The organism is Mycolicibacterium komossense (assembly GCF_025822605.1).
GTDB lineage: Bacteria > Actinomycetota > Actinomycetes > Mycobacteriales > Mycobacteriaceae > Mycobacterium > Mycobacterium komossense.
The window spans coordinates 338,220-506,734 of sequence record NZ_JACKTY010000012.1 but is presented as its reverse complement, the minus strand read 5'-3'; the positions used below and the strand labels follow the sequence as shown (position 1 = coordinate 506,734).

The window sequence follows — 168,515 nt, the reverse complement described above, 5'->3', positions numbered from 1 at the left end:
CTGGGTCGGCCTTTGACACAGGGCGACTCGTCGTCCGGGTTGCACATGCCCGGTGCGGCCCATTTCGAGGACACCGCCTCCACCGTGGCCCGCAACTCCGGGGTGATCTGCCCAGAGATGGTGGACATCGCATCCGGGCCCTGCCGGCCGATGGTGACCCCGCGTTTACGGGCCCGATCCGCATCGGAGAACTCCCCATCCGGATTGACCAGCGAGATGGTGGACATCGCATCCGGGCCCTGCCGGCCGATGGTGACCCCGCGTTTACGGGCCCGATCCGCATCGGAGAACTCCCCATCCGGATTGACCAGCGCAGCAATCAACGCTGCTGCTTTGCGCAACTCCTCGGGCCCGAACTCGGCGGCCACCCCAGCCAACTCGGCGTCGGCTTTCTCCCGGATCGGCGCATCCACCCACACCGGCAGATCCGTGAAGAATCCCCGAATGATCGCACTATGCTCGCCACCGCCACCCCAGCCAACTCGGCGTCGGCTTTCTCCCGGATCGGCGCATCCACCCACACCGGCAGATCCGTGAAGAATCCCCGAATGATCGCACTATGCTCGCCACCGATAACACCGGCAGCTTGCCCGGCCGCGACGTGCGGCATCCGCGGCGCCAACAGCTCACCAGTCAACGACCTACGCTCACCCAACTCCTCGGCATCCCTGAGCCGCCGCTTAGCGTCTCTGGGGCTGATGCGTAGTGCGGTGGTCAACACATCGCTGAAATTCTTCGCACCCAGCACTTTCGCCGACCCGTCCCGCATCAACGTCCCGATCAAGCGGTGCACGACCACCGGCTGACGCCGCGACAGCGTCTCCAACCGGGCCAACACCCGCACCACCTCAGGACCGGCCAACCCGTCCCACGACACCCCAGCCAACACCTCCACCGCACCCTCCAGCCCCGCCAGCGCATCAAGTACAGCGGCGCGATCGGAACTCATAGACCGAACACTAATGGGAACTACCGACAGAAATTCTTCATCTGAAACTGAAGTGACAGAAGAGAATTCGAGGTTACGCGGCGAGGACACCCTTGCTACGCAGGATCGGCATGACACCCTCGGCGAACCAGTAAGCCTCTTCCAGGTGCGGGTAGCCCGACAGGATGAAGTCGTCGAACCCCAGCGAGTGGTACTCCCAGATGAGGTTCGCCACCTCCTGGTGACTACCCACCAGCGCGGTCCCGGCCCCGCCGCGGACCAGCCCGACACCCGCCCACAGATTCGGGTAGATCTCCAAGCGGTCGATATTACCGCCGTGCAGGGCGGTCATCCGACGTTGCCCTTCGGACTCCGAACCACTGTGTAGCGCAGTAGCTTTGGTGATCTGCTCCGGCGACAGCTCACGCACCAACTCATCGGCCACCGCCCAGGCCGCCTCGGAGGTCTCCCGACTGATGGTGTGCAACCGGATCCCGAACCGGATGTTGCGGCCGCGCGCCGCCGCCAGCTCACGGACCTTCGCGATCTTGGCCGCGGCCGCCTGCGGTGGCTCGCCCCAGGTCAGATACACGTCGACATACTCGGCGGCGATCGGCAGCGCGGCCGGGGACGAGCCGCCGAAATAGATCTTCGGCAGCGGGTTCGGCGGCTCGGAGACCCTGGCATCCTTGACCGTGTAGTGCTCGCCGGTGAAATCGACCGAGTCCTGACGCCAGATCGAGTTGACGATGTTCAGGAACTCGCCGGTGCGGCTATAGCGTTCGTCGTGACTGAGCCAGTCGCCGAACCGACGCTGCTCAATATCGTCACCGCCGGTGACGATATTGAGTAGTACCCGGCCTTCGGAGAACCGCTGCAGAGTCGCGGTCTGCTGGGCGGCCAGCGTGGGCGGCACCAAACCCGGCCGGAACGCGACCAGGAATTTGAGACGCTCCGTTTCGGCCAGCAGCGCCGACGTGGTCAGCCAGGCGTCCTCACACCAGGTCCCCGTCGGGGTGAGCACCCCTTCAAAGCCCAGTCGATCTGCGGCGCGGGCGATCTCGGCCAGGTAGCGCCGGGTCGGCGGCCGGAATCCTGCCGGCACGACGTGCTGCGACGACGCGTGCGAACTAGCGACGATCGAGCGGCTGTCTCCGCTGGTGGGCAGAAACCAATGGACTTTCGCCCGCGGAGCGGGCAATCCGACCTCGGCACTCATCCGACCTCCCTAGTTGGTACTGAGAAGCAACGGCGCGAGAACATCGTTGTAGCGGCGATCCACCCAGTCGGCGAACTTTGGCAACGAGCTGATCTGGCCGGACTCGGCGAACAGATCGGTCAGCTTCTGCTCTGACGCGACCACGTCGTCGTCGAGCGCGGTGGGCAACCTCAGGCTGCGCGCTTGCGACACCTCGGCCACCTTCGGGTCGAGACCGACTGCGGCAGCATAACTCTGGGCCCACTGCTCCGGGTTATCCCTGGCCCAGCGCGCTGCCTTTTCGAACCGGATCAGCAGATCGGCCAGCGCCGAATTGCGCTTCGCGTCGGCCAGCGCCGCATCGGAGGCGATCCCGAACCAGTAGCCGTTGGTGACGCCCTTGGCTTGCCCGACGCTGCGCACGTCTATCTGCTGCTCGGCTTGGGCGGTATAGGGATCCCAGATCGCCCACGCGTCGGCTTGCCGCTGGCTGAACGCCGACAGGGCGTCAGCGGGTTGCAGGAACACCAGATTCACGTCGGACGGCTTCAGGCCGGCCTTGTCGAGCTGACCGAGGAGGTGGCCGTGCGCAGAACTGCCCTTGCCGACGGCGATCGACCTGCCCCGCAGGTCGGCGATCGTCTTGATAGGCGAATCGGCGTGCACCAGGATCTGGTCGCCGACCCCGCCGCCGTCGTAGGCCGAGACCACCTTGACCTTGGCGCCGGACGCCGCGCCGAAGATCGGCGGCGTGTTACCCGTGATCGCGAAGTCGATCTTGCCCGCCGTCGCCGCCTCGATCTGCGGCGGACCGGACGTGAACGTCGAGAACTGCACTGTGTACGGCAGGTTGTCGAGCTGCCTGGCCGCGCGCAACAGCGACTCTGTGCCACCCTTCTGGTCACCGACCTGCAGCGTCACCCCGCCCAGCTCGGACAGCGGAACCGTCTCGGGGATTTTCGCCGCCGTCGTGCCACTCTCCCGTGAGACACACGACGCCAGCACCAGCGGCAGTATCAGCAGAAGCAGCAGAGCGGCCTTGTGCGCCGGATTCGATCGCCGGTTCTGAGGCATGAAAGTTCCCTTCTCAGTGCGGAATTGCGATATCAGAACCGGACTCCGAGCCGGTCGAGAAGCTCAACGCGGCAATGGTCGGTCTCGGCGGACGATTCACCATGCGGGCGGCGGGGATCCTCGATGTCCAGCGTGTGCGCCACCGCGCCGTCGTCGAGAACGAGCACGCGGTCGGCGAGAGCAACCGCTTCGTCGACGTCGTGGGTGACCAGCAGGACACCGAATTCGCGGGTGCGCCACAGGTCGAGTAGCAGCGCCCGCATCGACAGCCTGGTCAACGCGTCCAACGCTCCGAAGGGCTCGTCGAGCAGCAACAGGTCGGGTTCGGCGACCAGCGCGCGGGCCAACGACACCCGTTGGGCCTGACCACCGGACAGCGTCGACGGCCATACCCCGGCGCGGTCGGCGAGGCCGACATCGGTCAGTGCGCGGGCGACCCTGGCCGACACCTCCGAGCGCGGCAGCCGGATCCGAGTCAGCCCGTAGCCGACGTTGGTGGCGACATCTCGCCATGGGAATAGCCGCGGCTCCTGGAAAGCGATCGCCGGGGCACCGGAGACGTACCGCTCGCCGGTGTGGTCATCCGATAGGCCGGCCAGCACCCGCAACACCGTCGACTTGCCGGAACCGCTGCGACCGATCAGGGCGACGATCTAGCCGGCGCCCACCCGCACCGAGACGTCGCGCAGCACGTGATGGCTGCCGTACCACTTGTCGACATGGCTCAGTTCGCCTGCCGCGGCGGTTCTGCGTTCCGAGGTGATCGTCACGACCGGTACCTCAGCGCCCGTCGTTCGAACGCCCGCACGATCGCATCGGTGGTGATCCCCAGCAGCGCGTAGACCACCAGCCCGAAGATGATGATGTCGATGCGCAGGAAGTCACGGGCGTTGTTGATCAAAAAACCGATCCCGCTACTCGCGTTGATCTGTTCGGCGACGATCAGCGTCAGCCAGGCGATGGCCAACGACTGGCGCAGCCCGACGAGCACCTGCGGCGCCGCGCTGGGGATGATGATGGTTCGCAGTCGCTGCCAGAACGAAAACCCAAGGACCTGAGCGGTTTCGAAAAGCTTCGGATCGACCTGGCGGATAGCCGAGAAGGTGTTCAGGTACAGCGGGAAGCTCACGCCGAGCGCCACCAGCAGCACCTTCGGCAGTTCGCCGATCCCGAACCAGATGATGAAGAGCGGGATCAGGCCCAGATGCGGCAGTGCCCGCAGCATCTGCATGGGTGGGTCGACCGTCGCCTCGAACCAATGCGACAGACCGACGGCGATGCCAAGGCCGATGCCGATCGAACCGCCCAGCGCCAGCCCCTGGATCACTCGCCAGCCGGAGACCCCGAGCGCGTCGACGAGCTGACCGTTGCGAATGAGTTCCACACCGGCATCGGCGATCAGCGACGGGGCGGGCAGAACATCCTGCGGGATGACGCCCAGTGCGCTTCCGAACTGCCAGAGCAACAGCAGCACGACCGGGGACGCGATCCGGATGATGGTCCACCGCCGCTGCCGCAGCCAGCCGACACCAGAAGTGGACGCGACCGCGGCAGCGGCCAACGCATTTGGGCTGGACACGGGGCGACGCTACGGATCAGCTGTCCACCTGCCCAGGGTTTGACTCGACGTGAAAGAAATCCGTCCCGCCCTGGGCGCCGCAGCGAGCGCACGTCGTTCGTGAAACCTGGGCGGTTTGGGGCCTATTTTCCGCCGACGATTCACAAACGACGCTGAGTCAGCGCCAGCCGTCCGCGGCCTTCGCCGCCTGCATCAGCGCCTCACACAACTGCCGCAGCTCGGACGCTGCGGCCCCCTCGTTGACGGCGGTCGCAACATCCTCGGCGGCGCATCGGACCTGGTACACACGGTCGGAGAGCTCAGCCGCCTCGTCGGCGGACAGCACCACCGCGTCTTCGGGTACCGAGGTGCCCTTGACCATCGATCGCTGCTCATAGGCGCGCTGGCGGCAGGACTGCCGGCAGTATTGCCGGCGGCGTCCCAGGCCGGCGTCCGCCACGTCCCGGCCGCACCAGCGACAGGGCACAGGACGGGTTCGGCGGCTCACGGTGGACGACTCTAAACCGGCTCCCGCCGCATTGCGGGTATCCTGGACAATCGCGCCGCGTTGAGTCGGGAACTCAGCCGAGTACCGCCGCGTTGTACACCCGGTAGAACTGCGTTTAAGGAGTGATGACGATGGCTGATCGTGTTTTGAGAGGCAGTCGCCTCGGAGCCGTGAGCTACGAGACCGACCGCAACCACGACCTGGCACCGCGTCAGGTCGCCCGCTACCGGACGGAAAACGGCGAGGAATTCGACGTCCCGTTCGCCGACGACGCCGAGATTCCCGGTAACTGGCTGTGCCGCAACGGCCTCGAGGGCACCCTGATCGAAGGTGACCTGCCCGAGCCGAAGAAGGTCAAGCCACCGCGTACCCACTGGGACATGCTGTTGGAGCGCCGGTCCGTCGATGAACTCGAGGAGTTGCTCAAGGAGCGCCTCGACATCATCAAGACCAAGCGCCGCGGCTGATCCCGACCACGCGACAACAACGCGAGTGTGCACATGCACACTCGCGTTTTTGCTGTCTGACGAGTCTTAGCGGACGATGCCGCGGGCGCGGTCCAGCCGCCCACCGATACCCCAGCGCGCGACCTTGACCAGCGCTTCGCGGATGTTCGAGCCACTCATCTTGGAGACTCCCAACTCACGCTCGGTAAACGTGATGGGTACTTCGACCACCGTGAAGCCGTTGTTGATGGCACGCCAGGTCAGGTCGATCTGGAAGCAGTAGCCCTTGGAGTCCACGGCGTCGAGATCGATCTTCTCCAGGACCTCGCGCCGGTACGCGCGATAGCCCGCGGTGATGTCGTGGATGTCGACGCCGAGCAGGACCCGCGAATAGGTGTTGGCGGTCTTGGACAGCACCAGCCGCCGCCACGGCCAGTTACGCACCGTGCCGCCACTGACATAGCGGGAGCCGATCGCCAGGTCGGCGCCCGCGTCGACGGCGTCGAGCAAGCGGTTCAGCTGTTCGGGCGCATGACTTCCGTCGGCGTCCATCTCCACCAGAACCGCGTACTGACGGTTCAGCCCCCATGCGAACCCAGCCAGATACGCGGCGCCGAGACCGTCTTTGACACTGCGGTGCATGACGTGGATGCGGTCCGGATCGGCCAACGACAGCTCATCGGCCAGCTTCCCGGTGCCGTCGGGACTGCCGTCGTCGACGATTAGCACGTGCACATCTGGCAAAGCCGCGTGAACGCGCCCGACGATGATCGGCAGGTTTTCCAGCTCGTTGTAGGTCGGGATGATCACCAGGGTGCGCCTGCTGGGGCGCTCGCCTTCACCGGTGGTCATGGTGCTCCTCTTTATCGTTACTGCCATCATCGGAGCCGCTTACGGGCGGATTCGAATCAGTCGTCGGCTCGCTGCGGTCGTTTTCCGGCCGGGGCCGAAGGCGACGAGTCACACGCGTGAACCCACCATTGTGCATTATGGCGGCCAAAACAGCGGCAATCCCCAGCGCGACCAGCACAGATTGAGTGATCGGCCCCCATTTGGACGCTGGAGTCAGCGATGTCTTCAATCGCACCTGCATATCCAGAAAAGCCGGCTCGAAGAAATTGGTCCGCGCCAGCTCACGTCCGTCGGGTGCGATCACCGCACTGATCCCCACGGTTCCGGCGACGATCACATACCGGTCGTGCTCGACGGCGCGGGCCTTCGCGAACGCCAGCTGTTGTTCACTCATCGCCTGGTTAAAGGTGGCGTTGTTTGCGGGAACAGCAATCAGCTGCGCACCGTTGAGGACCGACTCCCGTGCCGCGCGGTCGAAGATGACCTCCCAGCAGGTGGTCACTCCGATCGGCACCCCGGCGGCGTGTACGACGCCGTTGCCGCCGCCCGGCACGAAATACCCGGCGCGCTCGGCGTAGGACGACAGATGCGTGAAGAAGCTCCGCCAAGGCAGATATTCGCCGAAAGGCTGAATGATCTGCTTGTCGTGCCGCTCCCCCGGCCCACTGACCGGATCCCAGACGATGACGGTGTTGGAAGCGGCCGGATTCTCGCGCGTCCATTCTGGCCGGGCCACCACGCCGCCGACCAGGATCGGCGCGCCGATCGCCTGCGCCGCCTCGGTGATCCGCGCACGCGCGTCCGGGTTGGCCAGGGGATCGATGTCCGAGGAATTCTCCGGCCAGATGACGAACTGCGGTTGGGGTGCCCGCCCCGCCCGCACCTCGTCGGCCAGTCGAAGGGTCTCGTCGACATGGTTGTCCAGCACGGCGCGGCGCTGGGCGTTGAACTCAAGGCCAAGGCGCGGCACGTTGCCCTGGATCGCTGCGACGGTGACAGTGGGATCGTCGCTGGAACCCGCGCCGGATTTGCGGACGTGCGGAAACGCCAGCGCCGTTGATAGCAGCACCACCGCGATACAGACTCCGGGCACCACCACCGACGGCGGTCGTCCGGTGCTGTTCTCATGGTGATCGCGCTGCCACCACGCCACGACTTCCAGACCGATCGCCGCGACACTGCATCCGACGAGCACCACGGCAAACGACACCGCCGGCGCACCGCCGAGCGCCATCAGGGGCAGGAAGGGGCCGCCAGTCTGGCCGAAAGCGACTACCCCCCAAGGGAATCCGCCGAATGGGATAGTCGATTTGAGCCATTCCTCCACCACCCACACCAGCGCGAACCACAACGGCCAACCGGGCAGAGTGCGCACGACGACAGCCAGCAGACCAAAGATGGCCGGGAAGCAGGCGCACATCGCCGCCAGACCGATCCAGGGCACGGCGCCAACGAGGCCGCTCACCCACGGCAGCAGCGGCAGGTAGAACGCCATACCGAACAAGAAGCCATAACCGAATCCGCCGGCCCGGGTGGTAGACGGCCGGGTCAGGACGACGGCGAACACGATGAGCGCGAGGACCGCCGACCACCACCAGCCGATCGGCGGGAAACTGGCGCACATCAACAGCCCGGCACCGACGGTCGCGCACAGCCTGGGCAGTCGCGGCACCAACCAGTTCACGATCCGTTCGCCGTACCTGCGCCACCGGCCGGGACCGGGCGGGGTGTCGGATTCCTCGCTCTCCTCGGCCTCGGGCGCGGACTCGGCCCGCGCCTCGTCGAGGTCGGTGTGGGCCTCGTGTTCGCTATCCATGGGCGCGGCTGAAGAGAACGGCACCCCGATGCACGGTCTGGCGACACACCGGCAGGGGGTCGCCGGGATCGAGTCGCGGTAGGGCGGGCACCCGGGACCGCGGATCGGTCGACCAGCGCGCCACGGAAACCCCGTCCCGTTGTGAAGGCGCGCTGACTTCGAGGTCACCGGGTTCCCAGACGGCGTAGGACGCCATCGCGCCAGGAACGAGTGTGCCGGTGACACCGTCGCGGATCCCGCCGGCCCGCCAGGCCCCTCTGGTGGCCGCCGAGAAGGCCGCCCTGGCCGATACCGCGCTGCCCACGGTTTGATGCCGTATGGCTGCGCGCACCGTCTCCCAGGGATTGATGCTGGTCACCGGGGTGTCCGAACCGAAAGCGAGAGGCACGCCTTGCGATGCTAACAGCGCCAGCGGATTGAGCCGCTGAGCTCGATCCGGCCCGAGACGCTGCGCATACATCCCGGCGGCGCCACCCCACAGTGCGTCGAAGTTAGGTTGCATGCTGGCGTTGACGCCCCAGGCGCCCAGCTTCGCCGCCTGGTCGGCGTCGACCATCTCGAGGTGTTCGAGGCGGTGCCCGCAGGCCGCCACGGCGGGCACCCCGACGCGCTCGACCACATGCTCCAACGCATCGACGACGGTGCTGACTGCGGCGTCGCCGATCACGTGAAAACCCGCCGTCACCCCAGCCTCGGTGCAGGCCAGCAGATGTGCGGTGATGGCGTCGGCATCGAGGTAGCAGTTACCGCAGCGATCGGACGCATCCGAGTAGGGGGCCGAGAGCCACGCTGTGCGCGAACCCAGCGCGCCGTCGACGAAGAGGTCACCTGCCAGGCCGCTCGCGCCGGTGGCCTCGAGCAACTCACGGGCCCGCGCGACGCTACGCACCGCCTCACCCCAGTAACCGGTGACGTCGACGCCGTGTCGGGTCGACCGCAGTTCCTGCCAGTCATCGAGCCCACCGATATCGGGGCCCGCGCATTCGTGCACCGCGACAATTCCGGCGGCGGCAGCGGCATCGAGAGCTGCGGTCCTGGCCCCGGCACGCTGCTCGGCCGTCAGGAGACCGCGGGCCTGCGCTCGCACCAGATGATGCGCGTCGGCGCTGAGCGGACGCTGCTCGTCGAAACCCGAGGCCGCGGCGCACTGCGGGACCTGATGCCGCAGCGCCGAGGACGCCAGCGCCGAGTGCACGTCAATACGCGCCAGGTAGGCGGGGCGGCCACCGACGACGGCATCGAGTTCGGCCGTGCTGAGGGCTCGGCGCTCCGGCCACGCCGACTCGTCCCAGCCGTGGCCCCAGATGATCGGAACGTCGTGGGCGCCGGCATAGTCGGCCACCAACCGCAGGCAGTGCCCGAGCGAGGTTGCGCTGCGCAGATCGAGCCCGGTGATGCACAATCCGGTAGCGGTGACGTGCACGTGGCTGTCGACGAACGCCGGGGCGACGAACCCGCCCCCGAGCTGCACCGTCTCGGCGTCGGGGAACTGCGCGCGGGCGACGTCGTCGCTGCCCAGCCAGGCGACCGTGCCATCGCGGACCGCCATGGCGGTCGCGTCGGGGTGGGTCGGGCTGTGGATCCGTCCACCCAACAACAGCGTCGTGGTCACGGACGAAAAACTACGCTGCAGCGCGCTCCGCGAAGCTACTCGGGCTTGCGTTGGATGACGACGGGCAGCACGGGATCCGGCCGGGCAGCGCCGCCACGGGTGTCAGCGCTGTCGCTGTCCTGCACGTCGAGCACCTCACCGTCGATGTATGCGCCGCGGGCGGGCCCGGTCAGATTGACGCCGTCGGGATTCACGCCGCCGAGATTCACGAAGGACATCTGCTTGGCGAAGGTGCGGGCGGCCAGCGCGGTCGCCAACGGACGAACCGCGGCCCGGGTGGGCGGCAACAGCATCAGCGATCCCACGACGGTGCTGACCAAACCGGGGACGAAAACCAGCAGTGTGCCGATCGCCACGAGCGCACTGTCGGTGACAGCGCCCTGTGGGTTACCGACGCCGCGCCTCAGTTTCGCAAGCTGTCGTCGCAGCTGGGAGCTGGCCAGCACCATCCCGAGTACGGAGACACCGAGCACCGCCAGCAGGGTCCAGCCGATACCGATCGTCGAGGCGAGCGCGATGACCACCGCCAGTTCGACCAGCACGTACACCAAGAACAGCCGCATGACCATGCCGATTCAACGGTTCGGCCCTGAGCTGGGTTCCACCCGGCGGCTAAGAACCTACTTAAGAGGGACCACCCGCTGGGTCTATCTCTACGGCCACCACCTCTATGGCGGCGTGCACCTTGTCGACGCCGCCGCGCACGATGGCCTGCGGGATCCACCACCACGCATGCCACCAGTACCGCCTGGTCACCATGTCGAACACCCGCCGGGTCTCGGACTTCGGCAGATTCCGGGCCACCGCCTCGACGGGGTCACCCTTGGGTTTGCCCAGAACGCCGCACTTCTGGATGGTGACCCGCGGGGTGTTGTTGATCCGCTTGGTCTTCCAGGAGCCGTCGTCGGTGCTGATCAACAACTTGCCCTCGTGGGGCACGCCCCACACCGGGGTGGGCTTCGGCCGACCGTCCTTGGTGAACGTGGTCAGCAACAGGTACTTGGCCTCGTACACCTCGGCGAAGGTCGGCGCCATCAGAGAGCCGCTTGGAGTTCGATCCCGACGTTGTTGTTCATCCCGCCGCGCAGCTTGCTGAAAAAGTTGAACGCCTTGCCGAGCAGGCCGTAGCGCTTGGCGATGGCGTCATAGACAGCGCCGGTCTGCGACTTGTCGAGGATCGCCGCGGACGCCTCGATGGCCTCGCTTTTCGGCTTACCGGCCCGGTCGCAGACCGCGAGCGTGACGCGCGGCGTGTTGCGAATCCGCTTGACCTTCCAGGACTTCTCCTGCGTGATCACGACGAGTCGGCCGTGGTCGTCAGGTGCGGCCCAGACCGCCGTCGGTTTGGGCCTGCCGTCCTTGGTGAACGTCGTCAGCAGGATGTATTCGGCCGCGGAGATGTCAGCAAATGTGGGCGCCACAGGGCTCAATCTACTTGCCCACAGCGCTCTGCCTACCTTTCCAGGTTGCTGCTTACCTCTCCAGGTCGCCCTCGGTTTCGAGCAGCACCTGCCGCAACGCATCGAGGGTCTCCGGATCGGGTTCGGCCCACATCCCACGGCCCACCGCTTCCAGCAGTCGCTCGGCCATCCCGTGCAATGCCCAGGGATTCGATTCGTCCATGAACTTGCGGTTTTCCGGGTCGAGGACGTACTGCGCGGTCAGCTGCTCGTACATCCAGTCGGCCATCACGTGCGCGGTGGCGTCGTAGCCGAACAGATAGTCGACCGTGGCGGCCATTTCGAAGGCGCCCTTGTAGCCGTGCCTGCGCATCGCCGACATCCACCGCGGGTTGACCACCCGGGCGCGGAAGACGCGGGTGGTCTCCTCGCTCAGGGTGCGGGTGCGCACCGAGTCGGGGCTGGTGTTGTCCCCGATATATGCGGCCGGGTCCTTGCCGGTCAACGCCCGCACGGTGGCGACCATTCCGCCGTGATACTGGAAATAGTCGTCGGAGTCGGCGATGTCGTGCTCGCGGGTGTCGGTGTTCTTCGCCGCGACCGCGATCCGCCGGTAGGCCCGGTTCATCTCGTCGGTGGCCGGCGCACCGTCGAGCTCGCGGCCGTAGGCGAAACCGCCCCACGCGGTGTAGACGGCCGCCAGGTCGGCGTCGTCGCGCCAGTTGCGGCTGTCGATCAGCTGGAGCAGACCGGCACCGTAGGTTCCCGGCTTGGATCCGAAAATTCTTGTCGTCGAACGCCGTTGGTCACCGTGCTCGGCCAGATCGGCTTGAGCGTGGGCCCGGACGAAGTTGTCTTCGGCGGACTCGTCGAGACCCGCGACCAGTTGCACGGCATCGTCGAGCATGGTCACCACGTGCGGGAACGCGTCGCGGAAGAAACCGGAGATGCGCACCGTGACGTCGATACGCGGACGCCCGAGTTCGGCGAGCGAGATCGCCTCCAGGTCGACGACTCGCCGCGACGCCTCATCCCACACCGGCCGAACCCCCAGCAGCGCAAGCACTTCGGCGATGTCGTCACCCGAGGTACGCATCGCCGAGGTACCCCACACCGACAGCCCGACCGACTGCGGCCACTGGCCGTTGTCACCGCGGTAGCGCTCCAGCAGTGAATCGGCCAGGGCCACTCCGGTTTCCCAGGCCAGCCGCGACGGCACGGCCTTGGGGTCGACGGAGTAGAAGTTGCGCCCGGTGGGCAGCACGTTGACCAGCCCGCGCAGCGGCGAACCGGAGGGGCCGGCGGCGATGAAGCGGCCGTCGAGCGCGCGCAGCACCTGGTCGATCTCGCTGGCGGTGCCGGCCAGCCGGGGCACCATTTCCGTGGCCGCGAACCGCAAGACGCTCGCCACCTCGGCGTTATCGGTGATGCGAGAGACCGCATCGGGATCCCAGCCGCTGTCCTGCAGTGCCGAAACCAGTGCTCGCGCAGTACTTTCGGCTTCGTCGACGGAGACCCGGCTGTCGCTGCCGTCCTCGGTCAGGCCGAGTGCCTCGCGCAGGCCGGGCACCGAACGCTCGCCGCCGAAGAGCTGCCGCGCTCGCAGCATGGCCAGGACCAGATCGAGTTCGACACTGTCCGTTGGCCGTTGGCCGAGGATGTGGAGACCGTCGCGAATCTGGACGTCTTTGATCTCGCAGAGCCAGCCGTCGACGTGCAGCAACATCTCATCGAAAGAGTCTTCTTCCGGCCGCTCGGCCAGGCCCAGGTCGTGGTCCATCTTGGCTGCGCGCATCAACGTCCAGATCTGCTGGCGGATGGCGGGCAGCTTGCCCGGGTCCAGGGTGGCGATGTTGGCGTGCTCATCGAGCAGCTGCTCGAGTCTGGCGATGTCGCCGTAACTTTCAGCCCTGGCCATCGGCGGGATCAGGTGATCGACCAGCACTGCGTGGGCGCGACGCTTGGCCTGCGTGCCCTCGCCGGGATCGTTGACCAGGAAGGGGTACACCAGCGGCAGATTGCCCAGGGCCGCGTCGGAGCCACAGGACGCGGACATGCCCAACGTCTTGCCCGGCAACCACTCCAGGTTGCCGTGCTTGCCGAGGTGCACCACCGCATCAGCCTTGAAGCCGTCGGCGAAGCTGTCGTCGAGCCAGCGGTAGGCGGCCAGGTAGTGGTGGCTCGGTGGCAGGTCCGGGTCGTGGTAGATCGCGACGGGGTTGGCGCCGAACCCGCGGGGCGGCTGGACCACGATCACGATGTTCTCGGATCGCATGGCCGCGATGACGATCTCACCGTCGGGGTCCTGGCTGCGGTCGACGAACAGCTCGCCCGGCGGCGGCCCCCAATGCTCGACGACAGCGTCGGCCAACTCGGTGGGCAGGGTGGCAAACCATGCGCGGTAATCCCTGGCGGACACCCGAATCGGGTTGCCGGCCAGTTGCGTCTCGGTCAACCAGTCCGGGTCCTGTCCCCCACGTTCGATCAACGCGTGGATCAGGGCGTCACCGTCGGAGGCATCCACCCCTGGCACGTCACCGATCCGGTATCCGGCCGTGCGCATCGCCTGCAACAGGGCCACCGCGCTGGCCGGGGTGTCCAGCCCGACGGCGTTGCCGATACGCGCGTGCTTGGTCGGATACGCCGAGAAGACCAGCGCCACTTTCTTGTCCGCCGGGGCGATGTGCCGCAGCCGAGCCTGTCGTACCGCCAAACCGGCCACGCGGGCACAGCGCTCCGGGTCGGCGACATACGCGATCAGCCCCTCGTCGTCGATCTCCTTGAACGAGAACGGAACCGTCACGACGCGGCCGTCGAATTCCGGCACCGCGACCTGAGTTGCGACATCCAGCGGTGAGAGGCCGTCGTCATTGAGGCTCCAGTCCGCCCGCGATGACGTCAGACACAGGCCCTGCAGGATCGGAACATCGAGCGCGGCGAGGTGTTCGACGTTCCAGCCGTCGTCGTCACCGCCGGCTCCGACGGTGGCCGGGACTGCCGACCCGGCGGCAAGCACCGTCACCACCATCGCATCAGCGGTGGCCAACAGCTCCATCAACTCCTTCGCCGGCGTGCGCAGCGACGTGCAGTAGACGGCCAGCGGGCGGCCACCAGCGGCCGTGATGGCGTGACACAGGGCTCCGATGTATTCCGTATTGCCGGCCAGCTGCTGAGCCCGGTAGAAAAGCACCGCGATCGTCGGGCCGTCGCCGGTGACAGTGCCGCCTGCCGGACACTCCAGCACGCCCCAGTTCGGGGTGACCGCAGGCGGGGCGAACCCGTAGCCGGTCATCAGCACGGTGTCGGTCAGGAACGAGTGCAAGTTCGCGAAGTTGTCCACCCCGCCCTGGGCCAGATAGATGTGGGTCTGCACGGCGATACCGGCGGGCACCGTCGAACGTTCCATCAGGTCGGCGTCCGGGGCCTGCTCACCACTGACCACGACCGTCGGTACGCCGCTAGCGGTGATGATGTCGATACCGTCCTGCCACGCCCGGTAGCCCCCGAGAATCCGGATGACGACAATGTCTACCCCGTCGAGCAGGCCGGCCAGTTCACTCTCGAGATCGCTCTGCAACAGCCGGGACGGGTTGGCCCACCGGTAGGGGGCCGCACTGGCACGCGCGGTGATCAGGTCGGTGTCGGACGTGGACAGCAGCAGGACGCTCGGATCAGGCACCCGCTCTTTCTACCCCACAGGAGTTGCAGCACAGTTGCGTCGCACCCGGCCAGGGTCTCCGGCACCACGTTTAGATCGGCGTCAGTCAAAACCTGTTCCGCGGCTTCTCGACCGGCCACGATTGTGCGTATGACTCTGCAGATCAAGAAGCTCGGCGCCAATATCGGCGCTCAGCTAGATGGCATCACTCTCAGCGGCGATCTGGACCAGGCGACCGTCGCCGCCATCAACGATGCGCTCCTGGCACACAAGGTGATCTTCTTCCGCGAACAGCACCACCTCGACGACGACGGTCAACTCGCGTTCGCCCGTCGCCTGGGCACCCCGACCATCGCCCACCCGACGGTCACCTCGCGCGGACATCAGATCCTGCCGATCGACTCCAACTACGACAAGGCCAACAGCTGGCACACCGATGTCACCTTCGTCGACCGCATCCCGAAGGCGTCGCTGCTGCGCGCGGTGACACTGCCCGAATACGGCGGCACCACGACGTGGGCCTCCACCGAGGCCGCGTACGACCAACTACCGGAGCCGCTGCGGGTGCTCGCCGAGAATCTGTGGGGTGTCCACACCAACGTCTACGACTACGTCTCCGCTTACGGACCCGCCTCCGGGACTGCGGAGGATGCGGTGCCTGACACGGTGAGCGAATACCGCAAGGAATTCGAGTCCGCCTACTACGAGACCGAGCATCCGGTGGTCCGGGTTCATCCCGAGACCGGCAGGCGGGCGCTGCTGCTGGGACATTTCGTCAAGCGGTTCGCCGGTCTGAGTGCCGGCGAGTCGGCGGCACTGTTCGCGCTGTTGCAGGCGCGAGTCACCAAGCTGGAGAACACGGTGCGCTGGAGTTGGCAGGCCGGCGACCTGGCGATCTGGGACAACCGCGCCACCCAGCACTACGCCGTCGCCGATTACGACGACCAGTACCGGCGGCTGAGTCGCGTCACCCTGGCCGGCGACATCCCGGTCGGGGTCGACGGCAGCCACAGCCGTGTCGTCGCCGGGGACGCCTCGCACTACTCGGAGGTGGTCGCCGCGGGAATCCCGACGCTGTCCGTCGTACCGTAGGTAGGTGGCCCGAACTCGCGACCAGGACGCCTGCCCCGGCGCATTGACGCTGCATCAGGCCGCCGACGGCGCATTGCTCAGGGTGCGGCTGCCCGGCGGCGTACTCAGTTCCACCCAGCTGGCAGTACTGGCGCAGGCCGCTGCGGAGTTCGGTTCCGGCTCCCTCGAGCTGACATCGCGGGGCAGCCTGCAGGTGCGCGGGCTCGACGGCGCCCCGGCGACCACTGCGGCGGTCGCCGGGCTGATCGCCGACGCCGGCCTGCTGCCATCGGCCACACACGAACGGGTGCGCAATATCGTGGCGTCACCGTTGTCGGGCCGGGCCGGCGGGCTCGCCGACGTGCGGCCGTGGGTCGCCGAGCTGGATGCGGCCATCCAGGCCGACCCGGCACTGACCGGGCTGACCGGGCGCTTCTGGTTCAGCATCGACGACGGGCGCGGCGATGTGTCCGGGTTGCGCGCCGATGTCGGTGTGCACGTACTCGAATCCGGCGATGACGTCGCGGTGTTGCTCGCCGGCACCGACACCGGCATCCGGGTGTCCGCCACCGAGGCGGTCAGCACGATGATCACTGTTGCGAGCCGGTTCGCCGAGATCCGCGAAAAGCGTTGGCGAGTAGCCGAATTGGATGATCACACCGTCCTGCTGGAAGAGTTTTCCGCCACCGCACCCGCCGGCGCACGGTTCGAGACCACCACCAGAGGGCCGGTCGGCTGGATCCCCCAGAACGATGGTCGGGTGGCGCTCGGGGCGGCCGTGCCGCTGGGCATCCTGCCCGCACGCACCGCCGAATTCCTGGCCGCGATCGAGGCGCCGCTGGTGATCACGCCGTGGCGCACCGTGCTGGTGTGTGACCTCTCCGAAGATATAGCGGATGTCTCCTTGAGGGTGCTGGCCCCGATCGGACTGGTCTTCGACGAGAACTCCCCCTGGCTCGACGTCAGCGCCTGCACGGGAAGCCCGGGCTGTGATCGCTCGGCCACCGACGTCAGGGCCGATGCGGAAGCTTTCGCGCGGGCCGCGGCCACCGAGGGCGGCACCGGAGGCGTACACCACCGGTTCGTCGGCTGCGAACGCGCCTGCGGCAGCCCCCTGCGCGGCGAGGTGCTGATCGCAACCGCGGACGGATATCGCCCGCTGAGTCGTTCTGGGCCTCACCCGTAATGTGATCGGGTGCTCGAATACACCCGCGACGCTGCCGAGATCTACCGGCAGTCCTTCGCGACCATCCGCGCCGAGGCCGATCTGTCGGCATTTCCCGCCGACGTCGCCCGCGTCGTCGTCCGGCTGATCCATACCTGCGGCCAGGTCGACGTCACCGAGCACATCGCGTTCACCGACGACGTGGCGACGCGGGCCCACGCCGCCCTCGCCGACGGCGCACCGATCCTGTGTGATTCCTCGATGGTGGCCGCAGGTATCACCGCGGCACGGCTGCCGGCGGACAACCAGGTGGTGTCGCTGGTCGCCGACCCGCGCGCCCCCGCGGTGGCCGCCGAGCGGGGAACCACCCGGTCGGCAGCCGGCGTGGACCTGTGGGCGGAGCGTCTCGGCGGCGCCGTACTGGCCATCGGCAATGCCCCGACGGCCCTGTTCCGACTACTCGAACTGCTCGATGACGGCGCACCCGTCCCGGCCGCCGTGCTGGGTGGACCGGTGGGTTTCGTCGGCTCGGTCCAGTCCAAGGACGAGCTGATCGCCCGCCCGCGGGGGCTGTCCTATCTGGTGGTGACCGGCCGGCGCGGCGGCAGCGCGATGGCCGCCGCCGCTGTCAATGCCATTGCTACCGAACGGGAATGACCGGCACCCCGGGTATCGCGGTCAGCCAGTCCACCGCCGCGTCGACGGTGCTGACCGTCTGCACGCCGGCGGGAAGTGACGGTCGCTCGATCATCACCACCGCCACTCCCAGCGCCGCTGCCGCATCGAGTTTGGGTTGCGTCATCGCGCCGCCGCTGTTCTTGGTGATCATCGCCTCGACGCGGAACTCGCGCATCAGCGCGTATTCGTCCTCGTAGCGGTAGGGACCGCGGGAGAGCACCAGCCGGTGCCGTCTCGGCAAGGTTTCGGGCTCCGGCGGGGTGACCACCCGGATCACGAACAGCGCGTCGCTGTCGGCGAACGCAGATACCCCGGAACGCCCCGTGGTCAGGAAGATCCGCGAATAGTGGTGCCTGGCGACGATTTTCGCGGCCTCGGCGTTGGAAGCGGCAGTGATGACGTTCTCGGTGGTCCACGCCGGGCGCGACAGCACCACATACGGCATCCCCAGTTCGGCGCACGCTGCCGCCGCATGCGCGGTGATGGTGGCCGCGAACGGGTGGGTGGCGTCGACCACGCAGTCGATGTCGTGCACTGTCAGCCAGTGGCGTAACCCGGCCTCCCCACCGAAACCACCGATCCGGACCGGGCCGGCCGGCAGCGCAGGGTCCGGCACCCGCCCCGCAAGCGAGCTGATCACGTCGACGTCGGGGTAGAGCCTGGCGGCCAGCGCACGTGCCTCGGCGGTACCGCCGAGCAGTAGTACCCGCATCAGTGCCTGGCACCCCTTCGGCGGTCGGCGGAATACAGATAACTGTCGACGAAGCCCTCCGCCGCCAGCACGTCCCCCACCACGATCACCGCGGTACGGGTGACATTCACACTACGCATCTGCCCGGCGATGTCCGAGAGGGTGCCACGCAACACGATCTGCTCCGGCCAGCTCGCGAAAGCCACCACCGCAGTGGGGGTTTCCCCGGAATACCCACCGGCGAGCAGATCGGCCACGACGGTGTCGATCTGGGCCGCGGCCAGGTGGATCACCAGGGTTCCGCCCGAGCGGGCCAAGGTCTGCAGATCCTCGCCAGGGGGCATCGCGCTCGACAGCGTCGCGACCCGGGTCAGGGTGATCGTCTGCGCGACGCCGGGCACGGTCAACTCGCGGCCCAACGCGGCGGCCGCGGCGGCGAACGCCGGTACGCCGGGCACGATCTCGTAGCCGATACCGAGCGCGTCGAGGCGACGACACTGCTCGGCGAGTGCGCTGTAGATCGACGGGTCACCGGAGTGCAGCCGCGCAACATCGAGGCCTGCGGCGTCCGCCTCGGCGAGTTCGGCGATGATCGCGTCCAGCGCCAACGGACCGGTGTCGACCACCCTGGCCTCCGCCGGACACAGCGCCAGCAGATCGGCGGGCATGATCGACCCGGCATAGAGGCAGACCGGGCAACTCCGCAGCAGCCGCTGACCACGCACCGTGATCAGGTCGGCGGCCCCGGGCCCCGCGCCGATGAAATACACCGTCATTTTTTCACCATCATTTCTTCACGACCACCCATTGGGTCACCGGCATGGCGGGCCGCCAGCCGGTGAACGTTCCGACCGGTTCCCCTCGGTAGTGCTGATAGCGGGTCAGCTCGCCGCCCAGCCGCGAATAGTGCTGCACCAGAAAGGCTTCCGATTCAGCAGTGACGGCGTTGGCCACCAGGCGACCACCCACCGGCAAGGCGTCGAGGCAGCCCTGCAGCAGACCGGGCTGGGTGACACCACCGCCCACGAACACCACCGACGGCTGGCGAGCCCCGGCGAAGGCCCCGGGCGCGCCGTCGCGAACGTCGATGTCGACGCCGAAGGCGATGCTGTTGTCGACGATGCGCGCCCGGCGTTGCGGATCGCGTTCGAAGGCGATGGCGCGGCAGCCACGGCCGCGTCGGCACCATTCGATGGCGATGCTGCCCGAGCCGGACCCGACGTCCCACAACAGCTCCCCCGGCCGCGGCGCCAACGCGGTGACGGTGACGGCGCGCATCGCCTGTTTGGTCAGCTGACCGTCGTGCGCAAACGCATCGTCGACGGCCACCGCCAACACCAGGTCGTCGGGCAGATACTGCACGGCAACCACGTTGAGGGCGTCGACGTCGTCGGCCGGGTTGTTCGCCCAGTCGGCGGCCGTGGTGTCGCGGCGACGTTCGGCAGGGCCGCCGAGCTGCTCGAAAATACTCAATCGTGAGTCACCGCGACCGGTTTCGGCCAGTCTCCGGGCCAGCACCGTCGGGCTGCTCGCGTCGCGGGAGAGCACGACGGCCCGGCCACCGTGGCGGACGGCGGTGTGCGGTTCGGCGGTGACCAGGCTGATCACCTCGGTGTCGTTGACCGGCCAGCCCAGCCGGGCGCACGCCAGCGTCACACTGGACACGTGCGGCAGCACGGTGACGCGGTCGCCGCCGAACAACCGGATCAATGTGGTGCCGATGCCATGCAGCATCGGGTCGCCCGAGGCGACGACGTGCACGCCGGTCGCGGTCTGCGCCAGCTCGGTTTCCAACCCGGGCAGCAGCGGCGACGGCCATCGTCTGCGCTGCGCGGTGACCGTGTCGTCGAGGAGGTCGAGTTGCCGCGGTGAGCCGTACACCACGGCGGCGCCGGCCAACTCACGCAGCGCGGTGGCGCCGAGGCCGGACATCCCGTCAGCGCCGATGCCGATGACGGTGATCGGATGCCCGATCATCGGGGCAACCTACGCCAGATGAACTGCGGCGCAAGCCGCATCCCGAAGATCACCGGACGCAGCAGTCCAGGCACCCAGACCCGGTCCCGGCCGGCCGACAGCGCCTTGGCCGTCGCCGCGGCCACCTGTTGCGGAGTGCTGGACAGCGGGGCCGGATCCATCCCCTCGGTCATCCGGCCGATCACGAAACCGGGCCGCACGATCAGCAGATGCACGCCGGTGCCGCGCAACGCGTCGGCCAGGCCGCTGGCGAAACCGTCGAGGCCGGCCTTGGCCGAGCCGTAGACGTAGTTGGCACGTCGCACCCGCGCCCCCGCCACGGAAGAGAACACCACGATTCGGCCGCGACCTGCCGCCCGCATGATGCTCGCCAGCTGCGTGAGCAGGCTGACCTGCGCGACGAAATCGGTGTGCACGATCGCGACCGCATGATCGGCGTCGGTTTCGGCGCGGGCCTGGTCCCCCAGGATGCCGAACGCCAGCACCGCGGTGCCGATGGGACCGTGCTCGGTGGTCAGCTCGGCCAGCACCGAGGCGTGCGAGGCGAGATCGTCGGCGTCGAACGCCTTGACGTGTACCGCGGTCGCTCCCGCCGCACGGATCGCGGAAACCTGCTGGTCCAGGCCATCGCCTCCGCGCATGGTGAGCACCACCGGCCGGCCGGGGGCAAGGTGTGTGGCAAGTTCGACGCCGATCTCACTGCGGCCGCCGAAAATCACGACCACTTCCTCGTCGCTTGCACCCGTGTCTTTCATGGCTGCGATTATGTCCTGCGCTAGCGTGAACCCTGATGGCGATCTCAACAACCCGGCTCACCAACGATGCGCTGGCGTTCCTGACCGAACGCCATCTGGCGATGCTGACGACACTGCGCGCAGACAACTCGCCGCACGTGGTGGCGGTCGGCTTCACGTTCGACCCGAAGACCCATATCGCCCGCGTCATCACGACGGGTGGTTCACAGAAGGCGGTGAACGCCGAACGTGGCGGGATCGCGGTGCTCAGCCAGGTCGACGGCGCCCGATGGCTCTCCCTGGAGGGCCGATCCAGTGTCAGTACCGACCCCGACGCCGTGCGTGATGCCGAACTGCGGTATGCGCAGCGGTACCGGACGCCCCGGGTGAACCCGCGCCGCGTGGTCATCGAGGTCCACATCGAGCGGGTGCTGGGTTCGTCGGGTCTGCTGGACCGCGGCCAGAGCGCCTAGTCCGGGAGCGACACCACGGTCAGATCGTGTGGGCGCTGGTTCACCGACTCGGCACCGTCCTCGGTGACGATGACGATGTCCTCGATTCGCGCACCCCACTGGCCGGGGAAGTAGATTCCCGGCTCCACGCTGAAAGCCATTCCTGCGGTGAGCGGAAGGTCGTTACCGGCGACGATGTAGGGCTCCTCGTGAACCGAGAGGCCGATACCGTGCCCGGTGCGGTGGACGAAGAACTCGGCCAGCCCGGCTTCGGCCAACACATCGCGGGCCGCGGCGTCCACCTGTTGCGCGGTCACGCCGGGGCGAACGGCGTCGACGGCCACTTGCTGCGCCCGCTGCAGAACCGAATACTGGTGCGCCACTTCGGGACTGGGTTCACCGAGGCTGTAGGTCCTGGTCGAATCCGAGTTGTAACCCGGCTCGTAGGGCCCGCCGATGTCGATCACGACGATATCGCCGGCTTGTAGCTCGCGATCGGAGAAGCCGTGATGGGGGTCGGCCCCGTGCGGCCCGGATCCGACGATGATGAACGCCGCCTCGGTGTGCCCTTCGGCGATGATCGCGTCGTTGATATCGGCGGCCACCTCGGCCTCGGTACGCCCGGGAACCAGGAACTCGGGCACCCGCGCGTGCACCCGGTCGATGGCCGAGCCGGCATTGCGCAAGGCGTCAATCTCGGCCGCGTCCTTGATCATTCGCAACGTCCGCAGCACGTCGGTGGCGAGCACCGGCACCGTCCCGAGCGTGGCGGCCAGTGGCAGCAGATGCAGCGCGGGCATCGAATCGGTGACCGCGAATCGGACCGTTGCGGCACCGTCGCCGGCCAGCGCCGAGGCCACCAGCTGATAGGGATCGTCACCGTCGACCCAGTCCAGCACCGGTAGTGCGAGTTCGACGATTGCGGATTCCTTGAGCGACGCCAGTTCCATCCGCGGTACCACGACCGTCGGCTCCCCGACGGCGGGGATGACCAGGGCCGTGAGCCGTTCGAAGGTGTCCGCGCGCGACCCCACCAAGTACCGCAGGTCGTAACCGGGGGTGATGACCAGTCCGCTCAGACCGGCCTCGGCGGCGGCCGCAGCGGCGGCCCGCAACCGGTGGGCGTAGACGCCCGAATCGAATCGACTGCTAGTCATGGGGTTCAGGCTAGTCGAGCGGCGAGAGCGTCATCGAGCGTGCGCAACACCTGCACCGCAGTCTCGAGATCGGCGTCGGACACCGTATCGCCGGCGGCACCGAGCAGGCCGATCCAGGACCGCTGCAGGCGCGCGAGGTTCTCGGCAGCCCGCGGCGTGGGCCGCAGCGCGGCGTGGCGGTTGTCGGTCGCGTCGACCTCGCGCGCCACCATGCCCTTGGCCTCCAGCGCGCGCAACGCCTTACTGAGATTGCTGCGTTGCAGCCCAACGGCGGTGGCGACGGCGCTGGGGCCGCAGCCCGGATGCTGGTCGATAAAGCGCATCACGCTGATTTCGGTCGCGTTGAGCCGCACCACCTGCGGATCGCCGTAGTCGCGTGCCTTGACGGCCCGGGCCACCGCCAGCACTCGATCGGCCAGCTCGACATACCTCTCGGCACGCTCGCGGTCTCTGCCCACGCTGCCACCGTACCGCGATTGCTGTACGATAATAATTATCTTTTGATAACTACCTAGGAGATCGTATGCCGGGCGCTTCGACCGCGCCGACCGAGACGCCGCAGCCCAGCAGGGGCGCCACTATCACCCCTGCATTGTTGGTGACGCTGGCACTGCTGTCGGCCGTCGCGCCGTTCGCGACGGATCTGTACCTACCCGCGTTCCCGATGATGGTGTCCCAGCTGCACACCACCGCGGCGGGCGTGCAGCTGACCCTGACAGCGTTCCTCATCGGACTTGCGTTGGGCCAGTTGCTCTTCGGACCGCTGTCGGATCGCTTCGGGCGGGTCAAGCCGTTAGTCGTCGGCGCGGTGGTGTGTGTAGTGGCCAGCGCCGTGACGGTATTCGCCCCGACGGTGGAAATCCTGGTCGCCGCCCGCTTCGCGCAGGGCTTCGCCGGTGCCGCAGGGATGGTGATCGGGCGGGCCATCATCTCCGATCTGGCCACCGGCAAGGCCGCGGCGCGTGCCTTCAGCCTGATGATGATCGTCGGCGGAATCGCGCCGGTGGTTGCCCCGCTGGCCGGTGGTTTCCTCGTCGGACCGATCGGCTGGCGCGGCGCCCTGGCCGTCATCCTCGGCCTGTCCACCGCAATGCTGCTGGCCGTGCTGGCCGTGGTGCGCGAGACGCACACCGAGCATCGTCGGGCCGCTTTACGTGCGGAGAAAACCACCGCCGGTTCGCCGCTGACCAGCCTCATGAGCCGGGCGTACCTCGGCAATACCGCTGCGTTCGCCTTCGCGTTCGCCGCCATGATGGCCTACATCTCGGCCTCACCGTTCATCTACCAGACGATGATGGGCCTCTCGGCGGGGCAGTACGGCGCCATGTTCGGGATGAACGCGACAGCTCTGCTCGCGATGAGTGCGCTGTCGGCGAAACTGGCGTACCGCTACGAGGTACATCACCTGGCTGCGGTCGGCCTTGGGTTGATCTCGGTGTCGAGCGTCGCGGTGCTGACCGTTGCGCTCACCGGCACTGCAGCCGGCTGGCTGGCGATTCCGCTGCTGACCCTGGTCGGCGGGATGGGCCTGATCTTCGGCAATGTGACGGCCCTGGCTTTGAGCGCCGCGCCGCGGGCGGCAGGTACCGCCTCGGCCGTGCTCGGCGCATCGCAGTTCCTGCTGGCCGCGGTCGTCTCGCCGTTGGTCAGCATCGCCGGAGAGAACACCGCGGTGCCGGTCGGCATCATCCTGGTGAGCACATCGGCAATCGCCTGCCTCGGCCTCTTGGCCGCGGGAAACCGTCGCCCCCAGACAACCTAACCACCCGAGTAACTGGAGATCTCGATCAGATTACCGTCAGGGTCCCGGCAGTAGTACGACGTCATCCCACCCAATGCACCGGTGCGACTGGTCGGCCCCTCGATCACCTCGACACCGACAGCGGCGAGGTGCGCCGCGATCTCCTCAGGCGCCACCTCGGCGATGAAGCACAGGTCCAGCGACCCGGGCGCGTCCACCTCGGCGGTGACCCAGTTCGGCGCGCCGGTGGGACGGACGTTGAACTTCTGGCTGCCGAACACCAGCGCGGTCCGGTCACCGCGATAGGTCTCGCGGTGCATCCCGAGCACCCGGACGTACCAGTCCGCGGTGATGTCGACGTCGGGGGTGTTGATGACGATGTGATCGATGCGATCGACTGCGAAGGCCATACCAAACGCTACTGGCAGGATGACGGGCATGACGTCCACCGGTGGTCCCCTGCTCCTCCTCGACGGCGCCAGCATGTGGTTCCGGTCCTTCTTCGGGGTGCCCTCCTCCATCACCGCCCCGGACGGACGGCCGGTCAACGCGGTCCGCGGTTTCCTCGACGCGGTCGCCACGGTGGTCGACCAGCATCGCCCGTCACGTCTGGTGGTCTGCCTCGACCTGGACTGGCGCCCGCAGTTCCGGGTGGACCTGATCCCGTCGTACAAGGCACATCGCGTCGAGCAGGAGAACGCCGACGGTAATCCCGATATCGAGGAGGTGCCTGACCAACTGACACCGCAGGTCGAGATGATCGCCGACCTGCTGGACGCCTTCGGGATCGCCACCGGTGGCGCACCGGGATTCGAGGCGGACGACGTGCTCGGCACACTGGCCGCCCAAGAGCGGCGCGACCCCGTCGTCGTGGTCAGCGGCGACCGCGATCTCCTACAGGTGGTGACCGACGAACCCGTCGAGGTCAAAGTTCTCTACATCGGCCGCGGCCTGGCCAAGGCGACGCTTTTCGGGCCGGCCGAGGTCGCCGAACGCTACGGCCTACCCCCCGAGCGGGCCGGCGTCGCCTACGCCGAACTGGCACTGCTGCGCGGTGATCCGTCCGACGGGCTGCCCGGCGTGCCGGGCATCGGCGAAAAGACCGCAGCCACCCTGTTGGCCCGGCATCGCTCACTGCAAGGCATCCTCGACGCCGCCGATGACCCGAAATCGTCTGTCCCCAAAGGGGTTCGGGCCAAGCTGAAGGCGGCGTCGGACTACATCGAGGCTGCCGGTCCGGTGGTCCGGGTGGCTACCGACGCACCGGTCACCCTGTCCACCGACAGCGACGTGCTGCCCCTGGTAGCCAGGGACCCGCAGCGGGTGGCCGAGTTGGCCACGACGCTGGGGGTCGGATCATCGATCGGCCGGCTGCAGAAGGCTTTAGATCAATTGGACGAACCGGACTAACCCAACTCGACCGGCTACTTCGGGCGGCCGACCTCATAGGTGCCGCTGTCGTCCTGGAACGTCACCGTCACCTGGCGCTTGGTCCCGTCGATGCTCACCTCGCAGTTGAAGCTGTCACCCTTCTTCACCGTCGGGCTCTCACCGTTGTTGCACTTGACGTCTTTGACGTTCTTGGCGCCGTAGCCGTTGGACTGATCGGAGAGGATCTGCTGCACACCGGTCTGTGCCTTGGTGACGTCGAGTTTGGTGGTGACGAACCATCCCGGCTTCCAGAAACCGAGTACCAGCACCACCGCGACGATGATCACGGCGAGCACACCGACGATGGTGCCGATCGCGGCCATCGAGCGCTTGGAGCCCTCCTCCGGGCCGGGCTGACCATACGGCGGGAACTGCTGGCCGTAGGGCGGCTGACCGGGCTGACCGTATTGCGGCTGACCCGGCTGGCCGTATTGCGGAGGCTGACCCGGCTGGCCGTACTGCGGCTGACCCGGCTGGCCGTACTGGGGGGGCTGACCCGGCTGGCCGTACTGGGGGGGCTGACCCGGCTGGCCATATTGGGGCTGACCGTACTGCGGAGGCTGCTGACCGTACGGCGGCTGACCGTAACCCGGTGCGGACGCCGGCTGCGCGTACTGCGGCGGCGGGGCGTAGCCGGGAGTCGACTCCGGCGCCTGGTAGGGCGAGTACGGCTGCGGGGCCGTATAAGCCGGCGGCTGCCAACCGGACTGGGCCGGGTCGCTGCTGGGCGGCTGCCAGCCGGGAGCCTCGGGGGCGGCCTGCTCGGGCTCGGAGGTACCGCCGGCCGGCTGATCCTGACCCTGCCAGGGCTGCGTCGGATCAGGTCCTTGCGGTCCACTCATCGTCTCTCCTTGCGTTCTCCGGTTGCTGCTCCCGACACCCTACCCGCCATCAACAGCCACGACGCCGCGCCGGACATCATCGATTGCGCGTTTCGCGGCGGCCCGAAGCGGCGGGTGCGGTGCCGCGTTGCGGACCTGATCGAGGAGATCGAGGACCTGCCTGCACCACCGCACGAAATCGCCTGCGGAGAGCTGGGTCCCGGAGCCGGTCGCGTCCGAGGCCTGCAGCGCGGAGGCCAGATCGCCGGTGGTGGCCCAGCGATAGACGGCGGCGACGAAGCCCTCGTCGGGTTCGCGGGTCGGCGTGATCCGGTGGCGAATTTCGTCGGCCCGCAGCTGCCCGGACAGCCGCCGCGTCTGCGCCAGCGCGCGGCGCAAACCGGCGGTCGGCACCTCATGTGCCTGCGACACGGGCCCGTCGCTGCCGCGGGTCTCGAACACCACCGCCGAGAGCACCGCGGCCAGCTCGGCGGGGGCGAGCCCGTTCCACGCCCCGGTCCGCAGGCATTCTGCGACCAACAGATCGCTCTCGCTGTAGATCCGAGCGAGTAGCCGGCCATCGTCGGTGGCATTGAGATCTCGGGACTCGCTGTCGCGGGCGTCGATGAATCCTCGCTCGGTGAGCAGGCCGACGATCCGGTCGAAGGTGCGGGCCAACGAATTGGTCGCCGAGGCGATCTTCTGCCGCAGCGCAGCATTGTCACGTTCGACCCGCAGATACCGTTCGCCGATGCGGGCCTGCGCTTCCCGGTCGGCGACCCGGTGCGCGGGATGGCTCTGCATCGCCGCCCGTAGCGTGATCAGCTCAGGGTCGATATCGAGTTCGTCTGCCGGCGTTGCGCGCTTGCGCTTGGCCGACGGTACCGACAGCCCGGCCGCCGCGGAGCGCAGTGCCGAGGCAAGATCCCGACGCACCCGCGGCTGCCGGTGCTCGACGCGTTTGGGCAGCGCCATCGTTCCGAGTGGCGGCGCCGATCCGGAATAGTCCGCCGACGAGATGCGCCCGGCCCACCGGTCCTCGGTCAGCACCAGCGGCCGCGGATCATCGCTGTCGATGGCCGCTTCGAGCACGACGGCCAACCCGCCGCGGCGGCCCTGGGTGATCGTGATGATGTCGCCGCGGCGCAGGGCGGCCAGCGCATCGGTGGCGGCACCGCGCCGCTGGAGCCGCGACGCCCTGGCCTGGGCCCGCTCGCGTTCGGAGATCTTCGCGCGCAGCCGAACGTAGTCGATCATCGGACTGTCGGGGCCACCGAGCTCCGAGGCGATCTCGTCGAGCATCCGATCGCCACGCTCAGCACCGCGCACCAACCCGACAACCGACCGGTCAGCCTGATACTGCGCGAACGAACGCTCCAGCAGGCGCCGGGCGGCTTCTGGCCCCATCTGCTGGACCAGGTTGATCGTCATGTTGTACGACGGCGCGAACGAGCTCTTCAGCGGGAACGTCCGGGTCGAGGCCAGGCCCGCGACCTCCGCAGGTTCCAGGTCGGGATGCCAGAGCACGACAGCGTGGCCCTCGATGTCGATACCGCGGCGCCCCGCGCGGCCGGTGAGCTGGGTGAACTCCCCCGGCGTCAACGGGGCGTGCTGTTCGCCGTTGAACTTCACCAAGCGCTCCAACACCACGGTGCGGGCGGGCATGTTGATCCCCAGCGCCAGGGTTTCCGTCGCGAAAACCGCTTTGACCAGGCCTGCGGTGAACAGCTCCTCCACGGTGTGCCGGAAGATCGGCAGCATGCCCGCGTGATGGGCGGCCAGACCACGCAGCAGGCCTTCGCGCCACTCGTAGTAGCCGAGCACTTCGAGGTCCGAATCGGGAAGATCGCCGCAGCGGCGGTCGATGACCTCGGCGATGCGGGCGCGATCCTTATCCGTGGTCAACCGCAGCGAGGATCGCAGGCACTGTTTCACCGCGGCGTCGCAGCCCGCCCGGGAAAACACGAAGGTGATGGCCGGCAGCAGACCTTCCTGGTCGAGCGCCGTGATGACATCGGGCCGCGACGGTGGCCGGTACAGGGTGGGCCGGTGGTTCCGGTTGGGGCCGCCGCGGCGGTCCGACTTCGGCGGCCGGAAATCCGTCAGCCGCTCGGCTTCGCGGCGGTGCGCGATGTGACGGACCAGATCGGGGTCGACCAGCAGTTGGCTGTCGGCAGAGCGAGCGTCGTAGTCGAACAGGTCGAACATCCGCTTACCGACCAGGACGTGCTGCCACAGCGGGACGGGACGGTGTTCGTCGACGACGACGGTGGTGTCGCCGCGCACCGTCTGGATCCAGCCACCGAACTCCTCGGCATTGCTCACGGTGGCCGACAGGCTGACCAGCCGCACATCCTCGGGCAGGTGCAGGATCACCTCTTCCCACACCGCTCCGCGCATCCGATCAGCCAGGAAGTGCACCTCGTCCATCACCACATGTGAAAGACCATGCAGCGCAGGAGAATTCGCGTACAACATGTTGCGCAGCACTTCGGTGGTCATGACCACCACCGGTGCGTCGGAGTTGACCGACATGTCACCGGTCAGCAGCCCGATCCGCTCCGGCCCGTACCGACGAACCAGATCAGTGTGTTTCTGGTTGCTCAGCGCCTTGATCGGGGTGGTGTAGAAGCACTTCCGCCCGGCCGCCAGCGCCAGGTGGACGGCGAATTCACCGACCACCGTCTTGCCGGCTCCGGTCGGGGCGCAGACCAGCACGCCGTGCCCACGCTCGAGGGCTTCACAGGACCGCTGCTGGAAACCGTCGAGCGCAAACGGCAGCTCAGCGGCAAACCGCGCCAGCTCAGAAGAGCCGGGCAGCGTGTCAGGTGGATTCGTCATACGTGGCCGCCTCGGGGCGGGCGGCGATGCTGGCAGCCGTGGGTGGCGGCGACGGCGGCTCGATGGGGGCGGCCTCGTCGTCGGACAGGGCGGCCTCGGCCAGCGCCTCGCGCTTCCCCTTGCGCCGGTCGCTGAACCGGGAGATCTGGATCGCGAGCTCGAGCAGCACCGTGAGCGCCGCGCCCAACGCCAGCATCGAGAACGGATCCGATCCCGGCGTGGCGAACGCGGCGAAGACGAAGACACCGAAGATCAGGCCCCGGCGCCATGATTTGAGCTTCTCGTAGGGCAGCACTCCGACGAGGTTGAGCATCACGATCAACAGGGGGAATTCGAACCCGACCCCGAAGACCAGCAGAAGGTTGATCAGGAAGCTGAAGTACTGGTCACCGGACAGTGCGGTGACCTGCACGTCGCTGCCGACCGTCAACAGGAAATGCAGCGCCTTCGACAACACGATGTAGGCCAGTACCGCGCCCGCGAAGAACAGCAACGCCGCCGACGTCACGAAGGCGACCGCGAAGCGGCGCTCCTTCTTGTAGAGCCCAGGGGTGATGAACGCCCAGATTTGGTAAAACCACACCGGACAGGCCAACACGACGCCGGCCAGCAGTCCGACCTTCAGGCGCAGCATGAATTGGTCGAACGGCGCCGTCGCCAGCAGTCGGCAGCCGCCGTCGGAACTGATATCGGCGCGGGCCGAGGCCGGCAGCGAACAGTACGGCGCCCGCAGCCATTCGCCGAGGCTTTCGACACCGAAGAAGCCGTGGCTGTACCAGACGAACCCGAAGATCGTGGTCAGCGCGACGCCCGCGGTGGCAATCAGCAGTCGGGCGCGCAACTCGCGAATATGGTCGACGAGCGACATCGTGCCGTCGGGATTCGTGTGACTGCGACGCCGACGTGGATCAAGCCGCTTCAGAACACCGGGTGTTTTCACGAGCAGAATTCAGTGTCGCTGCACCTCGCGGTGCGCCAGTGATGGTTAACGCTGCTGCGCTCAGGCCGGGCGCGCGTCGGTGGGCTTGGGCTCCGCAGTGTCGACCCGCTCGGACTGCACCTGGGTGACGGCCGGCTGGATCGGTGCAGGCGATGGCGCCGGCGAAGGTTCGGCCTTTCCGTCGTTCTGCATCTCCTTGACCTCGGACTTGAAGATGCGCATCGACTTACCCAGCGAACGCGCTGCGTCAGGCAACCGCTTCGCACCGAAGAGCAGGATGATCACAACGGCAAGAATTGCCCAGTGCCACGGACTGAGACCGCCCATAATTGGTTACCTCCATACCTGTACCACTCGGCCTCGATGGTACCCCAGGGACAGGGCAACTAGCCGGACCGCGGACCGGCGGAATAGGCCCGCAACGCCGCGGTTGCGGCCTCGCGCACCCGGATGGCCAGCGATTCCGGCGCCAACACCGTCACTGCGGAACCGAATCCGAGCACCAGCCGCGTCATCCAATCCTCCGAGGCGTAAGTCATCGCCGCCTCGCAGTAGCCGTCCGGTAATTCCTGCAGCACCCGCATCGGGTAGTACTCGAGCATCCACGACGCCGAGGGCGCCACCCGCAGCGTCGCCGACGGCAGCGCCGGGTCGGCGTCGAACAGCGAGGTGTCCGGTGGACCCTGCAGTGCAGGTTCCGGCGGAGCTGACGGCTCGTCGAGGGCCCGGGCGTCGACAATCCGATCGAACCGGAACAGCCGCACACCCTCGGCCTCGCGCGACCACGCCTCCAGATAGCTGTAATCGCCGACCAGGAGCACCCGGATCGGGTCCACGGTCCGGCTCGACAGGGTGTCCCCCGAGGCCGAGTAGTACTCGATGGTCAAGGCCTTACCCGCGCGTACCGCCTCCCGGACGGCGCCGGCGACCTGGTTCTCGACGGGGGCGGGCTCCGACTCGGCCGATGCCGCGCCCGAACCGTGCGCGACGGTGCCCGCCGCCGACTCGATCTTGGCGATCGCGCTGCGGGCGGCGGCCGGGTCGACCACGCCGGGCACGTCGACCAGCGCGCGCAGCGCCACCAAAAGCCCGGTGGCCTCAGGTGAGGTCAGCCGCAACGGCTGGTCGATACCGGCGGAGAACGTCACCTCGATGGTGTCACCGGAGAACTCGAAATCGATCAGGTCGCCGGGGCCGTAACCGGGCAGGCCGCACATCCACAGCTGGTTGAGGTCCTCGCGCAGCTGTTTGGTGCTGACCCCGAGGTCGGCCGCCGCCTCGGCATAGGTGATCCGTGGGTTGGCCTGGAAGTACGGCACCATGTTGAGCAGCCGGACCAGCCGGGTCGATACGGGACTCATGCGCGATCCACTCCCCCGCTCGTTCCTCGCGCGCTCGCTACTCGCTGGGCCCTCATGCGCGATCCACTCCCCCGCTCGTTCCTCGCGCGCTCGCTACTCGCTGGGCCCTCATGCGCGATCCACTCCCTCGCTCTGTGCCCTCAAGCGCTCGACGACGTCATCCCGAAGTGATTGCGGCTCAAGCACAACGGCGTCGGCGCCGTAACCGGCGATATCGCGGGCCAACCGGTCCCGCGGGCCGATATCGACTTCGACGATCTCCCCAGCGCGCTCGCCGAGCTGGCTGGGCCCCAACGACGTTCCGGCGCGCCGCAGCGCAGTGGCCCGGCCGTCGGCCACCCAGACCCTGGCCAGCACACCGCTGGGGCTTTCCCCGATCACCTGGGCGACGATGCCGCGCAGATCTACCCCGTCGGGGCGAGTCACCGCACCGGTCGGGCCGACCGGGGTGACCTCGGCGCCGATCCGCGACAGCCGGAACGTCCGCGTCGCATCGCGATCACGGTCGTGCCCGACGAGGTACCAGCGCCCCTTCTCGGTGACCACGCCCCACGGCTCGACAGTGCGCACGGTGTAGGGCTCGGTCCGCGACGAGCGATGCGGAAATTGCACAGCCTGACCGGAATTGATCGCCGACAACAGGACACCGAGGACATCCTCGGAGCCGCGCAGTCCCGGCATACCCGACGGGGCCGCGACCTCGACGCCGGTGTCCACCGGGTCGACGTCGACGCCGGCGGCACGCAGTTTGAGTACCGCCCCCTGGGCCGCGGTGACCAGTTCGGGCGATTCCCACAGCTGCGCGGCGACGGCGATCGCGGCGGCCTCGTCGGGGGTCAACGCGATATCAGGCAAGGCGTAGGCGTCGCGGTTGATCCGGTAGCCCTCGGTGGGGTCGAACGCGGATACCCGGCCCGTCTCGAGCGGGATGCCCAGGTCACGCAACTCGTTCTTGTCGCGCTCGAACATCCGCGAGAACGCCTCGTCACTGGGACTGTCGGCGTAGCCGGCCACATTCGTGCGGATCCGCTCGGCGGTGATGTAGCCGTGTGTCGACAGCAGCGCGATGACAAGGTTCATCAACCGCTCGACTTTGGAGGTCCCCACTCATCCAACCTTAGGGGTCCGAAGACTCCCGACGCTTACATGCTGGCGATGAGTCGCTTCACGCGTTCGTCGACGGCACGGAAGGGGTCCTTGCACAGCACTGTGCGCTGAGCCTGGTCGTTGAGCTTGAGGTGCACCCAGTCGACGGTGAAATCCCGACCCGCATCCTGTGCGGCGCTGATGAATTCGCCGCGCAACTTCGCTCTGGTGGTCTGTGGCGGTGTGTCGACGGCCTCGTCGATCTCTTCGTCGGTGGTGATCCTGGCGGCCAGACCCTTGCGCTGCAGCAGATCGAACACGCCGCGGCCGCGCTTGATGTCGTGATAGGCCAGGTCCAACTGAGAGATCTTCGGGTCGGACAGCTCCATGTTGTAGCGGTCCTGGTAACGCTGGAACAGCTTGCGCTTGATCACCCAGTCGATCTCGGTGTCGACTTTGGCGAAATCCTGACTCTCCATCGCGTCAAGTTGCCGACCCCACAGGTCGACGACCTGTTCTACCTGCGGGTTGGGTTCGCGGGTCTGCAGGTGTTCGACTGCGCGGGCGTAGTACTCCCGCTGGATGTCCAGCGCGCTGGCCTGGCGGCCGCCGGCGAGGCGGACCGGGCGGCGGCCGGTGAGGTCGTGACTGACCTCGCGGATGGCCCGGATCGGGTTGTCCAGGGAGAAGTCGCGGAACGGAACGCCGGCTTCGATCATCTCCAGCACCAGCGCGGCGGTGCCCACCTTGAGCATGGTGGTGGACTCGCACATGTTGGAGTCGCCGACGATGACGTGCAGGCGGCGGTACTTCTCGGCGTCGGCATGTGGTTCGTCGCGGGTGTTGATGATGGGCCGTGACCGGGTGGTGGCGCTGGAGACGCCTTCCCAGATGTGTTCGGCGCGCTGGCTCAGGCAGAAGGTGGCGGCTTTAGGTGTCTGCAGTACCTTGCCTGCGCCGCAGATCAACTGGCGGGTGACCAGGAACGGCAGCAGCACATCCGATATCCGGGAGAATTCGCCGGCCCGCACGATCAGATAGTTCTCGTGGCAGCCATACGAGTTGCCTGCCGAGTCGGTGTTGTTCTTGAACAGGTAGATGTCCCCGCCGATGCCCTCGTCGGCCAACCGCTGCTCGGCGTCGATGAGCAGGTCTTCCAGGACCCGCTCACCCGCGCGATCGTGGGTGACGAGCTGGTGCAGGCTGTCGCATTCGGCGGTGGCGTACTCGGGGTGGCTGCCCACATCGAGATAGAGCCGTGCGCCATTGCGGAGGAAAACGTTTGAACTGCGGCCCCACGACACCACTCTGCGAAACAGGTAGCGTGCGACCTCGTCGGGGCTGAGCCGTCGGTGACCGTGGAACGTGCAGGTGACACCGAATTCGGTCTCGATCCCCATGATTCGTCGCTGCACATATTCGAGCGTACTGGTTGGCCCGTCGCCGCGGTGGGCAAGCGCGCCGAACCAGCCTGGCTCCGCTGGCCCGTCATCGCCGTTGCCACCACCTGAACAGCTGGCCAACGCCCCGGCTCGTCCTGCCAAATTACCCGGTTACCAGGATGATTGAGAGGTGGAAAGTACCGCTGAATACGACCTGGCGTGGGACCTCGCGGCCGCTGTCGATGCGGTGCTCACCGCTGCGGACCGGGCAGATATCTACGCCAAGATCGGTGCGGGCGACACCTACGGGGCGATCGAGCACCTGCTGTCGTGCGCCCAGCAGCTGGAATCCGCGCTGATACCCGACCTACTCACCCGCGCCAACGCCTGGCTCAACGCGTATGCCGGCTGCGACGCGGAAGACCGGTTGCGCACGCTCCTCGTCAGGCTCAGGGACACCCCGCCGGCAAGTTAGCCAAGCGGCCTGTGGATGGCTGTCGGCGGGGCCGTCGCGCTCCGGCCACCATGCGTTATGGCCGAAACACCGCTCACCGCTGACCTGCCCCGCCTCCGTGTCGTCGCCAATCGGGTCGACCGTGCCGCCGACGCCATCGACCGATACCGATGCGCAGGATTGCACGCGGAGGACCTCGCCGGCTCCGCGGTAGGCGGTATCGCTGCGCCCGCCGTGGTCGCCGTCCGACTCGAGGACGTGGTGGGGCAGCTGCGGGGCTGGGCGACGGCGGCTCGAATAGCGGCCAGTGCCTTCGCGACTGCCGAGCAGAACAGTATGGCCCGCCTCGACCGGCCATGACCCGACCGACGGTCACCCAGGCACGGCAGTGGCGACCGGAGAGACTCCGCGAGGTCGCCGACGCCTGGGATGACGCGGCCGGACACCTGCAGACCGAGGTCGACGAACTCCGTCGCAGCGCCGATGAGGGCCGCGACGGCTGGGCCGGCACCGCAGCCGCCACCGGATGGGAGCGGCTCGCCTCGGCTCAGATGGCGGCGACGGCGATGACCCGCGGGTTCGTCGCCGCGGCGGTGGCCGCCCGCGACGGCGCCGCCCGGATCGCCGCGGCGCGCGACGAGGTCCTGGCGGTGCTCTCCGACGCCGATGGGTACCGGGTTGCCGACGACGGCACCGTGGCACCGCCCGACGGTGACGCCGCACCCCTATTGCGCCTGACCTCCGGCGGCGACGAGCGGGTGGCCCAGCTCATGATGGCAATGCGCGCAACCGAACTCACCGATCTGCTGCGCACCGCTCTGGATCGGCTCGGGGCGGCGGACACCGAAACCGCCCACGATATCGACCAGGCCTTCGACGTCCGTGCGGCGGCGACAGATCAGGGCCCGGCGCACACGCGACCGGCCGGGGTGGGGCCGGTGGCGGACGCCGCGATCGTCGCGGCCTGGCCGTCGATGAGCCAAGACCGCATCGCCGGCCAGATCGCGGCGATGACCCCAGCACAGCGGCAACACCTGATCGACACGATGCCCGCGCAGGTGGGCAACACCGACGGGGCGCCGTGGGAGATGCGAATCGCCGCCAACCGGATCAATATCGCCGACGCCATCCTCGACCAGCGGCGCACCATCGACCGCCCTGACGACGACAAGCTCCGGCGCGTGCTGGGTCAGGCCATTGCGGCCCAGCACCTCGACCCGGCGAGCGCGGAACGGATGTGGGTGGCGGCGCACGCCGATGCGGGGCTGCGGGCCGCCGCGATCGGCGCACACGACGCCGACGCCCGCCGCCACATCGCCTTCTATCAGGGACTGCTGGCGGAGGTACCGGATCCGGGCCGCCGCGAAGGCCCGGCGTCAGAGTCGATGAGGCCGCGTCAGATCCTGGCGTTCGACCCGGCCCGCGCATCGCTGGTCGAGTTGATCGGAGACCTGCACAGCGCCACGAGTGTCGGCGTGCTCGTACCCGGACTGAACACCACCATCATCGGGTCGGCGGGCACGACGGAAACCGCCCGCAGATTCGTCGCGGCCGGGCGTGGCAGCGTCGCGATGATCACCTATCTGGGCGGCCCGTTCCCCACCGGCGGTCCGGTCACCGGCCTGCTCAACGCCGCCGAACCGCGGTTTGCCCTGGAGATGGCGCCGAGACTGGTGGCGTTCAGCGAGGACGTCGAACGCACGCTCGCCGGCACGGAAACCACCACCGGACAACGGATCCCGGTCACCTTCATCGGGCATTCCTACGGCGGTTCCATTCTCGGCACCGCCGAAAGCCTCGGTCTGACCGCCGACCGCACCCTCTACGTCGAGGCGGCCGGCGCCGGTGTGGGCGTGCACGATCCCGGCGACTGGCACAACCGCAACCCACACGTGCTGCGCTTCTCGATGACCGCGCCGGGTGACCCGATCGAAGCGGTCCAGGGTTTTCCGACCGGACCCCACGGTGCCGACCCCGACGAGATGCCCGGCGTCATCCGCTTGGACACCGGACACCGACTGGACGGCACCGTGATGTCCGGGCTGGCCGCGCACAGCGATGTGCTGAGCGAACCGTCTGACGCCTGGCGCAACATCCTGGGCGTCATCACCGGTGACCGTGGGCTGATACAGGTGCGCTGACGGCAGCTAGTCTGCACCGATGGACAGCGAAGTCGGAGGTGCCCTGCACGGGGGCTCAGAAGTTGTGGTGGGAATCGACGGATCCGAGGCCGCGCTCGGCGCCGCCCGGTGGGCAGCCGACTTCGCCGCGAAAAGCGCGGCCCCGCTGGTGTTGCTGCATGCGGTCCCCCGATTGGACTGGCATTTCACCACCGACAGCCCCTCGATAACGGCCGAAGGCACCGACGCCGTGCTGGCCGTCGCCGAGGAAGCCGTGAAGTCCACCCATCCCCAGCTCGGGGTGCAGACCACGATCGTGAAGAAATCGGTGACCGTGGCCCTGCAGGAAGCGTCCGACGACGCCCGCCTCGTCGTGGTCGGCGCTGGCTCCGACGAGCATCGGGTGTTGGGCCCACACGCCATCCGGATCGCGCACGGCGCGCTGTGCCCGGTGCTGGCCTGGCGTGAGCCGGCGGCCCGCCGGACTGGGAAGCCGCTACCGGTGGTGGTGGGGATCGACGAATCCGACGGTTCCGCCAGGGCACTGGCCGCGGCCTTCGAGGTTGCGCGCACATTGCATGCGCCGCTGACCGTGGTGCACATGTGGGAGATCACCGCGGCGGTGGGGCTGGGCTACAGCCAGGGGCTGATGGACTGGAACTTACTGGACATGCTGCAGACCCAGCAGCGCCAACGGATGGACGAGTTGGTCGCGCCGTTCGCGCGCACGTATCCGAATGCCCATGTGACCGAGGTGTTCCGGGATATCAGCCCGGCCAAGGGGCTGGTCGAACTGTCCGGCGATGCTCAGCTGGTGGTAGTCGGCAGCCACGGCAGCGGTGGGATCACCGGGGCCACGCTCGGCTCGGTCAGCCAGAGCGTCCTGCACCGCGCCGAATGTCCGGTGCTGATCGTCCGATAGTGCGCTGGCCCCCGCCTTCGCGAACGCAATGGGCTCAGCCTCGACCTCCGGGCCTGCCTAGCCGGAGGTCGCTGAATCGCCGGTGCCCTCAGCCTCTGAATCGGCTTGCGGCAGTAAGGGTTCCAGTGCGGCACCGGTGATCCGGCGGAACGCCCGTCGCGGCCGGTTGGCATCGAGGATCGCGACCTCGAGTGTCGAAACATCCAGCGTGCGTGGCTCAGCCGATCCCGAACCGGAGCCCGAACCCGATCCACTCGGTGTACCGCTGCTGGCGATCCCGACCCGTAGCGCGTCGACCGCGATCTTCACGGCGTCCGCAAGATCCGCGTTCTCCGCGTAGGTGTTCTTCAACGCGGTGATGATCGGTTCGGTCGTGCCGCCCATCACCACGAAATGTGGCTCGTCGGCGATGGATCCGTCGTAGGTGATGCGGTAAAGCTCCGGCGCCTTGGTCTCGCCGTAATGAGCGACCTCGGCCACGCACAGCTCGACCTCATACGGCTTGGCCTGCTCGGTGAAGATGGTGCCGAGGGTCTGGGCGTAGACGTTGGCCAACTGCCGCCCCGACACATCGCGCCGGTCGTAGGCATAGCCCTTGGTGTCGGCGTACTGGATACCGCCACGCCGCAGGTTGTCGAACTCGTTAAAGCGACCGACCGCGGCGAAACCGACCCGGTCGTAGAGTTCGCTGACCTTCTGCAGGGACCGCGACGGGTTCTCCGCCACGAACAGCACACCACCGGCGTAGGCCAAGGCGATCACGCTGCGACCGCGGCCGATACCTTTGCGCGCGAGTTCGCTGCGCTCGCGCATCGCCTGTTCGGGCGAGATGAAATAGGGAAAGCTCATGAGTCCGCTCGTGGTGCTTCGTTGATGCCTACGCTGTCGCCTGGACCGAATGTGTCGGCGCGCGAACGGTCGGCGATGACCTCACGGGCCAGTTCGGCGATCCGCTCCTCGGCCACGTCGTCGGCCCCCTCCGCGCCGATGGTGACCGCGGTCGGGTAGATCCCCCGCACCAAATCGGGTCCACCGGTGGCGGAGTCGTCGTCGGCCGCGTCGTAGAGCGCCTCGATGGCCACCCGCAGCGCGGATTCGGCGTCGGTCACACGCGAATACAGTTTCTTGATCGACGATTTCGCGAAGATCGAGCCCGAGCCCACCGACTGGTATCCCTCGACCTCGATATTCCAGCCGCCGGCGGCGTCGAAGGACACGATGCGGCCCGCGTTGCGCGGGTCCGGGTCCGCCAGGTCGTAGCCAACCAGCAACGGCAGGGCAACGAACCCCTGCAAGGCCGCACCGAGGTTGCCGCGCACCATGATCGCCAACCGGTTCACCTTGCCGCGAAACGTCAGCGGCACGCCTTCGACTTTCTCGTAATGCTCCAGCTCGACGGCATACAGCCGGGCGAACTCGACGGCGATCGCCGCCGTACCCGCGATACCAGTGGCGGTGTAGTCGTCGGCGATGGCCACCTTCTGCACATCGCGGCCGGCGATCATGTTGCCTTGGGTCGCTCGCCGATCGCCGGCGATCAACACGCCGCCGGGATATTTCAGTGCCACGATCGTGGTCCCGTGCGGGAGATCAGCACCCGACCCGGCGACATGCCCAGCACCCGTCGGCAACAGATGAGGAGCCTGTCGCCGCAGGAGATCTGAGAACGAAGAGAGATCAGAAAGTGGTGAGCTGGTGGCCGCGCGGTCGCTGAACGGCCAGGTCACTGTCCGCCCTTTTGCACGTATGCGCGCACAAAATCCTCGGCATTCTCTTCAAGGACGTCGTCGATCTCGTCGAGCAGATCGTCGGTCTCCTCGGTCAGCTTCTCGCGACGCTCTTGGCCCGCTGCCGTGGTGCCGGTGACGTCGTCATCATCGCTGCCACCGCCACTCTTCGTCTGCTCCTGAGCCATCGCTGCCTCCTGCGTTGTCATCGGCGGTTACGTGTTGCTCTGAAGATGCTCCGCCGGTTCCCCCACAGTACCGGTCACCGGGCGATTCGCCGGGCGTAGGGCTCGAACCCGAGACCTTTCGGAAATCAGTTCGTGAGCTGCTCCACCAGTTCGGCAGCGCTGTTGACAGAGTCCAGCAAGGCACCGACATGGGCCTTGCTGCCCCGTAACGGCTCCAGCGTCGGGATCCGGACCAGCGAATCACCGCCGAGATCGAAGATGACCGAATCCCAGCTCGCGGCCGCGATATCCGCACCGAAACGGCGCAGACACTCACCGCGGAAGTAGGCCCGGGTGTCGGTCGGCGGGTTGTCGACGGCATCGAGCACCTGCTGTTCGGTGACGAGTCGCTTCATCGAGCCGCGCGCGACCAGGCGGTTGTAGAGCCCCTTGTCGAGGCGGACATCGGAGTACTGCAGATCCACCAGGTGCAGGCGTGGAGCTGACCAGCTCAGGTTCTCCCGGTGCCGGAAGCCGTCGAGCAGGCGCAGTTTGGCCGGCCAATCCAGCAGGTCGGCGCATTCCATCGGATCCCGCTCCAACAGGTCCAGCACGTGCGCCCAGGTCTCGACGACCTTGGACGCGGCCGGATCAGGATCGCGGCTGTCCACCAGCTTGGCCACCCGGTCCAGGTAAATCCGTTGCAGCGCAAGTGCAGTCAGTTCACGGCCGTCCGCCAGCGCGACGGTGGCGCGCAGCGTTGGGTCCCGGCTGACGACGTGCACGGCGTGGACCGGCCGCGCCAGCGCCAGATCGGACAGGTCCAACCCATGTGCTGGACCCTCTTCGATCAGATCGAGCACCAGCGACGCGGTGCCCACCTTCAGATAGGTCGACGTCTCCGCGAGGTTGGCGTCGCCGATGATGACGTGCAGCCGCCGGTACTTGTCGGCGTCGGCGTGCGGTTCGTCGCGGGTATTGATGATGCCGCGCTTGAGGGTCGTCTCCAGACCGACCTCGACCTCGATGTAGTCGGCGCGCTGGGACAGCTGGAAGCCGGGCTCATCACCGGAGGGCCCGATGCCGACGCGGCCGGATCCGGTGACCACCTGCCGGGACACCAGGAACGGCGTGAAGCCCGCGATGATGGACGAGAACGGCGTCTGCCGGCTCATCAGGTAGTTCTCGTGCGTGCCGTACGACGCGCCCTTGCCGTCGACGTTGTTCTTGTACAGCTGCAGCTTGGCCGCTCCCGGCACCGAGGCGACGTGACGCGCGGCGGCTTCCATCACCCGCTCGCCGGCTTTGTCCCAGATCACCGCGTCGATCGGATCAGTGACCTCGGGCGCGGAGTACTCCGGATGGGCGTGGTCGACATACAAGCGGGCGCCGTTGGTCAGGATCATGTTGGCGGCACCGACCTCGTCGGCATCGACCACCGGCGGCGGCCCCGCCGACCGGCTCAAGTCGAACCCACGGGCGTCGCGCAGCGGCGATTCCACCTCGTAATCCCAGCGGGTGCGCTTGGCCCGCTGGATACCGGCCGCCGCGGCATAGGCGAGCACCGCTTGTGTCGAGGTGAGGATGGGATTCGCGGTCGGATCGGACGGCGAGGAAATGCCGTACTCGACCTCGGTCCCGATAATCCTTTGCATGCGCCCCAGCGTAGAGGGACGACGATACGGGCGAGGCGCCCGGGCGACGATGCGCGCGAGGAACGAGCGCGTTGAGGAGCCGGGCTAGAGGCAACGAGGCCGTTGAGGAGCCCGACCATAGATGTAGAGGGACGACGATACGGGCGAGGATGCGGGCTGAGAGCGAGAGTCGCTTTCGTCGCCAGCTGAACGACGCAACTGCCGTTAAAGTGACCGCGGTGATCTCCCCCGATGCTGCCGAACGCGTCGCGGCCGAAAGCTGGTTCCTCAAGCGCGGATTGCCCGTGGTGCTGACCCGTCGAGCGCGCTGGCGCCGACTGTGGTCGCGATCGGCGCCAGCCCTGACCGCCTTCGCCACCTTCATGGCCGTGATGTCGATCATCAACCTGCTTCCGGGCGAAGACGGCGATCCCGACAGCGTGAACATCAACGGCGCGCCGAGCGGCTGGGACATCGTGGTCCTGGCGCTGATCGTGTTGATCGTGCCCGCCACGATCGCGACCGGAGCGCTGACAGCGCGGGTGGCCAGTACCCGGGGCCGTCGACTGGCGGCGCTGATCGCTGTTGCGATTGCCGTCGCCTGCACTTTTCTGCAGGGCGCATTGGCAGACGATCTCACCTTCCTCATGGTGACGGTGCTGACGATCGTCGTGGTCATGCTGTTGGTCGGGCTGGGTATCGGCTCGGTGCTGGGCTGGGCGGTCCGCCTGACCGGATCGCATCTGGCCTCGGCCGGCACGCTGTTCGCCAGGGCGCTGCCGGTGGTCCTGCTGACCGTTTTGGTGTTCTTCAACAGCTACGTGTGGGTGATGGCGACGAAGATCAGCCGGGACCGGATGTGGCTGGTCATCGATTTCATGGTGTTGATCGCCTGCGCGTTCCTCCTGACCGGCATCGTCGATCGGGTGCGGCCGATGCTGGCCAAGAAGACAGTGCGCAACAAGGACATCGCGCGGCTGATCGGGACACCGTTCGAGGAGATGCCGGATCCGGACACGGCCGTCCCCCTGAGCCGTCTCGAACGCTTCAACGTCATCTTCGTGGTGGCGGCGTCACAGATCGCGCAGATCCTCACCGTCGCATTCGTGACCTGCGCAATCTTTTTCACCATGGGCCTGTTGGCACTGTCCCCCGATGTACTGGCGGACTGGACCCACAACGGGCCGACCGAGGGCACCGTGCTCGGCATGCAACTACCGGTGCCGCAGCCGCTGATCCACGTCACAATGTTCCTCGGCGCGCTGACGTTCATGTACATCAGCGCCCGAGCCGTCGGCGACGGCGACTACCGCGAAAGCTTCCTCGACCCCCTCATCGACGACCTGAGATTCACCCTCGTCGCCCGGAACCGATACCGCACCCACATCGGCCGCCAACCCAGCTAGGGTGCCGCCATGACGCCAGTTGACGTACTGCAGCGGCGCGCGGCCGAAACCTGGTTCCTCGGCAACGGTCTGCCCGCTGTGCTCCGCCCCGGCGCACTGGTCCGCCGCCTCTGGCCGCGGTCGGCTCCCGCACTGGCCGGGCTGGCCGTGTTCATGTTGTGGTCGGTGGTCATCGTCTCGATCACGGACAAACACACCATCGATATCAACGGCAAACCGACCAGGACGGAGTGGTTCGTCCTGGCACTACTGGTGCTGGTCGTACCGCTGGCCGCGCTCGCCGGTTGGCTGGTCTCGCGCATCCGGACACTTCGCAGCCGAGAGGTTGCCGCGGGGGTCTCACTGATCGTCGTGGTGATCGGGGTCTTCTTCGGCGGGCCGACGACGCAGGTGCTGCTCAATGCGGTCATCGCGGCCGCAAGTGTCGGCGTCATCCTGGTCGTCACCGCTTCGGGTGTGGGGTCGATCCTGAGCTGGGCCGCTCGGGTCACCCTCGACGACCTGGCGCTGGCCGGCACGTTGTTCGTGCGGTCGTTGCCGGTGGTGCTGCTGACAGTGTTGGTGTTCTTCAACACCTACGTCTGGCTGATGGCCGAATACGTAGGGCGCGGCCGGCTGACTCTGGCGTTGGGGTTCCTTGCGCTGATCGCCGTCGCCTTCGTGACGTCCAGCACGGCGGACGCGGTCCGGCCCATGCTGTCGGCAGCTGGCCAGCACGTCGACTCCGACGATGCGCGGCTGGCCGGCACACCGTTCGCCGATATCGCGGATCCAGTTGGCAGCGAGCCACTTTCGCGCGGCGAACGCTGGAATGTGATCTTCGTGTTGGCCGTATCCCAGGTCGTACAGGTCGCCACCGTCGCCCTGGTTTCGGCGGGGGTGTTCTTCGTGCTCGGCCTGATCCTGCTCAACCCGCGGCTGCTCAGCGAATGGACGCGCGGCGGCTCCAGCGACGGCGAGTTGCTCGGTATGACACTGCCGGTGCCGCAAGCGCTGATCCAGACCACGATGTTTCTCGGTGGACTGACCTTCATGTACGTCAGTGCCAAGGCCGTCGGCGACGGGGAGTACCGGGCCAGGTTTCTCGACCCGCTGATCGACGAACTGCGGCTGACCCTGACCGCTCGCAACCGTTATCGGACCCTGCCAGCGCGGTGAGCGCTCCCGACGTGGCGCGAGCAGACAGAAACTCCCCCTTTTCGTGACGGAAAAGGGGGAGTTTCTGTCTGCTCGCGGTGGGACCTACAGGTACTGGCCCAGGTTCGACTCGGTATCGATAGCCCTGCTGGCCGACGAACTCTTACCGGTGACGAGCGTGCGGATGTAGACGATCCGCTCGCCCTTCTTGCCCGAAATCCGAGCCCAGTCATCGGGATTGGTGGTGTTGGGTAGGTCTTCGTTCTCGGCGAACTCGTCGACGATGGAGTCCAGCAGATGCTGGATACGCAGACCGTGCTGACCGCTTTCGAGCACCGCCTTGATCGCGTTCTTCTTCGCGCGGTCAACGACGTTCTGGATCATCGCACCGGAGTTGAAGTCCTTGAAGTACATGACTTCCTTGTCACCATTGGCATAGGTGACCTCCAGGAACCGGTTGTCGTCGATCTCGGCGTACATCCGGTCGACGACCTTCTCGATCATCGCCTTGATGCAGAGCCCGCGATCACCGCCGAACTCGGCCAGATCGTCCTCGTGAACGGGCAGGCCCTCGGTCAGGTACTTGCTGAAAATGTCCTGTGCCGACTCGGCATCCGGCCGCTCGATCTTGATCTTCACGTCCAGCCGGCCGGGCCGCAGGATCGCCGGATCGATCATGTCCTCGCGGTTGGAGGCGCCGATGACGATGACGTTCTCCAGGCCTTCCACGCCGTCGATCTCGGACAGCAGCTGTGGGACGACGGTGGTTTCGACGTCGGAGCTGACACCGGTTCCACGAGTACGGAAGATCGAGTCCATCTCGTCGAAGAACACGATCACCGGGGTGCCTTCGGAGGCCTTTTCCCTGGCCCGCTGGAAGATCAACCGGATGTGCCGCTCGGTCTCGCCGACGAACTTGTTCAGCAGCTCGGGGCCCTTGATGTTGAGGAAGTAGGACTTCGCTTCCCTGGCATCCTCGCCACGAACCTCGGCCATCTTCTTGGCCAGCGAGTTCGCCACCGCCTTGGCGATCAGGGTCTTACCGCAGCCGGGGGGACCGTAGAGCAGCACCCCCTTGGGCGGCCGCAGCGAGTACTCGCGGTAGAGGTCCTTGTGCAGGAACGGCAATTCCACGGCATCGCGAATCTGCTCGATCTGGCGCGTCAGGCCGCCGATGTCCTCATAGCTGACGTCGGGCACCTCTTCCAGCACCAGGTCTTCGACCTCCGCCTTGGGCACGCGCTCGAAGGCGTAACCGGCCTTGGTGTCGACCAGCAGCGAGTCGCCGGGACGTAACTTGCGCGGCCGCTGGTTCAGCTCGGCTTCGCTCAGGCCGGCGGCGATCTCCGGCGGGAGGTCTTCCTGCTTGATCAGCGGTTCGGCCAGCCAGACGATGCGCTCCTCATCGGCATGCCCGACGACAAGCGCACGATGACCGTCGGCCAGGATCTCACGCAATGTGCTGATCTCGCCCACGGCCTCGAAATTGCCTGCCTCGACGACAGTCAGTGCCTCGTTGAGCCGCACAGTCTGGCCCTGCTTGAGCGCTTTGGTATCGATGTTCGGCGAGCACGTCAGCCGCATCTTGCGGCCGGAGGTGAACACGTCGACCGTGTCGTCCTCGTGCGCGACGAGCAGTACGCCGTAGCCACTGGGCGGTTGCCCGAGCCGATCGACCTCCTCACGGAGTGCCAAAAGTTGCTGGCGGGCCTCTTTGAGGGTGTCCATCAGCTTGGCGTTGCGGGCCGAGAGCGAGTCGATACGCGCCTCGAGCTGGTGCACATCGCGGGCGGTTCGCAACCCACTCTGCGCGCCTACCGCGTCCTCCAACTGCTCCCGCAAAAGCGCCGCCTCACGGCGCAGTTCTTCCAACTCGGCAGCGTCATCGCTGGGCATGGGGGTTCCGAAGACTTCAGAACGCTCTGACTCGCTCATATTGCGCTCCTCTCCAACACTTGGTGTTGGTGCAGTAACAACTTCAAAGCTACCGGCGATTCAGTCTTTGTGTGTGGTGTAGGAATTCGACACACCAGCACCACTGTTAACCTTTGTAATGAGTTGGGCTAATTGAGAGGACAGCCGTGACCCTGAAATCCCTAGCCACAGGTGTGGCCGCCTGCCTGAGTGCAGCAGCGGTCGCTGGAGCAGCGGCCGTGGGTGTGACTTCTGTTGCATCGGGCGCGTCGGTTGCATCACCTGCCGTGCAATCCGTTGTTTTCGGCGTCCCGATGCCGCAGACGCCGGCACCCGAACTTCAGGCTCCGCTTCTGCAGACCCTGAACGTACTGGCCGGAGGCGGTTCGTTCTCCGGTGCCAAGTCGGCCTATGTCGAGGGTGGTGTTGGTCGGATCGAAGGAATCGCCGCCGACCGCGCCTACGCCAACGCAGCCGCCAAGGGCTCGTTCCCACTGACCTTCAATATCGCCAACATCGACCAGAACGGTGGCATCGCCACGGCGGACGTCACCGCGACCGCCGCGACGGGCGGTACTGCTACCCAGAACATCACGTTCATCGCAGGTCCCAGCCCCAGCGGCTGGTTGGTCTCGAAGGCATCGGCGCTGAACCTGCTGGGTTCGGTCAACTAACTGAGGTAGCCAGGCATCAACCGCAGCAGGGCATTAAAAATCATCCTGAGCGCCGCCACAATTGTGGCGGCGCTTGGGCTATCCGGGTGTTCCCCGGACGCACCCGAGTCCACCGCGCCATCGACGACTGCCAGTGCGCCGGTAGCCGCTCCGCAACCCACCGGCCTGCCCGAGGCCTCGGTGCTGATCGACCTGCTGAACCGACTGTCCGATCCGGCGCTGCCCGGCACGGACAAGCTGGCCCTCGTGGAGGGCGCCACCACTACTGACGCGGCAGATCTCGACAGATTCGCCAAGGCTCTGCAAGACAATCGCATGCTGCCCATGGCGTATACCGCCACCGACGTGGCCTGGTCACCCGACACCCCCGGCGACGTCACGGCGAACGTCACCGCGACCCCCGCTGATGCCGGCGCCGGCCCGTTTTCGTTCCCGATGGAGTTCACCGCCAAGGCGGGCGCCTGGCAGTTGTCCCGGAAGACGGCCGACCTTCTCCTGAGTCTCGGCGGCCAGGCGGCGAACAGTACGGCCGTCCCGACGCCGACTTCCACTCGCTGAGCCGCCCATGTGGATCGGCTGGCTGGAATTCGACCTGCTCCTCGGCGACGTCCATTCGCTGAAAGCGAAACGCTCGATAATCCGGCCGATCGTGGCCGAACTGATCCGTCGATTCAGCGTCTCTGCAGCCGAGACCGGAGACCAGGATCTGCACCGCCGCGCCGGAATCGGGCTCGGCGCGGTCGCCGGCGAACGTCAGCACGTGGTGGACATTCTGGATGCCGCCGAACGCCTGGTGGCCGCCCGGCCCGGTATCGAACTGCTCTCGGTGCGCCGCGGACTGGTCCGCAGCGACGACTTCTGAAGCTCGTCCTTACAGCTCGTTGGTGGACGTCAGCCGCTTACGCCGCAACGGCGTCGGCGTGACGGTACCCGGCGCGAGCCGGCGGGCCGAGATCAGGAACGCGGTGTGCCCGCGCATATTGTGCTGCGGGCGCACGGCGAGACCGACGACGTTCCAGCCGCGCATCATCGTTTCCCAGGACCGCGGCTCGGTCCAGCACTGCTGTTCACGCAGGGCCTCCACGGTCTTGGACAGCTGGGTTACGGTCGCGACGTAGATGATCAGCACTCCGCCGGGCACCAGAGCCCCGGCGACCGTCTCCAGCACGTCCCACGGCGACAGCATGTCGAGCACCGCACGGTCTACCTGAGGACCGGCGTAGTCGTTGAGGTCGGCGATGACGAGGTCCCAGTTGGCGGGGTGCCCGCCGAAGAAAGTCGTGACGTTGCGGTCGGCGTGAACGGCGTGGTCGTCGCGCAATTCATAGGAGATCACCTGGCCGTGCTCGCCGACGGCGCGCAGCAATGAGCAGGTCAGGGCGCCCGAGCCGGCACCGGCCTCCAGCACCTTCGCGCCGGGGAAGATATCGCCCTCATGCACGATCTGGGCTGCATCCTTGGGATAGATCACCTGAGCCCCGCGAGGCATCGACATCACGTAGTCGATCAGCAGCGGGCGCAGCACCAGGAACTGATCGCCGTTGGTGGACTTGACCACGCTGCCCTCGGGCACCCCGATGATCGCGTCGTGGGCGATCGCACCGCGATGGGTGTGGAACTCCGCACCGGGGTTGAGCAGCACGGTGTAGTGCCTGCCCTTACCGTCGGTGAGCTGGACGCGGTCTCCCACGTTGAACGGACCGGTTAGCGACACAGCCGTTCAGCCTGCCAGGAGACGCGCTGCCGCCGGGCGCCGGGGTTGCGCGGGTTTGTCAGGGGGTCTGCCTAGAGTCGAGGGCATGCCGGACCAGCAGCATCCCCCCAGGGACCACCCTGCGTCCCGCCCGGTCTCGCGACCGGCGCTGTCGCCGTCGCGGGCAGCGGACTTCAAACAGTGCCCCCTGCTCTACCGGTTTCGGGCCATCGACCGGCTGCCGGAGCCGCCGTCGACCGCGCAGTTGCGCGGCACCGTCGTGCACGCTGCCCTGGAACAGCTCTACGGCTTGCCCGCCGCGCAGCGGGGCCAGGACACCGCGTTGGCGCTCGTCGGACCGGCCTGGGAGCAGGTCGTCACCACCGAGCCGGACCGGGTCGACGGCATCTCGGCGGAAGTGCAGGCGCAGTTGATGGTCGAAGCCCAGACGCTGCTGCTGGGTTACTACCGGCTGGAGGATCCGACCCGGTTCGATCCCCAGAGCTGTGAGCAACGCGTCGAGGTGGAACTCGCCGACGGCACGCTGCTGCGCGGATTCGTCGACCGCATCGACGTCGCGGCCACCGGCGAGATGCGGGTGGTCGATTACAAGACCGGTAAGTCACCCTCGGAAGCGTGGGCACTGGCCGAGTTCAAGGCGATGTTCCAGATGAAATTCTATGCGGTGGCGCTGTTTCGGTCCCGCGGCGTGCTGCCGACCCGCCTGCGGCTCATCTACCTCGCCGACGGGCAACTGCTGGATTACACCCCCGAACTCGATGAACTTCTCCGGTTCGAGAAGACATTGATGGCCATCTGGAGCGCTATCCAATCAGCCGGTGCCACAGGCGATTTCCGACCCAACCCGTCGAAGATGTGTAGTTGGTGTGCCCACCAGGCGCTTTGCCCGGCATTCGGCGGCACCCCTCCCCCCTACCCGGGCTGGCCCCAGCACCCCGACGAGGGCGACGCCATCGGGGATGACGAGACGGTCCCGCAGCAGTCGAAAGCAGCAGCATGACCCAGCCCTACTACCGCCGGTTACCCTCTGTCGATGATGATCAGGTCTTCGACAGTACGAAATACACTGCAAGTAACTGGGATTCGAGCATTCAACACGGCTCGCCGCCGCTGGCCCTGATGACCAAGCTCATTGAGGAGCAGGCTGCCGAATCCGGGCAGCGGGTCGGCCGACTGTTGCTCGATATCCTCGGCGCGATTCCGGTGGCTCCGGTGCGGGTGCGGTCCTGGGTCCAGCGACCGGGTGCGCGCATCTCGTTGCACAACGCCGAGATGTCCGCGCAGCGCCCGAACGGTGAGTGGCGGTCGGTCGCGACGCTGTCGGCCTGGCTGTTGGCGCCCAGCGACACCGCCGCTGTCGCCGCCGACCGGCATCCCCCGATCACCGAGGGGACACCAGAGTCCGACACGCACAGTTGGCAGGGTGCACCGGGTTATCTGGAGTCCATCGAGTGGCGCGGGCAGCGGGGCACCGACAACGGTGCATCGGTGGCCTGGATGAGTCCGCTGCTGCCGCTGGTCGACGCGGAATCCACCACCGAAGTGCAGCGGCTCGCACTCGTGGTCGATTCCGCCAATGGCGTTGGCGCGGCACTGGATCCGAATGAGTACGTGTTCATGAACACCGACACCGCGTTGCACCTGCACCGCTTACCGCGCGGCAACGACTTCGCCGTGCGGGCACGTGGGTCGATTGGACCTGACGGCATCGGGGTGACCACCGCCGAGATCTTCGATCGCGACGGCTTCATCGGCACCACCGCACAGACCTTGCTGGTGCAGCGCCGCTGACGAGCGGTCTGGTCGAGACTGCGCCGTCCCGTACCGAGCAGACTCCCCCGCTGACCCCGCCGCGTTGGCCCTCGAGCCGCGCACAGCCGCCACCGACCACGAAGCTGGGCACGGGCTTCGCCGTAGACGGGTCCCGCTATATGTAATTGCGTCTATATAGATGGCAGTGCATACTGAGGTCATGGATGTTTTCGAAGCCGTCGCCGAGCCGCATCGACGAGCCTTGCTGGATGCGCTGGCCGACGGAGAGTGCACCGCAGGAGATTTGGTCGCGACACTGCCCGGATTGACACAGCCGACGGTGTCTCGGCATCTGCGAGTGCTGCGCGAGGTTGGGCTGGTGGAAGTCAGGGCGGACGCTCAGCGACGCATCTACGCGCTGCGTGCCGACGGCCTCGTCGAGATCGACACCTGGATCGAGCAGTACCGCAAGCACTGGACCGCCCATCTCGATGCGTTGGAGAAACACCTGGCGGCCAAACACGGTGAGAGGAAGCAACCATGACCGGATCTGCGGGACGGCTCACCATCGAAGGCGAGCTCGCGATCCTGACGTTCGAGCGGTGGTTGCCCTATCCCATCGAGTCGGTGTGGGCGGCGATCACCGACCCCGCGGAACGCGCGAGGTGGATGGGTGTGACCACGATCGACGCCCGTGAGGGCGGACAGATCACGATGATCCCCGACGGCCCACCGTTCGCAGCCGACAACAAGCGGATGACGGGCGACATCACCGTGTGGGATCCGCCGCACATCTTCGAACATGTCTGGAAGCAAAGGATTCTCGAGACCCCGAGCGTGGTGCGCTACGAGTTGAACCCGGACGACTCAAATCCCCCGGGCACCCGACTGCGGTTCACCCATCGCGGCCTCGGCGTGCGAAATGCCGGCGGCTTCCGTCCCGGAACGCACGCCTATCTGGACCGGCTGGTGGCATACCTGGCCGGCGAGCCGGTGCCCGACTGGTCGACCCGCTATCAGGAAGTTGCCACCTCGATCTACTCCCAGAAGGAATCTACCCACCGAAGGAATGATGATGCTTGACAACACTTTTGGCGAGCCGACGATCGCCATCGCCTACCACTCCGGTTTCGGCCACACCGCCACCCTGGCCGGCGCCGTCGCCAGCGGCGCCCGGGACGCGGGCACACACGTCGACCTCATCGCCGTGGACACGATCACCGATGCCGACTGGGACATCCTCGACGACGCCGACGGCATCATCTTCGGCAGCGCCACCTATATGGGGAACGTGTCGGCAGGTTTCCAGACGTTTGCTGAGCGGACCGGACGGCGGTGCCTGACCGGCGCCTGGCGCGACAAGGTCGGCGCGGGATTCACCAACTCCGGAGCGAAGGCCGGCGACAAGCTGCAGGCACTGGTGTCGCTGGCGGTTTTCGCTGCGCAGCACCACATGCACTGGGTGAACCTCGGCCTCGGCGCGGGCTGGAACAGCGCGGCGGGCACTGAGCACGACCTCAATCGACTCGGCTTCTGGCTGGGCGCCGGTGCCGCAACGGATGTGGACGTCGACCCTGACGGGGTTCATCCCGCCGACGTCGCTACCTGCCGACATCTCGGCGGGCGGGTCGCCGTCGTGGCTCGCCAGTTCGTCGCCGGTCGGGCTCTGGTCGCCGCCACAGACTGAGAGTCACAGGCTTCCGTTCGACCTGCGTCGTTGAAGTCGTCAGCGAAGAAGAAGTCCTCCGCTACTCCAGCGGTGCGAGCTCCTGCAGCAGCGTCGGGACGAGCTCGCTGACCGTCGGGTGGATGTGCATGGTGCGCGAGATCGCGGTGTAAGGCAGTTTCGCGGTCATCACGTCGATGATGCAGTGGATGACCTCGTCGCCACCGACACCGAGGATCGCCGCGCCGAGGATCTCCTTGGTCTCGGCGTCGACGACGACCTTCATAAAGCCTTGCGTCTCACCTTTTTCCACCGCGCGACCGACCCTGGTCATCGGCCGTTTGGCGACCAGTGCCTTGCGGCCGGACCTGCGGACGTCGTCGACCGTGAGCCCGGCCCGGCCCAGCGGCGGGTCGATATAGAGCGCATAGGCGGGGACGCGATCGGAGACCCGCCGGGGGTCGTCGTCGAGCAGATTGGCCGCCACGATCTCGTAATCGTTCCACGAGGTGTGCGTGAAGGCTCCTTTGCCGTTGCAGTCCCCCATCGCCCAGACGCCCTCAACGTTGGTGCGCAGTTGGTCGTCGGTCTTGACGTAACCGCGGGCGTCGGTCTCGACACCCGCCGCGACCAGGCCGAGATCGTCGGTGTTGGGTTGGCGTCCCGTTGCCACCAATAGGTGCGAGCCGATGATCGGGTCGGCGCCGTCAACCGGGGTGAGGGCGAAACCTCCCGCGTGCTTGGCCACCCGCAGGCCCGTCGCACCGAGGACGACTGTGATGCCCTCGGCCTCGAGAATGTCTTTGATGGCCGCGGAGGTGTCCTCGTCTTCGCGCGACGTCAGCCGCGGCCCCTTCTCGACGACGGTGACCTGGGCACCGAACCGGCGGTACATCTGAGCGAACTCCAGTGCGATATAGCTACCGCCGACGATGACCAGATGTGTTGGCACCACGTCGAGTTCGAGCACACCGACATTCGTCAGATAGTCGATGTCGTCGAGGCCAGGAATGTTGGGCACGACTGCGCGCCCGCCGGTGTTGAGGAAGATCTTGTCGGCGGTGATGGTCTCGTCGTCGTCGATGACGATGGTCTTCGGACCGCTGAACCTGGCGTGTCCGCGGATGAGCGTGGCACCGTCCATGCCCTCGATCCACGATTCAACGCCACTGCGGTCACCGAGGACGATCTTGTCCTTGCGGGCCTTGACAACCGCCATGTCGACGGTGATATCGCCTGTGCCGATGCCGTATTCGGCTCCGCGACGCGCGGTGTGCGCCGTGTGCGCACTGGCCACCAGGGTCTTGGTGGGAATGCAGCCGTAGTTGACGCAGGTGCCGCCGACCAGTTTGCGTTCGATGACGGCGACGGTCTGCCCGGCGCTGGTCAGCCTGCCCGCCAGTGGTGGCCCGGCCTGGCCCGCACCGACGATGATCGCATCGAAATGCCGGGCCACTACAAACTCGCCCCGGCGAGGTACACGATGACGAATCCGCCGATGACCGCGACGGCGTCTTCGATCAAGGCGGCGGGTAGATCCTTACCGAACTTCGCGGCCAGGAAACCGCGGCCGGCCGACCCGCCGAGGGTGCCGAGCACCGCACCGATGATGCCCGCTCCGATGGCGCTGAAGATATGGCCGAAGGGGGTGCCGATCACCGCGCCCGCCAGCGCACCGATGACGATCCGCGCACCGAACTGCGCCGGCACCGTGCGACTCGGCGTCTTGGGCAACTGGTCGGTGACAAGCTCACCGATGGCAAGGATGCTCAGGATGACCACGGCGACGATGCTGCCGAGCCAGGCGGACCACGCTCCGTGCGGGACACCGGCAAGGTTTATCCAACCGAGCATCGCGCCCCACGCCAGAACGGCCAGCGGCGTCATGGCGCGCAGGCCCGCGATGAATCCGATCAGTAATGCGAACAGCAGAGCGAGAAGCACGTAATGCATGACAGCCTTCCGACCGCAGTGGTGTCCTACAGGACGCTAACACCGCGAACTGCCAAGCGCGGGCCTAGTTCAGAAGCGACAGAAGCGGATGTCGGAGGCCAGAATCGCCTTGGCGCCGATCGCGGCGAGCTCGTCCATGATGGAGTTCACGATCTTGCGTGGCACCAGTGCCCGGACGGCCACCCAGTCGGGGTCGGCGAGCGGGGCGATCGTCGGCGACTCCAGCCCCGGGGTGACCTTGGTGGCCGCGTCCAGCACCGACCGGGGGCAGTCATAGTCGAGCATCAGATACTGCTGCCCGAAGACGACGCCCTGCACGCGGCCGGCGAGTTGGTCACGCGCAGCTGCGGTCTGGACATCGGGCTCGGCACGTTCGATCAGCACGGCCTCCGAATCACACAGCGCCTCACCGAAGGCCACCAGTCCGTGCAGGCCGAGGGTGCGGCCGGTTCCGACGATGTCGGCGATGACATCGGCCAGGCCGAGCTGCACCGAGATCTCCACCGCGCCGTCGAGTCGGATGACCGTGGCGTCGATACCTCTGGCCGCCAGATCTTTTCGCACCAGGTTCGGGTAGGCGGTGGCAATCCGCCGCCCGCCGAGGTCGGCGGTGGCCCAGTCCCGACCGGCCGGGGCCGCGTAGCGGAACGTCGACGAGCCGAAGCCCAGCGCGAGGCGCTCCTGGATGGGGGCGTCGGATTCGGCCGCAAGGTCGCGTCCGGTGATCCCGAAGTCCAACTCACCCGACCCGACGTAGATGGCGATGTCCTTGGGCCGCAGGAAGAAGAACTCCACGTTGTTGGCCGGGTCGACGACGGTCAGGTCCTTGGGGTCGCGACGGCGACGGTACCCGGCTTCGGACAGGATCTCGGCGGCCGACTCACTCAATGCCCCCTTGTTGGGGACCGCGACGCGCAACATACTCACAGCTTCCCGTACACGTCGTCGAGGGTCAGGCCGCGCGCGATCATCAGCACCTGCGTCCAGTACAGCAGCTGACTGATCTCCCCGGCCAGCTCGTCGTCGCTCTCGTGTTCGGCGGCGATCCATACTTCGCCGGCCTCTTCGAGGATCTTTTTGCCGAGAGTATGCACCCCGGCGTCCAGAGCGGCGACGGTCCCGCTGCCCGCGGGCCGGGTCCGGGCACGTTCGCCCAGTTCGGCGAACAATTCCTCGAAGGTCTTCACGGCTTGCGATTGTTTCATGCGGCCCGCAGCGCCGTCACTCAGGTTTCCGTTCAGGGCTGCTGTCAGGGGCACTGACCGTTGTTGACGCAGCCCGGCTCCGGCGATGCCTTGAACGTGGGTGACGCCATCGACGTGGCCAGGGATGTAGCCGGCGCCGCCGTCACGGTGGACCCCATGCTCATGTTGGTCGGGTCGATCGACATCACCGGGACGGTCGGCTCGACGAACGATGTACCCGTGGCCGAGTCACCGGACCCGCCGGCGACCGGGTGCACCGGCGGACCGCCGCCTGCGTCGAGACTGATGGCCAACGCCACCGCGACAGCACCGAGACCTACAGCCGCGGCGAGCGGCTTCACACGGTTGGGGCTCACGATCGCCTCCGGCTGCTCGACTGACGCGCCGTCGCTCAGCCCGGCGGCGCCTGGCGGAACTCGCCCTCGAACTCCTCATTCCGTGATACTCCCGGCCGATTCTCCGGTCAATCAAGATCGGGCCGCTTCACCGAACTCGAAGGTGTTCAGCAGGTTGAACTCAGCAACGGGGGCCGACCACAGTGTCGGCGCCATCATCGCCGACCGCCGAACCACCAGGGCAGCAGACGAATTCGTGCTGTCAGAGCTGGCGCTCGGCAGTCAGTCGCACGAGTCAGGCCGTGGCATGCGGTGTCTTCTCCTGGAGTACCTCGGAGTGCATGTCCTCCAGCGACACGCCCTTGGTCTCCATGACCCACTTCCACACGAAGATGCCGGACAGGATGGCGCACAGCCCGTAGAACCCGTAGGCCAGGCCGAGGTGCTCACGCAGGCCGGGGAACGTCACCGTGATCAGCCAGTTGGCTGCCCACTGACCGGCCGCGGCCAACCCCAGCGCGGCCGCCCGGATCCGATTGGGGAACATCTCGCCGAGCAACACCCACACGACCGGTCCCCACGACATACCGAACGCGACGACGAAGAGGTTCGCGGCGATGAGCGCGATGACTCCGGCTGTGCCGGGCAGGCTGGGCTTTCCGTCCGGCCCGAGTGTCGCGTTGGCGAAGATGACGGCCATCGTGATCAGCGTGATCGCCATCCCGGTGGAACCGACGAGCAGGAGCGGCTTGCGGCCGATCTTGTCGATCAATGCAATGGCGATCAACGTGGTCAGAACGTTGATCACCGAGGTGATGACGGTGTAGATGGCGGACTGGTCGGCATCGAAACCGACCGCCTGCCACAGCACGTTCGAGTAGTAGAAGATCACGTTGATGCCGACGAACTGCTGGAAGACCGACAGACCGAGGCCGACCCAGACGATGCCGTAGATGCCGCCGGTCGGCTTCTTGAGATCCTTCCAGGACGGCTTGTCCTCGCGCTCAAGGGTTTCCCTGATCCGCGAGATGGTGATTTCCAGGTTCTTCTGGCCCAGCAGTGTGGAGAGCACCTTGCGGGCCTCCGGAATCTTGTGGCTGGCAACCAGATACCGCGGCGACTCGGGGATGGTGAACGCCAGCGAGCCGTACACCAGGGCCGGGATCGCCATCACCAGGAACATCCACCGCCAGGCTTCCATGCCCAGCCACAGATCTTTGCCGGGCCCGCCGGCGATGCGTTGCAGCACCCAGTTGACCACGAACGACAAGAAAATGCCCAACACGATGGCCAGCTGTTGCAACGACCCGAGGCGCCCCCTGATGCTCGGCGGGGAGGTTTCGGCGATGTAAGCCGGGGCGATCACCGACGCCACCCCCACGCCGATACCGCCGACGATCCGGAACAGGACGATCAACTCGACGTTGGGAGACAACGCCGTACCGATCGCACTGACCAGGAAGAACGCCGCGGCGATCTTCATCACCGCGATGCGGCCGATCTTGTCGGCGATCCGGCCCGCGGACATCGCGCCCACGGCGGCGCCGAGCAGCGCTGAGGCGACGGCAAAACCGAGTTCGGCGTTACCGATGTTGAAGTCCGCCTGGATCGAATCCACCGCCCCATTGATGACCGCGCTGTCGTAACCGAACAGCAGGCCGCCCAGGGCTGCCACGGAAGCGATCCGGATCGCGGTCTTACCGGAGGAGAAATCCTCGTCGGTGATGGCTGACGGACTGTTGTCTACGGGCCCCTGGCCGGCCATGGCGTCCTTCTTTCCGCAACGCTGCGTCTGTGTCTCTCACAACGATTGCACAGTCCAAGCGCCTTACGGGCCGTATCGGGCTCCCGTGTTTGAGTGCTCAGCCGGTGCGTTCGTCGACCAGAGTGCCCAGCTGCGCGAAAATCGTCCGCAGGTCGTCCACATCGAGATCACTCAGCGAGTTCTCGTGCCTACGCCGCGGGCTGCCCGGCACCACGACTTCGTTGGGCACCACCAGCACTGGGCATCCCGCTCCCTCCGCCGCGGCGGCGCCGGTGACCGAATCCTCAACGGCCAGGCACTGCTCCGGTTCGAAGCCCAGCAACTCGGCCGCCCGCCGATAGATATCGGGCGCCGGTTTGGCGTGCTCGACTTCGTCACCGCAGACAGTCACCGAAAAGTAATGCCTGCCAATGGTGTTCAGAGCCCGCTCGGTGAGTTCCCGGCGGGTGTTGGTCACCAGCGCCATCGGCACCCCCGCGGCGGAGAGGGCATCGAGCATCTCGCGGGCGCCCCCGCACCACGGCAACCCCCGTTCGAACAGCTCGCCGGTGTAGTCGTGCAGCCAGTCCGCCGACTCGGCCATCGCCTCCGGATCGAGGTCGAGGCCGAGATCGTCGTAGATCAGCCGGATCACGCTGCCGGCCGATCCACCGACGGACGCTTCCCGCAGCTCGGGCGTCATCACCCCGCCGAGTCGGGCGTACAGGGCGTGCATCGAGATGTCCCAGAGCTTTTCGGAATCGACCAGGGTGCCGTCCATATCCCACAGCACGGCCTTCAGCTGGCTGCCGGAGCGGTCATCAGGCCGAGAATCAAACATGGAAATCTTTCGTCTCTGGGTGGTGCAGCACGGAGGCGTCGATCGACTGCTCGGGATGCAGCTGCACCTCATCGGACAGGTCAACGCCGGTGCGGCCCGGTCCGAGCCGCTCCTTCATCTTCTCATCGTGACCAGCTGGGAGGAAATCGTTAAGCCCCATCGGGTTTCGACTCAGGGCTCAGTCCTCCGGGTTGTAGCCGAGGTTGGGTGCGAGCCAGCGCTCGGCTTCGGTCAGGGTCCAGCCCTTGCGCTTGGCGTAGTCGGCGACCTGGTCCTGGGCCAGCCGGCCGACGACGAAGTACTGCGACTGCGGGTGCGAGAAGTACCAGCCGCTGACGGCAGCACCGGGCCACATGGCCATCGACTCGGTCAACTCGATGCCGGTCCGCTCTGTGACGTCCATCAACTCCCAGAGCGTCGCCTTCTCGGTGTGCTCCGGGCAGGCCGGATAGCCCGGAGCCGGGCGGATGCCTGAGTACTTCTCGCCGATGAGCGCCTCGTTGTCCAATTGCTCATCGGGCTGATATCCCCAGAACTCCTTGCGGACCCGCTGGTGCATCCGTTCGGCGAACGCCTCGGCCAGCCGGTCGGCCAGCGACTCCAGCAGGATCGCGCTGTAGTCGTCGTTGGCTGCCTTGAACTCCGCAGTCTTGTCCCCGCTGCCGAGCCCAGTGGTAACGGCGAAGGAGCCGACGTAATCCGGCAGGCCCGTTTCCTTGGGGGCGATGAAGTCACCGAGTGACCGGTTCGGGATGCCGTCGCGGTGCTCCCCCTGTTGACGCAGGTTGTGCAGCGTGGTCAGCACCTCGGTACGGGTCTCGTCGGTATAGACCTCGACGTCGTCTCCGACCGCGTTCGCCGGGAAGAAGCCGATCACGCCGTTGGCGGTCAGCCACTTCTCCTTGATCAGGGTGTCGAGCATCTCCTGGGCATCGTCGTACAGCTTGCGGGCAGTCTCGCCCGAGACCGGGTTGTTGAGGATGTCGGGAAATCTGCCCTTCATTTCCCAGGCATTGAAGAACGGCTGCCAGTCGATGTATTCGCGCAGCTCGGCGAGGTCGTAGTCAAGAAACTCCCGCACGCCGAGACCCTGGGCGGGTACGGGCGGCGGGTAGCCGTCCCACTCGATCGGGGTCCGGTTCGCGCGGGCCTTCTCCAGCGTCAGCATCGGCCGCTCGTTCTTCTGGGCGTGCCGTTCGCGCAGGGCCGCGTAGTCGGTCGCGGTGGCCTCCAGCAGGGCCGGACGTTGCTTGTCGTCGAGGAGCGCCGCAGCGACCGGCACCGAGCGGGACGCGTCCTTGACCCAGACCACCGGACCACTGCGGCGCGGCGCGACCTTCACGGCCGTGTGTGCGCGCGAGGTCGTCGCACCCCCGATCAGCAGCGGGATCTGCAACCCCTCGCGTTCCATCTCGACGGCGAAGTTGACCATCTCGTCCAGGGACGGGGTGATCAGTCCGGACAGCCCGATGATGTCGGCGTTGTGCTCCCTCGCCGCAGCCAGGATCTTCTGGGCAGGCACCATCACACCGAGGTCGATCACTTCGTAGTTGTTGCACTGCAGAACGACCCCGACGATGTTCTTGCCGATGTCGTGGACGTCACCCTTGACGGTCGCCATGATGATCGTGCCGTTGGTGTCCTTGTCGCCCGCCGCAGCACCCGACTGTTCCTTCTCCGCCTCGATGTAGGGCAGCAGGTACGCCACCGCCTTCTTCATCACTCGGGCCGACTTCACCACCTGGGGCAGGAACATCTTGCCCGCGCCGAAGAGGTCACCGACGACGTTCATGCCGTCCATCAGCGGGCCCTCGATCACCTCGATCGGGCGACCGCCTGCCGCGGCGATCTCGGCCCGCAGTTCCTCGGTGTCGGCATCGACGTCGGCGTCGATGCCCTTGACCAGCGCGTGCGTGATCCGCTCGCGCACCGGGAGGCTGCGCCACTCCGCGGCCTTGGGGTCCTCGGTCTTCTCCGACTTGTTGAACCGTTCGGCGATCTCCAAGAGCCTTTCGGCCGCATCCTCCCGACGGTTCAGGACCACATCCTCGATCCGGTCCCGCAGCTCAGGGTCGATCGAGTCGTAGGGCACCAATGCGCCCGCGTTGACGATGCCCATGTCGAGGCCGGCCTTGATGGCGTGGAACAGGAACACCGCGTGGATCGCCTCGCGGACGGGGTTGTTGCCCCGGAACGAGAACGACACGTTCGAGATACCGCCGGAGATGTGCACCCCGGGCAGGTTCTCCTTGATCCAGGCGCAGGCCTCGATGAAGTCGATGCCGTAGGTCGCGTGCTCCTCGATACCGGTGGCCAGCGCAAAGCAGTTCGGGTCGAAGATGATGTCCTCGGCCGGGAAGCCGACCTCTTCGGTCAGGATCCGGTAGGCGCGCCCGCAGATCTGCTTGCGGCGCTCCAGGTTGTCGGCCTGTCCCTGTTCGTCGAAGGCCATCACGACGACGGCGGCGCCGTACTTGCGGCACAGCCGCGCCTCGCGGATGAACTTCTCCTCGCCCTCCTTCATGGAGATCGAGTTGACGATCGGCTTGCCCTGCACGTTCTTCAGGCCCGCCTCGATGACGTCCCACTTGGAGGAGTCGATCATCACCGGTACGCGGCTGATGTCCGGCTCGGCCGCGATCAGCTTGGTGAACCGGTCCATCGCGGCGACGCCGTCGATCATGCCCTCGTCCATGTTGATGTCGATGACCTGCGCACCGACCTCGACCTGCTGAAGGGCGACCGACAGGGCAGTGTCGTAGTCCTCGGCCTTGATCAGGTTGCGGAAACGAGCCGAGCCGGTGATGTTGGTGCGCTCACCGATGTTCACGAACAGGGAGTCGGCGGTGATGTTGAGTGGTTCCAGGCCCGAGAGCCGGGTGGCCACCGGAATCTCCGGCACCGCGCGAGGCGGTTTACCTTCGACGACCTTGGCGATCTCGGCGATGTGCGGCGGCGCTGTGCCGCAGCAACCACCGACCAGGTTGACCAGCCCGGCCTCGGCGAACTCTTCGATGTAGCCGGCCTGATGTTCCGGAGACTCGTCGTACTCGCCGAAGGCGTTGGGCAGGCCGGCGTTGGGGTAGCAGGAGACGAAGGTGTCCGCGATCCGTGCCATCTCGGCGATGTAGGGCCTCATCTCCGGCGCCCCCAGGGCGCAGTTGAGGCCCACCGCGAGCGGCTTGGCGTGCCTGATCGCGTTCCAGAACGCTTCGGTGACCTGACCGGACAACGTCCGCCCGGACGCATCGGTGATGGTGCCCGAGATGATCACCGGCCAGCGGCGGCCACGCTCCTCGAACAGCGTCTCGACGGCGAACACCGCCGCCTTGGCGTTCAGCGAGTCGAAGATCGTCTCGATGATGATGAGGTCGGCGCCGCCGTCGACCAGGCCGTTGGCGGCCTCGAGGTAGGCGGCGACCAGCTGGTCGTAGGAGACGTTGCGGGCGCCGGGATCGTTGACGTCCGGCGAGATCGACGCGGTGCGCGTCGTCGGCCCGATGGCGCCGGCAACGTAGCGGGGCTTGTCCGGGGTGCTGAACTCGTCGGCGGCTGTGCGGGCAAGCGCAGCGCCGGCGTAGTTCAACTCGTAGCTCAACTCCGCCATGTCGTAGTCCGACAGCGAGACCGCGGTCGCATTGAACGTGTTGGTTTCCAGGATGTCGGCGCCCGCCTCGAGGTACTCGCGGTGGATCGCCTCGATGATCTGCGGCTGCGTCAGGTTGAGCAGGTCGTTGTTGCCCTGAAGGGCGGTCGGCCACTCCGTGAACCGGTCGCCGCGGTAGCCGGCCTCGTCCGGCCGGTCCCGCTGGATCGCCGTGCCCATCGCCCCGTCGATCACCATGATCCGCTGGCCGAGAGTAGCCGTCAGCTCCTCGGTGCAGTCGGGCCGGATGTTCGGCACGAAGGTGCCCGACTCAAGGGTGTCCGGCACAGAGATGTTCGGCTCAGGGCCCGTCACATGCACTCCTTCCGTAGCGGAAGGCGTCCTTAACTCTGCCGAGCGTGGCGGATATCAGGAGAGATCCAGGACCCCAAATAACCGTTGCAACGCCTCTCGACCAGGAAAGTCTACGTCGTCACCCGTTCGACGTCTGGACGCCCAGTTCATCACCGCGATCGACCGCGACAACCCTGGCGCTTGCTGTGTCAGCAACGACAGCACCCGGGCGTTGTCGGCAATCTGGCCGTCCTCAAGGTTAACCCGATTGCCGCCGCACGTATTTCGTCGCGAGCCCCCTCCGCGACCGCCTCGAAACGTCGTCGGACGGAATCTCGTCGTCGCCCTGCCGCCGACCAGGACACGCCGGGGCAACAGGCCAAGCAGGTCGGTGCCGTGGGCCGACACGGTCGGAACAGCCGCAGACACGGGGTAGTCGGTTTCCTCCCGACAAGGCGAATCGGGTCACCTCCGTCTCAGTTGTCTCCCGCCACCACGCAGGCCTTACGCTGATTCGGTGACTCCGTCGGAAGCCAGCAGTGCCGACCTGCCCGAATTGCACAACACCATTGTGGTGGCCGCCTTTGAGGGCTGGAACGACGCTGGTGACGCGGCCAGCGACGCGTTGGAGCACCTGGACGCGATCTGGGAGGCGGAGACCATCGTCGAGATCGACGATGAGTCCTATTACGACTATCAGGTCAACCGTCCGGTGATCCGCCAGATCGACGGCGTCACCCGGGAACTGGTCTGGCCCTCAATGCGGATTTCGCACTGCCGTCCCCCCGGTAGCGACCGGGACATCGTGCTGATGCACGGTGTCGAGCCCAATATGCGCTGGCGGACATTCTGCGCAGAGCTGCTGGCGATCGCCGAGAAACTCGACGTCGATACCGTCGTCATCCTGGGCGCATTGCTGGCCGACACCCCGCACACCCGCCCAGTGCCGGTGTCCGGCGCGGCCTACTCCCCCGAATCGGCCAAGCATTTCGGCCTGGAGGAGACCCGCTACGAGGGACCGACGGGCATTGCCGGGGTATTCCAAGACGCCTGTGTGGCGGCCGGGATCCCCGCCGTGACGTTCTGGGCCGCAGTCCCGCATTACGTCTCCCAGCCGCCGAACCCCAAGGCCACCGTGGCACTGCTGCGCCGGGTCGAAGACGTGCTGGACATCGAGGTGCCGCTGGCAGACTTGCCGACGCAGGCCGAGGAGTGGGAGGAGGCGGTCACCGAGATGACCGCCGAGGACGAGGAGATCGCCGAGTACGTGGCGGCGCTCGAACAGCGCGGGGACGCCGAAGTCGATATGAACGAGGCACTCGGCAAGATCGACGGTGACGCGCTGGCCGCCGAGTTCGAGCGGTATCTGCGCAGGCGCGGCCCCGGTTTCCGCGGCTGATCACGAGGCGCCAACGGAGTCATCACGTCCACAGGCGCCACCGGGACCACGCCATCGGGACCAATGGAACGATCTCAGCGCACAGCGGTCGGCAGGACCGAGCTCAGTTCGGTCCGTTTGGCCACGCCCGCCTTGGCGCATGCCTGGTAGACGTAGCCCTCCACGGTCCGTACCGACAGCGACATGGCCTCGGCGATCTCGCGGTTGGTCAGTCCTTGGACGACCAGCACGGCGATCTCCCGCTCGCGCTGGGTGAAGGGGATCGCCACCTGGGCTCCGACGATCGCCGGACTGGTGGCACCGCCACAACGGGAGGCTAATTTTTCAGCTCGGGTGTACGAGGTCGCCCCGCTCCCCCGCCGGCCCGCGCGTCGATGCGCCGACGACGCGTGCGCCGCACTGTCAGCGGCCGCCAGCAGATCACCCATCGCTTCGAAATCCTTGGAGAGCTCGTCCAATTCGCCGGTATCGTCGGACGCCAGCGCAGCGGCATACCGCCACGCCAGCGCCGCCCGCGGCCCGTCCACCACTGCCGCCAACTCCGCAAGCCGCGGCACGACAGCGGTGTCGCCGAACTGCACCGCTGTCTGTAAGCACCACACCTCGCGGGCGGCCTGGCCGTGGTCTCTGGCGAATTCTGCTGCCTGACAAGCGAACTGGCGAGCCTGGACAAGTCGATGCCGAGCCGCGGCGACCCACGCTTGGGCGAGAATTCCTGTCGTCTCCACGTATTCGTACGCCGCATGCCCGTATTCGCGGGCGGCCTCCAGAGTCGACTCGGCCTCCTCGACCTTGCCCAACCGGGCCAGCACCTGCGCTCGGAGCAGATAGAACCGCTGAAAACTGTTGACCAGCAAGAAATCTGCTTCGGCCATCCCCGGGCCGGGGTGAACCGGCAACAGCCCCGCCGCCGCCCGCAGGTCGCCGGAGAACAGCGCCGCCATCCCGGCGATCGACGAGGCCACCGACTGCGCCGTCGCCGGCTCGGAACTGCTGTCACATCGATGCCGCTCGGCTACGTCAACGGCTTCAGCGGTCCGGCCCGCCACCGCCAGCGCAAAGGCGTGGAACTCGGTCAACGGCTGGGCCAGGAAGCTGCCGTGCGGCGTCTTGCGTACCACCCGATAGCAGGCCGCCGCCTTGACGCAGGCCTCATCCGGGCGTCCGAGCTCACCGTAGGCCAGTGTCTCGGCGCACAATCCGATCGTCGCGCCGAAGTCGTCGAGCAATCCGTAGTGCACGCCGGCCAGCACCTCGATCACCGCCGCCGGTCTACCAGCCAGAGCCAGCTGGTTAGCCCGGAATGCCAGCAGCTGGGCAGCCCGCTCTCCGGTCGCCCCGATCAGCGCAGCGTCGATAACCCGCCACGATTCGGCAGGATCGCGCTTGCTCCACAGCAGATTGGCCGCCCGCAGGATGACGTCGTTGATGAACGCCGACGACGCCACGTCGTGGGCAGGAATGGCGTCGAGGATCTCCTCAGCGTCGTCACCTTTGCGCTGCATCAGCAGGCTGTAGGCCAGTTGCACCTGTGCATCAGAGTCGGTACCGGCGTCGGCGGCGCCGCGGTACAGGCGCTCGGCAAGGCCGAAATCCAGCAGTGAAGCCGCCGCGCCCGCAGCGCACTCCAACACCTCCCGGTTGGGCGGCAGGTCCGATTCCATCCACAACAGACCCCGCCGCGCCAGGTCAGCCGGTCCCCTGCTGTCCTTCATGGCCATGGCGACCTGACCCCGCAGGCGGCGCAATCGCACTGGGCCGCAACGCTTCATCCGCACTTCGGCGTAGAGCGGGTGTCCCATCTGCACCGTATCGGCGGATGTCCTGATCAGGCCACGCTGCTCGGCCTCCTCGATGACGTCGGGGTTCACCAGCAACATCAGGCAGGCCACCTGGATCGGCTCGCCGATCGCCACGAAGTCGACGACATCGAGGACCTTCCGAGGAACCGCGCCAGTCTGGTGCTCCACCAACTCCATCAGCGACGGCGACACCTCGCGACCGCCTGTCCAGACGACTGTTCCGTCTCGACGGAGCAACCGGCCGGCGTCCTGTTCCTGTTCGACCAGCTGCCGCAGGAACAGGGCATTGCCCTGGGTCAGATTCCAGATCCGTTGCGAGCAAGCCTGATCGGCAGAAGCCCCGAGGAGGGACTCGAGCAACTCGCACGTGTGCTGCCGGGTCAGTGGACGCACCTCGAGACGACGTAGGTGCCCGTCCTTCCAGAGTGCCGTCACCGCGTCGGGCGGGCGTTGCCCGGTGCGAACGGTCATCAGTACCGAAGCTGCCCGGTGCAACACCAGTTGGTGGACGACGAGCGCGGACAACTCATCGAGCAGGTGGGCGTCATCCACGAGCACCAACAGGCGGCCCGGACCGGTATCGGCGGTCAGCTTCGTGATCACCAGGTTGGCTAACGCCAGCGATGAACCCTCGAGGCCCTGACTCCAGTGCGCGAACGCGCCAAGAGGCACCGATCGCGCCGTTGCGGTGGCGGCCACTTCATGCACCGTCCACCCGGCGCGCTGCGCGCGGGCGACCGATTCCCGGGCAAGTCGCGACTTTCCCACCCCAGCCTCACCGGCCAGCACAATTCCGCGATAGTCACTACTAGCCAGGATGTCGGCAACAGTGCCGAGTTCGTCGGCCCTGCCAGTCAGCGGCCAGCGATCACGCATGGCGAGATGTTAGCCATAAACCTGCCCGCTGTGATGACACATCCGTCAATTGACTAGCTGTGCAACCGCTGATGGCTAACTGTCAGCCGTATCTCGCCCACTCGATCACTGCGGTTGGGTACCGACACGTCGATCTAGGTAGCAATGGCGTGCGTCGATGGCACGAAGTGTCGGTATCCAGGTGTTGAGCCGGGTCGAACCAGGTAGTTGTCGGCTTGCCGGTGACAGGAACAGGTAGTTCGCTTCGGTGTCCGGGCCCGATCTCTGCGCCCATACTCTCCTCAATCGTCAATACTCGCCGGCATTCGGCTTTGCTGGCGCTCGGGTCAGGGGGCACTGGGATGAGTTCAACCACTACGACAGGACGCTGGGCGACGGCGGTAGTGACGGCCGGTGTCGGCCTCGCGCTCACTACTGGCCACGGAATAGCCGCAGCGGACAGCACAGGCACCAAGTCGACCGGCTCCGCCAGCAGCTCCAGCTCGTCGGGTTCGTCGTCGAAGAAGCCGGCCACCTCGAATGCGGCCGAGGCATCGGCAGCGCAGACGGCAGCGCCGGCGGTCGACACCACCGTGCGCTCCTCCGGCGGCGCACATTCCTCGGCGAGGCCGACGAAGCCCGCCGATGCGGGGGCGGCGAGTACATCCTCCCGGAACGCCGCGGTCGCGAGCACGTCTACCGCCCAAATCGCGGCAGTGCCGACTCCGGGTGACTTTCTGGCGATCTTCATCTCCGACGGCACCGTGACACATCCCGATGCGGGCTTGCTCATCGGCAACGGCTTCAACTACAACGCCAACAGTTGCTCGGCCGCCGCTGCATGCACCGGCGGCAAAGCAGGACTCCTCGTCGGCAACGGCGGGAACGGCTGGAACGGCGGCAACGGCGGAAACGGCGGCCTGCTCGGCAGTGGCGGCAACGGCGGAACCGGATTGGCGGGCGTCAACGGCGGCAACGGCGGAAACGGCGGATCGTCCGGGATGATCGGCAACGGCGGACGCGGCGGTGACGCGGCGCGCGGCGTGGTTGACGCGGCCGGCGGCAACGGCGGATCGGCCGGGTTGTTCATCGGTGATGGCGGCGACGGCGGCGGCGGGGCGATCGGCGCGAACGGCGGACGTGGCGGCAACACCGGTCTGATCGGCAACGGCGGCCACGGCGGGACCGGCGGCCCTGGCGCCATGCAATGCGCGGACACCAGCTGCAATATCACCATCTTCGGCGGCGAAGGCGGGGCCGGCGGCACCGGCGGGCTGATCTTCGGCCAGGGCGGTGCGGTCGGTGCGGCGCCACTGCCCATCGGATCACTGCAATTCGTCGGATACGACCCCACCTACAACAACCAGATCAAGCCGAACGGCGACGGCCTCACCTATCCCGACGACAACAATCCCAGCAAGCCGTACGCGATCCCGGGCACGGTGGTCTCCGGCGTCGTCCTGCCCGCGGGTACCTCGGTGGGTCGCTTCGGCTACCCCGGCGGCTCCTACCTGGCTCCCTCCGGCACGTATTTTGCGCAATTGTCGCTGCCGCCGTCCAGCGCCGTCGCGCCGTACTTCTCATACGTAGTCGCCGATCCCACCAGGCTCCCTGTCGGTTACTCCATCGAGCAGTCGCAGGTGGCGCCCTGGTTCGGCCAGCCTGGCGGCGGGGTCCAGTACCGCATCATCGGTCCCGATGGGAAGGACGCCTCGGTGCAGGCGCTGCTCGACTCCGGTTACCTCGTCGCGACGTGACCGACACACCTGATTTCGATCGCCTGTCCCGGAACTGGACCTACTGGTCGGAACTTGCGCTGCTGGGCGATATCTCGACGTCGACGTCGTGCCCGGACTGTGCTGTCCGGTTCAGCTCGGATCAGTACTCGGTTCACCTTCGGTTCGACGGCAGTTGGTGGATCGTCGACACCGTCGATGACCGAAACCAGCGACACGACGACACCGCGAAGTTCTCCAGCTATGCGCTCGCGGAGAAGTATCTGGTCTGGATCTGGGCTTCTGCAGCCAGAAGCGTTGTCCGCGCACCGAGTTTGGGTCCCGCGCTCTACGGCTTGGGATTCGCTTCCGATGTCAACGCCACGCCGATCAGCGCCGGCATCTACGAACTGCGATCGACTGAGGGGTCCGCGGTTCTGATGGAGCCGTACGCCACGATCATCAGTCATCTCATCCACAAGTCGCAGGACGAGATCGAGCAGATGGTCCGGACCGGGGTGTAGCCGACGCTCCTAGCGGAAGCGGGTCAGGTAGTTCGCGAAGTTCCAGGTCCTGAGGAACTCCCGGCCCGCACGCAGCCCGTCGTCGTAGAGCGCCTCTTTGTCGCGTTCGGACAGATCGAAATCGAGGACACCGACATCGGCGGTATTGACCCGGATGGTTCGGGCCTGCACCCACGGTTGGCTCAGATAGGCCTGGTCGCGCCCGACGAGCATCGTGGTGACCACCTGTTCGAGCAGCGTCGGGCCGCCCAGGAGATGCAGCGGCCGCAGCGCCGGGATCAGCTGGTCGTTGCCTTCGGGCAGGTTGGGCATCAGGGTCACTCCGAAGGTCGGCCACCGTGGCTTTTTACCATCGGTCCGATCCAGGGAGTCGATGGGAAAGTTCGACAGCAGTCCGCCGTCCACAAGCGTCGAGGTCCGGCCGTCCGCACTGGTCAGCTTCGCGGGCTGGTAGAAGAACGGGATCGCCGTCGATGCACGGACCGCGTCGGCCACCGACTGCTCGTCAGGGTCGAGGCCGTAGACCCGCTGGTAATCCCAGGGCAGCCGGACCAGCTGACCCAACGTCACATCGGCGACGGTGACGACCAGCCGGTACCGCTGCTCGACCGGCAGCGCCTTGTCGGAGATCGCCAGATCCGCGAACGTCGAGACACCGAAGCGGGCCAGCGCCGTGTCGATCCACTTGCGCAGCGCATCGCCTCGGTAGACGCCACTGCCGCTGAGCACGCCCCACGCCGGACCGAGTACCGGTACTCGTTCGACCAGGCCCTGGTCGAGGAAAGTGCGGTAATCGATCTCGAAGGTGAGCTCCTTGAGCCTGGCGCCGGTGACCTCGCCGCTCTGCACCGCGCCCGCCAGCACGGCGCCGACCAGAGCTCCCGCCGACGTGCCGGAGATTCGTTGCGGCGCGTATCCGGCGTCCAGCAGCGCGGCGACGGCGCCGACCAGCCCGATCCCCTTGACACCGCCACCGGACAGGACCAGATCGGCGCGTTCGGCAGCGAGTGCCACTTGGCTAGGTCCTGACCGGTATCGGAGGCTTCCACTGCCCGTTGAGCGCGTCGGGCTTGGGCCAGTAGAGCCGCAAGACCACCCGGAATGGCCCCTTCGGCGCGGGCAGCCAGTTGCTCTCCTTATCGGCGCCGGGCGACGCGTTCTGGACATACAGCGTGATGCCGCCGTCGGGGTCCTTGACCAAGCTCGGCAGCATCGGCGAATTGACCAGATAGCGGTCGATCGGGTTGGCCACCAACGCGCTCTGCGGCAGTTCGTACATGGTCAGCGACCAGAACGCGTTGACCGGCGGCAGCTGCCCGGACGGGAAGTGGTAGGTGTACGTGTTGGCGCCGGTCAGCGGCTGGCCGGTGGAGTCGTTGGAGGCACCCGGATACAGCGCTTCGGCGGCGGTGTTGCCGTAGATCCCGTACACCGTGCCTGCCATCCGGTACAGGTAGTTGCCGTTCAGGTCTGCTGCGGTGCCGAACAACTGTGCCGGACCCACCTCGCCGGTGTCCATCTTGCTCTTCTTCAGTGCGTCCAGCTCGGCCCAGGCGTCGGCCATCCCGCCTTCGATGGCGGTACGCATGTCCGGGCTGAGCTTGTCGGCGTCGAAATCGCCGTCGGGCCCGATGCCGATCGTTGCGAACCTCGCGCGCATCTCCTGCTCGGCGGGAACCGTCGGCGCGAACTTCAATGCGAAGTTCAGGATCTCGAAGAACTGGGGTGAAGTCTTCTGCTGGTCGGGCGTCAGCGGTGGGACGAAGTCGATGGCCGGCGCGGGTGCCGGTGACGGCTGGTTGAGGTACACCGACAACGGCGCCACCTGGTAGCCGGCCTGGATCTTCTTGACGTTGTCGAGATCGGACGGCCCGAACAGCTGGGTGCGGTACAGCACCAGCGCCAGGTCGGTATCGGACTGGATCACCTCGTCGATGCCCGCCGGTTTCTCGCCTGTCCACCCAGGCCCGGCCAGCAGATACTTTCCGCCGCCGTTACCGGTGGTCCGACTGCCGACATAGGCGATGTTGTAGGTGTAACCGTCGACGAACTGCAGCGAGTAGTACCGGTCCTGCTCGATTGGCGGCACGGTCAGCACCAGCGGCTCAGCACGCAGATCGGCGCCAACGCTGGAGTACGGCGTATCGGAGTTCGGGGTCTGGATCGCAGTGTCGGCCGGGGTGAAGACGCGGGCGACGTTGTGGATCTCGTTCCAGCCGCCTTTGTATTCGGGGTTCTGCTTGTCGACGAAGTACGCGTAGTTGACGCGGTAATTGTCGACGATCGGGAACCCATAGATGTACGCCTCTTTGGCGACTGCGCGGGCCTGCTCGGGGGTGACCGGGACAGCCGTCGGCGGCGGTGACGCTGCCGTGCTGCCGGGCTCGCTCTTCTTGTCGCCGGTGGCACACCCGGTCAGCACGAGCAGTGCGGCGATGGTGATGACGACGACCGTGCCGCGCAGTGAACTCATAAGCCCGAAACGTACTCCACCGCGCCCACAAAATTGCCCACCGAAGCGCGTGTTCGCGCTTTCACAGTGCGATACCCAGCAACGCGTCCACCGCCGAGGTCACCAAGGTGGGGGCCTGCGCGTCGTGCCCTGCGTACTCCAGCGCATCGGTCACCCAACCATCAACGGCGGCAATCGCTTTGGGGGTATCCAGGTCATCGGCGAGATAGGTGCGCACGCGGGCGATGACATCTCCTGCGTCGGGGCCCTCCGGTAGCGCCGCCGCCTCCCGCCAGCGGGCCAGCCGGGCCGTCGCCGCCGTGAGCACCTCTGCGCTCCAGGACCGGTCGGACCGGTAGTGGCCGGCCAGCAATCCCAGCCTGATGGCGGCCGGGTCGACACCCTCGGCGCGCAACTGTGAGACCAGTACCAGGTTGCCGCGGCTCTTGGACATCTTGTGACCGTCCCACCCGATCATCCCGGCATGGACGTAATGCCGGGCGAAACGCCGCTCTCCCGAAACGGATTCGGCGTGTGCCGCCGAGAATTCGTGGTGCGGGAAGATCAGGTCGCTGCCGCCCCCCTGGATGTCGAGGCCGGTGCCGATCCGGTCGAGCGCGATCGCCGCACACTCGACGTGCCAACCGGGCCGGCCCGCCCCGAACGGCGAGGGCCAGCTGGGTTCCCCGTCGCGGGCAGCCCGCCATAGCAGCGCGTCGAGCTGATTGGCCTTCCCGGCGCGGTCCGGGTCGCCGCCGCGCTCACCGAACAGGGCCAACATGGTGTCGCGGTCGTACCCGGACTCGTAGCCGAACTGCGGGGTCGCGTCGGCCCGGAAGTACACATCGGGATACTCGGCGTCATCGACGACGTAGGCCGCACCGGAAGCCAGCAGCTTCTCGACGACGGCAATCACCTCCTCGATGGCATCGGTGGCGGCGACGTAATCATGCGGCGGCAGCACCCTCAGGGCGGCCATGTCCTCGCGGAACAATTGGATTTCGCGGGCCCCCAGATCACGCCAGTCGATCCCGTCGCGGGCGGCCCGCTCGAACAGCGGGTCATCGACGTCGGTGATGTTCTGCACGTAGTGCACGCGGTGGCCGGAGTCGAGCCAGAGGCGGTACACGAGGTCGAATGTCAGGTACGTCGCTGCGTGTCCGAGGTGGGTGGCGTCATAGGGCGTGATGCCGCACACATACATCGTTGCGGCCTCCCCGGGGGACACCGGACGGACCTGCCGATCGGCACTGTCGTACAGCCGAAGCTGGGGCCCGCGCCCCGGCAGTTCCGGAACGCCTGCGGCCGACCACGATTGCATACGTTGACTCTAAAGCGTGTTGTCAGCTCGCCATGCCGATGGCACCTAGCAGCACCTCGGCCAGATCCTGACGACACATCAGAAGATCGGGCAGATACGGGTCGGGACGGTTGTACAACATCGGCGAACCGTCGAGCCGAGAGGCGTGCATACCGGCGGCCTGCACCACTCCGGCCGGGGCCGCGTTATCCCACTCCCACTGCCCACCGGCATGGATGTAGGCGTCCACGTCGCCGCGCACCACGGCCATGGCTTTGGCACCGGCAGAACCGATCCGCACCATCTCGAAGTCCAGTTGCTCGGCCATCCGGTAGAGCACGGCCGGGGGGCGGTTGCTGCTGGCGGTGATGCGGATCGGGCCGGAATGCGCGGCGCCTCCCCCGATCACGGTGTCGGTCCGGTAGACCTCGCCGCGCGCGGGCAGGGCGACGGCGGCATCGGTGATCTGTCCGTCGGGGCCCCCGACGCGCTGCCACAATGCGACGTGCACCGCCCAGTCGTCGCGGCGCGGCAAGGAGAATTCCCTGGTCCCGTCGACGGGGTCGATGATCCACACCCGGTCGGAGCGCAGCCGGACCAGATCGTCGTGGGCTTCCTCGCTGAGCACGGCATCACCCGGCCGTTCGGCGCGCAGCCGCCGCAGCAGCAGCGTGTTGGCCCTGCTGTCACCGGCGTCGCCGAGTTCCCACGGGTAGTCGAATCCCACCTCTTCGCGCACCGCCAGCAGCAGCCGTCCGGCGTCCTCGGCCAGGTCGGCTGCCAGCTCGGCGTCGGTCTGGGCGAAGGTGGGACTCATCGCCTTAGTATCCGGGCTGGGTGTACACGACGCCGGCTGGCCCCCTACGGTGAGGTCCGTGACCACGTTCGGGACCGCCGGCACGCGTGCCGTGGCCACCGCCTTCGCACTGGTCGCGCTGGCGGGCTGTTCGTCGGCATCCGAACCGCGGTCGCTGGCCGGGACCAGCTGGCAATTGACCGCGATCCAGTCGATGGACGATGCCGAGGGCAGCACCCCCGTCCCCGATCCCGGGGCTTTCACCGTGGCCTTCGGCACAGACGGCCACGCCACCTTCAGGTTCGACTGCAATAGCGGCAGTGGATCATTCGAGTCAACGCCGAGTGCTGACGGGACGTCGGGATCGCTGACCTTCGGCACGGTCGCCGTCACCGAGATGGGCTGCCCGGGGCCGTCGCTGGACCAGAAGGTCGGCGCGGCGCTGCCCCACGTGACGAGCTACCTGATCAGAGACGAGCACCTGAACATGTCACTGATGGCCGATGGCGGCATCTTGACCTGGCGACCAGCCGGCTAGAAAGCCGGCCACGGGATCGGTCGGCGCCGGTCCGGACTTGGCATCACAGGGATGTCCAGCAGGTTCCGGGCGCGGCCACGCAGCGCGGCGATCTCGGCGCGGGTGATGTGTGGGGCGAGCGCATCGGCCAGGGAATCGCCGGGACTCGTAAGACCCTCGACGATCATGCTCACCCTCTCCAATGTGTCGTCGTCGACGGGTTTACCCGCCCACCCCCACAGCACGGTGCGCAGCTTGTCCTCCGTGTGCAGACACAGGCCGTGATCGACGCCGTAGACCCGGTCATCGACGCCGTGCAGAATGTGCCCGCCCTTGCGGTCGGCGTTGTTGACCAGCACGTCGAACACCGCCATCCGGCGCAATCGGGCGTCGTCGGCATGGATCAGGGTGACCTCGTCGCCGGCATAGTCATAGGCCTGCAGGATCGGCAGGTAACCCGGCGGGAGCTTGCCCGTCGGGCACAGATCGACCAGATCGGGCCCGGCCGGGGCCGCCTCGTCCTCCACGGACTCGGCGTCGCCGGGCTGATCGACCCACCGCTGCACCATGCCGCTGCCGGCCGGCCCGTCGCGAATGATGGTCAGCGGCACGATATTCCAGCCAAGAGCGGCCGACACCAGATAGGTGGCCAGCTCGCGGCCGGCCAGGGTGCCGTCGGGGAAATCCCAGAGGGGCTGTTCACCGGCGACAGGCTTGTACACGCAGTGCAGGGTGCCCCCGCCGGGGCCGGCGAGCGAGGCCTCGCACAAAAAGGTGGCGTTACTGGCCGAGCGGATCCGGCCGAGTACTGTCAGCTCACCGCGTTGCAATACTTCTTCGTCTGCTGGGGTCGGGCTGACGCTAGGAGTCATTCGTCGGGGTCGACGTTGTCTGAGCCGTAGTCTGCCCCGAACAGCTCCGCCCGCTTGTACCCGTTGGTGCGCACGCAGATGTGGCCTTCGGAGTCCAGCGGCTCGTCGCACAGCGGGCACGGTGGCCGGCCCGCCGAGATCACTCGGGTGGACCGGTTGGCGAACTGGCGCGCCGATTCCGGGGTGAGGAACACCCGGACCGCGTCGGGGCCGTCCTCGGCGTCATCGAGGACGACGGAGGCGTCGAACTCGGTCTCGGTGACCGCCAGCAGCTCGACGACGACGGTCTCCGCCTCGGAGTCCCAGCCCAAACCCATGGTGCCGACTCGGAACTCGGCGTCGACAGGGGTGACCAACGGGCTCAGGTCGTCGACCTCGACAGCCTCGGGCGGCAACGGTGTGCCGAACCGGCGGTTGACCTCGACCAGGAGCGCGCCGATCCGCTCGGCCAGCACCGCAACCTGCTGCTTCTCCAGAATCACCGAGACCACGCGGGCGTCGTGAACGGCCTGGAGGTAGAAGGTCCGGTTTCCGGGCTGCCCGACGGTCCCGGCGACGAAACGGTCGGGTGTGCGAAAGACGTGAATTGCGCGGGACATGGCCCTTTCAAAATACCGGCAAAACGGCATCAGCTGTAATCGGCGACGCCGACCTTCGGCTACCGGGGGTGAATCTCACGACGCCTGAGCGCGGATTCCGTCGTGACGTTCACGCTCGGACGATCAATCGGTCGACCCGCCGACCACAGCGTCGCCTGACGGCGCGGCATCCTTGTCCCCGTCCTTGGGTGGCGGCGCGGTCAGCGAGGCGGCCAGCGCAGCACCGGTGTGATTGACGTGCACCACGAACGGGCGCACCGGGGTGTAACGAATCACACTGCAGGACGCCGGGTCCGCCGTGATCCGCTGAAAGCTGTCGAGGTGGCTGCCCAGTGCATCGGCGACGACGGACTTGATGACGTCGCCGTGGGTGCAGGCCACCCACAGCACATCGGCCTGGTGCTCTTCGGCCAGTTTGCGGTCGTGGTCACGAATGGCGGCGACGGCCCTGGCCTGGACTGCGGCCAGCCCCTCGCCCTCGGGGAACACCGCAGCACTGGGTTGCTGCTGGACCACCGCCCACAGCGGCTCCTTGACCAGATCGGCGATCTTGCGCCCGGTCCACGAGCCGTAGTCGACCTCGACGAGCCGGTCCTCGATCACCGGTTGCAGCCCCAGCTTCTGCGCGAGTGGTTCCAGGGTGCTGCGGCAGCGCAGCAGTGGCGACCGCACGAGAGCCTTGATCGGCAGCTCACCGAGACGCTCGACCAGGGCGGCGGCCTGCTCGCGGCCCTTGTCGTCGAGATCGACGCCTTCGGAGCGGCCGGCCAGCGTATGCGCGGTGTTGGACGTGGAGCGGCCGTGGCGCAGCAAGATGACGGTCATCGGTTCACAGTCTTGCACCCGCGCCGAGTCGCTAGGTTGCGGCCACGACTCCGGTCCCCAGCAGAGCGAGTACCACGACGCCGAGCACCAAGCGGTAGCCGACGAACCAGTACATGCTGTGGCTGCTGACGAAACGCAGCAACCAGGTGATGGCCGCGAAGCCGACCAGGAACGTGATGACCACCGATACCAACAGTTGCAGGCCGCTCGCGCTCATTCCCTCGGTGACCGGCGCAAAGGCATCCGGCAGCGAGAACAAGCCGGATGCCAGCACGGCAGGGATGCCGAGCAGGAACCCGAACCGGGCCGCCAGTTCACGGTCGAGATTCAAGAAGAGGCCGGCGCTGATGGTGGCTCCGGACCGGGATACGCCGGGGACCAGCGCTAGACATTGCGCAAAGCCGACGATGAGGCCGTCACGCCAGGTCAGTTGTTCGATCTGGCGGGTGCGCTTGCCGGCGTATTCGGCGGCGGCAATGACACCGGAGAAGACGATCATCGCCACGGCCACAATCCACAGGTTGCGCACGCCGGAGCGGATGGCGTCCTTGAACAGCAACCCGAGCACGCAAATGGGAATGCTGCCGATGATGACGTACCAACCCATGCGGTAGTCGATGTTGTCCCGGTGGGCTTTGACCAGCAGACCGTTGAACCAGGCCAGCAATATCCGCCAGATGTCCTTGGCGAAGTACACCAGCACGGCCAGTTCGGTGCCCAGCTGCGACACCGCCGTAAACGAGGCACCGGCGTCGTCAGCGAAGAGCACCCGCGACACGATCGCCAGGTGACCTGAGGAGGACACCGGCAGGAATTCCGTCAGACCCTGGACCACAGAGAGCACGATGACCTGCAGCCACGACATGGCGGGCACGGCGATATCCACGACGATGACCGTACCGGCTGGACGCTGAGGGGGCGCTGAGACGCACCACCGGCGCTGCGCGCAGTGACGTGTTAAGGCTTAGCGGGGTGGGCGCGGCACCGGCTGGGCGCTGGCCGCCGCATCGCGGACCGCTGCGGCCAGGCTGCGCTCGTCGTTCAGGTCGATGTCGATCAGCCTGCGGGTGGCGGCTGCGACCACGTCCTCGGCCTGCGGAACCGGGCCAGCTAACCGCGAGCGATAGATCTCGACCACCAGCTGTTGGCGTTCGATGTGGAAGGAAAAGCTCCTGCCGTCATCGACCTGGCCGAATCCACTGGCGTGGATACCGGTGGAGATGTCTTCGAACATAAGCGCGCGGTGATCGGCTTCCCAGTCCGCAGCGAGAGTCATCGGGCAACCCTAACGCTGTGTCCGTTCTGTGGGCCTATCCAACAGGACAGATTCCGCCCGATAAAGTTCTCGATGATTCCGCTCGTTCGCACCACCGAGAGTTACCCCTTGCCACGGCGCAACAAACACCCAGGTCAAACCCGTTTGGCCGGCTTGCTGGTCGCGATTTTCACTGTCGCAACTCCGCTGGCCGCCTGCTCGTCGAAGACCATCGACGCGCCGCCGCCCACCATCGAACCCGCAGGTCCGGCCGTCGCCCTGCCGGTCTCGGCCGCCCCCGCGGGCGCGGTCCGGCCGCTGAGCGGCAGCCCGGTGGCGGCTTTGGTCGATGCGGGTTCCGCCGCGCTGGTGGTGCTGCGTCCGGGAGTCGACGGTCGCGCCGAATCGTCGCTGACCGTCTTCGGTCCTGGCTCCGCCGCGCCGCGCACCATTCCTCTGCCCGGCCCGGCCACCTCCGTGGCCGGTGACGGCCGTGGTGTCGCCTACCTGTCGACCCTTGGCGGTTACTTCGTCGTCGACCTGGCAGCCGGCACCGCATCTCGGGTCGACATCAACGGCCAGCAGAACACCGATTTCACCGCGATCGCCCGGCGAAACGACGGCAAGCTGGTCCTCGGCAGCGCCGACGGCACTGTGTTCATCCTGGCCTCTGCCGGCGAGAACGCCACCGCCGTCGCTGAGCAGACGAAGATCTTCGCGCGCGTGGATTCCATTGTCACCCAAGGTGATACCGCCGTCGTCCTGGATCGCGGGCAGACCTCGGTGACGGCCGTGGGTCCCGACGGCCGCCCCCAGCAGGCGCTGCGCGCCGGCGACGGCGCTACCACGTTGGCGGCCGATCCGGCGGGGCGCGTGCTGGTCACCGACACCCGCGGCGACGAACTGATGGTGTTCAGCGTGGACCCGCTGATCATGCGGCAGCGCTACCCCGTGGCGCTGGCACCGTACGGCCTGACCGGCTCGTCGACACTGGCCTGGGTGTCACAGACCGCGGCGAACGTCGTCGTTGGTTACGATCTGGCCACTGGAATACCGGTGGAAAAGGTGCGTTATCCGACTGTGCAGCAACCGAACATCCTGGCCTTCGATGACTCCTCGGACACGTTGTACGTGATCTCGGGGTCCGGTGCCGGCGTGCAAGTGATCGATCACGCGACGGCGCCGCGATGACGACGGCCAGCCGCGGCCGGCTGCCACCGGGCTGGGATGTCGACCTGTCCGACGATTACGACTGGGTTCCGCTGCGACTGCCGCCCGACGTCACCAGGATCACCGCGTCGACGCGACTGTCCATCGAGGCCGAATACCGCGGCTGGGAACTGACCAAGGTGCGGCTGTACACCGATGGCAGCCGACGGGTGTTGTTGCGCCGCAAGAAATCTCGTGTCCTCAATCCCTGCGTCGACGACCTCCCGGAGCTCTAGCGTGACTTCTGCGGCCTACGGCGTACTACGCCGCGCGATGTTCCTGGTGCCACCGGAACGCATTCACACGCTGGCTTTCGCCGCGCTGCGGGGCGCGACGGTGTCCGGCGCCGTCCGACGTCGACTTCGGCGTCTCTTGGCCCCGAGCGATCCCGGGTTGGCGAGCACGGTGTTCGGGATCCGCTTTCCCGGACCGATGGGCCTGGCCGCCGGATTCGACAAGGACGGGCTCGGCGTCAACACTTGGGGCGCACTGGGCTGGGGGTACGCCGAGTTGGGCACCGTTACCGCGCAGGCGCAGCCGGGCAATCCCGAGCCGCGCCTGTTCAGGCTGCCCGAGGATCGCGGGCTGCTCAACCGGATGGGGTTCAACAACCACGGCGCAGGGGCGCTGGCTCTGCGCCTGACCCATCACTGTTCCGATGTGCCGATCGGGGTGAACATCGGCAAGACCAAGCTGACAGCGCCTGAGGATGCCGTCGAGGACTACCGCACCAGCGCCAGGCTGCTCGCCCCGCTGGCGGCCTATCTGGTGGTCAATGTCAGCTCCCCCAACACCCCCGGATTGCGTGACCTGCAGTCCGTCGAATCCCTGCGCCCCATCCTGGCGGCGGTGATGGAAGAAACGTCCACACCGGTTCTGGTGAAGATCGCCCCGGACCTCTCCGACGCCGATGTCGACGAAATCGCCGACCTGGCAGTCGAATTGGGACTGGCCGGCATTGTCGCCACCAACACCACCATCTCCCGCGCCGGGCTGCGGACCCCGGGGGTCACCGAGCTGGGTTCGGGCGGCATCTCCGGTCCGCCCGTGGCGCAGCGGTCCCTCGAAGTGCTGCGCAGGTTGTACGACCGGGTGGGCGACCGTCTGGTGCTGATCAGCGTCGGCGGTATCGAGACCGCCGACGATGCATGGGAACGCATCACCGCCGGCGCTTCCCTGCTGCAGGGATACACCGGCTTCATCTACGGAGGCGGCTTGTGGGTCAAGCAGATTCACGAAGGTATCGCCCACCGGCTGCACGCCGGCGGGTTCGCGACGCTGTCTGACGCAGTCGGGTCGGCAACGCGCTAGATCACCGCCGGGCCGCGAGCGCACGTGTGGGTCCACCGGCACCCGGCCTGTCGCGTACGACACGTGCGCTCGCGGGGGGCGTCAGTGCTGTTCGTAGGTCCCGGTGATCGTGGCCCGCGCGATGGCATTCGCGAACAGGTTGAAGCCGAGGTAAGCAGGTGAGGCGTCCTCGCTGAGTTCCAGCTTCTCCACCTTCACGGCGTGTACGACGACGATGTAGCGGTGCGCACCGTGCCCGGGCGGCGGGGCGGCGCCGACGAAGCGTCGCATGCCCGCGTCGTTGACGAGGGTGACGGCATCACCAGGCAGCTCGCTGCCGTCGCCGACGCCGGCGGGCAGCTCTGTCACGGTGGCAGGCAGGTTGGCCACGGCCCAGTGCCAGAACCCCGACCCGGTCGGCGCATCCGGGTCGTAGACCGTCACCGCGAAGCTGCGGGTCTCCTCCGGAAAACCCGACCAGCTCAGCTGCGGCGAGACATCTTCACCACCGGCCCCCATCAGCCCGCTGACGAACGAATTCGGTACCGGGTCGCCGTCGATCAGCGACGTCGATGTCAGCGTGAACGAGGGCAGCTCAGGCAGGAAATCGTAGGGGTTGTACGGAAAAGGCATCGGACGTCCTCTCGGTTCTTCGCGGTTCTGTCGGATCTAGCAGTTCTTCAGGAAGTGTTCCAGCACCTCGACGCCGAACTTCAGCGAGTCCACGGGTACCCGTTCGTCGACGCCGTGGAACAGTGCGGTGAAGTCCAATTCGGGCGGTAACCGCAGCGGGATGAAACCGAAGCACCGAATACCCAGGCGGGCAAAGTGTTTCGCGTCAGTACCGGCCGAAAGCATGTAGGGCACGGTGCGGGCCTCGGGGTCGACGGCCAGCAGGGCCGAATTCATCGCATCGACCAGGTCCCCGTCGAACGTCGTCTCGTACGAAGGCAGTTCGGTCATCCACTCCCGCGTCACGTCGGGGCCGATGATCTCGTCGACCTCACGCTCGAAGGCAGCCTGGCGGCCGGGCAGCACACGGCAGTCCAGCACCGCCTCGGCCGTCGCCGGAATGACATTGGCCTTGTAGCCGGCCTTGAGCATCGTCGGGTTGGCGGTATCGCGCAGCGTCGCATTGATGATCCGCGAGATCGAACCGAGCTTCGCGACGGTGCCCTCGAGATCGGGCGAGTCCGGGTCGAAGGCGTAGCCGGTCTCCTCGGCCACCGCGGTGAGGAATTCCTTGACCGCCGGGCTCAGCACCAACGGGAACTGGTGGTTCCCCAGCTTGGCCACCGCTTCGGCCAGAATCGTCACGGCGTTGTCGCGGTGGATCATCGACCCGTGGCCGGCGCGCGCCCTGGCGGTCAGCTTCATCCACAGCATGCCTTTTTCTGCCGTCTCGATGAGGTACAGCCGTCGCTCGCCGCCGTCTTTGCGCGGCACGGTCAGCGAGTAGCCGCCGACCTCGCCGACGGCCTCGGTGACGCCGTCGAACACATCCGGCCGGTTCTCCACCAGCCACCGGCAGCCGTACTTGCCGCCGGCCTCCTCGTCGGCCACGAACGCCCACACGATGTCGCGGGGCGGCACGATGCCCGTGCGTTTGAAGTGCCGCGCCACCGCGACCATCATGCCGACCATGTTCTTCATGTCGATGGCGCCGCGGCCCCACACGTAGTCGTCGACGACGGCGCCGGAGAACGGATGCACGCTCCAGTCGGCGGCCTCGGCAGGCACCACGTCCAGATGACCATGCACCATCAGCGCACCGCGCGAACGATCCGCACCTTCGAGGCGGGCGAATACATTGGCCCGCCCTGGCGCGCCGGACTCGACATATTCACACTCGTAGCCGACCGCTTCGAGTTGTGCGGCGACCCAGCGCGCGCAGTCCTCCTCACCTTTGGTGGTTTCCAACTCACCGGTGTTGGAGGTGTCGAACCGGATCAGGGAACTGACGAAGTCAACGACCTCATCGGTGGGCTGGATGGAGTGGTCGGGTTGGGCTGTCACAGGGCCATTCCTACCACTACCGACCAGTGCAGAAGCGCCTGGTTTGGGAACGGGCCGGCAGATCCGTTAGCCTAAGCTGCCCATCCCGTAGAGGTGGGCATGTCCGAGTGGCGGAATGGCAGACGCGCTAGCTTGAGGTGCTAGTGCCCTATTAACGGGCGTGGGGGTTCAAGTCCCCCCTCGGACACGTCCGGCGACACGACTTAGGTCGGCCGTCGCCGTGACCTGCCTTAAGTGCGGGTCGTAGTCGAGACGTAAACCTAAGCTGAAGTAAATCTCGGCACGTTCGGCCGGCGTAGCAGCATCCATGATCGCGCGGAGCCCGCCCAATTCCTTGATCACATTCTCGATCTCTGCGGCAGTCATGACGTGCGGTCGCTCAATGAGTTCAAGCTGTGCCTTCAGTTCGTCGCGCTCCGCGCTGCGCTGAACCAATGCACCCCTTAATTCATCGACGGCCACACCAGACTCCACCGCAGTCACCAAAGCCGCAATCTTGCGATTCACCTCGCCGAGTTGGCGTTGCAACACCGCATAGCGAGCAGTCCCAGCCGAGTCCGCATCCTGCCCACGAGCCAAATTCTCCGGGTCAGCCAGACTGGCGATCCATGGGTCGAGTCGCGAAGTCACATCGTCCTCACGCAGGTAGACGGTGCGTGGGTGATCTGTCAGATCAATGGGGACAGAACGCGATTTGCCCAGCTCACAGCGGTACAGAATGCGTGTTGATCGCTTGCCGGAGCGGGCCGCCCCCTGCATACGCCGTCCACACGCGGCGCAGAACAGCAGACCGCGCAGCGCGTACGGCACAGTCGATTCCCTGTCGGATATTCGACTTGGCCCCCTGCGCGCCCGGGTCCGAAGTCTGGCGGCCTCTGCCAGGTCGTCCGATATCAACGGCTCGTGCGTGCGTTGGTTCGGTTCGATCCAGTCCCCGGCGTCACGCCAGCGCATCCGCGTCTCATACCCCGCCGCGACATCATCCGGGTCCAGCAAAACCTCGAACTTCTCCTGCTTACCCCACACCCGAGTGCCGAGATATGTCGGGTTATCGAGCATCGCGCGGATCGCCGAATGGGACCAACCTCGCGGGTCACGATGCCGATTCCGGGCCGGGTCGTACTGACTCGGCGAGGGCACCCCTTCGTCAGTCAGTCGCTGCGCGATGAACCGCAGACCGGCCCCTTCGGCGTACATGCGATAAATCCGCTCGACGATCGGAGCTGTCACCGGGTCAGGATCGAGGCGGTGAATCCGTTGACCGAGATTCGCTTTCGCCGGATTGGGGTGCGGACCGGCATCGACTAGCCGGTAGCCGTACGGTGGCCGACCACCGAGATATCTGGACGAATCCTGCGCCAGCGCCGACATCGCCATGCGGACACGCATCTGGATTCGGGCGCGCTCCCCCTTACTCATCCCGCCGAAGAGAGTCATCACCAGGTCGTGTGCCTCCGAGCCCGGATCGACGGCGCCCCCGACCTCGGGCACCCACAAGCCGACTCCGTAGTGCGTAAGCACTGGGAAGGTGAGCGCGAACTGTGGGCCGTAGAAAGCACGGGCCGGTTCCCCGATCACCACAGCATCGAACGAGCGGTCCCGAGAGGAGACATCCGTAAGCAAGCGTGCAGCCTCTGGCCGGCGCTTCCACGGCAGCGATCGGCTCTGCCCGATATCGAAATAGTCGGCGACGAGAACGCCGCCATGCGGAGCGATCAGGTCCAAAGCACGTCGCTTCTGCCAGCTACGGCTCGCCTGAGGGTCTTGGGCATCCTCGGTGCTTACTCGGCCATAAAAGGCGAACTTAACGCTCACGCGACCCCTCTGCCTCCTCGGAGCTTCCGTCCCCGTACCGCCAGTATTACGCGTATCAGCGCGCGGTCGGCCTCATACGGCAGTACGTAGTCCTCGGGCATCACAACTCCAATAGCCTCTCCATGAGCGTCCGAGTCAGGAAAGGATCCGCGAGCGTTCAAGGCGCACATGCTCCTCTCTCCGGATTGAAGTTCGACCCATCGCGATCTCAAGGAGTCGATCGTGATGCGGTGATACTCCTGATTGTCGGGGCGTGATCGTCGCTGTGCTACGCCCCTGGAAGATCGGATTAGTCGATCGCCACAGCGTGAGCAGTGCAGTCCAAAGCCGGGCGAAGCCGCCGTTCGCCCGGGGTTGTCACGCTCTTTACTAGCGATAAAATGTTGATAGAATCCATTTAATGACATTTAAAGGTAGGTAGCTATGGTGAAGCGAGTGATCGCGCCGACCCGCGCCGCGATGGACGCCCTTGTAGTACTCGGTACACAGATCCGGGCGGCCCGGCACGACAGGAAGTGGACGGCCGCGGACCTTGGCATGCGCATCGGGGCTGACCCGCGCACCATCACCGCCATTGAACGCGGCGCAGCCGGAGTCTCCATCGGAACCGTGTTCAGTGCGGCGTCAGTAGTTGGCGTGCGACTGTTCGGCGCCGACGACGACGAGCTAGCCCGGCTTCGTCGGCGCGGCGAAGAGCGTGTGGCGCTGCTTCCGTCGCGTGAGTATCAGCCACGATCGATGGGATCGGACGCCGATGGCGCTCTCGACTTCTGAGGCGCCACGCGACGCGTTCGTCTGGGTCTGGCTCCCCGGCCACACCAACCCGATCCCAGCCGGACGGTTGCGCTTTCAGAGTCGCGGCCGCCGATACGAGTTCGGCTATGGCCGCAGCTACCTCGAACGCGATGACGCCATCAGCCTCTATGAACCCGAGCTCCCGCTGCGCTCTGACTGGCAGGCTCCACCCCCAAATATGTCGATTGCATCCGCGCTGCGCGACGCCGGCCCTGATTCGTGGGGTCAGCGCGTAATCCTGGAACGACTCCACGGTGTCGCCGGACGCGACGCCGATACGACCGACCTGGACCAGATCACCTACTTCCTGGAGTCGGGATCCAATCGCATTGGCGGGCTGGACTTTCAGACCAGCCCCGAGATCTACGTCCCGCGCGGGGCGTCGGCATCGTTGGACGAACTGCATGCTGCCGCGCACACGCTGGATCAGGGCCGCGAACTGAACGAGGAATTGGGAGCGGCGCTGCTGCGGGGAACCTCGATCGGGGGCGCCCGGCCCAAGGCGCTCATCGATGTCGACGGCAGGAGCCACATCGCCAAGTTCTCTTCGGCATCGGACCCGTATCCGGTCGTCAATGCCGAGGCGCTGGCACTGGAACTGGCTCGACGAGCCGGAATCGACACCACCGCATCGTTTGTCACCACATCGCTGGGCCGTGACGTCCTCGTCATCGAACGGTTCGACCGCCCCGCAGGCGGTGGGCGGCGGATCATCGTCTCGGCGTTGACCATGCTCGGGCTCGACGAGATGGAAGGCCGCTACGCCACCTACCCAGACTTGCTCGACGTGCTGCGCCGCACCAGTACCGACGCCGCCGTCGGCCGACGGCTGTTCGAGCGGATCGTGTTCAACGTAGCCATCGGCAATAACGACGACCACGCGCGCAACCACGCCGCCTTCTGGGACGGCAAGGCCTTAGATCTGACCCCGGCATATGACCTGTGCCCGCAGATCCGCTCTGGTGAGACCTCGTCACAGGCGCTGGCATTCGACCGCGAGGGAAACCGCGACAGCTCGTTCGCCGCGGTTGTTGCCGCTGCGCCGGTGTACGGCCTGACCACCGCAGAGGGACGTGCAGTCGTAGATGCCCAAGTCGCGGCCATCGAACACAACTTCGACGAGGCTGCTGACCTAGCCAAGCTGACCCGAGCGCAGCGCAACTTACTGTGGCGCAGGCAGATCCTGAACCCGTACGCGAGCTACGGATACACCGCGTCGTGATCGGAAGATTCGTGTAGTCGTTTGGCGAGCCACCTCCGCGGCGTGGATGGCGGCGCGGGCCGATCGGTCCAGGCCGCACAGCTCAGAGCACCAGCGGCGCTGCCGGCCAGCTCATGTCGATAGAAACCTGAGCCTCCGAGTTCCCGTCGACAATCCAGTGCAAATACCTCGCCACCGCCACGCTGCCGGTTGCGAGCAGCATGCGCGCCAATTCACGCTCCACCATGCCACCATGCCACCATGCCACGCCGCACAACGCCTCCGACTGCTCGCGGGCATCCTTGGCGCCTCCGACAATCACTCAGCGGGCGCCGAGTGTGCCTACACGCGCCACGCCGACCTGACCGACGTCTTCCCGACGATGGCCAACTTCTACGACATCACCATCACCTTCGCCGCCGGATAGGCATGGCCCATTCCACCCGGGCGGCAGGTACTCACTCAGTACCGGCCGCGGCGGGTCGACGACCACCGCCTGACCACTCTCACATGCAGGCGGTGCCGTGCGCACAACGACGTCGGATAACCCACCGCCAACCCGTACCGATTGGTACGCAGCATGATCCGGCGGCTATCGCGGCGGACGCGGTGTCTGCCGTACTCGTCTCCGACGATCGCCCCGGTGAAAAGCCATCAGTTCGTGGCGGCCGACGGCTTGCTCGAACCGGGCGATCTCGGCGGCATCACGAACCGGGTCGACCACCAGTTGTGGTGGTTGCGAGCTCCGTCGATCTGTCCTCACCGTGCGCTCGCGCTAACCCGACGCCGGCCACGTCTCGTCTGGCACGCCGATTGCTGGACTCACCGGCGGTGACATCACGGAGCACACCGCGGCAACGCCACCGCTCCGTGCGCCAGCGTCATCGGGGTTGCGGCGGGTCTGCGTCGCCTGGTCCGGGCCCAAGTCATTCGGTGCGGTCGATTCTGCGGAGCGGATCAGTTCGCGCAGCACCTTTCCGCTCACTCCGGTCAAGCCGGCGATGTCGCGCAGCGTCTGTCCGCGATTGCGCAGCGCGACGACCGCCTGACCGGCCGTGCGGCGATGCTCGGCGCGCTTGCCCTCGGCCTGCTTTTTGAGGCCGGCGGTCTTGGCTTCCAGCCACTCATCCACCGCGTCGAGCCGTTCCCGACTGGAGAAGAACACCGCCAGGTCCTCGGCATTGCGCGCGGCCCGTTCGAGCACTTCCTTCTGCGAGGCCTTCACCGCTTCGCGGGCGGCCCGCACCGCTGACTTCGATTTCGACACTTTGTTCGCCATGGCGCTCAACCTAAAACCTCCACCACCCCGCCAGCAGTGCCCCAACCACATGTCCTGCATCCGCGCAGCGGCCATTCCTACACTCCCCCAAGTGCATCTGACGCCGCACACCCACCTACCGCCCCCTCGGCCCGTCTTCACCTGCGCCCTTAGGTCGCCTTTCTGTGTCGATCACACCTAGTGCATTGAGGTCACGAAACGATAACGGCACTCGGTGCATCAACTTTGGGCGGTGCTGTAGGGGTGGTTGCGCCCTAGCGTTTTCGGGGTGATCGCGCGGTGATGGGCCTACACAAATTAACCGCCGGAGACGGGTACACCTACCTGCTCCGGCAGGTCGCCGTCGCCGATGGCACCGATCTGGGCCGGGCCAGCCTCACCGACTACTACTCAAGCAAGGGAGAGACCCCCGGACGCTGGGTCGGAAGCGGCCTGGCCGCACTCGGGCGGCCGGTCAGCCGCGACCCCGACAACCCTCTGGTCCAACAGCTTTGGGGGGTGCCCAAGGGCTCCGAAGTCACCGAAGATCAGATGAAGGCACTCTTCGGGGAAGGGCTGCACCCCAACGCCACCAAGATCACCGAACACCTCACCGGCATCGGGGTATGGGTCGACGGCGCACACGCCGCCGCCAAGCTCGGCCGCCCATTCCGGTTGGGCGCCAACGAGAACGACTTCACCCGCCGGCTGCGCGGCGCCTACAGCAGCTACAACCACACCATCGGCCGCGCCACCAACGCCCCGCTCGACCCGGAAGTGCGCGCCGAAATCCGCACCACCGTCGCCGCGGAAATGTTCGTCGAACGCTACGGCCGCACCCACCTCGACGAGCGCGAACTGACCGGGTTCATCGCCCGGCTCTCACGCCTAGACACCACCGCCGTAGCCGGGTACGACCTGACGTTCACCCCCGTCAAATCGGTATCCGCACTGTGGGCACTAGCCCCGCTGAGCATCGCCAAAACCATCGAAGACTGCCACCACAAAGCCGTCGCCGACACCCTGGCGTTCCTCGAATCCCAAGCCTGCTTCTCCCGCATGGGCACCAACGGTGTAGCCCAGGTCGACGCAGGCGGATTCATCGCCGCCGCCTTCGATCACCGCGACTCCCGTGCCGGGGATCCGAACCTGCACACCCACGTCGCGGTGAGCAACAAAGTATGCGCGATCGGCCCCGATGGCATCCCCCGCTGGCTGGCCCTCGATGGCCAACCGCTCTACAAAGCCAAGGTGTCGGCATCGGAGCTGTACAACACGTTGTGCGAGGCCAATCTGATCGCCGAACTCGGCGTCAGCTTCGCCAACGACACCCCCGAACCGGGCAAGCGGCCCGTCCGCGAAATCGTCGGCATGTCAGCCCAACTGATCGACGTGTGGTCGTCGCGCCGGGCGGCCATCGAGCACCGCGTCGGCCAACTCGCCAAAGACTTCCAACAGGTCCACGGGCGTGAGCCCAGCGCGGTGGAGATGCTGGCCCTGTCCCAGCAAGCCACGCTGGAAACCCGAGCCGCCAAGCACGAACCACGGTCGCTGGCAGAGCAGCGCCACCAGTGGCGGACCGAGGCCATCGGCGCCCTGGGAAGCCACCGCGAACTCGACGCGATGGTCGCCGCACTGACCTCCGGGCGGGCCCCACGCGAACGCGTCACCGTCACCGAGCAGTGGGTCGCCGAACAGGCCGCCAAGGTCATCGGCACGGTCTCCGCGTCACGCTCGACATGGCAGATCAACCATGTTCGCGCCGAGGTGTCAAGAGTCCTGCGCTACACCGACTGCCACGACACGCCACAGGTGGCGGAGCGCATCATCGCAGCCGCCTTGGGCACCCACAGCATCGCGTTGACGACCACCGCCGACACCGAGATGAACGAGCCCGACGTGCTGCGCCGCCGCGACGGCGCCAGCGTCTACACCCGCCACGACACCACCGCCTACACCAGCGCCGAGATCCTCGCCGCAGAGCGCCGAATCCTGCACGCCGCAGGGCTTTCCGGCGGCCATGTCGTCGACGACGACAGCATTGGCCTCGCTCTGCTGGAAGCCCACGCCCAGCACGGTGCGGAACTCAACGACGGCCAACAAACCCTGCTGCGCGACATGGCCACCTCCGGGGCCCGCGTGCAACTCGCACTCGCCCCCGCCGGCACCGGCAAGACCACCGCGATGGCCCCCCTTGCGGCCGCGTGGGCCAACAGCGGAGGCAACGTCATCGGCCTCGCACCGACCGCCGCGGCGGCCGAAGTCTTGGCCGCCGACCTCGGCGCAGCGACCGACACCATCGACAAACTGGTCCAACTTTCCGGGCGCGGCGGCGGTCCCCCACCGGCCGCCGATGACCCCGCCCGCACCTGGTTCGACCACATCGGCCCCCAAACCCTGATCGTGGTCGACGAGGCCGGCATGGCGTCCACCACAGGGCTGGATGCGGTGATCTCCCACGCCCTGGCCCACGGTGCCAGCGTGCGCCTCATCGGCGACGACAAGCAGCTCGCCTCAGTCGCCGCGGGCGGGGTGCTGCGCGACATCGTGGCCCAGCACGGGGCCCTCACACTGTCGGATGTCGTGCGGTTCACTGACCCCATCATCGGGGCCGCCGAAGGCGCAGCCAGCCTCGCCCTGCGTGACGGTGACCCCACCGGCATCGCGTTCTACCTCGACCACAGCCGGGTCCACGTCGGGGCCGAACACGTCGCCGCCGACATGGCCTATCAGGCATGGGCAGAAGCCATCGGCGAGGGCCGCGACGCCCTGCTCATCGCCCCCACCAACGAGCTGGTCGCCGAACTCAACGAACGCGCCCGCCTGGACCGGCTGCGCGGCGACCCGCACCCGGACAACACCCGCACCGTCACCCTGTCCGACGGGTTGACCGCCAGCGTCGGGGACTGGATTCTGACACGCAGCAACGCACGCTGGCTGCACATCCCCGGCGGCGGCTGGGTCAAAAACGGGCACCGCTGGGTCATCAAAGACATCAACGACCGCGGCACCGTCACGGTGTCGCGGCTGACCGGATCCGACACCGAATCCATGGCCCGGCTGCCCGCCCGCTACGTCCAGACGAACACCACGCTCGGGTATGCCCGCACCATCAACGGCGCCCAAGGATCGACCGCCCGCCACGAATGCCACGTGGTCGGCTCCGACACCTTGACCCGCGAACAGCTCTACGTCGCCCTTACCCGCGGCAGGCGCGAAAACCACATCTACTTCTCCACCAGCGAGGCCGACCCGCACGCCATCCTCACCCCCAAAGCCACCCACCCCCCGACCGCGGTGGACATCCTGTCAGGCATCCTGCGCCGCGACGGCGCACAGATCTCCGCGCACAGCACGCAACGTGCCGAACGCGATCCGTTCACCCGCCTGGCGCGCGCGGCCGACATGTACACCGACGCCCTCTCCAGCGCCGCCGAGCAGCTCGCCGGCACCGACACCATGGCCCGCATCGACGCCGCCGCCACCGCCCTGCGCCCCGACATCACCAACGCCGAAGCGTGGCCAGTGTTGCGGCGCAACCTGGCCCTGCTGGCCCTCGACGGCCACGACCCGCAGCAGGCGCTGGCGCACGCCGCGCAGCGCCCGCTCGGCAACGCCACCGACCCCGCCGCCGTGCTGGATTGGCGCCTGCCCACCCCCGACAACTCCGCCCTGGACATCGTCGGCCCGCTACGCTGGCTGCCCTCGATTCCCACAGCACTTCAGGACGAATCGGCCTGGGCGCGCTATCTCACTGCCCGTGCCCAACTCGTCGAAGCGATCGCCGAGCAGATCCGCGAACATGCCCGCGCCTGGACCCCGGCAACCGCACCGGTATGGGCGCGCCCGCTGGCCGGTCAACGACCCGGACTGCTCGCCGAAATCGCAGTGTTCCGCGCCGCCCACGACGTCGACCCCGCCGACACCCGCATCACCGGACCCACCCAGCACGCCAACCGCTCCGCGTCCTTCCAGGCCCTGCTCCATCAGCGCCTGGACGCCGCACTCATCAGCGGCGGACACGGCGCTACCCGGTGGCGCACCCTGGCCGAGGGCATCGACCCGAACATCACCGCCGACCCGTTCTGGCCACGGCTGGCCACCCACCTCGACCAAGCCGCGCGCGCCGGCGCGGACGTCGCCGCGCTCGTCAACGAGGCGATGGCCCGTCACGGCGCACTGCCCGACGAACTGCCCGCCGCCGCCTTGTGGTGGCGGCTGGCCGGCACCCTGGCCCCGGCCACCCTCGACGCCTCCAACGAACGGCTCCGCCCACCGTGGACGGCCGAGCTGCACTGCATCCTGGGCAGCGCGGCTGCCGAAACCATTACCGGTGACCCGGCCTGGCCCGCGCTGGTCGCCGCGGTCAACGCCTCGGACTGGCCATCAGCGGACCTGCTGGCCGCGGCGGCTGAGTACCTGCTCGACGCGCTCGACGACGACGCGATCCGCCCCGACGAATACGCCCGCGTTCTGACCTACCGCGTCGAGCTGCTCACCCACTACGCCGCCGACATCGACACCGACATCCCGCACCCCGCCGACAGCGTCGGACAATCATTGAACGAGCCGCCGCTGCACCCAATCGGCACCGATCACCTTGCTGATCCCGGCCAGGACGAGTACCTGAGCTACGACTCCGAATTCGAGGACAGTCTCGGCGATCTGGACTTCTACTCCCTGCTCACCGAGCGCCCAGCGGCCACCCCGAATCTCGACATCGACATCACCGAACTGCGGGCCCGCTGCGCTGAGGCCAAGGCGCGCGCTCGGGCGCTGGCCGAGGCGGTGCTCTCCGCGCGCGGGGGCCCGGCCGAGCAGGCCGCAGCAGGCGAACTGATCGCGCTGCACCGCCGCCACGTCGAGCAGCGGCCCTACCAACACGACGTGGCGCACGCACACGCCGGCTGGGTCGCCGCCGAAGCCGCCTACGAGGCCTTGGGGTTCCCGCTGAGTCTGCATTTCGAAGCGCCCTATGGTGTCTCGAAGCCGGCCTTCGACACCTTCGCCGAGATGCTGGCCTACTGGGCACCAAAACCGTGACCGGCACCCGGCTCCGCGCCACTCCGATGCGCGTCATGGGAATCGTCAACGCCACTCCCGATTCCTTCTGGGCGAAAAGCAGATTCGAGACGCTGGAGCGAGCAGTAAGCGCGGGGCGGCAGATGTTCGACTCCGGTGCATGGGCGGTCGACGTCGGCGGTGAATCGACCAGGCCCGACGCCGACCCTGTCTCGGTGGCCGAAGAGCTCGCCCGGGTCATACCTGTTGTCGCGGAATTGGTTCGGTTCGGCGTCGCCTCGGTCGATACTCGGCATGCCGAGGTCGCCGAAGCCGCGGTCGACGCCGGCGCCCGGATCGTCAACGATGTGTCGGGCAAGCTCTATGAAGTGGCCGGCCGCCTCGGCGTCGGCTACGTCAGCATGCATTCCCACACCGTGCCGGTGGTCGCCGGGGTCTATCCCAGCTACGGCGACGTCTGCACCGACATCACGGCCTTCGTCACGGACACCGCCCACGCCGCCGTCGATAGTGGCGCCTCCCGCGTGTGGGTTGATCCGGGGATCGGATTCGGGAAATCTCCCGCCGACAACGTGCGGCTTCTGCGCCACCTCCCTCAACTATGCGGCGGACCCTTCCCCGTGCTGCTGGGCGCCAGCCGGAAGTCGTTCTTGGGAGCCGTGACTGGGCGCGATGTAGACAATCGTCTCGCGGCCTCTCTGGCGGTCATCGGGCCGGCGTGGTCTGCTGGCGTGGACGTCATTCGAGTCCACGACGTGCCGGAGACGATCGACACCATCGCGATGCTGAATACGATCTGGGGCTGATGCCGGTGGACCAGTCCAGACCTACCGTCACCATGTGCCGTGGTTGCTGCTGCGGTACGACGAGAAAGCACCCCGGGTTCGATCACGACGCCCAGCTGGTACTCCTACGCGACCTGTTGCGGGGGGTAGCCAATTTTCGGATCACGGACTGCCTAGGACCCTGCGAGCGATCAAACGTCCTCGTGGTGTCCCCATCCAGAACAGGACATCAAAGCGGAGGACGACCGACATGGCTCGGGTTCGTCCTCGACGAAGACGCGGCGGCCGCCATCACCAACTGGCTGGGTGAGGGCGGCCCTGGCCTTACTCTACCCCCGGACAATCTGATGCGGTACCGGTTTGAGAGACCGAAAAGGCAGCGTCGACAGTCTGATTGACGGTCAGTTGACGACCACGAGCAGATCGCCACCTTCGACCTGGGCGGTGGCGGCGACCGCGACGCGCTTGACCGTGCCGGCCTTGGTGGCGGTAATCGCAGCCTCCATCTTCATCGCCTCGATGGTCGCCACGGTCTGGCCCGCCTCGACGGTGTCGCCCTCGACCACGGTCACGGTAACCACCCCGGCGAACGGTGCGGCCACGTGGTCGGGGTTGGTCCTGTCGGCCTTCTCCGATACCGGGACATCAGAGGCGATCGAGCGGTCTCGGACCACGACCGGCCGCAGTTGTCCGTTGATAATGCACATGACGGTCCGCATGCCGCGCTCGTCGGCGTCGCTGATCGCTTCCAACCCGATCAGTAATTCCACTCCGGGTTCCAGTTTCACCCGATGTTCTTCGCCGTGCCTCAGGCCGTAGAAGAACTGGTTCGCCGACAGCCGGCTGGTGTCGCCGAATTCCTCACGGTGCGCTTCGAACTCGGCGGTTGGCCCTGCGAACAGCAGATGATTGAGCATCGCCTGGCGCTTCGGTCCCGGCGCCGCCAGTACTGCTTCCTGCTCGGCGGTCAACTCCTGCTCCGGTTCCGCCAGGGAACGACCGTCGAGAGCCTTGGTGCGCAACGGTTCTGGCCACCCACCGGGTGGATCGCCCAGCTCTCCACGTAGGAACCCGATGACGCTGCCGGGGATGTCGTAGCGCGCCGGGTCTTGCGCGAACTCGTCCGCGCTGGCTCCTGCACCGACCAGCGACAGCGCGAGGTCCCCCACCACCTTGCTCGACGGGGTGACTTTGATCAACCGGCCCAGTACGCGATCGGCGCCGGCGTAGGCATTCTCGATGTCCTCGAACCGGTCCCCCAGTCCCAACGCGATGGCCTGCTGGCGCAGGTTGCTCAATTGGCCGCCCGGGATCTCGTGGGTATACACCCGCCCGGTCGGAAAAGCCGGTCCGGACGCCGCAACATCAAATGGCGCGTAGACCTTTCGCAGCGCCTCCCAGTACGGCTCCAGATCACATACCGCCGCCAACGACAGCCCGGTATCGAATTCGGTATGCGCCGCCGCAGCCACAATCGACGACAGCGACGGCTGGCTGGTGGTGCCGGCCAGCGGCGCTGCCGCCCCATCGACAGTATCGGCGCCCGCCGTCCAGGCGGCCACATAGGTCGCCAACTGCCCACCCGGGGTGTCGTGCGTGTGCACATGTACCGGCAGGTCGAAGCGTGACTTCAGGGCGGCAACAAGGGTTGCCGCCGCCGGCGCACGCAACAATCCGGCCATGTCCTTGATGGCAAGGACGTGGGCTCCGGCGTGGACGATCGATTCCGCCAGCCGCAGGTAATAGTCCAGCGTGTAGAGCTCCTCGTGCGGACTGCACAAGTCGCCGGTGTACGACATGGCCACCTCGGCGACGGTCGTGCCCGTATTCAGCACCGCGTCGATCGCGGGACGCATCGCATCAATGTTGTTGAGCGAATCGAAGATCCGGAAGATGTCCACACCGGTCTGCGCCGCTTCGTCAACGAACGCGTGGGTGACCCGCTCGGGGTACGGCGTGTAACCGACTGTGTTGCGACCACGGAGCAGCATCTGCAGGCAGATGTTCGGTAGTCCCTCGCGCAACGCCGCTAACCGATCCCAGGGGTCCTGCTTCAGAAATCGCAACGCCACGTCATAGGTAGCTCCGCCCCAGCATTCGACCGAGAGCAGCTCCGGCGTCATGCGGGCGATGTACGGTGCAACCCGCAGAAGTCCGCTGGTGCGCACCCGCGTAGCCAACAACGACTGGTGCGCGTCCCGAAATGTCGTGTCGGTGACGCCGACCTTCTTGGACTCCCTCATCCACCGCGCGAACCCGTCCGGGCCAAGAGCGGTCAGCCGCTGTTTGGAGCCTGGCGGTGCAGCCGCCGTCAGGTCGATATCGGGCAGCTTGTCGCGGGGGTAGACCGCCGAGGGCCGCGGTCCATGCGGCTGGTTGACGGTGACATCTGCCAGGTAGTTCAGGATCTTGGTGCCGCGGTCGGCGCTGGAGCGCGAGGTCAACAATTGCGGTCGCTCGTCGATGAATGACGTTGTGACGTGGCCGGACTGGAAGGCGGGATCGTCCAGAATAGCCTGCAGAAACGGGATATTCGTGGACACGCCTCGGATGCGGAATTCCGCTACTCCGCGTCGGGCCCGTCGGACCGCCGTGGCGAAATCACTTCCACGACAGCTGAGCTTGACCAGCATCGAGTCAAAATGGGCGGTGATGTCAGCGCCGACGTTCGTGCCACCGTCGAGACGGATACCTGCGCCACCCGGAGAGCGGTATCCGGTGATCCGTCCGGTATCCGGCCGAAACCCGTTCGCGGGGTCCTCCGTGGTGATCCTGCATTGGATGGCTGCACCGTGCATCCGGACTGTGTCCTGTGTAAGTCCGAGGTCCGCCAACGTCTCTCCGGCGGCGATGCGCAGTTGGGCGGACACGAGATCCACGTCGGTGATCTCCTCGGTCACCGTATGTTCCACTTGGATTCGCGGGTTCATCTCGATGAAGACATGGCGCCCTCGCTCGTCGAGCAGGAACTCCACCGTGCCCGCGCACGAGTATCCGATCTGGCGGGCGAACGCCACCGCGTCGTCACAGATCCGCGTACGAATACCCCGATCCAGATTCGGCGCCGGCGCCAGCTCGATGACTTTCTGGTGGCGGCGCTGCACACTGCAGTCCCGCTCGAACAGGTGAATGACCTCACCGGAACCGTCGGCCAGGATCTGCACCTCGATGTGACGGGGGTTGATCACCGCTTGCTCCAGGAACACCGTCGCGTCACCGAACGCCGATTCCGCTTCGCGCGAGGCGGCCTCGATGGCCTCGCGGAGATCGGCTGCGTCAGCGACGCGACGCATCCCGCGCCCGCCGCCGCCGGCGACGGCCTTGACGAACAGCGGGAATTCCATCGACGATGCAGCGGCCACCAGCTCGTCGACGTCAGCCGACGGTTCCGATGACGCCAGGACCGGCAGCCCGGCAGCCCGGGCCGCGGCGATCGCCCGGGCCTTGTTACCAGTGAGCTGCAGCACGTCGGCAGACGGGCCGACGAACGTGATACCGGCCGCAGCACACGCCGCGGCCAGTTCGGGGTTCTCCGACAAAAACCCGTAGCCGGGGTAGATCGCATCGGCGCCGCAGGCCAGCGCTGTCGACACGATCTGGTCGACGCTCAGGTACGCGCGAACCGGATGACCCTCTACGCCAATCTGATACGACTCGTCAGCCTTGAGCCTATGCAACGAGTTGCGATCTTCGTAGGGGTAGACCGCAACCGTGTCCACGCCCAGCTCGTAGGCGGCACGAAACGCGCGGATCGCGATCTCACCGCGGTTGGCAACCAGAACCTTGGAAAACACACGTCCCCTTCGAGCTGCGCTAGATGAGCGCGCGTTGAGGCTGGCCGGAGTATTCGGACAGCGGCCGGATCAACGCGTTTGACGCCGCCTGCTCCATGATGTGCGCGGTCCACCCGGTGATCCGACTCATCACGAACAGCGGTGTGAAGCTCGAGATGTCGAAGCCCATCAGGTAGTAAGCAGGACCGGTCGGGAAGTCGAGGTTGGGTTTGATCTTGGTGGCGGCGAACATGGAACTTTCCAGCGCGTTGTAGATGTCCATCCAGCGCTGGCCGTTGCGGGCCTCGACTACGCGGGTCAGTGCCGCCTTCATCGTCGGCACTCGGGAGTCGCCGTTCTTGTACACCCGGTGGCCGAAGCCCATCACCTTGTCCTTGCGGGATAGCTTGCCGTGCAACCATTCCGCAGCCCGGTCAGCCGACCCGATCTCGATCATGTCGTGCATGACGACCTCGTTCGCTCCCCCATGCAGCGATCCCTTCAAGGCTCCGATGGCAGCGGTCACCGCGCTGTAGATATCCGACTGGGTCGAAGTGACGACGCGCGCGGCGAACGTCGACGCGTTGAAGCTGTGCTCCGCGTAGAGGATCATCGACTGCTCGAATGCCTTGACGATCACCGGATCGGGCACCACGCCGAGACTCATCTGCAAAAAGTTCTCCGCATAGCTCAGATGGCTATGCGGTGCAATCGGTTCCAGCCCACGCCGGCGCCGGATATCCGCGGCGACGATCGTCGGGAGAACCGCGAACATCCGCAACGACTTGGCGTAGTTGGCGGCATGTGTGCTGTCGTCCTCGTCGGGGTCCTCGGCACCGAGATAGCTGATGGCGGTCCGCACCACATCCATCGGATGGCAGTTGTCGGGCAGCTTGGCCAGCAGGCCGAGCATGGAACGGTCGATACGCCGGGATGCACGTTCCCGTTGGGCGAAGAGCGCCAACTCCTGGTCGGTCGGCAGTTCGCCGTGCCACAGGAGATAGGCGACCTGCTCAAAGCTGCAGTGTGCGGCCAAATCTTGCACCGGGTAGCCGCGATACGTCAGCGAGTTGGTCTCGGGAACCACCTTGGAGATCGCGGTCGTGTCAACGACCACACCGGCCAACCCCTTGTGGATGGTGGGAGCACTCATGGTGTTACTCCTTGCAGCGCGAAGTTGTAGATATCGGAGTCGAACTGGTTGTAATCGGCGTAGCGCAGCAGTTCGTACAGCCTGCTGCGGTGTTGCATCTGGTCGAGCAGTCCTGCTTGCGTCCCGGCAGAATCGATCTCGCGCAATCCGACCTCGACGGCATGCATCGCCAGCCGAAGCGTGGTCACCGGGTAGATGACGACGTTGTAGCCGATGTCGGATAACTGGGCAGCGGTGAGCAGTTCCGACTTGCCGAACTCCGTCATATTCGCGAGCAACGGCGTGTCGACGGCTGCGCGGAACTGTTCGAAATCCAAAGGGGTGTAGAGCGCTTCGGTGAAGATCAGATCAGCGCCCGCTTCGGCGTAGGCCTTGGCCCTGTCGATCGCGGCGGGTACGCCTTCGATCCCGGCGGCATCGGTCCTGGCGCAGATGATGAAATTCGGATCGCGCCGCGCCGCAACTGCCGCCCGGATCCGCTTGACCATCTCGGAGGTCGGGACCACGGCCTTGCCGTCCAGGTGGCCGCACCGCTTCGGATTCACCTGGTCTTCCAGGTGGCAGCCGGCCAGGCCGGCATCTTCCAAGACCGTGACGGTGCGCGCCGCGCTCATCGGCTCACCGAATCCGGTGTCCGCATCGATCAACGTCGGTAGATCGGTGACACCGGCGATCTGGCCCCCGCGGGTGGTGACCTCGGTGAGGGTTGTCAGGCCGATATCGGGCAGTCCGAGGTCATTGGACAACACCGCACCGGACACGTACACCCCATCGAAGCCGATCTCGGCAACGAGCTTGGCGACCAGCGGGGAGAACGCTCCTGGAAAGCGAAGCAGCCGACCGGATTCCAGGCCACGACGAAACCGGGCGCGTTTGTCGGCGGGTGATGCCACCGCGCCGATGAGGCCGCCGGTCACGAGAAGATTCCCGCCGGTATGGTCGGTGCCTTGTCGAGCACCCGCGGATCGACCAACACATTGAGCCGGTCGACCTCGCCGGGCTTGAGGCCGGCCAACTCGCCGACCGTCAACAGGAAACGCTCCTGCTCGGCTTCTTCGACGACCCCCTCGGCCAATTCACTGAACTTGGCGACGTACTGGTCGCGTTCGAAGGGCCGCGCACCCAGCGGATGGGCGTCAGCGACGGCCAGCTCGTCGGAGATGACGTCACCGTTCTTGAGTGTCACTACCGCCTTGGCGCCGAACGCCTTCTCCGCGGGATCAGCGGAGTGATACCGGCGGGTCCACTCGGGATCCTCGACCGTGGAGATCTTGCGCCACAACTCGATCGTGTCGGGACGGTGCGCACGCTCAGGTGCGTAGGACCGTTCGTGATGCCAAGAGCCGTCCTGCAACGCCACCGCGAAGATGTACATCACGGAGTGGTCGAGGGTTTCGCGCGATGCGTCGGGATCGAATTTCTGCGGGTCATTGGAGCCGGTGCCGATCACGACATGGGTGTGATGGCTGGTGTGCAACACGATCGTGGCGATCTGATCGAGATCACCGATGCGATCCCGAAGTCGGCGGGCCAAGTCGATCGGCGCCTGGCTCTGGTATTCGGCGGAGTGTTCCTTGGTGTAGCTGTCCAGGATGGCGCGCTTGGGTTCGCCCGGTTTCGGCAGCGGCACCTGATAGGTGTGCTCGGGGCCCGACAACAGCCAGGCAATGACGCCGTCCTCGCCTTCCCAGATGGGGGCGGGCGAGCCCTCGCCGCGCATCGCACGGTCGACCGCTTCGATCGCGATCTTGCCGGCCAGGGCCGGGGCGTAGGCCTTCCAGCTCGAGATCAGTCCCTTGCGTGATTGGCGGGTGGCCGTGGTTAGGTGTAGTGCCTGCCCGAGGGCGTTGTAGATGGTTTGTGGGTCCAGACGCAACATGGTTCCCAGGCCGGCGGCCACCGCGGGTCCGAGGTGAGCGACATGGTCGATCTTGTGCTCGTGCAGGCAGATTCCCTTGACGAGATCGATTTGGACCTCGTATGCGGTGGCAATACCACGGATCAGGTCGGCGCCGCGGACGTCGAGATGCTGGGCGACGGCGACCAAAGCCGGGATGTTGTCACCGGGGTGCGAGTACTCGGCGGCCAGGAACGTGTCGTGGAAGTCCAGCTCGCGGACGGCGACTCCGTTCGCCCAGGCGGCCCATTCCGGTGAGACGCTCCCGGGGACACCGAAGACCTTGGCGCCGCTGCGCGCAGTGCGATGCGCGAGGGCCTGAGTGCGGGCCACGGTGACCGGCCGCCGGATGACCGAAGCCGCCGACACTGCGGCGTTGTCGATGATGCGGTTGATGACCATCGCTTCGGTTTCCGCCGGAACGGCCACCGGGTCGGCCGCCATTTCGGCGATCTTCCACGCGAGGTGTTCGGAGCGCGGGAACTCCTCGGCGCTGCGCCGGGTCCGGACGTCATGAAACTGCAAGCTCGACATGATTCGCACAGTACGCAGGCAGTCACAGACACAAAACCCACTGTAAATGCGTAATTTTGCGTCCTTTGTAGGGCCATGTTGCGGATCTTGCGAATTCAGCTCGCGGTAGGCTGGCCCGGTGGCTGGCTCGCCGTCTAAGACTTTCGCCGGGGCGCGACTACGCCGCCTGCGGGAAGAACACGGCCTGACTCAGGTCGCACTGGCCAGGGCACTGGATCTGTCGACGAGCTACGTCAATCAGCTGGAGAACGATCAACGACCCATCACGGTGCCGGTGCTGTTGGCGCTGACCGAACGCTTCAATCTGCCCGCGCATTTCTTCGCCGCCGACTCCGATGCCCGGTTGGTCGCCGACCTGCGGGAAAGCCTCGCCGAGAGCCAGGCCACCACGGCGCAGATCGAGGAACTGGCCGCGCGCATGCCCGATGTCGGGCAGGCCATCGTCAGCCTGCACCGCCGCATGGTCAACGCCACCGCCGAAGTCGAGGCGCTACGCAGCCGCGCCAGCGTCGACATCCCCGACGATCCAGCCCGACCGATGCCGTTCGAAGAAGTACGCGACTTCTTCTACGACCGCAAGAACTATGTCGACCAACTCGACCGGGCCGCAGAGGAACTGTTCGAGTCCCATCGGTTACGCGTCGGTGAGCTCGATGTCCAGCTGATCGGGGTATTGGCCGACGAACTCGGCATCACCGCCATCCTCGACGATGGAAAAACGCTGGGCCCCAATGTCAAACGCCGCTACCGCCCGGACACCGCGACGCTGCACATCGCCCGGTGGCTGCATCCCGGTCAACGCGCCTTCCAGATGGCCACCCAGCTGGCACTGTTGACCCAGGCCGAAACATTCGACGACATCCTGGCCACCGACGATCAACTCACCGCGGAAGCACGAGAAGTCGCCCGGATCGGGCTGGCGAACTACTTCGCCGGCGCCCTGCTACTGCCCTATCGCCGGTTCCTCCAGTCCGCCAACGAACTCCGCTACGACATCGACCAGCTATCCCGCCGCTTCGAGGTCGGGTTCGAGACCGTCTGCCATCGGTTGTCGACACTGCAGCGCCCGGACGCCCGCGGCGTACCGTTCATCTTCGTCCGCGCCGACGCCGCCGGAAACATCTCGAAACGACAGTCCGCCACAGCCTTCCACTTCTCCCGGGTCGGCGGTAGCTGCCCACTGTGGGTGGTCCACCACGCGTTCAACCGACCCGGCGAATTCATCACCCAGGTGGCACAGATGCCCGACGGTCGGTCCTACTTCTGGATCGCCCGCACCACCGCGTCACCGCCGAGTCGCTATCTGGGACAGCACAAGACGTTTGCCGTCGGTCTCGGGTGCGAACTCAACCACGCCGACAAGCTCGTCTACTCCGCCGGTGTCGATCTGACCGACGCCGAGACCAGTGTCGCGATCGGAGCGGGCTGCAAGGTGTGCGACCGGCCGGCCTGCGCGCAACGGGCGTTCCCCTATATCGGCAGACCCGTGCACGTCGATCCGCACGCCAGCACTGACCTGCCCTACCCGTCGGCCGCCACCAGCTGAGCCTCGCCATCGATCAGCGCAGCCCGCGCGAGCACCTCCTGGGCCTTCTTCACGTGAGCGGCGTCAACGAGGACACCGTCAACGCCGACGGCGCCGCGCCCCTTGGCCTCTGCCTCCCGGTAGGCCGCCATATTCCGTTGTGCCAGAGCGATTTCCTCGGAAGTCGGCGCGAACACCGCGTTGGCGATCGGCACCTGCGCAGGGTGGATCGCCCACTTACCGGTGTAGCCATACAGCGACGACCGGCGAGCCTCGGCCTCGTAACCTGCGGTGTCGCCATAATCCGGATAGGGCGAGTCGATGGCATCGATGCCGGCGATGCGTGCAGCGACCATGATCTTGTTGCGTGCGTACGCCCAGAAGTCACCGGGGTACTCGCCCAGTGGAACGAAGTTGGTATCCACCCGCGCACCCTGCGATAGCGAGAAGTCACCGACGCCGAAGATTATCGCGTCCATCCGCCTGCTGGACCGTGCGATTTCCTCGGCGTTAGCCAGCCCCTCGACTTCCTCGATGAGAACCTCCAACCGAATCTTCTTGTCCAGTCGGAGTTTTTCCTCAAGCTGGTCAAGCAGCACCTCTACCCACCAGACGTCCTTGGCCGTCTTGGCCTTTGGGACGACGATGGTGTCCAATTCGGCGCCGGCGCGTGTGACGACCTCGATAATGTCGTCATGACACCACGGCGTGTCCAGCCCGTTGATACGGATTGCGCGGGCGGTGCGGCCCCAGTCGAGCTGGGTCAGCGCCTGGACAGCCTTGCCGCGGGATTCCACCTTCAGGCTCACCGGGGTCGCGTCCTCAAGGTCGAGGAACACGAGGTCGGCCCCGCACGTCACACCCTTGACGAACATGTGGTCGTTGCAGGCAGGTAGGGCAAGTTCGGAGCGGCGCAACAGGTCGGTCATCAGTTCCTCAGTTTCAGAGCACGCCGGCGGCGTGCAGATTGTCGATATCGGATTCGGACAGGCCGAGCAGTTCACCAAGGACCTCGGCGGTGTGCTCACCCAACTTCGGTCCGAGATGGTCAATTCGGCAGGGTGTTTCGGAGAACTTCGGTACCGCCGATTGGACGGTCATCGATCCGAGTTCCTCGTCGTCGACCGTGGTGAACACGCCCCGGTGCCGCAACTGTTCGTCGGCCACAAGCTGGGTGATGTCATACACGGGTGCTGCGGCCACGTCGGCGTCGTCGAACACCGTCATGGCCTCATCAAGGGTCTTGGTGGACACCCACTCCGCCACCACCTCGTCGACCTCGGCGGCCCGAGCCAACCGGCGCTGAGGGTCGGAAAAGTCGGCGTCGGTGACCAGGTCGTCCCGCCCGATGGCTTTGAACACTCGCAACGCCAGCGCCGGCGAACTCCCCGACATTGCAAGCCATTTACCGTCGGAAGTCTGATACGTGTTGCGCGGGGCCGAGATATCCCAGCGATTGCCCGTGCGACCGGGCACCAGCCCCAGTTGGTCATAGCCGAGCAGGGTCTGCTCGAGCAGCCGGGCCAGCGGGTCGATCAGGTTGATATCGATCAACTGGCCTGGACCGCCGTGCACGTCGCGGTGATAGAGCGCCATCATCACGGCGTACGCGGCGTTCAGTGAGGCGACCCCGTCGGCCAACATGAACGGTGGGAGGGTGGGTGGCCCATCGGCCTGGCCGGTAATGTTCGCGAATCCGCTCATCGCTTCGCCCAAAGTGCCGAAGCCGGGGCGCTCAGATTTCGGTCCAGATAGCCCGAAACCTGTGATGTGCAACATGATCAGGCGTTGGTTGATCGCCCGCAGGCTCTGGTAGTCCAGACCCCACTTCCGCAATGTCTGAGGGCGGGTGTTCACGATCACCACATCGGCTTGGGCGACAAGCTTGCGGGCCAACTCCTGGCCCTTGGCTACCCTGAGGTTCAGCGTGACCGATCGCTTGTTGCGCGACACCGACTTCCACATCAATCCGATGCCGTTGCGTTGGTTGCCCCAGCTGCGGATCGGGTCGCCCCCGACCGGATCCTCCACCTTGATGACGTCGGCACCGAACTCGCCGAGGTACGTCGCAGCCAGCGGGGCCGCGGCCAGGCTGGCGAAGTCGAGCACACGGACGCCGTCGAGCAGCGCACGGTTCGTGGTGGGTGCCGCCATCTATGACGCCGACCCAACGGCCTGTGACACCGGGCGGGCGAGACCGAGATTGTCGCGCAGCGTTTTGCCCTCGTATTCAGTGCGCGCCAGTCCGCGGCGCTGCAGCTCCGGTACAACCATGCGCACGATATCCTCAAAGGCACCGGGGAAATGTGTTGCCGCAAGGACGAATCCGTCGCAAGCTCCGGCTTCGAACCATTCGGCCATCTGGTCGGCAACCTGCGGTCCGGTTCCGACGAACCGTGGACCCTGCAGCAGGGTCGCGCGATGCTCGGCAAGATCGCGAACGGTGACGGTGTCCCCGCCGATATGAGTGCGCAGGTTCTGCACGAGCCCCCGGATACCGGACACCGAGGCGATCAGCTCATCGGTGACAGGATCGTCGAGATCATGTTGGGCGAAGTCGTAATTCATCAATTCCGACAGCAGCGTCAGCGAGGCCATCGGGTGCACGAGGTCGTTGAGGAGCATCGCCTCGCGCTCCTTGGCGTGGGCCTCGGACTCGCCGACCACCGCATACGCCATCGGGCAGATGCGCACCGATGCCGGGTCTCGCCCTCCGTCGGCGATGCGTTGTTTCTGGTCGCGATAGTGGTCGAGCGCGACCTGCAAGCCAGGATCGCCCGTGAAGATCAGATCGGCCCAGCGAGAGGCGAATTCGCGGCCACGACCCGACGAGCCGGCCTGAATGATGACCGGCCGGCCCTGAGGGGTGCGCGGTACGGTCAGTGGACCGCGGGCCGAGAAGTATTGGCCCACATGCCCGAGTTCGTGGATCTTGTCCGGGTCGGCGAAGATGCCGGAGGTACGGTCGTGAAGGATCGCGTCGTCGTCCCAGGTGTCCCACAGACCGGCGACAACGTCGAGGAATTCGTCGGCGCGGTCGTACCGCTCGTCGTGGCCCAGGTGGGACTCCAGTCCGAAATTCTGAGCCTCGCTGTCGTTGACCGAGGTGACGACGTTCCACGCGGCCCGACCGCCGGACAGGTGATCCAGGGTGGCGAAGGTCCGCGCCACATGGAACGGCGCGTAGTAGGTCGTCGAATAGGTCGCACCTAAACCGATGTGCGAGGTGGTCTGGGCCAGCACACCCAGAATCACGCTGAGGTCGAGTTTCACCGGACGTGCTCCGTAGCGGGCAGCCTCGGCGACCGAGCCTCCGTAGATGCCGGGCATCGCGAGTCGGTCGTCGAAAAAGACCAGATCGAAACAGCCCTCTTCAAGCTGCCGGCCGATCTTCGCGTAATAGCTCGCGTCGAGGTACCGGTGCTCCGTGGCGGGGTGCCGCCACGAGCCCGCATACACAGAAGTGCTTCCGGCCTGCATGAATGCGACCAGCGACATCTTGTCGCGTCGCCCTGACGTCGTCATGTCCGGAAATCTAACATCTGATATTTCAGATATCAACGGTGAGGTGAAGCACACGCTAGAGTGCCGCTATGACGGTTGATATCGCCGGTACGGTGCGGGAACGCGCCGCGCGCGAGCTGCGGGACCGCATTCTGACCGGCGCATTGCCGGCTGGGTCGCGCATCGACCTCGACGCCATCACCGCCGAATTCGCGACCAGCCGCACACCTGTGCGTGAGGCACTGTTGGAGTTGTCCTACGAGGGATTGGTCCGGGTGGCTCCCCGCAGCGGCATCACAGTAATCGGCATCCAGCCCGAGGACGTGATGGACAGCTTCACGATCCTGGGTGTGCTGACCGGGCAGGCTGCAGCGTGGGCGGCGCAGCGGATCACCGCCGCCGAACTCGATCACTTACGCGAACTGGCAACCGATGTGGCGTCACGTTCCGGGAATGACAGCATCGGTGAGGCCAATTGGCGGTTCCACCAAGAGATCCACCGCGCCGCGCACTCCCCCAGGCTCATGACACAGATTCGTCAGGCAGCCCGCGTGGTGCCGTCGAACTTTCTGACGGTCTTTCCCGACCACGAACGGCATTCACTGAGCGAGCACGAAGAACTGTTGGACGCCTTCGCCTACAAGGATCCGGTGCATGCCCGCACGATCGCCGAGCACCACGTGTTGGAAGCCGGCCGTTCACTCGCCGCGTGGCTGGATCAACGTACGCCCGCGACACACCCTGGCGGTTAGGTGAACGGCTGGGAATCGGTCAGCGACGATCGGCCACGCAGAGCACTACGCACCTCCGGGAGCATTGGTCCGTATTTCGTGACGCGTCTGGACCCGGCCTCCCCCGGAATGAGTGCTGCGGAGTTCTTTGCACCGGACCAATTGCGTCGATTCGTCGACGCCGTCGCGCGGCGCTTGAACGCCGCTGAACCACGCGTGGCGGTTTCCTCGTTGCAATACGAACTCGCGGAACGCTTTTGGGCCGTTGCCTTAGGGGCCTGGGTGACGGATAGTCTGATACCCGAGTTGGATGCGGTGCGCTACGGACGGTCACCGGCGGGGCGGGTCAGACTTCACCTTCCAAATCCGGCAGCCCTCGAAAACCCGGGGGCCACGCCGGCCGAGACTGCGGCTCTTGCCTCCGCTCTCGTCATCGACCAGTTGACCTCGGTGCACACCGCGCTGAATGCAATCACCGAGGTTGCCGAAGGTCTGCTCTGGGGTAACGCCGCGGCGGCACTGGTCCTGGTTGCGAATACGCTCTTGAGCCGAGGCGAACGCCACCATCACGGCGTGGACGCGATATCGCGGGAGATCTTGGCCATGCCGCCCCTAACTGGGCGTCTAGACGGCGACATCATCGGCGCGATCAAGCGCCGTAGCTGCTGCCTCTACTACCGCACGGCAGCCCGACGCACCTGCGGCGACTGTCCCCTGACCGACACAGCGGTCGTCACGGCTCGAGCCTGACAATGACCGGCGTGTCGACGTGCCGGGGCTTGCGAGGGCAAGTGGGCCAGCACATCTCGAGGCGACGATCACACGGGCGCGTGGACCTGCGTTGGGCCAAAGGCCGAGGAGATCCGACCCAAGGCCATTCTGTCAGTTTCCTGGGAAATGGCTGTAGCGATTGTCCCTGCGTTGACACACATTTCACGCCCGTGTTTCGCTGTGCGGATCTACGTCGGTGCATGGAATTCGGTGAGACTCCGGAACGGTTGCGCCACTGTGAACCCGCCGAGCTTGATGGGTGAGTCAGACACTTCGCCGTCGTAGTCCATCCGAACACGGGGCGCATCACCCCTCCAGGAGGTACCTATGACAAGCATTCCAGCCTCACGGCCCGACTCCGGCATCTCCTCGGAGGCGCTGTCGGCCGGCCGCGTCATCCTCGTGCTGAGCGTGACCATTTTTCTGGCGCTGCTGGCCTACTACTTCGTCGGCGTCGACGAGGGCATGACCTCGGTCTTCGGTAAGACGATGGTGGTCCACGAGTGGGTGCATGATTCGCGCCACTTCCTCGGCTTCCCCTGCCACTGAGAGCGGCCACCCATGGAAATCCGTGTCATCGGGCGCGGAGCCCTCGCCGGGCTGATCGCCGGCATTCTGGGGTTCGTCTTCGCCCGCATATTCGCCGAACCCGTCATCAATAAAGCCATCGACTACGAGTCCGGCCGCGATGACGTTCTCAACGCACTCAACACCGCCGCAGGCCGGCCCACCGCGCCGGACGGGCCGGAGATCTTCAGCCGGACCATCCAGTCCGGCGTCGGAATCGCCACTGGCATCCTCGCCTTCTCGATCGGAATGGGCGCCTTGGTCGCCGTCGCCTACGTGGTCCTGCACGGGCGCTTTACGATTCGTCCGCGGGTATTAGCATGGGCGGCAGCTGGTTTCGGATTTCTGGGCGTGTACCTGCTGCCATTCGTGAAATATCCCGCCAATCCGCCAGCCATCGGGCACGATTTCACGATCGAGACCCGTGGAGCGCTTTACCTGACCATGGTTGCGACCTCCCTGATTCTGCTGGGTCTCGCCGTGTTGGTCGCGCGTCGGCTGTCGACACGGCTGGGCTGGGGACGCAGCCTCACCATCACCACGGCAGGCTTCTTAGTGCTGTACGGCATTGCGCTGTCGGCACTTCCGTCACTGGGCGACCTGTCGGCCAACGCGGTCCAGGCCGATCAATTCGGCTTCGCCCAGGCGTCAACCGAGACTCCCCAACCGATCACGAATATTCTGTCCACACCACTCAACGTGGACGGCAAGACGATCGAACCCGGCCAGATCGTCTACCCCGGTTTCGACGCCGACGTGCTGTGGAAGTTCCGGTGGTACTCGCTGATCAACCAGCTGCTGGTCTGGGGCATGATCGCGGTGGTATTCGGTGAGCTGATGGAGCGATTGGTCAACCCGGTGAAACGCGAGCCGACGACACGCAGTGGTGAGCCGGCACGGTCGGCGTGAGCTAATTCTGTCCGTTCCTCGACACTGTCGACGCAATCGCTTGCAGGATCTCAGGCGTGCTCTTCCCCGTGGTCGCTTCCATGCCCATTAGCAGCAGCCCTGACAAGTTGATGAGGCCGGTGATCAGTCCGGGGCCACCGTCCGCCTCGCCCAGGTAGGAATCGACGCGATCATGGACGAAGCCGGTGTCACCGCCTTGCGCCCACGCGGTCATCACGTCGATTGCCCACCGCGTCTTGTCATCGTCGGCCATCACGAAACCCTGGATCGGATTAGAAGATCAGGCCCGCGGTCTTCGTTGTCGCCGCGGCGTAGCGATCTTGCACGTCGGCCCAATTGACCACATTCCAAAAGGCTTTCACATAGTCGGCTTTGACATTCTTGTACTGCAAATAGTAGGCGTGCTCCCACATGTCGACCTGCAGCAGCGGAATGATGCCGAGCGGCACATTGGCCTGCTGGTCGTACAGCTGGAATGTCAGCAATCGGTTTCCGAGGGTGTCGTAGCCCAGCACTGCCCACCCAGAGCCCTGCAAGCCGTTGGCCGCCGCGGTGAACTGGGCGCGGAACTTGTCGAACGAGCCGAACTGGTCGTCGATGGCCGCGGCGAGATCCCCCTCTGGCTTGTCGCCACCGTTTGGGGAGAGGTTCTTCCACCAGATCGAATGATTCACGTGCCCGCCGAGGTGGAAGGCGAGGTTCTTCTCGTTGAGGAAGATCGCGGCGTGATCGTCGTTGGCGCGCGCTTCCTCAAGTTTGGCGATCGTGTCGTTGAGACCTTTGACGTACGTCGCGTGGTGCTTGCTGTGGTGAATCTCGTTGATCTGCCCAGAGATATGGGGCTCCAACGCGCCGTAATCGTAATCCAGCTCGGGCAAGGAGTACTCAGCCATGAATTCCTTCCTGCGTCCTCATGGACGTCACCGATGGGCTGCCGGCCCCGGTGGTCGACCAGATAAGCAGACCACCACTGGCCAACATCAGTCTAGCTGTTCAGATGTTCATCTGTTAGGTTGGACTGGTGAGCGGCCGCGGGCGCCGAAGTCGATGCAGCACATCACTCACACCCCCCAACGGGATGGCAGTGCGCCACGGCCGCTCACACGAAATTCTCTGTGGTTCAGAGTGATTCGCGATAGCTACCGACATGCTCGACAGGCCCACGCGGGTGGCGTCAACATTCGATAGATTGCAAAGCATGCAACGATCGGGCGCGAGTCGGCCGTGACCGAGGTAGATACCGCCACATGGGCGGCGCGCTTCGACATGCTGTCCGACCCCAACCGGTTAGAGATCCTGCTGGCAATGCACCGCACACCAGACATCTGTGTCAGCGATCTGGCGGAAGCGGTCGGCCGTACGGAGAACGCGGTGTCGCAGGCTCTCCGGGTTTTACGCCGCCAGGGGTGGGTTAGGTCGGTCCGAGTCGGACGCACAGTGAATTACCAGCTAGACGAGGGCACGGTGCATGACCTGCCGCATTGGATCGGCGCCCGCCGAAGCTAAGGTTCTTCCGTCGCTTCCGCCCATCTTTTCACATAGACAGACGATCAGGTGGGGCATACGCTCGCCATCCATGGCCACATCGGAGACCACAGATTCGCCTGCCGGCGGTTTTGCTCAGTTTCGGCGCTCCTTGTCCCATGCAGACAAGCGGTCACTTTTTGGCATGTACGGCTTCATCATCGCGCTTCACCTGATCGGCTTCGGGGTGCTGTTCGCCTTCGTCGTTCCCGAGCACTACAGACTCGGCGGCGACCATCCCGTCTTCACCGTCGGCGTCGGAATCCTGGCCTACACCTTCGGATTACGGCACGCATTCGATGCCGACCACATCGCGGCCGTGGACAACACCACTCGTAAACTCATCGCCGACAACCTCCAGAACCGCGTCGACCGCAAACCCCTATCGGTCGGGTTCTGGTTCTCCCTCGGCCACTCCACCATCGTGTTCACTCTGGCATTCCTACTGTCCGTCGGAGTGCGGGCCCTCGTAGGCCCGGTCGAGGACGAGAACTCCCCGCTGCACACCATCACCGGCATGATCGGCCCGTCAGTGTCCGGGGTGTTTCTCTGGATCATCGGCATCCTCAACCTCATCGCCCTGCTGGGCATCATCAAGGTGTTCCGGGAATTGCGGCAAGGCCGCTACGACGAGGCCGAACTCGAGAAGCAGCTCGACTCGCGCGGATTCATGAATCGGTTCCTTGGCGGGCTGACCAAGTCAGTGACCAAGCCGTGGCACATCTACCCCATCGGCGTTCTGTTCGGGCTGGGCTTCGACACCGCGACCGAAGTCGGTCTGTTGGTCTTGGCCGGTGGCGCCGCAGCGTTCAATCTGCCCTTCTACGCCATCCTGGTGCTGCCGATCCTGTTCGCGGCGGGCATGTGTCTGATGGACACCACCGACGGTGTCTTCATGAACTACGCCTACGGCTGGGCCTTCGCCAAACCGGTCCGCAAGATCTTCTACAACATGACCATCACCAGCCTGTCGGTTGCCGTCGCCCTGATCATCGGCACCATCGAACTCGTCGGGGTGATCGCCGACCGGCTGCACATCGAATCCGGCCCGCTGGCGGCGATCGCCAACATCGACCTCGACTACGTCGGCTACATCATCGTCGCCCTGTTCGTCATCTCCTGGCTCCTCGCCATCTCGATCTGGCGATTCGGCCGCATCGAAGAACGCTGGACCACCAATCTCAGCGGGTAACCCTCGGACGCGCAGCTCTACGGTGTCACCGTCCAGATCGCGTCACTGGCCGACGTCATCAGATCCAAGCAAGCCGCTAATCGGCCAAAGGATCAGCGCGTGCTCCCCACGCTGCGCGAGATCCTGGCGCAACCAGACTCGAACTGAACTCGACGCTCCGGCGTGACGTCCCGGCGAGCCATCTGCAGCGGTGCCGACGATGACCTACTTTTCGGCGGATCGACCCACCAATGTCACAGACAACAAGTTTGATCTTTCGGCGTTCGAAGTAGGTACGATTTCCGACGCCAGTGTGACATTCGCCTTTAGGTCCGGACTCCCACACCGACCCGCGCCTCAAGCTGTTCCCGAATCTCCTGGTAGACATCGACTTCCAGTTCGGGGGCAACCCAGAGGGAGATCGCGACCGCGAAGTCGACCGGTGCGCCATTTAACCCGCCGGCCTGTTCGCGGCACTGCACGGTCAGCTCGAACTCGTCGCCTCGACCGTAAGGCACGGCTCGGTTCACCTCCCACACCGCGTGCTGGACGGTGCCCCGCTTGCTGGCGTCCGCCTGAACGTCCAGCGCCGTACCGAGTTCCGTGAGTCCCGTCGGCTTCGCGAATGACAGAGCCGCCCTTCGGTATTGGCGGTGTCGCCAGTTCACGGGCGACAGCCACGCCAGCGTGGCCGTCAACCGTTTGATACCGGTCTGCTGAAGACCGGACGGCAATGGCACCGCCACCACTCGCTGCTCGTTGGCTCCGATTGTGCCGGCGCAGATGATCGTCGCCTCATTGGCCGCACACCCCCTTGACAGGATGCGAGAAAGTTCGCCGTAGCCGTGGGCGTGCGCTCCGATGCGATCATCGACCAGCAGATCCTCGGGTACGCGCGCACCGTGCGTCAGTAGGGCCTTGGTCGCTGCAGCGATCGCGGCACGGGAAAGCGGTTCGTCCGCGATCTGCCACAGTACGTCCACCAGTTCGGCGGCTTCCCTGGCGACCATCGCTGCCGCTGGACTGGTGCCGGAGGTGAAGACGAGCGAATGTCCATCCGCAGCAGCGACTTTGATGCCGGGTCCGAGCCCAGCGGACGTCGCTGGGACGAGGGCGTCGTCCCCTTCGAGTGGTGTCCTGTAGTAGGTGCGGCCGCCTGGGGCCACCAGATCGGGTTTGATCGATCTGCGATGCCCGGAACCTAGCGCGCTCACGGGGTTGACGATTTGTGAGTCGGCCCCGGGGTCGAACCGATATGGACCTGGCGGGACGTCGCCTGCGGCGTCCTGGCTGAGCGCCCCCACTGTAACGGCGTTGATCGCGTCCGCGGGTGCCAGCAGGCTCCGGCGCGGGAACGCCTCGGCCACCGCCCGGTTCACGGCTCCTGCGCGTTCAGGGCCCGTCAGGTCGGCGACCGACGTGGCCCCGCCTGCCACCGGCAGGCGGACGTGATTGCCGGCCGAGACCACCACGACGACTCCGTACAACGAGCTCAGCCAGTCGAGGGTCCGCGCCCACGCCGACATCACGCCGTCGAACGGCGCGCCGGGATCCCCTACTGAGAGGCTGACCACGACGATCGACTCCCCAACGGGGCCTCCGGTGCCGTCGCCGTCGAATAGCTCCCTGAATACGCGGCGCATGAGGTCGGGTGCGAGTTCGTCGCGGCGAAGCTCCTCGGTGCCGTCGCGCGTGGCTGGGTTCGGCGCGAGGATGGGGCGAACGAGCACCGGCCTGCTGGCTGGCGCTGTCGGCGTCGACAGGTCTCCCCACACCGCGACCGACGCCATAGCCGTGCCGTGCTTGCGCTGGCCTGTGCTCGACGCACCGGCCAGATCGTCTGGATCGTGCACGACGAGACGGTCGGCCAGCAGCGGGTGATTGGTCACGGGGACGCCGTCGAGGACGCATAACACCGGAGGGCCGGCGGACAGCGAGGGGTCTGGTTCGCCGGCGTCTGAGGCGGACTCGGAGATCAGGAACGACTGCGACGACGCACGGACGTACATCACGTGGGTGGATTTGACGACGTCCACCGCGTCGTGGTCGCCGCGGGCCAGGGCGCTCAACGTTTCGGTGGGTACCAGTGCCTTCATGCCGTGGAACCCGACCTCATCGACGCGCACGGCTGACAGCACCGAGCCCCCGTCCGCGGCGATCACAGTGGCGATGTCGCGCTCAGCCCGGTCGCGCAGCGCCGGCGAGAACCGGTACCAGAGTTCAATCTCGATCTCATGCTGTGTGTCGGGCAATAGTCCCGCCAGATACTCCGACCAGTCTGTGGCCCGCATCCGGTCCAGCGGGCCCCATGGTCGGACGTCCTTCAGGTGCGCGAACAGTTCTCGCAGCGGTGTGTAGCCGTGGGGCAGGCGTTCGCTACGCTTCCACTCCGCCCAGTAGCGCAACAGTTCGTCCATGGCGGACCGGTTGAGACACACAGCGTGTATGCATCCGGGCACGGGCAGGGACTGGTCCTTCGACCTGCGCGGGAAGTCGGGATCCGGTTCGGATTCGGTCTCGACCTCACTGAGGATCTCGAACCCGAGATTCTCGGCGACATTGGTCAGATCGACCCGCTCATCCAACCCCTCGAACACGACCACAAGTTCGGGGTCGCTCGCGCTCAGGGAGGCGACAAAGTTGATCTGATCGCCGAAGGCGCGCTCGAGCGCCTCGAACCTGGAGTCCAGCCGCTCCCCCTGTCGCCCACCCCCGGGAACATCGACCTTGGGGCTGTTGCGGGCGGTGGAGATGACGGGTGTCGGAGGCCGCACCCGACCCCACAGGACCGGGCGGCCGGGACCGACCGCCTCAGTCAACGGAGTCTGGCTTCGCGCGTTGCGCCCAACTCCTCAGGAGCCGGCTCGTGACGTCGGAGGGGCTCGCGTCGAACCCGTCAAGGATCTGGCGCCTCTGCACGTCCAGCGCAAAATCTTCAAGCTCGGCGTAACTCGCGTCACGCAGGCGGTCGGCGACTGTTCGCTCGGAGAGCCCGAAGGAGACGCCGGTCCTACTCGACCACGCCTTAAGCCACTCCACCTTCCCCTCCCGCGACGCACGTGGCAGCGAAAGGCGAAGCTGCATCCGCCGCCATACAGCTCTGTCTAGCAGCTCCGCGTGATTGGTCGCCGCGACTACGACCACGTGCGTGGGAAGCCTGTCGATCTGTAGCAGAAGGGAACTCACCACTCGCTTGATCTCACCGGTCTCGTGTGTGTCACCGCGTTCCTTGGCTACCGCGTCGAACTCGTCGAAGAAGAGCACGCACGGCTGCATGCGCACCGCGGCGAACAAGGCTTCGAGCCTGCCCGCGGTTTCGCCGAGGAAGGATCCGATCAGCGCCTCGTATCGCACCGACATCAAGGGCACCGCGATCTCCGTCGCTAACGCCTCGGCGAACGATGTCTTGCCGCTGCCGGGTGGGCCGGCCAGCAGTACGCGGTGCCTCGGCTCGACGCCGTGGCTCCGGAGCAGATCCCGCCGGTGATGCTCCTCGATCAGTTCGGTCGCCTGCTGTCGCACGGCGACCGGCAGGACGAGGTCGGCAATCCGTCTCAACGGCTCGATCTCGTGGAAGAGGCCCGCCGACTCACGCTGACGCGACAGCGGCGAGACGGTCGACGCAGTGCTACGGCGACGGGTCAGAGCTTCGGTGAGCTGCGAGGCGAGCACGTTGTGTTTCTTGGCGTTCTCTTCCGCTATCAGGGCTTCGGCCGCACGCCGAAACGCGAGATCATCACCTCCGGCCCCGGATTGAACCAGCGCAAGCAGCAAGTCTGACCTCGCCATGCCGCTCTCCCTCCGCTGCCCTACTTGCTTCCAGATACTTCCAGACACCTACGACTCGGCGGCGACACTCCGCGAGAGTGTCGCCGAAGCAACGCTGAAAGTGCCAACTCCCGATCCCCACCCCCGGCCGCCATCGCCCGGCTCACTAGTGACCCACGGAATGCGATGCGCAACCCTCCATGGATAACCGCATTGTCCATCAACTTCAGTTACCGGTGACAACACTCCACCGCCACGCCGAGCCAGCCGAGACAAACTACAACGGATTTCCCCATCGCTCGCCGGCCAGCCCGATTGCTTCACAATCGCCCACTCCGTAAACTCGCTGGTCAACGACTCAAATCAAAGACCTCGACTCGTGTCGTAAGTGGCGAAGTCCCCCCTCGGACACTCCGGCGACACGACTCAGGTCGACCGTCGCCTTCTGGCCGCAGGTACGGGTCGTGGTCAAGGCGCAGGCCCTTCGCCACAGCCGAGTCGGATGACCAGGCGTGTAAGACCTTTCCTTACTGGTATCAAGTCCTTACCGGAATCAGATCGCGTTGCCCACGAAGCGCTAGATGCCGGCGAGGGGTTGTCCGCACCACTGGTGGAGTGCTTCCGGGAGGCCGGCGCTGTTCGCGTCTGAGCCTATCCACGCCACATATCCGTCCGGCCGAACCAAAAGGGCGGTGACTTCCGATTCCGGCCTGTCCTGATGCACGACTCGCACTCTGTCGTTGCCGGCCACCATGTCACTGAGGCGTTCACCACCGACCGAGTCGATCAGTAGAAAACGGCCGTCGGTCATGTGCTCCGCTGCCATGTTCAACAGTTCGCTGGGCACGAAGCGACCGACCAAGGGGTGCGCCGAGTCTGGCGCATAGTCGAGGTCCGCTCCGCTGACCAGGCCGCCGAAGTATTCATGGGCATCGGGGATCGCCAAGACCTCAGCCAGGATCTCCCGGAGCGCGTCAACTTGTGGTCCTGGGCGCATCAACGCAATCTGCCCACGCGTGCTGCGCAAGACGCGTGCGGCGGCGGGATGCCGCTCGGCGGTGTAGGTGTCCAGCAGCGATTCTGGGCCGCGACCGGTGACGACCGACGCCAGCTTCCAACCGAGGTTCGCCGCATCTTGCAGACCGAGGTTGAGTCCCTGTCCGCCGATCGGGGAGTGCACGTGCGCGGCATCGCCGGCCAGCAGCACTCGTCCGCGACGATAGGTGTCAGCTTGTCTGGTGTTGTCACTGAACCGGGTGCCGGCGTGCAGCTTGTTGACGGTCACCGAGAGCCCGCCCGCCCGCAGCATGCTGTCTTGTAACTCGGCCGCGCTCATGGGTGCGTCGCGATCAACCGGTCCCGTGCCGTCGAACTCCACTGTCGTGACCTCACCGGGCACCATCAAGCTGTTGACGAGACCGTTGGGGCCGCGAAGTACCGCGGTAGGCCTGTCGTCGTCTGATAGATCGGCCATCGCGACCCGTCCAGTCATGGTGGGCGGCGTACCGGGAAACGAGAACCCGGCACTTTTTCGGACGACGCTTCGGCCGCCGTCGCAACCAACGATGTAGCTGGCGCGCATCGATCGGCCGTCGGCCAATTCCGCGACCGCCGAGATCTCCTCATTTCGCACCGCGGTCACCCGGGCATTGGCCACAACACGAACTCCGAGCCCCGCGGCCCATTCGGCGAGTACGTTCTCCAACATGTGTTGCTTCATCAGATAACAGCGGCCATCGGCGCTGTTGGCTGCCAAGGGCAGACCACCGAAGTGGCCGCCAGCGCGACCGTCACGCATCAGTTGCAGCACCTTGGAGATCTGGTCGCCCTCGCTCGTCCGCTGCCCGGCCTTCTCCAGGTGATCAATCCACGCTGACTGCGTGGCCTCCAGCGCAGGAATGAGCCCGCGTAGTGAAAGCGTCTGGGCGCTGCGTCCGTTGACGGAACGCTGACCGAAACTCCGTGTCCGACGCTCGGCCCCCTCAGTCCCTTCCAACACCAATGGCTTTGCGCCGCCGAGGCATAACTCGCCGGCGAGAAGCAGTCCAACCGGCCCGCCCCCTACCACCAGAACATCTTCCATGATTCCTCCTACCTGCAAATTAAGAAGCTGCTGCCAGCACAGCTGACATCTTCAACGGGGTCGGCCACCAATTGCTTTGTCAAAGTGGGCAACTGGAGGTCCGGGACGTCTCGAGGTAAATACTGCACAGCGAACGGGTTGAGAGCTTCCACGTTCCGCCTTTCTCGATCCAGTCCATCTCCCGGCGCTGCGCGCCGATCCCCATCACCGACATGACCAGTTGGGTATCCAGCTGATCACCATTGAGCGTCGGGTTTTCGATGCGCATGGACACCATCGATCGGTGCTGCGCCATCGGTCCCCCGACCGCATCGGCAACGGGGAGTGCGGCATCGCCAGCCTCGAGAAACGACGCTCGGTACGCCTTGTCGGCGTTGATGTCGAAGATCACCGATATCTGGTCGGTCAACTGGTCGGGCGACGGCACCGTGGTAGATGGCTCGGCGCGGGCGGGAGTCCCTGCGAGAAGTACCGCGACGGTGAGCGCACCGGTCACTGTTGCCAGGACTGCGCGCTGCAGCGGAATCCCAGAGGTGGCAGACATCATTTCTTCCATCCATTTCATTGATTTTCATTACCTACGCGGTCTGGTCGGGACATGATGGGTCAGGGAATCCACCGACAATGCCGGCCAATCATGTTGTTAATATTGATAACTCGCGGTCCATTCGACCGCCCGCACCATCGACGAACCGACCCCACCAGTCGATTCCGGTCTACGTGTCGTCGGAGGTTTCGTTAGCTCAGCCCGGCGCGTCCGTGCGCCCAGTAGGCGCGGGCCTTCATCCGGTGGGTCAGATCTGGTCGGCGGCGTAGGGCGCGGCGCACGGCGTTGACGGTGGCAGCATCGCCGGTCACGACGAGGTCAAAGGATGGGCCGGTGCAGTTTTCGGCGACTCGGAGGATGGATTGCAGTAGTTCACTGCGGTCGTCGGACTTGACGATGATGTCAGCGTTGTCGGTGATCTCGAGTGCGGTGAGAGCGCCGGATAAGATCGCGGGATCACTTGTCTCATAAACGTATCGAACGGACGGGTTGAGATGGCTGAGCGCATAGGCCAATCCGACGCTGGTCTCGTCCCCAACGAAGATCGTGTCCGCGACCGTATCGGAGAGATCCAGCGAGCGGCTTGGCCCATAGATCTCGGCATCAGCGCCGACCGCTGCATTGTCGAACCAGCGTACGGCCGGCCCGTCACCATGGCGGTAGGCGATCACCTCAGCTGTGCCCTCGTCGAGATTCCAGCTGATCGGTGTGTAGGTCCGCATCGCCAGCGACCCTCGACGAGGACGCAGTTGCAGCTTGTCTCCCGGGGTCCACTTGGCGCGGGTGAAGGCCTCGCAGCTCAGGCCGGCCTTGAGGAATCGTGGGGCCAGTTCGGTCACGCCGTTGACGCACACAGTGGTGAAGAGCACGTCTGCGGCCAGATCGGATAGACGCGCCGTGATCGGTGCCATGGCATTCCTTTCGTATCGCCGAGACCTGTTGGGTACCGGCATCTTCGGGTTTAGTCCTCGCACCGGGTGCGAGGTCTCGGGCCGGTCAGGGAGAGTCATCCACCGGCGGCCAGGCGCCGGGGATCAACGGCCGGGACGGGGGGTTGCCCTCGCCGCCGATGGGTGAATCGACGCGCACGAATCCGCGGGCGGGCACTGCCCGGTGACCGACGACTTTGCTGCGACCCGCGATGTCGGCACCGCGCCCGGTATCCGACGACGCGATGGCACCCGCTGAGCCGTCGGTCATCGCTGCGAGGGCACCGCCTGCTGGTGCCGGGTCATCGAGATACTCGTAGACGTGCATTGGTTTGTCACCGGCGAGGCCCCGCCTTTGACGTCGCCGCTTCCTGGGTCGCGACTCGTCGGCCCGGGCAGTTCCCGCCGCGGCTAGAGCACTGTCCACAACGTGCCGGGTGTGCGTGCCTTCCCCCGCACCGAGGGTGGGGGGATCGGGTGGCTCGGGATCCGCTGCCGCCACTGCATAGAACATCGGTCCGGCTACGCCCGTGGTGGGGGTTGGTGGTGCGGTGACGCCACTGGCCGGCGTGGCTGTCGTCGCGCTTGATGTCACCGCGCTGCCGGGTGCCGAGGTGAGCGACACCGAGATCGCTGTCATCCGCGGGCGGGCGATCGTGGAGCCGTCCGTATCGGCACCTGCAGGTGCCGGCACAGGATCAGTGGGCGGCAACAATCGGCTGGGGTCGGACAAGGCGATGGTGAGCGGCAGGGCGATGGCCGGACCGAGGAGCAGGAGCGCCGACCCGATCTGTAATGCGAACAGTGTCACGCTGATGCTGAGGTAGCCGACCAGTCCCGCCAGCGCTGTGAACAGCGGAGTGAGGATGCTGAATGCCGCGGCAGGATTGGTGGTCAACAGTGTCAGAATCTCGCCGAGGCTGAGGTTCTGCAGCGCCTCGATCACGTCGAAGACCGGCGCCGGTATCAAGATCTTCACGATGCCCTCGATGAGGTCCCACAACGTGGAAGCGCTGTTGTTCAACCCGGTTTCCGCCTCGAAGGCCTGCACCTGGGCAGCATTCGCAAGTGGGTGGCCGTCGAGCGATCGGGGAGCCAGGATGGGCGACACAGGCGGCAGCTGCGGTGTCGCGGCAGCTGCCGAGGTGGCGACACCGTCGTAGACGGTCATTGCGGTTGCGGCCTGAATCCACATTCTCAGGTAGTCGGATTCGTTGACGGCGATGGGGATGGTGTTGATCCCGAAGAAGTTGGTACCCAACAGCACTGCGTGTGTGGTGTGGTTGAGCGCAAGCTCTGCCAGAGTGGGCATTTCGGCGACTGCTGTGAGGTAGGCAGCGACTACTTGTTCCGACTGGGTGGCCGTACTCGCACTGACCGTTGCGGCGTCCTGCAGCCAACCGAGGAAGGGCTGATGTGCGGCGACATACTGTTCGGCACTTGCCCCTTCCCAAGCGCCGGCTTGCACCGTCGCGAGCATGTGATGAAGTTCGATCGCCGCTTCGCTGTACCCGGCACTCAGGGCGTTCCAGGCAGCCGCGGCAGTGAGCAGCGGGCCCGGTCCCGGTCCGGCGGAGAGCAGCGCCGAATGTACTTCGGGCGCAGAGGCAAACCACAACTCGCCCGTCATCGCCGACCGGTTCTGGCAGATGGCAGGGCTCGGACACGCTTCATGGTCATCGATCGATTCCTAGGTTGGGTTGAGCGCGCAGCCCACGTTGGGTGACATGGCTCAGATCAGCGGTCCGGTACCGGACACGGCGTCAATAGCGCTGGGGCACAAGCTCTCAGCCGCCGCCCACCCCGTGTCGGCAGCCGACACCCATCGGGCCCAATGTTGACCTGCAGCCGTTGTCGCAACGACGTGCAATCTGGGTCACGAGAACCTCCTTCCGGTACGCCTACCTCACCCACGGGCATAAATGTGAACTCTTGTGTCGTCCGGTCGATGCCGCATTTTGGACTATCTGTGCAGGTAGTACCGCTATTATGGGCAAGCGGCGGGCGGCCGTGCTAGTCGCTTTTTGTGGATGCGCGTCCTCTGCGTTCGCGACTCTCGGCCACGCCCCCGTCCTGCGGAAACAGAAAGCGCAAACCCACATCGCAGCGCATGCCCACCCGGCATTGTTCACATTTCTCGTTGCTCATCGCATTCCAGCTGCGCCAAGACCAACCACGCGGTCGGTGCTCTACAGCCCCCACACGCAAGGCGTGGTCGGGTTTAGGCTGTGAGCGGCTCTAGTTGGGCGAGGAGGTGCGGTGACGGCAGGCCAGCGGCGGCTTCAGCCACGTAAACGGCCGCGGCAGCAGCGATCCGCACGTACCCGCGACCGCATCCTCGAGGCAGCGGTCCACGTGTTCACCAAGTACGGCTACGCCCGCGGCACAACCAAGCGCATCGCCGAGTGGGCCGACATCTCCATCGGATCGCTGTATCAGTACTACCCCAACAAAGATGCGATCGTGGTGGAGTTAGCGGTACGACATCTCGATACCGGCGTCGCCCTAGCTAACCAACACCGACAGGCCGGATCACTTCGCCTCATCGAAGACGTATTGCGCGATATCGTCGCCACCGCCATCGATAACCATCGCCAAGACCCGGAATTTCTGCGAGTACTCATCGATCAAGCGCCCCGTTCTCGCGAACTGATGGCCAAAGCCTCCGAGCTGCAAGATATTTCGATCGATGCCATGCGACAGCTCCTTTCCGCTCAGCCGGAGGTAATCGTCGAGGACAAGGACTCCGCAGCCCGGCTGGTCGTCCTCACCATCGAGTTGGTGGTCCACCAGGCGCTGGCCGCCCCCAGAACCCTCGACACGGATGTCCTGAGCAGAGAATTAGTTGCGATGCTGACGCGCTACCTCACCGCCGATACTGCGAATTCAGCAACCGATCGGTCGGACACCACCGGCAGCGACCTCGCCCACTGACGATCGCCCCTTCTCGCGCCTCTGGGTGTACGACCATCCCCAGACGTATGCGCGTCCCTACGGAGCAGCGAGGCCGTGACCCCGCCGTCTGGGCCGGATTCGGCCGGCCGCCGTTCCTCGTTTCGAGCAATTCCCTGTAAACACTTGATTGCCAATGCTCGCAAAAGCACCCTTTCGAGCATGATCTTGCATTACATTGCGATCAGAACCAACGAAGGAGCGCCGTGACCAAGGGTGAAATGCAGGCCGTAGTCGTCTACGGCCCTGGTGACTACCGCCTCGAGTCCAAACCGATTCCCGTACCCGGCACCAACGAGCTCGTGATGCGGGTCGAGTCGGTGGGGATCTGCGCCAGCGACTACAAATGCTTCACCGGGGCACCCAAATACTGGGGCGACGACTCCCGGCCTCCCCTGGTTCAGCGCGGAATAACACCAGGTCACGAGTTCGTTGGGGTGGTGGTGGAGGCCGGCCCCGGCGGACTCGCACACCATGGCGTGCAGGAGGGGCAGCGGATCACTGCCGAGCAGATAGTCCCGCGCGGAGACGATCGGTACATCCGCCGCGGCCAGTACTGGATGGCCGAGGACACCACCATTTTCGGGCTCCGGGTGTTCGACGGCGCGATGGCCGAATACATGCTGATCCCCGCCGAGGCGCGGGTCCACCGGGTGTCGTCGTCGGTCAAACCCGAGCACGCGGCATTCGCCGAACCACTGTCCTGCGCACTGCACGGCATCGAACGTGCCGACATCCACTTCGAGGACACTGTCGTGGTGGCGGGGTGTGGCCCGATCGGATTGGGCATGATCGTCGGGGCAAGAGCCAAGTCACCCAAAAGTGTCATCGCCTTGGATCTTTCGGAGAAGAAGCTGGAACTCGCCCGGCTATGCGGGGCTGACACCACGTTCAATCCCCGAGATGTAGACGTCGTTCAAGCAATCCGTGACTTGACAGACGGTTACGGCGCCGACGTCTACATGGAAGCCACCGGCCATCCCTCGGCGGTGGTGCAGGGACTCGAATTACTGCGCAAACTCGGCACATTCGTCGAATTCTCTGTGTTCAGCGCCCCCGTCACCGTCGACTGGTCCATCATCGGCGACGACAAGGAACTCGATATCCGCGGGGCACACCTCGGACCCTACTGCTGGCCCTCCGCCATCCGGCTGATCGAGGATGCCGTGCTGCCCCTGGACCGAATCTGCTCTCATCAGTTCCCCCTGGAGAAGTTCGACGAGGCCATCGCCATGGTCGGCGCACTCGACAGCCCCTCGGTCAAAGTCTCCCTGCTCTTCGAATGATCAACTCACACAACAGATTGGACTTCATCGCATGCTAATGACGAACTGTTGGACCCGAACCGTGCTCGGCGTGATGACCGTGACCTCGCTGGCGGCCTGTACGTCAGGCCCCGTGAGCTCCTCCTCGGGCCCCGAGGATCGCTTCGACCCGACGGTGATCTCCACCGCCCCGTACAGCGGCAACAGCGCAGACTGGGTGTCCTGGGACTTCGAGACCTGTAAATTCGCTCCGGCCACCGATCATCCCAAGGAGTGGCACGCCGAACTGCGAAAGGCGAACGGCGACTTCACTGTCGGCTTCGGTGCGCAAGACACCACTCTCGAAGTCAACGTCACCATGAACGACTCGATGACCAAAGCAGCTGATGCTACCGGCGTGAAGCTGGCGTTCGCCGACTACAAGTTCCCCGACACCACGGCACCCGTCGAGGCCGCTCGGTCCATCGCACTGCGCGAGCCCGCCGTCGTCGTGAGCAACAACCAGGTGGACACCCTGCTCGGAACCATCAACAAGGTGTACTCCGACGCCTGCATCCCGGTGGTACAGGTGGTCACCGCGTCCGAGGGCACCGTGCTGTTCGGACCGAGCAATCCGGACATGGGCGCCCTCGAAGGACAGCGTCTGGTCGACCATGCTCGATCCCACAACTGGACCGCCGAGAACACCACGCTGTTCACCACCTTCTTCTCCCCGGCAGGTCCTGAGGTGGCCAAGCGGGCTTCGGAGTGCCAGTCAACTGTCGAGAAGGCTTTCCCCGGCATCAAGAAGGTCGACCACGACACCACCTCGACCAACTCACTGACGCTGCAGAGTGCCTTCACCGACGTACTGACCGCCCACCCTGACGCACAGAACATCCTGGTCTGCACCATCGCCGACGCATGGGCCCTGGCCGATGCCAACGCACTCAAGCAGGCGGGCCGGCACACCAACGCCGCGGTGACCGGGGTCAACGGCGGCAGCGCGGTACTCAACGAAATCAAGGCTGGGAACACCGCGCTGGTCGGCACGGTCGACCTCGGCGCAGCCCAATGGGGTGACTACTGGGTTCCGCTGGCCGCCGATATCGCGGCCGGAAAGCCCGTCCCAGCAGAGATTTACGCACCCATCAAGATGTTGCCGCAGGCCTGATGAGCATCACTACCCCAACCCCGACCGACGTCGGCCCGGCGCCAAGGCGACGGCTCACCGTCGACAGCATGCGCCGCGGCCTGTCCGTGCAGTACATCGGGCTGGTAGCGGGCCTCATCGCGCTGGCGGTGTTGATGTCATTCCTGAGTCCGTACTTCCTGCGGCCCCAGAATCTGATCAATATCGGTGCTGCCGTGTCCTTTACCGGCATCGTCGCGGCGATCACCACGGCAGTGCTGATCAGCGGAGGCCTGGATCTGTCGATCGCCGCGGTGATGGCGCTCTCGAGCACAGTGGTTGCCGTGGTGACCACGGCGGGGCAGCCGTGGTGGGTGGCGGTGCTGGCCGCCCTCATCACGGGTGCCGCCATCGGCGCACTGAACGGCTACGTGATCTCCTACGTGGGGGTCAACCCATTCGTCGTCACCGTCGCGACCCAGTTCCTCTCCCGCGGTATCGGATTCCTCATCACCGCAGGGGTCGCCATGCCGATCAACGATCAGGTCATCCGGATGATCGGACAGGGCCGGCTGGCGGGGATCCCGATCTCACTGATCATCATGGTGGTGGTCTTTGCGGTGGTCGGGGTCGTGCTGCGCAAAACGGTCCTCGGCCGGCACTGGTATGCCATCGGCGGCACTCCTGACGGCAGGATGGCGCGACTGGCCGGTGTGCCCGTGGCGCGGCGCCGATTCCAGCTCTACGTCCTCAGCGGCGCGGTCTCGGCGCTGGCGGGTGTCTGCCTGGCCGGCAACACGACGGTCGGCGACGCGTATGCCGCCACCGGGCTGGAGTTGTCCATCCTGGCCGCAGTGATCCTCGGAGGCACCGCCCTCAACGGCGGCAGGGGCGCCATCATCGGCACCGTGATCGGCGTGCTGCTCATCGGCGTGATCAACAACGGGATTCAGCTGCTCAATCTGGGGGTTTCCGCCCAGTACCTGTTCCTCGGCGCCGTCCTACTGGTTGCGGTGGTGTTCGATCAGGTCAGGACGAAAAGAGAGTTGCGATGACCCAGACCGGTCAGATCGCCTACGAGGCGCGCGGTCTCACCAAACGGTTCGGCGCAATCGTCGCCTGCGAAGACATCAGCATCGAGTTTCGGCGCGGCGAAATAACCGCGATCATCGGGGACAACGGCGCAGGAAAGTCGACTCTGATCAAGATGCTCACCGGGGCAACGCGTCCCGACGAGGGCACGCTCATGCTCAAGGGAGCGGAGGTCAAGTTCAGCAGCCCACTCGACGCACGTCTGCAAGGCGTCGAGGGTGTCTATCAGGAGCTGGCTCTGGCCCCGAATCTGGATGTCACCTCCAACGTGTTCTTGGGCCGCGAGCTGTCGAAGTGGGGAGTGCTCGATTCCCGGCGGATGGCGCAGCGGGCACGCGCCGAGGTGGCCACCCTCAACATCAACCTCCCTGGTGTGTCGGGAATCCCGATCGGCTCCATGTCCGGCGGCCAGCGACAGTGCGTGGCCATCGCCCGCTCGGCGTATTGGGCGAAAGACATCATGCTGCTCGACGAACCGACGGCAGCTCTCGGCCTGCGCGAATCACAGGCAGTCCTGGATCTGATCAAACAGATCCGCTCTCGGGGCCTGGCGGTCGGAATCATCAGCCACGACCTGCCGCATGTGGCCGAGATAGCCGACCGTGTCGTCGTGCTTCGCCACGGCCGCAAAGTGGCAGAACTGGCTCACCAGAAACTCACCGTCCCACAACTCATGGACCTCATCATCAACGGAAATCCGTCGCCCTCCATCGGGGATTGAGTCAACCCATGAGCGAAACAGATTCTGAAACATTGCTTCTCGGCATCGATGTCGGCACAACCGGCACCAAGGCGATGCTGATCAGCAGCGACGGCCACGTGCTGGGAGAAGGTTACTGCGGCTACTCCTTATCGCGCCCTGCCGCGCTGGTGGTCGAACAGGACGCCGACGAATGGTGGCAGGCAGTCGTGCAGAGTGTGCGAATGTGCCTGTCCGGCAATGACAACGGACGGGTACGTGCACTGAGCATCTCAGCCCAGGGCGGATCGCTGCTGGCGATCGACAGCGATGACGTGCCGATAGCACCGGCTCGCTCGTGGCTGGACAGACGCGCCACCGCTCAAGTGGACCGTATCGTGGAACGCTTCGGTGCCACCGAGTTCTTTCAACGCACAGGATGGCGTGTGTTCGGCGCCTACAACTGTGTGCAGTTGCTCGACATGCGAGAGAACGAGCCCGAGCTGTTCACCCGCGCATCGGCGTTTCTCGGCACCGCGGACTTCATCAACCTGCGCCTGACCGGGCGGCGCTGCGCAGATATGAACGCCGCCGGGATCACCCAACTCACCAACGTACTTGCCGGGAGTTGGGACAGCGAGATACTGGCTTTCGTCGGGATCGAAGAAGCCAGGATGCCGCAGTTGCTCCGGCCCGGATCGATTCTCGGCACACTGACAGCCGACGCTGCGGCAGCTCTTGGCCTTGGCGCCGATGTCGAAGTCATTGCCGGCGGTCACGATCAGTACTGTGCCGCGCTCGGTGCAGGCGTCGTCGAATCGGGGGATGTCCTGGTCTCGACCGGCACCGCCTGGGTTGTTCTCGGTATCACCGCAACTCCCATCCCCGATCCCGCCCAGAATTTCGGGTTCGGCCCGCACGTGACCCCGGACGTGTGGGGCGAGTTCGGATCGCTACGCAACGGAGGGAACTGTCTGGATTGGGCCCGTACCGTGTGCAGCGGCCGCGCCGGCCTGGACGACTATGCCGATGTCGAGCAGTTGGTCGCGGAGGTCGCACCGGGTTCTCAAGGCCTACGGTTCTTTCCACACTTCGACGGCACCAGCGTTCCCACGTGGAACGACCAGGCCAAGGGCACCATGGTCGGCCTCGAGCTCCGGCACGGCGCAGGCGAGATTTACCGGGCCGTGATGGAGGGAGTGTGTTTCGAGCTGCGGCGACTGCTCGAGGCCTACGAAAGCTTCGGCCCCACCATCTCCCGGATAAGGCTGCTCGGCGGCGCCGCCAACAGCGCGGTGTGGACTCGGATCATCGCCGACGTACTCGGACGTCCCGTCGAGGCGCTCAACATCGCGCACAGCGCATGTCTGGGGGCCGCGATGCTGGCCGGAGTTGGGTCGAGCGCCCGCGTGTGGACCGACATCGAACATGCCTGTGCCACAGTCGTTCCCGCGGCACGGCTGGTGACGCCCGCCGCCGATTGCGACAGCTACGAGAGCATGTTCACCGACTACTGCCGACTGGCCGACACTGTGATTCACCTCTACGACGACGCAAGAGGATCGGTGCGATGACACCCCTGGAACTAACCGACTACGACCGGCAGTTCTATGCCGAGCGGATTCACGACTTTCTGCCCGAGCGAATTGTGGACTGCCACACCCACATCTGGACGACGGACCACCTGCTGCCACCCGACGCCGCTCCCCCGAGTCGATCCGCGGCCTGGGCGTCATCGGTGGCCGTGGTCCATCCGGTGGAACAGCTCGTAGCGACCTACGCCGCCGTGCTCGACGGTAAGTCGGTTATCCCAGTCGTGTTCCCCGGTATCGAAACGAACATCGATGCAGCAGCCAACAACAACTACGTCACGCAGTCGGCTACGGCTTACGGCGTCCCGTCCCTCGCCCTGACCACACCGTCGATGTCAGCCGGCGAGTTCGAGACGACGATCCGTTCGGGCGGACATCACGGCTGCAAGCCGTATCTGAACTTTGCGCCCGCATACCTGCCGCAGGACGAGATCCGGATCTACGATTTCCTGCCACCCGCGCACCTGGATGTGCTGAATGCGAACGGCTGGGTCGCGATGCTCCACATTCCGCGGCCAGGCCGGTTACGGGACCCGGTCAACCTCGCCCAACTCCGTGAAATCGACGAACGGTATCCGAACGCCCGCGTGATCATCGCGCACATCGGGCGGGCGTACACCCTGCATGACGTGGGCGATGGCATGGCCGCGATGTCCCAGACCCAGAATCTGCTGTTCGACATCACCGCGAACACAAACTCCGACGTGATGCGCCTGCTCATCGACGCCGTCGGCCCCAGCCGAATCCTCTTCGGTAGCGATCTTCCGATCTTCACCATGCGCGCGCACCGAATAGTCGAGGGTGATCAGTACGTCAACGTCGTGCCACGCGGCAAATATCACATCGCACCGAACGATCCCACCATGCGTGAAACTGACTCGGCCGAGACGATCACGCTGCTCCTCTACGAACAGATCGACGCGTTCCGCCGGGCCGCGACCGCAGCGGGGCTGTCCCGAACCGAGATCCAGCGTGTGTTCCACGACAACGCCGCCCACCTTTTCGGCCTGGCGAGTACGGCAGCAGAGCCAGCCATCCAGACCCAGGAGGAAGGGGAAAGCCGTTGAACGCCAGGGAGAGATGGAATCAGATCATCGAGATCCTCACCGATGCCGGTTTCATCGATGTGGAAGACGCCGCGGTCCGTCTCGGTGTCTCAGCGGCGACCGTCCGCCGTGATCTGGATCGTCTCGCGCAGCAACAGCTGATCACTCGCACCAGAGGCGGCGCCGTATCGAACTCGACCGCATACGATCTGCCGCTGCGCTACAACGCAGAACGCAATGTGCCCCAGAAGGTCCAGATCGCCGAAGCCGCCAGCAGTCGGGTGGCCATGGGTTCGGTGGTGGCGATCACCGGCGGAACGACCACGACCGAAGTGGCACGTCACCTCGCCATGCGGGCTGATCTCCACGGCGCCACCACCAGTCCTGCCCTGACCATCGTCACCAATGCCATCAACATCGCCAATGAACTGACGGTGCGCGCCACCCTCCAACTGGTCGTAGTCGGTGGCGTCGTGCGATCACAGTCCTATGAGCTCATCGGGCGGCTGGCCACGCTGATCCTCGACGAGATCTCGATCGACGAGGCCATCCTGGGCGGCAACGCGCTCGATCTCGTCACAGGACTGACATGTCATAACGAATCAGAAGCTGCCATCGCCGCCGAGATTGCCCGGCGCGCCAACAGAGTGACCGTCGTTCTGGACTCGACGAAGCTGGGAAACCGTGCGCTGGCGCGCGCCTGCGCCACCAAGCACATCGACACCCTGATCACCGATGCGGGAGCCGACCCAGATTTCGTCGCTGAACTGACGGCGCGTGGCATTGAGGTGGTCATCGCCTCCTCGACCAGCCGCAGTTCGGCGAAATCCCCTGTAGTGAATGAAGACTGACCACCTTCGGCACTGCCCCGTGCACTGCCGCGCCAACCGGTGTCCGAACTCGATTGGAAAGACGATATGCCCACGATGAGCACCAGGAAGTTCCAGTGAAGTCAGCTGTCCGAACGCCATTCTTTGAAATAGGGGTAAAGAACTATCTTTACGGTGATGCGGTCGTCGAACTGGCCTGGGCGGCCGACGGTGCCGCTGCCGAGTACGACATCGACATCCTGTTCATCACACCGTATGTCGATATCCGGCGGATCGCCGAGTGCACCGACAGGTTGATCATTCTCGCGCCCTACATGGACACTCTGCGACCTGGTCGCGGACTCGCCGATGTACTGCCTGAAGGACTGAAAGCCGCTGGTGCACATGGCGTCGTCATCAACCACGCGGAACGGCCCGTGCCCCTGGCGCAGATACGTCAGACGATCGATCGTGCCAATGAGCTCGATCTGCTCACCTTTGCCTGTGCCGACACCGTCGACGATGCCCGCGCCATCGCTGTCTATCGACCGGATATCCTCAATCCCGAGCCCAGCGCCCTGATCGGTTCCGGCCGAACCGGCGGACTGGATTTCATGCGTGCGAGCACGGAAGCAATACAGGCGGTTTCCTCACAGACGCTCGTCGAACAGGGCGCTGGAATAGCCACAGCGGACCAGGTTCATCAGTACATTGCCGCCGGCGCCGACGGAGTGGGTGTCGCCTCCGGCATCGTCGGTGTCGGCGATCCGATCGGTCAATTAGCCACCATGCTCGAAGCTTTCGTCGACGCACGGGCACTTCGCCCATCCCCAACCAAGTTAGGACGTTGATGGTCATCCACGCCAGAACGCTGCACACCACCTCCCACGGCAGACGCCCTTCCTTCCATCAACTGACCGATGAGATAAAAGATGTGGTCGCGGAATCACAAGTGACAGAGGGAATCTGTCTGGTTTCAACCCATCACACCACCTGTTCGGTGATGATCCAGGAAGCGTCATTCGACCTCACCTACAACGGGCTGGAATTCCTGCAGCAGGACCTCTGGGACGTCTGCGAAAAAATCATCCCGACCACTCGGGTCGAAGGCCAGTACAAACACCCCGGCCCAGAGCTCACCGAATTCTCCAGACTGCACGGAGAAGACAAGCACGAGACTCTCAATACCGATGCCCATCTGCGGTCGGCGTTCCTCGGCAGGAGCGAGACGCTGCCGATCAGCGCAGGAGAACTCGACCTCGGTCAGTTCGCGCACATCTACTTCATCGACTTCGACCAGACCCGTAGCCGGAATCGCCAGATCTCCGTACGGATTCTCGGCGAATAATTACCAAAGGACACACCATGACCACTTTTCATCATTCATTCACGATCCAATCCGATCGCCGGCCCACGTTCGAAGACGTGACCTTGCATGCGCAGGACGCAGCCGGTAAGTCCGGTTTCGACAACGGCCTGATGACCGTCTACTCGCAACACACCACCTGCAGCGTGCTGATCCAGGAGCAGTCCGACGACGTCAACTATTGGGGCGAGCAGTTCATCCTGCAAGACATGATGGACGGGCTGAGCAAGATATTCCCGACCTGCACCACCGACGGGCAGTACCTCCACCCCGGACCTGAACATATCCGCATCGCCCAGACAGAACGGGGCGAAAACGCCTGGGAGAGCCTTAACACCGATGCACACTTGCGCAGCGTGCTGTTGGGACGCTCAGTCACCGTTCCGCTGATAGACGGTGAACTGCAGCTTGGTCAGTTCGGCCGAATTTACTTCGCAGACATGGACCAGGTCAGAGCCCGCCAACGAACTGTCCGTATCGCGATCGTGAGCTGACGTCTGGTCGATCGCCATCTACATCCAGGCCGGCGGATCGAAATCGGGAGCAGTCTCCAATTCATCGGCACCCCGGCCGGTCGCCCAGCGGACCACTCCGGCGGCCGGGCCGGTTAGCGGAGTTTCCGGGATGTCGGTCAGCAGTTGGTTGAGCACGGCCCGGGGAAACTCGGCGAACGTCGCACCGGTGCCGAGGTCGACGGTGTGGATCCACACCTCCTTGGCTCGCATCCACAGGGTGGCGCTGGCCGGCACCTCCGCGCCGCTGACCACCCGGACGGTCGCCTGCCAGGCCTCCCATGGCAGTACGCGCCACTTCGCGGTCAGCTCTGCAGCGCTTGCGGCGACGAACTCGCGCAGGACGCAGGGCGAAGCCTGTGCCCCCTCGTCGATCTCGGTGGCACGCGCCTGCGCCGACGGGTACATCGGCGTCTCGATCCCGGTGGTCGCCCAGTCGACCAGCCGCCCGAGTCCCCTGGCGTTGTAGCCGATATGGGCGATGACGTGTCTGCGCTTCCAGTCCGGCAGCAAGGACGGCCCGTCGAAGCCGTCATCGCCGAGCGCGTCGAGATAGCCGGTCAGCCAGGTCTGGCCGTCGGCGACGATACTGAGCCGGTCGGTGATCTCGAGGTCGTTGAAGAGAGGCTGGGGTCCCACGCGTTCGACCCTAGCCACCTCGGGTGCTATCGGTGTACGTGATAGCGCAAGTGAGCCACGCCGGGCGCTTCGAGCACGCGGACCAGTTCCATCCGAGGCACGCCGGCGGAGAAGCCGTCGAACAGCCGCTCCCCTGAGCCGAGAAGCACAGCACTGACCTGAAGGTCGATCTCGTCGACCAGCCCGGCGGCGATGGCCTGCCGAGCGCATGACGCTCCACCGGCGATGCTGATGTCCCGACCGTCGGCGGCCGCCAGTGCTTGGGAGTATGCCGCTTCCACGCCCTCGGTGACGAAGTGGAACGTCGTCCCGCCCGCCATCGCAATGGCGTCTTTACGGTAGTGGGTGAGAACGAAAACCGGGCAGTGATAAGGCGGCTCGTCGCCCCACCATCCTCGCCAGGACGACTGTTGCCAATCACCCCGGACCGGTCCGAACATGTTGCGGCCCATGATGGTCGCGCCCATACCGTCCATCATCTCCCCGACGACCTGCCGGTTCACCGGATGGTCCTTCTCCGGTCCGAGGTGCCAGGCATGTAATTTTTCGCCGCCGATACCGAGCGGGTTGTCCGCGCTCTGTTCGGGGCCGGCCACGTAGCCGTCCGCGGATATCGACATCGACAGGTTGGTTCTGGTCATGCACAAGAGACTATGGATCCAGCGAGAACTCATCGCAAGGACACGTAGCGCACGTAACGCTTGTCAGCAGTCTTCTCCGGTGGAGGGTCGGCCACCACGCCGGCCCACGAACTACTCCGGCTCATCGCCCTCATCGCGTGGGTCATCGTCCCGGCGCAGGAGCTCTTCTGGGTGGTGGTGTTTGTTGATGCGGCCGTGGCCGGTGTCCAGCTGTGGTGGTGGGATCCATTCGGTGCGGCCGTCTTTGCGTTTACGGGTCCGCCAGCCGCCGGGTGTGACGAGGCGGTTGTGGGGGCCGCAGGCCAGGGTCAAATCGTTGATGTTGGTGTGGCCGTCATCAGCCCAGTCGCATTCGGCGTGGTGGACTTCGGTGAGAAACCCGGGGACGGTGCAGCCGGGGAATGTGCAGCCGCGGTCTTTGGCGTGCAGGACGATCCGCTGATCGGCCGAGGCGATCCGCTTGCTGCGACCCAGGTCCAGTACGCGGCCCATCTGGTCGAAGATCACCAGGTAATGAAACGCGTGGGAGGCCAGCCGGACGACGTCGGTCATCGGCATCCGGGTCCCACCCGAGGTGACCGCGAGTCCAGCCCCGGGTTCGAGTTCTGTGAGGGCGGTGGACACCACGATGGTGACCGGCAGACCGTGGTAGCTACCCAACTCACCCGAGCACAGGGTGTTGCGGCCCATCGCCGTCAGCGCATCATGCTGGCGCTGCGCCGGGGGTGCGGCGATCAGTCTGAACCTGTTCCTGGCTGGGTCGGCCTTTGACACAGGGCGACTCGTCGTCCGGGTTGCACATGCCCGGTGCGGCCCATTTCGAGGNCACCGTGGCCCGCAACTCCCGGGGTGATCTGCCCGCTGATGGTGGACATCGCATCCGGGCCCTGCCGGCCGATGGTGACCCCGCGTTTACGGGCCCGGTCGGCATCGGAGAACTCCCCATCCGGATTGACCAGCGCAGCAATCAACGCTGCTGCTTTACGCAACTCCTCAGGCCCGAACTCGGCGGCCACCCCAGCCAACTCGGCTTCGGCTTTCTCCCGGGTCGGCGTATCCACCCACACCGGCAGATCCGTGAAGAATCCCCGAATGATCGCACTATGCTCGCCACCGATAACCCCGGCAGCTTGCCGGCCGCGACGTGCGGCATCCGCGGCGCCAACAGCTCACCAGTCAACGATGTGCGTTCGCCGAGTTCTTCGGCGTCCCTGAGCCGCCGCTTAGCGTCCTTGCCCGCGACGTGCGGCATCCGCGGCGCCAACAGCTCACCAGTCAACGATGTGCGTTCGCCGAGTTCTTCGGCGTCCCTGAGCCGCCGCTTAGCGTCCTTGCCACTGATCCGCAAAGCGGTCGACAGTACATCGGTGAAATTCTTGGTGCCCAGCTCTTTCGCCGACCCGTCGCGCACCAACGTCCCGATCAAGCGGTGCACGACCACCGGCTGACGCCGCGACAGCGCCTCCAACCGCACCAACACCCGCACCACCTCAGGACCAGCCAACCCGTCCCACGACACCCCAGCCAACACCTCCACCGCACCCTCCACCCCCGCCAGCGCCTCCAGCACTGCCTCCCGACCAGAACTCACACCCCGAAACTAGCCCGCCCCACCGACAAGAATCTCACCTGAAACCGCACCCTCCACCCCCGCCAGCGCCTCCAGCACTGCCTCCCGACCAGAACTCACACCCCGAAACTAGCCCGCCCCACCGACAAGAATCTCACCTGAAACTAAAGTGACACAAGTGAACTCACTCCCCACTGCGATCCAGGAAAGGCCGGACGAGGTCAGCTATCCAGCGCGCGGTCCAGATTGATGGCCGCGCTGATCAACGCCAGATGCGTGAACGCCTGCGGGAAGTTGCCCACCAGATCACCGGTGGCGCTGACCTGTTCGGCGTAGAGGCCGACGTGGTTGGCGTAGGAGAACATCTTCTCCAGCGCCAGCTGCGCATCGTCGAGCCGGCCGGCCCGCGCCAGCGCTTCAACAAACCAGAACGAGCAGATCGAGAACGTGCCCTCCTCGCCGTCGAGACCGTCGGACTCCGGCTCGAAGCGGAACACCAGGCTGTCGGTGACCAATGTGGTTCGATCGCACGCAGCGTCGACAGAAACCTGGGATCGGCGGGCGAGAGGAACTTCACGATCGGCATCAGCAGCACACCGGCGTCCAGAGAATCCCCCGTCCTCGGTTTGAGTGAACGCCTCGGGCTCCGGTAATCCGAATTACGGCTCCCGCCAATATATTCGGGCAGGCTGGTGGTCGGTGCGGCCAAACCACCTTCGCCAAAAGGCGGTGGTGGCATCGAGCAACGCATCGGTGTTGTCCGAAGCCCCGCGCGACGGCGTGTCCGCAGCGGTATTTTCTGAACCGAACACCTCCAGCACGAACAGGGCGGCATCCCCGTCACCGCTGAGCAACACTCCACCGTCGGTCCGTTCCGCCGTGCAGTGCACCCGCTCATAATCCGGCCTGGCATCGATTCGCATGCTTACCAGGGCTTTACCGCGCACCCCGTTGATCCGTCGGACCAGCCGCTGCCAGCACGGTCGAGTTCGGAAAGTAGAACTGCTGGGTGCGGGTGATCTCCCCGACAGGCACCAGACTCCAACAGCCACCACGCTTCCGGTCCAGGATGGCGCCGAAAACGCTCGGTGAATCGAACCGGGGCGCGCAGAACCAGTCGATGGTGCCGTCGGTGCCGACAAGCGCGCATGTCCGCAGATCACCGATGAGACCGTGGTCGGCTATTGCTGGAAAAGCAGAAGCCGGCCCATCAGGCATCGGGCAGCCGCCACCCGTCCGGCCCTGGCAGCGTCAGCGCCGCCTCCGGCCCCCAGGACCCTGGCTCGTACGGTTGCACCGCAGGCGGATTATCGAGGACGGGCTGGCAGACCTCCCACACCCGGTCCACCTCGTCGGAGCGGGTGAACAAGGTCTGATCGCCGCGCATGACGTCAAGCAGCAGCCGCTCGTAGGCCTCCAGGGGGACGTCGTCGGGGTCCTCCAGCGCGAGATCGAGCGCAAAGGTGGCACACGTCAACGCCATATCCGGTCCCGGCCGCTTGACGTTCAGGTGGATCGCCGCGGTCGGTGAGTCGTCCAGTTCCATATTCAAATGGTCAGGGCCGTAGGAGTTGTCGCCGAATCGCCCCGACGGCGGGGTGCGGAACGTCAGCGTCACCGTCTTACGGTTATCGCCCATCGCCTTGCCGGTGCGCAGGTAGAACGGAACGCCCTGCCAGCGGTCGGTGTCGACGAAAGCCTCCAGCGCGACCAGGGTTTCCACCTTCGAGCCCTTGGCGACACCGTCGACGTCGAGGTAACCGTCGTACTGCCCGAACACCACCCGCGCGGGATCCAGCGGTTTCATCGCCGCGAAGACCTTGTGCTTCTCGTTACGCAGCGCTGTCGCGTCGAAGCGCTCCGGCGGTTCCATCGCAACGAATCCGAGCACCTGGATCAGGTGTGTCGAGATCATGTCACGGAAACAGCCGGTCTCCTCGTAGAAGGCGCCACGGCCCTCGACGGTCAGGTCCTCGGGCACGTCGATCTGTATCGACACCACGTTCGACCGGTTCCACGCCGGTTCGATCAGGCCGTTGGCGAACCGCAGCGCGAGGATGTTCTGCACCGCCTCCTTACCCAGGAAGTGGTCGATCCGATACACCTGATCTTCACTGACCACCGCTTTGACCGCGGCATCGAGTTCCCGGGAACTCTCCAGATCGGTGCCGAACGGCTTCTCGTGCACGATCCGGGCGCCTTCGGCGATCCCTTCCTTGCCCAGCATGGCGAACATCGCCTTCGTGGCGGCGGGCGGCACCGAGAGGTAGACCAACGTGCGGGAGTCGTCGCCGAGACGCCCGCGCGCGGCACGCACCGCCGCAGCCAGCTCGGCCCCGTCGTCGTCGGTGGAGGTCTGGAACGACAACCGGCTCAGCAGCTCATCGGCGACCTTCTCGTCCAGATCCTTGACGAACTCGCCCAGCTCACCGCGCACACGGTCGCGGAATTCGTCATCGGTACCCGGGGAGTGACGGCCCGAGCCGATGATGAAGTACTCCTGCGGCAGCCGGCCCGCGGCGGCCAGGTGGTAGAGACCAGGAAACAGCTTGCGCTTGGCGAGGTCGCCAGTGGCTCCGAAGAGAACGAAAACCTGCGGCGGGATGTGTTCGTGTTCTGTGGGCACCCAATCCAATGTAGAGGGCGCGGACCGCACGCCCGGGTTATTCAGCAGGCTTAACTGCCAGGACGGGTTTAGCGCATTCCAGCAACAGCCGCTGGGACGCACTGCCCAGGAGCAGTTTCCCGACCGGATTGCGGTGCCGGATCCCGATCACCAGCAGCTCGGCGTCCGGGCGATCCATCACCGTCAGCAGCGCATCGGCGGCGTAGACACCGACCGGCTGCTCGATCTCGAACGGCACCCCGCACGCTGTGAGGACGTCCTCGAGATCGTGCACCTCGGTTTTGTGCGCGAACGCCGCGTCCACATACGAGTCGCCCTGTGTGGAGTTGAACACCAGCAGCGAGGTCTGCCGCAACTTCGCCTCGGCGATCCCGGCCTCGAGCGCCGCCCGTCCGTAGATGTCGGTGGTATATCCGATGACGATCATGAGTGCCCCACCTTGCCGGCCTTCTCTCTCTGATCCCTATCGTCCTCGACCACCAACAAGGTCTCCTCACTGCGATGCATCAACCGCAGCACCAGCGGAGCCAACAGGAGCAACGCCATCAGGACATAGGTGATGATCGCGACCGGCTCCGTGAACAGACTGTTCCACTCCCCGGCGCCGAGTTGCAGGCTTTGACGCAACTGGCGCTCGATTCGCGGTCCGAGGATCACCCCGATGATCAACGGCAGAACCGGTAGGCCGAACCGTCGCATCATCAGACCCAGCAGGCCGAAGATCAGCAGTAGCGCCAGGTCCAGCGGCTGCACGTTCACCGCGAACGCACCGAGCGTCGCGAAGAACAGGATGCCGGCGTACAGGTAGGGCCGCGGAGTGCGCAGCAGTTTGGCCCACAACGGCGCCAACGGCAGGTTCAGGATCAACAACAGCAGATTGCCGATGAAGAGGCTGGCGATCAACGTCCAGATCAGCAGCGGCTCTTTGGAGAACAGCGTCGGGCCGGGCTGGATGCCGTAGGACACGAAGGCGGTGAGCATCACCGCGGCGGTCGCGTTGGTGGGCAAACCCAGCGAGAGCATCGGCACCAAAGTGCCTGCGGCCGAGGCATTGTTGGCCGCTTCCGGGCCGGCGACTCCCTCGATCGCGCCTTTGCCGAACTCCTCGGGATGCGCCGACAGCTTCTTCTCGGTGATGTACGACAGGAACGTCGGCAGCTCCGCGCCACCGGCAGGTAGCGCGCCGAACGGAAATCCCAACGCGGTACCCCGCAGCCACGGCTTCCACGACCGCTTCCAGTCGTCACGGCCCATCCAGGGCCGCCCCACCGGGATCACCTCGGCTGGGCGCTGACGCAGATGCGCGGCCACCCACAGCGCCTCGCCGACGGCGAAGATCGCCACCGCGATGACGACGATGTCGATGCCGTCGGCGAGCTGCGGGATGCCGAAGGTGGCCCTGGCCTGGCCGGTGAGGAAGTCGATGCCGACCAGACCGATCGCCAGCCCGAGCAGTAGCGAGATGCAGCCGCGCAGTTTCGACGAGCCCAACACCGCGGTGACGGCGACCAGCGCGAACAGCATGATGGCGAGGTACGAGGGAGCACCGAGCGTGACCGCGAACCGCGAGACCGCGGGCGCGAACAGCACCAGCAGCGCGGTGCCGATGGACCCGGCGACGAAGGAGCCGATGGCCGCCGTCGCCAGCGCTTGCGCGGCGCGGCCGGCCTTGGCCATTTTATTGCCCTCGATCGCGGTGATCACCGAGGATGACTCTCCCGGGGTGTTCAGCAGAATCGAGGTGGTCGAGCCGCCGTACATACCGCCGTAGAAGATCCCCGCGAACATGATGAACGCGGCGCTGGGGGGCAGGCTGTAGGTCAGGGGCAAGAGCAAGGCGACGGTCATCGCGGGCCCGATACCGGGGAGCACACCGACTGCGGTGCCGAGCAGCACTCCGATGACGGCATAGAGCAGGTTCGTCGGGGTCGCGGCCTGTTCGAAACCCTGCAGCAGCCAGTTCAGGTTGTCCATATCAGAGAATCCCGTCCAGAATGCCTGCGGGCAGCGGGATTCCGAGCCCGGAGTAGAACGCGTAGAAGCTACCCACCGACAGCACCGCGCCGATGAGGATGTTGCGGATGTACCGCTTGCTACCGAGAACCGTTGCGGCACCGGCGAACAGCAGCGCGCCCATGATGGCCCAGCCGAGGAAGTTCACCAGCAGGATCGTCGCGACGAACAGTCCGACCAGCAAGGCGACAGTTTTCCAGTCTCCCGGCGACTCAGGGTCGATGTCCTCCCCCGCGTCCGCCTCCCCCTTGGAGCCCCGCGGGATGGCGATCGCCAGAATCGCCGCGGTCACCAGGAGCAGGACTCCGATGGCAGCAGGAAAGAGTGCGGGCCCAACGGGATCCACCTTGGCGTAGCCGCCCGGGAGGGTCACCGCGTTGTAGACCAGGAACGCGCCCACCAGGACCAGTACGGCCACCACCAGGTACTGCGCCTTGTCGATCGCAATGGGTTGGGCCGCGGCTTCGGGGCTCTGCGCTTCCTCCGCCGGGGCGCTCACAGCAGACCCAGTTCGGTCAGGGTGGACGAGACCCGGTTGTCCTGATCGGTCAGGAACTGTTCGAACTGCGGTCCCGTCATGAACGCATCTGTCCAACCGTTCTTCACCAGGGCCTCCTTCCAGGCGTCGGTGGCGTGTAACTCTTCGAGTGTTTTGACCAGCGCTTGGCGCGCCTCGTCGGAGATCCCCGGGGGCGCGAGCACGCCGCGCCAGTTGGTGAAGGTCAGGTCGATGCCGGACTCGGTCAGAGTGGGTGCGTCGATGCCTTCGGCGCGCTCTTTGCCGGAGACGGCCAGGACCCGGACCTGGCCGGCTTCGATCTGGTCGACGTACTCACCAAGACCGGTTGCACCCGCGGAGATCTTCTTGCCCAGCAGCGCGGTCAGCAGATCGCCGCCACCGTCGTAGGAGATGAAGTTGACCTTCTTGGGGTCGACGCCCGCGGCTTTCGCGGTCTCCATCGGGAAGAGATGGTCGGGTCCACCGGGTGACGATCCACCGCCGATGGTGACCTTGGCGGGATCAGCCTTCCAGGCCGCGACGAAATCGCTGATCGTCCGATAAGGCGAATCCGCCGGGACCAGGATCCCTTCCTGCTCCTCGACCACCTTCGCCAGCGCGGTCGCATCCGAGGCACGCGCGGAAGACCCGTTGGTGAAGACGGCTCCGACCACCCCGAGGCCCATCATCATCATCAGGTCGCCGTTGCCCCTTTCGTTCATCAGCCGGGCCATCGCGACGGTGCCACCGGCGCCGATGACGTTGAAGACCTCGACGCGCCTGGTGATGTTCTCGTCTTCCATGATCTTCACCGCGGTCCGTGCGGTCAGGTCGTAGCCACCGCCGGGACTGTTCGGAACCATCATGCGCAGGCGGTGCATCCCGGACGGGTCGTCACCGCGGGTCACCCCGCAGCCGGAAAGTAGGGCGACCAACAGCATGATTGCCGCCGCCGCGCCGAATCGTCTCCGTCTCGACACTTCGTTCACCCCTCGAGTCGATATCCAGTGCACAGTGATGCACAGCAATACTGTTCCCAGAAGTGATGTGAGTCACCCTTTCGTACTAAAAGGAAGTATTGGTCATTGAGTTCATGGAAGCGTTCGGGTAAATCGGCACGGAAAAGCGCCAGCCTGGCGGGACAGTTCCTGGCGTTCCAGATCGTGGTCGTCGCGGTCGTGCTGCTGGCAGTCGGCGCGGTGTCAGTGGCGCAGTCCACCAACGAATTCCGCGATGTCCGCGGTCAGCGGATGATTGCGGTCGCCGAGAACATGGCGTCGACCCCGATCGTCCGGGAGCGGTACGCCGATCCCTTCGCGGGCCAGGTGCTGGCACCGGAGGTGGATCGGGCCGTCGCCTTGTCGGGCGCCGGGCTGGCTGAGATCCTCGATCCGCAAGGGGTCATCCGGGTGTCATCGCAACCGGCCCGGGTCGGCCAGCCCTTCGGCCTCGGTGACAGCCAGGCGGTCGACGGCCGCGCATGGTCCGGCGACCTCGATGTGGACAGGACGCACAGCCTGGTGGGCCAGGTCCCGATCCTCGGCATCAACGGCGACGTACTGGCCATCGCGTCGGTGAGCGAAGGATATCCCTCGATCTGGCAACTACTTTCGGGCGCCGGTGAACGCTTGCTGTTCTACCTCGGACTGGGCGCCGCGTTGGGCCTGTTGGCTTCGTGGCTGTTGTCGCGACGGATCAAACGCCACACCCGGGGCCTGGAGATCGCGGAAATAGCCAGCCTGGCCGACCATCGGGAAGCGTTGTTGCACAGCATTCGTGAAGGGGTGGTCGCGGTGAACAACGAAGAGGAGATCACCGTTCTCAATGACAGCGCCCAGGAGCTGCTCGGTCTGACCGACGCCGCGGTGGGACGTCGTATCGACACGGTGGGAATGGATCCCTCGGTGATGGAGTTTCTGCGCACCGGTGAGGATGACCGCGATGTGGTGATCGCCACCAGGACCAGGGTGCTCGCCCTCAACCGGCGGGCCGCCACCAGCGACGGCCAGCTGATCGGTACCGTCACGACGATGCGGGACAGTACCGAACTGGCGTCGATGCAGGGACAGCTGTCGTCGCACAAGAGCGTGACCGACACCCTGCGGGCGCAGACCCACGAATTCGCCAACCAGCTGCACACCATCTCCGGGCTGGTGCAACTGGGCGAATTCGACGCGGTACGGGATCTGGTCGGCACCCTGACCCGGCGCAGGGCCGAGATCAGTGATGCTGTGACACAGCATATTTCCGATCCGGCAGTGGCAGCGCTGCTGATCGCGAAAACCACGTTGGCCGCCGAGAGCGGGGTGGCGCTGGTGATCGACCCGGACTCGCACCTGAGCGCACTCGAGCCGGCCCTGGCCACCGATGTGATCACCCTGTTGGGCAACCTGATCGACAACGCGGTGGACGTCTCCGAAGGCACCGAACGGGCCAGGATCACCGTCACCATCGACGATGGCGAAAGTTTGACGATCACCGTCGCCGATTCCGGACCCGGTGTGCCAGAACACCTCCGGGAGTCCATCTTCGCCCGGGGCGTCACCTCCAAGCCCGAGGTTCCCGGCGGCCGCGGCATCGGGCTGGCACTCGTCCGGCTGGTGACCGCCCAGCACGGCGGCCGGGTCGACATCCACGACGCCGCGACGGGCGGCGCCGAGTTCGTCGTGAGATTGCCAGAGCATGCGTGACGTCCTGATCGTCGACGACGATTTCATGGTCGCCGACATCCACCGCCGGTTCGTCGAACGGGTCGAGGGCTTTCGGCCCGTCGGGGTGGCCCGCACCGGAGCCGAGGCACTGACCGCCGCCCGCGAACTGAAACCGGACCTACTCCTGCTCGACGTCTATCTGCCGGATATGACCGGCCTGGAGGTGTTGCGGCGCTTGCGATCCGAGGGCGACCGGGTGGGTGTCATCATGATCACCGCCGCCCGCGAGCTCGATACGGTCAGTGCCGCACTCGATGGCGGCGCAGCCGACTACCTGATCAAACCGTTCGAATTCGGCCAGCTGAGCGCCAAACTGGACGCGTTCGCGGCCAGAGCGGCAGCGCTGCGCTCCGACGGCGGCGCGGACCAGACGCTGGTGGATGCGCTGTTCGGCGCCCCGGCCGCCGAGGTGGCCGAGGTGGTGCTGCCCAAGGGGTTGGGCGCGGAAACCGGACGGCTGGTGCTCGATGCCGTACACACCGCAGGCGAAGTGTCGGCCGCGGAATGTGCTGAACGCGTGGGGATTTCGCGGGTCAGTGCCCGTCGCTACCTGGAGCACTACTTGAGCACCGGCGCGCTGGAAATCCGCCTGCAGTACGGCGTCGGGCGTCCAGAGCGGCGCTACCGGCTCACCGGTTGAGCACAATCCGCTACTGCATTCGGGGCCACGCCTTCACCGATGCGGAATGCAGCCGCTTCGGCATGCCGTGCCTTGTGGCAACGGTATTGGCTGCCTGATCAATACCGTACTTCTACAGCTCAGAACCGTTATCAGAAGTTGATCATGTGCCCGACCAGCCCGTGGAAGGTCTCCTGGAGAGCCTCGGACAGGGTGGGATGGGCGTGCACGTTGGCTGCCAATTCGTGGGCGGTGAGCTCCCAGCGCTGCGCCAGCGTGAGCTCCGGCAGCAGCTCGGCCACATCGGGGCCGATCAGGTGTGCGCCCAGCAGTTCCAGATACTCAGCATCGGCGATGAGCTTCACGAAGCCGATCGGTTCGCCCAGCCCGTGGGCCTTGCCGTTGGCCGAGAACGGGAAAGTCGACACCACGACGTCGGCCCGCTCGGCGCGCGCCTGCTCCTCGGTCAGGCCGAAGCTGGCCACCTGCGGCGCGCAGAAGGTGGCCCGCGGCATCATCCGGTAGTCGCCTATCGGCTTGGGGTCGGCCTTGGCGATGGTCTCGGCAGCGACGATGCCCTGCGCTTCGGCGACATGGGCCAGTTGCAGCTTCGCCGTCACATCACCGATGGCGAAGATGTGTTCGACGGACGTGCGGAGCTCGGCGTCGACGCCGACGGCGCCGCGATCGGTCAGCGTCACGCCGGTGTTCTCCAGTCCGAACCCGTCGATCCGCGGCGCGAACCCCACCGACATCAGCACCTTGTCGGCGGTCAGTGTGCCGGTGGCGCCGTCGCGCTCGGTATAGGCCACCGTCACCGAGGTGCCGTCGTCGACGACGGTATCCACCGCGACCGAGGTCAGGATGTTCACTCCCAGCTCCCGGTACTGCTTGGCCAGTTCGCGGGAGACGTCGGCATCCTCATTGGGCAGGATCCGGTCCAGGTACTCGACCAGCGTCACCTCGACGCCGTAGTTCTTCAGCACGTAGGCAAACTCGACGCCGATCGCGCCGGCGCCGACGATCACGATGGACGACGGCAACTCCCGGCTGAGGATCTGCTCCTCATAGCTCACCACGTTGACGCTGAGGGTGACCCCGGGCAGCATCCGCACCGTCGCGCCGGTGGCGATGATGGCGTGATCGAAGGTGATCCGCTGAGCCCCGGCCCCGGAACCCGTGTCGATACTCAGGGTGTTCGCGTCGGTGAAATGGCCGCGACCGTTGTATTCGGTGACACCGTTCTTCTTCATCAAATAATGGATGCCCTTGACGCGACCCGCCGCGACATCACGGCTGCGGTCCCAGGCCACCCCATAGTCGAAGCGCGCGTCCCCGGAGATACCGAACTGAGCCGCTCGGCGCAGCACGGTGTGGGCCAGCTCAGCGTTCTTCAGTAACGCCTTTGACGGTATGCAGCCGACGTTCAGGCACACCCCGCCCCAGTACTTCTCTTCCACGATTGCGGTCCGCAGACCGAGCTGGGCACAACGGACGGCGGCGACATAACCGCCCGGGCCAGCGCCCACGATCACCACGTCGTAGTGCGGCAGATCAGACATCAGCATTCCTCTCAGGCCACCGGCGCCGGGCGTGGGGCGCGGCGCACCCCACCCTGCAACCGGGTCACGTACTCGCGCAATTGGTCGATCTCGGCCCGCACCCGGGTGTCGTCCCAGCCCAGCAAGCCGGCGGCGAACGCAGCCACCTCTTCGGCGACATCGAGGCCCAGTGCCGGCTCCAGTCCGACCATGGCGCGGCGATGGAGAATGTCGGTCAACGTCCGGGCGCCCTCATCGCGCACCGCGACCACCACCTCGGCGGCGGTGACGGCACCGCGCCCGGTGCCGAACACAGCGCGGTTGGCGGCGTCCTGCTCATAGCGCTGACGCACCCGACGGACCCGGGCGCCGTACACGGCGAGCAGTCGGTCGGCGATCTCCGGGGCCCATGGCAGGCCGGCTTTGAGCGTGGTGCCGGCCTGCACCCGGCCGAGCCAGTTGTGGGCGTGTGCGCCGGGCAACTGCTGACGTGCGGTGCGGGATTTCGGCAGATCCTCGCCGAGCAGGTCGGCAACCTTGTCGACGGTCTGCTTGCCCAGGCTCAGGTGCGGGGTCAGTTTGCCGCCCACAATCGTGATGAGACGGGGCACCGTCTCGTGTTCGACGATGAGATGACTGCGCGGGATCGCACCGGCGGTGACGCCCGGCCGGTACGGCAGCGGCCGCACGCCGGTGTAAGTGAGCAGCACGTCGTCGACGGTCAGGTCAGCCTCCGGGATGAGCAGGTTGGTCTCGCTGATCAGGTAGGCGATCTCCTCGTCGGTACCGCGTACCAAGCCGGGGTCGCCGTCGAACCTGTCGTCGGTGGTGCCGATCAGATAGCGCCCGTTCCACGGGATGACCAGGATCGGCCGGTTGTCGGCGCGGCTCTCGAAGTAGATGCAGGCCTCGGGCGCGCCCGGGAACGGATCGACCAGCAGGTGGGTGCCGGTGGTGCCGCCGATCTGACGTTCGATCCCGTTGCGACCGGCCAGTTCGTCGACCCACGGCCCGGCGGCGTTGACGACGCAGCGTGCGGCGATGTGGAATTCGCGGCCGTCCGCATCCCGGACGGACACCCCGGTCACGCCGTCGGCATCGGTGGTCACGTCGAGCACTGCGGTGTAGTTGGCCACGTCGGCACCCATCGCGTGGGCCGAGAGCACGGTCTCCAGGACCAGACGTTCCGGGTAGACGACTTGCCCGTCGTAGTAGCGCAGGGCGCCGGACAACCCCGCGGGATCGAGGCCGGGCAGTTCGGCGGCGATGGCCTTACGGTTCATCGCCCGGTGCCGTGGCACCGACTTCTTCAGCGACAGCACGTCATAGAGGACCATGCCGATCCGGAACATCCAGCCCGGCTTGTGGTTGTGGGCATACAGCGGGACGACGAAGGGCAGCGGAGCGACCAGGTGCGGGGCGATCCGCAACAGGCACTCACGGTCGTGCAGGGATTCGTAGACCAGCGGGATCTCACCGTGCTCGAGATAGCGCAACCCGCCGTGGATGAGCCGGCTGTTCCACGCCGAGGTGCCCTCGCCGAAGTCCCCCCGCTCCAGCAGAGCCACCCGAAGCCCGCGCTGGGCGGCATCGCGGGCGATGGCCGCTCCGTTGATCCCCGCTCCGATGATCGCCAGGTCGTACGGCACCGATGTCAGTCGGGGTGAGTCCGCACGGGTGAAGTCAGCCATCGAGTTATCTCCATTCACGGCTCAGACGGTCAAGACGGTGTGGTACAGCACACTACAGATGTATATACAGCGTTACACAACTACATACCAAACTTGATAACATCCACCGACCCCGATGAAGAGGAGCCCACAATGCTGCCCAAGGTTCTCACCGGCGCCAGCCCCAAGAGCTATCTGAATGCGAAGACGGCCGCGCAATGGCTCAACGTCGTCCGAGCCGGGCTGGAAGCCCGCACCGACGGCGGACACGGCGTATTCCTGTGCGCTCCCTATCCACTGCTCACCGACGCCATTCGCGCGCTGGGTCCGACCGGCGCGCTGGTCGGCACCCAGGACGTCTCCCGGTATCCGGCGGGCGCGTATACCGGCGAGGTGAACGCCGAACTGCTGGGCGGCCTCGGCGCACGATTCGCCATGATCGGCCATCCAGAGCGGGTGCGGTACTTCGGCGAGGAACCTGCCGATTTCGCCGCCAAGGCCGCCGCTGCGTCATCGGCCGGCCTGGTTCCCATCCTCATCGTGGGCGAGCCGACCCGTGGCGCCGATCCGGAGGAGATCATCAAACCTCAGATCGACAGTGCCTTCGCCGATCTCAGCCCGGAGGCCCCGGTCGTGGTGGCCTACGAACCGACCTGGGCCATCGGCGCCGCCGAGCCAGCGCCGCCGGCGCACATCGTCGAGGTGGTGGCCCGCGTGCGGGAGATTCTGGCAGCGCGGCCGGGTGAGTCCCGGGTGCTCTACGGCGGCAGCGCCGGACCGGGCACCTATGCCGCGATCGCCGGACACGGCCATACGGCCGGTCAGCTCGCCGGTATTCCCGATGGGGTGTTTCTGGGCCGGGCCGGGGTGGATCCGCACGGATTCCTGGCCACCGTGGACGAAGTGCGCGGAGCTCAGCAGAACTGAGCTCCGCGCGAGGTCTCCGCTAGATGCTGCCCCAGGCGTCCAGCGCCTGACGCAGTTCGAGATGCTGCGTGGCCGCCTCGGCCGCGCCCACCCCGGACAACCGGGCGTCGATCGCCTGGCGCATCGCCCGAACCCCGGCCGCCGGCCCGCCGGGATGCCCCTGGATGGCACCCCCGACACCCAACACGATGTCGGTACCCAGTTCGCTGATGTAACGGTCCACGGTGCCCGGATGCAGTCCCCCGCCGATCACCGGCATCGTCGGCAGCAATCCCGGCCGGGGCAAGAGCAACTGATGGGCGGTGCGCACGTACTGCAGACCGCGTAACGGATAGCCGCCGTACGGGCTGATCACCAGCGCCAGGTCGGCGCCGGCCAGCCTGGGCAGCAACCCCATCGCCAGCGGCGCACTCATCCCCGTATTCGGTCCCTCGAAAAACGGTGCGGCACCGGCGAAATGGGCCAGCACCGGGACATCCACCGCCTCAGCCAGGGCCTCCAGCCCGCCGTAACCCACGGTGGCGTAGGTGACCATCAGCGCGCGGGCGCCGGCATCGACAACACGGGCCGCGGTGGCCAGCATCCGGTCAGGACGGTCGGTGACATTCGGTATGTAGACGGTCTCCACACCGGTCGTGTCGGCCGCCACCCGGGCCGCCTCGGTGAAGAGTTTGACCCGATCCACCACCGGCGAGTACGCGGGATTGGCGATCAGCTCGTCGTCTTTGATCATGTCGATCCCGCCGAGAGCGGTCTGGGCGAAGATATCGGCGGCCGCCTCGGGTGTCAGGCCGGCGCACGGCTTGATCATGTTGAGCAGCAACGGCCTATCGGTCACGCCGGTCAGTTCCCGTAGACCTGCCACCCCGAACTTCGGGCCGGCGAACTGTGCGGTCAGTGTCGCGGGCAGTTCGAGATCCACCAGCTTGGCCTCCACCGAGGTGGAGGCGTCGTTGCCGAGCACAGTGGTGAGCAGCATCGGAATAGAGGCACCGAAATTGACGGTCGGCAAGGCCAACCGCACCAGGTAGCCGAAGCTCTCCGGACGTCCCGGCCCGTCGGTGTCCAGCGCAGGCACACTCAGCACGCTGAGCACTCTGGCCTCGTGGTGAGCCCGCATCGACTCGGTGATGCCAGGCACTTCAAGCCAGGTGCCGATGGTTTGGCCCACCGCGAAGGCTGCGGCTCGGGCCAGCACATCGGTATCGGCGGGCAGCGTCATCGCATAGGTGGCGACCAGATACTCATCACCGACGTTCTCGATGAGTTCGAACATTCGCAGTGACGAGGCTGCGGGCATGGTGTGTTCCCTTCCAGGGCGAGTCGAGCGACGGGGAAACTGCTGGGTTCGAGGATGTTTCGACGCGTCACCGGAGGCCGCTAGGCCCGGCCGGCGACGATCAGCCGCTGTGCCAGCTCGATGATCTCGGCGGCACCGTCGTGCGCATGATGTCCGATCTGATGCCGGGCCGCGTCGACGACCTCCTGCCGGGCATTGCCCATCGCGATGGCATGGCCGATATTACTCAGGAACACCACGTCGTTGCCGCCGTCGCCGATACCCATCACATCACCGGGCTCGATACCGAGCGGCGCGAGAATATATTGCAGGGCAGACCATTTGGTGGCATTCGTGTCCACGAACTCGAAGAACACATCCATCGACCGGGTTCCCCGAGGCGCCCTGGCCAGGATCTCGTCGGTCGCGGCGTCGAGCGCTTCTGGGCTGCCGTGCAGCATCATTTTGACGATGGAATCCGGATTCTGGTCGGCGAAATCCTCGACCAGTACCTCTGATTCGTTCAGCGCAATCAATTGCCTGCGCATCGCACCGTCGTGGTCGACTAGGATCTCGTCGGCCGTCCACCAGGTGAGGTCGAGGTTCAGATCGTCGTGCAGGGACGCGATGGCCTCAATCTCGGCTGGCGCCATCCCCACCACTCGGGTGTTCTCGTCGGTCACCGGATCGAAGACCACCGCACCGTTACAGCTGGCGACCTGGTTGGTGATGCCGATTTCGCGGGCCAGCGACAGCGTGTTGGCCCGCGAGCGACCGGTGAGCAGCACCGCAGGCACGCCTTCGGCCGCCAACGACTGGATGGCGCGGCGCGTCCGTTCGCTGACCTGGTGATCACCGCCGGCGATGGTGCCGTCCACGTCGAGCGCGACAGCGCGCACCCCGGCGAGCTCTTCGATGGTCCAGGTCATCTGCGGTGACTCCTCATTTCATATCGGTTGTTTCAACTCACGAATGCCGCGATGGCGAGCACGATGGTGGTCGCCGGCCAGACGGCCGCCGCCGGTGGATCGATATGGGTGTCGCCGTGGGCCAGCCACAGCCGGGAGAAGAACTCGGCGAACCAGGCCGACAGGACGCCTCCGGCCGCACCGATGAGCAGTGCCAGCCAGGTGTGCCCGACCAGCGGCAGGAACGTCAGAGCGGCCAGACCGGCGACCAAGGTGATGTGGTGGGTTACGGGGATCGCGTGCCCCATCGAGAGCAGCAGCAGCGATATCGCCGAGATCCCAAACATGAAGACCTGGCCGACCCCGGCCAGCTGCGGGAATGCCTGCACGAGGCTGATCGAGATGAAGGAGGCAAGCAGGCCCACGAACGCCCCGAGCACGGTGTTGGGCACGAAGCGTTCCTGCCCCTCGATCCAGCGGCCACCGTCGACCGGCGAATAGGCAGCCCACCCGGAGGCGCCCGAGCCGTTCTTGGCGACAACCCTGCAGTGCCCGAAGATGATTCGCACCAGCAGCGCAGAGATGATCACGGTCAGCGCGACGGAGTCCGTGTGCGAGCCGAACCACGGGATCTGCGCGATGGCCTTCTGCAACAGGTACCCGAGCACACCGAATGCGGCGCCTACCAGCAGGACGTCGGGTTTGGCGAACTTGGCCAGTGGCGTGACGATGTCCTTACCTGCCAGCTCGGCCTTGCGGGCAGCGTAGGCAGCCGAGGCAACGCCGCCGGCGAACGCGATATGTGGCCCGAACGCCGGTCCGAAAGCTATGTCGGACAAGAAGGTCGAGTGTGGATCGGCGATCAGTGCCAGTATCCCGGCCAGCACCATCAGGCCGGTGAAGGCGAAGGAGTGCAGTCCGCCGATCGCGGCTCCGAAGAAACCGCCGCCGGCCGAGGACAACAGCGAGTAGATGTCAAAAGTCATGGACAGCCCTTGTCTCGCAACGATGGAAGACCTGCAGCCGTGATCGGCTGAAGAATGGGAAGGTGATCTACGTCATCCCGCCGCGAGAGCCTAATCACATACATACTTACATGGCAATACTTGACTATACATCTGCGTACCCATATGTTGGGCCCACGCCGTTCAGTGACTCATGTCACTGAACAGGCCACACTGGACCTCCATCACAGAGAATTTGGGGAAATGGCCGACTACATCCTTGGAATCGATGAGGGCACCACCAGCGCCCGGGCCTTTGTCATCGACGAGAACACCACCGTGCACGGCTTCGCTCAAGCCGAACTCACCCAGATCTACCCACGACCGGGGTGGATCGAGCACGACCCGATGCAGATCCTCAACACGCAGCTTGAGGTCATCCGAGCCGCGCTGCGAGATGCGGGCATTACGCCCGACCAGCTTCGGGGCGTCGGGCTGACCAATCAGCGCGAAACCGCGGTGGTATGGGAAAAGGACACCGGCCGCCCGATCTACAACGCGGTGGTGTGGGCGTCACGGCACTCGGTCGAGGTCGTCGACAAATGGGTCTCCGACGGTATCGGCGACCTCATCCAGGAGCGCACCGGCCTCATCCCGGATGCGTATTACACCGGCTCGAAGATCCGCTGGATTCTGGACCGGGTCCCCGGCGCCCAGGAGCGCGCCGAGCGCGGGGAACTGCTCGCAGGCACGGTCGACACCTGGCTGATCTGGAACCTGACCGGCCGCAAGTCGTTTGTCACCGACTACTCCAACGCCTCGCGCACTATGATGATGGATCTCAAGACCTTGCAGTGGGACCAGGAGCTGCTCAACCACTACGGCATCCCGCGTTGCATGCTGGCCGAGATCATGCCCTCGGATTCACATTTCGGTGATCTGGAGGCCACCTTCGGCGCAGCGGTACCGATCGGCTCCAATCTCGGCGATCAGCAGGCCGGACTGTTCGGACAGGCGGCATACCAGCCGGGCCGGGTGAAGATGACCTACGGTACCGCCGGGGTACTCAATATCAACTGTGGGGCAACACCTTTACGCGTCGAAGGCTTGACGCCCAGTGTGGCCTGGGGCGTGCAGGGCAAGGTGGCCTACGAGGTCGAGGGCGTGCTGTTCTCGATGGGCAAGACCATGCAGTGGCTGCGAGATGACCTGCAACTCATCCACGCCGCACCCGACAGCGAGTGGTACGCCGGACAGGTGGCGACCACCGAAGGCGTCTACCTCATCCCCGCCTTCACCGGGCTGGCCGCACCTACCTGGGATCCGCACGCGCGTGCGGCCATTATCGGGATGAGCAACTCCACCACCCGGCTGCACATCATCCGGGCTGCCGTCGAGTCGATGGTGTACCAGACGCGCGACGTGGTGGAGGCTGCGTTGGCAGGCTCCGATATCAAGATCCCCGAACTGCGCATCGACGGCGGTGCGGTCAAGAACAATCTGCTCTGCCAACTGCAGGCCGATATCCTGGGCATCCCGGTCATCCGGCCGCGCAACCCCGAGGCCACCATCTTCGGCGCCATGCTACTGGCCGGCCTGTCGACCGGTGTGTATGCCAGTCTCGATGAGGTCGAGTCCAAGTGGGTAGTGGACCGCGTGTTCGAGCCACAGATGAGCGCCGACCGCGCCGATGAGCTGTACTCCGGTTGGCGCGCCGCCCGGGAACTCACCAAGGGCTGGGCCCACCAGGTCACCGTCGCCTGACGCGGCCTGAAACCCACTTCCCCCTTCGCTTTTGGCCCACTTCTCTTGGAGTACATCCATGCCTCAGTACATTCTCGGTGTCGACGAAGGCACCACCAGCGCACGTGCCTTCGTGATGGATGAGGACACCAACGTCCTCGGTTTCGGTCAGGCCGAGCTGACCCAGCTCTATCCCAGGCCGGGCTGGCTGGAACACGATCCGATGCAGATTCTCAACACCCAACTGGAGGTGATGCGCGCGGCACTGCGTACCGCCGGGATCAGGCCGGAGCAGCTGTCCGCCGTCGGACTGACCAACCAGCGCGAATCGGCACTGGTCTGGGACAAAGCCACCGGACGCCCGATTTACAACCTGATCGTATGGGCCTCAAGACATTCCGATGAGATCGTCGCACAGTGGGTGGCATCGGGTTTCGGCGATCTGATCATGGAACGCACCGGTCTGGTCCCCGACGCGTTCTACGCGGCGTCTAAGATCCGCTGGATCCTGGACGCTGTACCCGGCGCCCAGGAACGTGCGGAGCGCGGCGAACTGCTGGCAGGCACCGTCGACAGCTGGCTGATCTGGAACCTGACCGGCCGCACCTCCTTCTGCACCGAGCCATCCAACGCGTCGCAGACCATGATGATGAACCTGGCGACGTGCGAATGGGACGACGACCTGTTGGCACACATGCGAATCCCACGCAGTATGCTGCCCGAGATCGTGGCTTCCGACGCCGAATTCGGCAGCATCGACGCCACTTTTGGAGCCGCAGTGCCGATCACCGCAGTGCTCGGCGATCAGCAGGCCGGACTGTTCGGCCAGGCGGCCCTGCACCCCGGCCAGGTCAAGATGACCTACGGCACCGCAGGCGTACTGAACATCAACAACGGCCCGAATGCTTTCCGCCCGCAAGGACTGACGCCCAGCGCAGCGTGGAACATCGGCGGACAACTGTGCTACGAGACCGAGGGCGTGGTCTACGCAATGGGCAAGACCATGCAGTGGTTGCGAGATGACCTGCAGCTCATCCATGCCGCACCGGACAGCGAGTGGTATGCCGGACAGGTCTCCAGCACCGAAGGTGTCTACCTGGTACCGGCATTCACTGGACTGGCCGCACCAACGTGGGATCCGTCCGCCCGCGCGGTGCTGGTCGGGATGAGCAACGCCACCAATCGCTTGCACGTCATCCGGGCCGCAGTCGAGTCGATGGTCTTCCAGACCCGCGATCTGGTCGACGCCGCCGTATTGGGTTCGGGTTTCGACATTCCCGAACTCCGAGTGGACGGCGGGGCAGTCAAGAACGACCTGCTCTGCCAACTGCAGGCCGACATTCTCGGCGTCCCGGTAGCCCGTCCACAGAACTCCGAGGCGACGATCTTCGGTGCGATGCTGCTGGCCGGACTGTCTGCCGGAGTCTACGGCAGCCTAGACGAGGTGGAAGCCAAGTGGGTGGTGGACCGAATGTTCGAGCCACAGATCAGCCGCGACCAGGCAGACAGCATGTACGCCGGCTGGACAGCCGCACGTCAGCTGACCCGGGGCTGGACCAATCAGGTGGCCTGACCTGACCACCGCGGCAATGCGGCCCGGTGACCAACTGGTCACCGGGCCGCTCTCGTCATCGGCGGGCTCAGCGCGCCAGTTCGAAGACCACCTTGCGACCTTTGGCAACCAAATCCAGTCCTTGCTGCCACTTCTCGATGGGCAGGACCCTGGGCTGCACCTGCGTGACATCGACGCGCCCATCCTGCATCAGCCGCAGCGCTGTGCGGTAACTGGACGGGCGTTTGCCCCGCGAGCCGACCAACTCCAGCTCGAAGTTAGTCACCCGCTCGTAGTCGACCTCGACTCGCGGCGATCGGCGAAATGCCACCTGGACCAGTCGACCGCCCCTGCGCAGCAACGGAATCGCAGTATCGAGCACGTCATCTGCGCCGCTGCACTCGAAGACCGAATGAGCGCCGTAGCCTTCGGTGACGGCATCCACCACGGCCCGAAGGTCCCCGGTCTGGCCGTCAACGATATACGGGATGCCGAAATCAGCAGACGGCGCAGCGTTTCGAGATGCCGGCTGCGGCCCACCAAGACGACGGTGGCACCCACCGCGTGCGCCACCTGGGCGCACAGCTGTCCGATCGCGCCGGGGCCGATCACCACGACCACCTGTCCGGCCAGCGAGGGACTCTGTTCGATGACCGCGTGCACGGCAATGGCCAACGGTTCGGTGAGCGCACCAGCCAGCAATCCCACGCTGTCCGGCAGCGCATGCACCGCTCGCTCGGGTATCGAAAGTTGTTCGGCCAGAGCACCGTCGGCGGTCGTCCCGATACCCCGCCGGCTCGGGCACCGGTTGTACTCCTCGCGCAGGCAGTACTCACACCGCATGCACAGGTAGGCGTCGGTCTCGACAGTGACCCGCGTACCCACCTGGAGATCGTCCCGACGCAGTCCCGCGCCGAGCGCGGCCACCACACCCGAGGCCTCGTGCCCCAGGGTGCGCGGCACGTGGAAGTCATGCCCGCCCTCGACCGCCAGACGGTCCGTGCCGCAGACGGCGCCGTAGGCGACGTCGATCAGAACATGGCCGGGTTGCGTTGCTGGGGAGGCGATTTCGCACAGCGCAACATTGCCCGGACCCGACTCGTATTTGACCAGGGCTCGCATCGGTCATGCTCCTCGCATCGACTGGTGAAATTAGGTCTACCGCCCCAGGACTATACGGTATATACATGTCTAGAGATGTAATCTGACTCACGACCGCACGCTAGGGACAGGACTTCAGATGGACAGCTACCTACTGGGTATCGACGCAGGAACATCGGTACTGAAGGCGGCCGTGTTCGACCTCGCGGGGCACGAACTGGCTCGCGGCGCACACAGCGTGGTGGTGACCAACCCGCAGCCACACCTAGCCGAGGAGAACATGGACGAGGTCTGGACCGCGGCGGCATCAGCCGTCCGCGACGCGCTGTCCTGCTCCGAGGTCAGCCCCAGCCAGATCACCGCGATCGCCGTCACCGGCCAGGGTGACGGCAGCTGGCTGGTGGACGAACAGACCGGGACGCCGCGCGGCCCGGCCATCCTCTGGACCGACGGTCGCGCCGGTGATCTCATCGATTCCTGGTATGCCGACGGCAGTGTCACCAAACAGTTCGGCACCACCGGCACCGGCCCGTACGCCGGCACCAGTTCGGCGCTGCTGCGCTGGCGGGCCGAGAACCAGCAGGAACTGCTCGACGGCGCCAAAAACCTCTGGTGCAAGGACTGGGTGGCGTTCAACCTGACCGGCGACATCTCTACCGATCCGTCCGACGCCAGCCTGTCCGGCATCGACGTACGCACCCGGCAGTGGTCCCCTGAGGCCAACGCGATCTGGGGTATCGACCACATCGCGTCGGTGCTGCCACCGATCAAGAAGCCCACCGAGTTGGCGGGCACTGTCACCGCCGCCGCTGCCGCGCTCACCGGATTAGCCGAGGGCACACCAGTTTATAAGGGGCAGATGGATATCACTGCGTCCTCGCTTGGGGTCGGCGTGGCCCGCCCCGGTGACTGCATGGCCGTCATCGGCACCGCGGGCATCGTCACGGTGTGCACCGATGATCTGGATGCCGGGTTCAAGCCCGATGACGTCGGGTGGATGATCCCGCACGGGCCGGACACCTGGATCCGGGCGATGGGCACCAACTTCTGCACCCCGAACCTGGACTGGTTCCTGCGCGAGTTCGGCAACCCGTTCCGAGACGAGTCGAGCGACGCGGACCTGTTCACCTATCTTGACCAGCGGGTGCTCGCCACCCCGGTGGGGTCACGCGGCGTCATCTTCCACGGTTACCTCGCTCCCGGCGGTGAACGCGCCCCGTTCGTCCGGCCCAGCGCCCGCGGTTCATTCAGCGGGATCACCGGCAATCACGACCGGTTCGACCTGTTGCGTTCGGTATATGAGGGTGTGGCCTACGGCATCCGGGACTGCCTGGACTCGATCCCGACCAGGGTCGACACCGTCCGAATGGCCGGCGGTGGCGTCAACAGCGAAGTGTGGTGCCAGATCTTCGCCGACGTGCTGGGCCGCACCATCGTGGTGCCCGCCGGCACAGAGTTCGGCGCCAAGGGAGCGGCAATCGTGGCCGGCATCGGCGCCGGCGTGTACTCCGGTTACGGGGAGGCGGTGGACGAAGTTGTCGACATCGTGCGCACCTACACCCCGGATCCGGCCAAAACTGCGCGGTACGACGAGTTCTTCGAGATCTACCGCGATATCCGACAGTCGATGATGGGCGTCTGGGACCGGTTACAGGCCGCCACCCGCCGCGCCGCCGCCGCCGACGATGCCGCCTGATCCATCGATGTCCGAGAACATTTTTGACACTGCCCAGATTCCGGCGTTCGAGTCCTACGTCTTCGACCTGGACGGCACCATCTACCTCGGGGAAACGCTGCTGCCCGGCGTGCAGCATCTGATCGAGACGTTGCGAGAGCGGGCACGCCGGGTCGTGTTCTGCAGCAACAATCCCACCAAACGACCAGATGAGTACGCCGACAAACTGACCCGGCTGGGGTTGCCCACTCCGGTGCAGGATGTCTACACCAGCCTCGCGGCCACCGTGAGCTGGATCCGCAGCCACATGCCGACCGCGCAGGTCTTCCCCATCGGCGAACAACCACTCACCGATGCGCTGCGCAGCGCTGGTATCACCCTGTGCGACGATCCCGAACGCATTGATCTGGTGGTGAGTTCCTATGACCGCACCTTCGACTATCGCAAGCTGCAGATCGCCTTCGACGCACTGTGGTTCCACAAACGGGCCAGACTGGTGACCACGAATCCCGACCGGTTCTGCCCGTTCCCCGGCGGCCGCGGCGAACCTGACGCGGCCTGCATCACCGCGGCCATCACCGCCGGGACCCAGGTGGACTGTGAAGCGGTGTTCGGCAAGCCCTCCAAGGATCTGCTGGAGATCATCAGTGCGGAATCCGGCCTGAACCCGGCCACCAGTGTCATGGTGGGTGACCGGCTGTCCACCGACGTGGTGTTCGCTCGGAACACCGGGATGAGCTCGGCGCTGGTCCTAACCGGTGAAACCAATCGGGCCATGCTGAGCGCCGCACCCAGCGGCCAGCGCCCAGATTTCGTCCTGGACCGTATCGACCACCTACTCGACGACGATTTCGTCCGGAATTGAGGCAGCACGTGCCAGTGACATCGATGGAAACGTTGGCTGACGAATTCTCGTCCGGAGCAATGCAACTGGAGTCAGGTCCGGGTGCGCTGCGCAGACTTCCAGATCTGCTGGACACTCTGGCCCCGACCGGTGAGCTGGTACTGCTCGCCGACGCCACCCAGAAGTTCGTCGGGGCCGAGAACCTGGCCGACCTGATCGCGGATCTGGTCGGTGACCGAACCCTGCGCGCGGTGGTCGCCGCCGAGGGGCCGCACGGGGTGACCCTCGACGAGCCGACGGTGTCCGCCGCGACCGCGGGTACCCACGGAGCCGCGGCGCTCATTGCGGTGGGTTCTGGCACGATCAGCGATCTCGGCAAGGTGGTGGGCCGCGAACTGGACATCCCGGTGATCTCGGTGCAGACGGCAGCTTCGGTCAACGGGTACTCGGACCCGCTGTCGGTGCTGGTGATCAGCGGCGCCAAACGTACCCAGCCCAGCGCGTGGCCGGCGGCCCTGGTGATCGACCACGACGTGCTCGCTGCGGCACCGCAGCGGCTGTCGTGCGCGGGTGTCGGTGACGCCGTGGCGATCTGGTGTGCGCCAGCGGATTGGTATCTGTCCTGCGCGATCGGGATGGACAGCGGTGGGTACGACAGTCGTTATGTCGATCCGGTGCGCACTGCCGCCCTCCGGATTGCCGACCACACGTTGAGCGCCGGCGGCCGACTCGACGCGCTGAACGAAACACTGACCATCGGCGGTCTGGTCATCGGTGGGGCCGGGTCCACGGCTCCGTTGTCCGGTGCCGAGCATCTGATCAGCCATGTCCTGGACATGGCCGCGATGGCCGAGGGCGCCGCCCACGATCTACACGGGGCCCAGGTCGGCGTCGCCAGCATCGTGGCAAGTGCGCTGTGGGATATCGCGCTGAACGAGATCGGGATCCTGGAGCTGGATCCTGCGGACCTGACCGTGCCCACCGATCTGGAGCAGCAGGTGCGCCACACCTGGCAACCGCTGGACCCCAGTGGCACGCTGGGGGACGAATGCTGGCGCGCCGTGCAGGCGAAGGCAACGCGTTGGAACGGTGCGGCCCAGCAGGTGTCGGCGTTCTATGCCGACCGCCCCGGCCACCGCCATGCTCTGCGCGCACTGGTCGGGACCCCGGAGCAGCCGGCCGCCGCGTTGCGGCACTGGGGTGCCCCCATGCGGTTCGCCGAGCTGGCTCCGCGAGTGACTCCCGAGCGGGCACGGTGGGCCTTGCGGGCACTGCCTTTCATGCGGGACCGGATGACGGTCACCGACCTTCTGATGTACGCCGGGCATTGGAACGACGACCTGTTCGACCGGGTTCTGGAGCGTTCCGCGCGAGCTGGCGGCGGGTTGTAATATGATGTATATAGTTGTTTGTACAATTGACAGGAACATCTGCAAGGGAGCCGGCTTCCGCGCCGGCGCGACAACAAGGACGGCACCATGAGTTTTGCCAGCACGAAGGAGCTCACCCGGCAGGCACGCGCGGATGGCTATGCCGTTCCTGCCGTCAACATCGTGGATGGCATCTCCATCGCCGCGGTGGTCGCCGCGGCCGACGAGGCCGCTTCGCCCATCATCCTGCAGACCTCGGTGAAGACGGTGAAGTATTTCGGCGCCGCCGTGCTGGCTGCCACCGCGCAGGCCGCCGCCGACGCCGCACGGGTGCCGGTGGCCCTGCACCTGGACCACTGCCCGGATCGGGCCGTCATCACCGAAACCATCGCCCACGGTTGGTCTTCGGTGCTGTTCGACGCCTCCGACCGGCCGCTCGACGAGGCCTGGGCGCAGACCCGCGAGGTGGTCGCCGAGGCTCATGCGGCCGGCGTGGACGTCGAGACCGAGATCGAGAACATCGTCGGCGTCGAAGACGGTATCGGATCCGATGACCCAAATGTGCACTACTACAGCGACGAACAACTGATCGCCGTCGCCCACGACACCGGTTCCGACCTGATCGCCCCCGCGCTGGGTACCGCGCACGGCCTATACACGGCCGCACCGGTGTTGCTCGTTGACCGAGTGAAAAGCCTTTCTGCACAAAGTGATATCTCGATCGTGCTGCACGGCGGCACCGGGCTGTCCCCCGACGAGTTCACCGCGTTCATCGACGCCGGAGTGTCCAAGATCAACATCTCCACCGCACTCAAACTGGCCTACATGCATTCGGCCCGCGATCACCTCGCCGAGGCCGAGCGCACCGGTAAGTGGGAGCCGGTGAAACTGTTCGATCAGGTGGGCGCGTCGGTGCGCGAGATCGTCGCCCAGCACATCGCGCTGTTCGGCTCAGCGCAGCGGATCGGCGTGCCAGCATGACCGCCGCCCTCATCCTCGATTGCGACGGTGTGCTCGCCGAGACGGAACTGGACGGGCACCTCGTCGCCTTCAACCGCGCCTTCGACGAACTCGGATTCGGATTTCATTGGACTGCAGACGAATACGATCCACTGCTCAAAGTGGGCGGCGGTAAGGAGCGACTGCGCGCCTTCCTGCAGCAGAACCCCGAGATCGATCTCGGCTCCGGCGCCGAACTCGACGCGAACATCCTGGCGGCACACAAGCTCAAATCGTCGATCTATGTCGATCTGGTGCAGGACGGCGCCCTCCCAGCCCGCCCGGGCATCGCCCGCCTGGTCCGGGAGGCCCTCGATGACGGTTGGCAGGTGGCCTGCGCCTCGACCTCGGCCGAGCGCAGCGTCGAGGCGGTGCTCAACACTATTCTCGGACCGGACCAGCGGGCCCGGATGGCCGGGGTGTTCGCCGGAGATATCGTCGATGCCAAGAAGCCGGCGCCGGACATCTACCTGCTGACGGCACAGGAGATCGGCCGCAGCGCCGACGAGGTCGTGGTCATCGAGGACTCTCAGTCCGGCGCGGCGGCCGCTGCGGCGGCCGGGATGGCCCACCTTGTCACCGTCAGCCATTTCACCGCACAGGACAGCTTCCCGGCGGCGACCACCGTCGTCGACCACCTGGGTGAATCCGATCGGCCGGCCACCGTGCGGGCCGGGGTGGACGTGCGCAACACACGCGGATTCGTCGATCTGGACGGGATCGCAGCGGTATTGGCGGCCCACAGCGATTCCGTTACGCGGTAGGCCGGTCCGGCGCTCCGCGGGGATCAGTGGCTGTAGTGGAACTGCAGCCGGATGACGTCCCCACGGAAATGGATCCGGGTGAACTCGAAGGGGTGACCGTCCGGTGCGGCGATACGCTGTTCGAGCAGCAGTAGCGGCGCACCGGGCTGGTTCCCGAACAACTTGGCTTGCGACTTGGAAGCGGTCGCCGCCTCCAGCGTCTCCGACACCTCGGCCATCCTCAGCCCGAAGTCACGATCGAGCACCGTGCACAGCTGCTCACCGACCAGATCGTGGTCGATCACGCCGGGAGCCAGCGACTGGGGGACAAAGGATTCATGGAGACTAATCGGGGCACCGTCGACCCGGCGCAGCCGCCGGATGGAGTACACCGGGGTGCCCACAGGCAACCCCAGCTGTTCGGCCGACCGGGCGTCCGCGTCCACCAGCGCGGCACCTAGGATCTCCGTGCTGGTCGCATAGCCCTGCTGTTCGAGCTGCTCACGAATGCCGCGGTAGGAGGGCGACTGCGTGCTGATCTTGCGGTGCGCGACGAAGGTGCCCTTGCCCTGGACCCGGAAAAGCAAACCCTCGTCGACCAGCTTGCTCAGCACCTGACGAGCCGTCATCCGGCTGATGCCATACAGCTGATTGAGCTCGTTCTCCGACGGGATCTTCTGGTCGGGAACCCATTCGCCCCGTTTGATCCGCTCCCGGATCAGATCGGAAAGCTGCACATAGAGCGGTATTGCCGAGTTACGGTCGATGGTCTCCGTCATGTATCGGTGCCTCCCCGGCAGGACCCACTAGCCCTGGTCTATTCTTGTATAGACTTGTACTATACAGTCCGTATGTAGCGGTACTCATATGGATATCCAAGAAGCATAACCCGGCACAGCGTGCCTACCGGTGCGAACCGCGCGCCGGGCAGTCTTGCTAGTACGTCCAGAAAACGGGAGAAGACGATGGCCACCACTGAACACCTGCACCCCGCCGCCCCCTGGATCGAGCTCACCACCACTCAAACAGACTGGGACGATGCCGATCCAGCCCTCTTGCAGAACATGCTGGTCCAACTGCACCTGATCCGCGGCTTCGAGGAGTACGTGCTGGAGTTGGCCGGCCAGAAGCTGATCAACGGCCCCGCCCACTCGTCGATCGGACAGGAAGGTGGTGCCGTCGGCTCGGCGCTACTGCTGGGCAGTGACGACCAGATCAACGGCTCACACCGCGGCCACCACCAGTTCCTGGCCAAGGTGTTCGGCCACGTCCAACCCAAGGGATTCGACGCCACCGAGGAGTTCACCCCCGAGATCCGCGATGTGCTGTACCGCTCTCTCTCGGAGATAGCCGGACTGGCGGATGGGTACTGCGGTGGTCGCGGCGGGTCGATGCACCTGCAGTGGACCGAGGCCGGCGCCATGGGCACCAACGCCATCGTCGGCGGCGCCGTCCCGTTCGCCGTCGGCTTCGGTTGGGCCGACCGCCACGCAGGCACCGACAACGTCTCCTTCAGTTACTTCGGCGACGGCGCGGTGAACATCGGGTCCGTGCTGGAGAGCTTCAACCTGGCCTCGGCCTGGAACGTCCCCGTGTGCTTCTTCATCGAGAACAACCAGTACGCGGTGTCCACCTCGGTCCAGGAGGCCACCGGGGAAGCCCGACTGTCCGGTCGCGGCCTGGGCTTCGGCATCCCGAGTTGGCGGGTGGACGGCCAGGACACGCTGGCGGTCTACCTGGCCACCAAGGAAGCCGTCGAGCACATGCGCAAAGGTGGTGGCCCGACAGTGATCGAGGTCGACACCTACCGCTACTTCCATCAGAACGGCCCCTTCCCTGGCAGCGCCTTCGGATACCGCAGCAAGACCGAGGAACAGTCCTGGCGCGATCGTGACCCGATCGCAATCGTGGAGAAACATCTAGTGCGTCGCGGTGTCCTGACCGCGGAGCAGGCCAAGGCCGTGCGCACCCGGGTCAAGTCTGTGATGGCCGAGATCGGCTCGACAGTCGTCGAACAAGATCCCAACGGTAAGCCGGGGCAGCTACACATTCGCGATAACCTTTGGCCGTCAACCCAATTCATCAACGTGGGTATCCGTGGCGATATCCCGGAGTTCACCGATGTCGCGGTGCGCGAGAACAGCGATTTCGCCCCCGACGAACTGGTGCCAGCGAAGTTCGTCGATGTCATCGCCGACGTCATGCACCGGCGGATGACCCTGGACAAGAGCGTCGTGGTGCTCGGCGAAGATGTGCACCGTCTCAACGGCGGATCACGTGGCGCCACCAAGGGTCTGGCCGACGACTTCCCCGACCGCACCCTGGGCACCCCAATCAGTGAGGCGGCCTTCACCGGCTTCGGCGGCGGACTGGCCCTGGACGGCCGGTACTACCCGGTGATCGAGCTGATGTATGCCGACTTCCTCTGGGTGGCGGCCGATCAGCTGTTCAACCAAATCGGCAAGGCCCGGCATATGTTCGGCGGCCACCATGACATGCCGCTGATCCTGCGCATCAAGATCGGCACCGGAACCGGTTACGGCTCACAACATTCCATGGACCCGGCCGGTATCCTTGCCACCTCGGTCGGGTGGCGGATCATCGCGCCGTCCACTCCCCTGGACTACGTGGGTCTGATCAACACCGCCATGCGGCTCAAGGATCCGGTGGCCGTTCTGGAACACGACGCCGACCTGTACAAGAGCGTCGGCGACGCCCCCAAGGACCTGGATTACTGCCTGCCCTTCGGCACAGCGGCTGTGCGCCGCGAAGGTTCGGCCGTCACGGTGATCAGCTACCTCTCGATGGTGGGGCGCTCACTGGAGGCGGTCGAACGGTCTGGTGTGGATGGTGAGGTCATCGATCTGCGCTGGCTGGATCGCGCCAGCGTCGACTGGGACACCCTGGGCGAGTCGATCCGCAAGACCAACAGAGTGCTGATCGTCGAGCAGGGTGCCGTCGGCACGTCCTACGGAACCTGGCTGGCCGACGAGATCAACCGGCGCTTCTTCGACTGGCTGGATGCTCCGGTCACCAGGGTCAGCGGCGCCGAGTCCGCGCCGAGCATCTCCAAGGTGTTGGAGACTGCCGCCCTGGCCAGCACCGAAGACATCGTGTCCGCTCTGACCGAGATCGTCTGACACTCTTCACTTTTAAGAAAGGACGCACGCGTGGCACGCCTGCTGAGAATGCCCGGGGTCTCCGCCGATTCCGACGAGGCACTGCTGGACGCCTGGTCGGTGCAGGCCGGGGCCAGCCTGAAGGCCGGAGACGTGGTGGCCTCGGTCGAAACCGAGAAGGCCCTCGTCGAGATCGAGGTCGATGACGACGCCGTGGTGCACGCACTACTGGTGGAGCCGGGCTCCACGGTGCCCGTCGGAGATCCGATAGCGGTGCTGCGGGAGCCCGGAGAGTCGACGGCGGCTGCCGACGAACTTGTCGCCCAGGTCCGGGGCGCTGCCGCGCCTGCCGCACCGGTGGCCTTCGCGGCCGCCGAGATCGTCACCCCCGAACCGGTTCCGGCCAGCTCCGGGGCTCCGGCACCCACTTCCGCGAACGGGAACGGGTCAGGAAGGATCTTCGCCAGCCCGCTCGCCCGCCGGATCGCGACCGAACTGGACGTCGACCTGGTGACCCTCACCGGGTCCGGCCCCAATGGCCGGATCCTGCGCGACGACGTGCGTGCCGCCGCCGCAGCCGTGCCGGTCGCCCCAGTGGCGTCCCCGGAGCCCAAACCCGCCGCAGCCCCGGCGGTGGTGTCCGAGGCAGGCGCGAGCACAGTAACCCCGCACAGCAAGTTGCGCCGGACCATCGCGTCTCGGCTGCAGGAGAGCAAGCGCACCGCACCGCACTTCTATCTGACCCGGCACCTGCGGGTGGACGCCCTGCTGACGTTGCGTAACGAGGTCAACAGCCAAGCCAGTCAACGAATCTCGGTCAACGACTTCTTCATCAAGGCGGCCGGCCGGGCGCTGGTCGATGTGCCCGAGATGAACGTGGTGTGGACCGACGACGCCATGCTGTCCTACGAGCGCGCCGACGTGTCGGTGGCAGTGGCCAGTGAGCGCGGTCTGGTCACGCCAACCGTGCGCGGAGTGGAATCGTTGTCGCTGTCCACCTTGTCGGCGACTGTCAAGGACGCTATATCCCGGGCGAATGCAGGCCGGCTGCAGCAGTCCGAGCTAGAGGGCGGCACGCTGACGATCTCCAACCTGGGCATGTTCGGTGTCGACGAATTCGCCGCCATCATCAACCCGCCGCAGGCCGCGATCCTGGCGATCGGCGCGGCCGGTAAGCGACCGGTGGTCGCGCCGGACGATTCGATCGTTGCGGGCACGGTGGTCTCCGTGACGCTATCGGTCGACCACCGAGCGGCCGACGGCGCTGTTGCCGCCCGGTGGCTGGACCGGCTGGCGGCCTTGGTGGCCGCGCCCATGTCGATCCTGTTGTAGCTCAGCACGACCCATTCGGCGGGTCCGGCGTCACGCGATAGCGGTGATGCCGGGCCCGCCGAAGAGCATTGCGGCCTCGTCGTACAGATGTCCCGGCACGGTCTTCAGCTCGGCCAGGGCCGCCCGCAGATCCACGTCGACTACCTCGACACCCTGCAACGCCACCATCCGCCCCCAGCCCCGGCGTGCCACCAAATCGGCTGCGGCCGTGCCCAATCGGGTGGCCAGGACGCGGTCATATGCGCTCGGCACCCCGCCGCGCTGGATGTGTCCCAGCGTCGTCGCCCTAGTCTCGATACCGGTTACTTCCTCGATCATGGGCGCCAGTTGTTCGCCGATGCCGCCGAGGCGCTGCCGACCGAAGCTGTCTAACCCGCGCTCTGAGTGCGGATCATCGGCGTGGTCAGGCACGAATCCCTCGGCAACCACCACCAGTGGAGCGGTGCCCTGGGTCTGCGCCTCACTGACCCAGCGACAGATGGTCTCCAAGCTGGTGCGTCGTTCCGGGATGAGGATCGCGTCGGCGCTGGCGGCAATACCGGCATGCAGCGCAATCCATCCCGCGTGCCGGCCCATCACCTCGGCGATCATGCAGCGACTATGCGAGTCGCCGGTGGTGCGCAGCCGGTCCATGGCCTCGGTGGCGATCTCGACCGCGGTGGCGAATCCGAAGGTGTAGTCGGTACCGCCTAGATCGTTGTCGATGGTCTTGGGCACCCCGACGATGTGGATCCCATGCGCGCTGAGCTTCAGTGCGGCCGCCAAGGTACCTTCACCGCCGATCGCGATGACCGCATCGATACCCAGCCGCGCCAGGGTGTCCGCCACCTGCTCCACACCGCCGCCGCCGGCGAACGGGTTGGTACGACTGGTACCCAGCACGGTGCCGCCCTGGCGGGCAATCCCATTCACGCCGGCGCGGGTGAGGTCCACGATGTCGCCCTCCACCACGCCGCGCCAGCCGTCGCGAAAGCCGACATAGTTCTGCTGGTGATAGGCGATGCCTTTGAGAACCGCACCGCGGATCACGGAGTTCAGTCCCGGGCAATCACCACCGCTGGTGAGTAGACCGACGCGGGTGAGGCCGCGCGGTCGGGATGTGTTCTGCCGGGCCGGTGCCGACACTGCGGAGAATGCCATCGGAGCTCCCACAATCTAGTTACTTGTACATAGTTGTATATACCAGACCTGACCTATTGGAGCCAGCGCAGGACGAGCCACCAGACATGTCGCGATCGGCATGATCTTGCCGACAACGGCAGCGGAGGCAGCTCCGTGCGGACCCTCTGTGCCGTTTCACGGCCGGCACCAGCAGCATAGGAATCGCCTTGGCCCCACTCGCGGGAACCGAACTGCCAGATTCCCAAACCAATTCGACGCACTTCCCGACTCCGTCGACCTCGAGATACTTCCTGGCTTCCACCGAGCGGAACTCCGGCATCGGACTCATCGCCCCTGGGCGCTCGTCCGCTCCTTCACCAACCCGGTACCCGGAGATTACGGCCACGTCGGCTAAAAGTGATGCGGGCCAAACAATTCGCGACACGATCTGCTCGAGTTCGGCGAAATGGTGCCGATCGACCCGTCGACTGCCAAGCTCGACCCCATGTCTGAGATCCGCCGGGTTGCCGGCCTCGTCGGCGTGGTGACGTTGCTGGCCGCCTGCTCGTCACCGGAGAACCCGCCGACCGCCCCGGCCTCCGCGCAGGCCGAGACGGTCCTGAACATCGTGCGCGACACGATGGCCGCCGAGCATCTGAAATCCGCGATCGTGCGGGTGACGATCGACGGCAAGGACGTGGTGACAGCCGCGCTCGGCGACTCGATGACGGGGGTGCCCGCCACCACCGATATGCATTTCCGCAACGGAGCAGTGGCCATCTCCTACGTGTCGACGCTGCTGCTGAAGCTCGTCGACGCGGGCAAGGTCAGCCTCGACGACAGGTTGTCGACCTGGCTGCCCGAGGTCCCCCATTCCGATCAGGTGACCTTGGGTCAGCTCGCCCAGATGACCTCGGGGTACGTCGATTACGTCATCGACAACGACGCGTTCGCCGCGGCCACCTATGCCAACCCGTTCCGGCAGTGGACACCACAGGAGCTGCTCGCCTTCGCCGTCGACAAGCCATTGCAGTACGCACCGGGCACAAACTGGAACTACGCCCACACCAACTACGTACTGCTCGGCCTGGCCCTGGAGAAGGCAACCGGCGAGCAGATGCCGAAACTGTTGCAGGACAATATTCTTGACCCGCTGCACCTGACCAATACCGCGAACTCGGTCACCGCCGAGATTCCCGAGCCGGTCCTGCACGCGTTCAGCTCGGAGCGCCGCGAGGAGCTGAAGATCCCGCCGAGCGCCCCGTTCTACGAGGAGTCGACGTACTGGAACCCGTCGTGGACCATCACCCACGGGGCGATCCAGACCACGAACATCTTCGATATGGAGGCCACCGCGCGGGGCATCGGCTCGGGCGAACTGCTCTCGCCGGAGTCCTACCGGTTGATGGTTGCGACCGATCTGCGTGGCAAGACCCACGCCCAACCCGGCTGCACCACCTGCGCGGCGATGACTGATATCTATACCTACGGCTACGGCATCGTGATCTCCGGCGACTGGCTGCTGCAGAACCCGTTGTTCAGTGGCTACGCCGCGGTGGAGGCGTATCTGCCCTCGCGGAAAATCGCGATCGCCGCCGCGGTCACCTACGACGAAGCCGCTTTCGACGACCACGGGAGCTACGCGAACGGCGGCGACAGTCTGTTCCGCAAGATCGCGACGGCGCTCGCCCCCGACGATGCGCCACCGGTGCCGCCAACCAACTAGCGAGCGGACCAGTATCGTCAACGCCGTGGCGCGCAAGGTGTTGTTCATCTACAACGATCCCGACGCATCCGAGGCACTTCTCGGCGATGTGTTCGTCGAGAACGGCTTCGACATCGATACGTGCGAGGCGGTTCCTGCCGACCGTGTCGACAACCCCGCTGCCGACGTCGAGTTTCCTGATCCGACAGGCTATGACGTCATCGTTCCGCTGGGTTCGCGGTGGTCGGTCTACGACGACGCGCTGCGCGGAACCTGGGTAGGCGACGAGATGCAGCTGATCCGCAAGGCCGCCGATGCAGGGGTCGGTGTGCTCGGCGTGTGCTTCGGAGGTCAACTGATCGCTCAGGCGTTGGGCGGAACAGTGGGCCGCTCCCCGGCACCGGAGCTCGGCTGGTATCACATCGACAGTGACAGTGATTTCGTTCCGTCTGGACCGTGGTTCGAATGGCATTCGGATCGTTTCACCTTGCCGCCGGGAGCCACCGAGGTCGCCAGGAACGCCCAAGCCTCGCAAGCTTTCGTCATCGGCCCGATCTTGGCATTGCAGTTTCACCCGGAACTCGACAGCCCACTCCTTGAGTGCTGGTTAGCCGACCAGACGAACCACGACGTGAGCCGTTTCGGTGTCGATATCGACGAGCTGCGAATCAGGACCGCCCTCGAGGGCGATGCGGCAGCGGCACGAGTTCGCACACTGGTCACCGGATTCCTCGATCAGGTCGCGCACGGCTCGCGCCAGTCCTGATCATTCGTGGCCGAGCTGGTGCGCCAGCGCGTCCGCGATCGCGGCGTGCCGGAACCGATGGTCGAGGGTCAGCAGTTTGGTCGGCAGTACCCGCTGATCGGCTTCGGCGAGTTCGCGGACCCCTTCGGCTCCCAGCAGTAATCGCGGCCCGAACGACGGCACCGGTAATAGTGCGGGCCGGTGCAGCACCCTGGCCAGCGCCGCGGTGTACTCGGTGTTGCGCACCGGGTTGGGCCCGACCGCGTTGACCGGTCCGGTCAGGCGGTCGTCGTATAACGCCCGGTAGTAGATGTCGATCAGGTCGTCGAGGCCGATCCAGGACAACCATTGCCTACCGCTGCCGAGCCGCCCACCCAGCCCCGCGGAGAACAGCGGCCGCAACAGCCTCAACGTGCCGCCGCGAGCGGCCTGCACGATCCCGGTGCGGACGGCGACCACCCGCAGACCCGCCGCCGCGGCAGGCCCGGTGGCCGCTTCCCAGTCCGCAACCACGTCGGCGAGGAAGCCGTCGCCGCGGGAACTCTCCTCGCAGAGCAGGGCGTCCCCGCGGTCGTAGCCGTAGTAACCCACTGCCGACGCGCTGACGAATACCCGTGGACCGTCCGTCGTCGCGGCCGCTACCTCGGCGAGCCGCCGCGTCGGCTCGATGCGGCTGTCCCGGATCTCAGTCTTGTGCGCATCGGTGAATCGGCCCGCGATCGAGGTACCGGCCAGGTGGACAACGGCGTCGAGACCCGCAAGCACGTCCGCGGCCGGTTGATCCGGACGCCATTGCCGCTCAAGGGGACCCGTCGCGGGGCGACGCACCAGCCGGATCACCCGATGCCCGCCGGTAGTGAGCAGCGCGCACAGCGCCGAGCCGACCAGCCCGGATGCCCCTGTCACGCCGACCACCATCGGCTCCGGACGGTGCCGGGCGGCGACCTGGTGTGCGGCCAGGTCGTCGGCGAGCTGACGGTGCCGATAGACGAACGTGGAGCGCAGCGCCGCCCCAGGAACCGGGGTGTCGACGGTGTCGTGCATCAGTGTGGTGCCGTCGACGTGATCGGTGAACTCGTGGGTGTGACGCCAGTGCCCGATAACCCGCGCCGGCCACGATCGCGGACCTGAGCTCGACAGTTCGTCGACGAAGCGGTGCGGTGGGTCATAGGCCGCCGCGTTGTGCTGGGCCACCCAGCGCAGGCCGCCGGGCAGGCCGAGAATGGCGGTGCCGTCGGCCAGCGAGGATGCTTCCTGCACGGCAGTCATCGGCTGCCACGGCGGGATGAGCCGGAGGAAGGCGCCCGGCCGGCCGTGCCACCCAAACACCTCATCGATCGGATGGCCGATGACGCTGCTGTACTCGATGCCCATTTTCCTCCTGATGATTCGTCGGTTATTCGCAACCGACGCAGAGTTGGATGGGGCCGGCCCATACGAATACGCCCTGAAGGCAACCGACACGCTAGGGAGAGCGTTTCACCGTTGCCTTCAGGGCCTGTGCGCAGCCTATGGATACCGGCTGTAATTGCGCTGAGAATCTCCCGAAATCCTTTGTCGGCCGGACATGCAAGCGGCCCCGCCGTTTCCGACGGGGCCACTGCACTTCCTCTGCTAGGGAGAAGCTTTTCGAGCGTTAATCCCTACGCGAGTTCATCGGCTAATTCATGTGCTAGTTCATGTTCCAGGGATCACCGTAGGTGGTGACACTGTCACCAGCCTTACTGATCAGGCGTGCGAAGGGCCGCAGCAGGACGCCGCCGGCAGCGCCGGTCACGGTCCCGTGGGCGTTAGAAACGGCGACNGCGCCGTTGGGGCCGGAGACGTCGACGGAGAAGGTCGCGACTTCCTGGATGCCGGGGCCGTTGCCCAGGTCAGCGGAGATCGACACACCCGGGAACAGG

General features: G+C 65.9%; 155 protein-coding genes, 1 tRNA gene, 6 pseudogenes and 1 riboswitch (1 of these 163 only partly in view). Of the genes and pseudogenes, 66 read left to right on the top strand and 96 right to left on the bottom strand.

Annotation, left to right across the window (positions count from 1 at the left end; all coding sequences use genetic code 11):
• The 7 genes and pseudogenes from H7J73_RS04375 to H7J73_RS04345 form a co-directional block, all read right to left on the bottom strand.
• Positions 1–449 (bottom strand): annotated as a pseudogene (locus H7J73_RS04375) (DUF222 domain-containing protein); its annotated part reaches 241 nt to the left of the window's first position; the annotation flags it as partial.
• A gap of 131 nt (positions 450–580) precedes the next feature.
• Positions 581–949, bottom strand: a pseudogene (locus H7J73_RS33940) (DUF222 domain-containing protein); the annotation flags it as partial.
• 73 nt (positions 950–1,022) lie between these two features.
• Positions 1,023–2,147 carry an LLM class flavin-dependent oxidoreductase gene (locus H7J73_RS04365; RefSeq protein WP_264065983.1) on the bottom strand — a complete coding sequence of 375 codons (1,125 nt, stop codon included), beginning with the start codon at positions 2,145–2,147 and terminating at the stop codon, positions 1,023–1,025.
• A gap of 9 nt (positions 2,148–2,156) precedes the next feature.
• Positions 2,157–3,200, bottom strand: a complete 1,044-nt coding sequence (locus H7J73_RS04360; protein ID WP_264065982.1) for an ABC transporter substrate-binding protein — start codon at positions 3,198–3,200, stop codon at positions 2,157–2,159.
• Between the two features lie 32 nt (positions 3,201–3,232).
• Positions 3,233–3,970, bottom strand: a pseudogene (locus H7J73_RS04355) (ABC transporter ATP-binding protein).
• Positions 3,967–4,779: an ABC transporter permease gene (locus tag H7J73_RS04350; RefSeq protein ID WP_435405414.1), complete on the bottom strand. Its 813-nt coding sequence runs from the start codon at positions 4,777–4,779 to the stop codon at positions 3,967–3,969. Before H7J73_RS04350 ends, H7J73_RS04355 begins: the two are co-directional and overlap by 4 nt.
• Before the next feature lie 157 nt (positions 4,780–4,936).
• Positions 4,937–5,266 (bottom strand): hypothetical protein, encoded by a 330-nt coding sequence (locus tag H7J73_RS04345; protein WP_264065981.1) that lies wholly within the window; start codon positions 5,264–5,266, stop codon positions 4,937–4,939.
• Positions 5,267–5,397: 131 nt separating this feature from the next.
• Here H7J73_RS04345 and rbpA point away from each other — a divergent pair, with 131 nt between their 5' ends.
• Positions 5,398–5,733 carry an RNA polymerase-binding protein RbpA gene (gene rbpA / locus H7J73_RS04340; RefSeq protein ID WP_264065980.1) on the top strand — a complete coding sequence of 112 codons (336 nt, stop codon included), beginning with the start codon at positions 5,398–5,400 and terminating at the stop codon, positions 5,731–5,733.
• 66 nt (positions 5,734–5,799) lie between these two features.
• Here the strand turns inward: rbpA and H7J73_RS04335 are convergent, their stop codons facing one another.
• From H7J73_RS04335 to cobN, 7 genes are all read right to left on the bottom strand, one after another.
• Positions 5,800–6,564: a polyprenol monophosphomannose synthase gene (locus H7J73_RS04335; RefSeq protein WP_264065979.1), complete on the bottom strand. Its 765-nt coding sequence runs from the start codon at positions 6,562–6,564 to the stop codon at positions 5,800–5,802.
• Positions 6,551–8,380 carry an apolipoprotein N-acyltransferase gene (lnt, locus tag H7J73_RS04330; protein WP_264065978.1) on the bottom strand — a complete coding sequence of 610 codons (1,830 nt, stop codon included), beginning with the start codon at positions 8,378–8,380 and terminating at the stop codon, positions 6,551–6,553. Before lnt ends, H7J73_RS04335 begins: the two co-directional genes overlap by 14 nt.
• A complete protein-coding gene (locus H7J73_RS04325; RefSeq protein ID WP_264066018.1) occupies positions 8,373–9,929 on the bottom strand; it encodes an amidohydrolase in 1,557 nt (518 codons plus the stop codon). Before H7J73_RS04325 ends, lnt begins: the two co-directional genes overlap by 8 nt.
• Positions 9,930–10,027: 98 nt before the next feature.
• On the bottom strand, positions 10,028–10,561 hold the full coding sequence (locus tag H7J73_RS04320; RefSeq protein ID WP_264065977.1) for an FxsA family protein: 534 nt from the start codon (positions 10,559–10,561) through the stop codon (positions 10,028–10,030).
• A 55-nt stretch (positions 10,562–10,616) separates the two neighbouring features.
• Positions 10,617–11,027: a PPOX class F420-dependent oxidoreductase gene (locus H7J73_RS04315; RefSeq protein WP_264065976.1), complete on the bottom strand. Its 411-nt coding sequence runs from the start codon at positions 11,025–11,027 to the stop codon at positions 10,617–10,619.
• Positions 11,027–11,413 (bottom strand): PPOX class F420-dependent oxidoreductase, encoded by a 387-nt coding sequence (locus tag H7J73_RS04310; RefSeq protein WP_264065975.1) that lies wholly within the window; start codon positions 11,411–11,413, stop codon positions 11,027–11,029. Before H7J73_RS04310 ends, H7J73_RS04315 begins: the two co-directional genes overlap by 1 nt.
• Positions 11,414–11,465: 52 nt before the next feature.
• The gene (gene cobN / locus H7J73_RS04305; protein ID WP_264065974.1) at positions 11,466–15,071 is read right to left on the bottom strand and encodes a cobaltochelatase subunit CobN; all 3,606 of its coding nucleotides are present in this window, start codon (positions 15,069–15,071) and stop codon (positions 11,466–11,468) included.
• Positions 15,072–15,200: 129 nt separating this feature from the next.
• On the opposite strand from cobN, the gene H7J73_RS04300 reads away from it, so the two are divergent.
• The 3 genes from H7J73_RS04300 to H7J73_RS04290 are packed head-to-tail and all read left to right on the top strand — an operon-like array spanning position 15,201 to position 17,943.
• Entirely contained in the window at positions 15,201–16,142 is a 942-nt protein-coding gene (locus H7J73_RS04300; protein ID WP_264065973.1) for a TauD/TfdA dioxygenase family protein, read from the top strand.
• A 4-nt stretch (positions 16,143–16,146) separates the two neighbouring features.
• Positions 16,147–17,307: a precorrin-3B synthase gene (gene cobG, locus H7J73_RS04295; RefSeq protein WP_264065972.1), complete on the top strand. Its 1,161-nt coding sequence runs from the start codon at positions 16,147–16,149 to the stop codon at positions 17,305–17,307.
• A 9-nt stretch (positions 17,308–17,316) separates the two neighbouring features.
• Complete coding sequence (locus H7J73_RS04290) at positions 17,317–17,943, top strand: precorrin-8X methylmutase (protein WP_264065971.1); 627 nt, start codon at positions 17,317–17,319, stop codon at positions 17,941–17,943.
• On the opposite strand, the gene H7J73_RS04285 is transcribed toward H7J73_RS04290, so the two are convergent.
• Genes H7J73_RS04285 through dprE2 form a run of 4 tightly spaced genes read right to left on the bottom strand, consistent with a single transcriptional unit; the run spans position 17,927 to position 21,387 of the window.
• A complete protein-coding gene (locus tag H7J73_RS04285) occupies positions 17,927–18,676 on the bottom strand; it encodes a cobalt-precorrin-6A reductase (RefSeq protein WP_264065970.1) in 750 nt (249 codons plus the stop codon). The genes H7J73_RS04290 and H7J73_RS04285 overlap by 17 nt on opposite strands.
• Entirely contained in the window at positions 18,676–19,431 is a 756-nt protein-coding gene (gene cobM / locus H7J73_RS04280) for a precorrin-4 C(11)-methyltransferase (protein ID WP_264065969.1), read from the bottom strand. Before cobM ends, H7J73_RS04285 begins: the two co-directional genes overlap by 1 nt.
• Before the next feature lie 10 nt (positions 19,432–19,441).
• Positions 19,442–20,632 (bottom strand): precorrin-6y C5,15-methyltransferase (decarboxylating) subunit CbiE, encoded by a 1,191-nt coding sequence (cbiE, locus tag H7J73_RS04275; protein WP_264065968.1) that lies wholly within the window; start codon positions 20,630–20,632, stop codon positions 19,442–19,444.
• Positions 20,629–21,387 (bottom strand): decaprenylphospho-beta-D-erythro-pentofuranosid-2-ulose 2-reductase, encoded by a 759-nt coding sequence (gene dprE2, locus H7J73_RS04270; RefSeq protein ID WP_264065967.1) that lies wholly within the window; start codon positions 21,385–21,387, stop codon positions 20,629–20,631. Before dprE2 ends, cbiE begins: the two co-directional genes overlap by 4 nt.
• Before the next feature lie 35 nt (positions 21,388–21,422).
• Between dprE2 and H7J73_RS04265 the strand changes: the two genes are divergently transcribed.
• A complete protein-coding gene (locus H7J73_RS04265; protein WP_264065966.1) occupies positions 21,423–21,839 on the top strand; it encodes a F420-dependent biliverdin reductase in 417 nt (138 codons plus the stop codon).
• On the opposite strand, the gene H7J73_RS04260 is transcribed toward H7J73_RS04265, so the two are convergent.
• Together H7J73_RS04260 and H7J73_RS04255 are read right to left on the bottom strand one after the other, a co-directional pair.
• The gene (locus H7J73_RS04260; RefSeq protein ID WP_264065965.1) at positions 21,836–22,975 is read right to left on the bottom strand and encodes a M24 family metallopeptidase; all 1,140 of its coding nucleotides are present in this window, start codon (positions 22,973–22,975) and stop codon (positions 21,836–21,838) included. The genes H7J73_RS04265 and H7J73_RS04260 overlap by 4 nt on opposite strands.
• 5 nt (positions 22,976–22,980) lie before the next feature.
• Positions 22,981–23,433 carry a MarR family winged helix-turn-helix transcriptional regulator gene (locus H7J73_RS04255; RefSeq protein ID WP_264065964.1) on the bottom strand — a complete coding sequence of 151 codons (453 nt, stop codon included), beginning with the start codon at positions 23,431–23,433 and terminating at the stop codon, positions 22,981–22,983.
• Between the two features lie 65 nt (positions 23,434–23,498).
• On the opposite strand from H7J73_RS04255, the gene H7J73_RS04250 reads away from it, so the two are divergent.
• Positions 23,499–24,737 (top strand): multidrug effflux MFS transporter, encoded by a 1,239-nt coding sequence (locus H7J73_RS04250; RefSeq protein ID WP_264065963.1) that lies wholly within the window; start codon positions 23,499–23,501, stop codon positions 24,735–24,737.
• Here the strand turns inward: H7J73_RS04250 and H7J73_RS04245 are convergent.
• On the bottom strand, positions 24,734–25,126 hold the full coding sequence (locus tag H7J73_RS04245; RefSeq protein WP_264065962.1) for a VOC family protein: 393 nt from the start codon (positions 25,124–25,126) through the stop codon (positions 24,734–24,736). The two genes, H7J73_RS04250 and H7J73_RS04245, sit on opposite strands and share 4 nt — an antisense overlap.
• Before the next feature lie 28 nt (positions 25,127–25,154).
• On the opposite strand from H7J73_RS04245, the gene H7J73_RS04240 reads away from it, so the two are divergent.
• Positions 25,155–26,126, top strand: coding sequence for a 5'-3' exonuclease (locus H7J73_RS04240; protein WP_264065961.1), 972 nt, complete (start codon positions 25,155–25,157; stop codon positions 26,124–26,126).
• Between the two features lie 14 nt (positions 26,127–26,140).
• Here H7J73_RS04240 and H7J73_RS04235 read toward each other — a convergent pair whose 3' ends face one another.
• From H7J73_RS04235 to pafA, 7 genes are all read right to left on the bottom strand, one after another.
• Positions 26,141–26,989, bottom strand: a complete 849-nt coding sequence (locus H7J73_RS04235; protein WP_264065960.1) for a DUF4333 domain-containing protein — start codon at positions 26,987–26,989, stop codon at positions 26,141–26,143.
• 39 nt (positions 26,990–27,028) lie between these two features.
• Positions 27,029–29,809, bottom strand: a complete 2,781-nt coding sequence (locus H7J73_RS04230; protein WP_264065959.1) for a DEAD/DEAH box helicase — start codon at positions 29,807–29,809, stop codon at positions 27,029–27,031.
• Positions 29,793–30,749, bottom strand: a complete 957-nt coding sequence (tatC, locus tag H7J73_RS04225; protein WP_264065958.1) for a twin-arginine translocase subunit TatC — start codon at positions 30,747–30,749, stop codon at positions 29,793–29,795. Before tatC ends, H7J73_RS04230 begins: the two co-directional genes overlap by 17 nt.
• 60 nt (positions 30,750–30,809) lie before the next feature.
• Positions 30,810–31,076 (bottom strand): Sec-independent protein translocase subunit TatA, encoded by a 267-nt coding sequence (gene tatA / locus H7J73_RS04220; RefSeq protein ID WP_264065957.1) that lies wholly within the window; start codon positions 31,074–31,076, stop codon positions 30,810–30,812.
• Positions 31,077–31,135: 59 nt separating this feature from the next.
• A complete protein-coding gene (locus H7J73_RS04215; RefSeq protein ID WP_264065956.1) occupies positions 31,136–32,110 on the bottom strand; it encodes a helix-turn-helix transcriptional regulator in 975 nt (324 codons plus the stop codon).
• A gap of 108 nt (positions 32,111–32,218) precedes the next feature.
• The gene (locus tag H7J73_RS04210) at positions 32,219–33,217 is read right to left on the bottom strand and encodes a helix-turn-helix transcriptional regulator (protein WP_264065955.1); all 999 of its coding nucleotides are present in this window, start codon (positions 33,215–33,217) and stop codon (positions 32,219–32,221) included.
• A 35-nt stretch (positions 33,218–33,252) separates the two neighbouring features.
• Positions 33,253–34,611 (bottom strand): Pup--protein ligase, encoded by a 1,359-nt coding sequence (gene pafA / locus H7J73_RS04205; protein WP_264065954.1) that lies wholly within the window; start codon positions 34,609–34,611, stop codon positions 33,253–33,255.
• Between the two features lie 157 nt (positions 34,612–34,768).
• Here pafA and H7J73_RS04200 point away from each other — a divergent pair, with 157 nt between their 5' ends.
• From H7J73_RS04200 to H7J73_RS04185, 4 genes are read left to right on the top strand one after another with little or no spacing between them, the layout of a single operon-like run.
• The gene (locus H7J73_RS04200; protein WP_264065953.1) at positions 34,769–35,053 is read left to right on the top strand and encodes a hypothetical protein; all 285 of its coding nucleotides are present in this window, start codon (positions 34,769–34,771) and stop codon (positions 35,051–35,053) included.
• A gap of 57 nt (positions 35,054–35,110) precedes the next feature.
• The gene (locus tag H7J73_RS04195; protein ID WP_264065952.1) at positions 35,111–35,392 is read left to right on the top strand and encodes a DUF7162 family protein; all 282 of its coding nucleotides are present in this window, start codon (positions 35,111–35,113) and stop codon (positions 35,390–35,392) included.
• Complete coding sequence (locus H7J73_RS04190; protein ID WP_264065951.1) at positions 35,389–37,173, top strand: alpha/beta hydrolase; 1,785 nt, start codon at positions 35,389–35,391, stop codon at positions 37,171–37,173. Before H7J73_RS04195 ends, H7J73_RS04190 begins: the two co-directional genes overlap by 4 nt.
• 19 nt (positions 37,174–37,192) lie before the next feature.
• On the top strand, positions 37,193–38,074 hold the full coding sequence (locus tag H7J73_RS04185; protein ID WP_264065950.1) for a universal stress protein: 882 nt from the start codon (positions 37,193–37,195) through the stop codon (positions 38,072–38,074).
• A 57-nt stretch (positions 38,075–38,131) separates the two neighbouring features.
• Here H7J73_RS04185 and prcA read toward each other — a convergent pair whose 3' ends face one another.
• From prcA to dop, 4 genes are all read right to left on the bottom strand, one after another.
• Positions 38,132–38,923 carry a proteasome subunit alpha gene (gene prcA, locus H7J73_RS04180; protein WP_264065949.1) on the bottom strand — a complete coding sequence of 264 codons (792 nt, stop codon included), beginning with the start codon at positions 38,921–38,923 and terminating at the stop codon, positions 38,132–38,134.
• Positions 38,920–39,801: a proteasome subunit beta gene (gene prcB / locus H7J73_RS04175; RefSeq protein ID WP_264065948.1), complete on the bottom strand. Its 882-nt coding sequence runs from the start codon at positions 39,799–39,801 to the stop codon at positions 38,920–38,922. Before prcB ends, prcA begins: the two co-directional genes overlap by 4 nt.
• Positions 39,798–39,989, bottom strand: a complete 192-nt coding sequence (locus H7J73_RS04170) for a ubiquitin-like protein Pup (RefSeq protein ID WP_264065947.1) — start codon at positions 39,987–39,989, stop codon at positions 39,798–39,800. Before H7J73_RS04170 ends, prcB begins: the two co-directional genes overlap by 4 nt.
• 125 nt (positions 39,990–40,114) lie before the next feature.
• Positions 40,115–41,623 (bottom strand): depupylase/deamidase Dop, encoded by a 1,509-nt coding sequence (gene dop, locus H7J73_RS04165; RefSeq protein WP_264065946.1) that lies wholly within the window; start codon positions 41,621–41,623, stop codon positions 40,115–40,117.
• 218 nt (positions 41,624–41,841) lie between these two features.
• Here dop and H7J73_RS04160 point away from each other — a divergent pair, with 218 nt between their 5' ends.
• Positions 41,842–43,008: a hypothetical protein gene (locus H7J73_RS04160; RefSeq protein ID WP_264065945.1), complete on the top strand. Its 1,167-nt coding sequence runs from the start codon at positions 41,842–41,844 to the stop codon at positions 43,006–43,008.
• Between the two features lie 9 nt (positions 43,009–43,017).
• Entirely contained in the window at positions 43,018–44,166 is a 1,149-nt protein-coding gene (locus tag H7J73_RS04155; RefSeq protein WP_264065944.1) for a hypothetical protein, read from the top strand.
• An 84-nt stretch (positions 44,167–44,250) separates the two neighbouring features.
• Here the strand turns inward: H7J73_RS04155 and arc are convergent, their stop codons facing one another.
• Positions 44,251–46,080 carry a proteasome ATPase gene (gene arc, locus H7J73_RS04150; RefSeq protein ID WP_264065943.1) on the bottom strand — a complete coding sequence of 610 codons (1,830 nt, stop codon included), beginning with the start codon at positions 46,078–46,080 and terminating at the stop codon, positions 44,251–44,253.
• Between the two features lie 146 nt (positions 46,081–46,226).
• Between arc and H7J73_RS04145 the strand changes: the two genes are divergently transcribed.
• The 3 genes from H7J73_RS04145 to H7J73_RS04135 are packed head-to-tail and all read left to right on the top strand — an operon-like array spanning position 46,227 to position 47,595.
• Positions 46,227–46,733: an MTB12 family secreted protein gene (locus tag H7J73_RS04145; RefSeq protein WP_264065942.1), complete on the top strand. Its 507-nt coding sequence runs from the start codon at positions 46,227–46,229 to the stop codon at positions 46,731–46,733.
• A gap of 15 nt (positions 46,734–46,748) precedes the next feature.
• Positions 46,749–47,291 carry a lipoprotein LppK gene (gene lppK, locus H7J73_RS04140; RefSeq protein WP_494337792.1) on the top strand — a complete coding sequence of 181 codons (543 nt, stop codon included), beginning with the start codon at positions 46,749–46,751 and terminating at the stop codon, positions 47,289–47,291.
• A 7-nt stretch (positions 47,292–47,298) separates the two neighbouring features.
• The gene (locus tag H7J73_RS04135; protein ID WP_264065940.1) at positions 47,299–47,595 is read left to right on the top strand and encodes a DUF503 domain-containing protein; all 297 of its coding nucleotides are present in this window, start codon (positions 47,299–47,301) and stop codon (positions 47,593–47,595) included.
• 9 nt (positions 47,596–47,604) lie between these two features.
• Here the strand turns inward: H7J73_RS04135 and H7J73_RS04130 are convergent, their stop codons facing one another.
• Entirely contained in the window at positions 47,605–48,447 is an 843-nt protein-coding gene (locus tag H7J73_RS04130) for a tRNA (adenine-N1)-methyltransferase (RefSeq protein ID WP_264065939.1), read from the bottom strand.
• An 85-nt stretch (positions 48,448–48,532) separates the two neighbouring features.
• Here H7J73_RS04130 and H7J73_RS04125 point away from each other — a divergent pair, with 85 nt between their 5' ends.
• From H7J73_RS04125 to H7J73_RS04105, 5 genes are all read left to right on the top strand, one after another.
• The gene (locus tag H7J73_RS04125) at positions 48,533–49,447 is read left to right on the top strand and encodes a RecB family exonuclease (protein WP_264065938.1); all 915 of its coding nucleotides are present in this window, start codon (positions 48,533–48,535) and stop codon (positions 49,445–49,447) included.
• Complete coding sequence (locus H7J73_RS04120; protein ID WP_264065937.1) at positions 49,444–50,238, top strand: thioesterase family protein; 795 nt, start codon at positions 49,444–49,446, stop codon at positions 50,236–50,238. Before H7J73_RS04125 ends, H7J73_RS04120 begins: the two co-directional genes overlap by 4 nt.
• A 181-nt stretch (positions 50,239–50,419) precedes the next feature.
• Positions 50,420–50,743, top strand: coding sequence for an ArsR/SmtB family transcription factor (locus H7J73_RS04115; protein ID WP_264065936.1), 324 nt, complete (start codon positions 50,420–50,422; stop codon positions 50,741–50,743).
• Complete coding sequence (locus H7J73_RS04110; protein WP_264065935.1) at positions 50,740–51,282, top strand: SRPBCC family protein; 543 nt, start codon at positions 50,740–50,742, stop codon at positions 51,280–51,282. The genes H7J73_RS04115 and H7J73_RS04110 overlap by 4 nt, the downstream gene beginning before the upstream one ends.
• Complete coding sequence (locus H7J73_RS04105; RefSeq protein ID WP_264065934.1) at positions 51,275–51,886, top strand: flavodoxin family protein; 612 nt, start codon at positions 51,275–51,277, stop codon at positions 51,884–51,886. Before H7J73_RS04110 ends, H7J73_RS04105 begins: the two co-directional genes overlap by 8 nt.
• A gap of 61 nt (positions 51,887–51,947) precedes the next feature.
• On the opposite strand, the gene H7J73_RS04100 is transcribed toward H7J73_RS04105, so the two are convergent.
• The 9 genes from H7J73_RS04100 to metH all read right to left on the bottom strand — a co-directional run bounded on the left by H7J73_RS04100 (position 51,948) and on the right by metH (position 61,787).
• Positions 51,948–53,321, bottom strand: coding sequence for an FAD-containing oxidoreductase (locus H7J73_RS04100; protein WP_264065933.1), 1,374 nt, complete (start codon positions 53,319–53,321; stop codon positions 51,948–51,950).
• Positions 53,321–53,818 (bottom strand): DUF4126 domain-containing protein, encoded by a 498-nt coding sequence (locus H7J73_RS04095; RefSeq protein ID WP_264065932.1) that lies wholly within the window; start codon positions 53,816–53,818, stop codon positions 53,321–53,323. Before H7J73_RS04095 ends, H7J73_RS04100 begins: the two co-directional genes overlap by 1 nt.
• A 69-nt stretch (positions 53,819–53,887) precedes the next feature.
• Positions 53,888–54,739, bottom strand: coding sequence for an ATP phosphoribosyltransferase (hisG, locus tag H7J73_RS04090; protein WP_264065931.1), 852 nt, complete (start codon positions 54,737–54,739; stop codon positions 53,888–53,890).
• A 2-nt stretch (positions 54,740–54,741) separates the two neighbouring features.
• Entirely contained in the window at positions 54,742–55,023 is a 282-nt protein-coding gene (locus H7J73_RS04085; RefSeq protein ID WP_264065930.1) for a phosphoribosyl-ATP diphosphatase, read from the bottom strand.
• Positions 55,024–55,067: 44 nt separating this feature from the next.
• Positions 55,068–55,379: a hypothetical protein gene (locus tag H7J73_RS04080; protein WP_264065929.1), complete on the bottom strand. Its 312-nt coding sequence runs from the start codon at positions 55,377–55,379 to the stop codon at positions 55,068–55,070.
• A gap of 274 nt (positions 55,380–55,653) precedes the next feature.
• Entirely contained in the window at positions 55,654–57,123 is a 1,470-nt protein-coding gene (locus H7J73_RS04075) for a sugar porter family MFS transporter (protein WP_264065928.1), read from the bottom strand.
• Between the two features lie 97 nt (positions 57,124–57,220).
• Positions 57,221–57,904: an HAD family hydrolase gene (locus tag H7J73_RS04070; protein ID WP_264066017.1), complete on the bottom strand. Its 684-nt coding sequence runs from the start codon at positions 57,902–57,904 to the stop codon at positions 57,221–57,223.
• A gap of 31 nt (positions 57,905–57,935) precedes the next feature.
• Positions 57,936–58,061, bottom strand: coding sequence for a hypothetical protein (locus H7J73_RS04065; protein ID WP_264065927.1), 126 nt, complete (start codon positions 58,059–58,061; stop codon positions 57,936–57,938).
• A gap of 60 nt (positions 58,062–58,121) precedes the next feature.
• The gene (metH, locus tag H7J73_RS04060; protein ID WP_264066016.1) at positions 58,122–61,787 is read right to left on the bottom strand and encodes a methionine synthase; all 3,666 of its coding nucleotides are present in this window, start codon (positions 61,785–61,787) and stop codon (positions 58,122–58,124) included.
• A gap of 613 nt (positions 61,788–62,400) precedes the next feature.
• Here metH and H7J73_RS04055 point away from each other — a divergent pair.
• Entirely contained in the window at positions 62,401–63,282 is an 882-nt protein-coding gene (locus H7J73_RS04055) for a PAC2 family protein (protein ID WP_264065926.1), read from the top strand.
• A 74-nt stretch (positions 63,283–63,356) separates the two neighbouring features.
• Here H7J73_RS04055 and H7J73_RS33500 read toward each other — a convergent pair whose 3' ends face one another.
• Complete coding sequence (locus tag H7J73_RS33500; protein ID WP_276030845.1) at positions 63,357–65,960, bottom strand: helix-turn-helix transcriptional regulator; 2,604 nt, start codon at positions 65,958–65,960, stop codon at positions 63,357–63,359.
• Between the two features lie 341 nt (positions 65,961–66,301).
• Here H7J73_RS33500 and H7J73_RS33935 point away from each other — a divergent pair, with 341 nt between their 5' ends.
• Both H7J73_RS33935 and H7J73_RS04040 read left to right on the top strand, forming a co-directional pair.
• The gene (locus H7J73_RS33935; RefSeq protein ID WP_264065925.1) at positions 66,302–67,696 is read left to right on the top strand and encodes a TNT domain-containing protein; all 1,395 of its coding nucleotides are present in this window, start codon (positions 66,302–66,304) and stop codon (positions 67,694–67,696) included.
• The gene (locus tag H7J73_RS04040; protein ID WP_264065924.1) at positions 67,693–68,178 is read left to right on the top strand and encodes a hypothetical protein; all 486 of its coding nucleotides are present in this window, start codon (positions 67,693–67,695) and stop codon (positions 68,176–68,178) included. The genes H7J73_RS33935 and H7J73_RS04040 overlap by 4 nt, the downstream gene beginning before the upstream one ends.
• A gap of 9 nt (positions 68,179–68,187) precedes the next feature.
• On the opposite strand, the gene H7J73_RS04035 is transcribed toward H7J73_RS04040, so the two are convergent.
• The 4 genes from H7J73_RS04035 to H7J73_RS04020 all read right to left on the bottom strand — a co-directional run bounded on the left by H7J73_RS04035 (position 68,188) and on the right by H7J73_RS04020 (position 72,747).
• Positions 68,188–69,192: a patatin-like phospholipase family protein gene (locus tag H7J73_RS04035; protein ID WP_264065923.1), complete on the bottom strand. Its 1,005-nt coding sequence runs from the start codon at positions 69,190–69,192 to the stop codon at positions 68,188–68,190.
• A 4-nt stretch (positions 69,193–69,196) separates the two neighbouring features.
• On the bottom strand, positions 69,197–70,651 hold the full coding sequence (locus H7J73_RS04030) for a DUF1254 domain-containing protein (protein WP_264065922.1): 1,455 nt from the start codon (positions 70,649–70,651) through the stop codon (positions 69,197–69,199).
• 61 nt (positions 70,652–70,712) lie between these two features.
• Positions 70,713–71,951: a cysteine--1-D-myo-inosityl 2-amino-2-deoxy-alpha-D-glucopyranoside ligase gene (gene mshC / locus H7J73_RS04025; protein ID WP_264065921.1), complete on the bottom strand. Its 1,239-nt coding sequence runs from the start codon at positions 71,949–71,951 to the stop codon at positions 70,713–70,715.
• A 22-nt stretch (positions 71,952–71,973) separates the two neighbouring features.
• A complete protein-coding gene (locus H7J73_RS04020; protein ID WP_264065920.1) occupies positions 71,974–72,747 on the bottom strand; it encodes a 3'(2'),5'-bisphosphate nucleotidase CysQ in 774 nt (257 codons plus the stop codon).
• Positions 72,748–72,805: 58 nt separating this feature from the next.
• Between H7J73_RS04020 and H7J73_RS04015 the strand changes: the two genes are divergently transcribed.
• Complete coding sequence (locus tag H7J73_RS04015; RefSeq protein ID WP_264065919.1) at positions 72,806–73,264, top strand: META domain-containing protein; 459 nt, start codon at positions 72,806–72,808, stop codon at positions 73,262–73,264.
• Here H7J73_RS04015 and H7J73_RS04010 read toward each other — a convergent pair.
• From H7J73_RS04010 to H7J73_RS03990, 5 genes are all read right to left on the bottom strand, one after another.
• A complete protein-coding gene (locus H7J73_RS04010; protein ID WP_264065918.1) occupies positions 73,261–74,115 on the bottom strand; it encodes an Rv2133c family protein in 855 nt (284 codons plus the stop codon). The two genes, H7J73_RS04015 and H7J73_RS04010, sit on opposite strands and share 4 nt — an antisense overlap.
• Positions 74,112–74,714 (bottom strand): Rv2134c family protein, encoded by a 603-nt coding sequence (locus H7J73_RS04005; protein WP_264065917.1) that lies wholly within the window; start codon positions 74,712–74,714, stop codon positions 74,112–74,114. Before H7J73_RS04005 ends, H7J73_RS04010 begins: the two co-directional genes overlap by 4 nt.
• Before the next feature lie 123 nt (positions 74,715–74,837).
• Positions 74,838–75,539, bottom strand: a complete 702-nt coding sequence (locus H7J73_RS04000) for a histidine phosphatase family protein (protein ID WP_264065916.1) — start codon at positions 75,537–75,539, stop codon at positions 74,838–74,840.
• Between the two features lie 31 nt (positions 75,540–75,570).
• On the bottom strand, positions 75,571–76,404 hold the full coding sequence (locus H7J73_RS03995; protein WP_264066015.1) for an undecaprenyl-diphosphate phosphatase: 834 nt from the start codon (positions 76,402–76,404) through the stop codon (positions 75,571–75,573).
• A gap of 99 nt (positions 76,405–76,503) precedes the next feature.
• Entirely contained in the window at positions 76,504–76,815 is a 312-nt protein-coding gene (locus tag H7J73_RS03990; RefSeq protein WP_264065915.1) for a hypothetical protein, read from the bottom strand.
• A 108-nt stretch (positions 76,816–76,923) separates the two neighbouring features.
• Between H7J73_RS03990 and H7J73_RS03985 the strand changes: the two genes are divergently transcribed.
• From H7J73_RS03985 to H7J73_RS03975, 3 genes are read left to right on the top strand one after another with little or no spacing between them, the layout of a single operon-like run.
• Positions 76,924–77,985 (top strand): YncE family protein, encoded by a 1,062-nt coding sequence (locus H7J73_RS03985; protein ID WP_435405418.1) that lies wholly within the window; start codon positions 76,924–76,926, stop codon positions 77,983–77,985.
• On the top strand, positions 77,982–78,239 hold the full coding sequence (locus H7J73_RS03980; protein WP_264065913.1) for a DUF5703 family protein: 258 nt from the start codon (positions 77,982–77,984) through the stop codon (positions 78,237–78,239). The genes H7J73_RS03985 and H7J73_RS03980 overlap by 4 nt, the downstream gene beginning before the upstream one ends.
• 1 nt (position 78,240) lies before the next feature.
• On the top strand, positions 78,241–79,314 hold the full coding sequence (locus H7J73_RS03975; protein ID WP_264065912.1) for a quinone-dependent dihydroorotate dehydrogenase: 1,074 nt from the start codon (positions 78,241–78,243) through the stop codon (positions 79,312–79,314).
• An 81-nt stretch (positions 79,315–79,395) separates the two neighbouring features.
• On the opposite strand, the gene H7J73_RS03970 is transcribed toward H7J73_RS03975, so the two are convergent.
• Both H7J73_RS03970 and H7J73_RS03965 read right to left on the bottom strand, forming a co-directional pair.
• Entirely contained in the window at positions 79,396–79,926 is a 531-nt protein-coding gene (locus H7J73_RS03970) for a YbhB/YbcL family Raf kinase inhibitor-like protein (RefSeq protein WP_264065910.1), read from the bottom strand.
• A gap of 36 nt (positions 79,927–79,962) precedes the next feature.
• Complete coding sequence (locus tag H7J73_RS03965; RefSeq protein ID WP_264065909.1) at positions 79,963–81,309, bottom strand: M20/M25/M40 family metallo-hydrolase; 1,347 nt, start codon at positions 81,307–81,309, stop codon at positions 79,963–79,965.
• Between the two features lie 101 nt (positions 81,310–81,410).
• Here H7J73_RS03965 and H7J73_RS03960 point away from each other — a divergent pair.
• A tRNA-Leu gene (locus H7J73_RS03960) sits at positions 81,411–81,496 on the top strand.
• On the opposite strand, the gene H7J73_RS03955 is transcribed toward H7J73_RS03960, so the two are convergent.
• Positions 81,478–83,124, bottom strand: a complete 1,647-nt coding sequence (locus H7J73_RS03955) for a recombinase family protein (protein ID WP_264003176.1) — start codon at positions 83,122–83,124, stop codon at positions 81,478–81,480. The genes H7J73_RS03960 and H7J73_RS03955 overlap by 19 nt on opposite strands.
• Positions 83,125–83,547: 423 nt before the next feature.
• Here H7J73_RS03955 and H7J73_RS03950 point away from each other — a divergent pair, with 423 nt between their 5' ends.
• Together H7J73_RS03950 and H7J73_RS03945 are read left to right on the top strand one after the other, a co-directional pair.
• Positions 83,548–83,898 carry a helix-turn-helix domain-containing protein gene (locus H7J73_RS03950; protein WP_094484326.1) on the top strand — a complete coding sequence of 117 codons (351 nt, stop codon included), beginning with the start codon at positions 83,548–83,550 and terminating at the stop codon, positions 83,896–83,898.
• Entirely contained in the window at positions 83,879–85,141 is a 1,263-nt protein-coding gene (locus H7J73_RS03945; protein WP_094484325.1) for a type II toxin-antitoxin system HipA family toxin, read from the top strand. The genes H7J73_RS03950 and H7J73_RS03945 overlap by 20 nt, the downstream gene beginning before the upstream one ends.
• Before the next feature lie 82 nt (positions 85,142–85,223).
• Here the strand turns inward: H7J73_RS03945 and H7J73_RS03940 are convergent, their stop codons facing one another.
• Positions 85,224–85,367 carry a hypothetical protein gene (locus H7J73_RS03940; RefSeq protein ID WP_264065908.1) on the bottom strand — a complete coding sequence of 48 codons (144 nt, stop codon included), beginning with the start codon at positions 85,365–85,367 and terminating at the stop codon, positions 85,224–85,226.
• A 6-nt stretch (positions 85,368–85,373) separates the two neighbouring features.
• Here H7J73_RS03940 and H7J73_RS03935 point away from each other — a divergent pair, with 6 nt between their 5' ends.
• Positions 85,374–85,547 (top strand): hypothetical protein, encoded by a 174-nt coding sequence (locus H7J73_RS03935; RefSeq protein ID WP_165774330.1) that lies wholly within the window; start codon positions 85,374–85,376, stop codon positions 85,545–85,547.
• Positions 85,548–85,895: 348 nt separating this feature from the next.
• On the opposite strand, the gene H7J73_RS03930 is transcribed toward H7J73_RS03935, so the two are convergent.
• The gene (locus tag H7J73_RS03930; RefSeq protein WP_094484324.1) at positions 85,896–86,399 is read right to left on the bottom strand and encodes a hypothetical protein; all 504 of its coding nucleotides are present in this window, start codon (positions 86,397–86,399) and stop codon (positions 85,896–85,898) included.
• A 282-nt stretch (positions 86,400–86,681) separates the two neighbouring features.
• Between H7J73_RS03930 and mobF the strand changes: the two genes are divergently transcribed.
• A complete protein-coding gene (gene mobF, locus H7J73_RS33490) occupies positions 86,682–91,421 on the top strand; it encodes a MobF family relaxase (RefSeq protein ID WP_276030844.1) in 4,740 nt (1,579 codons plus the stop codon).
• Positions 91,418–92,206 (top strand): dihydropteroate synthase, encoded by a 789-nt coding sequence (folP, locus tag H7J73_RS03915; protein ID WP_264065907.1) that lies wholly within the window; start codon positions 91,418–91,420, stop codon positions 92,204–92,206. Before mobF ends, folP begins: the two co-directional genes overlap by 4 nt.
• 380 nt (positions 92,207–92,586) lie before the next feature.
• On the opposite strand, the gene H7J73_RS03910 is transcribed toward folP, so the two are convergent.
• From H7J73_RS03910 to prpD, 4 genes are read right to left on the bottom strand one after another with little or no spacing between them, the layout of a single operon-like run.
• Positions 92,587–95,979 carry a pyruvate carboxylase gene (locus H7J73_RS03910; protein ID WP_094483539.1) on the bottom strand — a complete coding sequence of 1,131 codons (3,393 nt, stop codon included), beginning with the start codon at positions 95,977–95,979 and terminating at the stop codon, positions 92,587–92,589.
• A gap of 19 nt (positions 95,980–95,998) precedes the next feature.
• A complete protein-coding gene (locus H7J73_RS03905; protein WP_094483538.1) occupies positions 95,999–97,111 on the bottom strand; it encodes a bifunctional 2-methylcitrate synthase/citrate synthase in 1,113 nt (370 codons plus the stop codon).
• Entirely contained in the window at positions 97,108–98,028 is a 921-nt protein-coding gene (gene prpB / locus H7J73_RS03900) for a methylisocitrate lyase (protein WP_094483537.1), read from the bottom strand. Before prpB ends, H7J73_RS03905 begins: the two co-directional genes overlap by 4 nt.
• Positions 98,025–99,533 (bottom strand): 2-methylcitrate dehydratase PrpD, encoded by a 1,509-nt coding sequence (gene prpD / locus H7J73_RS03895; RefSeq protein ID WP_207760758.1) that lies wholly within the window; start codon positions 99,531–99,533, stop codon positions 98,025–98,027. The genes prpB and prpD overlap by 4 nt, the downstream gene beginning before the upstream one ends.
• 127 nt (positions 99,534–99,660) lie before the next feature.
• Between prpD and H7J73_RS03890 the strand changes: the two genes are divergently transcribed.
• On the top strand, positions 99,661–101,088 hold the full coding sequence (locus tag H7J73_RS03890; RefSeq protein WP_094483535.1) for a short-chain fatty acyl-CoA regulator family protein: 1,428 nt from the start codon (positions 99,661–99,663) through the stop codon (positions 101,086–101,088).
• Here the strand turns inward: H7J73_RS03890 and H7J73_RS03885 are convergent.
• From H7J73_RS03885 to H7J73_RS03875, 3 genes are read right to left on the bottom strand one after another with little or no spacing between them, the layout of a single operon-like run.
• Positions 101,064–101,996 carry an HpcH/HpaI aldolase/citrate lyase family protein gene (locus tag H7J73_RS03885; RefSeq protein WP_094483534.1) on the bottom strand — a complete coding sequence of 311 codons (933 nt, stop codon included), beginning with the start codon at positions 101,994–101,996 and terminating at the stop codon, positions 101,064–101,066. The genes H7J73_RS03890 and H7J73_RS03885 overlap by 25 nt on opposite strands.
• 13 nt (positions 101,997–102,009) lie before the next feature.
• Positions 102,010–103,194: a CaiB/BaiF CoA transferase family protein gene (locus H7J73_RS03880; RefSeq protein ID WP_264003238.1), complete on the bottom strand. Its 1,185-nt coding sequence runs from the start codon at positions 103,192–103,194 to the stop codon at positions 102,010–102,012.
• Between the two features lie 27 nt (positions 103,195–103,221).
• The gene (locus H7J73_RS03875; protein WP_264003184.1) at positions 103,222–104,592 is read right to left on the bottom strand and encodes an LLM class flavin-dependent oxidoreductase; all 1,371 of its coding nucleotides are present in this window, start codon (positions 104,590–104,592) and stop codon (positions 103,222–103,224) included.
• A 68-nt stretch (positions 104,593–104,660) separates the two neighbouring features.
• On the opposite strand from H7J73_RS03875, the gene H7J73_RS03870 reads away from it, so the two are divergent.
• The 4 genes from H7J73_RS03870 (at position 104,661) to H7J73_RS03855 (ending at position 107,549) form a co-directional block, all read left to right on the top strand.
• The gene (locus H7J73_RS03870; protein ID WP_094483531.1) at positions 104,661–105,323 is read left to right on the top strand and encodes a GntR family transcriptional regulator; all 663 of its coding nucleotides are present in this window, start codon (positions 104,661–104,663) and stop codon (positions 105,321–105,323) included.
• Positions 105,324–105,584: 261 nt separating this feature from the next.
• Positions 105,585–106,052: a (2Fe-2S)-binding protein gene (locus H7J73_RS03865; protein ID WP_165774279.1), complete on the top strand. Its 468-nt coding sequence runs from the start codon at positions 105,585–105,587 to the stop codon at positions 106,050–106,052.
• A 198-nt stretch (positions 106,053–106,250) separates the two neighbouring features.
• Positions 106,251–106,368, top strand: a riboswitch (cobalamin riboswitch).
• Between the two features lie 32 nt (positions 106,369–106,400).
• Entirely contained in the window at positions 106,401–106,622 is a 222-nt protein-coding gene (locus H7J73_RS03860; protein ID WP_264065906.1) for a CbtB domain-containing protein, read from the top strand.
• Positions 106,623–106,634: 12 nt separating this feature from the next.
• On the top strand, positions 106,635–107,549 hold the full coding sequence (locus H7J73_RS03855) for a CbtA family protein (protein ID WP_264065905.1): 915 nt from the start codon (positions 106,635–106,637) through the stop codon (positions 107,547–107,549).
• Between the two features lies 1 nt (position 107,550).
• Here the strand turns inward: H7J73_RS03855 and H7J73_RS03850 are convergent, their stop codons facing one another.
• On the bottom strand, positions 107,551–107,802 hold the full coding sequence (locus tag H7J73_RS03850; RefSeq protein WP_264065904.1) for a hypothetical protein: 252 nt from the start codon (positions 107,800–107,802) through the stop codon (positions 107,551–107,553).
• Between the two features lie 19 nt (positions 107,803–107,821).
• Complete coding sequence (locus tag H7J73_RS03845) at positions 107,822–108,442, bottom strand: superoxide dismutase (RefSeq protein WP_094483489.1); 621 nt, start codon at positions 108,440–108,442, stop codon at positions 107,822–107,824.
• A 295-nt stretch (positions 108,443–108,737) separates the two neighbouring features.
• Between H7J73_RS03845 and H7J73_RS03840 the strand changes: the two genes are divergently transcribed.
• Positions 108,738–109,055 carry an ArsR/SmtB family transcription factor gene (locus H7J73_RS03840; RefSeq protein WP_264003243.1) on the top strand — a complete coding sequence of 106 codons (318 nt, stop codon included), beginning with the start codon at positions 108,738–108,740 and terminating at the stop codon, positions 109,053–109,055.
• Between the two features lie 70 nt (positions 109,056–109,125).
• Complete coding sequence (nicT, locus tag H7J73_RS03835; protein ID WP_264065903.1) at positions 109,126–110,265, top strand: Nickel transporter NicT; 1,140 nt, start codon at positions 109,126–109,128, stop codon at positions 110,263–110,265.
• A 305-nt stretch (positions 110,266–110,570) separates the two neighbouring features.
• On the opposite strand, the gene H7J73_RS03830 is transcribed toward nicT, so the two are convergent.
• The 6 genes from H7J73_RS03830 to H7J73_RS03805 all read right to left on the bottom strand — a co-directional run bounded on the left by H7J73_RS03830 (position 110,571) and on the right by H7J73_RS03805 (position 119,201).
• Positions 110,571–113,063 carry a S8 family peptidase gene (locus H7J73_RS03830; protein ID WP_264065902.1) on the bottom strand — a complete coding sequence of 831 codons (2,493 nt, stop codon included), beginning with the start codon at positions 113,061–113,063 and terminating at the stop codon, positions 110,571–110,573.
• Entirely contained in the window at positions 113,056–114,018 is a 963-nt protein-coding gene (locus tag H7J73_RS03825) for an AAA family ATPase (protein ID WP_308207387.1), read from the bottom strand. Before H7J73_RS03825 ends, H7J73_RS03830 begins: the two co-directional genes overlap by 8 nt.
• Before the next feature lie 571 nt (positions 114,019–114,589).
• The gene (locus H7J73_RS03820) at positions 114,590–116,095 is read right to left on the bottom strand and encodes an FAD-dependent monooxygenase (protein WP_264065901.1); all 1,506 of its coding nucleotides are present in this window, start codon (positions 116,093–116,095) and stop codon (positions 114,590–114,592) included.
• A 79-nt stretch (positions 116,096–116,174) separates the two neighbouring features.
• Positions 116,175–116,639 (bottom strand): MTB12 C-terminal domain-containing protein, encoded by a 465-nt coding sequence (locus H7J73_RS03815; protein WP_264065900.1) that lies wholly within the window; start codon positions 116,637–116,639, stop codon positions 116,175–116,177.
• Between the two features lie 194 nt (positions 116,640–116,833).
• Complete coding sequence (locus tag H7J73_RS03810; RefSeq protein ID WP_264065899.1) at positions 116,834–117,553, bottom strand: siderophore-interacting protein; 720 nt, start codon at positions 117,551–117,553, stop codon at positions 116,834–116,836.
• A gap of 85 nt (positions 117,554–117,638) precedes the next feature.
• Complete coding sequence (locus tag H7J73_RS03805; RefSeq protein WP_264065898.1) at positions 117,639–119,201, bottom strand: PPE family protein; 1,563 nt, start codon at positions 119,199–119,201, stop codon at positions 117,639–117,641.
• Between the two features lie 629 nt (positions 119,202–119,830).
• Here H7J73_RS03805 and H7J73_RS03800 point away from each other — a divergent pair.
• The 11 genes from H7J73_RS03800 (at position 119,831) to H7J73_RS03750 (ending at position 129,977) form a co-directional block, all read left to right on the top strand.
• Positions 119,831–120,505, top strand: a complete 675-nt coding sequence (locus H7J73_RS03800; protein ID WP_264065897.1) for a TetR/AcrR family transcriptional regulator — start codon at positions 119,831–119,833, stop codon at positions 120,503–120,505.
• A 239-nt stretch (positions 120,506–120,744) separates the two neighbouring features.
• Positions 120,745–121,809: a zinc-binding dehydrogenase gene (locus H7J73_RS03795; RefSeq protein WP_264066013.1), complete on the top strand. Its 1,065-nt coding sequence runs from the start codon at positions 120,745–120,747 to the stop codon at positions 121,807–121,809.
• Between the two features lie 112 nt (positions 121,810–121,921).
• Complete coding sequence (locus H7J73_RS03790; RefSeq protein WP_264065896.1) at positions 121,922–122,941, top strand: substrate-binding domain-containing protein; 1,020 nt, start codon at positions 121,922–121,924, stop codon at positions 122,939–122,941.
• Positions 122,941–123,954, top strand: a complete 1,014-nt coding sequence (locus H7J73_RS03785; RefSeq protein ID WP_264065895.1) for an ABC transporter permease — start codon at positions 122,941–122,943, stop codon at positions 123,952–123,954. The genes H7J73_RS03790 and H7J73_RS03785 overlap by 1 nt, the downstream gene beginning before the upstream one ends.
• Positions 123,951–124,712: an ATP-binding cassette domain-containing protein gene (locus tag H7J73_RS03780; protein WP_264065894.1), complete on the top strand. Its 762-nt coding sequence runs from the start codon at positions 123,951–123,953 to the stop codon at positions 124,710–124,712. Before H7J73_RS03785 ends, H7J73_RS03780 begins: the two co-directional genes overlap by 4 nt.
• Positions 124,713–124,720: 8 nt before the next feature.
• The gene (locus H7J73_RS03775; RefSeq protein WP_264065893.1) at positions 124,721–126,244 is read left to right on the top strand and encodes a xylulokinase; all 1,524 of its coding nucleotides are present in this window, start codon (positions 124,721–124,723) and stop codon (positions 126,242–126,244) included.
• Complete coding sequence (locus H7J73_RS03770) at positions 126,241–127,329, top strand: amidohydrolase family protein (RefSeq protein WP_264065892.1); 1,089 nt, start codon at positions 126,241–126,243, stop codon at positions 127,327–127,329. The genes H7J73_RS03775 and H7J73_RS03770 overlap by 4 nt, the downstream gene beginning before the upstream one ends.
• Entirely contained in the window at positions 127,326–128,159 is an 834-nt protein-coding gene (locus H7J73_RS03765) for a DeoR/GlpR family DNA-binding transcription regulator (protein ID WP_264065891.1), read from the top strand. Before H7J73_RS03770 ends, H7J73_RS03765 begins: the two co-directional genes overlap by 4 nt.
• Positions 128,160–128,254: 95 nt before the next feature.
• Positions 128,255–128,968, top strand: coding sequence for a triose-phosphate isomerase (locus H7J73_RS03760; RefSeq protein ID WP_264065890.1), 714 nt, complete (start codon positions 128,255–128,257; stop codon positions 128,966–128,968).
• Entirely contained in the window at positions 128,968–129,465 is a 498-nt protein-coding gene (locus H7J73_RS03755) for a secondary thiamine-phosphate synthase enzyme YjbQ (protein ID WP_264065889.1), read from the top strand. Before H7J73_RS03760 ends, H7J73_RS03755 begins: the two co-directional genes overlap by 1 nt.
• A gap of 17 nt (positions 129,466–129,482) precedes the next feature.
• Positions 129,483–129,977, top strand: a complete 495-nt coding sequence (locus H7J73_RS03750) for a secondary thiamine-phosphate synthase enzyme YjbQ (protein ID WP_264065888.1) — start codon at positions 129,483–129,485, stop codon at positions 129,975–129,977.
• Positions 129,978–129,995: 18 nt separating this feature from the next.
• Here H7J73_RS03750 and H7J73_RS03745 read toward each other — a convergent pair whose 3' ends face one another.
• The 11 genes and pseudogenes from H7J73_RS03745 to H7J73_RS03695 all read right to left on the bottom strand — a co-directional run bounded on the left by H7J73_RS03745 (position 129,996) and on the right by H7J73_RS03695 (position 138,924).
• Positions 129,996–130,634: a maleylpyruvate isomerase N-terminal domain-containing protein gene (locus H7J73_RS03745; RefSeq protein WP_264065887.1), complete on the bottom strand. Its 639-nt coding sequence runs from the start codon at positions 130,632–130,634 to the stop codon at positions 129,996–129,998.
• Between the two features lie 26 nt (positions 130,635–130,660).
• Positions 130,661–131,275 (bottom strand): dihydrofolate reductase family protein, encoded by a 615-nt coding sequence (locus H7J73_RS03740; RefSeq protein ID WP_264065886.1) that lies wholly within the window; start codon positions 131,273–131,275, stop codon positions 130,661–130,663.
• Positions 131,276–131,386: 111 nt separating this feature from the next.
• Positions 131,387–132,842, bottom strand: a pseudogene (locus tag H7J73_RS03735) (HNH endonuclease signature motif containing protein).
• A gap of 224 nt (positions 132,843–133,066) precedes the next feature.
• On the bottom strand, positions 133,067–133,360 hold the full coding sequence (locus H7J73_RS03730; RefSeq protein WP_264065885.1) for a glycoside hydrolase family 15 protein: 294 nt from the start codon (positions 133,358–133,360) through the stop codon (positions 133,067–133,069).
• 144 nt (positions 133,361–133,504) lie between these two features.
• Positions 133,505–133,768 carry a hypothetical protein gene (locus H7J73_RS03725; protein WP_264065884.1) on the bottom strand — a complete coding sequence of 88 codons (264 nt, stop codon included), beginning with the start codon at positions 133,766–133,768 and terminating at the stop codon, positions 133,505–133,507.
• A gap of 13 nt (positions 133,769–133,781) precedes the next feature.
• Positions 133,782–134,063: a trehalase-like domain-containing protein gene (locus H7J73_RS03720; RefSeq protein WP_264065883.1), complete on the bottom strand. Its 282-nt coding sequence runs from the start codon at positions 134,061–134,063 to the stop codon at positions 133,782–133,784.
• Positions 134,056–135,471: a glucose-6-phosphate dehydrogenase gene (zwf, locus tag H7J73_RS03715; protein ID WP_264065882.1), complete on the bottom strand. Its 1,416-nt coding sequence runs from the start codon at positions 135,469–135,471 to the stop codon at positions 134,056–134,058. Before zwf ends, H7J73_RS03720 begins: the two co-directional genes overlap by 8 nt.
• Before the next feature lie 37 nt (positions 135,472–135,508).
• Positions 135,509–135,898 carry a universal stress protein gene (locus H7J73_RS03710; RefSeq protein ID WP_264065881.1) on the bottom strand — a complete coding sequence of 130 codons (390 nt, stop codon included), beginning with the start codon at positions 135,896–135,898 and terminating at the stop codon, positions 135,509–135,511.
• Complete coding sequence (locus H7J73_RS03705; protein ID WP_264065880.1) at positions 135,895–137,445, bottom strand: tripartite tricarboxylate transporter permease; 1,551 nt, start codon at positions 137,443–137,445, stop codon at positions 135,895–135,897. The genes H7J73_RS03710 and H7J73_RS03705 overlap by 4 nt, the downstream gene beginning before the upstream one ends.
• Before the next feature lies 1 nt (position 137,446).
• Entirely contained in the window at positions 137,447–137,983 is a 537-nt protein-coding gene (locus tag H7J73_RS03700) for a tripartite tricarboxylate transporter TctB family protein (protein ID WP_264065879.1), read from the bottom strand.
• Positions 137,980–138,924 carry a Bug family tripartite tricarboxylate transporter substrate binding protein gene (locus tag H7J73_RS03695; RefSeq protein ID WP_264066012.1) on the bottom strand — a complete coding sequence of 315 codons (945 nt, stop codon included), beginning with the start codon at positions 138,922–138,924 and terminating at the stop codon, positions 137,980–137,982. Before H7J73_RS03695 ends, H7J73_RS03700 begins: the two co-directional genes overlap by 4 nt.
• 144 nt (positions 138,925–139,068) lie before the next feature.
• Here H7J73_RS03695 and H7J73_RS03690 point away from each other — a divergent pair, with 144 nt between their 5' ends.
• Both H7J73_RS03690 and H7J73_RS03685 read left to right on the top strand, forming a co-directional pair.
• Positions 139,069–140,673, top strand: coding sequence for a sensor histidine kinase (locus H7J73_RS03690; RefSeq protein ID WP_264065878.1), 1,605 nt, complete (start codon positions 139,069–139,071; stop codon positions 140,671–140,673).
• Positions 140,666–141,334 (top strand): response regulator, encoded by a 669-nt coding sequence (locus H7J73_RS03685; RefSeq protein ID WP_264065876.1) that lies wholly within the window; start codon positions 140,666–140,668, stop codon positions 141,332–141,334. The genes H7J73_RS03690 and H7J73_RS03685 overlap by 8 nt, the downstream gene beginning before the upstream one ends.
• Before the next feature lie 131 nt (positions 141,335–141,465).
• On the opposite strand, the gene lpdA is transcribed toward H7J73_RS03685, so the two are convergent.
• Together lpdA and H7J73_RS03675 are read right to left on the bottom strand one after the other, a co-directional pair.
• The gene (lpdA, locus tag H7J73_RS03680; RefSeq protein WP_264065875.1) at positions 141,466–142,875 is read right to left on the bottom strand and encodes a dihydrolipoyl dehydrogenase; all 1,410 of its coding nucleotides are present in this window, start codon (positions 142,873–142,875) and stop codon (positions 141,466–141,468) included.
• Positions 142,876–142,886: 11 nt separating this feature from the next.
• Entirely contained in the window at positions 142,887–144,545 is a 1,659-nt protein-coding gene (locus H7J73_RS03675) for a glycerol-3-phosphate dehydrogenase/oxidase (RefSeq protein ID WP_264065874.1), read from the bottom strand.
• A 132-nt stretch (positions 144,546–144,677) separates the two neighbouring features.
• Between H7J73_RS03675 and H7J73_RS03670 the strand changes: the two genes are divergently transcribed.
• On the top strand, positions 144,678–145,451 hold the full coding sequence (locus tag H7J73_RS03670) for a triose-phosphate isomerase family protein (RefSeq protein ID WP_264065873.1): 774 nt from the start codon (positions 144,678–144,680) through the stop codon (positions 145,449–145,451).
• A 19-nt stretch (positions 145,452–145,470) separates the two neighbouring features.
• Here H7J73_RS03670 and H7J73_RS03665 read toward each other — a convergent pair whose 3' ends face one another.
• The 3 genes from H7J73_RS03665 to H7J73_RS03655 form a co-directional block, all read right to left on the bottom strand.
• Complete coding sequence (locus H7J73_RS03665; RefSeq protein ID WP_264065872.1) at positions 145,471–146,751, bottom strand: RuBisCO large subunit C-terminal-like domain-containing protein; 1,281 nt, start codon at positions 146,749–146,751, stop codon at positions 145,471–145,473.
• An 80-nt stretch (positions 146,752–146,831) separates the two neighbouring features.
• Positions 146,832–147,659: an HAD family hydrolase gene (locus H7J73_RS03660; protein ID WP_264065871.1), complete on the bottom strand. Its 828-nt coding sequence runs from the start codon at positions 147,657–147,659 to the stop codon at positions 146,832–146,834.
• A gap of 32 nt (positions 147,660–147,691) precedes the next feature.
• Complete coding sequence (locus H7J73_RS03655; RefSeq protein ID WP_264065870.1) at positions 147,692–148,624, bottom strand: DUF7973 family transport facilitator; 933 nt, start codon at positions 148,622–148,624, stop codon at positions 147,692–147,694.
• A 222-nt stretch (positions 148,625–148,846) separates the two neighbouring features.
• On the opposite strand from H7J73_RS03655, the gene H7J73_RS03650 reads away from it, so the two are divergent.
• Positions 148,847–150,346, top strand: a complete 1,500-nt coding sequence (locus H7J73_RS03650) for an FGGY family carbohydrate kinase (protein WP_264065869.1) — start codon at positions 148,847–148,849, stop codon at positions 150,344–150,346.
• 58 nt (positions 150,347–150,404) lie between these two features.
• On the top strand, positions 150,405–151,898 hold the full coding sequence (locus H7J73_RS03645) for an FGGY family carbohydrate kinase (RefSeq protein WP_264065868.1): 1,494 nt from the start codon (positions 150,405–150,407) through the stop codon (positions 151,896–151,898).
• Positions 151,899–151,965: 67 nt separating this feature from the next.
• Here the strand turns inward: H7J73_RS03645 and H7J73_RS03640 are convergent, their stop codons facing one another.
• Both H7J73_RS03640 and H7J73_RS03635 read right to left on the bottom strand, forming a co-directional pair.
• Entirely contained in the window at positions 151,966–152,322 is a 357-nt protein-coding gene (locus H7J73_RS03640; RefSeq protein WP_353961988.1) for a zinc-binding dehydrogenase, read from the bottom strand.
• 278 nt (positions 152,323–152,600) lie between these two features.
• Positions 152,601–152,999: pseudogene (locus H7J73_RS03635) on the bottom strand (alcohol dehydrogenase catalytic domain-containing protein); the annotation flags it as partial.
• Between the two features lie 118 nt (positions 153,000–153,117).
• Here H7J73_RS03635 and H7J73_RS03630 point away from each other — a divergent pair.
• From H7J73_RS03630 to H7J73_RS03610, 5 genes are all read left to right on the top strand, one after another.
• Positions 153,118–154,674: an FGGY-family carbohydrate kinase gene (locus H7J73_RS03630; RefSeq protein ID WP_264065867.1), complete on the top strand. Its 1,557-nt coding sequence runs from the start codon at positions 153,118–153,120 to the stop codon at positions 154,672–154,674.
• Between the two features lie 7 nt (positions 154,675–154,681).
• A complete protein-coding gene (locus H7J73_RS03625; protein ID WP_264065866.1) occupies positions 154,682–155,518 on the top strand; it encodes an HAD-IIA family hydrolase in 837 nt (278 codons plus the stop codon).
• 8 nt (positions 155,519–155,526) lie between these two features.
• Positions 155,527–156,888: an iron-containing alcohol dehydrogenase gene (locus tag H7J73_RS03620; protein WP_264065865.1), complete on the top strand. Its 1,362-nt coding sequence runs from the start codon at positions 155,527–155,529 to the stop codon at positions 156,886–156,888.
• Between the two features lie 87 nt (positions 156,889–156,975).
• Positions 156,976–157,848 (top strand): class II fructose-bisphosphate aldolase, encoded by an 873-nt coding sequence (locus H7J73_RS03615; RefSeq protein ID WP_264065864.1) that lies wholly within the window; start codon positions 156,976–156,978, stop codon positions 157,846–157,848.
• Entirely contained in the window at positions 157,845–158,630 is a 786-nt protein-coding gene (locus H7J73_RS03610) for an HAD-IA family hydrolase (RefSeq protein ID WP_264065863.1), read from the top strand. Before H7J73_RS03615 ends, H7J73_RS03610 begins: the two co-directional genes overlap by 4 nt.
• A 23-nt stretch (positions 158,631–158,653) precedes the next feature.
• Here H7J73_RS03610 and H7J73_RS03605 read toward each other — a convergent pair whose 3' ends face one another.
• The gene (locus H7J73_RS03605) at positions 158,654–159,388 is read right to left on the bottom strand and encodes a GntR family transcriptional regulator (protein ID WP_264065862.1); all 735 of its coding nucleotides are present in this window, start codon (positions 159,386–159,388) and stop codon (positions 158,654–158,656) included.
• A 186-nt stretch (positions 159,389–159,574) separates the two neighbouring features.
• Here H7J73_RS03605 and H7J73_RS03600 point away from each other — a divergent pair, with 186 nt between their 5' ends.
• Together H7J73_RS03600 and H7J73_RS03595 are read left to right on the top strand one after the other, a co-directional pair.
• On the top strand, positions 159,575–161,749 hold the full coding sequence (locus H7J73_RS03600; RefSeq protein WP_264065861.1) for an alpha-ketoacid dehydrogenase subunit alpha/beta: 2,175 nt from the start codon (positions 159,575–159,577) through the stop codon (positions 161,747–161,749).
• Between the two features lie 30 nt (positions 161,750–161,779).
• On the top strand, positions 161,780–163,060 hold the full coding sequence (locus H7J73_RS03595; protein ID WP_264065860.1) for a dihydrolipoamide acetyltransferase family protein: 1,281 nt from the start codon (positions 161,780–161,782) through the stop codon (positions 163,058–163,060).
• 30 nt (positions 163,061–163,090) lie between these two features.
• Here the strand turns inward: H7J73_RS03595 and H7J73_RS03590 are convergent, their stop codons facing one another.
• Entirely contained in the window at positions 163,091–164,200 is a 1,110-nt protein-coding gene (locus tag H7J73_RS03590; protein ID WP_264065859.1) for a 6-phosphofructokinase, read from the bottom strand.
• Positions 164,201–164,337: 137 nt separating this feature from the next.
• Positions 164,338–164,501 (bottom strand): annotated as a pseudogene (locus tag H7J73_RS03585) (hypothetical protein); the annotation flags it as partial.
• Positions 164,502–164,666: 165 nt separating this feature from the next.
• Between H7J73_RS03585 and H7J73_RS03580 the strand changes: the two are divergent.
• Complete coding sequence (locus H7J73_RS03580) at positions 164,667–165,887, top strand: serine hydrolase domain-containing protein (RefSeq protein WP_264065858.1); 1,221 nt, start codon at positions 164,667–164,669, stop codon at positions 165,885–165,887.
• 25 nt (positions 165,888–165,912) lie between these two features.
• On the top strand, positions 165,913–166,632 hold the full coding sequence (locus tag H7J73_RS03575; protein WP_264065857.1) for a type 1 glutamine amidotransferase: 720 nt from the start codon (positions 165,913–165,915) through the stop codon (positions 166,630–166,632).
• Here the strand turns inward: H7J73_RS03575 and H7J73_RS03570 are convergent, their stop codons facing one another.
• Positions 166,633–167,985, bottom strand: coding sequence for a TIGR01777 family oxidoreductase (locus tag H7J73_RS03570; protein WP_264065856.1), 1,353 nt, complete (start codon positions 167,983–167,985; stop codon positions 166,633–166,635).
• A 298-nt stretch (positions 167,986–168,283) separates the two neighbouring features.
• Positions 168,284–168,515, bottom strand: a 232-nt coding sequence (locus H7J73_RS03565) for an MspA family porin (protein WP_264065855.1), incomplete at its 5' end; no start/stop codon positions are given.

Bases quoted from the DNA above. Each gene is read 5' to 3' on its own strand.
- H7J73_RS04365 (WP_264065983.1), bottom strand. From the start codon at position 2,147: ATGAGTGCCGAGGTCGGATTGCCCGCTCCGCGGGCGAAAGTCCATTGG.
- H7J73_RS04360 (WP_264065982.1), bottom strand. From the start codon at position 3,200: ATGCCTCAGAACCGGCGATCGAATCCGGCGCACAAGGCCGCTCTGCTG.
- rbpA (WP_264065980.1), top strand. From the start codon at position 5,398: ATGGCTGATCGTGTTTTGAGAGGCAGTCGCCTCGGAGCCGTGAGCTAC.
- H7J73_RS04335 (WP_264065979.1), bottom strand. From the start codon at position 6,564: ATGACCACCGGTGAAGGCGAGCGCCCCAGCAGGCGCACCCTGGTGATC.
- lnt (WP_264065978.1), bottom strand. From the start codon at position 8,380: ATGGATAGCGAACACGAGGCCCACACCGACCTCGACGAGGCGCGGGCC.
- H7J73_RS04325 (WP_264066018.1), bottom strand. From the start codon at position 9,929: ATGGCGGTCCGCGATGGCACGGTCGCCTGGCTGGGCAGCGACGACGTC.
- H7J73_RS04320 (WP_264065977.1), bottom strand. From the start codon at position 10,561: ATGGTCATGCGGCTGTTCTTGGTGTACGTGCTGGTCGAACTGGCGGTG.
- H7J73_RS04315 (WP_264065976.1), bottom strand. From the start codon at position 11,027: ATGGCGCCGACCTTCGCCGAGGTGTACGAGGCCAAGTACCTGTTGCTG.
- H7J73_RS04300 (WP_264065973.1), top strand. From the start codon at position 15,201: ATGACTCTGCAGATCAAGAAGCTCGGCGCCAATATCGGCGCTCAGCTA.
- H7J73_RS04285 (WP_264065970.1), bottom strand. From the start codon at position 18,676: ATGCGGGTACTACTGCTCGGCGGTACCGCCGAGGCACGTGCGCTGGCC.
- cobM (WP_264065969.1), bottom strand. From the start codon at position 19,431: ATGACGGTGTATTTCATCGGCGCGGGGCCCGGGGCCGCCGACCTGATC.
- cbiE (WP_264065968.1), bottom strand. From the start codon at position 20,632: ATGATCGGGCATCCGATCACCGTCATCGGCATCGGCGCTGACGGGATG.
- dprE2 (WP_264065967.1), bottom strand. From the start codon at position 21,387: ATGAAAGACACGGGTGCAAGCGACGAGGAAGTGGTCGTGATTTTCGGC.
- H7J73_RS04265 (WP_264065966.1), top strand. From the start codon at position 21,423: ATGGCGATCTCAACAACCCGGCTCACCAACGATGCGCTGGCGTTCCTG.
- H7J73_RS04260 (WP_264065965.1), bottom strand. From the start codon at position 22,975: ATGACTAGCAGTCGATTCGATTCGGGCGTCTACGCCCACCGGTTGCGG.
- H7J73_RS04250 (WP_264065963.1), top strand. From the start codon at position 23,499: ATGCCGGGCGCTTCGACCGCGCCGACCGAGACGCCGCAGCCCAGCAGG.
- H7J73_RS04245 (WP_264065962.1), bottom strand. From the start codon at position 25,126: ATGGCCTTCGCAGTCGATCGCATCGATCACATCGTCATCAACACCCCC.
- H7J73_RS04240 (WP_264065961.1), top strand. From the start codon at position 25,155: ATGACGTCCACCGGTGGTCCCCTGCTCCTCCTCGACGGCGCCAGCATG.
- H7J73_RS04235 (WP_264065960.1), bottom strand. From the start codon at position 26,989: ATGAGTGGACCGCAAGGACCTGATCCGACGCAGCCCTGGCAGGGTCAG.
- H7J73_RS04230 (WP_264065959.1), bottom strand. From the start codon at position 29,809: ATGACGAATCCACCTGACACGCTGCCCGGCTCTTCTGAGCTGGCGCGG.
- tatA (WP_264065957.1), bottom strand. From the start codon at position 31,076: ATGGGCGGTCTCAGTCCGTGGCACTGGGCAATTCTTGCCGTTGTGATC.
- H7J73_RS04215 (WP_264065956.1), bottom strand. From the start codon at position 32,110: ATGAGTCCCGTATCGACCCGGCTGGTCCGGCTGCTCAACATGGTGCCG.
- H7J73_RS04195 (WP_264065952.1), top strand. From the start codon at position 35,111: ATGGCCGAAACACCGCTCACCGCTGACCTGCCCCGCCTCCGTGTCGTC.
- H7J73_RS04190 (WP_264065951.1), top strand. From the start codon at position 35,389: ATGACCCGACCGACGGTCACCCAGGCACGGCAGTGGCGACCGGAGAGA.
- H7J73_RS04185 (WP_264065950.1), top strand. From the start codon at position 37,193: ATGGACAGCGAAGTCGGAGGTGCCCTGCACGGGGGCTCAGAAGTTGTG.
- prcA (WP_264065949.1), bottom strand. From the start codon at position 38,923: ATGAGCTTTCCCTATTTCATCTCGCCCGAACAGGCGATGCGCGAGCGC.
- H7J73_RS04170 (WP_264065947.1), bottom strand. From the start codon at position 39,989: ATGGCTCAGGAGCAGACGAAGAGTGGCGGTGGCAGCGATGATGACGAC.
- dop (WP_264065946.1), bottom strand. From the start codon at position 41,623: ATGCAAAGGATTATCGGGACCGAGGTCGAGTACGGCATTTCCTCGCCG.
- H7J73_RS04155 (WP_264065944.1), top strand. From the start codon at position 43,018: ATGACGCCAGTTGACGTACTGCAGCGGCGCGCGGCCGAAACCTGGTTC.
- arc (WP_264065943.1), bottom strand. From the start codon at position 46,080: ATGAGCGAGTCAGAGCGTTCTGAAGTCTTCGGAACCCCCATGCCCAGC.
- H7J73_RS04135 (WP_264065940.1), top strand. From the start codon at position 47,299: ATGTGGATCGGCTGGCTGGAATTCGACCTGCTCCTCGGCGACGTCCAT.
- H7J73_RS04125 (WP_264065938.1), top strand. From the start codon at position 48,533: ATGCCGGACCAGCAGCATCCCCCCAGGGACCACCCTGCGTCCCGCCCG.
- H7J73_RS04120 (WP_264065937.1), top strand. From the start codon at position 49,444: ATGACCCAGCCCTACTACCGCCGGTTACCCTCTGTCGATGATGATCAG.
- H7J73_RS04115 (WP_264065936.1), top strand. From the start codon at position 50,420: ATGGATGTTTTCGAAGCCGTCGCCGAGCCGCATCGACGAGCCTTGCTG.
- H7J73_RS04110 (WP_264065935.1), top strand. From the start codon at position 50,740: ATGACCGGATCTGCGGGACGGCTCACCATCGAAGGCGAGCTCGCGATC.
- H7J73_RS04105 (WP_264065934.1), top strand. From the start codon at position 51,275: ATGCTTGACAACACTTTTGGCGAGCCGACGATCGCCATCGCCTACCAC.
- H7J73_RS04095 (WP_264065932.1), bottom strand. From the start codon at position 53,818: ATGCATTACGTGCTTCTCGCTCTGCTGTTCGCATTACTGATCGGATTC.
- hisG (WP_264065931.1), bottom strand. From the start codon at position 54,739: ATGTTGCGCGTCGCGGTCCCCAACAAGGGGGCATTGAGTGAGTCGGCC.
- H7J73_RS04085 (WP_264065930.1), bottom strand. From the start codon at position 55,023: ATGAAACAATCGCAAGCCGTGAAGACCTTCGAGGAATTGTTCGCCGAA.
- H7J73_RS04075 (WP_264065928.1), bottom strand. From the start codon at position 57,123: ATGGCCGGCCAGGGGCCCGTAGACAACAGTCCGTCAGCCATCACCGAC.
- H7J73_RS04065 (WP_264065927.1), bottom strand. From the start codon at position 58,061: ATGAAGGAGCGGCTCGGACCGGGCCGCACCGGCGTTGACCTGTCCGAT.
- metH (WP_264066016.1), bottom strand. From the start codon at position 61,787: ATGGTGATCGACGGGGCGATGGGCACGGCGATCCAGCGGGACCGGCCG.
- H7J73_RS33500 (WP_276030845.1), bottom strand. From the start codon at position 65,960: ATGCGTGATCGCTGGCCGCTGACTGGCAGGGCCGACGAACTCGGCACT.
- H7J73_RS33935 (WP_264065925.1), top strand. From the start codon at position 66,302: ATGAGTTCAACCACTACGACAGGACGCTGGGCGACGGCGGTAGTGACG.
- H7J73_RS04030 (WP_264065922.1), bottom strand. From the start codon at position 70,651: ATGAGTTCACTGCGCGGCACGGTCGTCGTCATCACCATCGCCGCACTG.
- mshC (WP_264065921.1), bottom strand. From the start codon at position 71,951: ATGCAATCGTGGTCGGCCGCAGGCGTTCCGGAACTGCCGGGGCGCGGG.
- H7J73_RS04020 (WP_264065920.1), bottom strand. From the start codon at position 72,747: ATGAGTCCCACCTTCGCCCAGACCGACGCCGAGCTGGCAGCCGACCTG.
- H7J73_RS04010 (WP_264065918.1), bottom strand. From the start codon at position 74,115: ATGACTCCTAGCGTCAGCCCGACCCCAGCAGACGAAGAAGTATTGCAA.
- H7J73_RS04005 (WP_264065917.1), bottom strand. From the start codon at position 74,714: ATGTCCCGCGCAATTCACGTCTTTCGCACACCCGACCGTTTCGTCGCC.
- H7J73_RS04000 (WP_264065916.1), bottom strand. From the start codon at position 75,539: ATGACCGTCATCTTGCTGCGCCACGGCCGCTCCACGTCCAACACCGCG.
- H7J73_RS03995 (WP_264066015.1), bottom strand. From the start codon at position 76,404: ATGTCGTGGCTGCAGGTCATCGTGCTCTCTGTGGTCCAGGGTCTGACG.
- H7J73_RS03990 (WP_264065915.1), bottom strand. From the start codon at position 76,815: ATGACTCTCGCTGCGGACTGGGAAGCCGATCACCGCGCGCTTATGTTC.
- H7J73_RS03980 (WP_264065913.1), top strand. From the start codon at position 77,982: ATGACGACGGCCAGCCGCGGCCGGCTGCCACCGGGCTGGGATGTCGAC.
- H7J73_RS03970 (WP_264065910.1), bottom strand. From the start codon at position 79,926: ATGCCTTTTCCGTACAACCCCTACGATTTCCTGCCTGAGCTGCCCTCG.
- H7J73_RS03950 (WP_094484326.1), top strand. From the start codon at position 83,548: ATGGTGAAGCGAGTGATCGCGCCGACCCGCGCCGCGATGGACGCCCTT.
- H7J73_RS03945 (WP_094484325.1), top strand. From the start codon at position 83,879: ATGGCGCTCTCGACTTCTGAGGCGCCACGCGACGCGTTCGTCTGGGTC.
- H7J73_RS03940 (WP_264065908.1), bottom strand. From the start codon at position 85,367: ATGGTGGAGCGTGAATTGGCGCGCATGCTGCTCGCAACCGGCAGCGTG.
- H7J73_RS03935 (WP_165774330.1), top strand. From the start codon at position 85,374: ATGCCACCATGCCACGCCGCACAACGCCTCCGACTGCTCGCGGGCATC.
- H7J73_RS03930 (WP_094484324.1), bottom strand. From the start codon at position 86,399: ATGGCGAACAAAGTGTCGAAATCGAAGTCAGCGGTGCGGGCCGCCCGC.
- mobF (WP_276030844.1), top strand. From the start codon at position 86,682: ATGGGCCTACACAAATTAACCGCCGGAGACGGGTACACCTACCTGCTC.
- H7J73_RS03905 (WP_094483538.1), bottom strand. From the start codon at position 97,111: ATGAGTGCTCCCACCATCCACAAGGGGTTGGCCGGTGTGGTCGTTGAC.
- H7J73_RS03885 (WP_094483534.1), bottom strand. From the start codon at position 101,996: ATGACCGACCTGTTGCGCCGCTCCGAACTTGCCCTACCTGCCTGCAAC.
- H7J73_RS03875 (WP_264003184.1), bottom strand. From the start codon at position 104,592: ATGACGACGTCAGGGCGACGCGACAAGATGTCGCTGGTCGCATTCATG.
- H7J73_RS03870 (WP_094483531.1), top strand. From the start codon at position 104,661: ATGACGGTTGATATCGCCGGTACGGTGCGGGAACGCGCCGCGCGCGAG.
- H7J73_RS03860 (WP_264065906.1), top strand. From the start codon at position 106,401: ATGACAAGCATTCCAGCCTCACGGCCCGACTCCGGCATCTCCTCGGAG.
- H7J73_RS03855 (WP_264065905.1), top strand. From the start codon at position 106,635: ATGGAAATCCGTGTCATCGGGCGCGGAGCCCTCGCCGGGCTGATCGCC.
- H7J73_RS03850 (WP_264065904.1), bottom strand. From the start codon at position 107,802: ATGGCCGACGATGACAAGACGCGGTGGGCAATCGACGTGATGACCGCG.
- H7J73_RS03845 (WP_094483489.1), bottom strand. From the start codon at position 108,442: ATGGCTGAGTACTCCTTGCCCGAGCTGGATTACGATTACGGCGCGTTG.
- nicT (WP_264065903.1), top strand. From the start codon at position 109,126: ATGGCCACATCGGAGACCACAGATTCGCCTGCCGGCGGTTTTGCTCAG.
- H7J73_RS03820 (WP_264065901.1), bottom strand. From the start codon at position 116,095: ATGGAAGATGTTCTGGTGGTAGGGGGCGGGCCGGTTGGACTGCTTCTC.
- H7J73_RS03815 (WP_264065900.1), bottom strand. From the start codon at position 116,639: ATGTCTGCCACCTCTGGGATTCCGCTGCAGCGCGCAGTCCTGGCAACA.
- H7J73_RS03810 (WP_264065899.1), bottom strand. From the start codon at position 117,553: ATGGCACCGATCACGGCGCGTCTATCCGATCTGGCCGCAGACGTGCTC.
- H7J73_RS03805 (WP_264065898.1), bottom strand. From the start codon at position 119,201: ATGACGGGCGAGTTGTGGTTTGCCTCTGCGCCCGAAGTACATTCGGCG.
- H7J73_RS03795 (WP_264066013.1), top strand. From the start codon at position 120,745: ATGCAGGCCGTAGTCGTCTACGGCCCTGGTGACTACCGCCTCGAGTCC.
- H7J73_RS03785 (WP_264065895.1), top strand. From the start codon at position 122,941: ATGAGCATCACTACCCCAACCCCGACCGACGTCGGCCCGGCGCCAAGG.
- H7J73_RS03780 (WP_264065894.1), top strand. From the start codon at position 123,951: ATGACCCAGACCGGTCAGATCGCCTACGAGGCGCGCGGTCTCACCAAA.
- H7J73_RS03775 (WP_264065893.1), top strand. From the start codon at position 124,721: ATGAGCGAAACAGATTCTGAAACATTGCTTCTCGGCATCGATGTCGGC.
- H7J73_RS03770 (WP_264065892.1), top strand. From the start codon at position 126,241: ATGACACCCCTGGAACTAACCGACTACGACCGGCAGTTCTATGCCGAG.
- H7J73_RS03755 (WP_264065889.1), top strand. From the start codon at position 128,968: ATGGTCATCCACGCCAGAACGCTGCACACCACCTCCCACGGCAGACGC.
- H7J73_RS03750 (WP_264065888.1), top strand. From the start codon at position 129,483: ATGACCACTTTTCATCATTCATTCACGATCCAATCCGATCGCCGGCCC.
- H7J73_RS03740 (WP_264065886.1), bottom strand. From the start codon at position 131,275: ATGACCAGAACCAACCTGTCGATGTCGATATCCGCGGACGGCTACGTG.
- H7J73_RS03725 (WP_264065884.1), bottom strand. From the start codon at position 133,768: ATGCGAATCGATGCCAGGCCGGATTATGAGCGGGTGCACTGCACGGCG.
- H7J73_RS03720 (WP_264065883.1), bottom strand. From the start codon at position 134,063: ATGCCTGATGGGCCGGCTTCTGCTTTTCCAGCAATAGCCGACCACGGT.
- H7J73_RS03710 (WP_264065881.1), bottom strand. From the start codon at position 135,898: ATGATCGTCATCGGATATACCACCGACATCTACGGACGGGCGGCGCTC.
- H7J73_RS03705 (WP_264065880.1), bottom strand. From the start codon at position 137,445: ATGGACAACCTGAACTGGCTGCTGCAGGGTTTCGAACAGGCCGCGACC.
- H7J73_RS03695 (WP_264066012.1), bottom strand. From the start codon at position 138,924: ATGCTGTTGGTCGCCCTACTTTCCGGCTGCGGGGTGACCCGCGGTGAC.
- H7J73_RS03685 (WP_264065876.1), top strand. From the start codon at position 140,666: ATGCGTGACGTCCTGATCGTCGACGACGATTTCATGGTCGCCGACATC.
- lpdA (WP_264065875.1), bottom strand. From the start codon at position 142,875: ATGTCTGATCTGCCGCACTACGACGTGGTGATCGTGGGCGCTGGCCCG.
- H7J73_RS03675 (WP_264065874.1), bottom strand. From the start codon at position 144,545: ATGGCTGACTTCACCCGTGCGGACTCACCCCGACTGACATCGGTGCCG.
- H7J73_RS03670 (WP_264065873.1), top strand. From the start codon at position 144,678: ATGCTGCCCAAGGTTCTCACCGGCGCCAGCCCCAAGAGCTATCTGAAT.
- H7J73_RS03665 (WP_264065872.1), bottom strand. From the start codon at position 146,751: ATGCCCGCAGCCTCGTCACTGCGAATGTTCGAACTCATCGAGAACGTC.
- H7J73_RS03660 (WP_264065871.1), bottom strand. From the start codon at position 147,659: ATGACCTGGACCATCGAAGAGCTCGCCGGGGTGCGCGCTGTCGCGCTC.
- H7J73_RS03655 (WP_264065870.1), bottom strand. From the start codon at position 148,624: ATGACTTTTGACATCTACTCGCTGTTGTCCTCGGCCGGCGGCGGTTTC.
- H7J73_RS03650 (WP_264065869.1), top strand. From the start codon at position 148,847: ATGGCCGACTACATCCTTGGAATCGATGAGGGCACCACCAGCGCCCGG.
- H7J73_RS03645 (WP_264065868.1), top strand. From the start codon at position 150,405: ATGCCTCAGTACATTCTCGGTGTCGACGAAGGCACCACCAGCGCACGT.
- H7J73_RS03630 (WP_264065867.1), top strand. From the start codon at position 153,118: ATGGACAGCTACCTACTGGGTATCGACGCAGGAACATCGGTACTGAAG.
- H7J73_RS03625 (WP_264065866.1), top strand. From the start codon at position 154,682: ATGTCCGAGAACATTTTTGACACTGCCCAGATTCCGGCGTTCGAGTCC.
- H7J73_RS03615 (WP_264065864.1), top strand. From the start codon at position 156,976: ATGAGTTTTGCCAGCACGAAGGAGCTCACCCGGCAGGCACGCGCGGAT.
- H7J73_RS03610 (WP_264065863.1), top strand. From the start codon at position 157,845: ATGACCGCCGCCCTCATCCTCGATTGCGACGGTGTGCTCGCCGAGACG.
- H7J73_RS03605 (WP_264065862.1), bottom strand. From the start codon at position 159,388: ATGACGGAGACCATCGACCGTAACTCGGCAATACCGCTCTATGTGCAG.
- H7J73_RS03600 (WP_264065861.1), top strand. From the start codon at position 159,575: ATGGCCACCACTGAACACCTGCACCCCGCCGCCCCCTGGATCGAGCTC.
- H7J73_RS03590 (WP_264065859.1), bottom strand. From the start codon at position 164,200: ATGGCATTCTCCGCAGTGTCGGCACCGGCCCGGCAGAACACATCCCGA.
- H7J73_RS03580 (WP_264065858.1), top strand. From the start codon at position 164,667: ATGTCTGAGATCCGCCGGGTTGCCGGCCTCGTCGGCGTGGTGACGTTG.
- H7J73_RS03570 (WP_264065856.1), bottom strand. From the start codon at position 167,985: ATGGGCATCGAGTACAGCAGCGTCATCGGCCATCCGATCGATGAGGTG.